Below are 228585 nucleotides of genomic sequence, written 5' to 3' on the forward strand. Positions count from 1 at the left end.
CGAGCTCTTGGGCTATCAGGGCGTGGATGGCGGCGTCTGCTGAGTAGTGCTGGGCTGACTGGTGCTGGGGAAGTTGGGTCACCATGACATTTTGCCCTACTGCTTTGCGCTACTAAAGCTTTGCCCTACCTAAAGACGGCACGGAGTGCTGTAGTGGAAAGAGCCGCGTGGATCCCGGTCACGAATGCTACTCAAGGAAGAGGCGCATCATGCAAGAACTGCTGATCATCCTGCAGGACGGTTTCGACGCCGATGACGTAGAAGTCACGGTCAACCACAAAGAGGCTCACCACGAGCGCGATGTATCCACCAGAACCATGCTGGGAATGGCAGCCGAGATCTCCGTGGAGTTGCCGGCAAAGGGGTCCACCGTTGGCGTCGAGGTCACCAGCCGCAAGCTGAGCGCAAGCAAGAAACTCCACGGGAGAGCAAAGAGCCTGCTGGTTTCCATCGAGGACGGGGAACTCGTGTTGCGGGAAGGCACGGGGCGGGAAGCGTTTCTCTAGCTTGGCGTCCCGCGGCCCGGATACGGTGCCCCGGCACGCTGGCCCGGACACGGAAGCGCCACGGCCGGGTAGCCGTGGCGCTTGATCGAGCCGAAGTTGTAGTTAGCCCAGTTGCGCCATGGGAGACTTGGCCGAGATGTGCTCCACCAATTCACCCACCCGCTGCTCGGCGTAGTTGCGGGCGATATCGCCCTGGCTGATGATGCCTACCAACTTGTGGTCGGTGATGACAGGAAGGCGCCGGACCTGGTGCTTCTCCATCAGGTCGATGGCGGCGTCAACGCTGGCATCGGCATCAATCCAGATCGGCGTGCCCTGGGCGAGGTCGGCCGCTGTCTTCTGGCCGGCATCCCATCCCTCAGCAATGCATCTGACCACGATGTCGCGGTCCGTGATGAATCCTTTGAGTCTTCCATCGCTGCCGCAGATCGGCAGGGACCCGACGTCCAGATCGCGCATCAGCACAGCCGCGTCACGCAACGACTGATCTTCTTTGACGCACTGGGCATTGGTGGTCATGAATTCGCGCACAACGCTCATGAGTCCTCCTTCATCGATTGGGTATCGACGCGGACCCCCCCCGGCACCGACGCCGATGCTGTCAGCCTACGCTTGGGGTTTGGCTGTGGCCAGATGCTGACTGCTGCCTTTGTTTATTCAGCGATGTCCTCGGCCCAGAGTTCCGGATTCTCTTCTTGGAAGCTGCGCATCATGTCCACGCACCGCTGGTCATCGAGCACCACCACTTCTACGCCCCGGGACCGCAGGAGCTCGAATTCGCCGCTGAACGTGCGGGCCTCCCCCACCACCACGCGCGGGATCTTGAACTGGATGATGGTGCCCGTACACATCGCGCACGGGGCGAGGGTGGTGTACAGCGTGGTGTCCCGGTAGCTCTTTTGCCGGCCGGCTGCGCGGAGGGCCGACATTTCCCCGTGGGCGATCGGATCGCCGTTTTGGACGCGTTCGTTGTGCCCGCTAGCGATGACAACGCCGTCACGGGCAAGCGCCGCACCGATGGGAATGCCGCCTTCGCTGAGGCTCTTCTGGGCGGCTGCGTAGGCTGCCTCGAAGGCGGGATCTGGTGACTGTTGCGCATAGGGCTGGGTCATTCGTGGCCTGCTTTCCGGGATCTCGTGTTCTGCTTTGGCCGTTGGCTTGCTTGTCCGTGGCGTGCTGTGTGGGCCCAGCGTAGCGCCGGGGACGGACGTTTTCGTAGGGCGCTTTTCAAACTCATGCTGTGTCGCAAGTAATCGAAGAGCAGGCCTGCATCAACTGGAAACGACGCCGATGGCACGCGGATCACTGAAAAGCGCAGGCCCCCGGAAGTCGAGCGGGGACCTGCGCTTTTGCCCATCCTTACTTAGGAGCTTGCGACGGGTATCCTCCTCTTTGCGTCGCTCGAGGCACTTCGGGGGGTGGGCTTCCTCTGTTGGCGGCCGCTCGTTTTCGATCCTCCCGCGCGTCGCTTGTTGAAGACATCGAACGCGACGGCGGCCAAAAGTACCAGGCCCTTGATCAGCTGCTGGTATTCGGTACCGACGCCAAGAATGGACATGCCGTTGTTGAGGATGCCGATGATCAAGCCACCTATCAGGGCGCCCATTACCGTTCCAATTCCACCGGTGACGGCAGCGCCTCCGATGAAGACTGCAGCGATCGCATCAAGTTCGAAGCCGTCTCCGGCTTTGGGGTTGGCCAGGTTCAGCTGCGCCGTAAAGACGAGGCCGGCCAAAGCCGCCAGAACACCCATGTTCACGAACAGGGTGAACGTGACCCGCTTGACCTTGACACCCGAGAGTTCTGCGGCGAATCGGTTGCCTCCGATCGCGTAGATGTGCCGGCCCCAAACCGAGTTGGCCATTACCGCTGAATACGCGACGGTGAGCAGGCCCAGCACGATAAGCACAATCGGAGTCCCACGGTAGCCCGCGAGCAGGTAGGTGATCAGCAGGATCAGCAACGCGGTGAAGACCATCTTGCACAGAAACCAAGCGAACGGCTCGTCCTCGAGGTTGTGCTTGCGGCGCGCAGCCCGTTGGCGCAGGTCCTGCACAACGAGAGCAATGGTTGCGACGACGCCGATGATCATCGTGAGTGGCTCAAGGGCGGAGGTGCCGCCCCCTAGGTCAGGAAGGAAGCCGCTGCCCAAGGATCGGAATTCGTCCGGGAAAGGGGAAATCTGCTGATTCTGCAAGGCGATCTGGGTTAGTCCGCGGAAGGTGAGCATACCGGCCAAGGTGACGATGAAGGCCGGTATGCCGAAGTAGGCGATCCAGAAGCCCTGCCACATGCCAACGAGGGCGCCGATCGCCAGGCAAAGGATGATGGCAAGCCACCAAGGCACGCCCCACTGGGTAATCATCACACCTGACATTGCTCCGACAAAGGCGACCACGGAACCGACGGAGAGGTCGATGTGTCCGGCGATGATGACCATCACCATGCCAATGGCGAGAATGAGAATGTAGCTGTTCTGCACGATCAGGTTCGAGACGTTGATAGGAGCCAACGTGATGCCGTTGGTGCTGACCTGGAAGAACAGGATGATCACAATCAGTGCGATGAACAGGCCGACTTGGCGCAACTGGCCGGCCAGGTAGTGAAATGCGGAGCGAAGCGCAAACATCAGGCTTCCTTTTCTTGGGTCATGTATTGCATCAGGTACTCGGCGGTGGCCTTTTCCCGTGGAATGTTGGCGGTGATCCGGCCCTCCGAGAGGGTGTAGATCCGGTCGCAGATGCCCAGCAGTTCGGGCAGCTCAGAGGAGATGACAACGATGCCCTTACCCTCGTCTGCCAGCTGGTTGATGATCGTATAAATCTCGTATTTGGCGCCGACATCGATGCCCCGTGTGGGCTCGTCCAGGATCAGTACGTCTGGGTTGGCGAACATCCATTTCGACAGGACGACCTTTTGCTGGTTGCCGCCGGAGAGCTTTCCGGTGACCGCGGCAACCGTGGCTGCCTTGATTTTCATGCTGCGTCGGTAGCCTTCGGCGACCAGGTTCTCCTTGTTGCTGTCTACCCAGCCCCAGCGTGAGAGCTTGCCTAGGGCGGCGCCAGAGACATTACGCATGACGTTGTCAAGCAGGTTCAGTCCATAGTGCTTGCGGTCCTCGGTGGCATACGCGATGCCGTGCTTAATCGCGGCGGCCACGGTGTTGGTCTTTATCTCCTGGCCGTTTTTGTAGACGTGGCCGCTGATCTTCGCTCCGTAGCTGTGGCCGAAGATACTCATCGCGAGTTCGGTTCGTCCGGCGCCCATCAGTCCGGCGATGCCGACTATCTCGCCGGCACGAACGTTGAAGCTCGCGTTCTTAACCACCTGCCTGCTTTGGTCCACCGGGTGGTGCACGGTCCAGTCCTCGACCCGCAGGATTTCCTCCCCGATTGAGGGCTGGTGTTCGGGATAGCGATGATCGAGGTCCCGGCCCACCATTCCCTTGATGATGCGCTCCTCGGAGATCTCATCGCTGTGCATATCAAGCGTCTCGATGGTCCGGCCATCGCGGATAATGGTCACTTTGTCCGCAATTGCTTTGATTTCGTTGAGCTTGTGGCTGATGATGATCGAGGTGATGCCTTGGGCCTGCAGGTGCTTGATCAGGCGCAGCAAGTGTGCCGAGTCCTCGTCGTTCAGGGCTGCGGTCGGCTCGTCAAGGATGAGGAGCTTCACCCGCTTAGAAAGTGCTTTGGCGATTTCGACCAGCTGCTGCTTGCCCACGCCTAGATCCGTGATCTTGGTGATCGGGTTGTCGTTGAGGCCCACGCGCGCGAGCAGTTTTGACGCCTCAAGATTCGTCTTGTTCCAGTCCACGAAGCCGTTCCTGGCCTGTTCGTTGCCGAGGAAGATGTTTTCGGCGATGGAAAGGTAGGGGCTCAGGGCCAGCTCCTGATGGATGATCACGATGCCTGCGGCCTCGGATCCTTTGATGTCTTTGAATTCGCAAAGCTCGTTTTCGAAGTGGATTTCGCCTTCGTAGGTTCCAACCGGGTAGACAGCGGAAAGCACCTTCATCAGCGTTGATTTACCCGCCCCGTTTTCGCCGCAAATCGCGTGTACATGGCCCCGCTGGACCTCAAGGGAAACATCTTGGAGGGCCTTCACCCCCGGGAATGTCTTGGTGATGCCGCGCATCTCGAGAATATTCGTCGTCACATCAAGTCCTAGCTTTCGCGTTTTCACGCTGTGGATCTCAAAGGTGTGGTGGTGGCGGTAGGAGCCCGCCACCACCACGGTTCAGGGCGGGACTACTTCAGGTCCGACTGTTTGTAGTAGCCACCGTCGACAAGAACGTTCTGGTAATTATCCTTCGTGACGACGACTGGCTGCAGCAGATACGTCGGTACAATCTTGGCCTTGTTGTCGTAGCTCTTGGTGTCATTGACCTCGGGGGTCTTGCCCTTGAGCAGGTCATCGGCCATGGTGACGGCCTGCTTTCCGAGGTCGCGAGTGTCCTTGAAGATCGTCGAGTATTGCTGGCTGGCGATGATCGACTTCACTGAGGCTGCCTCCGCGTCCTGGCCAGTGATGACCGGCAATGCCGAGGGTGAATAGCCTGAAGAAGTCAGTGCCGAGATGATGCCGATCGAGAGACCGTCATACGGAGAGAGGATTCCCTGCACCTTGGCGCCGCCGGAGTAGGTGCTGGCGATCAGGTTCTGCATGCGCTTCTGGGCCGTCGCCGGATCCCAACGCAGCGTGGCGATCTGAGTAAAGCCGGTCTGGCCGCTCTTGACCACCAGGGTGCCGTCGTCGATGTACTTCTTCAGTGTCTCCATGGCGCCGTTGTAGAAGAAGGTCGCGTTGTTGTCGTCAGGGCTGCCTGCGAAAAGCTCCACATTGAACGGGCCCTTCTTACCGGTTTCCTTGCCATCCTTATCGAGGATCCCCAGCCCGGTCAGCAGCGAAGTGGCCTGCTGGACCCCGACCTTCTTGTTGTCGAAGGTCGTATAGTAGTCAACGTTCTTGTTGCCGTTGATCAGGCGATCGTACGCGATCACCTTAATGCCGGCTTTGGCCGCGTTGTCCAACTGGTCGCTGAGCGCCGTCCCGTCGATCGCAGCGATGATCAGCACTTTAGCGCCCTTCGTGATCATGTTGCTGATCTGCTGGACTTGCTGCGGAATCTTGTCGTCACCGTACTCAAGGTCCGTCTTGTAGCCCATCTTTTCCAGCGAAGCCTTGATGGCATCACCGTCCTTGATCCAACGTTCGGAGGTCTTTGTCGGCATCGCAATGCCCACCAAGGATCCGCTGTTGTCCCCTCCGCTGCTTTCGGCGCTAGCGCCGCGGCTACCGCAGGCGGCAACGCTGAGGGCCATACTGACGGCCGCAGCGCCGACAATAAGCTTCCGTAGTTTCACTTTCAGTCCTTCGATTGCAGTTGACGTCGTTGTCGAGAAAACCCCGAAGATCACCCTGTTTGATCTGCGTCACATGTTAGCGCTAACAAGCCCTCTCGAGCAACCACTTATTGTCGCACCCCACTGATAGCTTGGCTTCATCAGCTCAATAGTCTGGGGGCACGGTGTTTTTTCTCGATTCAGAAGTTGCAGGTTCAGAAGTTGCAGGGCAAGCGCAGGACCTGGTGTTTTCCGCCAGCGATCTCGTCACGGCCTCCACGTGCGAGTACCAGTTGCTGCGCAAGTTGGACGAGAAGCTGGGCCGGTCACCGAAGCCTGCCTTCGACGTCGACGAAATGCTGGAGCGCACCGCCGCGCTGGGCGACGTTCACGAGCACAGGGTGTTGGACCGATTCGTGGCCGAATTCGGATGGTGGGATCCGCTTGCTGGCACGGGAGTGTTCGACGTCGTTCCGGCCGCTGCTATGGACCGCGCCGCCCTGCAGGCCAAGCACGCGGAGTCCATCGAGGCGCTGCGATCCGGCGCGGATGTGGTCTTCCAGGCGGCCTTCTTCGACGGTCAGTTCCACGGGCGGTCCGATTTCCTCGTCAAGCAGCCGGACGGAAGCTACGCGGTTTTTGACACCAAGCTCGCTCGCCACGCCAAGGTCACGGCGTTACTGCAACTTGCCGCCTACGGGGACCAGCTACTCAAAGCGGGGATTCCTCCCGCGCCGGATCTGACTCTTGTCCTTGGGGCTACCATTCAGCGGGACGCTGCCGGGCCTCAGGCTGCCGGGCCGGAGGGTGCGCCTGGCTTCGACTATGTGCACAGCAACCACCGGCTCGCCGATGTACTGCCCGTGTTCCGCGAGCGCCGCGACCGCTTCCTTGCCCTGACGGACGCGCACCGATCACGGCCGGAGCCCATCCAATGGGGTGCGCCCGGAGTCACCGCATGCGGTCGCTGCGACTACTGCAAAGAACAAGTGCGCCTCCACCGGGATCTGCTGATGGTGGCGGGGATGAGAATCACCCGGCGCAAGAAGCTCATGGAAAACGGCATCTTCACCATCGACGCCCTTGCTGGGATGCCCGACGCCGCCGATTCCGCCACCAGGCGCCTGCGGGAACAAGCCCGTCTGCAGACCGGAACAGCCACGCCCGATGGCACCGTCAATTACACAGACAAGACCGGCACAGCCAAGAGCATCAGCTATTCCGTCCTGGAATCCAACTCCCTGGCCCGGCTCCCGCGGCCCGACGCCGGCGACATCTTCTTCGACTTCGAAGGAGACCCCCTGTGGCAGGACCCCGTGACCGGCCGTTGGGGCTTGGAGTACTTGTTCGGCGTGATCGAGAATCCTACCGAGCCAGGCGGAACGCCGGTATTCAAGCCGTTCTGGGCACATTCCCGGGCCGAGGAGCGCCAGGCGTTCATCGATTTCCTGGACTACGTGGACGAACGCCGAATGAAGTATCCGGACATGCGGATTTACCACTACGCCGCCTACGAGAAGACCGCGCTACGCAATCTGTCGGTCATCCACACCGTGGGCGAAGCTGCCGTGGACAACCTCCTCCGCGAAGGCGTGTTGGTGGACCTCTACGACACCGTGCGGCACAGCATCCGCATCTCCGAAGACTCCTACAGCATCAAGAAACTCGAACCCCTGTACATGGGCCAGCACTTGCGTTCGGGGGACGTGACCGACGCCGGGGCCTCCGTGGTTGCCTATGCCAACTACTGCACGGCCCGGGACGCCCATCGCGACGGCGAAGCGGCAGCAATCCTGGCAGGTATCTCCGACTACAACGAATACGATTGCATCTCCACGCTGGAGCTGCGGAACTGGCTGCTGGGCCTTGCCGCGGAGCGCTCCATTGAGCCCGGCATTCCGGCAGCTTCGGGACCGGAATTACCGGCCGAAACGGAGCCGGACAAGTACCAGCCCGCGCCCGAGGAAACAGCCCTTCTCGACTACCTCGCAGAATTGCCGGACGACGCTGTTCCATCCGACGACAACAGGGCGGTGGCGTTGGTGGCGGCCGCGGTCGGATTTCACCGGCGGGAGGACAAACAATTCTGGTGGGGACACTTCGACCGCCTGGACCGGCCCGTCTCAGAATGGGAGGACACCAGGGACTGTTTCATCGTGGAACGCGGCGAAGTGGTGCAGGACTGGGCCAAGCCGACTCCCCGCAGCAACCCGGCGCGGCAGGTACGGCTCTTCGGCCATGCAGCCGACGGCTCCGGTTTCGCCCCCGGTAAGAAGTACTTCCGGATGTACGGGCCTCCGCTCCCCGACGCCTTCATCGGCAAGAACGAAAGTGCCTTGGGCAGATCGGGAATGTCCGGCACGGACGTGATCGACGACGGCGATCTTGACGACCTCGATGAAGGCACTTCCCTCGCGGGACCTGAAGACGGCGCGACCGACGTCGTGACCATATCGGAGCGGCTGCCCAAGGGCGCTGCCGAATACTCGCAACTACCCATGGCACTCACGCCTGATGGCCCGGTGAACACGGACGGGCAGAGAAAAGCCTTGAGTGAACTTGCCGTCAAGGTGCGTTCCAGCCTGCCGTCGTGGCCGAAGGATCCCGCCCTGGACCTGCTGCGCCGCGTGCCGCCGAGGCTGACCACTCTCCCTGTACTGCCCGCCGTCGGGCCCGGCGACGATGGCTATGTGGATGCGATCACCGCGGCCGTGACGGATCTGGATCAGTCATACCTGGCCGTCCAAGGGCCACCAGGAACGGGCAAGACTTACGTTGGCTCGCACGTTGTGGCGCGGCTTGTTCGCGCCGGCTGGAAAGTGGGGGTTGTTGCGCAGTCCCACGCAGTTGTGGAGAACATGCTCCACGCCGCGGTGAGGGCCGGGGTCGGCCCTGCGCTCATTGCCAAGGAAATGAAGCACGAAGACCCGGTCCCGTGGAGCCAGCAGTCAAAGGACGACATTGAGCTCCTGCTCGGATCCCCCGGCGGCTGCCTCATCGGCGGCACGGCGTGGACCATGACAGGCAGGACTGTTCCTCCTGGGTCGCTGGACTTGTTGGTTATCGACGAAGCCGGTCAGTTCTCTCTCGCCAACACCCTTGCCGTCAGCCGAGCGACGAAGAGGCTCCTGCTCCTCGGCGATCCCCAGCAATTGCCCCAAGTCACGCAGGGCAAACATCCGGAACCCGTGGACGAGTCTGCCCTCGGCTGGTTGGCCCACGGCCTGCACACTCTGCCCCCGGAGCTCGGGTATTTCCTGGCGACCTCGTGGCGGATGCACCCGGATTTGTGCGCCGCGGTGTCCGAACTGTCCTACGATGGCCGGCTGCATTCGGCACCAGCTGCCTCCACGCGGAAACTGTCCGGGGTCCGGGCCGGCGTGGAATGCGTCTACGTCCAACATAACGGCAACGCCACCCAGTCGCCCGAAGAAGCCGAGGAGGTAGTCAGGCAGGTCAAGGAACACCTCGGTTTGGCCTGGCTGGACCCCCGGGAATCGCCTGAGGAGCGGCCGCTCGTCGAAAAGGACATCCTGGTAGTGGCGGCCTACAACGCCCAAGTGCAGCTCATCCAGCACGAACTGAGAGCGGCCGGACTCCGTGGTGTACGCGTCGGCACCGTGGACAAGTTCCAAGGGCAGGAAGCTCCCGTGGTGATCGTCTCCATGGCCGCCTCCGCTGCCGCAGAGGTACCTCGCGGCATGGACTTCCTGCTCTCCCGCAACCGGATCAACGTGGCGGTGTCGCGCGGTCAGTGGCGGGCCGTCGTCGTGCGCTCACCCGAACTGACCAACTACCTTCCCACCAAGCCGGAAGGGCTCGAACAGTTGGGCGGTTTTGTTGGACTGTGTCAGAAGGCCGGCCCAACTAGCTCGCAGTAGTTGTCGTTATAGGGGCTGAAAACGACAACTACGTGGGCCCACGCCGCCAGGGTTCCCTGGCCGAGCTTGCGAGGCGAGGGTGGCGGTGGGGATTACTTGGGCAGCCCCAGCGCTTCGTCCAAGACTTTCCCGAAGTTCGCGGGGTCATGGGCGAAGCGGCCCAGGAAGAGGCCCGACACGCCGCGAAGCTCAGGCAGGAGTCCCGGCTTCGCCGAGCCTCCGTAAATGATCGGCAAACCAGCCAGGCCATGCTCGGCGAGCAAATCCCGGAGGTGATCGACGACGTCGGACACGTAAGCTGCGCGGGCAGGCTCGGCCTCGCCGATTGCCCACACTGGTTCGTACGCGATGACCAGCCGCCCCGCCGTCGCCCAATCTTCTCGGACGGCGGCCGAGATCTGCCGGTAAACGAACGACGCCGACACCGCCGGATCGGACGCGGTTTCCTCGCCGACGCACAGCAGCGGGGTCAGCCCGGCGTCCACAGCGGCCCTGACCTTGAGCGCGACTACAGCGTCGTCCTCGGCGAAGTGCCGGCGTCGTTCCGCGTGTCCGATCTCCACGAGCCGCACTCCAAGCTCCGCGAGCAAGGACGGCGACACTTCCCCGGTCCACGGGCCGTCGGACCAGCCGCAATTCTGCGCACCCAAGAGCAGAGGAGAATCCTCCAGCATCCGGGCTGCAGCCGGCAGCATGGGAAACGACGGGATGACGAAAGGGACTACCCGCCCGGCCACAAGGGCCGGACGGGCGTCCACTTCACGTCGCAGTTGCTCGAGCCACGACATGGTGTGCCGGTACCCCATGTACATCTTGGTGCTCACACCGATGTGCATGGCTACTTACCCAGGAACTCGTCAGCCTTGTTCTTGAACGCCCGGGTGCCGAACATCATGGCGGCCGCCAGGAACGGAAGGATTCCCAGTGCGTAGACGCCTGCCGATCCCGTGGGGTCTGCGGTGGCGCTGTTAACGGCAGTCCGCAGGATCGGGGCCACAAAACCACCCAGGTTGCCCAGCGAGTTGATGAGGCCGATACCGGCGGCGGCCGCGGAGCCGGCGAGGAACGCCGTCGGGTAGGCCCAGAAGACCGGACCGACTGCCAGGAAGCTGCACACCGCGAGCGTGATGAAGATCAGCCCAAGCACCGGCTGGTGGTTCGTCCCGGCCCAAGCCGAACCGAGGATGCAGACACCCGTGGACACGAACAGTACGGTGCCGAACGTGCGACGCTTGGCAACGGTGTTCGCCGCACGGCCGATCAGGTAGCAGGAGAAGATTCCAAAGAGCCACGGAACGGCGATCAGGAGGCCGACGGCGAGGCCGACCTTCTGGCCGGTCAGCGAGGAAACCTGCTGCGGCAAGAAGAAGGTGACACCGTAGACGGCGATCTGTAGGCAGAAGTAGATGAGGGTGAAGTACCAGACACGACCGTTACGCATAGCGGCGAATACACCGCGCGGGCCTGTTTCATCCTTGACGCTGTCTTCCTGCGCCATGATCTCCTTGAGCGCGAACTTCTCATCCGCGTTGAGGAACTTGGCTTTCTCCGGGCCGTTGATCAGGAAGAAGAAGGCCGCAACGCCAGCGAGCACAGCCAGGATGCCCTCGGTGAAGAACATGACCTGCCAGCCGCGCACGCCGGGAAGCTGATCGCCGATGTTGATCAGCCAGCCGGAGAGCGGGTTACCGATCATCTGGGAGAACGGCTGGGCAAGGTAGAAGATTGCGAACATCTGCACTCGCACCTTGTTGGGGAACCACTCGGCCAGGTACATGATGACGCCCGGGAACAGCCCAGCCTCAGTCACACCGAGCAGGAATCGCAGGATCACGAAGGACGTCTCGCCCTGCACGAAGGCGAAGCAGGCCGAGACGAGGCCCCACGTGATCGCGATGCGTGCAAGCCAAATCTTGGCGCCGACCTTCTTGAGCAACAGGTTGCTGGGGATTTCAAAGATCGCGTAGCCGATGAAGAAAATACCGGCACCGAGCGCGAACGCCCCGGCCGAGACACCCTTGTCCGCGCCGAGGGCGGCTTCAGCGAAACCGACATTGGTGCGGTCGAGGAAGGAGACCACATAAAGGATGACCAGCATCGGCATGAGCCGGGCGGCAGCCTTGCGGATAGCCGATTTCAGGATCGGCGAATCCAGCATCTCCTTCGCGGAAGTTGTTGAAACGGACATCGAAACTCCTCTTTGAGTAATGACTGTTGAGTAATCAGTTTTGAATAGTCAGGGTGATGCATTCAAAGGGTGATATGGCCCGAGCGGTCCCGCTCCGGCCCCTGCGATGCGGTGTCCCGCCTTAGCGGGGGAGGATCATGAGCAGCACGCCGACGGCGCACACCAGGATCCCGACGGCGAGATAGATCTTTCGTTCCTTGGTCCAGGAGCCCACGGGGTTCCTTCCCTAGTGCATGTAGAGTCCGCCGTCGACATTCAGCGTTTGGCCCGAGATGTAACCGGAGTCCTCGCTGATGAGGAAGGCGATGGCGGCGGCGATGTCCCGGGTGGAGCCCACTCGGTTCACCACGAGGTCCTTGGTGAGTTCGTCCTTGCGCTCCTCGCTGAGGGTGCCGCCCATGATGTCGGTATCGATGGGGCCGGGAGAAATAGCGTTGACGGTGATGTCGAATTCACCCAGTTCCCGGGCGGTGGCGCGGGTCAGGCCGATGACGCCGGCCTTGGCCACCGAGTACGGGGTCTTGGAGAACGTCCCGCCGCCGCGCTGGGCGGAAACCGAAGAGATGTTCACGATGCGTCCGATCCGGTTCTTGACCATGGATTCGGCCACGCGGCGTGTGGCGTAATGGACACCGTTGAGGTTGATGTTCAAGACACGGTTCCACTCGGCCGGCTCGAGTTCCAGGTACGGAACCGGTGAGCTGACACCGGCAACGTTGGCCAGGGCGACAATCTGCGGCAGCTCAGCTTCGAGCGTGTCGATGGCGGAGCGTACGGATGCCTCATCCGCCACGTTTGCCCCTACGCCATAGGCCTTGACGTTGTACTGCGCGGCGATTTCCTTGGCGGTGGCCTTGCACAGGGCGTCGTCGAGGTCGATGATGCCGATGTTCCAGCCTTGCGCAGCCAGGTAGTTGACGGTGGCTCGTCCGATGCCGCGCTCGGAGACGGCGCCGGTGACAATCGCGGTTCGTTCTGCCGGGAAGGTGCTCATGGGTATTCTCCTGTGAATGGTGGGGCTAGTTGATGGGTGCCGGGCCGAGCTCATCAATGAGCTTCTGCATGGCCACGTAGGCCTTGTTCCGGTAGGCGATGAGTTCGGGTGTGCGTTCGGCCGGGACGTTGAGGAAGCCCGCGCCGGTCTTGGTGCCCAGCTTTCCCGCTTCGACGAGGTCGCTGAGGATTTTCGGGGTCGCGAAGCGCTCCGGGAACCCGGTCTGGAGGGACTTGTAGCAGAAGTTGTAGACGTCCAGTCCGGCCATGTCCGCGATCGCGAACGGGCCGAAGAACGGCAAGCGGAAGCCGAACGTCGTACGGACCAGGGTGTCGACGTCGTCCGCTGTGGCGATCCCTTGCTCCACCAGTTGAGCGGCCTCGTGGAAAAGCGCGTACTGCAGCCGGTTGAGCACGAAGCCGGTGACGTCCTTGACGACGGCGGTTTGCTTGCCGGCCGCGTGGACCAGTTCACGGGAAGCGGCCACGGTCTCCGGCGTGGTGCCGGCGTGGGGAATGATCTCGACGCCGGGAATGAACGGGGACGGGTTGGAGAAGTGCACGCCCAGGAACCGCTCCGGGCCTGCCACGGCCTCGGCAAGATCGGCGATGGAAATGGTGGACGTGTTGGAGCCGATCAGGGCGTCCGGACGGGCAGCGGCGCTGATGCGGGCCAGGGTCTGGTGCTTGATGTCGAGCACCTCGGGGACGGCTTCTTCGATGAAGTCGGCGTCCGCCACGGCCTCTTCGATGTCCCTGGCGGCCCACAGATTGGCTTTCAGGATGGCCGTGGAACCTTCGGGAAAGAGACCCGCGGCCACGAATTCGTCCGATTCGACGAGCAGGCGGTCGTAGTTCTTCTGCGCGATTTCCGCGGACACGTCCGCCAGCGCCACGCGCGCCCCGCCGAGGGCAAGGACCTGCGCGATCCCGCCGCCCATGTAACCGGAGCCGACGACGGCGATCTTCCGGGCCGGCGCCGGGCCGGCCGGGGTGTTCTGTGTTTGGGTCATGTCACACTGCCTTTGTGTAATCGGGCTCGTACGAGCAAATGGCGTCCACCTTGGCGGCGGAAGATGATGTTTCGTCGAAGTGGTGGCCCAGCCATTCGTCCACCAGTTTCTTGGCCAGTTCCAAGCCAATCACCCGCTGGCCCATCGTCAGGACCTGTGCATTGTTGCTCAGGACCGAACGCTCCACGGAGTAGCTGTCGTGCGCGGTGACGGCACGGATTCCGGGGACCTTGTTGGCCGCGATGGCCACGCCCAGTCCTGTGCCGCAGATCAGGAGGGCACGGTCCGCCTGGCCCTCGGCAACTTTGCGGGCCGCGTTCACGGCAACGTGCGGGTACGCCGTGGAATCGTTGGCGCCCACGCCTACGTCTTGGACGGACGCCACCCGCGGATCGGCCTCAAGCAGAGCCATGAGTGCCTGCTTGTATTCGACGCCGGCTTCGTCATTGCCCACGACGATCCGCCAGCCCTGTGATGTGCTCATGCTTGAACTCCGTTTCCTGCCGGGGGCGCCAGCTGTGAATCGCCCAGCTGTGAATCGATATGTTGTGAAATCCTCGCCGTGATCAGCCCGAAGGAGACCGCACCGGGATCGGGGTGGCCCACGCTCTTCTCCGCGAGCGGACGGGCGCGTCCCTTGAGCGGACGCAACCGGGCCGTTTCCGCCGCCGCGGACCCGGCCGCTGCAGCAGCAGCCGCGAGGGCCCGGTCAACCGGGGCTCCGGCGTCGAACTCTGTCAGGAACGCAACCCGGAACGGGAGCAGCGCGTCCACCATGGTCTTGTCACCGGGTTCGGCCTTGCCGAGCTCCGTGATCGCGTCCACAAAGCCGGTGACGGTGGCCGCCGCGTCATCGCCTGAGTAGCTCGCTTTGTTGCCGAGCGCCTGTCCGGCCGCGATGATCGCCGAGCCCCACAGGGCCCCCGAGGTTCCGCCGGCGCGTTCGCTCCAGGCCTCCCCCGCCGCGGTCAGGACCCGCCCCACCGAGGCCCCGCTTGCCGTCTCTGCGGCGGCGAGGGCCGCGTCAACGCCGCGGCGCATGCCGATGCCGTGGTCGCCGTCCCCGGCAATGGCGTCCAGATTGCCCAGTTCCTCTTCGTGCTCGACGACGACGTCCCGCACCTGCGCGAGCACTGCCACCGCCTGCCGGCCAAGTTCGGCAGCGGCCTCTGTGGGCTGCTCGACGTCGGACTCGTCCACCGCGGTGACGCTCGCTTGGCTGCGGGGCGGCCGCGGCGCGAGGTTGCCCTTGCGGAACGCCGGGGTGTCCGCGGGTGCTGCCCAATACTGTTCAAGCTCCTCGTCCAGCCACAGCAGCGTCAGCGAAAGACCGGACATGTCCAGGCTTGTTACCAGCTCGCCGCACTCGGGCTCCACCACGGTGAGGCCCGCGTTGTTGAGGAGTTTTTCGATCTTGCCGAAGAGCAGGAAGAGTTCGTCGTACTTGACCGTGCCGAGGCCGTTGACGATGGCCACCACGCGGTTTCCGGCGTCGTCCGGCTTGTCGTTGAGGAGCTTGGAGACGAGCAGTTCGGCGAGTTCGGAGGCGGTGGGCATAACGTGCTCGGAGATACCCGGCTCGCCGTGGATGCCCAGGCCAAGGGACATCTGGCCCGCCGGAACGTGGAACAACGGATCCTTAGCGCCTGGAAGGGTGCAGCCGTCGAAGGCCACCCCCAGCGAGCGTGTGCGGTAGTTCGTCTTGATGGCCAGGCGTTCGACGGCGTCGAGGTCCAGTCCCGCTTCGGCCGCGGCGCCGGCAATCTTGAAGACCGTCAGGTCCCCCGCGATCCCCCGCCGCTTCTCGATCTGGTCCAGGGGTGCGCTGGCAATGTCGTCCGTCACGGTCACGGTCCGGGTTTCGATGCCTTCGGCATTGAGCCGCAACTGGGCCTGACCGAAATGCAGCACGTCCCCGGCGTAGTTGCCGTAGCTGAGCAGGACGCCGCCGCCGGCGTTGGCTGCCTTGGCCACCCGATAAACCTGACCGGCCGCCGGAGACGCGAACATGTTCCCGCACGCCGACGCCGTTGCGAGACCCGGTCCGACCAGCCCAGCGAACGCGGGGTAGTGTCCCGAACCGCCGCCCACCACCAGGGCAACCTGCCCGGCCGGGACTTCGGTGGAACGGACCACTCCGCCGTCCACCCGGGCAACATACCCGCGGTTCGCAGCGACGAATCCGTCCAGCGCATCATCCGCAAAGTCTGCGGGGTTATCGAAAATCCTTGTCATGGTCCTATACGCCTGCCAACTGGGTGGCGGCGGACTGGTGCGCGCCTGCGGGCTGGCTTCGGCCGGAGGCCTGCTGCCGGCCCTGGGCGACCTGGCTCTGGCCCAGAGCGTAGTTCTCGGTCTTCGGGAGTACGTGGCGACGCAGGTATTCCTGGTTGCTCGCCGTGACACTCAGCCCGTCGCCGCCATAGTGCTCAGTGCAGAGGATGCCTTGGAAGCCCACGGACAATGCAAGCTTGAAGGCTTCGCGGTAGTTGATGAGGCCGCTCTCCATCGGTGCCGGCATGGTGATGTAGCTGTCGCGGGCCACGTCTTCGTCGCGGATGTAGTTCTTCATGTGCCAGTAGTTGGAGTACGGCAGGGTCTTGGCCACCATCTCGCGCCAGTCCTCGATGGGCCGGTGGAGACGGATCAAGTTCCCGAGGTCCGGGTTGAGGCCCACGTTGTCGAGTCCGATGTCCTGGACCAACTGCACGGAGGAATCGGCGGTTCCCAGGAACGTGTCCTCATACATTTCAAGGGAAAGGAGGACGCCGACTTCCGCGGCGTGCTCTCCCAGTTCCCGCAAGCGTGCGACGGCGTTGCCCCAGGCTTCCTTGTCCCCCACCGGATCCTTGTAGCCTTCGACGGTCCAGAACCACAGCTGCCTTTGCTGCTCTGCGGTAATGGCCTGGTGGAGTCCGAAGGAGACAACCTCGCAGCCCAGCTCGGCTGCAGCGTCGATGGTGCGGTGGCTATAAGCCAGGTTGTCGGCCCAGTCCCGGGTGTGGATGACGCTGCGGCGGATCGCCGAGATCACCGGGATCCCAATGCCAACGTGATCTGCGGTCTGCTTGAACTCGGCGAGGCGTGCCTTGCTGAGGTCACCGGGGCGGACCCAGCTGTCGGTGAGGTCTGCGTTTGCAAATCCTGCGTCCTTGACTTCCTGCAGCACGTCAGCCCAAGCGGAAGCATCGGCGTCGTTGATGTGCTGTCCCGTGGCGTCTGTACCGGGGAACTGCAGCAGGGCCGCGGTGATGGGCCAGTTTTCGGCGGTGTAAGCCATAGTTTTCACTCCTTCGTGGAATCCTGTTTCCTATAGGATTTACTATCTGCACAAAATTGTCAACAAATTTGTTTGCAGTCTCTGTTGACCGGCCCCGATCGCCCCGTGTCATCAAAGATCCTATATGTCTTACATATGTTTGTGAAGTGGGTCACCGGGCATGGACTGCAGGGAGCACGCAAAAAGCCCGCCGATGGGCGGGCTTTGCGGTTCTGATGGTGTCGAGGCTGCGTCTTGGATCGCCGGCGGGCGCGCGCTGTCTAGCATGCGCTGTTGCGATGCCGGCTCAGTCAGCCGGTGCGTCGGCGATAGCCCGAGCGCGGACCTTGTGCACGTGGTCCGCCATGGCAGCCGCGGCTTGCTCCGGATCCCCGCTGGCCATCGCCTCGAACACGGCCTGGTGCTCAGCGATGGCCTGCTCTGCGTCAGTGATGCCCACTCCCCCGAACAGCCGGAACCGCTGGACCTGTCCACCCAGAGCGTTGTAAGCCGAAAGCATGAACTGATTGCCGGACTGCTCTGCGATCAGCTTGTGGAAACGCTCATCGGCCTCGAGATAGTCCCGGAACTCCGCGAACGATGGCCCTCGAGGAGCCGTCTCCAGATCCTTCACGGCCCCGCGCAGGTCCTCCAGACCGTCCGGGGTAATCCGGCCGCACGCCAATCGTGCGTTGACCGGCTCAATCGCCAGCCGCGCCTCCATGAGTTCGGCGAAGTCTTCGCGCGTGAAAACCGGGGCCACCCGGTAGCCCTTCAAAGCCACCCGGCGGACCATGCCAGTGTGTTCAAGCCTCGCTAACGCCTCGCGCACGGGAGTGGGCGAAACGTCGAGTTCCCGTGCTGTCCCGTCAATGCTGACCGCGGCGCCCGGTTCAAGCCGGCCGTCCATAAGCCAAGCAAGGAGCTCCTCGTAGACGTGGTCGGCGAGAACCTGGCGGCTGACGGGTCGGCCCGGGGCGCGATCCCGTGAGGAAGCAAGTTTCATAGACAAATCCTATAGGAATGGGCCTTCCGCAGCGGCCTTTGGGAGACTTTACGCCGGCTCGGAGGCCTCGCACGCACTGGGAGCGTCACATTCTGCTGGATCACCTCTCATGCTCGATGTAGTTTCCGGGTGGATTCCGCGTAATTCCGGGGGCTCAGATACCTGCTACCTTGAGTGATCCAGCAGAATCCATCGCCGCGGCCCGGAAATCCGGCCGAACCATGGCCTCGAAGGGCGTTAAACCGCGACGGCGGCACCTTCGCAGGTGCCGCCGTCGTAGTTTCTGGCGTTCTAGTTGGCGTAGAACGGGTAGTCGGTGTAGCCCTTGGCGCCTTCACCGTAGAACGTTGAGGGGTCCGGCTCGTTGAGCGGGAGGCTCTCACGCCACCGGCGCGCCAGGTCCGGGTTGGCGATGGCCGGGCGGCCAACCACCACGGCGTCGGCGTGACCATCTGCCACGAGTGCCAAAGCTTCATCCCGCGTGGTTACTTCACCGAAGCCGGTGTTCACCAGGAACGTGCCCTTGAAGCGCTCGCGCAGGTCTTGGACAAGCCCGCCCTTGGGATCATGGTGGAGGATGCTGAGGTAGGCCAGGTTGAGCGAGGCGATGGTGTCCACCAAAACCTCGTACGTTGCGCGGACATCGGCGGGGTCGGTCTCGGCGATCCCTTGGACCGAGTGCTCCGGGGAGATCCGGATGCCTACCCGGTTGGCGCCTAAGGCTTCAACCACGGCGTTGACCGTCTCGATCACGAACCGGGCGCGGTTTTCCGGGGAACCACCGTAGCTATCGGTGCGAACATTGGTGTTGGGGGCAAGGAACTCGTGGAGTAGGTATCCATTGGCAGAGTGCAGTTCAACGCCGTCGAATCCTGCCTCGATGGCGTTCCGGGATGCCGTGACGATTTCCTGGATCGTTGCGGGAAGTTCATCTGTGCTCAGTTCGCGCGGCACCGGGTAAGGCTTTTTGCCGTTCGGGGTACGGACTTCGCCGCCGATGGCTACGGCACTGGGTGCCACGATCTCGTGACCGCCGGTAATGTCCGGGTGGGAAACGCGTCCACCGTGCATGACCTGGGCGAAGATCCGGCCGCCCTCGGCGTGGACAGCGTCGGTCACCTTCTTCCAGCCGGTGATCTGCTCCTCCGTCACGAGCCCGGGCTGCCCCGGGTAGGACTGTCCTGCCGGCGTGGGGTAGGTGCCCTCGCTGACAATCAGCCCGAGGGAAGCACGCTGCCCGTAGTGTTCCGCGACCAACGGACCAGGAACGCCTTCAGGGCCCGAACGGAGGCGGGTCAGCGGCGCCATGACCAAGCGGTTGGGAAGTTCAAGCTCGCCTAGAGTCAACGGGGAAAACAACATGAGCAGTGCCTTTCAAACGGGAACAGGTCCGCTGGCGGCAACTGCCACGCGCCTGCAACTATTCCTATTGAGGCGGGGATCACATGGCGGCGGCGGTGCCTGGAGCCCGTATTCGGAACACGCAACTGAGTCACGCCCAGACGCGCGGCGGCTCCACAAGCGGTAGTCAGGGGTCGTTCGATCGGCTAAACGGCTGCGGGTATACCCGTCGGAGACGATTGAGCGTAGAACGGTGGCATGCGTGGGTCGGCAGATAGGTGGCGGGGTGGTCGTTGCCTACTTGGGGCCGCATTCGCTGTGGCCCTTGTTGTGGCTCTGGGCGGTTGTACACAGCCCACGCCCGGACCGGGGGCATCCACCGCCACGGCACAGGCGCCGACGGATTCATTGGAACGCGCTGCTCAGCAGTTCATGGATGGCGGAGCGACTTCCTTTGTGGTGCAGGTGAGATGGCCCGGCGGGGAATGGTCCAAGGCTTACGGCGTGCGAAACCTGGACACCAGGGCGCCCGCACTGCCTCAGGACCGCGTATCCGTTGGAAGTATCACCAAATCGATGGTTGCTGTTTCGGTCTTGAAACTAGTCGACGAGGGATTGATCGGGCTCGACGACCCCGTAAATGGTGTCCTCGAGAGCTTCCAATCCACCCTGCATCCGCCCGGGCCGATCACCGTGCGCCAGCTACTGAGCCACACCTCCGGGATGCCAGATTTCGGAGACTCCGAATACGCCAACGGACCGACAAAGCAGGTTGTGAACACCCGGCTCAGCATGCAACAAGCGCTGGAACTCGCCGCGACCCTCCCTTGGGAACTCCGGAGAGTGGGCACGTATTCCTACTCGAGTTCCAACTACATGGCCCTGGGCCAGCTGATCGAGAAACTGCGCGGAAGACCCGTCGTGGAAGTCCTCAAACGAGACATCTTCGACCCCCTGAATCTGCAACACACCTCGCTGGCCGAACCGGACCGTTCGGCGCCGGACAACCTTCACGCCTATGTCATCGACGGGAACGAGCGGCTCGACGTCACCCAATCAGAGTTTCTTGTCGGTTCGCCCGCCGGCGGCGTCATCTCCACCACGCAGGACGTGAACACTTTCTTCCGGGCCCTCCTCCGCGGCCAGCTTCTCTCTCCCGCCTCGCTGGCGGAAATGAAGACGAAGCCCTCCTCATACGGGTACGGTCTGGGCCTGCGGCTGTTTCGTGACGGTTGTTCCGGCAACAACCGCTACGGCCATCTAGGGAGCGTCTACGGGTACCTCACTACCTCCATCACAAGTGCCGACGGTGGCAGCCAGGTCACCATGACCATGTCAACCCCGCCGCTGCCCCCGCAAGACGAGAGGGCAAGACGCCGCATCGACCTGCTTGGAAATCAGATGGAATCAGCTGCCCAGGAAACCCTCGACCGGCTCTGCCAATGATCCGGCTCATAATCTCTGCAACGCCGCCGTTGAATGCTCGCCCAACTCGACGGCGGCGACCTACTTGGGCGGCGCTCCCGGGCAGCCCTCGCCCTGAGGGTTAACGATGCAGTTGTCGGCGTAGTTGCGCGTGATCGACCGCCAGACGCTTACCGTCTGGGGCGGCGAGGCAAACTGACCCGTGCCGGGAATCGGCAGATTCGGACCACCGTTCACGGAGTAGGTGCCGCGGAAGGTGGTAGTCAACACAACGCGGTAGTCATCTGTACCCGTGTAAATATGACTCGTGCGCGTCCTTTCGCCCCATCTTTCCTCCGGAAGTGGCCCGCCCATAGTTGGCCCGGGACCGAACTTCACGCCGTCGCCATAGGCCCACTGGTATTCGACCGGCTCGGCCCTAATCACCACTTTCTGCCCAAGCATGTCGACAGTAAACGTCTGCTCCGAAGCCTCAGCGTAGAAGTTGGTTTCAGCCCCTTTTAGCGTGTGTGGAAATGGCTGAATACCTGATGTAGCAGGAGAGATTGGAAGTTGCTCGAAGTTCGACTGGATCTGGGCGGCGATTTTCTCCAGGACATCAGTCGGCTTTTCCGAATACATGCAGCGGTCCGGCCGCATAGCGGTCCATACCGGTGGATCGAAGGCCTTGAGTGATTCGAACCAGCGGACCGGCCGCCCGTTCTCTCCGTCCTTGCATTCCAATGCCGCCGCGAGACACGCTTTGTCAAAATTGTTCTGACCGCTGTCGAGGCATAGCAGCTCGAATTTGTACTGCTTAGGATCCTCGGCTCCAGCCGCTGGCAAGTCCACCCACGCCCCGCTGCCGGAGTCATATCTCCAAACACCAATGCCGCTTTGACTCCACGAAATATCTGAATCGCCCTGTTCAGCACTTGAAGGCGAGGCAACGAACAGACCTATCGCAACAAGGCACAGACTAACCAGACTCCGGGTTGCAATTCGGACCCACCCAGCCACTAGCTACCCAAGCGGTCAACGTTTGAAGCGAACCATTTGCCATCGACGTATTTGGCGATGACCAGATCACCGAGAACGCCGGAGACCGCAACATTCTGCCCGACGCTCCCATCGGCGTTATGCAAGGTTCCAGCTGATTGTTGGGACTGTACAGCTACCTGGTACTCCCCGCTGACCGTAGCCACGAACTTCGACGTGACAGCCTGAACCTGGATTTTGCTTCCGACAATCCATCGACCGTTGGAGCTCCATTTCTCGATCCCAGGAAAGACCTTGCTACACATCGCGCAGTTAGGGGCTGTGACTTCTCTGACGGGTCCCAATTGGCCCGTCTCAAAACCGTAATTGAGCAGGTCATACCAGTACCTCGCGAACGCCTCCACGCCTTCCTTGCTATTCGCCTTCGCGGCCTCCGGCAGCACCGGGATGGGCACGTTCTCCGCCTTCCCTTTGGCATCAGCCGGCTTGTAGGCAGCAGTCGGGGTGGGAGTTGGTGTAGCTGTTGCACTGGCAGAAGCAGCAGGCGACGCAGATTGCTCGGGCTGCGACTGGCCGCCGTTCCCGCAGGCTGTCAGCGTCAGCAATGTTGCAATGGTGGCTACTACGAAGAGCCGGGCGCGGATGAAATCGGACCTGCGTGGAGTCATGGGTTGCTATCCCCCAGATAGTTTTCAAGACTGAACGTTTCACAAAAGGGTAACCCAATTGCCATCCTTGACTGAAAAGTTATCCACAGGCCCGGGCTCGACTTGCCCGGTCTCCCGCAGACAAACCAAAGGCCTCGACGACGGGACCGCGGCCAGGCCGCCCATCCGTCGTCGAGGCCCATGGGGCCTTTTACCCTGGCGCCTACTTCTGCGCCGGAAGCACCAACTCCCCCGAGTTATCCGTCGACAAGGCGAGCGAAGAGATGAACTGCGGCTCGCCGTCGGGCCCGTCCTGGGCGGAACGGACCATGTCCGGTCGCTCGAACTCAAGGTCCGTCACGTGGCACAGCAACTTGGCGTCGCTCGGGTTGCCGTCGGCGTCGAACATGGGCAGTTCGATACCGTCGTCGGAACGCCGCAAGTAGTCCTTCCCGCGAGTCAGGAGAGCCAGCGCGGGCGGCAACACAAGGGCCAGTCCGACGGCGAAGATCGGCGAGTAGGGCCGAACAGCCGAACCGAAAGCACCAAAGAACACGGCAATCGAAACAACGGCCGATACGAGCATTGAGATAAAGCCGACCGGGTTGACCGCATGAAGCATGCCGGTGACGAAAATAACCACTGCCGCCACCACAATTCCTAGAGCTACGGAAGATTCGACGACGGCGACCCCCTCTGGCGTGCGGCCCGCCGTCGGGGGTTCAAGCACTTGCGTTGTGGTCGAATCGTCAGTCATCCCCGCAACTTTCTTCGTCTGGACATGTTTCCCCTCTGAACATGGCCTTGACGCTATCGACTGGATGAAACCACGGAGTCACCACGGTGTTTCCACGCCGTAACTTATCCAGCGAGTCGGCCGCCAAGATTGCGGCCCCACGTTTGTGGATGTCAAACAAAATCGCGATCCCACGGCCCCACTACCGTCAGGAGGGAACGCACCATTCCCTGCAAGTAGCGGCCGAGGAGCACCATGACCACCCAGCCAAACCCAAGGCGTACGTCCACATATCCGATTCTGGAAACAGCCCGGGAACAAGTCCTTACGAAAGGCGAGGGACTCAACGAATCCCAGTTGCTTGAGATCTTGGAGCTCCCTGACGAAGCGATCCCGGAGGCCCTGCAACTCGCCCATGAAGTCCGCCTGGAGCACTGCGGCGAGGACGTCGAAGTGGAGGGAATCATCTCCATCAAGACCGGAGGATGCCCTGAGGACTGCCATTTCTGCAGCCAATCGGGCCTGTTTGACAGCCCGGTCCGCGGCGTCTGGCTCGACATCCCAGAGCTCGTGAAAGCCGCCAAGGAAACCGCGGCCACCGGGGCCACGGAGTTCTGCATCGTCGCGGCCGTGCGGGGCCCCGACATCAAGCTCATGAACCAGATCAAGTTCGCGATCGACCGCATCAAACAAGAAGTGGACATCAATATCGCCTGTTCGCTGGGCATGCTCACCCAGCGCCAAGTGGACCAGCTCGCCGAATGGGGCGTCCACCGCTACAACCACAACCTCGAAACCGCGCGCAGCTACTTCCCCAAGGTCGTCACCACGCACAGCTATGAGGAGCGCCTCGAAACCTGCAACATGGTCAAAGCCGCCGGCATGGAACTCTGCTGCGGCGCCTTGATCGGCATGGGCGAAACCACCGCCCAGCGGGCCGAGCTTGCCAGCCAGCTCGCGGCCCTCGAACCCCACGAAGTCCCCCTCAACTTCCTCAATCCGCGCCCCGGAACGCCGCTCGAAAACCAAGGAATCATGGACGGCAAGGACGCCCTCCGCGCGATCGCGGCGTTCCGCCTCGCCATGCCACAGACAGTCCTCCGCTACGCCGGCGGGCGGGAACTGACCTTGGGCGATCTGGGCACCCGCGAAGGCCTTATGGGCGGCATCAACGCCGTGATCGTCGGCAACTACCTCACCACGCTCGGCCGTCCAGCCGACGCGGACCTCAACCTCCTCGTGGAGCTGAACATGCCCATCAAGGAACTCCAGAAGTCGCTGTGAACGCCAGCGCCACGGGCACAGATACCGCCACAAACACAGCCACCGACACAGTCAGCTACTGCGGTCTCTGCGGCGAGCCCGCCGGGCAAGGCCGGCCCGCCGCGCAAGGCGACACAGTAACGGAAAGCGAGCGCCCGACGTCGGACGCTCACCAAAGCTGCCAGCAGCGCCTCGCGATGGAACCTCCTCGCTATTGCGCCACGTGCCGGCGCCGCATGAAGGTCCAGGTCACGCCGCTCGGCTGGGCCGCTGAATGCTCGCGACACGGACGGCTGACGTCATGAGCGTCATCCAGCGAGACGTCATCCAGCGGGATCGGGCAAGTCTCTGGCACCCGTACGCTCCGGCGTCGGGGACGCTGCCCTTGTGGGAAGTCGACGACGCCGACGGCGTTGCGCTGCGGCTCCGCGACGAAAGCGGCCGCGGGCATGAGGTGCTCGACGCCATGTCCTCGTGGTGGTCCGTCATCCACGGGTACCGCAACCCCCTCCTGGATGCCGCGGCGAAACGCCAATTGGGCAAGTTCAGCCATGTGATGTTCGGAGGCCTTACCCACGAGCCCGCCGTCGAACTGGCTGAACGACTTGTGGCGATGGCTCCTTCCGCCGCGGATCGTCCACGGCTGGCGCGGGTCTTCCTGGCAGATTCTGGATCGGTGTCCGTGGAGGTGGCGCTCAAGTTGGCGGCGCAGTTCCAGACCGCCTCGGGGTTCCCCAAGCGGCAACGCTTCCTGAGCATCCGCGGCGGCTACCACGGAGATACCTTCGCCGCGATGGGAGTGTGCGACCCCGTGGACGGCATGCATTCGGCTTTCCCCGGACTACTCGCCGCCAACGTATTCGCCGCGAGGCCACCTGCCGCCGGCGCGCCGCCGGAGGAGATCGCGGAGTGGCGGGCGCAGGTCGAAGGCCTTGCCGCGGAGAACACCAATGAGCTGGCCGCGATCATCGTGGAGCCCGTGCTTCAAGGCGCTGGCGGCATGTTCATCTACGCCGCCGAGTGCCTGCGCATCCTCCGCGAGATCGCCGATCGGCACGGGATCCTCCTGATCCTGGACGAGATCGCCACAGGTTTCGGCCGCACGGGCGAGCTGTTCGCCGCGGAGCATGCGGACGTCGTTCCGGACATCATGTGCGTCGGGAAGGCCCTCACCGGCGGTTACCTCACCCTTGCGGCGACACTGTGCACCGGCGAAGTAGCGGCTCGCGTTTCGACTGGCGGTGCAGGTGCTTTGCTGCACGGGCCCACGTTCATGGGCAATCCGCTAGCCTGTGCCGTGGCCAATGCGAGCTTGGGAATTCTCGACGGCCGCGCCTGGCGCGGCGACGTGTCGCGGATCGGCACGGGCCTGGCCGCCGGCCTCGAAGCCGCTAAGGGGCTCGACGCCGTCAAAGAGGTCCGCACCATCGGCGCGGTGGGCGTCATCGAGTTGAACACGGAAGTGGACGTCGCCGCCGTGACGAGGGCCGCCGTCGGGCACGGCGTGTGGGTGCGGCCCTTCCGGAATCTCGTCTACGCGATGCCGCCCTACATCAGCACGGCGGACGAGGTCCGTCGGATGGCGCACGGCATGGTGGCGGCCGTGGCCGAGGTGCACGGCCCATGAGCAAGTCCATGACCGCATGGTTGGAACAGCAGGCTGCAGTCCGCGAGCGCCGGGGCCTCGTCCGGACTCCCGTGACGCGCAGCGAAGCAGACACCTCGGTGGACCTGGCGAGTAACGACTATCTTGGCCTCGCTATGGACCCCAGGTTGGCCGAGGCTGCCCGGGAGGCGATTGGCCGCTGGGGAACGGGCGCCACGTCCTCGCGCCTGGTTGCGGGCACCACCGAGTTGCACTTGGAACTCGAGGCCGAGCTCGCGAACCTCACTGGCATGGAAGCTGCGTTGGTCTTCTCTTCCGGATATTTGGCCAATCTGGGCGTCACTACGGCACTCGGCGGACCTGGAACACTCATCGTGGCCGACGAACATTGCCATGCCTCGCTGATTGACGGTTTCCGGCTGAGCCGTTCGAGGGTGGAAACGGTCCCCCACAACGATCTCGCTGCAACCGAGCACCTCCTGCGTAAGCGCACGGAACCGAGGGCCCTGATCGCCGTCGAGTCCATCTACAGCGTCTTCGGCGATGCCGCCCCGCTCCCCCGGCTGCTGGCCTTGGCTGAAGATCACGACGCGATGCTCCTGGTGGACGAGGCCCACAGCCTCGGCGTTGCTGGCCACGGAGCGTTCCAGGGGTTCGGTTCTGTGGCTGGAACGGATCTCTCAGGCCATCCCAACGTTGTATTGACGGCAACGCTTTCCAAGTCGCTCGGCAGCCAAGGGGGTGCCGTGCTTGGCAGTGCCCTGCTCCGCGAACACCTCGTCAACAGGGCCCGCAGCTTCATTTTCGACACCGGCCTCGCGCCGTCGTCGGCCGCGGCCGCGCTGGCCGCCGTCGGGATCATCCGCACGGAACCCTGGCGTGCGGCGGCTGTCCATCGGAACGCTGCCAGCCTTACAGCCGGTCTGACGTCGGCGCTGGGCGGCGGCGCCGCCGAACCCGTTGGCGAGTCAGCTGGTCCCGTGCGATCCATCCCGGTGCCTTCTGCCACTGCCGCGCTTGCGGCAAGCCAGGCGGCACACCGGGCGGGTGTCCGCGTCGGCTGCTTCCGCCCGCCATCTGTCCCGGACGGCGTGTCACGCCTCAGGCTGACAGCCCGCGCCACCCTGACGCCCCACGACATCGACTACGCGTGCGCAACGTTGCGCCGCATCCTGGAGGAAACACAGTGAATCTACCCCACATAGTGCTCGTCACGGGAACGGACACCGGCGTCGGCAAGACGATCACGACGGCGGCACTCGCAGCTGCGCTACAAGCTGAGGGCCGCTCGGTGGCCGTGTACAAGCCCTGCCAGAGCGGCGCTGCAGCCGGCGACTCCGACTGCACGGAAATCATTCGGCTGGCCGGACCGCTCACTGCCGAGGCCGGCGTCCTGCTTCAAGAACCCCTCGCCCCGGTGCCCGCTGCCGCGCTGGACGGGGTCAAGCTGCCGCCGCTCGCGGAGCATGCCGCCCGTGTCCGCGAACTCGCCAGCACCCATGACCATGTCCTGGTGGAGGGTTCGGGCGGTCTCCTTGTCGAGCTAGACGCCGACGGCGGCACGCTGGCGGATCTGGGCGGGCACCTTGGACGGGACGCGACTTTTGTGGTGGTTGCGCGTCCAGCGTTGGGAACCTTGAACCACACAGCACTGACTCTCGAGGCGCTGGACCGCAGGGAATTGGCCATCCATGGAGTGGTCCTGGGAACGTGGCCGGATGAGCCGGGCGTCCTGGAACACGGCAACCGGACAACCCTCGGCGCGTTGCGGCCGCTTATCGGGGTGTTGCCCGAGCGTGCGGCAGACCTTCCGCCGGTGACTTTCCGGGAAGCGAGCACGCATTGGTTGAGCGGAGCCTGGTCATGAGCGCGGCTTCTGCCAGCACACAGACATGCCCGTATCTGGTCCTGCGCGAGCCGTCCGTGGTGCGGGAAGTCATGCACCGGCCGGACGACTTCAGCCCGGCGAATGCCCTGATTGCTGTGACGCCTTTGTCAGGGCAGTCCCTCCGTGTGCTTCAGCGTGCCCGCTTCGCTTTGCCGCCGGTGCTGGCCAGCAACGATACCGACTCCCACGCAGGCATCCGCAAGGTGGTGGCTGGATTCTTCACCCCGGCGACTGTGGGCGCTGTGGAGCCGCGGATTCGCGAGATCGCACGGGATGCCGCTGCAACGGCGGTTGGATTGCTGGGGGCTGATGGGCGGGTAGATCTGGTGCAGGCCGTGGCTGCGTACCCGCCGGCAATCGTGATGCTGGAGCTTCTTGGGCTCCCTGTACGCGATCTTCCGGAGTTGAAAGCGTGGAGCCTGGATTCCCTGGAGCTTTTCTGGGGCTGGCCGGACGAGGAGCGGCAATTGGAGCTGGCCGGGAGTGCGGCGGCGTTCTATGGCTGGCTGCGGGAGCTCGTCCTTGAGGCCGTCGGGTCTCCGGGACGTAACCTCTTCAAGTCATTGGCAGAACACGGCCTCAGCACTCCCGAAATCTGTTCCCTCGGCTACTTCCTGCTGATCGCGGGACAGGAAACCACCACCCAGCTCATCAGCACGGCATTGTTCCGGCTTGCCGAGGGGTCCGCCGGCTTTGCTTGGGATGACGCCGCCTCCGGCTCCACGGCGCGCGACCTCATCCGTCACGTCCTCGCGACCGAGTCTTCAGTCCCCACCTGGCGCCGGGTTGCCGCCCGGGACACCGTGCTCGACGGCGAACGCATCCCCGCCGGTGCCGAAATCCTGCTGGAACTCACGGGGAACCACCAGTCGCCAGGCCAGGCTTCGAAGGCCCACGGGCTCGGTCCAACGGCCTACGGGCTGGCCTTCGGCTCGGGGATCCACCGCTGCCTTGGTGCGAAACTCGCGGAACTGGAGGCCGCCGTCGTCGTGCAGGAAACCGCGGCAGCGCTACAAGGCGTTCGCGTGGCAGACCCGGAACCCGAATGGCTCCGCCTGTTGTCCTTCCAGGCGCCGCGGACAGTCAGCGTCAAGTTCTGACGGTCCCCAACCCTCACTCACATCTGCGGCAATTCCTACCGACCGTCACTCACATCTGCGGCAATTTCCACCAACCCTCACTCACATCTGCGGCAATTCCTACCGACCGTCACTCACATCATGTGAGCGACGGTTCGGGAATTTGGCCATATAAGTGAGTGAGCGTCGCAAGAAAAACCCATATAAGTGAGCGAGGGTCGCTGGGGAGGCCGTGCGTAGACTGAGGATATGGGCGAGAGCCGTGACCTGCTGACGCCTGAGCAACGCAGCATGAACATGTCCAAGATCCGGGGCAAGAACACCAAGCCCGAGCTCCTGGTCCGCCAACTCCTGCACGCCAAGGGGTACCGGTACCGGCTTCACGGGCGAACCGCGGGCGGGAAGCTGCCGGGCAGTCCGGATCTCGTCTTTGCAGGCAGGCACAAGGTGATCTTCGTCAACGGATGCTTCTGGCACTTCCACGATTGCAATGCGGGCCGGCATGCGCCAACTGCCAACGCAGACTTCTGGGAAGCCAAACGAAACCGCACCCGGGAGCGCGACGCCGCACAGCGGGAACTGCTTAGAGCCTCGGGTTGGGAGGTTCTCACCGTGTGGGAATGCGAACTGCGGGACCGTTCGGCTTTGGAGGATCAGCTCACGCAGTTCCTCGACGGCGGCCGAACAGGAAGTAGCTCAGCGGCCCAAAGAAGTTGATGAAACACGCTGCCCTCCACAATGCTTTGTTTCCCCGGAGTTGGGCTTTGGGGGTCTTGGAGATGCTGCGTTGTGCCGCCACCAGCAGCGCCAATTGCCCCGCACCCACCAAGGCCACGCCAGCGCGTTGCCCGGGAGTCATTTCTTTCCAGGATTTCTTCTTCTTGCCGCGCATGATGCCTCCGTCTGCAAATGACTGCTCTCTCAGGCTAGACCGACTGCCGCCCGGACGGAACAGGTCCCCGCCGCCTCATAGACGCGCCTGCCGGACCACTTCTCCCCACGACTGTTCGGCGAGGTCGGCGACGGCGGCAAGGATCTCCGCCGGCGACCGCGACAAGTCAAGCGGATACTCGACAATCTCGATGTCCGTGTTGAGGATCCTCCGCAGTTTCATCTCGCCCTTGCCCGCGTAGACCAGCCACGCCGTGGGAACCTGCAGGGCAGTGCAGTAGGCCAGCATTTGGTAGTGGTCCGCGTTGAGCGATGCCCCGGAGTCCGTGGCGGCCTTGTATTTGGTGCCGTACGCCACCACGGGCCTGCCACCCAGGAAATGCACGGCGTCAGGGCGCACTGTGAGCCGATCCGAGTCCCGCACGGCCTCGTTGAGGGTGGCCCCGTATTGAAGCCGCATTTCGCCCGGATGTGCGCGCATGGCCTGGCGCAGTGCCACGCCCACGAATTCCTCAAACACGCGGGACATGTCCACCACGAACGAGGCGGTCTGCTGTTTTCCCTCGCCCGCTTCCGCAGACGCATTGCGCAGGATGAGCTCGGCCAAACGGAGCACGGGGTGGTAGCGGAGATTCATCCGGTTGGCTTGCCACCTCGGGAGGGGTGCTCCGGACTGCAGCCGGGTGACGGCGTCGAGCTTTCCCTTGAGCTGCCGCAAGCGGCTGAGGACGTTCTGCCGCACGCCGGGTACCTTGCCCATCCGCTCAAGCGCGGCGCGCAGAATACGGTTTTCGGCAATGTCCTCGGTGAATTCGTCGTAGGAGACTTCCAGCGGAACCAGCATCCCTGGGCGGCGGGAGATCTGGTCCGAGATCCGGATGCGGCCCTTGACCGTCCGGAGGGACTCATCTACGGTCAGGTACCCCTGCAGCGGACCGCGGCTGAGGGCCCGCTCGGCCAACTGGGCTAGGGATTCCGCAAGAGCGCTCCACAGGTCCTTGTGCTCGACGGCGGCCACGGAGTCCTCGCGGAAACCTTGATCCCCGGCGTAGCTGAGCAGGAACAGCAGCCGGCTCAAGCCCAAGCGGTCTTTGGGCCGTACCTCGAACTGGACGGTCGGGGTGCGCACGGAACCGACCTTGCCCACGGGCTCGATCCGGTAGAGGCCCATCCCCATGGGCGAGGCCTTCGCGAGCCCGCTGGAGTTGAGGAGGGCGGCGATGTCCGGATCAAGCTTGTCCACCATGCCGCCGGAGAGCTCGTCCATGACGATGTGCCGGACAGACGGGACCTTCGTGGAAGCGCGCGCGGCAGGCCGTGCGATACCCGGTGCCCGGACCGGCCGGGGTGGAGATGCCTTAGCGGGCCGCAAGTCGACCCAACAACTGGTCCAGGCCGAAGCGCTCCTCCAGCTGGGCCCGATTCAGCTGACCGTGGTAGTGCTCCTCCAACAGCGGCATGAGCTCGTACTTCCAGATCCGCCGCAGCCCGGCCGGGTTCTGGGCCGCGTTCTTCATGAAGTAGGACGGGCCGATCATCAGGTCCCGGTCCCAGTCGTCAATGGAGTCGTTCAAAGCATCAAGCAGGTCCGCGTTGAGGGTGTCCAGGCCGCGGGCAGAGAGGAACCGCCTCAGTGAGCCGCGGATCGGTTCCACCTTCGGGTGCAATTCAACGAACGCGAAACGGCGGCGGATGGCGGCGTCCATCATGGCGATGGAGCGGTCCGCCGTGTTCATGGTGCCGATGATGTAGAGGTTGTCCGGCAGGCTGAACGGCTCGTTGGGGCTGTACTGGAGATAGATGCGGTCGTCCCGGTATTCCAGCAGGAAGTACAGCTCACCGAACACCTTGGCCAGGTTTGCCCGGTTCATTTCGTCGATGATGAGGAAGTACGGCTTGTTGGAGTTCCCAGGCTTCGCGGCTTCTTCCGCGAGACGCCGCAGCGGCCCGGCCACGAGCTTGAACGAAACCTGGCCGTCGTCGGTCTTGTCCGGCCGGAAGCCCTCGAAGAAGTCCTCGTACGCGTAGGACGGGTGGAACTGCACCAGCTTGACGCGCTCATCGGTGCTGTCCCCCGCGAGTTCGGCCGCCAAGTGCTTGGCGAGGTAGGTCTTGCCGGTTCCCGGAGGGCCGTAGAGCACCAGTTGGCGGTTCTCTTCCAAAAGCTCGGCGATCTCCGTGAGCGGCTCGAGCTCCATGTGCAACGACGCAGCGAACTCTTCCGTGAGGGGGCGGAACCCTTCAATCACGGGCACGACGACGGTGTCCGGGGCGGCGGCCTCCTCACCGTCGGATTCGGCTTCAGCGGGCAGGAGCGACTGCAGCGACTGGATGACCTTGGTGACGTCCACGACGATCCCCGGGGTGGAGAGCTGGCGTTGGACGTGCCGTGGAGCTTCCGCGATGGGGTGGGTCTCGTCGAACCAGCGCACCTTGCGGCGGAGCCGACGGTTGTCTCCGTTGTGTTCCGGTTCGCCCAGGACCACGCCGATCCTGACGGCTCCGGAGCTCTGGAACAGTGCGAGGTCGCCTGGCTTCATCACAGTCAGGAACGCGAAGACAGCGGTCTTGGTGTCTTCCCGCTCAACGTAGCCGAGGTGTTTGTAGTCCTCGTCCACGGCGTGCTGGACCACGCCGGCTGTGACGCCGGGGGTGAGTTCGCGGAGGTGCTCGACGTCGAGGGTTGCCTTTTCTTCGTCCTGCCAGGCGGCGAGGAGCTCGGCGGCGTCTTGGTGCGTGCGCAGCAGCCAGGCACGGCGGCCGGGATCTCCCACTTTGCGCCACTGGCTGACGAGCTGCCGATCGTACCAATCGATCCGCTGGCCGGCCTGTTCGTCCAGGTGCAGCCGGATCCGGTGGACGTCCGCGGTGATGTCGTTTTCGGTTTCTCCGTGGGCGCCGCCCACGAGCGAAGCGAAAGCGTCCCGGATTTCGCGCCGCTCCACGTCAGCCACCACAGGCTCGAAGTAGCTGGGCCATGCCAAGTATTCGATGCTGCGCCGGATGGCTGCCTGGTCCTCGGGCGTTGCGGCAGCGAGTTCGTGGAATTTCAGCGGGTCCTTGAGGGCTTTGGTGATGCTCGCGTTGGACTGTCCGTCCACGTGCGCCACGAAACGGCACAGCCAAGTGAGGTGGTCCCAGATGGTCCAGTTGAACTCTGCGGTCCGGTCACGGATGACGCCGTGATCGGTCATGTCCTGGTACAGCTCCTTGGGCAGCTCGAGCCCGGGATCAAGCCAGGACGCGGCCTCGGCAACGCGGGCGCGCTTCACCTTCAGCGATTTGACCTCGTGCGCCAGCGGCAGGGACTGCAGGAAGAGGAGTTCGACGGCGAGCAACTTGGCCTCGCGGGAGGCTCCTTCCAGGTTTTGGCGCAGGTTGGTCATCATGGGCGCTTTGGAGTCTCCGACGCCGCGTTCCAACCGCTCCAGGAGCTCTGCGGCGGCGTCCACGGTCCAGGTGCGGGTGCTGGAGTCGAGCGCCGAAGCCTTGCCTTGCAGCCCCGGACCCAGCACGAACCACGCGGCATCTTCGATCTCCTTGGAGATACCGGGGGCACGGGTCAGTGGTGTTTTGGTGGAGGGAGTCACCCTGCCAACTTACATGGTTTGGCAGGGTGACGGCATCAGGAAAGTCGGCGTCTCCGCCTCATGCGCCCCACCTCATGTGTTCTGCCACATGCGTCCCGCCTCTTGCCTTCTGCCGCATCCGTCCCGCTCCGATTTGCTCCGCGAATCAGTGCATTCCGAAGCGATAGCTGGCAGGCACAGGCTCCCCAGGGCACACTTCCTGCCACAGCTCGGCGATCCCGTCTTCTCCTTCGCGGATGTCCGGTATCTCGACGCCGTCGCGCAGCATTGCTGCTGTTTCCTCGCCCCTGCCGACGCCCGCAAGGGCGAGTGCCGTCAGGAAACGGACGCGTCCGACGTCGGACATTCCGGCGGGTGACTCTGCCGCCAAGGCGAGTGCTTGCGCGGGGTTTCCGTGCCGGATGCTGAGCGTCATGGCTTCGCTGAGCAGTGGGACATTGGAGGGCTCGAGTCGGTTTGCCGTGGCAAGTTCGGCCAAGCCTTCCTCAACATTGTTGGTAGCGAGCAAGGCAAGGGCCCGGCCCCTGTGGGCGAGGACCGTGGAACGGGGCGAGAGGGTATTTGCTGCCAGGGCGTTGCCGTATCCGGCGATCGCGCCGGCGAGGTCCTGGCCGGCGTGCTTCATCGTGGCCAGGTGGAACTGTGCTTCCGCTCCCCCATCCTTTGCCAGGAGTTCTTCCCAATCCGCTCCGGCCACGAAACTCCCGGCGCCCGTGAAACTACCGCCTTCCAGCAGGCTGTGCCAAGGGCCTGTTTCCTCGATGGCGTCGGGGGTCGCTTCATCGGCGAAGGGTGTACCGCTTTCGTCGAGCCACACGCGTCCTGAGCGTCGCCGTCGTGCACTTTCCAAAGCACCCCAAGCGCTGCCGCGCACCAGCATCTGGTCCGGATGCAGCGCGTAGTTCCGCGTGGCTTCGGCAAGCGCCTCTTCCAGCGCCGCGTCCGGGACAAGGTCTTCGAGCCGGGCGCTGGCATGGGCCACGGCCTCGTCCCAATCCTGGCCATGGGAGATGCCGGGATCCAGTTTCGAGTTGCCGTAGGCCTCCACCCAGCTCCATTCGGCCCGGGCAGGCATGGCCAGATGTTCGAATTGGGTTTGCGCCAATCCTGCTTGGATCTCGGCGTACGGGCCGGCCCCGGGGCTGAGCCATTCCTGCCAGCGTTTCCCGCCGTCGCCCTGGCCCCAGACGAATAGCTTCTTCCCCCGCAGGAGGCTGGTGGACAGCATGGCGAGGCCGTCGCCGTCGTGGTCCACCGCAGCGATCCAATGCCGGTGTCCCGGCTGGATGTCGAAGAAGAAATCCGCGGCGTGCGGGCTGTTCACCAGCCAGGTGGCATCCATGCCCTGATGCTGCGTGGGCCGGACGCGGGCGATGTCCGTGGTGTAGTCGCTGCCGAAAGCCTCGGAGGCGGGCGCAATCACGCGTGTTTCCGATGTCTCAGGAACGGCCGCATTGCTCCACCAGTACATGGGGACGTCGTGGTCATGGGGGTTGCGGATCCGGACCGCCGTGAGCAGAACGTCCGAGTCCTCCGGAAGCCACATGTCCACCTGGAAAACCACTTCGCGGAGGCGTTCGAACTCCCACATCCGCAGCACGTCGTGGCCCTCAGGCGTTTTGACGATGGCCGTGTGCAAAGGATCGCAGGTGGTGGGTGAATGCCCGCGGGTACCGATGTTCCATTCGAGACCGCCCGCGAACCACGCCTTGCGCAGCGCGATGTTGGCAAACTGCAAGGTCCCATGAGTGTGCAGTAGCTGCTTTCCCGAGGCCTTGTCGAAGAGCTCCCAGAGCCTGCCGCCCAAGGTGGGGAGGACAACAGCCCGTAGCTTGCTGTTCTCAAACACGACGGCGGGCACCTCGTGGGCGGTCCGCTCGCGCGAGTAGCCGTCCTGCATCAGGTACGGGAACATGTTCGGCACTTGGCCGTAGCGGGCTGCGGCCTGCAATTCCTCTGGGACCCCGTCGCCGATCCTGTACGGCTGGTCCAGCTCTGCCGTGACCACCGGCAACGGGCTGGTGGGGCCCAACGCCGCCATGTTCAGGGTGAAGGTGGAGAAGCTCAGGTTTTGCATCTTTGTGACTCCTGAATGGCTTTTTCAATCGCAATATTTCATCCATCTTTGACCGAAGTCGACGCGGTGTAAAGGGAACCACCCAAGTACCTCGCACTTAATGTCGTTATCAGCGCCCAAAACGGCATTAACTGTCAGTCAGTGGGGATGTCACCCCGCTGCGGCGCGTGCGGCCCTCACCAAATCGCGGTCGGTGATCATGTACGCCGTCGGGTCTGAATGCCCCGGCGAATCGAGGGAACTGGCTTGGTTCTTCCAGGTGGAAACTGTGATCTTGGCCGACAAGTGGACCGCGCTCAGGCCTGCCGCGCTCAGGGCGGGGATATCGTCGAGGGCTAGTCCGCCGCCTGCCATGACCTCAAGCCGCCCCGCTGCCCGCTGGACCATGCGCTCGAGCGTCGCGATCCCCGCACCCACGGTGGCGGTACCCCCGGAGCTGAGCACCCGCGTGAATCCGAGTTCCACGAGCTGCTCGACGGCGGCTGCGGGCTCTGGTGTCTGGTCGATGGCACGGTGGAATGTCAGTTGGGCGGCAGGGTTGGTCTCAAGGGCTGCATCGGCGAGCTTTCGTGTGGCCTGGACGTCGATTTCGCCGGCGGCGGTCAGGACACCGATCACCACTCCGTGTGCTCCTTGGGTGAGCAGGAACCGGATCTCGCGGTCCATAGTGTCCAAATCCGCGCGGGAGTACAGGAAATCTCCAGGCCGGCTACGGATGAGCGGGTGGATCTCCAGCCTTCCGCTGGCAGCTTCCTGTGCGGCGTCCATAAGGCCTTGGCTCGGGGTCAGTCCCCCAAGCTCCAGGGCGCTGCAGAGTTCAATCCGGTCCGCGCCTTCTTCAGCGGCAACGGCAGCACCCTGGGCACCGACAGCGACGATCTCGAGTTTCATGGGGAAACTCTACGGTCACCGGGATGCACAGGGCGCTGCTGTAATGCTTCGCTTAGGCCCGGTAGGGTTCCAGCTGCTGCTTTTGCTCCGGAGTAAGCCTGCGGACCCGGCCGGTGGACTCATCCACAAAAGCAAGATGCGTGCTGGCTTTGACGCAGTCCTCGCCGGTCACGGGATCCTTGATGACGTAGTGGAGGTCAAAGCTGGCACCCTTTACGGCACCCACCCAGATCTCAACAACTGCCGGAACGTTCCGGTATTCCAAGGTCCGGACGTACCGGACCTTGTGCTCCACCACAAGGGTCATGACTCCATCTTCAACATCGTTGAAAATGGAGACAGGCGGCTCGGCACCGGGCAAACCTGCGCCGCGCGGCGGACCGAAGGCCGCGATACGGGCCTCCTCCAACATGCGGACGATCTGAACGTTGTTGATGTGCCCGTAAGCGTCCATGTCGCCCCAACGCATCGGCACGAGGACCTTGATGCGCTTTCCGTGCCCTGAATCCGTTGCTGACGCAGCGTCCGGGTTCTGCGGGGCGTCCGGATCCGTCCCTGCCACTACTCCGGTATCCGCGCTCAGCTGTGCACCGCCGTCGAATCATCCACAGCGACTTCTTCGGCATCCTCACCGGCAAACTGCGACATGTACAGGCGATAGTACGCACCCTGCAAAGCGAGCAGTTCGTTGTGGTTGCCCTGCTCCACGATGCTGCCGTTTTCCATCACCAGGATGGTGTCGGCGTCGCGGATGGTGGACAAACGGTGGGCGATGACAAAGCTGGTGCGATCCGTGCGGAGGGCAGCCATGGCTTTCTGGAGCAACAACTCGGTACGGGTGTCAACAGAGCTCGTTGCCTCGTCCAGGATCAGCAGCGAGGGATCGGAGACGAAGGCCCGGGCGATGGTGATGAGCTGTTTCTCGCCCGCGCTGACGTTGTTGCCCTCCTCGTCGATGATGGTTTGGTAGCCGTCCGGCAGGGCGCGGACGAAGCGGTCCACGTAGGTGGCCTTGGCCGCTTCCATGATCTGTTCCTCGGTGGCGTCGAGGTTGCCGTACTTGATGTTGTCGTAGATGGTGCCGCCGAACAGCCACGCATCCTGGAGAACCATTCCCACCTTGGAGCGAAGCTCGGAACGGCTCAGCTCCTTGATGTCCACCCCGTCCAGGGTGATGCGCCCTGAGTTGAGTTCGTAGAACCGCATGACGAGGTTGACCAGGGTGGTCTTGCCCGCACCCGTAGGCCCGACGATCGCCACGGTGTGTCCCGGCTCGGCGCTGAGGGACAGGTCCTCGATCAGCGGCTTGTCGGCAACGTAGCTGAAGGACACGTTCTCGAATTCGACGTGGCCGTCGGTGCGCGGGGGCAGGTGACGGGCCGCGTTCTCCGGCATTTCCTCTTCGGCATCCAGGAACTCGAAGACACGTTCAGCCGAGGCGACACCGGACTGCAGCATATTGGCCATGCCTGCGATCTGCCCGAGGGGCTGGGTGAATTCACGCGAGTACTGGATGAACGCCGTTGCATCGCCAAGGCTCATGGAGCCGGAGGCCACGCGCAGGCCGCCGACGACGGCGATGCCTACGTAGCTGAGGTACGAGACGAAGTTCATGGCCGGGAAGATGATGCCGGACACAAACTGCGCCCCGAAGGAGGCCTTGTAGAGGGCTTCGTTGCGTTCGTCGAAGCGATCCAGCATGTCCGCGTCGCGCCCGAACACTTTCACGAGTTCGTGACCGGAGAACGATTCCTCGATCTGGCCGTTGAGTGAGCCTGTGTTCTTCCACTGGGCGGCGAAGAGCTTCTGGCTGCGAGCGCCGATCACGCCGGCAAGGACACCGGAGAGGGGCAAGGCAACCAGGGCGATCAGGGCCAGCTGCCAGGACACGATGAACATCATGACGGTGATGCCCAAGACCGTCAGCACCGAGCTGACCAGCTGCGCGAACGCCTGCTGGAGCCCTTGCTGGACGTTGTCGACGTCGTTGGTCACGCGAGACAGGATGTCGCCGCGCTGGCGGGTGTCGAAGTAGTTCAGGGGCAAGCGGTTGAGCTTGGCCTGGACGTCATTGCGGAGGCGGTTGATGACCTTCATGACGATCTTGTTCAGGATGTAGCCCTGGGCCCACAGGAAGATGTTGGCCACGAAGTACATCAAGAGAACGATCGAGATCAGGAACGTCAGCTTCGAGAAATTGATCCCGTTGGTGAGCTCCATCTTGGAGACCATGTCTGCGAAGTTGTTCTGGCCGGCTCGGCGGAGTCCTTCGGCGAAGGCCGCTTGGCTCACGCCAGGAGGCAATTGCTTGCCCATGACACCGCCGAAGATGACGTCCATGGCGCTACCGAGGATCTTCGGGGCGATGACGTTCAGGACAACGGAAACCACCACGAGGCCGATGACGAAGACCACGCCTGCGGCTTCCGGCTTGAGCAGCCCCAGGAGCCGCTTCGCGGACGGTCCGAAAGCCTTGGCCTTCTTGGCCGGCAGGTTGCCGAACATGCCGCCGTCGGCTTCGCCTGGAGTGTATTCGGCTTCTTCGACGTCGTCATCGTCCACAGCTGTTACGGCACCGGCTGCGTCCGCGTCCTTCGCTTCCGCAGTTTCGCGCGCTGCCTTGGCTGCCTCGGCCTTCGCGGCCCAGCCACGCTTTTGCTGGTTCTGTTCGCTCATGCCACTTCCTCGGCGCTTAGCTGGGATTCGACGATCTCCTGGTACGTGGGTGACGTTTCCAACAGCTCATCGTGGGTGCCCCGGTCAACGATTCTGCCGTTGTCCAGGACGAGGATCTGGTCCGCATCCGCAATGGTTGAGACGCGCTGGGCCACGATGATGACCGTGGCATCCTGCGTCTTCTCCTTCAGCGCCCTACGAAGGCGGGCGTCCGTGGCCACATCCAAGGCCGAGAAGGAGTCGTCAAAGAGATAGACCTTGGGTTGTGTCACCAAGGCCCGGGCGATGCAGAGGCGCTGCCTCTGGCCGCCGGAGACGTTGGTGCCGCCTTGCGCGACCCGCCGGTTAAGGCCGGAAGACTTTTCCATCACGAAGTCCTTGGCCTGCGCGGTTTCCAAGGCATCCCAGAGTTCCTGGTCCGTGGCATCGGTCTTGCCGAAGCGCAGGTTGTGCTCGATGGTTCCGGAGAACAAGTACGGCTTCTGCGGCACGGTGGCCACGCGACTGGTGATTTCGTCGCGGTCCAGGCTGGTGACCGGAACGCCGTCGAGCAATACATCGCCGGACGCGACGTCGTACAGTCGCGGCAGCAGCGATACCAAAGTGGTCTTGCCTGCGCCTGTGGATCCGATGATGGCGAGGGTCTGGCCCGGCTCCGCAGTGAAGGAAATGTTGCTCAGCACGGGAGCTTCAGCGCCGGGGTATTTGAAGGTGACGTCGCGGAATTCGACGCGGCCCTTCTTCTCCGCGGGCGCCACGGGCGCTTCCGGATCGTGGATGGAGGGTTCGACGTCGAGGACCTCGCCGATGCGGTCCGCACAGACGGAGGCACGCGGGATCATCATGGCCATGAAGGTACCCATCATGACGGCCATGAGGATCTGCAGGAGGTATTGCAGGAACGCAGTCAAGGAACCCACCTGCATGTTGCCCGCATCCACCCTTTGACCGCCGAACCACAGGACTGCTGCCGTGGAAAGGTGCAGGATCATTCCGATGGCCGGGAACATCAAGACAAACAGGTTGCCGATCTTGACCGAAACCAGGGTGAGATCCTTGTTGGCGTCACCGAAGCGCTTGGCCTCGTAAGGTTCACGAACGAAGGCCCGCACCACCCGGATACCGATGATCTGTTCGCGCAGCACGCCGTTGATGGCGTCGATCTTCTTCTGCATGGAGCGGAAGAGCGGCATGAGCCTGACCACGATGTAGCCAACCACGGCCACGAGGACCGGCACCGAGACCCAGACAAGCCAGGACAGGCTAAGGTCCTCGCGCAGGGCCATGATGATGCCGCCCACGCACATGATGGGCGTGGACACCATGAAGTTCAGGCCCATCAGCATGAGCATCTGCACCTGCTGGACGTCATTGGTGCCGCGGGTGATCAACGTGGGCGCACCGAAGCTGTTGACATCCTTGGCCGAGAAGCTGCTGACCTTGCGGAAGACGTCCCTGCGCAAGTCGCGGCCCATGGCCATGGCCACGCGGGAACCGAAATAGACGCCCGCGATGGCCGCAATGACCTGGCCAAGCGCGACAGCGAGCATCAGGGCACCGGTCTGCCAGATGTAGTTGGTATCCCCCCGGGAAACCCCTTCATCGATGATCTTGGCGTTGAGGCTAGGAAGGTAGAGGGTGGCAATGGTAGACGCCAACTGGAAGATGATGACGGCCAGTATCTGCGGCAAATACGGCTTGGAGTAGCGCCGTATCAGGGTGACAAGCATGCCCACGGATCCTTAATGAGAGAGTGCGCGAATGAACTAATGCGAATGACTTAATACATGGATAGCAGCAGGCGCTGACAGTATTAGTCCCTCAACTCTACGAAATCCGTTGCCTCAGCGAAATATTGATAGCTAAATATCATCCTTGCGGCGTACCTGAGCCGCTGCAGCGCTTCCAAGCCCGCTGGAGCGGCTCCTGGCTCCTGGCTCCTGGCTCCTGGCTCCTGGCTCCTGGCCCGCCTAACCCTCTGGCCCGCGTGACCCTCTAGCCCGCGTGCCGCCCGGTTTCCCCTGCCCTCGAGGCTTCGCCCGCAATGAGCAGCAGGGCTGCCCTTTCCTGGCGGCGACGCTCACGCTTGAGTTCCTTGCGCAGCGCGGCCAACTCCTCGGCGGTCTTCGACTGCTCGACGGCGGTGGCCTGCTGTTCGTGCACGCGCGCCTGGAGCTCGCGCTGTGCTTGGCTCAGCTGAAGCTGTTGCTCAGCCAGCAGCCTCTGGGTCCGGGCAAGCTGGTCCTGGACCTCGCGCAGGCCAGCGGCAGGGTCCGGCCGTTCCTGCGTCAGGATCCGTGCGAACTCAAGGTCCAGATCATCGTGTTCTTTCTCGGCCGCTGCGCGGGCGCGGCTGGCACCCAAGGGGGTGCCGCCGTCGTCGGCTGCTTGGGGAAGCTCAGCGGCCTCGATAACAGGCAGCGCTGAGGTGTCCAGTGTCATCGCGGCCTCGCCGGAAGCATTTGCCAGCAGTTCCTTCTCCGGCGAGGCGTCCACTGTCTTCCGGAGCGGAACCTCCTTGATGAACAGGACCGCGAGGAAAGCGACCACGGCAATGGCCGCTGAGATGAGGAAGATCTGGGCGGTTGCATCGCCATACGCGGCACGCATGATGTCCCGGATCGGGGCAGGCATGTCAGCAAGATCCATGCTTCCGCCGCTGGACCCGCCGCTCACCGGGATGTGGGCTGCGGCGAGGCCTTTGGTGGCAAGGTCCTTGACGTGCGTAGCCATGATGGCACCGAGCACGGAGACGCCGATCGCGCCACCCACCGAGCGGAAGAATGCCACGGACGCGCTGGCTGTTCCGATGTCCTGGGCACGGACGGTGTTCTGGACCGCGAGGACCAGGTTCTGCATCAGCAATCCAAGGCCCAGGCCGAAGATGGCGGTGTAGCAGCAGGTAATCCACAGTTCCGTGGTGTGGTCGATAGTGCCGGTGAAGGCAAGGCCGCCGGCCAGCAGCACGGTGCCTGCCAACAGGAACCGCTTCCACTTGCCGAAGCGGCTGATCAGCTGGCCGGACGCCACTGAGCCCAAAAGGTTGCCCGCAATCATGGGCAGTGTCAGAAGGCCTGCCTCGGTGGGCGTGGCGCCGCGAGCTACCTGGAAGTACTGGCCCAGGAACGTGGACGAGCTGAACATCGCGATACCGACGGCCACGGAAGCCAGGATCGCCAAGGCCGTGGTGCGCTGCGAGATGATCTTCAACGGGATGATGGGCTGGGCCACTTTGGATTCGACCAGCACCAACAGTGCCAGCAGAAGCACGCCGCCGCCCACCATGAGGGCCGACTGCCAGGAGATCCAGTCGTAGTAGTCCGGGTTACCGGCGAAGGAAACCCAGATGAGGAGCAGGCTCACGCCCGAGGTCAGCAGGATGGAACCGAGCCAGTCGATCTTGGCGGGGCGCTTGATGTGCTGGATCTTGAGGGTCACCTGGAGCAGGATGAGCGCGACGACGGCGAGCGGCACACAGACGAAGAACGTCCAGCGCCAACCGAGCGGGCTGTCAACGATGAATCCACCGAGGAGCGGTCCGCCGGCGGTACCAACGGCCATGACAGCGCCCATGTAGCCGGAATACTTGCCACGGTCCCGCGGCGGAATCATGGTGCCGATGATGGCTTGGGCCAAGGCGGTGAGCCCACCCATCGCGATGCCTTGGATGACGCGGGCGGTCAAAAGGAACGGAATGCTTTGGGAGAAGCCAGCCATGACCGAGCCGGCTACGAAGATCACGATGCTCAGCTGGACCAGGAGCTTCTTGTCGAAGAGGTCGGCGAGCTTGCCCCAGATGGGAGTGGTGGCGGCGTTGGCCAACAGCGAGGCCGTGATGACCCACGCGAAGTCCGTTTGGGTGCCATGGAGATCGGACATGATGGTGGGCAGGGCGTTGGCCACAATGGTGCTGCTCAGGATGGCGGTGAAGAATGCCGCGAGGAGGCCGGTCAGTGCTTCCATGATCTGGCGGTGCGTCATGGGCGCGGATGATGCCGGCACCGCCGTCGAACGTTCTTGTATTCGGGTTGCCATTGCTGCTCCTAAGCTGTGTGGTTCGAGTGGTGGGAGCCGGCCGCCGTTGCCCGGACTGAGTGGTTGAGTGATACTGAGTGGTTGAGTGATGCGGTCAATTTCTCTAGGACCTGACCGGCTTCCAGAGCGTCCTCCTCGCTCCACTCCGCGAGGTAGGCCCGTAAATTGAGGCTGCGCTGTTCTTCGAAATCCCGGACCTTTTCAATGCCGGTTTCAGACAGGGCCACCAGCTGGGCCCGGCCGTCCGCGGGATCGGGTCGCCGGACCACCAAGCCGAGTTCTTCCAATTCGGCAATGTGCCGGCTGAGGACCGGTGGGCTGACGCCGAGGCGCGAGGCGAGCTTCGTGGCCCGCGACTCCCCTCGCCGATGAAGCGCATGACGCCCTGCAGGGCGAACCCCACGTCGGCATCCTTCGCGATGTTTGCGGTCACGATGCAACGCAGGACCCGCTGGAGATCGAAGATCTGATGGACGAGCTCGGTTGCTGTGCTGGATGCGACAGCCATGGAAGACACCTCACTTTTGTTTGCCTAAAGCAACTATACGCCAATTTGATTGCTTTGGTAAACTAACGAAGTGGTAGGTGCGTTAAACGCCAAGCGCGAGCTGGCAGCTCATGCCCTCAATCTTCGAAAAAGGGGTCATTAGCTGCCAGCTCGCGCTGGGTTTGGGGCGTTTGGAGGGTCAGTTGCCCAAGTGCGTGGGCCCGAACATCTTGAGCAGGGTTTCAACTACGACGACGTTGGGGCCGTCCGCGGCGAAGCCCTCCCGGAGCGCGTCCCCGACGTCCTCGGGGGCCACGCGGCGGGCCGGGACGCCGAAGGCCTCGGCGAGCTTGACGAAGTCCGGGCGGGCCAGCTCTGTGGCGGTGGCCTTGCCGAAGGCACCCACCATGTATTCACGCAAGATGCCGTAACCGCCGTCGTCCACGATCAGCCAGGTCACCGGGATGTTGTGCTGCTTGGCGGTGGCCAGCTCCGAGATCGAGTACATGGAGGAACCGTCGCCGGAGACTGCAAGCACGCGGCCCGGTTTACCCACGGTTTCCAGTCCCACGGCACCGCCGATGGCCGCCGGGAAGCCGTAGCCGAGGCCCCCGGCGCCCTGGGCCGAGTGGAACTGGCCTTCTCGCGAATCCCAGCAGCTCCATCCCCAGTACGCGGAGATGGTCATGTCCCAGAAGGTCTGCATGTCGGCCGGGACGGCCTCGCGGATATCGGCCATGAACTTCAGTTCCTTGCCGAGGTCCTGCGATTCAAGGCGTGCCTTTACCTTGGCCAGGGACTCCTTGACGAGATCCTCGGGCGAGGTGCCGTGCCAGTCCGGTGCCGCCGCCACAGACAGTGCCTCATCCAAAGCAGAATCGAGGGCGGCAAGGGCTTGGCCGGCGTCGGCGCGGATGCCCAGGCCGGGCCGGTTGGACTCCAGGACCCGGGGTTCGGCGTCGATCTGGATGATCCGCCCGCGAGGCTCGAAGGTGAAGTAGTTGGACGTGACCTCGCCCAGGGAAGAGCCGATGACGATCAGCACGTCGGCGTCCTCGAGGACATCCGTCATATGGCGGTCCTCGATCCAGGACTGCAGCGAGAGCTCATGGTTCCAGGGGAACGCGCCGTTGCCGCCCGGCGTGCAGATCACCGGGGCGCGGAGTTTCTCGGCGATCGACAGGAGGGACTTCTCAGCGCGGCCACGGCGCGCGCCGCCGCCGGCGATGATCGCTGGACGTTCCGCCGTCGAGAGCCATTTCACGGCTTCGCGGATCAGCTCCACGCGCGGCGGGTTGTCAGCCGCTTCGGCGACGGCGTCTTCCACGGGCGGGACCATGATGGGGTCCAGGAGCACGTTCTGCGGAATCTCGATCCACACGGGGCCCTGCGGGGAGGAAATGGCCTCGGTCCAGGCATCCTGGATGGCCGAGGGAATCCCGGACGCGTGCTGGATGAGGCGCTGGCTCTTGGTGACGTTCGCGGCCGAGGCCTTCTGGTCATCGAGCTGGTGCAGCATGCCCTTGCGGCGCGCACCCAGGCCCTCCAAGGGGATCTGGCTGGCTACAACAACCATCGGTACGCCAGTCGCGTAAGCCTCCTGGAGTCCGGCCAGCGACGTCAGCGCGCCCGGACCAGTGGACAGGAACAGCACACCGACTTCGCCCGTGGCCCGGGAATACCCGTCGGCGGCGAAAGCCGAATTGTTCTCCACCCGGGAAGAGACGAAGTGCAGATTGCCGCGGCCCATTGCATCGAACAGGCCGAGAGCGTGCTGGCCAGGGATACCGAAGACTGTCTTCGCGCCAAGCGCTTCGAGGGTCTCGACGACGAGGTCCCCGCCGTTGCGCTGGGGTCCGGCCGGGGCCTCCGGCCGCGAGGGGCCCCCAGCCGAGCCTGCGAGGGTGGGGAGCGGCTGGGGATTCATCGCTGCACTCCAGCAGAGTTGGCGACGAAACCGGCCGGGCGCCGGGATTCCTGGCCGAGGGCCTGGGCTGCGTACCCGTTCGGGGCGCCGTGGCGGTTGCCTTCAACGGCGTTGTCCGCCATGAGGGTCACGAGTTCGTAGGCGACGTGGCTGCCTGCGACGCCGGTGATTTCAGCGTGGTCATATGCCGGGGCAACTTCGACGATGTCCGCGCCAACGAGGTTCATGCCACGGAAGCCGCGGATGATTTCGAGGAGCTCGCGGCTGGTGATGCCACCGGCTTCAGGGGTACCCGTGCCCGGAGCGTGGGCCGGATCCAGGACGTCGATGTCCACGGAAATGTACAGCGGGCGGTTTCCGATGCGGTCGCGGATCTTGGCCACGGTTTCCAGGACGCCCTGGTAGTAGACGTCCGCCGAGGTGACGATGCCGAAACCAAAGCGGTGGTCGTCGTCGAGGTCCTTCTTGCCGTAAAGCGGGCCGCGGGTACCGACGTGGCTGATGGCCTCGGTATCCAGGATGCCCTCTTCGACGGCACGGCGGAACGGGGTGCCGTGCGTGTATTCGGCGCCGAAGTAGGTGTCCCAGGTGTCCAGGTGGGCGTCGAAGTGCAGCATGGCGACGGGCTCGCCAGCGCGTTCGGCGGCTGCACGGAGCAGCGGCAGGGCGATCGTGTGATCGCCGCCGAGCGTCACGAGCTTGCTTCCGTTGGCGGTCAGGTCCAGCGCGTTCTGCTGGATGGTCTCGATGGCCTCGTTGATGTTGAAGGGGTTCACGGCCATGTCCCCGGCGTCGGCAACCTGGATGTTCTCAAAGGGGCTGATGTCCCACGCGGGGTTGTACGGGCGGAGCAGGCGGCTGGCTTCACGCACATGGTTGGCGCCAAAGCGGGCGCCGGGGCGGTAGGAAACACCGGAATCGAAAGGAACGCCGACAACGGTGACGTCGGCCTTGGACACCTGGTCCAGCCGGGGCAGGCGGGCATAGGTGGCAGCACCGGCGTAGCGCGGGATTCGGGCCGAATCAATGGGACCAAGGTTGCCGTTGGCCTCAATACGAAGCTCTTCCAAAATGCGCCACTCCTTCAGTGAATAGATGACTGTGACACCAATCATACACTCAAAGTTGTCTTATATGCATCACTTGTTTACATGGGAATGATCGTCATGATGGTGACCCCCGTCACATGAGGCGTAAAGATTCCATAAAAACCGGCCTCCCTCCCCGGACGCGCCCGTACGCTCCATCTGGAGCAGCTTCCAGGCTGCGCGAAAGGACCATGTGACAACGCTGACCAGGCCGCCCGCCGAACCCTCTGACCGACGCAAGCCCGCGGGCGAAATCAAACAGGGGCAATTCAAGCGATGGCTGCTTGACGGCATGCCCGAGACGTCGGGAAAGCGGCAAGGTCCGCACGGAAAACCGGACGAGGACCACACGCCCCAGTCTTGGTGGAAGGTCATGTGCCTCACCGGCGTCGACTACTTCTCCACCCTCGGCTACCAACCCGCCATTGCGGCACTTGCGGCCGGCATCGTCTCGCCGCTGGCCACGATCGTCCTGGTCGCCGTCACCCTGCTTGGCGCCTTGCCGGTCTACCGCAGGGTTGCTTCCGAGAGCCCCCGCGGCGAAGGCTCCATCGCGATGCTCGAGCGCCTCCTCCCCCGCTGGGGCGGCAAACTCTTCGTGCTGGCGCTGCTGGGCTTCGCGGCCACGGACTTCATGATCACCATGACCCTCTCCGCCGCGGATGCGAGCGCCCACGCGATCGAAAATCCGTTCGCGCCGGAATGGCTCCACGGCCAGGAAATCGCCATCACGTTGGCCCTCATCGCCGGCCTTGCCGTGGTGTTCCTGCGCGGATTCAAGGAAGCCATCAACGTCGCCGTCGTGCTCGTGGGCGTCTATCTGGTGCTGAACGCCGTCGTCGTCGTTGTCGGCCTGACGCACGTGGTGACCGAGGCACATGTGGTGACCGACTGGTGGGCCGCCCTGAACCAGCAACACGGAAACCCGTTGATCATGGTGGGCATCGCGCTCCTGGTCTTCCCGAAACTCGCGCTGGGCCTCTCAGGCTTCGAGACCGGCGTCGCGGTCATGCCGCAAATCAAGGGCAGCCCGAGCGACACGGAAGCGAATCCCGCGGGCCGCATCCGCGGCACTCACAAACTGCTCACGACGGCGGCGCTCATCATGAGTGCTTTCCTGGTGGCCTCGAGCTTCATCACGACGTTCCTGATCCCGGCCGCTGAATTCCAGCCGGGAGGGAAAGCAGACGGACGAGCCCTTGCATTCCTTGCGCACCAATTCTTGGGCGACGGCTTCGGCACGGTCTATGACATCAGCACCATCGCCATCCTGTGGTTCGCCGGCGCCTCCGCCATGGCCGGCTTGCTGAACCTTGTGCCGCGCTATTTGCCACGCTTCGGCATGGCCCCTGCATGGACCAAGGCCGTCCGGCCGCTGGTCCTGGTATTCACTGCCGTTGCCTTCATCATCACGCTTGTCTTCAAAGCCAACGTGGAAGCCCAAGGCGGTGCATATGCCACTGGTGTGCTGGTCCTCATGACTTCGGCATCGATCGCGGTCACCCTGTCCGCACGCAGGAAGATGCAGAAGGGCAAGACCATCGCATTCGGCGCGGTGGCCGTGGTCTTCGCTTACACCACGGTGGCCAATGTGGTGGAGCGACCGGATGGCATCAGGATCGCGGCGTTGTTCATCCTTGGCATTGTGCTGGTGAGCTTCGCGTCGCGGATACGCCGTTCCTTCGAACTGCGCGCCACGCACATCAAGATGGACAAGATGGCGCTCGAATTCACGGCCGCCGATGAGGAAGGTCCCATCCGGATCATCGCCCACGAGCCAAAGCGGCTGACCGCCGATCGGTACCTGTTGAAGCTGCAGCACGCCAAGCAGGCCAACCACCTGCCGGAAGACAGCGACGCGATCTTCATCGAAATCATCGTGGATGACAGCTCCGACTTTGAGCAGGAACTCCTGGTGGAAGGCAAGCGCCGGCACGGCTTCAAGATCCTGGAGATCCACAGCAACAACGTGCCCAACACGCTGGCCGCGGTGCTGCTCCACATCCGCGACGTCACGGGTCTCATGCCGCACATCTATTTCCGCTGGACCGAAGGCAATCCGATCGCCAACCTGAGCAAATTCCTCTTTTTCGGCGAGGGTGAGATTGCCCCGGTAACCCGCGAAGTGCTGCGGGAAGCCGAACAGGACATTACGCGCAGGCCTTGGGTGCACGTGGGCTGAACATGGCAGTGTTGGTGCCGCACCTCGTGGTGCGGCACCAACACTGTGTTTCCAGCGGACCGCCTTAGCTGATCGCGGAGGCCCCACGCTCCCCGGTCCGGACGCGCACCGCCTGGGATACGTCGATGGTCCAGATCTTGCCGTCCCCAAACTGACCCGTACTGGCGCCGGAAATGATGGCGTCCACGATTCCGTCCACCAGATCGTCGGTGGCCAGTACCTCCACCCGTATTTTCGGGAGGAGATCGGAGTTGTACTCCGCGCCGCGGTAAACCTCCATGTGACCCCGCTGTTGGCCGTAGCCGTTCGCTTGGCTCACCGTCATCCCGTTGACTCCGAAGCGCTCCAGGGCTTCACGGACCTCGTCGATCCTCTCCGGCCGCACTATCGCGGTAACGAGCTTCACGTCGAGGCCCTGCTACGGCTCAGCTCCGTTTCTTCGACTTTGCCTGCCGCCGGGGGCGTTTTGCCGTTCTGAGGTTCCCCGGGATTGAAGGATCCACCAACCATGGCCAGCTCGTAGGCGGTTTCTGCGTGTTCCGTGATGTCGATGCCCGTCAGTTCTTCGTGCTCTTTGACGCGCATGCCAACTGTCTTGTGGATGGCCAGGCCAATGAGCGTGGTCATGATCGCGGTCCACACGGTGACCACCAGGGCCGTCAATATTTGGGGCCAGAATTGGGTCAGGCCGCCGCCGTAGAAGAGGCCGCCTTCAGTCTTGGCCGACGGTACGGCGAAGAATCCAAGGGACAGGGTCCCCCACAGGCCACCGACAAAGTGCACGGCAACAACATCCAGCGAGTCGTCCAGGCCGATCTTGAACTTCAGCCCGATTGCTAGTGCGCAGACTGCACCCGCGATGACACCGATGACGATGGCACCAATGGGATCCACGAATCCGCACGCCGGAGTAACTGCCACCAAGCCCGCAACAGCGCCGGATGCGGCACCGAGGGACGTCGCATGGCCATCGCGGAGCCGCTCTACGAGAAGCCAGCCCAGGAGCGCGGCGCTCGTGGCCAGGAGGGTGTTTGTCCAGGCGAGCGCGGCGATTCCGTCAGCAGCCAGTTCCGAACCGGCGTTGAAGCCGAACCACCCGAACCACAGCAAGCCTGCCCCGAGCATCACGAAGGGGAGGTTGTGCGGCCGGATGTTGGGGTCCTTCATGAATCCGAGCCGTTTGCCGAGCACTACTGCAAGCATCAGCCCGGCCATGCCGGCGTTCATATGCACTACTGTGCCACCGGCAAAGTCAAGGGCTGAGATCTTGCTTCCAATGATCCCGGTGGATCCGAAGAGGCCGCCACCCCAAACCCAGTGGGCAATGGGCGCGTAGACGAGGGTGACCCAGAGGCCGGCAAACAGCAGCCATGGGCCGAACCTGACGCGTTCAGCCACCGCGCCACTGATCAGGGCGACCGTGATAATGGCGAAGGTCGCTTGGAATCCGATGAAGACCATGTCCGGCAGCCCCGGGGCTTTCCCGCCGATGACGCTGGTCAAACCGCTGAGTCCGAAGTTCGCGAAGGGGTCTCCGATGAAGCCGCCCAGGGTATCCGGGCCGAATGCCAGTCCGTAACCCCACAGGGCCCAGACCACCGCGACCACGCCAATGGCGCCAAAGCTCATCATCATGATGTTGAGGACGGACTTCATCCTGACCAAGCCGCCGTAGAAGAACGCCAAACCTGGCGTCATGAGAAGGACGAGGGCGGAAGCTGCAAGCATCCAGGCTGTTGCGCCGGGATCCAGGGTCTGGGGGCTCACATCCAGCCCTACGCTAAAGAATGCTGAGTTCATTTCGGGAGCCTTCCTGCATATACGGCGCTCCATGGCGCCCGCACGGCGAGACCATTTTAAAAACGAACAGGTCTTGGTACCTCACGAGGTACCGACCTTGACGAGTTGCGTTGACTCGAAGGTACAGCCGCCCTGTTTCGGTATTCGGCACGAATTATTTCAAGCACGTAACGCAGAAAGTCCATGGGTTAAATTCTGAAGTCAGCCAGGTTTCCGGCTTGTTACGCTCCGCGCGTCGCAAGGCGCCAGCATCAGCGACTGGCTGCCGGCACCAGTATCCAGAGCACCTCAACGGGCTCGTCCGTGGGGTTGACCCAGGTGTGGGGCTCGCGGCCCGGGAAGGACAAGGTGTCCCCCTCCTCGAGCTCGTACTCCTCATTGGTGAGGATCAGCTTGATGCGTCCCTTGACCACGTGCAGGACATCGACGTCGCAATCAACGGCGTAAAGCTCGGCTTCTCCGCGGCCCCGGGGTTCGATGGTCGCCTGCAGAATCTGCAGCCGCCGCTCTGAGCGGGCGGTCAGGAGCCGCTCCACGATCCCCTGCCCGCCGAGCGAAATCCGCGGACCATCGTCCCGCCGGGTCAAGTGCGTTTCGGGGGCGGCAAAAAGCTCGCCAATTGATACTGAAAGGACTTGGCAAAGCGTCACAAGGGAAGCAACCGACGGCGATGTCAGGTCCCGCTCGACGCGGCTCAGGAAACCCTTGGTCAGACCGGTGGCATCCGCCACCTGTTCTATGGTGAGCCGCTGCGATTGGCGGGCGGCACGGATTCTGGAACCGATGGCAACGGGGACATTGCTTGGTTCAACGGGGAGAGCCTTCATTCACGAACCTTTCAGGCCGTTGCTACGGCCCTATCATTGCAGCAATAGTAGCCGGATCGCTGGCATGGCGGGCCTTTTGGGACGCCGGAGCGTCTCGTAGGGCCGGCGCCCTGATCGGCCTTGCCGCCCGCGTGGCACTGCCCAACATCGACGTCAAGGCACTTGGCAAGGACGTCGTCTACGCCGAGGTGGCAACGCACATCCTGCCGATCGGCATCGGCGGCCTGGTCATGGCCGCAGCGGTCGCCGCCATGATGTCCACCGCCTCCGGTGCCCTCATTGCCGCAGCCACGGTGGCCCGCGCTGACGTTGTCCCGTTCGTGGCCAGCTGGTTCGGCAAAACGATCAACACCGACGACACCGAAAACCCCGAGCACGACGTCAAGGCCAACCGCTACTGGGTCCTTGGCCTGGGCATCGTGGGAGTGTTGATCTCGATGGCGGCGCAAGACGTCGTGGTGGCCTTGACCATCGCCTAGATTACGACGGCGGCGCCGCACCTTCTCGTTCGAGAGGCTGCGGCGCCGCGGCCGTGTCCGGGGGGCTTGAACACAGAGGCACAGGGGCGGGCCTGCCTGTACAGTAGGAAGAGCTTCAAGAGATGTGGCGCCAAGCTCCGACTTGCCATACGCCAACCCCATGTTCACGGGTGGTTCGGATGAAGAAGCGGCCCGACCCCGGACCAGAGACAACCGAGCGGGCAAGAGCAACTCCACCAGGAGAAGGCAATGCCTTTGGAAACCGGCGCTACCGCCAGCCACACCACGCAGCTAAGCACCGCACCCGCGCCCCGCGCCAGGCGGGTTGACGAGTTTGTCCGGGTGATTCCCGGCGTCGACCTCTCCCAGGGTTCCATCACGTTCGTGGTGAACGGCCGGCTGGAACGCCTTTGGCATCACGAGCCGCGGCTCATCACCCAAGCCCTCTCGCAAGCAGTCCAGCCTGCCCGGTGGTTCCCGGCCACACGGAAGCTCACGCTGACGGTGGCCGCAACCGGGCACCGGGCGGGCGTGGAACGTCACTTCATCCTGAGCGCGTTTTAGCCACCCAGATTCAGCGAGTCGGGGCTATTCGACGCTGCCGAGGCTATTCGATCTCTCCAACCTCACGGTGTTCGTCGACGTCGAGCGGAACCGGCCGTTCGTCGTCGTCGAGGACCTCGGATTGTTCTTCCCAGTCCTCGTCCACCTCCAGGTCCTCGTTGTAGTCGTAGGCGGGATCGGCCTCGACCGTGGGACGGTCGGGGTGGCGGGCGTGGGTCTCGGTGCTGTCCATGGTGCAACCTCCGTTCGACGTGCCGCTGAGCCCATCGCCAGGCGGATCAGGCAGCCGGTCACCACGCCACCGAAGCCAATTCGTGGACCCTGTCCATCCATCCCAGCACTGCCCCATCCGGTGGTCAAGGCTTAGCGGGAGCCTCCCCGTTTTTGAGGCATACCTAAAACGTCGAGTAAGGATTACCAGCCGAAAAGCCGCGGAAATTGGCGATAAAGTGGACGTGCAATGAGGCGATGAAGCCCGCCCCAGCAACCCAGGAGTCCCGGTGCACCCGCACGCAAAAACCCCGCAATCAGACAGTCCGTTGGACTCAAGCAGTCCATCTCAAGACGCAGCAGCCACCAGGACTCCCCCATCGTCGTCGGACCTCAAGCGCTGGCGGCAGTACTTGGCCGACGAACGCGCCGAGGCCGCCGTGTACCGCGAACTGGCGCAGCGCCGCGATGGTGAGGAACGCGAGATCCTTCTGGCCCTCGCAGAGGCCGAAGGCCGCCATGAGGCACACTGGCTCAAGCTCCTCGGCGAACACGCTGGCATGCCGAAGGCAGCCTCCATCCGTAGCCAGTTGCTTGGCTTCCTGGCGCGGAATTTCGGTTCGGTGTTCGTCCTGGCCCTCGCGCAAAGGGCGGAAGGCCGCTCCCCTTATGCGAAGGATCCCGCCGCGACCCGGGCCATGGCGGCCGACGAACAAATTCACGAAGAAGTTGTCCGCGGCCTGGCGACGCGCGGCCGCAACAGGTTGTCCGGCACCTTTCGCGCCGCGGTATTCGGTGCCAACGACGGCCTGGTCAGCAACCTTTCCCTCGTGATGGGCATGGCCGCCACCGGCGTGCCCGCAACCGTGGTCCTCTTCAGCGGCATCGCCGGCCTGCTGGCAGGCGCACTGTCCATGGGAGCCGGCGAATATGTCTCGGTCCGCTCGCAACTGGAGCTCCTCAAGGCCACCCGCCCCACCCAGGCCACGCTGACCGCAGCCCCGTCCCTGGACATCGAACACAATGAACTGGTCCTGGTGTACCTGGCCCGGGGCATGTCCCACGAAGCCGCCGAACACCGCGCCGCCGAACGCATGGGCCTCTACAGCTGCGATTGCGATCCCAGCCTCTCGCTCCATCCCGAAGTGGAAGAAACCGTGAACGAGCACGAAGCGATCGGCTCCGCCTGGGGCGCCGCCATCTCCAGCTTCTGCTTCTTCGCCTCGGGCGCCATTGTGCCGATCCTGCCGTTCATCTTCGGCATGACAGGCTTCGCTGCGCTCGCTGTGGCCGGTACGCTGGTGGGCATCGCGCTTCTGTCGACTGGCGCCGTCGTCGGCCTGTTGTCCGGAACCTCGCCGCTGACCCGCGGCCTCCGGCAGTTCGCCATCGGACTCGGCGCGGCCGCGGCCACGTATGGGCTGGGACTCGTCTTCGGCGCTGTCATCCGTTAGTGGCATCGGCCCGCTTGGGGCTCGGGAATCAGGGACTTGGGGGAGACTTGCATTCGAACTACGGGTACGACGGCGGTCCGCCATCTCCGCAGCGGCGGCCCAGTACCGCCGTCGCACTGTTCCGAAACCTGATGGTCGTGGCGATCGTCGCGGCCGTAGCAGTGCTTGTGAGTGGTTTCCTCCGGGGCGACCCCCGGATCAGTGGCCTGCTTCCGAACCTGGGTCCTTCGGCCCAGGCCCCAAGCCACAACTCCTCCCAGGGCGCAGATTCCGGGCAAGGGGCGCAAAAAGCCGCGCGTGCCCCGGACACCCCGCCGCCCGGCCTGGAGGAAGCCGGCCACGCGCTCGGCTCCCCCGCCAAGCCAGCCGTGGCAAGCAACTCCTACAAATTCTTGGCCACCAACGCCGACGGCACACCCGTGGGCTACTCACCGTGCCGTCCCCTGCACTACGTGGTCAATGCGGCCCTGGCCCCTGCCGGCTCCGAGGGGCTCATCGCCGACGCCATTGCGAAAATCTCTGGAGCCACGGGCCTCAAATTCGTCAACGACGGAGCCAGCACTGAAAACCCCTCAGAAAAGCGCAAGCCATACCAACCGGCCCTCTACGGAGATCGTTGGGCACCGCTGCTGATTTCGTGGACCACCCCCGCGGCCGCCCCGGCATTGGCTGGATCCGTTATCGGCACCGGCGGCAGCACCATGTACAGCTTCGGCTCCGGCCCCAAGAGCTATGTGACGGGAAGCCTGGACTTGGACGCCCGGCAAATCAAGGAACTGCTGGGCGTCCCCGGTGGCGCCCGCTACGTCTCAGCGGTGGTGCAACATGAACTGGGCCACGTGGTTGGCCTTGACCACGTGGAGGATCCGATCCAGCTCATGTACCCGGAGATCGGCGCCCCGGATGGCTTGGCGGCCGGAGACCTGAACGGCCTTTACAAACTCGCATCCGCACCCTGCCGGAGCGACCTCTAGCCCCGTTCAGCCTCGGCCCTGCCCAATAGCCCTGCCCAGACCAACCCCCACCGGACATGCCCAACGTTCAGCCCCAGCAGTGGACATTTAAGTACTATGTTCACTCCTCCTGGCCAAGGCTGGGCATGCTCCTGGTTGTTTGAGTGGATTCCGGGCTAGTTCAGGGCACCTCCAGCAGCTTGGACCAACCCCAGGGTTTCCCGCCAGCAGTCCGGTAGTTGCCAAATACGGCACAGGCGGCAAGGGAACTGAACTTGGAACGGCAGTCGATGCACCACCGGCTCCAACGGATCTTCGAGTTGTGCGGCGGAGACCCGCGCGGAACGGGACGGCTGGCGGCCCTTCATCTGGCAACCCGCTTCGCCGGCTTTAGGCCCACAAGAGCCTGAATTTGGGCTAGGCGTAGGCTGGAATGTGGACGATAGGAGCACACATGAAGAAGATCCTCATGGTATTGACCAGCGTTTCCGAGATCGGCGATACGGGAAAGAAGACCGGCTACAACATAGCCGAGGCTGCACATCCTTGGAAGGTCTTCAAGGATTCCGGGCACTTCGTCGACTTCGCGTCCATCCGGGGCGGCCAGCCCCCGCACGATGAGGTGGACTCGAAAGATCCCATCCAGGTTGCCTTCACTGAGGACGAGGCCACACGCGCCGGACTCTACAACACTGCCCGCGTCGAAGTCGTTGATCCCGGCCAGTACGACGCCGTCTTCCTCGTGGGAGGCCACGGCGCCATGTGGGACTTCCCGGACAGCGAAGGCTTACAGAACCTGGTGGCCAGCGTCTACGATGCGGGCGGTGTGGTGGGCGCGGTCTGCCACGGACCGGCGGGCTTGGTGAACGTGGACCTGGCCGACGGGTTCCGGCTGGTCGGGGGCCGGGAGGTGGCCGCCTTCACCAACGACGAGGAAGTTGCCGCTGGGATGGATAAGGTCATCCCGTTCTTCCTGGCGGACCGGCTTAAGGAACAGGGCGCCATCCACGTCTTCGCCGAGGTCTTCGAGGAGAAGGTCGCGGTCGCCGAACGGTTGGTGACCGGCCAGAACCCGGCTTCCGCCGCCGGCGTGGCCAAGGAGATGGAGAAGCTCCTCGCGGAGGTCATCCACCAGGAAAAGGCCGAAGAGCAGCACGAGGCGGAGGCCCTGCGTGCAGAGAAGGACGCCAAGAAGGACGCCAAGAAGGCGGCTGCGGCTGGCACTGACCACTAACGCCCGCAGCGCATTGAAACTGGCGGCCGCCCCTACGAAGGGGCAGCCGCGGCGCTTGGACGGCCCACCCGTTGGTGGGCCGTTCAAGCCTACTTGGGCCGTCCAATCCCTACTTGAGCACCACGGTCCTGCTGCCTTGCAGGATCACACGGCCTTCGCAGTGCCAACGCACTGCGTTGCTGAGTGCTTTGCACTCGGTGTCGCGACCGGCTGCGACCAGGTCATCCGGACCAAAGGTGTGGTCCACTTCCACCACTTGCTGCGCAATGATCGGCCCCTCGTCCAGCTCACCGTTGACGTAGTGCGCGGTGGCACCTACGGTCTTGACGCCTCGCGCGTAGGCCTGGTGGTAGGGCTTCGCGCCCTTGAAGCTGGGCAGGAACGAATGGTGGATGTTGATGGCTCGGCCGTCGAGCCGGCGGGCAAGATCGTCGCTGAGGACCTGCATGTAGCGTGCCAGGACCACCAGTTCGACGTCCAGGCGATCGATGAGATCGAGGAGCTGTCCCTCGGCCGCCGCCTTGGTGTTCGGGGTGACGGGTACGTGGAAGAACGGAATGCCATGCCATTCGACGGTCCGCCTGTGGTCCGGATGGTTGGAGACTACCCCGACAATGTCGATGGGCAGTTCCCCGATGCGTGCCCGGAACAGGAGGTCATTGAGGCAGTGCTCGAACTTGGAGACCATGATCAGCACCCGGCGCTTGGCCCCGTGGCGTTGCAGCTGCCAGCGCATGCCGAACTTTTCGGCAACAGGCGCGAAGGATTCCCTCAGCGAGTCAATCGTTGACTGGTCCCCGTCCGATGCGAAGTGGATCCGCATGAAGAAGTGGTGATCCAGCTGGGAGTCGAATTGCTTGTTGTCGATGATGTCGCAGCCGTGTTCCAGGAGGAAGCCCGAGACAGCGTGCACGATCCCCCGCGTTTCCGGGCAATCGAGCGTAAGGACATGCTCAACGGTGGTAGCCGGCAGCGCCGACGGGGCGGGTTCATTCTGTGTGACAGTCATGGCTAGCACTCCACTACGTTGACGGCGAGGCCTCCGCGGGAGGTCTCCTTGTACTTGCTTTTCATGTCCGCTCCTGTCTCTCGCATGGTCTTGATGGCTTTATCAAGGGATACTTTGTGGCTGCCGTCGCCGTGCAGGGCAAGGCGGGCGGCGTTGATGGCCTTCACGCTGGCGATGGCGTTGCGTTCGATGCACGGAATCTGCACCAGCCCGCCTACGGGATCGCACGTGAGGCCGAGATTGTGTTCAATACCCACTTCTGCGGCATTCTCCACTTGCTCGGGGGTACCCCCGAGAACTTCGCACAGGCCTGCGGCTGCCATCGAACACGCAGAGCCCACCTCGCCCTGGCAGCCGACTTCGGCTCCGGAAATGGACGCGTTGATTTTGAACAGGATCCCGACGGCGGCCGCCGCGAGCAGGAAGCGGACCACGCCGTCGTCGTCGGCTCCTTGCACGAACTTCGCGTAGTAGTGCAGCACCGCCGGCACAATGCCGGCCGCTCCGTTGGTGGGCGCCGTGACAATGCGGCCGCCTGCGGCGTTTTCCTCGTTCACTGCAAGCGCGAACAGGTTCACCCATTCCATGGCAAGCAGCGGATCCGCCGAGCTTGAACCCTGCAATCCGGCGTCCGTGGCGGCAAGCGTCTTGAACAGCGACGGCGCCCGTCGCCTGACGTTCAAGCCTCCCGGTAGGATTCCTTCCGCAGCGCAGCCGTTGTCCACGCACTCGCGCATCACCGCCCAGATCTGCAGCAGGCGCTCGCGAAGTTCGGCCTCGCTGCGCCACACGAGCTCGTTGGCGAGCATGACGTCGGAAATGGACATGTCCTCACGTGCACAGATGGCCAGGAGTTCGTCCGCCGTCGTGAATGGATAGGGCAGCACGGTGCTGTCAGCGACTACTTTGTCGCTTCCGGACGCATCACCGTCCACCACGAAACCGCCGCCGATCGAGTAGTAGCTGCGTTCGCGCAGCACTTCGCCGGTGTGGTCGAAGGCCCTGAAGGTCATGCCGTTTGGGTGTGCTGGCAGGGATTTGCGTCGGTGCAGGACCACGTCATCGTCCCAGTTGAAGTCCACGCGGTGGTGTCCGGCTATCCGCAATTCGGCATCAAGGGCGGCAGCGGCTACCTGGTCTTCGGCAGTGGTTGTGTCCACCGTCTCCGGCGCCTGGCCCTGAAGTCCCAGGACCACGGCCTTGTCCGAGCCGTGGCCACGGCCGGTGGCGCCCAGCGAGCCGAAAAGCTCTGCCTGGACGCGCACCGTTGCCGCGAGTTGCCCGGAGGATTCCAGGCCATCCGTGAACTGTTTTGCCGCCCGCATCGGGCCGACCGTGTGCGAAGACGACGGCCCGATGCCAATGGAAAACAGGTCAAGCACGCTCAGTGCCATCAGGGGACCTCAGGAGAGGCGAATTCCCTCATGCCGTCGAGCAGCCAGCGGCCCAGGAAGTCGGCGAACGAAGCCCGCGGGAAGATCCGGAAGCTCTCCTCGCCGGTCTTCTGCAGGATCGCCGGGATGTTGCCGATTTCCGTGGCCAGGGCCGTTCCAGTGCGGAACGTGCGGGGGTGCAGGTCCAGCGAACAGCCTTTTTCAAGGACGTCCCGGGCACGGATGCCGGAAAGCTCGAAGGTGGTGCGGTTGGCGGACAAGTCCACCACCTGACCGGCGTCGTCGCCCAGGGCCTCAACCAGTGCCCGGATAAGGTCTCCGCCCAGGGAATCGTGGGCCGATTCCGGTGCGACCACCAGGAATTCTTCCGGGCCCAGCCACAGGGTGGTAGCCCTTTCACTCCCACTGATCTCGCCGCATGCGGCCGGCAGGCCGCCGGTCACGGACGCGAGGCGGGCTCCGGCGTCGGAATCCCTATCAACCCGGATCCCCACCATGGTCTGGAACGGGATCTCCTTCAGTGTCACGGTTCCGGCCACGGAACCGGACTCGAAGGTCGGTGCCAGATGCGACGCCGGGCTGCGGCGTGCGGCACGGAGCGTCTCGGGGTTTGCGGGCTTTGCGGTTTCTGCTGGTGTTGCTGTTTCAGCCATCTTTACGGGTCCCTTCAGCGTCGAAAAGTACGGTTTCTCCCACAACAACGTCCAACAACTGGTCGCCGACGGAGGCCACCAAGGTCTCGCCGATCCGGTTGCGGCCGTTGGTGATCAGTGCCAGGCCGAAAGACCGGCCCAAGGCGGCACTGTGGTAGCTCGAGGTCACGAAACCCTGCATCGGCACGGGGCCGTATGCCGGGTTGACCGGAATTCCCTTTTCCACGAGCTGGGTACCTTCCGGAAGACGGAACGAGCCGTCCACCGGCAGGACGCTGACCAGGTGCTTACGGTCAGTGCGGACTGCGTCCTCGCGGCTGTATGAGCGCTTGCCGATAAAGTCCTTCGCCTTGGAAACGATCCACTCCATCCCCGCGTCCTGCGGGGTGACGGTGCCATCCGTGTCCTGCCCGACGATCGGGTAGCCCTTCTCGGCTCGCAGTACGTGCATGGTCTCTGTGCCGTACGGAGTGATGTTGAACTCGGCCCCCGCGGCAGCAACGGCTTCCCAGGTGTTGAGCCCGTACCAGGACGGAACGTTGATTTCGTAGGCAAGCTCACCCGAGAACGAAATCCGGCAAACGCGTGCCTGCACCCCGGAGGCCAGCATGGTCTCGCGGAACGTCATGAACGGGAACGCGTCGGCGTCCAGCCCGCCGTCGGCGGCCAGTTGCGGGGCGACTTTGGCGATCACGGCACGGGATTTGGGCCCGACGACGGCAATCGTCGTCCACTGTTCAGTCACCGAAGTGCACACAACGTCCAGTTCCGGCCACTCGGTCTGGTGCCATTCCTCGAGCCAGTCGAGGACCTTGGCAGCACCGCCGGTGGTGGTGGTCATAAAGTAGCGGCCCTCGTCGAGGCGCAGGGTGACGCCGTCGTCGAAGATCATGCCGTCCGGGGTGCACATCACGCCGTAGCGGGCAGAGCCGGGGGCAAGCTTCTTGAACGCATTGGTGTAGATGCGGTTCAGGAACTCGCCGGCATCCTTGCCACGGATCTCGATCTTGCCCAGCGTGGTGGCGTCCATGAAGCCCACGGACTCCCGGACTGCGGCGCATTCACGGAGCACGGCGGCGTCCAGATCCTCGCCCGCTTGCGGGTAGTACCAAGGGCGCTTCCACTGGCCGACGTCCTCGAAGAGCGCTCCCTGGGCAACATGCCACGGGTGGATGGAAGTCACCCGTGCGGGGTCGAACAGCTCGCCCCGCTGGCGTCCGGCCAACGCTGCGAAGGCCACCGGCGTAAACGGCGCCCGGTACGTCGTGGTCCCGATGTCACCGATACCACGAGACGCCTCGCCGGCCTGCTTGAGGGCTGCGGCGATGACGCCGATGGCGTTGACGCCGGACGTCTTGCCTTGGTCGTTGGCGGTGCTGATGGAGGTGTAACGCTTGATGTGTTCCACCGAGCGCATACCGGCCCCCGTGGAACGGAGCACGTCAGCCACGGACTGGTCGCGCTGGAAGTCAACGAAGTGGTGGTGCCAGTCCCCCGCGTTTCCGGTCTGGCCTGGTACCAGCCACAACTGGCGGGTGGGGGCGGAGGCGACGGGCGCTTTCGCCTCGGCGGGAACCGTCTGGGTGCTGAACCCCGCGGCGATGGCGGCCGCGGCACCGGCGGAGATGCCTTCGCCGAGGCAATCTCCGAGTTCGTGGCTTCCGCGTCCGGATCCGACAACGTGCTGGTCCTTGACCGCGCTGCTCGGCACAAAGCCGGCCAGCTCGTCGTCCCAGCGCAGCTTGCCCTGGCGCTGGCTGTGGAGGTGGACCACAGGGCTCCAGCCCCCGGAAACCGCCAGCAGATCGCAAGCGAGCCGTTCGACGCCCGAGGTGACTTCGCCGTCGTCGTTGAGGCTGCGGATGGTGACGCCGTCGATCCTGCCGTCTTCCCCCTGACCGGAGGTATCCGCGACGGCGCTGCCAACGAGCACACGGATACCGCTTTCGACGGCGGCAGCCGCCTTGTCGCTGAGCTTCGGACGGGCGTCGACGACGGCGGCGACCTTGACGCCGGCGGCCAGCAGATCCGCGGCCAGCAGGTAGGCCGAATCGTTCGTCGTGCCGATGACTACCCGCCGTCCAGCAGCGACTGCGTAGCGGTTGAGGTAGCTCCGGACCGCCGAGGCCAGCATGATGCCGGGCCGGTCGTTGTTTTCGAAGACAAGCGGTCGCTCATGGGCGCCGGGCGCCAGGACCACCTGCTTGGCACGGATGTGCCAAATACGCTGGCGGGAGACGCCGTCCGCGGCCGGGCTGCCGAGGTGGTCCGTACGGTTCTGTGCCGCGATCAGGTAGTTCGCGTCATAGGAGCCGAACGCCGTGGTGCGGTTGAGGACGGTGCATTCGGCGGCGGAAACGAGCTCGGCCTCCACGTCCGCGATCCATTCCAGGGCGGGTTTGCCCTCGATCACCTCTGCGAGTTCCGGGGCGGTGGAGCCGGAAAGCAGCGAGCCGCCGAGTTCGGGCTGGTCGTCGATCAGGATGACCCGGGCGCCGGTGCGGACCGCCTCACGGGCCGCCGCAAGGCCGGAAACGCCGCCGCCAACCACCAGGACGTCGGTGTGGACGTATTTCTTGTCGTACTCGGCGCGGTCCTCGTTGGGATCGAGCTTGCCGAGACCGTTCAGGAGCTCAACACTGAGCCCGTCCACAAGGGACACGGTGGTCGCGGGAAGCATCGACTCGGCAACATGGCCCGGGAAGCGGGCAGCCACCTTGACCAGGGCATTGGATTCTTCCACCCCGGCGGACATGATGCCGCGTGGGCGGCCCTCGTAGAGGGAGTTGCCAACGCTGATGCGGCCGTTGGCCAGGAGTGCCGAGGCAACGGTGTCTCCGGGGTGCCCGGCGTATTCCTGGCCGTCCACCGTGAACCGCCAAGAGATGCTGCGGTCGATGCGGCCGCCGGTGGAGAGGCGGGCGTTCTGCGGGGTCACTTCGTGGCTCCTTCCGGAGTGGTGGCTGCTGACGTGTTCACATCGGCGCGTTTCACGTCAGGGCGCGGTTCGCCCATTTTGTAGATGGCCTGGATGTCGTAGCTGACGGTGTCACGGAGCATGTTGAACCATTGGCGGCAACCGGTGCTGTGCACCCAGCGCTCGGCGAAGGCGCCCTTTGTGTTGTCGCGGTAGAACAAGTATTCGGCCCATTGGCGGTCCGTCAGGGCGTCCGGGTTTTCCGGATAGGCCACGTGGGCCTGGCCGCCGTAGTGGAATTCTGTTTCGTCTCGTGGCCCGCAATTGGGGCAGCTGATGAGCAGCATGGTTGGTCTCCTAAAAGGGCTGCGGCTAATGGGCGACGGCGGCGGCGCCGTGTTCATCGATCAGGGCACCGGTCTCGAAGCGTTCCAGCGAGAAGGGCTTGTTGAGCTCGTGCGGAGTGCCGGTGGCGATGGTGTGGGCGAAGGTCAGGCCGGCAGCGGGTGTGCCCTTGAAGCCACCCGTTCCCCAACCGCAGTTGACGAACATGTTCTCTACCGGCGAGAGTCCCACGATCGGCGAGGCATCCATGGTGGTGTCCACTATTCCGCCCCAGGTCCGCAGCACGTGGGCCCGGGCAAAGATCGGGAAGAGTTCGACGGCGGCAGCCATCTGGTGCTCGATCACATGGAAGGAGCCGCGCTGGCCGTAGCCGTTGTAGGAGTCGACGCCGGCGCCCATGACCAGTTCGCCCTTGTGGGCCTGTGAAACGTAGACGTGCACGTGGTTGGACATGACCACGGTCGGGTGGACGGGTTCGTGCAGTTCGGACACCAACGCCTGGAGGGGATGGGACTGGATCGGGAGGCGGAAGCCGGCCATTTCGGCGAGGACGGAGCTGTGGCCGGCGGCGGCAAGGCCAACTTTTTCGGTGTGGATGGTGCCTTGGTTGGTCTTGACGCCCACCACGCGGTTGCCGTCCTTGAGGAAGCCTGTCACTTCGCAGTTCTGGATGATATCGACACCCAGTTCGTCGCACTTCCGGGCGAAGGCCCAGGCAACGTGGTCGTGCTTGGCGATGCCGGCCCGGGGCTGGTATGTGGCACCCATGACCGGGTAGCGGATATTGTCACTGATGTTCAGGATGGGGCAAAGTTCCTTGACCTGCTGCGGATCCAGCCATTCGGCGTCGACTCCGTTGAGCTTGTTCGCCCCGACGCGGCGGACGCTTTCGCGGACGTCGCCCAGCGTGTGGGCGAGGTTCATCACGCCGCGCTGGCTGAAGAGGAAGTCGTATTCAAGTTCCTCGGGCAGGATCTCCCAGAGCTTCAGCGCGTGCTCGTAGATGGCTGCGCTCTCGTCCCAAAGGTAGTTGGAACGGATGATGGTGGTATTCCTGGCCATGTTGCCGCCGGCGAGCCAACCTTTTTCCAGGACGGCGATGTTGGTCATTCCGTGGTTCTTGGCCAGGAAGTACGCAGTGGCGAGGCCGTGGCCTCCACCGCCCACGATCACGGCGTCGTAGGAAGCTTTGGGCTCCGGGTTCCGCCACAGGAAATCCGGGTGTTCGGGGAGTTGGTCTGCGCTCACTGGGCTGCTCCAATCATTTCTGCCTCACGTTCGGTGGCCGCGGCGTCGTTGCCACTGCCTTCCTGCGAAGGGTGGGGGTAAAGGGGGAATTGTTCGGCGAGCGCGGTCACCCTCGCACGGAGTTCGACGGCGGTGTGGTCGCCCAGGGTACCGCTGCTTGCTGCGGCGATCAGCGCCGTCGCAATGATGTCCGCGACCTCCACGAATTCCTTGGCCCCGAAGCCGCGGGCGCCGAGTGCCGGGGTTCCGATACGGAGTCCGGAGGAGACCATCGGCGGGCGGGGGTCGAACGGGACCGCGTTGCGGTTCACGGTGATGCCGATGCGGTGCAACGTGTCCTCAGCCTGCTGTCCGTCCAGTTCCGAGTGGCGCAGGTCAACGAGGACCAGGTGGACGTCGGTGCCTCCGCTGACCACAGAGATCCCTGCTGCGGCCACGTCTTCCTTCAGGAGCCGTTCGGCAAGGAGCTTGGCGCCTTCCAGCACCCGTAGCTGGCGTTCCTGGAATTCAGGCTCTGCCGCCATCTTGAACGCCACAGCCTTGGCCGCGATCACGTGCTCCAGTGGGCCGCCCTGCTGGCCGGGGAAGACCGCGCTGTTGATCTTGCGTGCGTATTGTTCCTTCGACAGGATCACGCCGCCGCGCGGGCCGCCGAGGGTCTTGTGGGTTGTGGTGGTCACGACGTCGGCGTAAGGCACGGGGTTGGGGTGCAGGCCGGCCGCGACGAGGCCGGCGAAGTGTGCCATGTCCACCATGAGGTAGGCGTCCACAAGGTCCGCGATGCGGCGGAATTCGGCGAAATCAAGGTGCCGCGAATACGCCGACCAGCCTGCAACGATCAGCTTCGGACGGTGTTCCAGGGCCAGGGCTTCGACCTCCGCCATGTCCACCCGGAGGTCGGATTCGCAGACGTGGTACGGGATGACGTTGTACAGCTTGCCCGAGAAGTTGATCCTCATGCCGTGGGTCAGGTGCCCGCCGTGTGCGAGGTCGAGGCCCATGATGGTGTCCCCGGGCTCAAGGAGCGCGAACATGGCTGCCGCATTGGCCTGGGCGCCGGAGTGCGGCTGGACATTTGCTGCCTCAGCGCCGAAGAGGGCCTTCACCCGGTCGATTGCCAACTGCTCAATGACGTCCACATGCTCGCAGCCACCGTAGTACCGCTTGCCTGGGTAGCCCTCGGCGTACTTGTTGGTCAGGACCGAGCCCTGGGCCTCCATGACGGCGGCAGGGGCGAAGTTTTCGGAGGCGATCATTTCCAGCGTGGACTGCTGCCGGATGAGTTCTTGGGCGATCGCCTGTTCAACCTCCGGGTCCGCCTGGGCGAGCGGGCGGATCAGCGGTTCAACCATCATGTTCTCCTTTTGAAATACTTATGTTTACCGACTAATAAGCAACTGATATATTAGAACTGTTGCCATAGTATGTTGGAGATCACACAACCGTCAACAGCCCGGCAGCAACTGATCCGCCAGACTTGGAATTGCGGCAAACGGGAGAGAGCACATGAGCACTGCATTGGAAGCACTGGAAACGGGCACCCAGGGAACGTCCTTGGCGGAAAACGCCTACCTGCTCCTGCGCGACCGGCTCATCATGCTGGAGATCAAGCCCGGCGACCCCATCAATGATGGGCAGATTGCCGCGGAACTCGGCATCGGGCGGACGCCTGTGCGCGAGGCCATCAAGCGGCTCGAAAGCGACCACCTGGTGGTGTCCTATCCCCGGCGAGGAACCTTTGCCACCGGCGTCGACATCACCCAACTGGCGGACGTCTCCGAAATCCGGGAGCTGCTTGAGCCCCTGGCCTCAAGGCGGGCTGCCCGCATGGCCAGCCCCAAGGTGCGGGAAGAACTGCGCGAGGTCGCTGCCGCCATCAGCGGCTTGGAAGGGCACGACGCCGGCCAGCAGGAACTCATGCGCTACGACATCCAGGTGCACCGGCTCATCTACAAAGCCGCGGCTAATCCGCACCTCGAGGACGTGCTGATCCGCTACGACAACCTGGCAACACGCATCTGGTGCCACATGTTGGACAAAATGCCCTCAGTGACAGGCCACGTCGCGGAGCACGCTGAACTGCTCACCGCGATCGCCGACGGCGACGAAGACCGTGCGGCCGCACTCGCATTGCACCACGTGGTGAGTTTCGAAGAGACGATCCGCAAGGTGCTCTAGGTTCGGCACATGCGCTGACCCTAGCCGTTTCTCTTCCAGTGTTTGGGCCACTTCACGTTCAACAGGAGCAATCCCAGCAAGAGGGCATCAACTGTCATTACCCCCGCCATTAAGTAAGCCCAACCGATGAACATGGCTCGATCACCACCAGTCGGCGGCCCGAAGTGCGGGGTTGCATCAGAACACGCATACCAATCTCCTGACCCGGATCCCCCAGTCACTCGATAGTCCACCAAGTGTGGCACGAAGGCGCGTCAGAAGGAATGGCCTCAGCCCGGGGCAAGGACACAGAACTCATTGCCTTCCGAGTCGGCGAGGCACACCCATGACACATCGCCCTGGCCGACGTCGGCGTCAGTGCGCCCAGGGCCCGCAGCCGGGCCACCTCTGCAGCTTGGTCATCGCCCGGATACGCCTATGACCAGGTAAAACCTGCCGCATCCCAAGACACGCAGCCAAGTGTGACGGCCCACTTGACCGCGTTTGAGACGATGAACCACATGGACGCTGACGTAAGCCCTGCCAACGACCCCGACACCGATCCCGCCGGTGCGCACCATGCCGGTGTGCAGTCCGTGGACAGGGCCATCACCGTGCTCGAAATCCTGGCGCGCAACGGCGACGCCGGTGTGAGTGAAATCGCGGAGGAAATGGGCGTCCACAAATCAACGGCGTCGCGACTGCTGAGCGCCTTGGATGCCCGGGGCATGGTACAGCAGAATCACGAGCGCGGAAAATACCAACTGGGTTTCAACATCCTGCGCTTGGCTAGCGCCATCCCGGCCCGGCTCAGCCTGGTCAGGGAAGCACGGGAAGACCTCGAGGCCTTGGCCGAGAAGTTCGCTGAGACCGCCAACCTGGCCGTCCTTCGGTCAAACTTCGCCGTCAACGTGGACCAGGCCATTGGCCCCAACACGCTCGGTACCCAGGACTGGATCGGCGGCCTCACGCCGCTCCACGCCACATCAAGCGGCAAGGTCATGCTTGCCGCCCTGCCGCCCGCGACGCGCGACCGTGTCCTCAGGGAGGCCGGCCAGGCGCAATACACGCCACGCACCATCACTGACCGTGACGAGCTGGAGCAGCAAATGCCGGTCATCGCGGAGGCGGGTTACGCCGCCACGTATGAGGAACTCGAACGCGGACTCAACGCCGTCGCGGTTCCGATCCGCAACCACAGCGGCACCGTGATCGGTGCGATCAGCTTGTCCGGCCCCGCCTTCCGTTTCGAACCGGAAAAAATACCCGGCCTCCTTGATGCGCTCAAGCAGGCCGGGCATTCAATCAGCGTCAAGATGGGCTACACCGCAGCCAGCGGCGGTTAGCCCTCCACTGGGACGTCGGCGATCTTGCTGGTGACCCAGCTGTGGAACGCCTCGATGTGGTGCTCGCTTGGGACCAGGACGCCGCCCTTGGCATAGATCTTGGAGCCCATGGCCGGCTGGCAACGTTCGCAGGCGTCGAAGTCCTGCTCGTTGACCCGGTGGAACAGCTCCACCGATGCCGAGACGTCTTTGCCGGATTCCACCACACTGGGCAGGTACAGCCAATCGCATTCGACGATCGTGTGGTCCGCTGCCAGCGGGAACATACGGTGGATGATGACATGGTCCGGGACCAAGTTGACGAAGACGTTCGGCTTGATGGTCACCGCGTAGTAGCGGCGGTCCTGGTCATCGCCGACTCCGGGAATGCGATCCAGGCCTTCGGAACCGTCAATCGTGAAGCCCTTGATATCCTCCCCGAACTCGGCGCCATGGCCCACAAAGTACTGGGCGGCCAGGCCGTCGGCGAACTCGGGCAAGACCTCCGTGAGTTCGGGGTGGATCGTGGCACAGTGGTAGCACTCCATGAAGTTTTCAATGATGAGCTTCCAGTTGGCTTTGACGTCGTACTTGATGCGCCGGCCAAGGCTCAGGTTCGCGATGTCATAGTCGTCAACAGCCCGCAGATCCCCGAGGCGCTCCTCGATCGCACCCATGACGTCTTCCTCGAACGACGGTGGCTCATCCGCGAGGCAGACCCAAACGTAGCCCATGTATTCCCGGACGTGGACCTTGACCAGTCCGTATTCGTTGCGGTCGATATCCGGCATCTTGGTGAGGTTCGGGGCCGCAATGAGTTTTCCCTCAAGATCGTAGGTCCAGGCGTGGTACGGGCACTGGAACGAGCGGTTGGCCTCGCCTGATTCCTCCATGCAGAGCTTCACGCCGCGGTGCCGGCAGATGTTGTAGAACGCGCGGATCTCTCCCTTGCGGGTGCGGTTGATAAGCACGCTCTCGCGGCCGATCTGGACCGTTTTGAACGATCCGGCCTTTTCCAGGTCCGCGGTCCGCACTGCGCAGAACCACATTTGTTCGAAGATGTGCTCCTGCTCGGCGCGGAAGATGTCTTCACTGACATAAGTGCGGCCGGGGAGAGTGGGGATCAGGCTGGGGGAAACAACTTCAGTGGTCATTCTGACTCCTATTCAGTGATGAACGTGGTTGAGACTTGGGAATGTTTACGGGGTTGCCAGGACGGGCTGGGAGTTGCGGGCGTTGAGTTGCCGGCGCCAACGGGTGAATAGACGCGGCTGGTTCACCCCGAGGACGGCTACCGGATCCTCGCCCCGGTAGTACACCGCGAGGAAGCTGTGCGTATCGGGCTGCCCGGCTTCGATCTCGATACGCTCTGCGTCCCGGGCGTGGCCGGCGAACTGCAGCGTCACTCCGTACTGGTCGGACCAGAAGTACGGCAGGTTGAGCTGTTGGGGAGGGGCCGAGTGATCCAGGAGTCCGGCGACGGCCAGGGCGGAACGTTCCTGTGCGCCAGTCCAATGCTCCACGCGGAGGTGCCGCCCGCTGCGTGCGTCGAACCAGGCCGCACAGTCCCCCACGGCGACCACTCCGGGGACGTTCGTCCGTCCCATCGAATCGCAGGTGACGCCGTCGTCGATCGCCAGGCCCGAACCGGCCAGCCATCCGACATTGGGGACTGCCCCGATTCCGAGGAGGACGACGTCGGCGGAACGGTACTGCCCGTCGCTGAGCCGGACACCGGTCACGTTTCCTTCGTAGCTGTAATACGAGTCGATTCCTGTGTCACAAATCAGCTCCACGCCGTTGATCCCATGGAGCGTGGCCATGACGGCAGCCATCTCCGGACCGAGAGGAGCGGTCAGCGGCATCGGGCTTTTGCAGATGATTGTCACATCCATTCCCAGGCCCTTGGCTGTTGACGCCACCTCTGCGCCGATGAATCCAGCGCCAACCACCAGCAGGCGGCCGCCCGGAACGAGTTCCGGAGCCAGATCCTGCGCATCCTCGAGCGTCCTCAGGGTAAAGACATTGGATAGGCCCGCAAGTTCGGGCAGCGTGCGGGCTGAGGCTCCGGTGGCAATGACGACGCCGTCGGCCACCACCGTGCGCCCGTCACCGAGGGTGATGGTCTTGCTAGCTGCGTCAAAGCTCCTCGCAGGCGCGCCTAGCAGCCATTCAGCCTGGAGGGGGTCATCCGAACCCGTCTCCTCGGCTTCCAGTAGCAAGTGCTTGATGCCGATTTTTCCTGCCAGGAACTCTTTGGACAGGGGTGGACGGTCATAGGGCCGGTGCTGCTCATCTCCAATGATGAGGAGCCGGCCACAAAAGCCCTGCGCCCGGGCAGCACGGGCGGCGGAAAGACCCGCCAATGATGCCCCCACGATCGCCAATGTCTCCATGGCTTCCTCCTCGCCGAGCCGTTCGAAAGTTTATTGCGCATTACGCAACAAACTTCATTATGCGAAACAGCGTGACGGACTTCACAATGCATGTCAAGGAAACTGCGAAGTAACTTCAACCCCTTGACAAGCCCCTGTGAGGTCCATCACTCTGTTGCGTATTGTGATCAGCGTTGATCATGAGACAACCGCCCCACAGGTTTTGACCAATCCGGTGAAAGAGGTTCTTGAGATGCACAGTGCTTGCCCGCTCAGCTCGTTGGCCCCGGGGGACGCGATTCGTCTTGAGACGTCCCCGCCCATTGCCGTATTTCACACCGAAGAGGGCGAGCTCTTCGCCCTTGACGACACCTGCACGCACCAAGACGCCTCCCTCGCCGACGGCTGGGTGGAGGACTGCTGGGTCGAGTGCCCCCTCCATGCTTCGAAGTTCAATCTCCGCACCGGAGCGGCCGACGCTCCTCCCGCCAAACTGCCCATCAGGGTCCACGAAGTCCTGGTGATTGACGGCCACATCATGGTCAAGGAATCCGAGGACGCCCCCAACCTGCCGCCCGGACTGACCGTCGACGGCCACGTCTAGGTTCCCACAACTTCCAGCCCCGCCCTTCTACTTCAGGAGCTTCCCGCATGTCCACAACACCCCGCGTCGTCATCATCGGAGCCGGCATCGTCGGCGCCAATCTCGCGGATGAGCTGTCCACCCGCGGCTGGACCAACATCACCGTGGTAGAGCAAGGCCCGCTGAAGCTGGCGGGCGGCTCTACCTCGCACGCCCCCGGCCTGGTGTTCCAGACCAACGCTTCGAAGACCATGACCCAATTCGCGTCCTACACGGTGGACAAGCTGCTCTCACTCAGCGAATCCGGCGTCTCCTGCTTCAACCAAGTGGGCGGACTCGAAGTGGCAACCACTCCGGAACGCCTTGAGGACCTCAAGCGCAAGCTGGGCTACGCGGCCTCGTGGGGTGTGGAAGGCCGGCTCATCGATCCGGACGAATGCGCCAAGCACTACCCGCTGCTCAACCAGGAAAAGGTGCTCGGCGGGCTCTACGTTCCCTCCGACGGTTTGGCCTCCGCCGCCCGTGCGGTCGGACTGCTCATCGCCAAGGCGAGCGCCGCAGGAGTCACGTTCCGCGGTTCCACCGCCGTCACCGGCATCGAACAGTCCGGCGGCAAGGTCTCCGGCGTCGAAACGCCCGACGGCGTGATCCCCGCAGACATCGTGGTCTCCTGCGCAGGGTTCTGGGGGCCCAAGATCGGCGCCATGGTGGGCATGTCCGTGCCGCTCCTCCCTCTGGCGCACCAGTATGTCAAGACCACCTCCGTGCCGGACCTGGTGGGCCGGAACGATGCTTCGCGGCTGCTTGATCCGGCCAACGGCGCCTGGATGCCGATCCTCCGCCACCAGGACAAGGACCTCTACTACCGCGAGCACGGGGACCGGATGGGCATCGGCTCCTACGCCCACAAGCCCATGCCCGTGGACCTCCGGGAGCTGCCCGAGGTTGCCGCGGCCGACATGTCCGAGCACCGGATGCCGTCCCGCCTGGCGTTCACGGAAGAAGACTTCCTGCCGTGCTGGGAAGACTCCAAGGAACTCCTTCCGGCACTCGCCGGCGCCCGGATTGCCGATGGCTTCAACGGGATCTTCTCGTTCACTCCCGACGGCGGTCCCCTCGTCGGCGAGTCCAAGGATGTTGAGGGCTTCTTCGTTGCCGAGGCCGTATGGGTGACGCATTCCGCCGGCGTGGCCCGTGCCCTGGCGGAGCGCCTCATCGAGGGCCAGTCCCGCATTCCGCTCCACGAATGCGAGGTCTCCCGCTTCGAAGAAATCCAGACCGCGGAGAGCTACGTCAGCGAAACGTCGCAACAGAACTTCGTGGAAATCTACGATGTCCTGCACCCGCTGCAGCCGAGGATTTCCCCGCGTGAGCTGCGCGTGAGCCCGTTCAATGCCCGCCAGAAGGAGCTCGGGGCGTTCTTCCTTGAAGCCCACGGCTGGGAGCGCCCGCACTGGTTCGAAGCCAATCGCGGCTTGCTCGAAGAGCTCCCGGAAGAATGGCAGGCGCCGGAGCGCGAGCCCTGGGCAGCCATGTTCCACTCCCCCATTTCCGCCGCCGAAGCTTGGAAGACGCGCACCGCCGTCGCGCTCTATGACATGACGCCGCTCAAGCGGCTGGAGGTTTCCGGCCCGGGAGCGGTAACGCTCCTGCAGCGCCTCAGTGCCGGGAAAGTCGACAAGAAGGCGGGTGCCGTGACGTATTGCCTGCTCCTCAACGACGACGGCGGCATCCGCAGCGACATCACGGTGGCCCGGCTGGACGAGACCACCTTCCAGGTGGGCGCCAATGGCAACATCGATTTCGACTACTTCACCACCGAAGCCCGCAAGCAAACCGCCGAGGACGTGCGCCAGTGGGTCCAGGTCCGCGACATCACCGGTTCCACATGCTGTGTGGGTCTCTGGGGACCGTTGGCCCGCGAGGTGATCGCCAAGGTCAGCGACGACGATTTCAGCAACGACGGTTTGAAGTACTTCCGGACTAACAAGGTGCGGATCGGCGGGATTCCGGTCACGGCGATGCGGCTCTCTTACGTGGGCGAGCTGGGCTGGGAGCTTTACACGACGGCGGAAAACGGCCAAAGGCTCTGGGACCTGCTTTTCGAGGCCGGTCAGGAGCAGGGCATCATCGCAGCCGGCCGCGGGGCGTTCAACAGCCTACGCCTGGAGAAGGGCTACCGGCTGTGGGGTACCGACGTGACTCCTGAGCATGAGCCGTTCCAGTCCGGCCTGGGCTTCTCGGTCGGCAAGGACAAGGAAGGGTACGTCGGCGCCGAGGCCCTCAAAGCCCGCCGCGAACTGCCCGTCAACCGCCGCCTGCGTTGCCTGACGGTCGACGACGGCACGTCCGTGGTGTTGGGCAAGGAACCTGTCTATTTCCGGGGAGAGCCTGCCGGCTACGTCACGAGTGCCGCCTACGGCTACACCGTCCGCAAACCGATCGCCTACGCGTGGCTGCCCGCCGAAGCGGGCGAGGGTGACGCCGTCGAGATCGAATACTTCGGCAAGCGGATCCCCGCCACCATCTCCGCCGATCCCCTCGTGGATCCAAACATGGAAAAGCTGCGAGGCTAACGCCCTCTTGGCTATCGGAACACAGCAACGGGGATCACTTCAAAGGAGTTCAACTAATGGCCAACGAAAAGTTTGACTACGTCATTGTGGGTGGAGGCAGCGCCGGATCGGTGCTGGCAGACAGGCTCAGCGCAGACCGCACCAAGACCGTACTGGTCCTGGAGGCGGGCCGCAGCGACTACCCCTGGGATCTGTTCATCCAGATGCCCGCTGCGCTGACCTTCCCCAGCGGGAACAGGTTTTACGACTGGCGCTACCAATCCGACCCCGAGCCGCACATGCACGGACGCCGGATCGCCCACACCCGCGGCAAGGTCCTGGGCGGCTCCAGTTCCATCAACGGGATGATCTTCCAGCGCGGCAACCCCTTGGACTACGAACGCTGGGGAGCCGACGCCGGAATGGAGACCTGGGACTTCGCGCACTGCCTCCCATACTTCAACCGCATGGAAACCGCCCTCGCCGCGGAACCCGACGATGAACTGCGCGGACACAGCGGACCTTTGGTCCTTGAGCGCGGTCCCGCCCGCAATCCCCTTTTCCAAGCCTTCTTCCGCGCCGCCCAAGAAGCCGGTTTTGCGCGAACCAACGATGTCAACGGGTACCGGCAGGAGGGCTTCGGCCCCTTCGACCGCAACGTGCACAAGGGCCAGCGGCTCTCTGCCTCCCGGGCTTACTTGCGGCCGCACCTCAACCGGCCCAACCTCACGGTAAGGACCCGGGCGCTCGTATCGAAAATCAACTTCACCGGAACTGGTACTTCCGATGTCAGGGCCACCGGCGTCAACTACCGCCGGAACGGCAAGAAGCACAGCGTGGATGCCCAGGAAGTCATCCTGTGCGGAGGAGCCATCAATACTCCGCAGCTGCTGCAGTTGTCCGGCGTCGGGGACTCCACGCACCTCAAGTCTCTCGGTATCAAACCGGTGGTTGACCTCCCGGGCGTCGGCGAAAACCTGCAGGACCACCTGGAGGTCTACATCCAGCACGCCTGTACCCAGCCGGTGTCCATGCAGCCCAGCCTGAGCCTTTGGCGCTATCCATGGATCGGCCTGCAGTGGCTGTTCGGCCGCAAGGGACCGGCGGCCACCAACCATTTCGAAGGGGGCGGCTTTGTCCGCTCCAACGAAGAGGTGGCCTACCCCAACCTCATGTTCCACTTCCTGCCGGTGGCCGTCCGGTACGACGGTCAAAAGGCCGATGCCAAACATGGTTACCAAGTGCACATCGGCCCTATGTACTCCGACGCCCGTGGGAGCCTGAAGATCACCTCCACGGATCCAACCGCCCACCCGTCCATGAAGTTCAACTACCTTTCCACAGACCAGGACCGGCGCGAGTGGGTCGAAGCCATCCGGATTTCGCGGCACATCCTTGAGCAGTCGGCCATGGCGCCTTTCAATGGTGGTGAGCTCTCCCCTGGCCCAGCAGTCCAGACCGACGAGGAAATCCTCGACTGGGTAGCCCGCGACGCCGAGACCGCCCTGCACCCGTCCTGCACGGCCAAGATGGGTCCGGCCACGGATCCCATGGCCGTGGTGGACCCCCTCAGCATGAGGGTGCACGGCACCTCGGGCCTACGCGTGGCGGATGCCTCGGCAATGCCGTACGTGACCAACGGCAACATCTACGCACCGGTGATGATGCTGGCCGAAAAGGCTGCGGACTTGATTCAGGGCCGCGAACCCCTCGCTCCGATCGCCGCCGAGTTCTACCGTCACGGCACCAGCCCACTTCCGGACAGCACGGTTCCGGTCAGCTTGGGCGGCCTGGACAGCGCGGAGAGCCGGCCCGAAGCCAGCTCGGCACGGAACTAGGGAGCGGCATGAACAGCCCACAACTTTCCCAGACCCACACGGTGCGCGGCAGCTACGTCGACGGCGGCTGGCGGCAGTCCGCCGGAGGAGTCCGCAGCATCACCTGCCCGGCGGACGGCACGCATGTTGCCGACGTCGCCGAATGCACCTCGGCGGACGCCGAGGCAGCGGTGGCGAGCGCCCGGAACGCGTTCGACGACGGCCGCTGGCCGAACACGCCGGAACTGGAACGCGGCGCGATCCTGCTCCGCGTGGCCGAGCTGCTGCTGAGGGACAAGGCCGCCTACGCCGCAGCCGAAGCCCTGGACACCGGCAAGCGCCTGGTCGAGGCCGAGTACGACATCGACGACGTCATAGCCTGCTTCCGCTACTACGGCAGCGTGGCTGGTACTGACGCGGGCCGCGTGATCGACACCGGCCGGCCCGGCGCCATCAGCCGGGTCATCCACGCGCCCGTAGGCGTCTGCGGCCTCATCACGCCGTGGAACTACCCGCTCCTGCAGGCTTCGTGGAAGGTTGCGCCCGCACTCTTGGCCGGCAACACTTTTGTCCTCAAGCCCAGTGAGCTGACACCCTCCACGTCCATCCTGCTCATGGACACCCTGCGGGAAGCAGGAGTGCCCGACGGCGTCGCGAACCTTGTGACGGGAACGGGACCGGAAGTGGGGGCTGTGCTCAGTTCCGATCCGCGGGTCGATCTGGTCTCCTTCACGGGCGGACTGGAAACCGGCAAGCGGATCATGGTGGCTGCTGCGCAGACGGTCAAGCGCGTGGCGCTCGAGCTTGGCGGCAAGAACCCGAATGTGGTCTTTGCCGACTCTGACCGGGAGGCCGCGGTCGATAACGCGTTGACTGCCGTCTTCCTTAATTCCGGCCAGGTCTGCTCGGCCGGGGCACGGCTCATTGTCGAAGAGTCCATTCACGAGGAATTCGTGGCAGAAGTGGTCCGCCGTGCACGCCAGATCCGGCTGGGCGGCCCCTTCGACCAGGAAGCCCAGACCGGCCCGTTGATCTCCACGGCCCACCGGGACAAGGTCCACGCCTACGTGCAGGCCGGAGTTGCGGAGGGCGCCCGGTTGCTGTGCGGGGGCTTCATTCCGGACAGCCCGGCGCTGGCCGGTGGCAGTTTCTACCCGCCCACGGTATTGGACGGTTGCAAGACCTCGATGCGCGTGGTCCAGGAAGAATCCTTTGGCCCCGTCATGACGGTGGAAACATTCACCACCGAGGAAGAGGCCGTCCGGCTGGCGAACGACACCGTCTACGGACTGGCCGGTGCCGTGTGGACGGCAGACGCTTCGAAGGCCCAGCGGGTCTCCGAAGCGCTGCGCCACGGGACGGTCTGGATCAACGACTACCACCCGTACGTTCCGCAAGCCGAATGGGGCGGCTTCGGACAGTCCGGCAATGGCCGCGAATTGGGGCTCGCGGGCTTGGCCGAATATCGAGAAACAAAACACATCTGGCAAAACATCAGCCCCGGGCCCAGCCATTGGTTCGAGCCGCCACAGGCAGGAGTACAGCAATGAACAGTCCTGACATATCAGTGCGCAACCTCTGGAAGGTCTTCGGACCCGGAGGTGAAAAGATCCCCAAGGATCCCGAGCTGTCGAAATTGAGCTCCGCCGAATTGCTTGAACGCACCGGATGCAATGCAGCCGTGCGGGATATGAACTTCGATGTCGCCAAAGGCGAGGTGTTCGTGGTCATGGGCCTGTCCGGGTCGGGAAAGTCCACCCTGATCCGGTGCCTCACCCGGCTGATCGAACCGACGTCGGGGAGTGTCCTCGTCGACGGCAAGGACGTGACACAGGCAGGAACCACTGAGCTTCGGGAGCTGCGTCGGCGGAAAATGTCCATGGTCTTCCAGCATTTCGGCCTCCTACCGCACCGCACCGTGCTGGACAACGTGTCCTACGGGTTGCAGATCCGTGGCGCCGCCAAGAACGAGCGCTACGCCAGGTCCCGCGAAATCATCGACCTCGTGGGGCTTAAAGGCTATGAGCAGCATTTCCCTGATCAGCTCTCCGGTGGAATGCAGCAACGGGTCGGGCTGGGCCGCGCCTTGGCCGGCGACCCGGACACCATCCTCTTTGATGAACCGTTCTCGGCCCTGGACCCGCTCATCCGGCGCGATATGCAGGCAGAGGTCATCCGGCTGCACAAAGAGATGGGCAAGACGATGGTGTTCGTCACCCACGACCTGTCCGAAGCGCTCAAACTCGGGGACCGCATCCTGATCATGCGGAACGGCGAGACAGTCCAGTGCGGCACCGGCGATGACCTCGTCGGATCACCGGCGGACAAGTACATCGCCGATTTCGTCTCCGAAGTGCCCCGGGCAGATGTCCTGACGCTCAAGTGGATCACCGATCCCGTAGAACCCGGCACTCCCGCGGACGCTCCCGTCTTGAGCGCCGGCACGATCATCCGCGACGCCATCCCAACGGTCATGAACTCATCGTGTCCTGTCCTGGTGGAAGACTCCGGCAAGATCACCGGCCAGATCGACCGAGACAGCATCCTGTCGGTCATCCGCGGCGCGGAAGTAGCGGCGTGATGTCCACCCTCGTTCGTGACCGGGCCCCGATTCATACCAGCCCCGTCTCTGTCCGTGCGCCGCGCAAGCGGCTAAGCCGCCGCGCGCTGCTCCTGGGCGGGGCCGGCGTCGTCTGGCTCGTTGGATTCCTGTTCCTCCACGGCACCGCGACCCTCACGCTGCCGGCGTCGGAACTTACTGACCTGCACCGCTCCCTCAACCAATTCAATGCCTGGGTGGCAGCGAACCGTGCGGACAATCCAGTCTTCCAGTACGTCTTCACTCCCCTCCGGGCCGCCGTCGACGCCGTCGCAAACCTGTTCATCGGCATTTTCGCGGCGAGCTCAACCGGGCTTCGCTTGCCGGAGATCGGCTGGCTGGGAACCGTCGCGTTGCTCAGCTGGATCGCCTTCGCCGTGGGCAATGCCCGGGTGGCTCTCCTGACCGCGGCGGCCTTCGTGTTCTTCGGTCTTCAAGGGCTGTTTGTGGAGGCGGCTTACACTTTCGCCCTTGTCCTCACGGCCGTCCTGTTTACCCTGCTGATCGGCATCCCCCTCGGAGTCCTGGCCGGGGTCTATGGCCGGGTTGCCAAAGTGATCACTCCGGTTCTCGACTTCATGCAGACCCTTCCCACTTTCGTGTACCTAGCTCCGCTGGCCCTCATCTTCCTGATCGGCCCCGCCTCCGCCGTGATCGCCACTGTGATTTACGCGGCACCTCCGGTCATCCGACTGACGGCGCATGGAATCCGATGCATCCCAGAGAACACCAGGGAAGCGTCCGACTCTCTGGGAACCACGGGCTTGCAACGGCTCCTCACCCTTCAACTCCCCCTGGCACGGCGCACCATCGTGATGGGGATCAACCAGAGCACCATGGCTGCGCTGTCCATGGTCACCATCGCGGCGCTCATCGCTGCACCGGGGTTGGGACAAGTGGTTGTCCGCGCCCTGCAATCGCTCGACGTCGGCACAGCCGTCAACGCTGGACTGTCGATCGTCCTGCTCGCCATCGTGCTGGACCGCGTAACGACGGCCGCCAGCCGCCGAGCCGAACCCGGGGCAAACCGCAAACGCCGGATATCGCGGCGAACCCGGTACATCCTGCTGGCCGCGACCCTGCTGGTGGCACTCGTCATGGTCCAGTTGTCCCGCACGATGCTCTGGGCAGCTGCCTTCCCGAAGGATCTCAACATTGGCCCAGCCATCGTCAGTGGCGTGAGCTCGGCCAGCGAATGGCTGCAGACCAACCTCTTCCTGTTCACGGTGTCCTTCCGCGAGGCAGTCACCACCGGGATTCTGAACCCGTTCCAGTCCCTTCTGACGGAAACACCGTTCTACCTCCTGGTCGCGGTCATTGTCATCGCGGCTTTTGCCCTCGGCGGCTGGAAGCTGTCGGCAGTCACGGCATCATGCCTGGCCGTGATCATCTACCTTGGCCTGTGGAGCGATGCGATGGTCACCTTGGCCGGCACCCTCGTTGCCACCGCAGTGGTCATCGTCCTGGGCGTCATCTTCGGCGTGGCCATGGGCAGGTCCAACAAAGTGGACCAGATCATGCGGCCCATGCTTGACGCGGGACAGACCATGCCCGCGTTCGTCTATCTGGTTCCGTTCCTGGGCCTCTTCGGCGCCACACGGTTCACCGCCATCATTGCCGGCATCATCTACGCCGCACCCGTAGCCATCAAGATCACGGCCGACGGCATCGCCGCGATATCGCCCACCGTCATGGAAGCCGCAGTGTCCAGCGGCTCAACCCCTTGGCAGGTCATCACCAAGGTCCAGCTCCCGATGGCCCGCCAATCCCTGGCTTTGGCCGCCAACCAAGGCCTGATCTACGTCCTGGCCATGGTGGTAGTCGGCGCGCTGGTCGGAGCAGGTGGCTTGGGGTACGACGTCGTCGCCGGCTTTGTCCAAAGTTCACTGTTCGGCAAGGGCCTCGCCGCCGGCTTGGCCATCGTATTCCTCGGCATCCTGTTGGACCGCATGACACAGGCTGCCGCGGCCAACCCCGTTCGAAAAGTCCCTTCAGCAAAATCAACCACCCACTAACGGCCCTGACACTCGCACACTGCCCAACAAGGAGACCCAACCATGAGTAAAGCTGGACTGCTGTTGAAACGAACAATTCCCACCCTCGCCGGAACCGCGGCTGCCGCCCTGTTGCTTGCCGGCTGCGGCGGCGCCACAGTCAATCAGGCCGCCGCGGCAGGTGCCTCAAGCACCCCCTGCGGAAGCGTCAACGTGGCCCTCAACGCCTGGGTGGGCTACACGGCGAATGCGGCCGTTTATAGCTACATCGCCCAAAACAAGCTCGGCTGCACAGTGGTCCAGAAGGACCTGTCGGAACAGATTTCCTGGCAGGGCTTCGCATCCGGCGAAGTCGACGTCGTTATTGAGAACTGGGGCCACGAGGACCTCGCGAAGCAATACATCACCGATCAGAAAGTAGCGGTCGACGCCGGACCCACCGGCAATGAAGGTCACATCGGCTGGTACGTACCACCATGGATGGCCGCCAAGTACCCGGACATCACGGACAGCAAGAACCTGAACAAATACGCTTCCCTCTTTGCCACGTCCGAATCAGGCGGCAAGGGCCAGGTCCTGGACGGCGACCCAGCGTTCGTGACCAACGACGAGGCCCTCGTCAAGAACCTTGGTCTGGACTACAAAGTGGTCTTCTCCGGCTCGGAAGCCGCTCTCATCCAGTCATTCCGCTCGGCCGAGAAGAACAAGACGCCCCTGCTGGGGTACTTCTACGAACCGCAATGGTTCCTTTCCGAGGTCTCCCTCAAGAAGGTCAGCCTGCCGGCCTACACGCCGGGCTGCGATTCCAACGCCGAGAAGGTGGCCTGTGACTACCCCGATTACAAACTGAACAAGGTGATCTCCAAGAAGTTCGCGGACAGCGGCTCTCCCGCCGCCAAACTGGCCAAGGCCTTCTCCTGGACCAACGCGGACCAGAACTCCGTCGCAACTGATATCCAGGGCGGGATGAAGCCCGACGCCGCGGCCAAGAAATGGGTCGATGCCCACCCGGATGTGGTGGCTGCCTGGCTCAAGTAGTCCCTGAACCCATCTCGCTCTGAAGCTCCCCGGATCCATGGATCCGGGGAGCTTCTTTGTGTTCTAGGGCGGGAGTCCACTCACTCTACGCAACCTCGTTGCAGATGATGCGCCACCTTCCCCAACTAGCTCGCACTTGTTATCGCAGACCACCGCGGAGACATCGTGGCCTCCGTACTGATCCCCGCCCCCCAAGTTCCGCGTCTCCCAGGACACTCTCGCCAGCCTCGGCGAGGCCTGCCAAGATGCAGCCCGGAAGATCACCACGCGCCTGGGAGGCCGCGCAGCGCACTAAGCTGCCGGCACCCTAAGAACCTGTGCCGCTCAGGACTCCAGAAATGGACATGCGCACTCGTCATCCACCGGACCTGCCCAGTCCGAAGCCTTAGCAGCGGACATAACGCTCTCGCCCAAAGGGACATGCCCAGCCTTGGAGTCCAGAGATGGGCATATTCGCAATATGTCCATTGTTCCGAGGCAAGGCTGGGCATGTCCCTTGCTGCCGGGGCGGGGCGGGGCGGGCGGGGCCGAGGCTGGGAAGGTCCGTTGCTGACGGGGGCGGAGACCAAGGCCCGAATAATTAGTCCGCGACGACGGCGAGCGCCTCCTCCACCGTGTCCACCAGGAAAATCCAGTCCTCCATCACTTTCCCGGCAGCGAGGCTCTGCAACATAGGCCACGCTGGATACTTGTGTTCCCAGTGGTCGCGTCCCACGAGCACCATCGGAGTGACGGTTTCCGGGGCACCGTAGAAGTTCTCGCACGCGTCCTGGAAAATTTCCTGCACGGTGCCGGCGGAGCCCGGGAGGAACACGATTCCGCCGTTGCACAATTCCAGCAGGATCGCTTCGCGCATGGAATTCGCGAAGTACTTGGCGATGTGGGTGGCAAAGAGGTTGGGCGGCTCATGCCCGTAGAACCAGGTGGGGATGCCCAGCGACGTCGTTCCGCGCGGATTGCGCCCGACGACGGCGGCCGCCGCCCGCGCCCAAGCCGTCACGGAGGGACGGAAACCCGGCACCGCCGCGAGCGAGCGGAGCGCGACGGCGAAGTCGACGTCGGGCAGGCCGCTCAAGTAGGCTCCCAAATTGGCCGCTTCCATGGCCCCCGGCCCACCACCCGTGGCCACGGTGAAGCCGGACAGTGCCAGGAGCCGCCCGAGGCGCGCGGCGTCGTCGAAATCCTGTGTTCCGCGTTGCGCGGCATGCCCGCCCATGACGCCCACGATCTTGTTCCCCGGGAAATCCCCGTTGCCCATGAGCTCGTCCAGGGCGTCTCCGATGGCGTGGTCGTGCAGCGCGGCGGCGAGGGTGGCGTCCAGGCTGGTCCGCTGCCCAGGCATGATGCTCCAGTGGTAGACCTGGGCATCCAGGGTGGCTTCGTACTCTGTCGAGTCAATGTCCTCGTAAAGTTCGGCGGCGCTGTAGAGGCTGCCCCGGTAGGGGTTGAACGGCACTCCGCGAAGCTTGGGAAAGATGAGGGCACCGCGGCCGCGCAGGGAGTCCTCCACGCCGTCGTCGAAGGTGCAGCCCAGGAAGATGGCGCCTTGGGGATCCAGCCGCTCCAAGTCGCCGCGCCGGCCCCGCAGGTCCAGCGACTGGGCGTGCCAGCCGTGCATGGTCGCCGCGCCGGAGCTGAGCAATCGGTCAAAATGGGCGATGCTCTCAATGTCGAGTGTGCGGGGGCTGGGGGCCAGGGCGCCGGACGGGTTCATGGCATCAGCGTAAGCCCGCGGTTCCGTTGCGCAGGAGTCGCCCGGCCGGTGCATCATGGAGCATGCAGACTTCCGAACAGCAGAGCAGCGTCCGGCCCCGGATCGGCATCCCCGTCCGCCTCAGCAGCTCCGAGGATGCCGATGCCCGCGTGGGAGAGGCGAATGAACTCTTCGATTTCATCGTCGAACTAGTGCGCGACGCCGGTGCGGAGCCAGTACTGCTGGACGCCTCCTTCACCGATGAAGCCGGCCGGCTGGCCACCGAGCTCCGTTCCCTCAACGGAGTCTTGCTGCCCGGCGGAGGGGACTTGGATCCGCGACTCTACGGCGAAGAGGCGATCGATGCCTGCTATGACGTCAACCCGGACCAGGACCGCCTGGACTTGGCGGTTGCCCGGGAATCGCTCGACGCCGGTTTGCCCACTTTTGGCATCTGCCGCGGCCATCAGCTCCTGAACGTGGTGTACGGCGGCTCACTCATCCAGGACATGCACCCGTCGGCGGTGGAGCACAACGGCCTGACCCCGGCGGAGGGTGAGCTGAGCACCTGGGCGTGGCACGACGTCGCACTTTCTCCAGGTTCCAAAGTGGCTGGGCTCTATGGCTCGCGGGACTCGGTGCGGATTGCCTCGGGACACCACCAGGCTGTGGACCGGGTAGGCGACGGCCTGGAAGTGACTGCGGTAGCAGAGGATGGCACGGTGGAGGCCCTCGAGGATCCGCAGCGCTGGGTGGCGTCCGTGCAATGGCATCCCGAGGCATCGCAGCTGCCCGACGAGGAACGGCTCGCGCCCTTCAAGGCTTTCGTGGAAGTCTGCAGGACGCTGCGCCCCGTGGCCTGACTGAGACGGCCAGTCTCCGCCCGCCGGAGGCAATTGCGCGTTCCCGTGAACCTGACCGCTTTGAAATTCGTCTCATCAGTGTGGCAAGCACATTCCGGCCACCGGACATGAGAATCGGGGAACCAATCATGGGAAAGAACCCCAAGGCATTGATGGTCATCGTCTCGGCGGCCCTCCTGATCGCAGTGAGTGGGTGCGGGTCGTCCGGTGGTGGCTATCAGGGGGCTTCATCGAGCCCACCTTCTGCCGCGTCCTCCAGCGCTCCGCCGTCTGGGACCTCCCAATCGCTCACCATCACCATCAAGAACTTTGGCTATCAAGGACCCGTCTCGGTCAGCCCGGGCGCCAAAATCACTGTGAAGAACGAGGACGCCCAGGCCCACACGGTCACTTCAGACGATGGGAAGGCCTTTGATGCCGCCGTCGATGGCGGGGGTGGAACAGTCCAGTTCACTGCACCCAGCGCACCTGGCAGCTATCCCTACCATTGCGCCTACCACTCCAACATGCATGGAACGCTGGTCGTGAAATGAGCACAGTGAAATGAGCGCAGTGAAATGAGCATGCGCGAACTGGGCGGCCGCAAGCCCAGGGACATCCTGTTGCGGCTGCTTGTCCTGGCAGCCTTGGTCATCGACGCAGTGGTGCATTTGCACCTTGCCCCTGGCTACCAGCTGGGCGCCCCAGGCGGAATCGGGCAAGGCAACCTGTTCCGCCTTGAAGCGGTCGCCGCGGTTCTCGCTGGCCTGTACGTCCTGGTCCGCGGCAGCCGGCCAGCCTATGCGGCCGCCTTGGTGGTCGCTGCCAGCGCCTTCATCGCAGTCCTCCTCTACCGGTATGTCGACATACCGGCCTTGGGCCCGATCCCGGCTATGCACGAGCCCGTATGGTTTTTCGAGAAGTCCCTCAGCGCCGTCGCCGAGGGACTGGGCGCCGTCCTGGCCGGCGTCGGCTTCCTTAGGCAACGCGGCAGCGCCCGGCGACGCTGACGGTGAACGCGGCAGCGCCCGGCGACGCTGACGGTGAACGCGGCAGCGCCCGGCGACGGCGCCTCGGTCCCCGGAGAGGGCGCCAACTACACCCCTGGTTCTGATGTCTGGACATGCCCCGCACCGCCCTCAAAACGGTGCAATAGACCCGCCTCCAATAACCTTGACCAAGCCAAGGCTCCTGCTATCATCGATAAAGCAGTATGTCCTATCAAGCGAACATGAGCGGACATGGAGCTACGTCCGGGACAGTCCCGGAACGCGAGGGAGCATGCAATGGCGAATCAACTTGGCCTCATTATCGACCGTTCTTCCCCTGTGCCTTTGTACCACCAGGTGGTCCAGGGCATCGAGGCCGCCATCCACAGCGGAGTGCTGGAACCCGGCAGCCGTTTGGACAATGAAATCGACTTCGCCGCCCAGCTCAACCTGTCCAGGCCCACCATGCGCAAGGCCATGGATGAACTGGTCCGCTCCGGCTTGTTGGTCCGCAAGCGCGGCGTAGGCACACAGGTGGTTTCGAGCCAGGTTCGCCGGCCCCTGGAGCTCTCCAGCCTCTACGACGATCTGACCAACAACGGCAAGAAGCCCACAACGCAGGTCCTCAGCTTCTCCCACATGGAGGCAGACGCAGCTACGCTGGCCGCACTGCAGCTCCCGGCGGGTTCGAAGGTCTACCACTTCACACGCCTCCGCAAGGTGGGCGGCAAGCCGCTTGCACTCATGGAGAACTGGGTCCGGGACGACATCGCTGCCATGGACGAAGCGATGCTGGCCGCGGAAGGCCTCTACGCCATTCTGCGCCGAGGCGGCGTCAACTTCCGTCTCGCCTCGCAGCGGATCGGCGCCATGATCGCCAACGACTACCAGGCACCGCTCTTGGAGGCGGAGGTCGGCTCGGCTTTGGTCACCATGGAGCGCACCGCCGTCGACGACACCGGACGCATGGTGGAAACCGGCCACCACGTCTACCGGGCGGATTCCTACAGCTTTGAAATGACACTCGTACAGCGCTAACGCAAGGACATAACTTCATGGCCAACTGGGTCTATCCACTGGGAACCGCCAACGACGGCGATTGGGACATCTCGCTCGGAACCTCCGATTCCGCCTTGGCCGTGGATGGTTGGGCCCACACCGGGCTCAAGGTCGCCACGCTCGCCGCAGGCACCGCCGTCGAACTCCCCGCCGCAGCGGAAGAACGGATCGTCGTGCCGCTCAACGGCGCCTTCACGGTGACGGTCGACGGCGTCGAGTACCCCCTCGCGGGGCGGGCGTCAGTTTTCCATGGGCCCAGCGATGTCCTGTATTCCGGTACGAACACCGCCATCACCATCAGTTCGTCCGACGGCGGCCGCGTCGCCGTTGCCACCGCCCCGGCGAACGCGTCATATCCCACCCGGCTGGTCACAGCCGCGGAGACTCCCGTGGAGCTCCGTGGGGCAGGCAATTGCTCACGCCAGGTCCACAACTTCGGCACCCCAGCCGCGCTTGAGGCAGACCGTTTCATCGTCTGCGAAGTGCTCACTCCCGCAGGCAACTGGTCCTCCTATCCCCCGCACAAGCACGACGAGGAAAAGGACGGCGAGACGCAACTCGAGGAGATCTACTACTTCGAGACCCGCGTGGCTGACGGTTCCAAGGCCCCTGCCGACGCCGATGCGATCGGCTACCAACGCGTCTACGCCTCCGATGACCGCCCGATCGACGTGGCCGCAGAGGTCCGCACGGGCGACGTCGTGCTGGTTCCCTACGGCTGGCACGGTCCCGCCATGGCTGCTCCCGGCTACGACTTGTACTACCTGAACGTCATGGCCGGTCCGGGGCCCGTTCGCGAATGGCTCATCAGCGACGACCCCCACCACGGGTGGGTGCGGCAGAGCTGGGATGGGCAGGACATCGACCCCCGGCTGCCGTTCGGCGCCTAACGCGATTCGGCCGCACGCGCCGTTCGAACTAAACGCAAAAACGCTCTTCCGGAACGGAAGTTCCGGAGGAGCGTTTTTGTACTGGAGGATTTCTCGTAATCTGCAGGAGCGTTTGTGAAAAGGCGTGCGTTTCTGCAGGAGGGTCGGGTGAATCTACCTCATTTGTGCAGGAGCGTTCCTGCCGGCGCCACCTTGACCGGAACACCGCTTGCGAGGGACTCCTGCGCGGCATCGGCCACGCGGGACGCAGCCACAGCGTCCTCCGGGGTGCAAGGGTTCTCACGCTGGCCTAGGACAAGCTCCACAAATGCTGCCATTTCCGAGCGGTAGGCCTGGTCGAAGCGTTCGGCGAACGTCTTGTGGGGTTCTCCGGACGGGAACGCGATCCCGGCCTCGGCTGATTCCATGGCCGTCTTGTCGTCCAGGCCAACCATGAGGGAACGTTTGGAACCTTGGATTTCGAGGCGGACATCGTGACCGGCCCCGTTGTAGCGGGTGGCGGACACAGTGCCCACCGTGCCGTCGTCGAAAGTGATCAATGCCAACGCCGTGTCCACGTCGCCCACTTCGCCGATGGCGGGATCGCCATTGTTGGACCCCTTGGCATAGACCTCCACGATTTCGCGGCCGGTCAGCCAGCGAAGGATGTCGAAATCGTGGACCGAGCAATCGCGGAACAGGCCGCCGGACGTTGCCAGGAATTCCACGGGCGGCGGAGTCATGTCGCAGGTGACGGCTCGCAGCGAGTGGATCCAGCCAAGCTCCCCGGCTTGGTATGCGCGCCTGGCCTCAAGGTAGCCGGCATCGAAGCGGCGCTGGTGGCCTATCTGCACCACGCCGTGGTTGGCACGGATGTGTTCGAGGACGGGCAGCGAATCGGCCACGTTCATTGCTACGGGCTTCTCGCAGAAGACCGGAATACCAGCGTCCACTCCCTCGCGGATCAATTCCGGGTGGGTGCCCGTTCCGGTCGCGATAACCAGGCCATCCACTCCGGAGGCGATCAAGGCCTCCACCGACGGCAGGAATTCGGCGCCCAGGCCGGCCGCCACTTTGCGGGCGTGGTCTTCGGCGACATCCGTGAGCCGCAATTCCACGTTGATGCCCTGCGCATTCGATTCGCCGTTGAGCGCGGCGATGTTGTTGGCGTGCATCACGCCGATTCGCCCCACTCCGACCAGTCCGAGAACGACGTCCTTCATAGTGCTACCTCCGTTGAAAAGTCTGTTGTGTCCTGAACCGTTGCGTCCAGTCCAGTGCCGTCGTGACCCGAGAACGCCCGGCGGAACGCCTCGAGCGCCTCCATGTCGTCTCCGCTGGCCCATGCCTCCATGCCAACGGTTCCTTCATATCCCCCAGCCGCGAGCGCCCGGGCCACGGCCGAGTAGTTGATTTCGCCGGTGCCGGGTTCGCAGCGCCCTGGAACGTCCGCCACTTGGATCTCACCGATGTGTGGCAGGGCGGTGCGGACCAGCTCGATGAGGTTCCCCTCCCCCAGCTGTGCGTGGTAGAGGTCCAGCATCATTTTCACGTTGGGGTGTCCGGCCGCTTCTACCAGCGCCAAGGTGTCCTTGGCCCGGGCCAGCGGAATTCCGGGGTGATCCAGCACGGTGTTGAGATTTTCCAGGCAGAACGTCAGTCCGTGCTTCTCACCGAGCGCGCCAAGGCGCTCCAAGGTCCGGACACCCGTGATCCACATGCTGCCGTTGGAGCGGTACACGGGACGGGCTGCCTTCCCCTCGATCAGCTCGGCCGAGTGCACCACCATGCGGCTGACGCCGAGCTCCAGGGCGGTCGGAATCAGCGTTTCAGCCGTCCTCACCACGTCATCGGCTGTGTCCGCGTCAACCAAACTCCCGGACGTGTACCCGGTCATGGAGGAAAAGACCGCGCCGCTCGACTTGAGCGCCGCAATGTCCTTGCTCCTCGAGTCCCAGAGTTCGACGTCGAATCCGGCTTCGTGGATCCGCCGCACCCGTTCGGTAAACGGCAAATCCGTAAAGACCATCTCCGCGCAAACGGCCAGGCGCATCAGACACCGGCCTTGCTGCTGCTCGAAACGGAGGCAACGGCCACCGGTCCGCCTTGCTGAACCGACTCGATGCAGGCCAACGCCATCGCCAGGGCGCGCCGTGCGTCGGCGGCTCCCGGCGTGACGGCAAAAGCGCGCGACGGCGGCTGCGTGCCATCGCGACGGGCGCGGACTGCCGCCGCGAAATCCACGAGTTCATCGGTGTAGGCCTCGCGGAACAGCTCCACGTTGAGCCTGGGGGTCTCGGCAGAAAGGCCCTCGGCGGTGTACCTCACGGCAGCAGTTTCAGTGGGCCGTCCTGCCTGCACCATGCCCTTGGAACCGAAGACCTCTCCCCTGACGTCATAGCCGTAGAGAGCGCTGAAATTTGCTTCGGCCACCGCCAGGGCTCCATTGCTGTAGCGGATGGTGACCACGGCGGTGTCCAGGAATCCTTGATCACGCAGGCTCGGTTCCACGAGCGCGTCGGCCACAGCGTAGACCTCCACCGGCTCGGCGCCTTCGTTGAACCAGTTCAGGGTGTCGAAATCGTGGATGAGGGTTTCCAGGAAGATCGTCCAGGCAGGAATCCTGGCCGCGTGTCCGATGCTCCCGGTGCCGGGATCCCGGGTCAGCGAGCGCAAGAGCTGGGGCACTCCCACAATTCCCTCGGCCAGGTCCTTCTTAGCGGCCTGGAAATCGGTGGCGTAGCGGCGGTTGAAGCCGATCTGGAAATGTACCCTCGCCGTTTCGACGGCGAGGAGGGCGGCGTCGAGCTCTTCGAGGCTTTGCGCTGCGGGCTTCTCGCAAAACACGTGCTTGCCGGCGGCCGCGGCCTGGGCGATCAGGGAAGCGTGGAACCGTGCCGGGCTGGCAATGATCACGGCGTCGATTTCCGGATCGGCCATGATGTCCGCGGCGTCGGCGGTTACCTTCGCCGTGCCGAGCTGGGCAGCTACGGACGCCGCCGAATCCACGTTGGGATCGGCGACTGCTGCCAAGACCGCACCGGGAACCCTGCGGGCTATGCTTTCGCCGTGGAACGCCCCCATCCAGCCGGAGCCTATGAGGCCAAGCCGCACGGGCGTGGGAAGTCCGGCGGAGTGCTGTTCGATGTAGGCCATGGGCCCGTCCTTTCGATAGTCAGTACAACAAATTGCTCAGGCGGGCGCGTTACCTTCGCCCGGGAATTCAATGCCCACCTGACGGCGGATCTCATCGGCGACTTCCATTGTCCGAATGGAGGAGGCCAGGGTCCGCTGCCGGGCTTCTGTCTCCCCGGCCGCGATGGCACGAGCCACTGCCGCCGCTTCGTAGTGCAGGCCTTGGAGGTGCCCTCCGGCTGGTTCGCTATAGCGAAGCCGCGTGCCGTCCGGGTACCGGATCTCGAAGCCGCCGGGCATGTTGAAGGGGCCGTCGATACTCAGCGTCGCCTCGGATCCGACGATCGTTGCCGCAGTGGGGGTGAAGTTATGTAGATGGGTGTTCATGACGGCCTGGCTTCCGCCCGGGAATTGCATGATGGCGGAGAGCTGGGCATTGACGCCGGATTCGTGTGGCTGGCCGATTGCGCTCAACCGGTCCGGAGCACCCAGAACCTCCGTGATGAGGGCCAGCGGGTAGGTGCCCAGGTCCAGCAACGGGCCGCCAGCCAAAGCCGGATCGAAGATGCGGTGGCTGCGCTCGAAGTGCTCGCCGTACTCCGCCAGGACGGTCGTCACGGATCCCAGCGTCCCGGCGTCGAGCACTTGCTGGATCACGTCGAACTTCGGGAGGAAGAAACTCCACATGGCCTCGGCGGCGAAAACGCCTGCTGCCTTGGCCCGGGCCGCGATATCGCGTGCCTGTGCCGCGTTGAGGCCGATCGGTTTCTCGATCAGGACGTGTTTGCCGGCGTCGAGGGCGAGCACGGCAGCCCCGTGGTGGAAGTTGTGTGGAGTGCACACGTACACAATGTCTATATCTGGAGCCGCTGCCAGCTCTTCGTAGCTCCCGTAGGCGGCGGGCACGCCGAAAGTGTCCGCGAAGGCCTTGGACCGGTCGAGTGAACGGGAGCCGACGGCGGCGATCACCTGCGTTGAATGGGCCTGCACCGACTCCGTGAATCTTTCGGCAATCCATCCAGGTCCTATGATCCCCCAGCGCAAGGCGGGAGCGTCACGGGAATCCGGAACGCGGGATGCTGGAAGACCGGAGGCAACCATCAGTAGACCACCTTCGTGTAGGCACCGTCGCTGTGGAGCGAACGGATCATGGCTTGGGCAAGCTGCGATGCCCGCAAGCCGTCCTCCCCCGTAGCCAAAGGCGCAGGCTCTCCCTTTTCGAGAGCGGAAATCCAGGCCTGGAGCTGCAAGCGGTAGGCGTCAGCGAAACGTGGACGCCAGTCAGCGGGAATGGAGGAGCGCCGCTCTCCGTCCTGTTGCACGGCCAGTGCGGCCGGTTCCGGTAACGCAGTGGTGCCAAACTCTGAAACGACCTCGCACTGTGTGGTGTAGCCATACTGCGCGTTGAGGAACAGCTCGAGGGTAGCCAGCGTGCCGTCGGCTGCTCGCAGGAGCATGAAGGCGGGGTCCCTCAGGTCACCGGTGCTGTGCCGGGAACTGCGCCCCGCTTGCCACGAGACCTCCGTGATGGGTGCGTCCAGCAGCCAGGGGATGATGTCGAGCTCGTGGATGGCGGAATTGGTGATGGCGGATTCCGAGCTTGCACCCGGACCAGCGGACGCCGTCCGGCTGGTGCAATGGACCTGCAAGGGTTCGCCTTGGGTGCGCGCCCGGGTGGATTCGCGCAGTGCGACATAGCCCGGATCGAAGCGCCTCATGAAACCCATCGACAGCAGCCTGGCACCGGTGGCGGCGACTATATCGGCCTCGGCCTCCACAACTTCGCGGCTCTCAAGGAGCGTGGGAGCCAGCGGCTTTTCGCACAGCACCGGGGTCATCGCTTCGAAGCATTCCAACACCAGTCCGGCATGGGTGGAGTCATGTGAAGCGACGACGACGGCGTCTACCTCACTGGAGTTGATCAGCTCGGACGGATCGGTGGTGATGCGCGCGGATGGCGGCGCGGCGGCCGCCGCACGTCCGGCGTCGAGGTCTGCCACAAAGGTGACTTCGGCCCCGCTGATGCTGGTGGAGAGGTTTTTGATGTGGTCTGCGCCCATGACACCGGCGCCGATAACGCCTACCCGGATCGGCATGCTGTCTTCCTGTCTACTACTTCGTTCAGGTTCCCGCGGTGGCACGGCGAGCGGTGGCACGGGCGAGCGGGGGTCCGTCCGGTCTTCCGGCGGACCCCCGACTCCCTCGGCGCTGTGTCCCTGCGCGCTAGGCGTGCCGCGGGATGTTTTCCCTTGAGTCGTCATCGACGTCAGCGACGTCGGCAGCCTCGGCTACCTCGGCGACTTCGGCCTTGACTTCCTTGACGACGTCGGAGTGTCCGCCGAGCTGTTCGAGCTCGTGGGCGAGCTCGGCCAGTTCGGCGCCACCTGCCATCTGCGCCGTGAGTTCGTCCAGGGTGATGTCCTTCTTGTCGTAGTAGCCGATCGACTTGCCGCGCTTGAGCAGCAGGAACCGGTCCCCGACAGGGAAGGCGTGGTGCGGGTTGTGGGTAATGAAAATGACGCCCAGCCCGCGGTCGCGGGCCTGCAGGATGTATCGGAGCACGACGCCGGACTGCTTGACACCCAGCGCGGCCGTCGGTTCGTCCAGGATCAACACCTTCGCCCCGAAATACACGGCGCGGGCGATCGCCACACACTGGCGCTCACCGCCGGAGAGCTGGCCGATGGGCTGTTCCACATCGCGCAGGTCGATGCCCATCGCGGCCAGTTCCTTGAGCGTGATGTCCTTCATTTTCTGGACATCCATGCTCTTGAACGGCCCCCACCCGGTGGTCAGTTCCGAGCCGAGGAAGAAGTTCCGCCAGATCGGCATCAGCGGGACCACGGCCAGGTCCTGGTAGACCGTGGCGATGCCGGCGTCCAGCGCGTCGCGGGGCGAATTGAACTTCCGCACATCGCCCATGACGTGCAGCACGCCTTCGTCGTGCTGGTGCAGGCCGGCGATGATCTTGATCAGCGTGGACTTGCCGGCACCGTTGTCGCCCAGGACGCAGGTCACGCGGCCGTTGTCAACGGCCATGGTCACGTCGCGCAAGGCGATGATGTTGCCGTAGTGCTTGCCGACACCGTCCAGCGAGAGCAGGTGCACGGGGGTGTGGGTCAGCGGATCCTTTTCATCCTTGAGCAGGGTCTGCTGGTCGATCTGTTTGGCATTCATTGGTCCGCCCCTTTACTTGAGCTCTGCGCGGCGTTTGACGATGAGGTTGACGATGGTGGCCAGCAGCAGCATCAGGCCCAGGAAGAACTTGAACCAGTCCGGGTTCCACTGCGCGTAGACGATGCCCTTGTTGGCCATGCCGAAGATGAACGCACCGATCGCGCCGCCCACCGCCGAGCCGTAACCACCAGTAAGGAGGCAGCCGCCGATGACCGCGGCGATGATGTAGAGGAACTCGTTGCCCACACCTTCGCCGGACTGCACGGCGTCGAAGGCGAACAGGTTGTGCATGCCCAGAACCCAGCCGCAGAAGCCGACCGCCATGAACAGGCCGATCTTGGTCTTTGTCACGGGAACACCCACGGCGCGGGCAGCGTTCGCATCACCGCCCGAGGCGAAAATCCAGTTGCCCACCTTGGTGCGGAGCAAGACCCACGACGCGACCGCAACGAGGATGATCCAGATGAAGATCGTATTCTTCACATCGACGCCACCGATGTTGATCGAGGATGCGAAGACGGCTCGAGCCGATGCGAAACCATCCATGGAGCCGATCGACGGCGACGAAACACTGCCGCCGATGGCGCGTGTGAGGGCGAGGTTGAGGCCAGTGAGCATGAGGAATGTCGCGAGCGTGACGATGAAGCTCGGCAACTTCGTCTTGATCAGAATGTAGCCGTTGATGAATCCGATCCCGAGGGAGACCACGAGCGCTAGGGTCACCCCGACCCAGACGTTCATTGAGAAGTACCAGCTGAACAGTGACGCGGTGAGCGCGGACGAGATCACGGCGACACCTGCGGAAAGGTCAAACTCGCCGCCGATCATGAGCAACGCGACCCCCACCGCCATGATTCCGATCGTCGAAGAACCATACAGCACGGTCGCAAACGCATTCGGCTGCAGGAAGGTGCTGGAGACGAGGGAGAAGAAGATGAAGAGGACCACTGCTCCTACGAGGGCGCCCACCTCGGGGCGGCCCAGGAGCTTCTGGAAGGGGCTGCGTCGCCCCATCCTCTCATCGCCACGTGGCCCGGGTGCTGAAGCCGGCGCCGGCGGCAGGGTAGTTGTGCTTGCCATGGGAATAACTCCTTGTTGGTCAGGCCGCGCGGCGGTCGCCCGCCGCGCGGCCAGGTTCCTGGATCTAGCGGAGGCCCTGCTGGGCAAACTTGAGGACGTCCTTCGCGTTGGATTTGTCGACGATGGCCGGCCCGGTGAGCACCGGCTGGCCGCCGCCGATCTTGAAGCCTCCGCGCTTGTTCTGCCAGATTGCGTCTACGGACATGTAGCCCTGGAGCCACGGCTGCTGGTCCACCGTGAAGAGAACCTTGCCGTCAACAATGTCCTGGGCCAGTTCGGCGTTGAGGTCGAAACTTGCAACCTTGGCCGAACTGCTTGCATCCGTGACGGACTTGAGCAAGGTCACCGTGATCGGGGCGCCGAGGCCGATGATGACATCAGCGTCCTTCGTAGCCTGGAGCTTTGCCGTCGCGGTCGACTGGACAGCAGTCATGTCCTGGCCGTTTACGTACAGGATCTCCGTTCCGGGCACCTTCTGCTTGACACCGGCGCACCGCGCCTCGAGACCGACGTGGCCCTGCGCTTGAATAACGCAGACCGGGTGTTTGAAGCCTTGGGCGGCGAGCTGGGTACCGACGGCGGCGCCAGCGAGCGTCTCATTCGAGCCGAAGTGCGTAAATGCTCCGAGCTTCGCGGAAACGTCCTCCCCGGCATTGAGGCTCACTACGGGAATGCCTGCATCGGTGGCCTTCTTCAGGACGTCCTTCAGGGCGTCCGGGGTGGCGAGTGTGACTGCGATGCCGTCAACCTTCTGGTCAATCGCCTGCTGGACCAGCTGGGCCTGACGGCCGGCTTCGGGGTCGTTCAGGTACTGAAGGTCAACGTTGTCCTTCGCGGCTGCCTCCTCAGCGCCCTTGCGGACGATGTCCCAGAAGGTGTCACCCGACGGTGCGTGGGTGATGAGTGCTACCTTGATCCGCGGAGTGCTCACAGCCTGACCGCCGCCAGCGGCAGCGTTGCCGGTGTCAGCCGGCTTCCCGCCTTGGCTGGAACAAGCACTGAGAGCCATCATCGGAACGACGGCCGCTACGAGTGCCGCCTTCCGCCAGGAAAACTTCTTCACGATTTATCTCCTTTGATTGGGGTTGTGGCCCTGCCACTCTGCAGAAGCTCAAAGCCCTCTACACAGATCATGGTGACTAGCCTCACAGATGTCAATACTTTGTCCTGACATTAGGATGTTTTTACGTGAGTTGATCACGTGACCTCGCCCGAACACCGCCGAATCAGGGCTAAGGTGCCGCGCGCGCCGTCGTCGAGCGGACAACCAGGGCGGGTTCGATCAAGGTCTGCTGGGGACTTATGGCAGGATCCTGAATCCTGGCGAGCAGCCTGTGCGCAACATCAATCCCGACAAGGTCGCTGCGGTTGTCGATCGAGGTGATGTCCAGGTACCTCGACTTGGCCAGCGGAGAGTTGTCATAGCCGATCACCGAAATGTCGCCGGGCACCTCCAGCCCGCGCGCCTTGAGGGCAGCGAATGCGCCCACGGCCATGGTGTCGTTGGCTGCGAAGATCGCCGTCGTGTCCGGATGGTGGTCCAGGAGCCAAGAGGCGGCAATGTAACCGTCCTCCTCCGAGGTGCCTTTGGACTCGGCAACCAGAAGTTCGACGCCCGCCGTCTGGATCTGCCGCCGGAAACCGGCGCGCCGGTGGGCTGACGCGCCGTCGGACCCTGAGAGATGGCCGATGCGGGTATGGCCGAGCCCCAACAAGTGGTCAGCAGCCATGCCGCCCCCGCCGTCATCGTCGTTCGTTATGAGATCGGCGCCGTCCGGCACCCCCTTGCGCCACCCGGCCACCACCGTTGGGACCCACGTCCGGGCCAGCATGGACTCGGTCGGTTCCGCGGCGATGACAAGCGCGTCAACGTGCATGGCAAGCAGCCCGTCGGCGGCTTCCTTGATGCGGTTCTCGCCGGGCTGGGAGTCGGCCAGCATGACATGGTAACCGAGTTCCGAGAGAACCGACTCCATGCCCCTGAGCAGATCGACGAACCAGAGGTTCCTGTAGTCGTCAATCAGCAGGCCAATGCTCTTGGTCCGATTGCTCGCAAGTGTGGTCGCGGCCCGGCTGGGGCGGTAGCCGAGCTCCGACATTGCCGCCTGGACGGCTTCACGGCGCTTGTCACTGACCCTTTCCGGCGACTGGAGGACCAAGGACACCAACGACGGCGAGACGCCGGCATGTTTGGCAACGTCATAGATGGTCGGGCGGCGGCTTTTGGGACGGATCGCACTCACGATTCGGGAACCTTTCTGCTCTATTGTCAAGGCTATTCGCCAGGACATTGACAGGACATACTCACATGATTAGGCTTTGAGTCCAGTGCTAAATTGTAGCGCTCCAAAATGCCGCAAGGGGTGTTCGGCACCCAGGCTTAATTTCGAAGGAGAAATCAATGGCTGAGAGCCTAGGGGTCGCCGTCATCGGCGCAGGAATGGCCGGCAAGGCACACGCGGCGGCCTACCGCACAGCGTCCGCCCTTTACAGCCCCGTGCTTCCGCCGGTGCGCCTCGTATCGATCGGCGACGTGAACGCAGAGTTCGGGTCCCTCGCTGCCCGCCGCTTTGGCTACGAACGCAATGACACCTCGTGGCAGGCGATCGCAGAAGCGGACGATATCGACGTCGTGAGCGTCGTCATCGCGAATTCCCTCCACCGCGAGGTGGTCGAGGGACTCCTGGCCGCAGGCAAGCACGTCCTGTGCGAGAAGCCGCTGAGCGACTCCCTCGAGGATGCCCGCGCCATGGCTGACGCAGCCAACAACGCTTCCAGCATTGCGCGCATCGGCTTCACGTTCCGCCGCACGCCCGGCATCGCCTACATCCGCGACTTGATCCGCACCGGCGTCCTCGGCAAGGTACTGCACTTCAGCGGCCGCTACTGGACCGACTACGGCTTTAGCCCGTCGGCTCCCATGAGCTGGCGCTACAAGGGCGGCCCCGGCTCGGGTGCACTGGCCGACGTCGGAAGCCACTTGGCCTACGTCTCCGAGTTCCTCTGCGGCGACATCAAGTCCATCAGCGGCGGGCGCCTGAGCACCGTGATCGGCAAGCGCCCACTGCCGCTCGCAGCCGTCATCGGCCACGACCACGCAGCGGTGAGCGACACCTTCGAGGCTGTGGAGAACGACGATTACGCGGCTTTCAACGCAGAGTTCGAAAACGGCGCCGGCAGCTTTGAAGTCTCCCGCGTCGCAGCCGGCCACGCCAACAGCCTCAACTTCGAAGTGTTCTGCGAGAACGGTGCGGCCAAGTTCGACCAGCGCCGCCCCTCCGAAATCCAGCTGTTCCTCAACGATGGCTCCGGCAACGAAAACGGCTACCGCCAGGTCATCCTCGGCCCGGGCCACCCCTACATCGCCGGCGGCCTCGCCATGGACGCCCCCGAGGTTGGCTTCGGCCAGAACGACGCCTTCGGCTACCAGGCCCGCGCGTTCCTTGAAGAGGTTGCCGGTCTGCCGGAATCCGAGTCGCTCCCCCGCTGCGCCACATTCGACGAGGGCGTGCGCAACATGGAACTGCTCGGCGCAGTCACGGAATCCGCACTCAACAACGGAAAGACGATCACGCTATGAAACTCGGCGTCTACAACGCAATCCTGCACGACCGGCCGCTTCCGGAGGCCCTCAAGGTCATCGCTGACCTGGGCCTCACGGGAATCGAGGTCAACACCGGCGGATTCCTGCCCGCCGTGCACGTCCCCACATTCGACGACATCCTCGTATCGGATGCCGCGCGGGACGACTACCTCGGGATTTTCGAGGGGACCGGGGTCGCCATTGCAGGCCTGAACTGCAACGGCAACCCCCTGCACCCGAAGCGTGAGATCGGCGAGAAACATGCCGAGGACATCCGCCGCTCCATCCGGCTCGCGGAACGTCTCGGTCAGAACCGGGTGGTGACCATGTCCGGCTTGCCCGGCGGTGAGCCCGGCGCGACCGTGACGAACTGGATTGTCAATGCGTGGAATTCGGCGGCTTTGGATGTGTTGGATTACCAATGGGACATCGCGGCGAAGTTCTGGCGCGAGACTGACCGCCTGGCCGCTGACCATGGCGTGAAGGTAGCCCTCGAGCTGCACCCGCAGAACATCGTGTTCAACACAGCCGACGTGCACAAACTCATCGAGCTCACCGGCGCCACGCACGTCGGCGTCGAGTTGGACGCCTCGCACTTGTTCTGGCAGCAGATGGATCCGGTTGCCGTGGTCCGTGAACTCGGACCCCTGATTTTCCAGGCCGCCGCGAAAGATGTCCGTGTGAACACGGCGAATGCCGCTCTGTACGGCGTCCTCGACAACAGCTTCCGCCGGCTCTCACCGGACGAAAGCCGGACCAACCTCGGTGGCGACGAATGGGCCAACGAGTGGCCCAAGAACTCCGCGTGGGACTTCGTGGCCCTCGGCCGCGGGCACGACACCGCCTACTGGACCGAGTTCCTGCGTGCGCTCCACGAGGTGGATCCCGGCATGCTCGTCAACATCGAACACGAAGACACCTCCCTTGGCAGGATCGAAGGGCTCGAGGTGGCAGCCAAGGTCCTGCGCGACGCCGACGCTGCGCTTTCGGCGTCGCTGAACGTGACGGCCTAGCCAGTTCACCGAACCACAGAGGAGGGCCTCATCCGAGAAATCGGATGGGGCCCTCGGCGCTGGCCCGCAAGGCTTTCCGTTGCCGCCCTTGGTATGCTGGATGATGAATCCATAAAATAGTCAAGCAAAGGCTTGTGCTGACGGGCAAGGAGGCAGTCATGGAAGAGTTCGCGGATTTCCGGGCACCGCTGTACGAGGTGAAGGCCAATCTGTTCAAGGGGCTGGCCCACCCGGTCAGGATCCGGGTGCTGGAGCTGCTGTCGGAGGCGCCCGAGGTGTCAGTGACAGAGCTTCTAGCCGCAACGGGCCTGGAGGCTTCGCACCTGTCCCAGCACCTGTCGGTGCTGCGCCGATATCACCTCGTCACGGGAGAGCGACGGGCACTGCAGATGTTCTACACCCTGGCGTACCCACAGGTCGCGGAACTCCTCTCCGTGGCGAGACTGCTGCTCAACGACATGCTGCACACCACCCGGGCGCAGCTTGAGTCCTCAGAAGCGACTGCACCCGCGTCAGCCGCAGCGGCCAGTACCCGGTGAAGGCCCTGGTCGCGGCCCGGGCCTTACTGCCCGGGCGGCAGGACTACGCGCTGTTGCCGCGTACCTGGAGAGGAGACCTGGTCGCCGGGGTCACAGTCGGCATCGTCGCGCTGCCCTTGGCTCTGGCGTTCGGCGTCAGCTCTGGCGCGGGTGCGGCCAGCGGACTGATCACCGCCGTGATCGCCGGAGTGATCGCAGCCGTCTTCGGTGGTTCCAATATCCAGGTCTCCGGACCCACCGGCGCCATGGTCGTGGTTCTGGGCCCGGTCATCGCCGCCCACGGGCTCGGTGCACTGGCCGCCGTCTCGGTCCTTGCCGGGGTGATAGTGGTTGCCGCCGGGCTACTCAAACTCGGGCGGGTCGTGACGCTCCTGCCCTGGCCTGTGATCGAGGGCTTCACCGTCGGAATCGCGGTGATCATCTTCCTGCAGCAGGTCCCTGCCGCGTTCGGCGCCAAGCCCGGGCCTAGCGGCAACGCCGTCATCTCGGCCATCCAGGCCATCGGTACTGTGTCCCCAACCTCGGTTCTTGCCCCGGTTGCCGTGGTAGCTCTGGTGGCGGTGATCATGGTTGTCTCACCGCGGATCCACCCCCGGATCCCGGGCTCGCTCATCGCGATCATCGTCGCCACTGTGGCCGCGCAGTTCCTCGACCTGCCCGTGACCCGGATCGGAGCCCTGCCCGATTCCCTGCCTGCCCCAATGATGCCGTCCGTGGACTTCGCGACGATCACCGCGCTGGCCGGGTCCGCGGCCACGATCGCGGCCCTGGCCGCGATCGAGTCGCTGCTCTCGGCACGGGTCGGGGCGTCGATCTCCGATACCGGCCCCTACGACGCGGACCGTGAACTCCTGGGCCAGGGCCTGGCGTCCGTCGCGTCCGGATTCTTCGGTGGCATGCCGGCCACAGGTGCAATCGCCCGCACCGCGGTGAACATTCGCTCGGGCGGCCGGACACGCCTCGCCGCCATCACCCACGCGTTGGTCCTGCTGGCCGTGGTGTACCTGGCCACCGGCCCGGTTTCCCGCATCCCCCTGGCCGCACTGGCCGGGGTGCTGATGGTCACCGCCACACGCATGGTCTCCCTCAAGACGCTGCGCAGCGTGATCGGATCAACCCGCGCCGACACAGTCGTGTTCTTCGTCACCGGGCTGATCACGGTGTCCTTCGACCTGATCCAAGCCGTGGAAATCGGGATCGCGGCCGCCGCCTTCTTCGCCCTGCGTGCCTTGGTCCGGTCCAGCGGGGTGCACCGGGAGGAAATCCCCGGCCCGGTCCACGAAGGGGACGAGCACATCGCCGTGTTCCGGCTCGACGGGGCCCTGTTCTTCGCCGCCGCCGAGCGCGTCCTGGAGCGGGTCAGCGCCATCCGGAACGTCGACGTCGTGATCATCCGTATGTCACAACTGCAGATTCTGGACGCAACCGGGGCCAGAACGATCACAGACATCGTCCAGGCCCTGGAGCGCCGCGGAATCACCGTGCTGATCAAAGGGATCCAAGAGCGCCACCTTCGGCTCGTCACCCAGGTGGGGGTCCTGGACTCCCTTCGCCACCACAAACACCTCTTCACCGAACTAGCCCCCGCCGTGGAGCACGCCCGAAGCCACGTCGCCCGCGCCGCCAGCGCACGCGCCGCCGCCAGCGACAACGACAAGAACCCGTAGCCCCTACTGGACTTTGGCGATGTACTTGCCCATGGTCTCCAGTTGATACCGGGACACCTCGTTGGCGTTGTCGTCCTCGGCGAAGACGCTGGACACCATGACGGTGTTGTCCTTGTCCAGGAAGCCGATTTCCTTGAGTCCGCCGAAGAACTCGTCCCAGTTGACGTCGCCGTCGCCGATCTTGAGGTGCTGGTGCACGCGCACGGCGTTGCCGGGCGGGTTGGTGATGTAGCGCAACCCGTGGGAGGCGTGGTGGTCCATGGTGTCGGACACGTGCACCAAGCGCAGCTTGTCCCCCGCGGCACGCATGATGTCGAGCGGTTTGTTGCCCATGTGGAAGGTGTGCGAGGCAACGTAGACCATGCCGATATTGGGCGAGTTCACGCCACGGATGACGCGCAGGGCAGCAAGTCCGTCCTCCACGAAGTCGTCCGGGTGCGGGTCGATGAGGACGTCGAGGCCCTCGCGCTCGATGATCGGAAGGAGCTCCTCCATGGAACGGTAGAAAGCCCTTTCGGACTCCTCTGCCTTTTCCGGACGCCCGCTGAATTCGGTGTTCATGGTGTGCACGCCAAGATCAACGGTGATCTGGATGGCACGCTTCCAGTAGCGTACGGCGGCTTCGCGGGCGTCCTCATCGGGCCCGGACCAACGCAGCACCGGAAGCACGGAGGCGATCTCGACGTCGGCGTCCTTGCAGGCTTTCTTGAGCTGGCCCACGAGCTCGTCGTCGGCCTTGGGGTGGTTGAAGAACGGGATGAAGTCGGCATGCGGGGTCAGCTGGAGGTATTTGTAGCCGAGATCGGCGGCCAGCCGCGGGAATTCCAGCAGGCCGTGGCTGTGGTGGAACGGGGTGGGATCGAGGGCAATCTTCATAGTCACTCCTACTTGTACAGATCGGGCTTGGTGTTCAGCTGCACTGCGACCTTTTCGCCCGACTTCTGGGCCTCGACGCCTGCCTCGCAGCAAGCAGCGGTAGCGTACCCATCCCAGGCGGTCGGACCGCCGATTTCGCCGCGGCGGGCGGCGTCCACCCAAGCCTGGACCTCGACGTCGTACGCGGCACCGAAGCGCTCTTCGAAACCGGGCGTGACCTTACCGCCCCAGTGGCCGGCGCTGCGGACGTAAGGACCGCCGTCGCCACCGATGTTCACGATGCCGTCCTCGAAGGACGCCTGGGTCGCGACTTCATAGCCGAACTTGGCGTTCACGTAGATCTCGACGTCGGCCAGGACACCGGACTCGGTCTCGATCAGGACGTGCTGGGGATCGTGCTGGCCGTTTGGGGCGTTGCGCGTTGCCTTGCCCAGACGGACCTGCACGGAGGTGATTTCCTCGCCGGTGAAGAAACGGATGGCATCGAATTCGTGGACCACGGAGTCGTTGATAAGCATCTCGTTGGTGAAACCCGGCGGCGTGGTCGGGTTGCGGTGCTGGTGGTGCAGCATGAGCAGCTCGCCGAGTTCATGGTCGCGGATCACGGAACCCAAAGCGGCATATTCGGCGTCGAAACGGCGCATGAAGCCCACCTGGATGCGCTTGTGGCCGGTTGCAGTTTCGGCCTGGACAACTTTCCAGGCACTCTCGGCATCCGGGGTGAGCGGCTTTTCGCAGAGGATGGGGAAGTCCTTCTCCAGTGCCTTGTAGAGGATTTCCTCGTGCAGGAATCCCGGAGTGGCAATCAGCACGGCGTTGACGTCGCCGTTGTTGAGGGCCTCTTCGGCACTGACGAGGGCCACGGCGCCGTCGATCCCTGCGATGGCGGCCTGTGCGCGGGAGAGGTCGACGTCGACGACGGCGGCTACTTCAGCGCCGTGGATCCGGGTGCTGAGCCGCTTGATGTGGTCGGCGCCCATGCGGCCTGCGCCGATGACGGCCACGCGGAGAATGTCAGTCAATGTACTGTCCTTAGTTGTCGGTGCCTGCGAGGCTACGAGGTGTTCTGTCCTACTGCACGGTGGTGCGGGAACCGCACGACAGCAGGTAGTTGCGGGTGCGCTTGGCGATGGGCATGGGGACGTCGAAGGCCACGGGGTACATGTCCTGTTCCACAATGCCAAAGATCGGGCGGTTGAGTCCTTCAACGGCTTCGATGACTGCACGCAGGTCCGGCAGGCCGTTCGGCGGTTCGGTCATGACACCAGCCAGGTTGGCTGCGGCCCAGGTCATGTTTTCCTCATTGACCTTCTTCAGGACATCCGGGTTGATCTGCTTCAGGTGCAGGTAGCCGATGCGGTCCGGGTAGTTCTTGATCAGTTCAAGGCTGGACGCTCCGCAATATTCGGCGTGTCCAGTGTCCAGGCACAGGTTCAAGTACTGGGGATCGGTTTCGGCAAGCAGGTGCTCGATATCGGCTTGGGCTCCAACGTGGGAATCTGCGTGGGAATGGAACTGCTGCTTCAGGCCGAAGTCCTCCAGCAACACCTTGCCCATGCGGTTGTGGCCTGCGAACAGATCATTCCACTGCTCCTGCGACAGTTCGCCGCTTTCTACAGCCTCGCCCGTGACGTCGTCGCGCCACATCGCGGGAATGACCACGATGTGCTCGCCGCCCATGGCGGCGGTCAACTCGGCGACTTTGCGTGCCGGCTCCCAGGCTTCCTCGTACTGAGCGGCACCGCGGTGGAAGGCCGTGAAGACCGTTCCGGCCGTGACCTTGAGGTCGCGCTGCTTGAGTTCTTCGCCAAGGCGGGTGGGATCGCTCGGCAAGTAGCCATAGGGACCAAGTTCGATCCATTTGTAGCCAGACTCAGCCACTTCGTCCAGGAAACGCTCCCACGGGGTCTGCTTGGGGTCATCCGCGAACCAGACGCCCCAGGAGTCCGGGGCTGTGCCGATGATGAGTTTGTTCTCTGTCATTGCTCAATCCTTGTTCAAAACGGCGCTCGGCCGGCCCAACTGACTCGCATTTGTTGTCGTTGTGAGGGCTCATTACGACAACTACTGCGTGGGCCCACGCCGCCAGGGTTCCCTGGCCGAGCTTGCGAGGCGAGGGTGGCGGTGGGGACTAGTTGGGTGGGAGGGGCTAGTTGGACGGGAAGTTGTAGGAGGCGCCGGACTCATGGGTGGGTTCGGGCCAGCGGGACGTGACTACCTTGCCACGGGTGTAGAAGGACACGCCTTCCGGACCGTAGATGTGCTTGTCGCCGAACAAAGAGGCCTTCCAACCACCGAAGGAGTGGTAGGCCACGGGCACCGGCAAGGGGACGTTGATGCCTACCATGCCCACGGTGACGGAGCGCTGGAACTTGCGCGCGTTGGCACCGGAGGACGTGAAGATGGCGGTGCCGTTGCCGTAGGGGTTGGAGTTGATGAGCTTGATGCCTTCATCCAGGTCCTCCACGCGGACCACTACCAAGACAGGCCCGAAGATTTCCTCGGTGTAAGCGGTCATTTCGGTCTTGACGTGGTCGATCACGGTGGGGCCAACCCAGAAGCCTTCCTCGTGGCCGGGGACCACGAGGTCACGGCCGTCAACCACCATCGCCGCGCCCGCGGCTTCGGCTTCGGTGACAATCCGCACGATGCGTTCTTTGGAGGCCGGGGTGATGACCGGGCCCATTTCGGCGTCGGGCTCGGTGCCGTTCTTGACCTTCACGGCCAGGGCGCGCTCCTCGACCTTCTTGACCAGCAGATCGGCTGCATCGCCGACGGCGACCGCAACAGAGATGGCCATGCACCGTTCCCCGGCGGAACCGAACGCAGCCGCGGCCAGGTGGTCGGCAGCGTTGTCCAGATCGGCGTCGGGCATGATGATCGCGTGGTTCTTGGCGCCGCCCAGGGCCTGGACCCGCTTGCCATGCGCGGTCGCGGTTTCGTGGACGTACCTGGCGATCGGAGTGGAGCCGACGAAGGAGATGCCGTCCACGTCCGGGTGGGTCAGAAGCCCATCGACGGTTTCCTTGTCGCCGTGCAGGACCTGGAACACGCCGTCGGGCAGGCCGGCCTGCTTCCAGAGCTTGGCCAGGAGCATGGACGCTGAGGGGTCCCGTTCGGAAGGCTTGAGGATGAACGCGTTGCCGGTGGCGATCGCCATCGGGGCCATCCACAGAGGCACCATGACCGGGAAGTTGAACGGGGTGATGCCTGCGACGACGCCGAGCGGCTCGCGGAAGGAGAACACGTCGATGCCCGTGGAGACCTGGTCCGAGTAGTCGCCCTTGAGCAGCTGCGGGATGCCGCAGGCGAACTCGATCACTTCGAGGCCGCGGCCGATCTCGCCCTTGGCATCGGAAATAACCTTGCCGTGCTCGGCCGTGATCAGGGCCGCGAGTTCGTCCACGTGGGAGGCGACGAGTTCGCGGAACTTGAACAGGACAGCGGTGCGCTTGGCCAGGGAGAAATCTCCCCACTTTTTGCTGGCGGCCTTGGCGGCTGCAACAGTGGCGTCAAGATCGGCCCGGTTCGCAAGGCGCAGCGTTGCGGACACGGCACCGGTGGCAGGGTTGTAGACCGGCTGGCTGCGATCGCCTGCGCCGGCAGTTTCAACACCGTTGATGAAATGCTTGATGGTGGTCAGTGTGGTCGTCGACATGTGCGGACTTCCTTGTCTTTAGCTTTGGGGGTCTAGCCGAGCAGCTTGCGCTGGCGGTTCTTGTGGTCTGTGTACGTCTGGTAGGCCTGCTGGGTGGATTCGAGTTCGGAGACCTGCGAGACGGGAACGTCCCACCAAGATTCGGAGCTCGGAGCGTCCAGGAGGGGGTCCGATTCGACATGGATGACGATCGGTCCGCTGTCCTCCGGTGCCGCTTTCGCGTCCCGGATGGCCTGTTCCAGCTCGGCGATGACCTTCTCGCCCGGCTCGATCCGGATGACCTTCGCGCCGAGACTTTCGGCGTTAAGGGCAAGATCGATGGGCAGGTTCGCTCCGGCGTCGAAGGAGTGCTGTTCCTTGTCCAGCACGCGGTATTGTGTGCCGAAGCGCTGCGAGCCCAGGGACTCGGAGAGCGAGCCGATGGAGGCGTAGCCGTGGTTCTGGATCAGGACCACGATCAGCTTGATGCGTTCGGCGACGGCGGTGACCAGCTCGGTGTGCATCATCAGGTAGGAGCCGTCTCCCACCATGACCACGACGTCGCGGTTCTCGCCGCCCGCGGCGGCCTCGGCCAAGGCGGCACGCTTGACACCCAGGCCGCCTGGGATCTCGTAACCCATGCAGGAATAGGCGTACTCCACGTGGTAGCCGAAGGGATCCCGGACGCGCCACATCTTGTGCAGGTCACCGGGCAGGGAACCGGCGGCGCAGATGACAACGTCCTGCTTTTCCATCGCCCGATTGGTGGCGCCGATGATCTCGTTCTGCGCCGGGAGCGGCGTGTGCCGGGTGTCGAAGGCTTCGTCTACGATCGCGTTCCAGCGTTTCTTCTCCGCCGCGATCTTCTGCTCCAGGTCCGCGCCGACGCGGTATCCGCCGAGGGCCTGGTTCAGCTTGACGAGTGCCTTGCGGGCGTCGGCGACGATCGGCAGCACGGTGCCGTGCTTGTAGGCGTCGATCGCGGCCACGTTGATGTTCACAAACTTCACGTCGGGGTTCTGGAACGCAGTGCGCGACGCCGTCGTGAAGTCCTCGTATCGGGTACCGATGCCGATGATCAAGTCAGCTTCGGCCGCGATGGCGTTCGCCGCCGTCGTGCCCGTGGAGCCGATGGCTCCGAGCGAGAACTGGTGGTCCCACGGCAGGACGCCGACGCCGGCCTGGGTGTTGCCCACCGGGATGCCGGTCAGCTCGGCAAACTTGGCCAGCTCCTCATTGGCGAAGGCGTAGAGGACGCCGCCGCCCGCGATGATCAATGGCCGTCTAGCTGCGCGGATGGCCTCAGTGGCGCGGCGGATATCGTCGTCGTCGGCTTCCGGGCGGCGGATCCGCCACTCACGCTCGGCCAGGAACTCCTCCGGAACATCCAAGGCCTCGGCCTGGACATCCTGCGGCAGCGAAATGGTCACGGCGCCGGTCTCGGCCGGGTCAGTCAGGACGCGCAAGCCGTGGTGGAACGCCGAGAACAACTGCTCCGGACGGGACACCCGGTCGAAGAACTTCGAGAGCGGACGGAAGGCGTCGTTGACCGTAATGTCGTAGGCGTAGGGCAGCTCGAGCTGCTGCAGCACCGGGTCAGCCGCGCGGGTGGCGAAGGTATCGCTCGGCAGCAGCAGGACCGGCAGCCGGTTGGTGGTGGCCAGTGCGGCGCCGGTCAGCAGGTTCGAGGAACCAGGGCCGATCGAGGTGCTGATCGCGAAGGTCTGGCGGCGGCGCGTATGCCGGGCGTAGCCAACGGCCTGGTGCGACTGGGCCTGCTCGTTGCGTCCCTGGTAGTACGGCATGATGGTCGGATCGAGCTGCTGGTACTGCTTGAGGGCCTGCCCGACGCCGGCGACGTTGCCGTGGCCAAAGATCCCGAAGGTGCCCGGAATCAGGCGTTCCCGGTACTCACTCCCGCCCACGGAATCCACCGTGTACTGCTTGGACAGGAACTCGACAACCGCCTGGGCGACCGTCATTCTGCGCGTTGACATATTTTTCCCCATGGGTCTATTCCGATACTTTCGCAGGTGACTTCAGCAGCGAGGCGGCAGTGGCCACTGCACCGGCCACGTCTCCGTCGGCCGGATACAAAAGGGTCCGTCCCACAGTCAAGCCTTGGACCCCGGGCAAGGCAAGCGCGGCCTGCCAACTTGCGAAGACCTCATCCTGGCCTGCGTCCGGATCCCCGCCGAGCAGGACTGTGGGCAGCGTGGTGGCGGCCATGACGCGTTCCATTTCGGCCACGACCGGAAGCTTCATCCAGGTGTAGGCGCTCGTGGAGCCCAGGCCCTGCGCGATCGCGACGGACTTGATGACGGCATCCGGCGAGAGGTCGTTGCGGACCTTGCCGTTTGCCTCACGGACGGACAGGAACGGCTCCACCATGGCAATCAGCTTGCGCGCTGCGAGGGAATCCACCGCCTTGGCCGTGGCTTCCAGGATTGACGCCGTATCCGGGTCGCCAAGGCAGATGCGGGTGAGCATCTTGCCGCCGTCGGCGCCGAGGGCGTCCAAGGCGGCTGCGGTATGGCCCGTGAATCGGTCGTCGATTTCGTTGACCAGTCCGGCGAGGCCGCCACGGTTCATCGAACCGAAGACGAGCTTGCCGTCGAGGGCGCCGAGCAGGAGCAGATCGTCCATGATGTCCGGTGAAGCCAGGACGCCGTCGACGGCGGGATTCGCCAAAGCGATCTGCAGCCGGTCCAAGAGATCCCGGCGGTCAGCCATCGCCACCGGGTCGGCACCTACGCTCAGGGCGCCGCGGGCCGGGTGGTCGGCCGCGACGATGAAGTTCTGGGTCCCGTACTTCAGCCCCGGGTGGCGGCGACGTGCTGCGGCGGCGCGGGCAACGGCGTCGGGATCTTCAAGCCGGAGCGCACTCAGGTGCTCGTAACGGCGGGGATCATCATTGAAGCTCAACGTGTTGCTCCTTCGGAAACTGCTGCGTGGGAAGCTGCATTGGTGCCGGCCGGGGTCAGGCGGCCGCGTTCGGCGAGCAACGAGGTGACTTCCTCCGGCGTCGGCATCGCGTCGGCGCAAGAAAGCCGGGAGGCGACAATCGCGCCGGCAGCGTTGGCGTAGTCCAGGATCTGGGCCAAAGGCCAGCCGGACAGCAGGCCGTGGCAGAAAGCGCCGCCGAAGGAGTCCCCCGCGCCCAGGCCGTTGACGGTCTCAACGGGGACCGGCGCGGAGACGACGCGTTCGGTGCGAGTCTTGGCCATGACACCCTCGGGGCCGAGCTTGACGACGGCGATCTCGACGCCCGCGGCCAGCAGCCGGTCGGCCTGCTCGTCCGGTGTTCCTTCGCCCACGGCCACGGCACATTCCTTGTCATTGCCGATGGCCACCGTGACGTGGGGCAGGATCTTGGCGACCTCTGCCCGGGCCTCGTCCTCGGAAGCCCAGAACATCGGCCGGTAGTCCAGGTCCAGGATGGTGTACTGGCCCCCGCGCAGGCCGGTGCGGGGCCGGGCTTCGTGAGCTGCCAGGTGGGCGGAGCGGCTGGGCTCCTGGCAGAGGCCGGTCACCGTGGACCAGAAGATGCCGGCGTTCTTGATGGCGTCCAGGTCCAGTTCCTCGGCCTTGATCTGCAGGTCCGGTGCCGTGGGGAATCGGCCGTAGAAGTACAACGGGAAGTCGTGCGGGGGCTGGATCGCGCAGAACGTGGCCGGCGTTTGAAGGCCCGGCACCGGGGTGACGAAAGCGTCGTCGACCTTGAACTTACGCAGCTCGCGGTGCAGGTAGATGCCGAAAGGGTCGTCGCCCGTACGCGTGATGACGCCACTGCGGCGGCCGTGGCGGGCTGCAGCAACGGCCACATTGGACGGCGAGCCGCCAAGATACTTGCCGAAGGATTGCACGTCCTCCAGTCCCACACCGATGTCGTTCGGGTAGATATCAACGCTGATGCGCCCGATGGTGAGCAGTTCGTGGGTCACGGTGATCGCGGACCTTTCTGTAGTGAACTCTTCTTGCGGGACGGTGAGAGCTCCGGTGCTTTTGCCGGCCCGCACGTGAGCGGGGCCACAGCACTACTTTGCACCAGAATTCATGTCCTGTCAAAGGTTTGTACTGACATATTTACAACGAAACGTAAAGGCCTAAACTACTGCGCGGCGCACCCTGAATCAGCGCCAAATCGCCGGAGTTACCGGGCAGGAACGGCGAGCTCTCCAGTGACATACTGGGCGCGACCGAAGCCGAAGGACCAGTCATCGGCGGTGTTTTCCACGTAACCGATGAAGACATCCTCGCCTGCAACACCAATCTCGCCGAGCTGGGCGGCAATGGCAGCGAACAAAGATTGCTTCGCTTCGCGACTACGCCCGCCCTGGGTGAATATCTGGATCATGACCACGCCGGAACTTCGTTCAAAACCAAGCCCGGCATCCTGCGCAACAATCTGGCCGGAAAGATGCTCAGTGATGATGTGGAAGTAGTCGCGCTCCGGGATGCCATACTCGGCAAGGATGGCATCGTGGATTCGCTTGCTGAGTTCGCCGAGCTGCTCCGGCGTGCGGCCTTCGTTGACGTCGATGCGGACGAGGGGCATATGCTCTCCTTGAATAGTTTGTCCTGACATACTAACAAACTATCGATTCGGACCACAAGCCTTGGTCCTAACACCCCGTCCACATCGACGCTCGCTCACATAACAGGCCTTCCCCGCCAACGCTCGCTCACCTATGGCGCCCGAATCGCCAACGCTCGCTCACAAATCCGGTCTTGACCGCCAACGCTCGCTCACAAGAGGTGAGCGAGCGTCCGGCCAGAACCCGCCATACGTGAGCGAGCGTCCGGCCAGAACCCGCCAAAGGTGAGCGAGCGTCGTCCGGGCAGACACTCGCCCGCCCTGTCCAGCAGTTAAACGACGACGGCGCCCGTCACCTTCACGTGGAAGGTGACGGGCGCCGCCGAAAGGGCCCTGCCGTGGTGCTAGAGAGCCGCAAAGACCTCGCGGAGCAGCTTGGCGGTCTCGGACGGCGTCTTGCCGACCTTCACGCCTGCAGCTTCGAGGGCTTCCTTCTTGGCCTGTGCCGTACCCGCAGAGCCGGAGACGATGGCGCCTGCGTGGCCCATGGTCTTGCCCTCGGGGGCGGTGAAGCCTGCAACGTAGCCGACAACCGGCTTGGTGACGTTGGCCTTGATGAAGTCGGCTGCGCGCTCTTCGGCGTCGCCACCGATTTCGCCGATCATGACGATTGCCTTGGTCTCGGGGTCAGCCTCGAACGCTGCCAGGGCGTCGATGTGGGTAGTGCCGATGACCGGGTCGCCACCGATGCCGATGGCGGTGGAGAAGCCGAGGTCGCGCAGTTCGTACATCATCTGGTAGGTCAAGGTACCGGACTTGGAAACCAGGCCGATGGGGCCCTTGCCCGTGATGTTTGCCGGGGTGATGCCAACCAGTGCTTCGCCCGGTGTGATGATGCCGGGGCAGTTCGGCCCGATGATGCGGGTGATCTGCTTGCCGTCAGCGTCCACGGTGGCCTGGGCGAGTGCCCAGAACTCGGCGGAATCCTGAACCGGCACGCCTTCGGTGATGACAACGACCAGGCCGATGCCTGCTTCAATGGCCTCAACCACGGCAGACTTGGTGAATGCCGGCGGCACGAAGACGATCGAGACGTCAGCGCCAGTCTCCGCGATGGCTTCCTTGACGGTGCCGAAGACGGTGATATCCTTGCCGCCGTGCAGGACCGTGGTGCCTGCCTTGCGGGCATTGACGCCACCGACGATGTTGGTGCCGGCCTTGAGCATCAGGGAGGTGTGCTTGGTGCCTTCGCCGCCGGTGATGCCCTGGACGATGACCTTGGAGTCCTTGTTGAGGTAGATAGACATAGTCTTGCGTCCCTTACTTCGCTGCGTTGGCGAGTTCGGCGGCCTTGTCGGCGCCCTCGTCCATGGTGGCTGCCAGGGTAACCAGCGGGTGGTTGGCCTCGGCCAGGATGCGGCGGCCCTCTTCGACGTTGTTGCCGTCGAGGCGGACAACCAGCGGCTTGTTGGCGTGGACGCCAAGCTCGGCAAGTGCGCCGACGATGCCCTTTGCCACAGCGTCACATGCGGTGATGCCGCCGAAGACGTTCACGAAAACGCTCTTGACCTGCTCGTCGCCAAGGATGACGTCCAAGCCGGCTGCCATGACCTCGGCAGAAGCTCCACCGCCGATGTCCAGGAAGTTGGCCGGCTTGACGTTGCCGTGGTTTTCGCCTGCGTAAGCAACGACGTCGAGGGTGGACATCACAAGACCGGCGCCGTTGCCGATGATGCCAACCGAGCCGTCAAGCTTCACGTAGTTGAGGTCCTGCGCCTTGGCCTTGGCCTCGAGCGGGTCAGCCGCGTCTTTGTCTTCGAGTTCAACGTGGTGAACGTGGCGGAAGCCGGCGTTCTCGTCCAGCGAGACCTTGCCGTCGAGCGCAACAATGTCGCCCGCGCCCGTCTTGACCAGGGGGTTGACCTCAACCAGGGTCGCGTCTTCCTTCTTGAAGACGTCCCAGAGCTTGAGGATGACGGAGGCGACCTTGCCGCGCAGTTCCTCGGAGAAACCTGCTGCGGCAACGATTTCGTCGGCCTTGGCCTGGTCGATTCCGACGGCGGGATCGATGGCAACCTTGGCGAGGGCCTCGGGGCGTTCTACAGCGAGCTGCTCGATTTCCATGCCGCCTTCAACGGAGCACATGGCCAGGTAGTTGCGGTTGGCCCGGTCCAGAAGGACGGAGAAGTAGTATTCCTCAGCAATGTCTGCGCCCTGGGCGATCATGACCTTGTTGACGGTGTGGCCCTTGATGTCCATGCCAAGGATGTTGGTGGCGTGCTCAAGCGCTTCGTCAGCGGACTTTGCGACCTTCACACCGCCAGCCTTGCCACGGCCACCGACCTTTACCTGCGCCTTGACGACGGTCACGCCGCCAATGTTCTCGGCTGCAGCCTTTGCTTCTTCAGGGGTGTGCGCCACGATGCCGGCGAGCACGGGTACACCGTGCGCTTCGAACATATCGCGCGCCTGATATTCAAACAGGTCCACGGTTTAGTGTCCTTCTACGTCGAAGTAGTTTCTGTACAGCCGGAAACCACGGTGACCGCGAAAACCGGCTGCGGATAGGTGCACATCGAACGGCCGCCAGGCAGCCGGTCACATTGCGCAAGTTCCTCTCGAACTTTAGCCCCCCGGGGAGGCCAGCCGGTTCTACAGTACCCGTTAAGTGAGTAACCACACACTTCTATCGACCGTAGAAAAACCGCTATATGACGCGGTTTTACCGAGCATGCTGCCACCGTCATGCTAGGACGACAGGACGCAGTTAGTCGCTAGGAATCCAGTTTGGTCAGCGGCGCGTAACGCAACAGCAGTCGCTTCTCCCCGACGTCGAACTTCACCTTCGCCACAGTCTTGTCGCCAGCCCCCTCGACGCCAATCACGGTGCCGTTGCCGAAGCTGGTGTGGTTCACTTTGTCCCCCACGACGACGGCGACCACTTCCTTTTGCGGCTGGACCCGGTTGCGTACGACGGCGGCCGGCACGTCGGCGTTGAAACCGGCGGTTGGGCTAGCGGCAGCCCCGCCGGAGGTGCCCGCCCCCCAGAAGGAACCGCCGTAACGCCCGGAGCCGATGGGCGCGTTGCCCCAGCCGCTGACCTGCCGGGAGGTGCCTTCGCGCTTCCACTCCACGAGTTCGTTCGGGATCTCTTCAAGGAACTGGCTGGCGGGGTTGTATTGGCTCTGGCCCCACATGCTGCGGACTTCCGAGCGGGTCACATACAGGCGCTTCCGTGCACGGGTAAGGCCCACATAAGCCAGGCGGCGCTCTTCTGCCAGTTCCTTGGGGTCCGTTGCTGAGCGCTGATGCGGGAAGAGCCCGTGTTCCATGCCGGTCAGGAAGACCACCGGGAATTCCAAGCCCTTGGCCGTGTGGAGGGTCATGAGCGTGACCACGCCCATCCGCTTGGCCTCCGCAACTGCGGCGGCTGCGTCCTCGGAGGATCCCTCCGGGGCGTCCGGGATCTGGTCGGCGTCGGCCACGAGGGAGACTTGCTCAAGGAACTCCCCCAGCGAGCCTTCGGGGTTGTCACGCTCGTATTCGCGCACCACGGCCACCAATTCGGCGAGGTTTTCCACGCGCGATTCGTCCTGCGGGTCCGTACTGGCGCGAAGCCCCGCGAGGTACCCGGTCTGTTCGAGGACAGCCTCAAGGGCGGCCGCAGCCCCCGATCCGGAAGCCACCTCGGCCAGGTCATCCAGGAGCTTCACGAAGCCCAGAACCGCGTTCACGGAGCGGGTGGCCATGCCGGGAGCCTGGTCTGCCTTGCGCGCCGCCGCCATGAACGACGTACGCTCACGCTCGGCCAAAGCCGCCACGGCGCCCTCGGCGCGATCGCCGATCCCCCGCTTGGGTTCGTTGAGGACGCGACGCAAATTGACGTCGTCGTCCGGGTTCACCAGGACACGAAGGTACGCGAGGGCGTCCTTGATTTCCTTGCGCTCGTAGAATCGGGTGCCACCTACCACTTTGTACGGCAGGCCCACGCGGACCAGGACGTCTTCAATGGAGCGGGACTGGGCATTGGTGCGGTAGAAGATGGCCACATCGCCGGGACGCAGGCCGTCCTCGTCCTGGAGCCGGTCGATTTCCTTGGCGATGAACTGGGCTTCGTCGTGCTCATTCTCCCCGACGTAACCGATGATCTTTTCGCCGTCGCCTTCGGCCGTCCAGAGTTTCTTGTCCGGACGGTTCGGGTTGCGTGAAATAACGGAGTTCGCAGCGCTCAGGATGTTCTGCGTGGAACGGTAGTTCTGCTCCAACTTGATGGTGCGGGCTTCCGGGTAGTCGTTCTCGAATTCGACGATGTTGCGGATGTCCGCACCACGGAAGGCGTAGATGGATTGGTCCGAGTCGCCGACGACGGTGAGCTCGCTCGCGTGGGGACCCTCGCCGACGATTTCGCGGACCAAGGCGTACTGGGCGTGGTTGGTGTCCTGGTATTCGTCCACGAGGACGTGCCGGAAACGGCGGCGGTACGACTCTGCGAGCGCGGGGAAGGCCCGGAACATGTAGACGGTCTGCGCGATGAGGTCGTCGAAGTCCATGGCATTGGCTTGGCGCAGGCGCTGGGTGTAGCCCTTGAAGACCTCGGCAACGGCCTGCTCGAAGGGTTCGTTGTAGTTGGCGCTCGAGGCGAACGCATCGTCGTCGATGAGCTCGTTCTTGAGCGCCGAGATCTTGTGCTGGATGGCCTTGGGCGCGAAGCGCTTGGGGTCGATGTCCAGGTTCTTGGCCACGAGCGTGATGAGCCGCAGGGAGTCCGCGGAGTCGTAGATGGAGAAGTTGGAGTTCAGCCCCACGTTGGCAGCCTCGCGGCGCAGGATGCGCACGCAGGAGGAGTGGAAGGTGGATATCCACATGGTCTTGGCGCGGCCGCCCACCAAGGCTTCGATGCGTTCCCGCATTTCCGCGGCTGCCTTGTTGGTGAACGTGATGGCCAGGATCTCGCCGTGATGGGCCCGTCCGGTGGCGATCAAGTAGGCAATGCGGTTCGATAGCACGCGGGTTTTGCCCGAACCTGCGCCAGCCACGATCAACAATGGGCTGCCGGCATGTTTGACGGCTTCCTCCTGTTGCGGGTTCAGCCCCTGGAGCAAGGCTTCCGCAGACGGCAAGCCCGAGTGGCCCCGACCGTGCCCACCACTGGACGCCGCACCGCCGGGCGTCCCGCCCCGGGACACCCCACCGGACTCGCGACCACCGGACACACTGTCACCGGGCGCGCCGGGTCCGGCTTCGTGCCCCAGCTGGCCGCCGGCGTCGGGCAAGCCTCGTTCGAAGTCCGGCAGCCCACCTCCGGCGCGCGAAAGCATGGCCGGAGCGGCCTTGGTGGCAGCTCTGCTGGCAGCTTTGAAGGGACCATCCGCGTACGGGTCAAACAACATATCCATGGTGTTTACCAGTCTAGGCGGTGGCTCCGACACCGGATGTCCGGATACCACTCACGAGCCCTGGCCAATCCCCCCCAAGGGACATGCCCCCTCCTCGCCTGAACCAGTGGACATAACAGCACTATGTCCACTCCTCACACCAAGGGGAGCGCATGCTCACAGGAACCGCAGCACTATGTCCACTCCTCACACCAAGGGGAGCGCATGCTCAGGTGAGCTGCGGCACCGAGGTGAGCGCCAGGCGCAACTCCCGGACCGCCGTCGGACCTCCGGCAATGAACCAATCGAGGCCGTTAACGCGCACGACGTCGGTGTCCCCGCCTGCCGCGCGGACGATCGCCTTGCCGGGGAGCCAGTCCCACTCGGGGCAGCTGTGTTGAAACCAGCAGCCCAGTTCGCCGTCGGCCACCCGGCCGAGATCGCAGGAGCCGGATCCGAACATGCGCAGCGAGGCGGTGGACACCGCTGCGGCGTGCCACGGCATGGCGGCGCGGGGATCGGCCAGCCACGTGGGGTGGATGTAGGTGGCGGCGCCGAGTTCGCTGAGGGCCGCCCCCGATGGTCCGGAGATACGTTCATCGTTGAGCGTTGCGGGGCGGCCTTCCCCGCCAATCCAGAGCTTGTCCAACTCGGGCTGGTAGACGGCTCCGAGGATGACGTCGGCATCCGAGGCGACGCCGTGCGATGCCGGCCGCTCGTGCTTCAAGGCGATCGCCGAGCACCAGTACGTGGAGCCGTGCAGGAAATTGTAGGTACCGTCCACGGGGTCGATCACCCACATGCGGCCGCTGGTTCCTGCCACCGAGCTTCCCTCTTCGCCAAGGATGCCGTCGTCCGGACGGCAGCGGCGCAGCTGTTCAAGGACATAGGCCTCGGCCGCATGGTCCGCGGCGGTCACCACGTCCGAAACCGAAGTCTTGCGTTCTCCCTGCAACCCGCCCATCCGCATCAGCAGGGCAAGTTGCCCGGCTTCCCGGACCAGGGCAGCAGCCAGTTCGTAGTCGTCCAGCGATGGGTCAAGTTCTGTGGCGGAGTGCCTGCCAGTGGTCATGGGTCCAGCTTATGTGGCGGGATAATGATTCATATGGCCAAGACCCCTGCCCAACGCATCAAGAAACACGGCGCCAACGCTGCCGTCCCGCAGCACCACTTGCCGTCCGTGGTCAATCCCACCACGCAGAGATCTCCCGAGAAGGCGCAAAGCAACGCAAAGCTCGTTGTGATCGCCGGGGTTGTGGCCAGCCTTTTCCTGTTCTGGTACGTGCATCTCCTGACCCTGAACCAGATGATCCAGTTGTCGGGCGGCATGGCCATGCCTGATTCCCTCATTGGCGGATTCTCCACGGATTACGTCCAGCAGTTGCACTCCGCGATGAACGATGACGCCCGCGGCCAGCTCAGCTACATCCACAAAACCGCCGGAACCTTATTTCCGCTGATCTTCGGCTTCACCTGGCTTCTGCTTATCGGCACCAACGTGGCCGGCAAGGCACTGCGTTGGATTCTGTGGGCGGTTCCCCTGCTGTTCGCGGTGGTCCGTTTGTGGAGCAACGTTGCGGTTGACGCCGCGCTGGCATCTGCCACGCCCGACGCCGGACTGGTGGCTTTGGCGTCCACGCTCACCGTCTTGGGCTGGGTGTTTTTCCTGCTGAGCCTTTTGGCTGGCGGCGCGGCTGTGTTTACGGGGCGTCGGCGTTCAAAGAGCGCCTGACGATCCTGGGTTCCCGATGCACTCGCTGCGCCACCACCAGGCCAACGAGCGAGAGCCCTGGGAGGAGGCCCAGGGGCGTTACTCCTGGTCCGGACCGGTTTCCGGGGCGAGCATCTCCCGTGCCTGGAGCGCACGCTGGGGGGCTCCGGCGCTGTCGAAGCGATCGGCCGCTTCGATCAGGCTGTCCTTCGCTGCCTGCTCGTTCCCGGTACCGGCATAGGCCCGCGCCATCAAGAGGAATATTTCGCCCGCCATCTGCGGCGGCAGCTGGTCGGCGCGGCCCCTGATTTCGTCCAGCAGCTCAAGTGCCGCTCCGGCGTCTCCCGCCAGATAATTCCAATGCGCGCGGTTGAGCCGAAGCAGGAGGATTTCCTCTTCGCTGCCTCCGACGACATCCGTGGCAAGCTCCGCCCGTTCAATGCACCGCAAGGTGGCGGCATCTGCCACTTCGGCGGCCAGCCTCATCGCTGCCGATGCCTTGTTGAATTTGGCCCAGACATCAAGGTTCCGGGAAGGGGAAAAGGTTTCCGCTGCAAGCTCATGGTAGTGGAGCCCTTCATCGACCTTGTCGCAAAGGAAGGCCACATTGCCGATCACCCAGTACGCTTTCCCGGCTAGCTGGTCATCCATTTCATCGGAGATTCTTGCCGAGAGGGACAAGCACTCCCCCCAGGCTTCCTCCAGCTTGCCGGACTCGCCAAACGCGGCAATCAGCGCCTGCCTGGCATGGACGTCGATTTCCATGTCGGCGTCATCATCGACCAATCCAACTGCCGACGCCGCAGCCGAGGTGGCCATCTCCAACAGCCCTTCACCCCGCAGGGAGTTCGCCATCAAGATGAGTGCCCGGGCCCGGTGTTGGGGTGAAGCCGCAGCCAACGATGCCTCGGAAAGGGACCTCGCCAGCGCAGTGCTCGCAGCGAATTCACCTGCGTCGAGAAGATTCTCTGCTTGAAGGAAAGTCATGTTCCACCATCCGGCGGAATCGCCCTCATCACGGGCAATATCAGCAGCCGAGCGCGCGCCATCGGCAGCCTTGGCGAAGTCGTGGCTGGCCCGGTGCCCTCTCGCTTGCAGTTCCGCGGCGGCGTACGACGGCGCAACCTTCTTTTCTCCCATGGCTCCATTATGTCTCTGAGACACCCCCGCCGATGATTCAGGCGAGCGTTTAGCATGTTTCTGCACCGAGTGGACGAATACTGATGACACGGCGTGTCGCTGCTCCTATAATGAGCATGCTTCACTTCGTTCACTTCAGTCGCATCAGTCACTCATATCAGGAGCTTCCGCATGAAAAGAACCATCGCCGCTCTCCTCGCTGCCGCAGCAATCTTGCTTGCCGGAATTTCCGGCTCGGCAGCCGTTTCAGCCAGCAGCGAGAGTCCCTCACACGACTCGTCCATAGCCACTGGCTGGTGGCCGAACTTCGCCCAGAACTCGACGGAAGCCACTGGTTGGTGGCCCAACTTCGCACAGAACTCGACGGAAGCCACTGGCTGGTGGCCCAACTCCACCACTCCGAACTCGGCAGAAGCCACTGGCTGGTGGCCCAACTCCACCACTCAGGGTTCGCCTCAGGCCACTGGCTGGTGGCCCAACTCCACCCCGTCCAATTAGCAATACCTGAAAGGCACCGGCCCAAGGTCCGGTGCCTTTCAGTTGCCGCTTAGTTGCTGACGCAACTCCGTTCAGGCGCCGCGCAGCAGTTCCGCGAATTTCTCCGGTGGCATGGGCCGGCCGAAGTAGTACCCTTGGCCGCTGGCACAACCGAGGCGGGAAAGCTCAGCCGCTTGGTCTGCCGTTTCGATGCCCTCAGCAACTGCCTGCATTCCACAGGCATGGATGAGCTGAAGAACCGCCGCCACAAAGTCCCGTTCCTTGTCGTCCGTGCCCAAGCCCTGGATCAGGGACCGGTCAATCTTGACCACGTTGACGGGGAGGTTGCGCAAGTAGCTGATGGAGGAATAGCCGGTACCGAAATCGTCGATCTCCAAGCGGATCCCCAGGCGCCGGAGGCCGGTCAGTGAGTATTTGTCGATGTCGCTGCCGTTCACGGCCATCGACTCCGTGAGTTCGATGACCAGTCTGGATGCTTCCACTCCGGTTTCGGCAAGCACTTCCCGCACATGCTCAATCAATTCCAGGCTTTGAAGTTCGGTTGTCGAAATATTGACCCGCATGCTGAAGTCTTCGTCCACGCCGGGGCCGTCCTGCCACTCGCGCAATTGCCGCATCGCTTGGCGAAGAACCCAATAGCCGAGATCGATGATGATGCCGGTTTCCTCGGCCAACGGAATGAACGCATCCGGCATCAGCAATCCCCTGTCGGGGTGGTTCCACCGCACCAGCGCCTCCGCGCCTTCAATGCGGCCCGAGCCCAACTCGACAACAGGCTGGAAATAGAGGACCAGCTGATCTGTCCGGATGGCTTCACGCAGCTCCGAGATCATGAGGCCCTGGAGTCGGCGCGCATACAACAATGCCGGCTCGAAGACCCTGACAGTGCTCCGCTGCTCGGCCTTTGCCGCATACATGGCCGTATCGGCTTCCATCACAAGATCGTCCACTGAACGGCCGGGTTCGCCAACGGTGAGCCCAATGCTGGTTCCGCAGATGATCCTGACTTCGCCAATCTCAATGCTCTCGCCCACGGCCCGGAGGATTCGTTTGGCAACCCCGCGTGCGTGGGCCGCATTGGATTTGGGCAGCATGACGGCAAACTCGTCCCCGCCGAGCCTGGCCACCGTGTCGCCTTCGCGGACCGCCGCGAGCAAGCGCTTGGCGGTGACCTGCAGGACAGTGTCACCGGCGCCGTGCCCCAGGGTGTCGTTGATGCCCTTGAACGAGTTCAGGTCCAGGACAAGCAATGCGGGTGGAAGTTCTCCCCGTTCGGACTCCGCCAGCTCGTGGCTCAATGCTCTGTTGAGGGCAGTGCGGTTGGCTAGTTGGGTCAGCGGATCGGTGAGGGCCATCCTCTCAAGTTCGATTTGGGCCTCGCGCAGCATGGCCGTGCGGTTTTCTACCCGCTCCTCGAGTTCCTGGTAGATGGCTTGAAGATCGTCCGCCATGAGGTTGATGCCGGTGATAACGGCAGCCACTTCGTCTCGCGGACCCGAGACCGGGATCCGCGTGCTGAGGTCGCCGTCCGCAATCCGGACTACCCCTTCAACCAGGGCAAGGAGTCGAGGATCCTGGGACTCATGATTCACGGTGGTGCTCTCTCAACCAGTCGCGAGCTTCCGCCTCGGAGGTGAAGAACCGCGCCGGAACTGATTCCGGCTTTGCGCGAAGGAGGTAATGGGCGATCACCCGATCGACGGGGCTTTCCCCTAGCAAGGCACATGCTGAAACAAACACTGAATTTGTGTAGGCCAGGCGCGCCTCGTTCGTCACAGACAGCACTCCGGTCACCGTCAGCAGCAGTGGCAGCCTCCGCCCATCCGCAAAAGCACGGACGGCCGCGGCGGCAGCCTGGGCTTCCGGCGAGCGGACCACGGTGTTGGGAGGCAGGATGACCTCAACGATGCCGTCTTGCGACAAGTCGACGGTGATCTGTTCCGCAACGCCGAAGACCGCTTCCGAAGAAGCATGAAGCGCACCATCAGGAAGCTGGGACTCCTGCGCAGGCAGTGTCTGGGCGCTCACCGCTGTGTGGCCTGCCGCCGTCGGGCAATCGGCCCGCGAAAGTCCCGAAAGGCACGAACCAGGAGGTAGGACGTTTCCTTTATGGGGAATATGAAGCCTGCGTGTCCCGTGCGACGCAGAACAAGCTGATGAGTCATGGGTCCTATGTTCTGCCGTGTCGATCAATCTAGTCAGCGCCAAGCTGCGTGGAACCCTCAGCCCGGCGCCATTCCGGTGAGTGCACTCATGATAATGCACAGACTGCCCTCCCAGTGACATGAGGCTACCCCTGAAAACTCAGCGTCTTGCAAACCGCGCCGCTGTTCGCCGTACTTCCCGGACCCGGTGCGCCATCACCAGCCCCGCAGCACAAAATCCGATGGTGATCGGATAGGCCATCAGGCGTTCCAAGGTTCCGGACTCGGGGACATCCATCCGGGTCAGGCCGCCCACCACGAGGGCGCCCAGCGACACCGCTCCAGCCACCAGAATGAACCAACTCATGGGCGTATGCGGCAGCCAAAGCAGCCCGAGGAGCAACAGGGCGAACGCTCCGCCGATGAAGAACATGAGTGCGCACCACGCTCAACTGCGCCCAGCCGCCAATGATCGATCGGGTCGAGGCCAGGTCCGGCAGGTAGCCGCCTGGTGCGGCCGGCACCGTCATCTGCTGTCTCATGCGGGCCAGCCTAGCGGCACGTGCCAGAAGGTGCCGGTCCGTCGGTGTTCGAGGGCTGCCCCGGCAGCTTGTATGCTTGTATGCGTGCCCGGCCAGCGGCTCCCAGGAGCTTCCCGCACGCGCACAGGCCCTCGTAGCTCAGTGGATAGAGCACGGCTCTCCTAAAGCCGGTGTCGTTGGTTCGATTCCAATCGAGGGCACTTGAAAGACCAGCCGCGCAAATCGTCTCCGACGCAAGACCTGCGGGCCTATCTGCTGGGCAGCTGGACCGTGGAACGGTCCCTGTGGGACCGCGCGAGCGGCACCCGCGGTACCTTCACCGGCGTCGTGCGCTATTCAGAAACCCCCGACGGCGGGCTCCTCCTTCGCGAAGACGGCACCATCATCTGGCCCACCCACACAGGCCCGGCCTTCCGCGAATACCTCCTTCGGCCTTCGGACTCCCCCGTCGCCATGGATGTCTACTTCCCGGATGGGAAACCCTTCCACCGCATGAGCTTCGGCGACCGTGCCAACAAGGACAGCCACTGGTGCGATCCTGATGACTACAAAGTCAACTACGTCTGGGGCGGACCGGATGCCTTTAGCTACGCTTGGGACGTCCATGGACCAGCCAAGGATCTGCTGCTGGAATCGCAGTTGAGGAGAGAACAATGACCCAAAACGGCCCGGCTAAGGATCTGATTGTGGTTAGCGCTGTGTGCGTCTACGACGACGCCGGGCGGCTGCTGACGGTACGAAAGCGCGGCACGGACAAATTCATGCACCCTGGAGGGAAGCCGGAACCCGGTGAAACCGCGGCCCAGGCGGCATCCCGCGAGCTGGCCGAGGAAGTCGGAATCGCCATCGACCCCGAGGACCTGCAGCCCTTGGGAAGCTGGCTCGCAGTCGCCGCCAATGAGGCCGCCACGGACATCGAGGCCACCGTCTTCACCGCACCGGGCACGTGGGAAGCCCATCCTTCGGCCGAAATCGCAGAGATCCGCTGGTTGGATCTCTCTGCTGAACTTCCGGACGATCTGGCCCCGCTACTGACGCACCATGTCCTGCCGATGCTTGCGAAAAGATAAGGCTTCGCACGCAAGGAAAATCCGCGTCTAACACGGCCTAAACTTCTCGGTTTTCCCATGAAAATCCAGCGAGAACTGACTATAGTGGTCGCACAGTTTGTTTTAACTTGATACAGGCTGCATTGTCAGATCCAGCTGGGGGATCGCATGCAATCTCTTGAACAGCGCCGACGCGCCTGGGGAGACGTCGGCGGAGAAGTCGGCGCGGAATCCGGCGGAGAACGGACAAGGTTCCGTGACACTCCGCGCGAGGTCAGGGCCTGCTCGGCTGCGGGAATCGCCGCTTGGGCGGCGCAACTGGGTTCTCCCGCGCCGGAGGCTCCGCGTTCCCGCAGAATGGCGAGGACCGGCGGGATAGCGTCGATCTCGGCCTTGTTGCTCTACCTGACCTGGCGGATCGCGTTCACCATGCCACTTGGTGGCTGGGACCATGTCATCGCTTGGACGCTGGTGACGTTTGAGGCCCTCCCCCTTGTGGGGCTCGTCCTGAAGTCCATCACGCTGTGGAATATCGATTGCCATGCGCCCGAGCCGGTTGTCGAACCGCCCAATGGCATGAGGGTCGCGGTGTTGATCCCCACGTACAACGAACCGGTGGAGGTCCTTGCCCCCACTATCGCCGCTGCGTGCGCCCTTCAACCGAGCCACGAGACTTGGGTGTTGGATGACGGATCCCGCCCATGGGTTGAAGAGATGTGCGCATCCTTCGGCGCGCGCTTTGTAACCCGCGCCCAGCACGACCATGCCAAAGCGGGCAATATGAACCACACACTGGATCTGATGGCCGCAGAGGAAGCCGCCGGCAAAGACCTCATAGACATCATTGCCGTGCTGGACTGCGACCACGTACCCCTCCCGACATTCCTGACGGCCACCTTGGGCTGGTTCGCCGACGAGGAAATCGCCCTTGTCCAAGGGCCGCAGGCGTTCTATAACTCGGGGGCCTTCGACGACGACGGAATCTCCGGCGAGCAGGGGTTGTTCTTCAACGTCCTCATGCCTTCACGCAACGTTCCCGGCGCGGGGCCTTTCTGGTGCGGGTCAACATCCTTGCTCCGGGTCAAGGCACTTCGTGAGGTAGGTGGTGTAGCAACCGAAACCATTACCGAGGACATGCACACCACCCTCAAGCTCATCCGGATCGGGTGGAAGACCGTGTACCACCACCAAACCCTGGCAGTGGGCCTGGCCCCGGCAACGGCCGATCAGTACTTGCTGCAACGCCGCCGTTGGGGCATGGGCGCGATGCAGATCCTTACATACGAGCGCCTGTGGGCCGCCAAGAGCTGGATGACCTGGCGGAACTTCCAAGAATACATTAACGGAACCTTATGGTGGCTGGAAGGCATTGCCACCTTGATTGCGTTCATAATTCCGGTCGCGGTGATGATCTCAGGAGCCCAGACCTCCACCGCCGGCCCCCTGGAGTTCACCCTCGCCTTTGGAGCCATGTTCTGGGTCCGTTTGTGGGGCGCCAAAAGACTCATGCGCCACCAGATCCATTGGCCGACGGCGTTCGCCCTGCGGATCTTCCGGGTTCCTGTTGGCATGGCTTGCCTTTGGTGGCTCGTCTCGCGCAAGACCCTGGAGTTTCAAGTCACCCCCAAAGGCGCAGCGGAACTTCGACTCCGCGGACGGGCCCCGCGGATCCTCATTGTGCTGATCTTCATCGTGGCCGGGATCATTCTCTACGCAACCGCGGGAGTCCTGGGATGGGTGCCCTGGCGGACAAGTCCCGGCTCCACGATTGCCGCCGGCGTCTGGCTGGTGCTGGCCGGAGTTGTCTTGGTGCTTGGAACGCTCCGGATTCGAGCCGCCGAATTCGCCACATCACGAAGGAGCGCCCACCGGGTCACCGTCAAAGTACCCGTCACGGTTGAGGGGGTCGCGGGCGAATTGCTTGACATCTCCATGGGTGGCGCCGCAGTTCGACTGGAGGCCGACGCGCTGCCGGAGGCTGGCCGCGTTCACCTGGTCCTGCCTGGGGCCAAACCGATTGCCTTGGACATCGTTCGGGTCTGGTCCACGTCAAGGCAGGGCCGCACGGCGTCACTGCAGGTTCGCGACGGTGATTGGAACGCCTATCGAAGCCTGGCACTCTGGCTGTTCCACACTCCCGACAATGTGTTGCCGGGCTTTCCCGCTGGGGTTCCTGCCGTCGCAACCCGCGAGTCGTCATGACTGGAGACAAAATGCGCGAGCCCAAGCTGGCTTGGAAGATCGCCGCCGGAGGCGCGGCAGTCATCATCCTGACTATGGGCCTCGGAGCCAACCAAGGGACGTCGGCGGCACAGACCGTCGGCGATTTCGCTATCCTGGCAGCCGTACTGCTCGCTTCAGCCAGTTGCGCGCGCGCTGCCCTGCGGCGGGACGAAAGTGCCCGCGCCTGGTGGTTCATGGCCCTGGCCACGCTCGTCTGGGCCGTGGCCCAATCAATCTGGACGTTCTTCGGACTCACCCTAGACCACGACTATCCCTACCCCTCGATAGCCGACGCGGGTTTCGTCGGTTATTCGATACCGGCCGCCATCGCCCTCTTCTTGTTTCCGCGCCCGCAGGCATCCCGCGTTGCCTTCCTGCGTGCATTATTGGATGCGGCTGTGATCGCCGCCGCCGTGCTGTTCATGAGCTGGGCCACCGTCCTCGGGCCCATGTACAAAGCAGAGGGGCAGGAAATCCTCGTCCGTCTCACTGGCCTTGCCTATCCGGTTGTCGATGTCGTGATGGTCTCAATCGTCCTTATGCTCACCATGCGGAGGGCACCCGGGGAGCGCCTCAGGTGGGTTTGCCTGGGTGGCGGGCTCCTGGTCCTCGCGTTCACGGACAGTGTCTATGTAAGGCTGACCTTTGACGGCGTCACCGGGCTGACCGGCACGCCACTGACAACAGGCTGGATCACAGCGTTCCTGCTCATTGCCCTCGCACCGTTGGTCCCACACTCTGCGCGGACCCGAACAGACCGCCGGATATATACGCTGGCCTTGGAACTACTGCCCTATGTTCCGGTGTTCGGTGCGGTCATGGTGGCCCCCATACGCGTCGGGCGCCCCAGCGACCCTTTCCTTCAGACCGTGGGTCTCATGGTGCTGGCTCTGGCCATTGTGCGCCAGGTGCTGATGGTTCTTGAAAACATCACCCTGACACGGGACCTCGAATCCAAGGTTGCCCAGCGGACTGCCGAACTCGAAGGTCTGGGCGCCATTGTGAACTCATCGGCCGATGCCATCGTGGGCAAGACCCCGGACGGCGTCATCACCAGCTGGAATCCCGGGGCTGAAAGGATCTACAGGTACCGCGCCGATGAGGCAATTGGACGGCATGTTTCCTTTCTCATTCCCGAGCATCTCCGGGACGAAGAGCAAGGCCTGATGGCGGTTATCGGAGCCGGTGGGGAAACGCGCAGCTACGAGACGGAACGACTACGAGGCGACGGCTCCATTGTGCCCATCTCCCTGACGATGTCCCCCATCCGCGGTGCTGGCGGCATCCACGGAGTTGCCACGATATCCCGCGACATCACCGAACGTCGGCTCGCACAGGCCGAGTTGGTGACTGCGCGGGAAGCCGCCGAGGAAGCCAGCCGCTTGAAGTCGGAGTTCCTGGCAACGATGAGCCATGAAATCCGCACACCGATGAACGGCGTGATTGGATTGACCGGTTTATTGCTGGACACCCCCTTGGAGGAAACACAGCGCCAATATGCCGAGGGCGTCAAGGGTGCGGGCGAAGCCCTGCTGACCCTGATCAATGACATTCTGGACTTCTCGAAACTCGAAGCGGGCAAGGTCGACTTGGACCCCGCACCCTTCAATCCACGCACCATGGTGGAGGAGCTCGCAGCCCTCCTGGCGGAAGCCGCCCAGGCCAAAGGCCTGGAACTCATCGCGTACTGCCGGCCGGAGGTTCCGGGGATGCTCGTCGGCGACGCCGGACGCATCAGGCAGATTCTCCTCAACCTGGCTTCAAATGCCGTGAAGTTCACCCCTTCCGGGGAAGTCGTCATCAGCGTCAAGGTCGTGGAGCAGGACACCGCAAACGTTCGGGTGCGCTTCGAAGTCCATGACACCGGGATAGGGATCGAGGCAGCAAACCATCTCAGGCTCTTCGAGTCGTTCTCGCAGGCCGACGCCTCCACCACCCGGCGGTACGGCGGAACCGGCTTGGGACTGGCGATCTCGCGGAGGCTCACCGAGGTGATGGGCGGCGAGATCGGGGTGGACAGCTCCCTGGGAAACGGCAGCACTTTCTGGGCCACCCTTCCATTGGGAGTGACAGGTCCTGCCGCAGCTCCGCCGTCGATCTCCCCCGATCAACTGACGGGACTCCGGGTCCTGGTGGTGGATGACAACGCGACCAACCGCTTGGTGCTCGAAGGGCAACTGGCGGGCTGGCGGATGAAACCGGAGGCTGTAAGCGATGGCCAACAGGGCTTGGACCGTTGCCGCGAGGAAGCCGCCGCCGGAAGTCCCTTCGACATCGCGGTGATCGATATGTGCATGCCCCACATGAACGGGCTGGAGCTGGCGCGCAACCTGAGTACCGACGTCGCGTTGGAATCCATCCGGATCATCATGCTGACGTCCACCATGAATGTGGACAAGACGGAACTCGTGGCGGCCGGGGTCCAGGAGTGGCTCACGAAGCCCGTGCGCAGCTCCGAATTCTATGATCGGCTCATGCGCCTTGTGGCGACCCGTCCGGTCGGCGCTCCGATCGTTTCTCCCGCGGTCCCCGCGAGCATCAGCCAGCCTTCGCGTGGCCGGATTCTGATCGTGGAGGACAACGAGGTCAATCAGCTCGTGGCCCGGAGCATGGTTGCAAAGTTAGGGTACGAGGCCGACGTCGTCGCTGACGGAAGTGACGCAGTTGCCGCCACTGGTGCAACCGCGTATGCGGCGGTGCTGATGGACTGCCATATGCCCGTCATGGACGGATTCGAGGCCACCAAGGCCATTCGGGAACGGCAAAATGGCCACCGCAGGCTCCCCGTCATTGCCATGACCGCCGGGGCCCTGGATGAGGACCGTGACCGCTGCCTTGCCGCCGGCATGGACGACTACCTCACCAAGCCGGTGGACATGGGCAAATTGGACCAAGTTCTCACACGGTGGATACCCGAGTCAGCGAAGGAAAGCACCGAACCTGCCCTCGACCCCGCGAGGCTGGAAACATTGCGCGCCCTCGGCGCGGCGGACGGGCTGGGGTTGCTGCCTGCCGCGGCACAGGCCTTCCGGCAAGACATTCAACCAACCTTGGAAGCACTCCGCCAAGCTCTGGACAACGGAGGCGGAGACGCTTTCAGGCAGGTAGCCCATAAATTGAAAGGCTCCGCAGCCAACATTGGAGCCGCCCGCGCGGCCCGGATGTGCGAGGAGATGGAACACGGCTCCTCGGACGGAGCGCCTGTTGATCGCGCCCTCCTCGCCAGTCTTGAAGCCGAACTGGCCCTTGTTGACAAGGCGCTGGACGACGCCTTGTCGGTGGCCCCATGAAGGTGCTGGTCGCGGATGACGACTTCGGTTCCCGCCTGGTAGCGAAAGCAGCAGTGGAGCAGTCCGGCCACGAGTGCATCGTGGCGGCGGACGGCAGCTCTGCCTGGGAGCTGTATCGGCAGCACCGCCCGGAGGTGGTCGTGACTGACCTGATGATGCCCGGACTCGACGGACTCGACCTCTGCAGGGCCATCCGCTCCGCGGAAGAAGACTCATATACGTATCTTGTCCTCGTCACCTCGAAGGACTCACGGGAGGACGTTGTCGCCGGCATGAAGGCTGGTGCAGACGACTACGTGGCCAAGCCACTTGATCCGTTCACCCTGCATACCCGCCTTCTGGTGGCGCAAAGGGTTACTTCGCTGCACACAGACCTTGCGCGCTACCGCGCTGCGCTCACGGAGCAGGCCCGGACCGATCCACTGACGAAGCTCCACAACCGGCTGAAGCTCTCGGAAGACCTGGAGCAGCTGCACCACAAATGCGCGCGCTACGGAACGGATTACAGCCTGGCCATCTGCGACGTCGACAATTTCAAGAGTTACAACGACATTTATGGCCACCAAGCAGGCGACTCGGCGCTGCAGGCCGTCGCGGCTTCCCTTGCCGGGCAAGGGCGTCAAAGCGATGGAATTTACCGGTTCGGCGGGGAAGAATTCCTTTTCCTGCTGCCGGGTCAGACTGTGTCCGGGGCAGAAACGAGGCTAGAGCGTGCCCTGGCGGCGGTGCACGGCCTGGGCATTGCCCATTCCGGGAATCCCTCCGGGACCCTCACGATGAGTGCCGGAGTCTCTGCCTACGTGCCCGACCACCGGGTCAGCAGCGAACGGCTCCTCAAAGAAGCCGACATGGCCCTGTACGCAGCCAAGTCAGCCGGCAGAAACCGCGTGGAAGTTGCGCCGGAAGTTCGTCAACATACCCGAAGCTGAGGCAGAGGCACCGGAGGCCTTACAGCTTCGGAACAGCCTCCTGGGCCACGGCCGTGGCCTCGGCGAACTGCGTGTTGTACAGCTCCGCATAGCGCCCGTCCGCCGCGAGAAGCTCTGCATGGGTGCCGCGCTCAATAATCGATCCGTCCTCCACCACCAGGATGACATCGGCAGCCCGGATGGTGGAGAGCCTGTGAGCGATCACGACGGCGGTGCGTCCCGCGAGTGCCTCGCCCAAGGCCGCCTGGACGGCGGCTTCGCTCGTGGAGTCCAAGGCCGCCGTGGCTTCGTCCAGGATGACAACCCTCGGTTGTGCGATCAGCAGGCGTGCAATGGTGAGCCGCTGGCGTTCCCCGCCCGAAAGGCGGTAGCCGCGCTCCCCCACCACGGTTTCCAAGCCATCGGGCAGGGAGCGGACCATGGTCTCGAGCCGGGCCCGCCGGAGCACGTCCCACATTTCCTCGTCCGTCGCTCCGGGCCTGGCGAGCCGCAAGTTGGAGGCGATGCTTTCGTGGAAAAGGTGCCCGTCCTGCGTGACCATGCCCAATGTCGCACGCAGGGAGTCAAACGTAGCGTCGCGGATGTCCAGGCCCGTGCCCTGCCCGTGGCCGCCCAGGCGCACGGTGCCGGAGTCGACGTCGTAGAGGCGGGACAGTAGCTGGGCCACCGTGGACTTGCCCGCGCCCGAGGACCCCACCAGCGCCACCGTTTGGCCTGGCTCAACGCGGAAGCTGACTCCGTGAAGGACCTCCTCACCGCCGCGGGTATCCAGCGTGGCCACGTCCTCAAGCGACGCGAGGGAGACCTTGTCCGCGGACGGGTACGCAAAGCGGACGTCGTCGAACTCCACTGCAACGGGTCCCGGCGGCACCGCGACGGCGTCGGGCTTTTCCTGGATGAGCGGATCCAGATCCAGGATCTCGAAGACCCGCTCGAAACTGACCAGCGCGCTCATGATCTCCACACGCGCGTTGGAGAGAGCGGTGAGCGGCGCATAGAGGCGCGTGAGCAGCAGTGCCAGAACGACGACGTCGCCGGCCGCCAGCTGCCCGCTCAGGGCCAGCCAGCCGCCCAGTCCATAGACGAGCGCGAGGGCGAGGGCGGAAACGAGTGTCAGCGCGGTGATAAACGTGAACTGCAGCATGGCGGTGCGGACGCCGATGTCCCGCACACGGCCGGCGCGCAGGGCGAACTCGGCGGATTCCTCGTCGGGGCGGCCGAACAGTTTGACGAGCGTGGCGCCAGGTGCCGAGAAACGCTCGGTCATCTGGGTTCCCATGGCGGCGTTGTGTGACGCGGCTTCGCGGCGCAGGTCGGCCAGCTTGGAGCCCATGCGGCGGGCTGGGATGAGGAAGATCGGCAGCAGCACCATGGCCAGCACAGTGACCAGCCAGGAGGTGTTGAGCATGACCACGAGCGTCAAGGCCAAGGACACAATGTTGCTGACCACCCCGGAGAGGGTGCCAGCGAAGGCCGACTGGGCTCCGATGACGTCATTGTTGAGGCGGCTGACCAGGGCACCGGTGCGGGTCCTGGTGAAGAACGCGATGGGCATGCGCTGCACGTGGTCGAACACACGTGTCCGCAAATCCACGATCACCCCTTCGCCGATCACTGAAGACAGCCAGCGGGTCAACAGGCCAAGCCCGGCATCAGCGACGGCAACGGCGGCGATGAGAGCGGCCAGCCCTATCACCACGTCCACACCGGAGCGGGCAATAATCGCGTCCACCACTCGGCCAGCCAGCACGGGGGTGGCCACCGCAAGGACTGCGCCCACAATGGAGGCCAGCACGAAGGCAATCAACTTGTTCCGGTGCGGTTTGGCGAATGCCAGCACACGTTTGATGGTCTCCCGGGAGAACGGCTGGGAGCCACTCTTCGCGCGAGTGATGTTGTAGAGCGAGCGCCAGGCGACGCCATCCATGCTCATGACTTGTGATTCCCCATTCCGGAAGTATGCTGCAGTTCAGTCACGGTGCCGTTGTCGAGGTGCCAACGGGAATCGAGCCGGACGTTTTCGAGCAAGCGGCGATCGTGCGTGACGAGCAGCAGTGCGCCGTCGTAGCCGTCCAGTGCTTCTTCCAACTGCTCGATGGCCGGCAAATCGAGGTGGTTGGTGGGTTCGTCCAGGACCAACAGATTGACGCCGCGGGCCTGTAGCAGCGCGAGCGCTGCCCGGGTGCGTTCGCCCGGAGACAAGGAATCCACGGTCCGGGACGTGTGGTCCGCTTTGAGGCCGAATTTTGCCAGGAGGGTGCGGACATCGGCGGAGTTCCAGTCAGTGAGGACGGCTTCGACGGCGTCGGTAAGCGTGAGATGTCCTGCCAGCAGCCCCCGGGCCTGGTCTATCTCGCCGATCGCCACGGACACGCCCATGGAGGCATCCCCGGCGTCGGGCTGTTGAAGTCCCAGCAGGAGCCGCAGGAGGGTGGACTTTCCTGCGCCGTTGGGTCCCGTGATGCCGATGCGTTCGCCCGCGTTGAGCTGGAGATTGATCGGTCCCAGCGTGAAATCGCCCTGATGCGCGACGACGTCGCGCAAGGTTGCGACGACCGAACTGGAGCGCGGAGCCTGGCCGATACTGAACTGCAGCTGCCACTCCTTCCGCGGCTCTTCCACCTCGTCAAGCCGGGCGATGCGGGACTCCATCTGCCGGACTTTCTGGGCCTGCTTTTCCGAAGACTCAGCGCTGGCAGCACGGCGGATCTTGTCGTTGTCCGGATTCTTCTTCATGGCGTTGCGGACGCCCTGCGAGCTCCATTCACGCTGCGTCCGGGCCCGGGACACAAGATCCGCCTTGGTGTTGGCGAACTCCTCGTACCGTTCCCGGGCGTGCCGCTTCGCTACCGCCCGCTCTTCGAGGAAGGCGTCGTAACCGCCGTCGTAGACCGCCACACTGTTCTGTGCCAGGTCCAATTCCAGGACCCTGGTGACGCATCGGGCCAGGAACTCCCGGTCATGCGAGACCAGCACGGCACCGCCCCGCAGGCCTTGGACGAAGGACTCAAGCCGGGCGAGTCCGTCGAGGTCCAGGTCATTGGTCGGTTCGTCGAGGAGCACCACATCGAAGCGGCTTAGCAGGAGCGCGGCCAAGGCGACCCGGGCTGCCTGTCCGCCGGACAGGCCCGTCATCAGCGCATCCGGACCTGATTCCAGGCCCAGTTCCGCCAGGACCGCAGGGATTCTGTCCTCAAGGTCTGCCGCCCCCGACGCCATCCAGCGGTCGAAGGCCAGGGAATAGGCGTCATCGGCGTCCGGAGTCCCGGCGGCGAGACCCTCGGCGCCCGCCTCCATGTCGGCCGTGGCTTGGGAGCAACCCGTGCGGCGGGCAATGTAGGCGGCAACCGTTTCACCGGGAGTGCGATCGTGTTCCTGGGGCAGCCACCCGACAAAGGCGTCGGCGGGGGCGAGGCTGACCGTGCCGTCTTGTGGACGGTCAGCTCCGGCAAGAATGCGCAAGAGCGTCGATTTCCCGGCACCGTTGGCGCCGACAACACCCACGACGTCTCCAGGCGCGACTGTGAGGGAGAGCTTCGAGAACAAGGTGCGGTGACCGTGGCCGCCGGAGAGCTCTTTGGCGACAAGCGTTGCAGTCATTGGTCTATCCTCTCACTGCTCCGCCCCACAACGGAAAGGCCGGGGCATGGAAGAACCCGCTGGTCCGTACTTGGGGGGTGTGCGGACCAGCGGGTTCGAGAATCAAGCATAATTCAATGTGCCCGCATCGTAAAATCGACCCCACTGTCCTGTCAGAATCTGCCCGCCCGAAACCGTCCATCAGAAAGTGGTTCATGTCCCTCCCTTCCAAGGCGTTCCAACGCTGGCTGCACGGGATCGCGCCGAACACCAGCACGGCCGATGTCTGCCGATTCTCGGGAGTGAAACGCACTACGCTGGCCCAGCAATTGGTCCGGGGCAAGGTAGCGGAGACCTCGCTCGTGAGCATAAGCCGGGCCTTCGACATGAATCCCTTCGATGCGTTGGCACAATTCGAGGCCTATGCGGCGCTTCGCGGAACTCCGGTTCCGCCCTCTGACGCGGAACTCGTCAGCCAGATCTCCACCATGGATCTCTTGCGGGCCGTCGTGGAGCGTTCCGAGCCCCGGGACGGCGCGCCGCCCCTGGTCCTGGCGGACACGCCCCACCCGACGTCAGTCAGGAACTGGGTGGATGCGATCGACGGCGGCGAGCTGCGCCACCGGGTCAGCGACGCCACCGGAATCGCACCGCAGAATTTCTCCGCCCATCTGACAGCCAACCGGTTGCCACCGGAACTGGCCCTGGCAACCTCACGCGCCGCCGGCGTCGGACCCTCCGGGGGCCTTGTGGCCAGCGGCCTCGTCACGGAGGCTGAAGCCGGCTGGCCCCCTGGGGCACGGCGGGACGCCCTCGACCGGATGACGGAAGGCGAGCTGGCCCTGCTGGCCGGCGAACGGCTACAGGCCCTGGGCAAGGTCTTGCGCCGCCAAGAGCACGAGGCCGATCACACCAACAGAATCTGGGAGAACCTCGGATGATCGCCGTCCTGCAGTGGGCCACGCTCTTCGTCTGCGTTGCGTTGACGGTCATCCGCGTTCCCAGCGCCGTCCGGGGCGAGAACCGGATGATGTTGGTCCTGTTCGCGCTGATTTCGCTTGACATCCTGCTCAGCATCGAGGGGCCTTACGTGCTTATCGACGCCTGGCTGGGCAACTTCAACGTCTGCAACCTGCTGCTCCGGTTCATACTCTACGGAACGTTCCTGCTCATGGGCATCAAGGTGGCCACGGCCTTTGCTTCGCCTGGCGGGGAACGTGCCATCCGGGGACCGCTTGGCTTGGCCATTTTGGGAGCCACCGCGGTCCTCACTGCCTTCTTTTTCTTCTCGATGGACACCAGGGACTCCTCTGTTGGCCTGAGTGACCTGGACCCGGGGCCAGCCCTTGATATCTACGCGGCCTTGGGCAGGTTCTACCCGGGCTACGTTGCCACCTGCCTGGTCCCGGGCATGTGGCGATCCGTGCGACGCTCCGGTCCCGTTCTGCTGCGTGCCGCCTCCGCGACGCTGCTCCTGGGCCTCGGATTGCTCATCGTTTCGCAGGTCTTTCCGTTCATCCCGGCGTCGGTCGGGTGGCTGCGGCCACTCATCAACTACTCGGCAGCTTTGGCGAGCACGCTTGGTTTGGGAGGCATCTGGCTATCCAAGGTCATTGCGCACCGCGCCAACAGCGCGGTAACGTCAACGAAATAGAAAAACATACCGCGTAACCTCTTTCACAAATCCATTATATCGTGGCATAATCATGAATGTGTGAAGGCGATGCAGCCTGACCTTCGAATCAATGAACGGGTTTCCAAGGTTCGTGGCGCGTGCTGGAGCACATTTGGGGGGATGAGTGGTGGCGGGCTGTTGGGGACCGCCCCCACTCAGCCTTTTTAAGCGTCCTTCTGTGTACGCCCCCCGGCAGCTGGAACGGACCCGTGACTAAGATGGCTTTCATGAAGAGCCTGCCCACTCGCCGCACAGCACTGTCCGCAACCCTTGCCGCCGTCGCGCTGGCGCTGACCGCTTGCGGCGGCGGATCATCGCCGTCGTCGACATCGGGCGGAGACACCTCGCTGTCCGCCATCAAGTCCAAGGGCGAGATCGTCATTGCCACCGAAGGCACGTACCGGCCCTTCAGCTTCCACGAGAACGGAGCGGGATCGCTCACGGGCTTCGACGTCGAAATCGCACAGGCCGTGGCCGGCAAGCTCGGAGTCAAGGCGACCTTCCAGGAAACCCAGTTCGATGGCATCTTCGCGGGCCTTGATTCCAAGCGTTTCGACACCATCGCCAACCAGATCTCCATCAACCCCGAGCGCACGGCCAAGTACGATTTCTCAGCGCCTTACACGGTCTCCAACGGGGTGGTGGTGACCAAGTCGGACAACACGTCCATCAACAGCTTCGCAGACCTCAAAGGCAAAACCACCGCACAGTCACTCACCAGCAACTTCTACAAGATGGCAGTTGACGCTGGCGCCAACGTCCAGGCCGTCGAAGGCTGGGCGCAGGCAGCAACCCTGGTTCGCCAGGGCCGCGTCGATGCAACCGTCAACGACAAACTGACCTACCTCGACTATGCCAAGACCACTCCGGACTCCGGCTTGAAGATAGCGGCGGAAACAACGGACAAAACGCAAAGCGCCTTGGTCTTCCGCAAGGGATCCACCGAGCTTAAGGCCGCGGTGGACAAAGCCCTGACGGATCTTCAAGCGGACGGCACCCTGGCAAAGATCTCCCTGAAGTACTTCGGCGCAGACGTCACCAAGTAGCCAGCGGCCAAACAGATGACCTTCAACTGGGATCTCGTCTGGAGTTCGTTCGGGCCCATCATCGGCGGTGCCGTCACGGGCACCATCCCCCTGACCTTGGCGTCGTTCGCCCTGGGCCTGGCACTGGCACTGCTCGTTGCCCTCTTACGCTTGAGCCCCAACCGGGTGCTTTCCGGCGTCGCACGCTTCTACGTCTCCGTAATCCGCGGAACTCCCCTGCTGGTGCAGCTGTTCGTGATCTTCTATGGCCTCCCTAGCCTCGGCGTGAAGCTGGAGCCGTGGCCCAGCGCCATCATCGCCTTTTCCCTCAATGTGGGTGGCTACGCGGCGGAGGTTATCCGCGCTGCGATCCTGTCCGTGCCCAAGGGCCAATGGGAGGCCGGGCACACCATCGGCATGTCCCGGCCTCAAACGCTCGTGCGGATCATCCTCCCGCAGGCGGCCAGGGTCTCAGTGCCCCCACTGTCCAACACCTTCATTTCCCTCGTGAAGGACACCTCGTTGGCTTCCCTCATCCTGGTCACCGAACTCTTCCGCAATGCCCAGCAGATCGCCGCGTTCAGCCAGGAATTCATGATCCTGTACCTCGAATCCGCCTTGGTCTACTGGCTCATTTGCCTCGTCCTCTCCACGGGCCAGTCCGCCCTGGAGCGCAGATTGGACCGCTATGTCGCCCACTGACACCAGCAACGCCTCGCTAGCAGGCGCAGGGCTGGTTCTGTCCGCCCGGGACCTCGCCAAAGCCTTCGGCAGCAACGTGGTGCTGCGCGGCATCGACATCGATGTCCTGCGCGGCCAGGTGGTAGCGCTGATCGGGCCTTCCGGTTCGGGCAAGACCACTGTTTTGCGTTCGCTCAACGGCCTCGAAGTGCCCGACGCCGGGATTGTCACCTTCGGGGACGCCGACGCCGGGACCGTCCGCGGATCCGGCGCGGGACTGACCCTCGACTTCGCCGGCACCGTGGGAAAACGGGAAATCGCGGCCCTCCGTGACCGCAGTGCCATGGTGTTCCAGCATTACAACCTGTTCCCGCACATGACGGTGCTCAAGAACATCATCGAGGGACCGGTCCAGGTCCAGAAACGGCCACGGGCGGAAGTGGTGGCCGAGGCCGATCGCCTCCTGGCCCGGGTAGGGCTCGCGGACAAACGCGACGCCTACCCCTTCGAGCTGTCAGGCGGGCAGCAACAACGTGTGGGAATCGTGCGCGCCCTCGCACTCAAACCCCAGTTGCTGCTCTTCGACGAGCCCACCTCCGCCCTGGACCCGGAGCTCGTGGGTGAGGTGCTCGGTGTCATCAAGGAACTTGCCGACGAAGGGTGGACCATGGTGATCGTGACCCACGAGCTCGCCTTCGCCCGCCAAGTTGCCGACGAAGTCATCTTCATGGACGGCGGCGTCGTAGTGGAGCGTGGGCCGGCCGCGGAGGTCTTGAGGGAGCCGCGGGAGGAACGCACCAAGCAATTCGTCAAGCGCCTGCAGCACGACGTCTGAGGCAGGGCACGCAAAAGCTCAGCGGCTGAAGCGCAAGGTCACCAACTGGAACGGACGCAGCGTCATTTGGGCTGCGCCAGCTCCGGGCATCACGTCGGGAGCCTCGACGGGGCGCTCCAGAAGGTCCACGGCGCGCACCTCCCTGGATTCGAAGTTGGCCGTGATCATGCCTGTGGAACGTTCTCCCAGTGATTCGTAGAGCCGCACGATCACGTCTCCCGAGCCATCCTCAGCCAGCTTCACGGCCTCGATCACCAACGCTTGGTTGAACACCGTGAAGAGGGGTTCCACAGGCTTCGCGCCCGCCAGCAGCCTCGGCTTGAGATTGGTCCGGTATCCCTCCTCCACGGCATCACCAATGCTGGCGCCGGGCCGGATGCTCAGCTCCAGGACGTGCACACCGAGGTCGGATTTGGGGTCCGGGAACTTGGGGGCACGCAACAGGGACACGCGGACATTAGTGGTGGTTCCGCCGTCATCGCGGATGGCCCGGGTGACGTCGTGCCCGTAGCTTGACGAGTTGGTGATGGCCACCCCGTAACCCGGCTCTGCCACGTGGATCCAGCGGTGGGCGCAGAACTCGAACTTGGCCGCTTCCCAGGACGTGTTGGTGTGGGTGGGCCTGAAAACGTGCCCGAACTGGGTCTCCGAAGCGGAACGGTCCGCATGGACGTCCAACGGGAACCCGATCTTCAGCAATTTCTCGCGTTCCTGCCAATCCACAGCGGTGGATATTCCGAGGGACTCCGCGCCCGCTTCGAGGGAAATCCGCTGGGTGATGGTGGAGGAACCCACCGTCCGCTCAACGACGACGACGGCGTCCCAGCCGGCGCTCTCCAGCGTCACCGAACGCGCCTCGCCAATGGAGACGACGTTCCGGCGGTAGAACTCGTCGATATCCCAGGCGTCCCACTCGTTGGGCGTATCCCGGTGGAGTTCAAGGTGGTTGCCGAACTGACCGCGGGCAATGGCTTCCCTGCCGCTTGCGTAGTCCGAAAGGGACGTCAGCAGTCCATTCGCGTCCAGCACGGCACGGATGATGCCATTGTCCAAAACGTAGCCGCCGGCCCGTTCAGTAACGATGACGGGACCCTCCGAATGAACCGCCTGGGCGGCCGCGAGCGGGGGTACGCCGCTGCGCTCATGCGGGGCCGCGTTGAGCAGGAACATTGTGTCCCCCTTACCCAGCAGGGCAGCGGCTGCGTTCCCAATGATGGCTTCCAGTTCCCTTGCGATCGCGGCGTAGTTCCGCTCGGCGTCCTGGTGGACCCATGCGATGGCGCTGCCCGGCAGGATGTCATGGAACTGCTGCAAAAGCACAAGCCGCCACAAACGCTTAAGGTCCGACGCCGGGTAGGTGAACGAACCGGCCGTCCGCACGGCCGCCGTCGAGCACCAAAGCTCGGCTTCGCGCAGGAGGTGCTCCGAGCGGCGGTTGCCCTGCTTGGTGTTGGCCTGGCTCGTGTAGGTGCCCCTGTGTAGCTCGAGGTACATCTCCCCCACCCAGACCGGCAGATTCCGATACTCTGCCTCGGCCTTCGTGAAGAACTCCTTCGCCGTTCCCATGCGCACCTTCGGCGAGCCTTCCAGATCCGCCGTGCGGTGGGCTGCGGCGACCATTTCTCGCGTGGGTCCGCCACCGCCGTCGCCATAGCCGAAGGGGACCAGGGAAATAGTGCCCCGGCCGTGCTCCCGATAGTTGCGCTGGGCGTGTGCGAGTTCGCGTCCGTGGAGTTCAGCGTTGTAGGTGTCCACGGGCGGGAAATGGGTGAATAGCCGCGTGCCGTCGATGCCCTCCCAGTTGAAGGTGTGGTGCGGCATTTTGTTGACCTGGTTCCAGGAGATCTTCTGGGTCAGGAACCAGCGGGAGCCAGCAGACTTGACGATCTGCGGCAGCGCCCCGGAATACCCGAAGGAGTCCGGCAGCCAGGCCTCCTGGCAGTCGATACCGAACTCCTGCAGGAAGAAGCTCTTGCCCTCGACGAATTGGCGGGCCATGGCCTCGCCGCCGGGCATGTTGGTGTCCGATTCCACCCACATGCCGCCAACAGGCATGAATTGTCCAGCCTTCACCTTCTCCCGGATCCGGATGAACAGCTCGGGGTAGAACTCCTTGATCCAGGCCAGTTGCTGCGCAGAGGAGCAGGAAAAGACGAAGTCAGGGTTCTCATCCATGAGGGCGACGACGTTGGAGAAGGTGCGGGCGCACTTGCGGATGGTTTCGCGGACCGGCCAAAGCCAGGCCGAGTCGATGTGGGCGTGGCCTGTGGCCAACAGTTCATGGGCTGAGGCGTAGGCAGGCCTGCTCAAGACCTCGGCGAGGGCTTCCCTGCCAGCGGCAGCGGTACCCGCGACGTCGTCAGGATCCATGACGTCCAGCATGCGTTCAAAGGCGCGAAGGATTTCATGGCGCCGGGGCAGTTCGAAGGGTAGCTCGTGCATGAGCCCGCTAAGCGTCCAAATATCCTGATGGAGCTCCCAAACCACCTCGTTGAGTTCGGCTATGGCTATGCGCCCGAGCCGATAGCGGGGCTCGTCTCCGGAGGTGGCTATGTCCCCCAAAGGTGTTGCCGAGAAGCTCCATCCCTGGCTGAGATCGGGATTGGCCGCGGCTTCGACGTAGAAGTCCACCGAGAGTCCGCCACCCAGGAGCTTAAGCGGGACATGCTGGTTTCGGGGAGAAATGGCCTTGATGATGGTGCCGTCGGGGCGCCAGGCAATGCCTTCGCACTGGAATCCGGGGGCGTCGATACTGAAACCGAGATCGACGACGATCTCCACCGCAGTGCCATCGGCGACTCCCCAACCCTCCGGAACCTCACCTTGGAGCCGCAGCCACTTAGTGCTCCAGGCTTTGCCCCACGCAGCACCATGTTCCTGGGGTTCAAAGACTTGATGGAGCGCTTCCGAGGCGGGGACCGGCTCTCCGGGCACATCCCAACTGCTGAGGGTCAGGGGCAGCGCGCGCCCATAGATGGCGGGGGCGATCCGCTCCCGGACAAAACGTTCGAGCCGCTTCTCAGTGATCCGGCGGTCGTCGTGCAATTCAAGTCCCCTTTAGCGCTGGGCTGGGTCGAGAGGCTTCCGTGCCGTTACAAGGAACCTAAGCGAGCAAGGTTACCAGCAGGTGGAAACAGCGATTCCATTCGATGGATAAAATCTACGTTGTTCCGGAACAATAACCAAGTGATTGACGGCTATCCCCTACAAGTCTCTAAAAGTTTGCCGGAACGCGCACCCGCTCGCTGCCCGCATAAACGTTCAGGCTGGTCCCCCGGCTGAATCCCACCAGGGTCAGTCCGGTCTCCTGGGCCAGTTCCGCGGCAAGGCTGGAGGGTGCGCTGACGGCAGCCAGAACTGGGATTCCGGCAAGCGCGGCCTTCTGAACCAGCTCGAAGGACGCCCTCCCTGAGACCTGCAGGATGGTGCCACTCAGGGGCAACAAGCCTTCACGCAGCGCCCAGCCCACCACCTTGTCAACAGCGTTGTGCCTACCCACGTCTTCCCGCAGGCACAGTAGCTCCGCGTCGCCGTCGTGGTTGATCCTGAAGAGGCCCGCGGCGTGTACTCCCCCGGTCTTGTCAAAGACCGCTTGCGCTTCGCGGAGACGGTCCGGCAAGGAAGCGAGAATCTCCACCGGCACGCTCAGGGAGTCGTCCGCCGGGCTGAAGTGTGAGGATTGGCGCACAGCCTCAATGGAGTCTGTGCCACAAATCCCGCACGAGCTGGACGTATAGACATTGCGGCCGGTCTCAGGAAGGACGACGTCGGGCCGCAACTGGGCTTCCACCACGTTGAAGGTCTGGACGCCGTTCTCGTCCTCGCCGGCGCAAAAGCGCAGCGAAATGAGCTGGGCCGGGTCCCAGATGATGCCCTCGGAAACCAGGAAACCCGCCACGAGGTCAAAGTCGTCGCCAGGGGTCCTCATGGTCACGGAGAAGGACATCTGCCCCAGGCGCACCTCCAGCGGCTCCTCGACGGCCAGGAAGTCCTCGCGGTAGCGGACAGGGTGCTCCAACGCCTGGGCTGAGCCATCCAGGACGAACTTGTGCACCTTGCGGCGCTGGGTCACCCGTCCCATCTCAGATACCCACCGTTTCGGCGGCAGCTTCCCCGTGCTTGGCCGTTTCTCCGTGCTTGACGAACCGCACCGTCATGGCCTTGTAGCCGGGGGTGTTGGATTCACGCGCCACGAGTTCCCGGTGCACCAAGGCGTTGGCCTCCGGGAAGTAAGCGGCCGCGCAACCCTTGGCTGTGGGGTAGGCGACCAGCCGGAACTTGTCCGCCCGGCGTTCCGTTCCACCGAAGATGGAGATGACGTCCACCATGTCCCTGTCTTCGAAGCCGAGCTCGCTGAGGTCTTCCTCGTGGACCAGGATGACCCTGCGGCCTTCGGAAATACCGCGGTAGCGGTCGTCGAGCCCGTAGAACGTGGTGTTGTACTGATCGTGGCTACGTACGGTTTGCAGGATCAGGTGGCCGGCCGGGGCTTCAAGGTACTCCAGCGGGCTTACGGTGAAGCGTGCTTTGCCGATATCCGTGGCGAACGTGCGGGTGTCACGCGGTGGATTGGGAAGCACAAAGCCGTTCTTGGTGCGGACGCGCGCGTTGAAGTCCTCGAAGCCGGGGATGACCTTGGAGATGTGGTCCCGGATGACGTCGTAGTCCTCGGCCATCTCCCGCCAGTCCACCGCATGATCGTCGCCGAGGACTGCCTGCGCCATGCGTGCGACGATGACGGGTTCGCTAAGCAAGTGCTCGGAGACCGGAGCCAGGCGGCCCTGGGTGGAGTGGATGACTGACATGGAGTCTTCCACGGAGAGGAACTGGCGTCCGCCGGGGTGCTTGTCGTCCGTGTCCGTTCGGCCCAGAGTGGGCAGGATCAGGGAGGTCTTACCGTGCACCACGTGGGCACGGTTGGGCTTGGTGGAGATGTGAACCGTCAGCCCGGCCCTCTTCAGCCCTTCCTCCAGCGCGACCGTGTCCGAGCCAGCCGCGGCGAAGTTCCCGCCCATGGACACGAATACATCCACGTTGCCCTGCTCCAAGGCGTGTTGGGTCTCCACGGAGTCGTAGCCGTGCACCCTGGGCATCGTGAATCCGAACTCCTTGTCGAGGGCTGCAAGGAAGCCCTCGGAAGGCTTCTCCCAGATGCCCATGGTGCGGTCGCCCTGCACGTTGGAGTGGCCGCGGACGGGGCAAGCTCCGGCTCCGCGCTTGCCGAAGTTTCCCTGCAAGAGGAGCAGGTTGATGATTTCCCGCAAAGTGTCCACGGAGTGGGGTTGCTGGGTCAGGCCCAGCGCCCAGCAAATGATGGTGCCCTTCGAAGCGGCCAGCATGCCCGCCACCTTGGTGATTTCAATGCGGCTCAGGCCCGTGGCGCGTTCCGTCTCGGCCCAGTCAAGCGTGGCCCGGGCTTCCGCGTAGGCCGCGAAGCCATCGGTCTGTGCCTCGATGAACGCACTATCGACCACGGTTCCCGGCTGCCGTTTCTCTTCCTCCAGCAAGAGGTGGCCCAGAGCCTGGAACAAAGCGAGGTCGCCGCCGACCTTGATCTGCAGGAATTCATCGGCGATATCCGTGCCGCCGCCCACCACGCCGTTGAGCGACTGGGGATCCTTGAAGTTCAGCAGCCCGGCTTCCGGCAAAGGATTGACTGCCACGACCTTGCCGCCGTTGTTCTTGCAATCGCGCAGGGCGGAGAGCATGCGCGGGTGGTTCGTGCCCGGGTTCTGGCCCACAACCAGTACCAGTTGCGCCTCGTGGATATCTTCCAGGGAGACAGTTCCCTTGCCGATGCCGATGGTCGGGTTGAGGGCGCTGCCAGAAGACTCGTGGCACATGTTGGAGCAGTCGGGCAGGTTGTTGGTGCCGAGGCTACGCGCGAAGAGCTGGTACATGAAGGCTGTCTCGTTGGCCGTGCGGCCCGAGGTGTAGAAAACGCAGCGGTCCGGCGTCGTGGCATTGACGTGCTCGCCGATCAGGGCGAAAGCATCCGTCCAGCTGATCGGAGAATAGTGTGTTTCACCGGGGCGGATGACAACGGGCTCGGCGATGCGCCCCTGGCTGCCCAGCCAGTACTCGGTCTTGTCTTCAAGCTCGGCAAGGGGATGCTTGGCCCAGAACGCCGCATCGACCACGCGGGTGGTGCTCTCCTCGGCGATGGCCTTGGCCCCGTTTTCGCAGAACTCGGCGGGGCTGCGTTTTCCGGTAATGGACTCCGGCCAGGCGCACCCGGGACAGTCGAAACCGTCCCGCTGGTTGACGCGGAGCATTGACTTGACGGTCCGGCCCACACCGGCTTGGGCCCAACCTCGTTCCAAAGCCACGGTGACTGCCTTGACACCGGCGGCTGAGCGCTTGGGCGGGTGGATCTGGAGGTCATCTTCATTGATGTCCTGCTCGGGAGCATGCCTGTTCATGCCCCCATCATTGCAAGGCCTGTCTCTCTATTCCACCCGTGTCCATCCGGGACCGGAAGTTCTTAGCCAGTCAAGGCGCTCCAGTCCACCGGCCCTGACGAAACTTTGCGGGCGGGTCTGGCGGGAGTTTTCTTGGTTTTGTCCTGCGAAGGCTTCGGTTGGGGAAGCGGCGGCCCCCACGGAAGGCGGAAAGCAGGCACAGGTTCCCCGAGTTGGACGCCGTGTGGCGGGACCACCATGACGCCGTCCGCACTGGCGAGGCCGCGCATCATCCCCGGCCCCGCGTGTTGGGCCGGCGAGGCCAATCCGTACACGAACCTGAAGGGAAGCAAGCGGGTGCGCCCGGGGTCGGCGTCGAGCATTGCACCGCAAGGCACTTCCCCCACCTCGGGCAGCTTGCCGTGACCCAGTCCTGCGAGCAGCGGTGCGCCGATCGTGAAGAGAACCATCATTGCCGCGAGCGGATTGCCCGGCAGCCCTAAGACAAAGCGCCCGTCCGGCAACTCAGCCAGGACGCCGGGGTGTCCCGGCCGCATCGCAATGCCATCAATCAACAAGCGACCGCCGAGTTCCGCAACTGCCCTCCGGAAGTGGTCCGTTCCCGAACGGCCCGTTCCCCCGGTGGTGAAAACGACGTCGGCGGGTGGCGTGTCCGGCGACAACTCGCCTTCCTCGAGGCCCGCGAGCCATTCCTCGTAGGAGTCGCCCACTTTGATCTGATCGCCGCGGATGCCGCCGAGGAGTTCGACGACGGCGCCAAGCTGCGGCCCGAAGGTATCCCTCACCCTCCCAGGGGCAGGGACACCCGCAGTCACCACTTCGGAGCCGGTCAGGAGCAGTTTCACATGGGGTTTGCCCAGGACATCCAGTTCATCCCGGCCGGCCAGCGCGGCAAGGGCGAGGTGGGCGGGGTTCAGGACGACCCCGGACTTGATCAGCAGCTCGCCTGCGCCGGCTTCTTCTCCGGCGTTACGGATGTGTTGCCCGTTGCGCGGTTCGCCAGGCCTCGCGTTTCCGCCGAGCGCGAGGACAGGCAGGCCGTCTTCGTCGGTCGTCAGGATGCCGCTTTCGCTGCGGAGCACGGCTTTGGCCCCAGGCGGTATCAGACCACCCGTGACAATAGGGCTCGCCTGATGCGGGGCCAGCCGATGGCCCGGCTCAGCCAGGATCCATGGACCGCTGCCGTTGACAGCCCAGCCATCCATCGCCGAAGACGCATAGTGCGGCACGTCCTGCAGGGCGTGGACGTCCGATGCCAACGTCCGGCCGAGGGCATCCTTCAGGGCAACGGGTGCGGCGGGAATGGGCGTGGCACAGTCGAAGGCAAGCTGCCGGGCTTCCGCCCACAGGTGGTCGGCGTGCGGGACATGCTCAACGTTCGGTGCCGGATCGGTCACGGCGGAAGGGTGCTGGTCCTCGGCGCCCAGGTCCTCGGCGCCCTGATTCTCGGCGCCCTGTTCAGGGGCATCGGTCATCCGGCGTCGGTTCCGGGGTTCGTGTAGTCGTTGGCGAGCGTGCGTGCCAGGCCCATGGCGGCGTCCATCGACGCGGTTTCCGTCGCTTGCCCCGAACCCGCTGCAAGTCCGGCCGCGAAACCGGCAATGAAGGTGGTCAGGGGAGCCGCAGGCCGAACTACGGAATGGGCTGCAACGCCAGCCAAGGACAGGATCTCGTTGATGTCGATCTCGACGCTTTCAAGCTCATATGCTTGCAGCAGGCTCCTGCACCACTCCTCAAGCGTTTCTTCTTGGCTCTTCACGATCCGCCTCCAAAGTCCGGTACAGCTTTTGTCACGGCAGGTCGCCGTCCACTCCAAGCGCCGCGGCATCGTCCCAGGTATCCACGTCATCGGTGGAGCCAGCAGGAACAGGTACGGCCAGCAGATCAAGCCTAGCAAGCAGGCGGAACACCGCGGCGTTGGCGAGGCCACCCTGTTCTGCCGCGGCCAGCACTTCCCGTTGCAAAGCAGCGAACCGGTAGATTCCAAGCAACGGCTGTCTCCGGCCATCGGCGGATACAGCCATGGCCCCTTCCGTTTCGTCGTGTCCGGCAAGTTCCCGGATAAGAACCGGAACTGCTGCGCCCGCGAGGGGCATATCGCACGCCATGACGAGTACCCACGGCGCGGATGTTTCCTTTGCGGAAAGACCCGCGCGGGCATGCTTCTCAAGCGCAAGGAGTCCGGCTTCGATCGCCGCTGCCGGTCCGGCGAACGGAGGGTCCTCGCGGGCGGTCACTGTGCCGTCCGGCAACGTGCCGGGATCCGGCCCGACGACGACGACCCGCCCGGCCCCGTGCGTGGCCGCGAGGGCGCGCTCAAGCAGCGTTGCGCCGTCGTACGTCAGCTGGGCTTTGGGCACGCCACCGAGGCGGGAGGACTTGCCACCCGCCAAGATCACCGCATCAAAGTCCACCAGCCCAGACTACCGGGGGCGGGCTCAGTTCGGTTCAGGCCGCCGATTCGGGCAGGAGGAAGGGATCCCACGCGGGCGCAGGTTTCTCAAGCTCCTTGATTTGCCAGATAGTCCCGGTGGGCGCCGCCGGAGTGAACCTCAATTTCCAGCCCATTTCGGCCGGTGTGTGGTCACTCTTGGCGTTGTTGCAGCGCAGGCACGCTGCCACCAGGTTTTCCCAGGAATCCGCGCCGCCCCTGGATTTGGGGTGGACGTGGTCAATTGTGTGGGCTGTTTTCCCGCAATAGGCGCAACGGTGACCGTCGCGGCGCAAGACGCCGCGGCGTGTGACCGCCGTGATCGCGTTGTACCTCGGCCGGATGTAGCGATTGAGCAGAATCACGGAGGGACGTCCGAGAATCTCCTGTGGCCCGACGACAGGCTCGTCGCCTTCTGCCACTACGCTCGCTTTTCCGGTGAGCACAAGGACCAGCGCCCGGCGGAAGGTTACTACCGCCAGCGGTTCATATCCAGCATTCAGAACGAGTGTGCGCATGCACGTACCTCTTCACGGCCGCACCCGTCAGGGGCGCGAGGGCCGGCTGCCCTCTGCATGTACGGGCTGTGGATCGACATCACAAGAGTAAACACGCGGAGGCCGGATCAACGAATCCGTGGGTGGGATCCGGCACTGTGTCGGGCAAAGTTCATGTACCGGACACGTGGCGGGAACCTTCAACTGTCCGGGGGCAACGGCTGTTGACGCTGCCGCGGGCACGGAATCGTCCTCAGCAGACGGTGGTCACAAGTTGTGGCACATGCTGGTTAAAACAGAACATCCCCGCGGGCGGACCAGCGGGGATGTTCTTGTGAAACTGTTTAGCAGAAGCTATTTAGCCACCAACGTGGATGTAGACCGGACCGGAGCCGATGTTCACGCTGTACAAAGCAGTGGTGCCACCGTTCCAACCGCCGTGGACGGCCATGCCGTTACCGACGTAAACAGCGATGTGGGCCTTGCCCATGCCGCCATTCTGGTAGTAAACGAGGTCACCCGGCTGTGCTTCAGCAGCACTGACCGTGCGGCCGAGGGACATGTAGTCTGCCGGCCAACCGTGGAAGTTGATGCCAACAGCGGCCAGGGAGTTCGAAACGAGGGCGGTGCAGTCCTGGGCAACGCCAAGCTGCGCGTAAGCTGCGGCCGCAATTGCTGCGCCCTTGCCGCTGGCAACCTTCGCGGCGGGGGATACAGCGGCGGAAACAGAGAGCGTTCCGGCGCCCGTAGCGGCCTTGGGAGCGGCAACAGCTTCCTGGACGGCAACCGGAGCTTCGACAACCGGAGCAGCCGCCGTGGAAACAGCCGGACGTTCGTACTTGATGGCGACGGAGGAGTCGGCCGCAATACTGGCTTGGGCGATGGACTGGACTTCCAGGGTGGAGGTCGCAGTGGACTCGCGGGGGACATTGGTTTCGGCAGCGTTGGCCGCGATACCGCTAGTGAGAACCAGACCGGACGCAGCGGCGATAACTGCTGCCTGACGGCCTACACCACCGGCGTTGCTGCCGACGGTCTTAGCGATGACGGCAAGCGAGTTGGTCTTGGTGACCGCGGCGCGGTGGCGCGCAAGAGTAGTGCGTGAAGACACGTTAAGAGGCCTCTCCCTATGCCCGCGAGGTAAGCTGTCGGATTCGGATGGGAGTCATCCGGCCGCAATGCTTCCGGTAGGAAACAAATGCGACTTAACCCCAAGGCCATCGATGAAGATGACCAAAAGTGGGTCCCCCGCCTCTGCCAGACGATGTTTTGCGAACGGAACCTCAGGCAGTGGCAGAGCTAGGCAATCCACCCGAGTGCATCAACTCTCTAAAAGTTGATGCGAGTTAGACGCTACAGGAGTTTTGGCTGAATGTCACATTCAGGTCACGGAGCGTGACAAGCATGCGAGAGACGTCCATCGGATTGGCTACAGCCAGCCCAGGGGATCAACGACGTCGCCGTTGACCATGACTTCAAAATGGAGGTGGCAGCCGGTGGAGGCGCCAGTGGTGCCGCTCAAAGCGACGACGTCGCCGCGGTTGACTGTTTGGCCCACCTGGACGCTGAACGAGGACAAGTGGTTGTACGTGGTCTCCAGGCCGTTGCCGTGGTCCACCACAATTCGGTTTCCACCGCCATACGGGTGCCAGCCCGCAAACGTGACCTTGCCGGCCGCAGCCGCATGTACCTGGGTGCCGCACTGGGCCACGAAGTCCTGGCCACGGTGGAACTCCCCTAGGCCTCCCGTAATGGGGTTCACGCGGTAGCCGAACGGCGAGGCCGTGGTGAGGGTGTCCAGCGGAGCCCCCAGCGTGCCCTTCGAGGACGACGTCTTGATGCTGCCGACCGACTGCGCGCTCAGGAGCTGCTTGAGTTTGCTATCAGGATCCGCCGTAGTGGAAACGGCAGCTCGGCTGAAGTCGATGGTGGCATTGGCCGCAGCGGGAATCTCGGCCTGCGTCCCCGCCGAAGCCGCGGAAGCCTGGTTCGATTCCGCGGCGGCCGTCAATGCGCCGGTACCCGGCATGGCCACCGTCAGGATGAGGCCCGTGGCGGCGAGGGCCACACCGGCCTTCTGTCCCGCACCGCTCGCGGCGGCGAAATCGGCTATTTGCCGCAAGGGGCCCTTGCGCCGGCGCACTTCGCGATGCGGATCGCGGGGCCGATCGTGCGCAACGACCTGCATGGTCCGCAGCTCAGCAGTAGGACCGGACGCGCGTCTGCGGCCCCTGGTGTTCTGCGTGGTCAAAGTGTTCCTCTCTGGCAAGCCTGCGAAGTTAGCTGTCGGATTCGGGTCAGAGAGTGCATGGACCCGGTCCGCGTGGAGGGCGCGAAGCACAGAGGGATCCCCGGAAAGGCCCTGCGCTTTGTTGCACATCCGCTGCGGACTTCACCCCAAGGCTGTCTTTCGACCGCCGCTGGTGGTTCCCCCGCTTCTGCCAGTGAATGGACTAATCCACCTGATCCGCTGGCAGAACTCGGCTTCGGATCAGGTAACGCTTTGGTATCGGCGCCAGTAGTAAACTATAGGGGATTAACCCCCGCAGTAATAATTCCGTTATCTTTGCCGATCGCTTTGCCGAAAGCGCTATGAGACCGTGACAAACACGTGCGAGGCCACCTCAGGCGGCAGCTCCAAGGCACCGTCGATATTGGGCACGCGAACGGAGATGTACTCCCCCACACGCTCCAGGGAAACCCTGGCTCCGGGGCGGATTCCGCCTTCGTCCAGCTGCACCAACAGCTCCGGTTCCACCTGGATCGGTTCAGCCAACCGGCTGACAATGACCCGGTTGTCCGGTGAGTATTCGTTCATCGCTTCAAGAAGGTTGACCACGCCATCCGTAAAGGGGTGAGACGCAACTCCGCCCAGGGCTTCGAGTCCTGGAATGGGGTTGCCGTAGGGAGATTCCGTGGGGTGGTCCAGGAGCTCATAGAGCCGCCGCTCAACGCGCTCGCTCATAACGTGTTCCCAGCGGCATGCTTCGTCATGGACATAGGCCCAGTCCAGCCCGATGACGTCGGCCAGGAGCCGCTCGGCGAGACGGTGCTTGCGCATGACCTCAGTGGCACGTTTCCGGCCGGTTTCGGTCAACTCAAGGTGCCGGTCGTTGGAAACAATCACCAGGCCGTCGCGTTCCATCCGCCCGATCGTCTGGGAAACGGTAGGCCCGGAGTGCCGCAAGCGCTCGGCGATGCGCGCGCGAAGAGCCACGATGTTCTCTTCTTCAAGCTCCAAAATGGTCCGAAGATACATCTCAGTGGTATCGATCAGATCCGTCATCCAGCTCAGCTCCTCGAGCGCAGTATCTTGCGTATTTTCCACCGTACCGCAGCGGCCAGGCGGTCTACCCGCCGGTCGTCCCGGGCCGGGCGCCAGCTCCTAGCTTAGCTTATTTGGAATTACTCCGAATAATTTTCGTGCCCCCTCGATCCCGCCCCCGTCCCGCGTCCGGCGGAACAGATGCTTTCCACGTGGCGGACTATGAAGCGTTCGGTTCTGTCCCCGCATGGGGAGTCAGGCAGAATTGGGGAGTCGAAGGGGCAGCGATGCCACCTGCCACGACCCATCTAGGCCGCTACTTCACCATTGGAGCATCCCGTGAGCGACAACAGCATCACCATCCCCGCCGATTTGCTGCCCAAGGACGGCCGCTTCGGCGCTGGGCCCTCCAAGGTCCGCCCGGAGCAGATCGAGGCACTGTCTGCCGCCTCGGCAACCCTCCTCGGCACTTCCCACCGGCAGGCACCAGTCAAGAACCTGGTGGGCTCCGTCCGCGAGGGACTCAGCCAGTTCTTCCGTGCACCCGAGGGTTACGAGGTGATTCTCGGCGTCGGAGGCTCCACCGCATTCTGGGACGTCGCCAGCTTCGGCCTGGTAGAGAAGAAGGCACAGCACCTCTCCTTTGGTGAGTTCGGTTCCAAGTTCGCCTCGGCCACCAACAAGGCGCCCTTCCTGGAAGCTTCCTCCATCATCAAGTCCGAGCCCGGCACCCGCCCGGTTTCCCAGGCCGAGGCAGGCGTGGACGTTTACGCGTGGCCGCAAAACGAAACGTCCACCGGCGTAGCGGCCCCCGTGAAGCGGGTTGCCGGCGTAGACGACGGCGCACTGGTCCTGGTGGATGCGACCTCGGCTGCCGGTGGCCTGGACGTGGACGTCGCCGAGGCCGATGTCTACTACTTCGCACCGCAGAAGAACTTCGCCTCCGACGGCGGACTTTGGCTTGGCCTCTTCTCCCCCGCCGCTCTTGAGCGCGCCGCCAAGATCAAGGCAAGCGGCCGCTGGATTCCAGATTTCCTGGATCTGCAGACGGCCATCGACAACTCGAAGCTCAACCAGACCTACAACACGCCGTCCCTGTCCACCCTTGTGACGCTCGACGCCCAGGTCCAATGGCTCAACAAGAACGGCGGCCTGGACTTCGCTTCCGCGCGCACGGCGGACTCCGCCAGCCGCATCTACACCTGGGCCGAGGCTTCCGAGTACGCCACCCCGTTCGTGTCAAAGGCCGAGGACCGCTCCAACGTCATTGCCACGATCGATTTCGATGATTCGATCGACGCCGCGGCCATTGCCAAGGTGCTGCGGGCCAATGGGATCGTGGACACGGAGCCATACCGCAAGCTGGGCCGCAACCAGCTCCGCATCGCTACCTTCGTTGCCATCGAACCGGACGACGTTTCGGCGCTGCTCGCCTGCATCGACTTCGTGGTGGGCGAACTGAAGAAGTAAGGGCCCGCCGCGTTCCCGCGGTCAGGGCTGGTCGGCGTCGTTCGGGTATGGATCCCGGGCGGCGCCAGCCCTTTTAATGGCGTCAGCCCTTTTAACGGCGCTGTCGCCGTCAACGCCGTCGTCCATGGCAGGGCTGGTGCCTTGCGACTCGATGCGGAAGAACCGCAACCCCGGGGCGCTGCTGTCGAAGCGAAGCCGCAACTGACGCGCGCGGATGATCCAGATGATGCCGACGACGGCGGTGCTGGCGCCGGCGGCCGCTGCCACCCCGACCGCCCAGCGGGGTCCGGCAACGTTGGATACCCAGCCGACGAAGGGCGCCCCGATGGGCGTTCCGCCCATGAAAATGGCCATGTACAGCGCCATGACCCTGCCGCGCATGACGGGTTCGGTAGTGGACTGCACATAGCCGTTGGCGCTAGTGATCATGGTCAGGGCGAACAGGCCGCACGGAATCAGCGCCAAGCCAAACATGGTGTAGTTCGGCGCCATGGCGGCGAGTCCGCTCGCGATGCCGAACCCGCCGGACGCGGCGAAGATGAGCCGCATGCGTGGCCTCCCCCGGCGGGCGGCCAGCAACGCTCCCGCTACTGAGCCGATTGCCATGACCGAGTTGAGGAGCCCGAACGCACCTGCGTCCATGCCGAATTCTGTGCCAACCATCGCAGCGATAAAGAGGACGAAGTTCAGGCCGAACGTGCCCATGATGAAAATCGCGACGAGGACCACCATGATGTCCGGGCGGTTGCGCACATAGCGGAGGCCCTCGCGTATACGGCCCTTGCCCGCGGCTGCCCGGGGCTGGACGCGCAAGGAGGACAGGGGGATGGCGCGGATCGCGCCGAGCATCGCCACAAAGGTCAGCGTGTTGATCATGAACACCCAGCCCGGCCCCACGGCCACAGTCAACATGCCGGCCACGGCGGGACCGATCATGCGGGCAACGTTGAACGAGGCACTGTTCAGCGCCACGGCGTTGGAGAGGTAGTCGTCCTTGACGAGTTCCGAAACGAACGTCTGGCGAATGGGGGCGTCAAGTGCCGAGACCACTCCGAGCATCAGCGCGAACACGTAGACATGCCACAGCTGTGCAGCGCCGCTCAGCACGAGGATTCCCAACCCAGTGCTTAGGACCGCCATGGCCGATTGCGTCATGACCAGGAGCCTGCGTCGGCTGTAGCGGTCGGCAAGCAGTCCGGCCCATGGTGCCAGGAACAACTGCGGACCAAGTTGGAGCGCCAAGGTAATGCCCATGGCACCGGCGTCGTGGCTACTCAGATGAGCAAAGACCAGCCAGTCCTGGGCGGTTCGCTGCATCCAGGTGCCGATGTTGGAAACAAGGGCGCCAAGGAACCAAATGCGGTAGTTAAGGACACCCAGCGATTTGAAGGTGGACATCAGGTTCCACCTTCAAAGAGTTCATTCGCTGGGTCCGCCAAAGGCTAGTCGGCCTCGACTTCGTCGTCGGCTTCAGACTCGTCATCCTCTTCGGCGTCGTCCTCTTCATCAGGGGCGTCGTCGTAGTCGGAAGGCGCGCCGTCGTCGTCGGGGGCGTCCTCGTCAACGGAACCGTCCGCTGTCGAGGTGTCTTCCCCTGCCAGTTCGTCGGGGATCGCCTCGTCCTCTGGACGGACGCGCTTTGCCCACGGCACCCATTCAGGGGCGAGGATGGAGTCCTCGGACGGCAGCAGGCCAAGTTCGCTGACCGTGACCACTTTGGAGCGCGAGTTGCGGGTCACGACCGCGTACCACTGCCAGCCGCCGTAACCGGCCAGTCGCGATTCGAAAAGGTGCGTGACGACGCGTTCGCCTTCGGAGCGTGCGGCGATATGCGGTCCGATTTCATTCGGCTTGGCAATAGTCTCCACCGCATTGCGGGCGACGTCGACGGCGGCCGCCAGGAAAGCGTCCGGCTTGCCGACGCGCCACACGGGAATGCCGGTGCGAGGTTTCGCCGTGGTCGGCTTCCGCCCAGCAGCGGTATCAGCCGTTCCTGCAGTTGCGGGCGCGGCACCGGTACCGTTCTCTTCAGGACTGGCTTCAGCGGATTCCGATGTCATGGCTGCTTTAGGCTTCCAGCTCGTCGGCAACCTTGCGCAGTGCTGCCGCGATGGCCTTGCCTTTGGCGCCTTCAGGGTACTTACCGGCCGACAACGTCCCAGAAAGGTTGTCCAAGACGGACACAAGATCCTGGACCACGGGCGCGAGCTCGCGGGCGTTCATGCGCTTGGCCTTGGCAATGGACGGCAGCTTGTCCAACACGCGGAGGCCCAGTGCCTGGGCGCCACGGCGACCGTCGGCAACGCCGAACTCAACCCTGGTACCTGCTTTAAGATCCGTTACACCCTCGGGCAGGGCGGATTTGGGCAGAAATACTTCCTGGCCATCCTCTGCGGCGAGGAATCCGAAGCCTTTGTCCTTGTCATACCACTTGACCTTGCCGGTGGGCACGTAATCAACCTTCTTCGTTCTTGCTTGGAGACACAGCCGGCGCGTCACCGCATCCGCAGGATACTGCGGGAATAGGGGTAACTGCCTGGTCCGTGTTGGTCTATTGCTTCAAGGTTATCCTGCCCAGCCGCGGATTCGCGCTTTGAGACCACGCTCAGCAGGTCCCGTCGCCTTTTGTTCGTGTGCAGGCGGCAACGGCGCATGTTGCGCGGGACTGTTAGCGTTGCTTACATGATTCCCCACGGCTACCGCCGCCCGCTCGTGATCGTCGCCGCCGTCGTCGCCGTGTTGTCCTTGGCGGCCGTGGGCGCCGTCATGGCTACCGCTTTTGCCCGGGGCGTGGCGCCGATTTGGGTGACCTCCACCGCCCTCTATGGGCTGCCGCTGGCCTTCATTTTGATGGCCGCGCTGGTGGTGGACTCCGTCTGGGCACGGCGTCGCCAATGAGCCACCAGAAAGCCCGACGGCGGGCCCGGCTGGCGGTAACGTTGAACTGATGTCCCTTATTCGCGCGCTCAGCAAGGAACTGGAAGCGCGCAGCGATAATTCGCTGCGGGCGTTGTTTGCCGCGCGGCCGGACCTCATTTCCCCTGTCGCCCCGGACTTCGCTGCTCTTGCTGCGAGGGCGAGCGCACGGGTCAGTGTGCAACGGGCCCTCGAACGGCTCAACAAACCGGAAATGCAGGTACTGGAGACGCTCCATCTCTGCACCAACTCAGACACTGGGCACAGCGTCTCTGCGGCGGGTTTGAAAAAGTGCATCAACGGCTCCACACTTGCAGCGCTTGAGCCGATCTTGAACAAGCTCCAGGAACTGGCACTCATCCACAGGGCCGATCCGCCGGCCACGGTGCACAATCCTGGTCGCCAGCGCTTCTACTTGCCGGTGGGCAGCCTCAAGGACGTCATCGGCATCTACCCCGCCGGCCTGGGCCGTAGCTACACCGAGCTGGTACGGCTGCAGCCAGCCTTCGCCCAGCGCGTAGTGCAGCTCGTTGCCGAACTTCACAAGAGCGGCGCCGATGTCCTCGCTGCCACCACGCCGATGGACGCCGCGCTGGCCTTGCAGCGATGGACGTCGACTCCGGAGAGTCTGCAGCACATATTGTCTGAGGCCCCAGTACGCACCCGTCCCCTTTTGAACAAGTTTGGCAACTGGGCCATGGGTGCCGTTCCACAGGCCCAACGCAAGGCCTCCGTGCTCCACGAGGGCCGCGACGTCGGTCCCGTGGACTGGCTCTTGGCCCGCGGCTTGCTTGTACCCCTGGACGCCGGCCACGTTGAACTGCCCCACAGCGTCGGGTTGTCCCTGCGCGGCGGCGCGATCGTGGACCACTTCACTTTGAAGCCTCCCGCGCCGGAGTTGGGCCAGACAAGTGCCGCCTTGCGCCGGAATGCCGCCATGGGTGCCATAGCCGAAGCGCTCCGATTGGTCGGCGAACTCCTGTATGCGGTCCGGGAGCAGCCGGTGGTTACCCTGCGCAGCGGCGGGGTGGGCGTGCGCGAGCTCAAGCGCCTGGCCGATAGCCTCCGGTTGGGACTGTCCGAGACTGCGCTGATTCTTGAGCTCAGCGCCCTGTCCGGATTGCTGCGCCTCGATGTGGACAGTTCCACGTGGGTCCAGCCACCCACGGTGGAGTGGCTCACGCTCCCCCGTCAGGAACAGTGGCTCTGGCTGGTCAACGCCTGGCTGGCCAGCGAGCGCGCTCCGTCACTCGTCGGGCAGAGCCTCCCCGGTCCTGCCGCGACGGCATCGCGGACCGGTTTTGCCGGAACTTCCATCAACGCTTTGTCTGCCGAGGCCCAACGCCCTGACGCCCCGCTTGTCCGCAAGCGGATCTTGGAGATCCTCGAAGAGCTCACCCGCGAAGTCGAAGCACCGGACGGCAAGGCCCCCGTGCTCGACGCCGAGGCTGTCATGGAGCGCGCGGAATGGACCCAACCCCGGATGTCACGGCGGTTCAGTTCCCTCATCCGCGGCATATTGCACGAAGCGGAAATCCTGGGGCTGATGGGTTCCGGCGCCCTAACCCAGCTAGGCACCGCCATCGCCACCGAACAGCCGGATCTTGCCCTGCGCATCCTTGGCGAACACCTGCCCGCCGCGGTCAACCATGTCCTGCTCCAGGCAGACCTGACCGCCGTCGCCCCGGGGTACTTGGCACCTGAACTGAGCGAAAAACTGCTTCTGATAGCCGAGGCCGAAGGCCAAGGGCCGGCAACCATCTTCCGTTTCTCCGGAGATTCAATCCGGCGCGCGCTGGACGCCGGCCAAGATTCGGAGGCCATCCTCTCCTTTCTACGCACCCACTCCGCCACTGACGTCCCACAGCCGCTCCAGTACCTGATCAAGGACATCGCCTCGCGGCACGGTCGGCTACGCGTCGCCACCAGCGCCAGTTTCATCCAAAGCGACGACGAGGCCGCCATTGCCGATCTCCTTCACGAGCCCGGGACCGCGAGCCTGGGCCTCGTCCGGATCGCCCCCACGGTGCTGACCTCCGCGGTGAACCCACGGGAGACCGCGAGGGTGCTGCGCGAGCTGGGACTTTCGCCTGCGGTGCAGGAGGCCGAGCCCGCCGTCGTGCGTTACAAGAGGGCGACGGCAGTGGCCGGCGGCGCCCGCCCCGTTTACACGGCACCCCGCACCGCCCCGCCGGACGACGACGTCGACGCGCAGCTTGCGGTCCTGAGGCACCATCGAGGGTTCTCGGGTGACATGACCGGCGAGGCGGCAACGCAACTGGGGCTCGAAACACTCCAGAGGGCCATCCGGCTGAAGCAAGCGGTCACCATGAACGTGGTTGACGGCTTGGGGAATTCCAACACCGAGACCGTTGTTCCCGTATCGGTGTCCGGCGGGCGGGTCCGGGTATTCGACGCGGCCAGGGACACCGAAAGAGTCTTGTCCATCCACCGCATTATCGATGTGGAACCCGCGGGCGATCCGCGCAAGTGAGGAAGCAATAGTGAGCGACGGTCCGCTGATCGTACAGAGCGACAAAACCATCCTGCTGGAAGTCGACCACGAGCTCGCCACCGAGGCACGGCATGCGATTGCGGCGTTCGCCGAGCTGGAGCGCGCCCCCGAACACGTCCATAGCTACCGGCTCACTCCTTTGGGTTTGTGGAATGCCCGCGCCGCGGGGCTCGACGCCGAAAAGGTCCTGGACACGCTCCTGCGCTACTCCCGCTTCCCGGTGCCGCACTCGTTGCTGATAGACATCGAAGAGACGATGTCGCGTTACGGTCGGTTGCGGCTGGAAAAGGACCCGCAGCACGGATTGGTCATGCGGACCACCGACTACCCCGTGCTTGAGGAAGTCATCCGTGCGAAGAAGATCGCACCACTGCTGGGGCCGAGGATCGACGGCGAAACGGTGGTGGTGCATTCCTCCCAGCGCGGGCAGCTCAAGCAGCTTCTACTGAAGCTCGGATGGCCGGCCGAGGATCTCGCGGGCTATGTGGACGGCACTCCGCACTTGATCGCCCTGAACGAGGACGGCTGGCACCTGCGGCCCTACCAAAAGCTTGCCACGGAGAACTTCTGGGCGGGCGGCAGCGGCGTCGTCGTCCTGCCTTGCGGTGCGGGGAAGACGCTAGTGGGCGCGGCCGCCATGGCCACCAGCTCCACCACCACCCTGATCCTGGTGACCAACACCGTCGCGGCCCGGCAATGGAAGGACGAACTCCTCAAGCGGACGTCCTTGACCGAGCAGGAAATCGGCGAGTATTCGGGCGCGGTCAAAGAAGTCCGGCCCGTCACGATCGCCACCTACCAGGTCCTGACCACCAAGCGCGGGGGCCTTTACCCGCACCTGGAACTCGTGGACGGGCACGACTGGGGGCTCATCATTTACGACGAGGTCCACCTTTTGCCGGCGCCGATCTTCCGGATGACCGCGGACCTGCAAGCCCGGCGACGGCTCGGACTGACGGCGACCTTGGTACGGGAGGACGGGCGGGAGGGCGAGGTTTTCAGCCTGATCGGCCCCAAGCGCTACGACGCACCGTGGAAGGACATCGAGGCCCAGGGTTACATAGCGCCCGCAGACTGCGTGGAAGTCCGGGTGGACCTGCCCAGGGACGAACGGGTGGCCTACGCGATGGCGGAGGACGCGGACAAGTACCGATTGTGCGCGACGTCGGAGACAAAGACCCAGCTAGTGGAGCAGTTGGTGGCGCAGCACCAAGGCGAGCAGCTGCTGGTGATCGGCCAGTACATCGATCAGTTGGATGAGATCGGCGAGCGCTTGGACGCTCCCGTGATCAAAGGCGATACAACCGTCAAGGTGCGGCAGAAGCTGTTCGACGCCTTCCGTGCCGGTGAAATCAAAACCCTGGTGGTGTCCAAGGTGGCCAACTTCTCGATTGACCTACCGGAGGCCTCCGTGGCGATCCAGGTATCGGGATCCTTCGGTTCCCGCCAAGAAGAGGCACAGCGGTTGGGCCGATTGCTACGACCCAAGCAGGACGGCCGTGCGGCGCGCTTCTACTCATTGGTGGCCAGGGACACTCTCGACCAGGACTTTGCGGCCAAACGGCAGCGCTTCCTCGCCGAGCAGGGCTACGCGTACCGGATCATGGACGCCAAAGATGTACCCACCGGGTAGTGGCTGGTCAACTCAGGGCTAGGCAACCAGTTGTTGTGCGCGCTCCTGGTGCCGCGCTGGTTGCAGCGCGACGACGTCGACGACGGCCCAAGACTCCTCGTCGTTGAGCTGCGCATCGGCGAAGCGTTCGGCAGCAGCCCGATCGCCGAACGCCTCGTGCTCGATGCGTCCAGAGAGCGTGTCCAGGTAGCTGACATGGAACTCGACGTTTTGAATTTCAACGCGTGATTCTTGTTTGTTCTCCATGGCTCAAGTGTGAAACGGGGCTCCGACAATTTAGGCCTGTGCCAGCGGCGTGTTGGGTTTTGGCCTGTTTGTCAGGCCCTGCGCAGCACTGTTACGCCCTGCGCAGCACTGTCAGGCAGAGCGCAGCACTTCGGCGGCCGTGCTGCGGACCGCCTCACTCACCGCGTCTAGTATCCGTGACGGTGTCCGCCACCGTTGCCAGTACAAGGGAATGTCCAACGGGCGCTCGGGCGCGAGTTCCAGCAGGCGTCCATCTTCTATGTCCTTTTTGCACTGCGCCTCTGGCAATAGTCCCCATCCGAGACCCAAACGAATAGCCTCGGCGAACTCCTGGGTGGACGGAACGTAGTGGCGCGGCCCGGCCGTTTCCAACCCACGCGCCGCGCCGCCCATAAGCTCCAGGAATCGGTGCTGGTACTCATCCTTACGATCAAAGTCCACGGCGGGAGCTGCGCGCAGGGTGGCGATGTCCACGCCGTCGGGAAGCCAACGTGCCCTGAATTCCGGAGTGGTGACGGCGCGGTATCGCATGCTTCCCAAGGGCTCCACACGGCAGCCCTGTACAGGCTCGGGGGTCGCCGTCACGGCAGCCATCACGGTGCCGGCGCGCAGCATGGACGTGGAATATTGCTCGTCGTCCCGGTGGAGGTCGAAGACGGCGTTCAACTCCGCAGGGACCCTGGTGAGGGCCTTGAGGAACCAGACAGCCAGGGAATCCGCGTTGACCACGATAGGCACCGAGACCATCGGCGACTCGCCTGGCAGACCCAGCTCAAGTTCGGCGTCGGCCTCCAGCTGGGCGAGTTGCCGCGCGAGCCTGAGCACCACTTGTCCTGACTCCGTTGCCTGGACTGGATTGCTGCGCTGCAGCAATACTCTGCCGGATGCTTGTTCCAGTGCCTTGAGGCGTTGGGAGACCGCCGACGGCGTGATGTTCAGTAGCCGGGCGGCGGCGTCGAGCGTGCCTTCGGTAAGCACCGCGGCAAAAGTGTGCAGCTGTTCAGAGGAGAATCTAGCCATAAGATAATCTTACGATGCCTAAGAATGTTTAGTTGGACTAATGATCCTGGCGAAACCTAACCTCGAAGGATGAACTCGCCTGACATCCTCCATGCTGCCGGACTTGGCCTCGGTACCGGCCTGGCCCTCATCGTCGCCATCGGCGCGCAAAACGCCTTCGTCCTCCGGCAAGGAATCCGTGGCGAGCACGTCGGACCAATCGTCGCGGTGTGCGCCATCTCGGACGCCTTGCTCATCGCAGCGGGGGTACTCGGCACAGGTGCCCTCATCACAGCGGCGCCGGCCGCCGTCGTCGTACTCCGCTACGTTGGTGCCGCATTCTTGGTGACGTACGGGGTGATGGCGGCGAGGCGGATCCTCAAGCCGCAAGCGCTCGTGTCCGCGGACCCGGGGTCCCCGGGCGCCGGACGCGGCGGACTGGCGCCAGCGTTGGCCACTGTTCTGGCACTCACCTGGCTCAACCCCCACGTGTATCTGGATACCGTGCTGCTCCTGGGATCTGTGGCGAACGCGCAGGCGGATGGGCTCCAGTGGTGGTTCGGCGCCGGAGCGATGCTAGGCAGCATTCTGTGGTTCTGTTCGCTCGGATTCGGCGCGAAATTGCTCCGCGGATTCTTTGCTCGCCCGGCTTCCTGGCGAATCCTCGACTGCGGGATTGCCGTCACAATGGTGGGCCTCGGCGTCGGGCTGGCTTTGGGCAGCTAGCTCGCCGTTGCCCCGCAGACAGCAACAGGCACCCCGGCAATTCTCACAACAAGCATCCAGTCAACTCCCAGAAACTGGGAGCATCATGAATGCTATGAAAAAGAACGGCCCCGAAGCCAAGCTCCTCGTCGTCGACGACGAACCCAACATCCGTGAGCTGCTGTCCACCTCGCTGCGTTTTGCCGGTTTTGAGGTCGTTGCGGCGTCGAACGGGCGCGAAGCCCTCGCTGCCGCCGATCTCCACTCCCCGGACCTCGCGGTACTGGACGTCATGCTCCCCGACATGGACGGGTTCACCGTCACCCGTCGCCTTCGTGCCGCGGGAAAGCACTTCCCTGTCCTGTTCCTGACCGCCAAGGACGATACCGAAGACAAGGTCATGGGCCTGACCGTGGGCGGCGACGACTACGTCACCAAGCCATTCAGCCTGGATGAAGTTGTGGCGCGGATCCGCGCCGTACTGCGCCGCACGCAGCCCATGGAAGACGACGACGCCGTCATCCGCGTGGATGACCTTGAACTCGACGACGACGCCCACGAGGTCCGCCGCGGCGGCACCATCATCGAGCTGTCACCCACCGAGTTCAAGCTGCTCCGCTACCTCATGCTGAACCCCAACCGAGTGCTGTCCAAGGCGCAAATCCTGGACCACGTCTGGGAATACGACTTCAACGGAGACGCCTCGATCGTGGAGTCATACATTTCCTACCTCCGACGCAAAGTGGACATTGACCCGGACGCAGCTGCCCTGATCCAGACCAAGCGTGGCGTGGGCTACGTATTGCGGACGGCCGAGAAGCGCTGACTTTGTTTAACCGTTGGAAGTCGGCCTCCCTCAGGTCGCAGCTGGTTGCCATCATCATGGGACTGCTGCTCCTTGCCTTGGCCGCCACGGGCGCCGGGACGCTGACGCTCGTCAAGAGCTACCTCCAAGGGCAAGTGGACGACAAACTCAAGACCGCCGTCCAGATCGCCCAGCAGCAGCAATCTTTTGCCAACCTGTCCGAGCCCAATCCGGCCGTGCCCACGGACTATTCCCTGACGCTATACGTCCAGGGCCAGCCGCCCTATCCGTTCGGCGGCAGCAAGACCGATCGGCCGAGCATCGCCAACATCAGCCCCGTTGAAGCGAAGGACCGCAACTACGCGCCCTTCCAGGTGGGTGGCACCGCCGGCGGCAATTGGCGTGTAGTAGCGGTCAACGTCGTGGACAACCGGACCGGGCAAAACGCAGTGGTGATTGTGGGGCTGCCGCTGTCCCCCGTGGACAAGGTCATGGAACACGCCACCCTCGTGGTGGTCGGCGTCGGGCTCCTGACCTTGGTGCTCGCGTTCTTCATAGCCACGTGGACCGTTGCACGCTCCTTCCGGCCCCTTGCCCGCGTGGAAAAGACGGCCGCTGCTATAGCGGCCGGTGATCTCTCGCGCCGCGTGGAAATCGAGAATCCGGTCACTGAGGTCGGCCGCCTGGGCGGCTCCCTCAACGCCATGCTCGCCCACATCGAATCGTCCTTTGCCGCGCGGGCGGCTTCGGAAGCCCGAATGCGACGATTCGCAGCCGACGCCTCCCACGAGCTGCGTACTCCCCTGGTTACCATCCGCGGGTTCTCCGAGCTCTATCGCCACGGGGCCCTCGCTACGCCGGAAGACGTTGGCACCGCCATGGGCAGGATCGAAAGCGAAGCCAAGCGCATGGGATCCATGGTGGAAGACCTGCTCCTGCTTGCCCGCCTGGACGAACAAAGGCCCCTGCAGCTCAAACCTGTGGACCTGCAGCTGCTGGCGAACGACGCCGTCGTGGACTCCCTCGCGACGTCCGGCGAACGGAAGATTTCACTGACAGGGCTCGACGGCGGTGCGGCCGCCCCTGCCCCGGTCCAGGGCGACGAGGCCAAGCTTCGGCAGGTCCTTGGAAACCTGGTGGGGAACGCACTGCGTTATACCCCCGAAGGAACGCCTATTGAGCTCGCCGTCGGGGTTCGGAACACTCCGTCGGGGATGTTCTCTGTTCTCGAGGTACGGGACCACGGCAGCGGCATTCCGGCCGAGGAGCTGCCCAGGATTTTCGAACGCTTCTACAGGGCGGATACCTCGCGCACGCGGGAGACCGGCGGCAGCGGCCTTGGGCTTGCCATTGTGGCCGCTATCGTGGGCTCCCATGGCGGCACGGTAAGGGTCGAAGAGACCGACGGCGGCGGGGCCACTTTGGTTGTCAGCCTCCCTTTCCAGGACGAGGTGTCCGAGGTGCCTGAAGACGCGGGCGTTGCTGAGGCGGAAGTCTCCGACTAGCGCCGGGCGGGTTGGCGGAGCATTCAGGGTTGGGGCGTTCTGAGCCAGCTGGCATTCAGGGCTGGAGAGGTAAGTTGTCCACATAGGCCGGTTCGGCTCTGGCCGGGCCGTTCGGCGGTTTCTAGGCTCGATTCGTGGACCACACGCCAGCCGCACCTGCGGACACCTTTAGTTGAAAGGCAACGCCCCATGGGCATCATTTCCGTCGATACCGAACTGCTCCAGCTCAAATCCGCCAACGTCAAGGCCACCGTTGATCGCATCAGTGCAGACGTCCAGGCGATGAAATTCGGCCTGGACGAGCTTCAGGCCACGTGGAAGGGATCTGCGGCCAACAATTTCCAGGCCCTCGTCTCCGAGTGGACGTTGACCCAGAACAAGGTCGAGGCCTCGCTGGCATCTATCAATCTGGCGCTGTCCTCCGCCGCGGCAACTTATCTGGAGGCCGAACAAGGCAACACCCAGCGGTTCAGCTACTAGGCGCTCTGGCGGTGTCCGGTGGGGCGGTAATTGCACTTCCCCACCGGATTCCGGACTGGCAACCAGCGCCCGGCCGTGTTGCTTCTCCAGCGCTACTTCTCGGGCGTCGACTGGTGGAACCGCAAGCGCCACCGGCCGTCGTCAAGCACCCAGATCGAACTCCGCAGTGCCGAGCCGGTTCGTCCATAGCTCCGGTAGCTGAGCAATATGGCGTTGCTTGAGATACGGTCCGCGGAAATGACCTCTACCTCGGGGGGCTCGCCTGGGTTGTCTTCCAACGCCATCATGAGTTCGTCGCGGGACCAGATGCGACCGGAACTGCCAATCTCGGTGAAATCCGGGTGAAGCAGCATTCCCGTACGCCCAAGATCTCCTCTGACGTCAGGCCTCAGGAGCTCCCTCTCAAGAAGGACAACGGTGTCTTCGTCTGAGCGCCCGCCACTCTGGCCAAGGGGGGCAATCTCTTCAAACTCTGCGAACAGAGTGGGCTCGGTGATTGTCTCTGGCTCTGCGAATGTGTCCTGCCCGGTACCCCTCACCGACTCATGGGAAAGATCCTGATCGCCGAAAAGTGTGAGGTCTTCGTCCTGGGCGTCAGTGCCGTCGAAAAGCGACGGTGGTTCCACAGCTACGGCGCGGCCTGAAGGCCCCGTAGGGCGGGTAGAGCGATTGAGGGGCACGGATTGTCCGGGTTCGTCGGCTCCCGGATAACCCGGGCCGCTGGGAGCGGCTGTGCCCTGCTGGTACGCGCTGGCAACGGCACGGGCGCGATCGTCGGCGGCCTCGTTGAGATCGTGGCCTGCATGGCCCTTGACCCATTCGAACGTGTATTTGCGGCCGACAATGGCCTGGTCGATGTCTTTGAGCAGATCGACATTCAAGACGGGCTTTCCGTCCGCCTTACGCCATCCCTTGCGCTTCCAGCCTGGCATCCACTTGGTGATGCAGTTGATGACGTACTGGCTGTCGCAGAGGATCTTCAGCTCTTCGTGGGGAACATGTGCCGTGGAACGGAAGAGGTCCAGCACAGCCATGAGTTCGCCCTGGTTGTTGGTTCCGTGCGGCCACCCGCCGGCTCGCCAACAAGAGTCGTTCACGTACCAGGCCCAACCAGCGGGCCCGGGATTGCCGAGGGCAGAACCATCGGCGGCAGCAATAATCGTCATGGTTTCCATCCTGCCAGACCACCCCGACACTCCCCGCCTTCCAGAAGACCCCCAGACCCCCAGACCTCCAGCCCCCGAAGGCCGAGTCCCCCTCCCCGAACGACGCTCCTTCACTTATAGGCCCAAAAATTCAAACCCTCCTGCAGCTCGTGCGCCCAATTCCCAAACCCTCCTGCAGCTCGTGCGCCCAATTCCCAAACCCTCCTGCAGCAGAAGCGAGCGAGCGTCCGAAGAAAACCCGACAAAAGCGAGCGAGGGTCCGAAGAAAACCCGACAAAAGCGAGCGAGGGTCGGAAGAAAACCCGACGTAAGCGAGCGAGGGTCGGAAGAAACCCGACGTAAGTGAGCGAGGGTCGGTTAAACGGCGACGGCGGCCCCCACCTGAGGTGGGAACCGCCGTCGCGCGTGTGGCTGGTGAGCTAGCGCGGGGGCTTAGAAGCCGCCCATGCCGCCCATGTCGTCGCCGCCGCCCATGGCCGGAGAGTTCTTCTCCGGCTTGTCGGCAACAACGGCCTCGGTGGTCAGGAACAGACCAGCGATGGACGCAGCGTTCTGGAGGGCCGAGCGGGTGACCTTTACGGGGTCGTTGACGCCGGCAGCCAGCAGGTCCTCGTAGATGCCGGTTGCGGCGTTCAGGCCGTGGCCCGACGGCAGGCTGCGGACCTTGTCGAGAACAACGCCCGGCTCCATGCCAGCGTTGAAGGCGATCTGCTTGAGCGGAGCGTCGATGGCAACGCGGACGATGTTGGCGCCGGTTGCTTCGTCGCCTTCGAGCTGCAGGTTGGCGAATGCCTTGGCACCAGCCTGGATGAGGGCAACGCCACCACCGGCGACGATGCCTTCTTCAACGGCAGCCTTCGCGTTGCGGACAGCGTCCTCAATGCGGTGCTTGCGTTCCTTGAGCTCAACTTCGGTTGCGGCACCGGCCTTGATGACCGCAACGCCGCCGGCCAGCTTGGCCAGGCGCTCCTGCAGCTTCTCGCGGTCGTAGTCGGAGTCGGAGTTCTCGATCTCGGCACGGATCTGTGCAACACGACCGGCGATGGCGTCGGCGTCGCCGGCACCTTCGACGATGGTGGTCTCGTCCTTGGTGACAACAACCTTGCGGGCGTTGCCGAGCAGTTCGAGGGTTGCGTTCTCGAGGCTCAGACCGACCTCGGAGGAGATGACCTGGCCGCCGGTAAGGATGGCGATGTCGGCAAGCTGAGCCTTGCGGCGGTCACCGAAGCCCGGAGCCTTGACGGCAACGGACTTGAAGGTGCCACGGATCTTGTTGACGATCAGGGTGGCCAGGGCCTCGCCCTCGATGTCTTCGGCGATGATTAGCAGCGGCTTGTTGGACTGCATGACCTTCTCCAGGACCGCAACGAGTTCCTTCACGTTGGAGATCTTGGAGTTGACGATCAGGATGTACGGGTCTTCGAGGACCGTTTCCTGGCGCTCTGCGTCGGTGACGAAGTAAGCGGAGATGTAACCCTTGTCGAAGCGCATGCCCTCGGTGAGCTCAAGCTCCAGGCCGAAGGTGTTGGACTCCTCGACCGTGATGACGCCTTCCTTGCCAACCTTGTCCAGGGCTTCGGCAATGAGGTTACCGATTTCGGAGTCGCCGGCGGAGATGGAAGCCGTGGCTGCGATCTCTTCCTTGGTCTCGATTTCCTTGGCGGAAGCAAGCAGCTCGCGGATGACGGCTTCAACAGCCTTCTCGATGCCGCGCTTGAGGGACAGCGGGTCGGCGCCGGCAGCTACGTTGCGCAGGCCTTCCTTGACCAGTGCCTGGGCCAGAACGGTGGCGGTGGTGGTGCCGTCGCCAGCGACGTCATCCGTCTTCTTGGCAACTTCCTTGACCAGCTCGGCGCCGATCTTCTCGAACGGGTCGTCCAGTTCGATCTCCTTGGCGATGGAAACACCATCGTTGGTGATCGTGGGGGCGCCCCACTTCTTTTCGAGGACGACGTTGCGTCCACGCGGGCCGAGGGTGACCTTGACGGCGTCGGCGAGGATGTTAAGACCCCGCTCGAGACCGCGGCGTGCCTCTTCATCAAATGCAATGATCTTGGCCATAACGGCGGTAGTCCTTTCGGGACAGTCGTTAAGAAGGTGCCTTCACTGCGGTGCCCGCGACGGACGATCCTTCACATTCGGCCTCTGTACGCCGCGTGGTCCGGATCTCACCCCAGCAAGGTGTTCTTTGTTCTCCCAGGCACCGCCACTACTTCCAGCGACCGGAGCCACACGAAGAATTAGCAGTCAATGCTTGAGAGTGCTAATCAATAATTAGCACTCACCCGAGGAGAGTGCAAGCAGAAGTGCCGGAAAATACTCGCCACGCCGGGGGAATTCGCTGTCGGCACAGCCCATCACCGCGTCCGCGAAGCGGTCTCTTTGCCGCTCACACGCGCCGTGTTGTCGGCGCCATACGTGAAGACCATGTAGTTGGACGAGGTAACGTCCCCGTTGGCGTCGAACCCGATGGTGCCGGACTCGCCGTCGTAATCCGGGAGCTTCGCTCCCTTCAGCACCTCGACGCAATCCTTGTATGAAGCACAGGGTGTGCGCTCTTTCGACGCCGCATCACCCGACGTCGGACGCACCCCGCCGGATACGGTGGTGAGCCAAGCGGCGATCGAGGCCCCGGCGTCGTCGTTCGCTGCAGCGGCGGCAATCGCCCCTAGGGTGACGGCGTCGTACGTTTCGGCTGCGTACGTTGTGTCCTTGAGATTGGGGGCGATCCCCGTCAGCCCGGCTTGGAACTCCACACTCGGGAAGACCCCGGGGAGAATTCCACGCGCGCCGTCAAGCCCGCCGGCACCGAGGGTGGTTCCGTATTGGCGGATGGCGCCATCGCTCAAGAGCAGCTTCTTGCCTTTCAGCCCCGCGTTCAGAAGCTCGGCCAGGGCGCCCTGGGCACCGTCACGGGCAACCACGACGACGGCGTCCGGCGTCCCGGACTTGATGCTCGCCGCAGCCGGAGCTGCTTTGCCGGCCGCGAATTCCACGTTGGACACGGCATCCATTCCGAGGCCGCGGGCAGCGTCCATGACTGCTCCGGAGACACGAGTCCCGTAGTCCCCGGCTTCGTGCAGGACGGAAAGCCTTTTGGCGCCGGCGTCGTGGGCCAGCTTCGCCAGGACACTTCCTTGCGCGGTATCGGCGGCCGAGGTGCGGAAGTAGAAGCCGCCGCTCTTGTAGCTACTGAGTCCGGAGGCGGTGTTGGCCGGCGAGATGAGCGGAACCCGGGCGGCTGAGAGAACGTCGATAGCGGCGGCAGCATGGCTGGAATCCGTTGGCCCCACCACGACGTCGGCGTGAGCTCCAAGCAATGCCTTGGCTTGCGCCGCAGTGTCAGCAGTGAAGGCCGCCGCATTGCTGCCGTCACTGGCCGCCGACGCCGGGAGTAACTCAACAGGGTGGCCTTTGTATCCGCCGGCGTCGTTGATCTGTTTGACGGCCAGCTTGGCCGCTGCCAGCTCTGAATCATTGAGGAATGCGGAACCACCGCTGTTGTCCAGAATCACCCCAACGCGCAGGACGCCGTCGCCGCTGGGCGTAACAGCGTCAAGCCTGGCGTTGCCTAGGGTGGCGGAGCATCCGGCCAGTGCTAGCGCCAAAGCAGCACCGCCTGCCAGAAGGGAAACTACCCGGGACCGGCGCCCACCAAAGGGCCGGGACAGCCTTGTTGCCGCAACACCCACTAGATAAGACGCACGCTTTCTGCCTGCGGGCCCTTTTGGCCCTCGCCCAGTTCGAACTCGACCCGTTGTCCTTCTTCGAGCGCACGGAATCCATCCATCTGGATAGCGGACCAGTGCACAAAGACGTCGTCACCGGACTCATCCACGGTGATGAATCCGTAGCCCTTTTCGGCATTGAACCATTTGACGGTTCCCAAAGCCATGATCCCCACACTTTCAACTAGCGGTGGCCGGCTTCCGGGATCTCCGGGCCAGCTCACAACTACTGTAACCACAGTCACGTTGCAGTACCGCAACCTTAGGTGCGGGTGGCCGCAATGTTATTGAGGCGTAACCGAGTTCTACTTGTATCCCGGCCCCAGAATGACAACCACTGGCTGCTGGAATTCGGCACTGTCCACGAGGTTTGCGATGCCCAACAGCTTGCCGAGGGCTTCAGCGTTACCCTTCTGGGCCGGGCCCTTGTAGAAGACCGACGACGTCTGCTGCGGTATGCCGCCCCAGTTTGCCACCGTGGACAGCGGCCAGCCCCCGCCTTGCACGACGCCGGCCACGCGGGCAGCCAGGCCACCGGTGGTGGTGCCGTTGTAGACCGCGACGGTCGCGGTCTTGTCCAGCGGCGTCGTGGCGGGCGTCGGCGTGCTGGAAGGGGTGTCACCCGGTTGGCTGGACGGCTGCGCCGGGCTGCTCGCAGAATTGCTTACAGACGGGGCGGAGGCCGCGGCACTTTGCTTGGAGGCGTTCGCAGTCACGGCAGCTTGCGGCGTCGTCGCGGACGTGAATCCAAGCTTCGGAAGGATAAGGAACGCAACGAGGCCCACAGCCAGCGCAATGCCACCCAGGAGGAGCACGGGCCATAGTGCGGGGCGGGAAGCGGTGGCGACGAGCCGGTGGACACCCTGCCGCGATGAGCTCTGCGGGACGCGGTCGAATTCATCCCGGGCAAATTTGGTCATGGTGAAGCCTTGTCCTTGCTGCTTGCTTGCTGGGGGATCAGCGTGTGCTTTACGCGTCAGAACCAAGGCGGCGCGCCGTGCGGGCCCTCTGACGTGACATACGTAGTCTACGCAATCTCTTGACGAGCATAGGATCGTGCGTCAATGCTTCCTCGGTGTCAATGAGTGCATTGAGGAGCTGGTAGTAGTGGGTGGCCGAGAGATCGAAGAGTTCCCTGACGGCCTGTTCCTTGGCCCCGGCGTATTTCCACCATTGCCTCTCCAAAGCGAGCATCTGCTGTTCGCGCTCGCCCAGCGGCGAGTCGCCTCGGATTCCGGCGGACAGGTCTTCGAGCACCAATCCAGTTGCTTCGGACGCCATGGATTCCCGTGCGGGTTCTGCCACGACACACTCCTTCGACGCATTGACTGAAAATTGTCCCCCTATGGTAACGGGCGAATAACATCGATGTCATTCGCCCCGCCGCCTCCAGTGGAGTCGCTTTCCGCAGAGCCTGGATACAGGGACAATGGCTGGATGGCAGGCGAAGAAGCGTTATTTGAGCTTGAATCCGAAGATCACTCCGCCGAATTCGCGGCACTCCCGGGAAAGGCCTTGGAGGACCTGATGGCTCCGGACTGGGCCGATGCGCTTTCCGGCGTCGAGGACGAATTGCGCTCAGTGCTGGCCTTCGTGGCGGGCGAAGCCGCCCGCGGAACCCAAGTGCTGCCCGCGGCGTCGAACATCCTTCGCGCCTTCCGGCAGCCGCTTGCCGACGTCAAAGTGCTGCTCCTGGGCCAGGACCCCTACCCGACGCCGGGACACGCCGTCGGGCTCTCTTTCGCGGTTTCCGGGCAGACCCGGCCCATTCCCCGCAGCCTTTCAAACATCTACCGGGAAATGGAGTCAGATCTCGGCCTGCCGCCTCGGGTGCACGGCGATCTCTCGGCCTGGACAAGCCAAGGGGTTCTCCTGCTGAACAGGGTCCTGAGCGTCGCCGCGGGTGCGGCCGGCTCGCACCGGGGCAGAGGCTGGGAGGCGATTACGACGGCGGCAGTCACCGCCGTCGCCGCGCGCCGCACCGTTGCCGGGCAGCAGAGTCCGCTCGTCGCGATCCTGTGGGGCAAGGACGCCGAGGGCGTTCAGCCCCTGCTTGGCGGCGCCCCCGTGATCACCTCCGCGCACCCCAGCCCGCTGTCCGCGTCGCGGGGCTTCTTCGGCTCACGCCCGTTCAGCCGGGCCAACGCCCTGCTCAGTTCGCAGGGCGCAGATCCCGTCATTTGGGAACTTCCACCGTTGCCCTAGCTTAGGCTTGCCTACATGACATCTTTGCCCGCGACGTCGTCTGCGTCCCGCAATACCCGCCCCCAGGTGAACCTGACAGTGCTGCGCACGGAGCAGCTTTCGCCCCACATGGTGCGCGTCATTGCAGGTGGACCCGGATTTGCCGGTTACGCGAACAACGACTTCGTGGACCGGTATGTGAAGATCGTGTTCCCGCAACCTGGCGTCGACTACCAGCTGCCGCTGGATCTCTGGGCCATCCGCGAGACCATGCCGCGGGAGCAATGGCCGTTCACCCGCACTTACACCATCCGCTGGGTGGACGAAGCTGCCCGGGAACTTGCAATCGACTTTGTGGTCCACGGCGACGAGGGCCTTGCGGGCCCATGGGCCCTGGCTGCCCAGCCCGGCGACGCGCTGGTCTTCACAGGGCCGGGCGGCGCCTACAACCCAGCGCCCGACGCCGACTGGTACCTATTCGCAGGCGACGACGCCGCGCTCCCGGCGATTGCCGCGTCGATCGAATCCCTGCCGGCCAACGCCAAGGGTCTTGCTTTCCTTGAGGTCGACAGCGACGCTGACATCCTTGATATCGCTGCGCCCGATGGCGTGGAGCTGCGCTGGCTGTTTCGCTCCGGACTCCCGGCAGGATCAAGCTCAATCCTGCTCGATGCCTTGGGTGAGGCAGAGTGGTTGCCCGGCCGGGTGGATGTGTTTGCCCATGGTGAACGCGGCTACATGAAGGGCCTCCGGGACATCTTCTTCAAGCAGCGCGGGCTGGAGCGCTCCCAGGTATCGCTCTCCGGATACTGGGCCCAGGGCCGCGTCGAGGACGATTTCCAGGCGGAAAAGAAACTCCCGATCGGGCAAATCTAGAGCCCTCGCGCTTTGCGGGCGCTGGCGACCCCCGCGGCCTAGCGCCTGCGCACGCGGCGACGCTCGTTGCTGGCCAGTCCCTTGGTCAACGGGCGCGCCAGATTGTCGCCCAGGACAATTCCCGCAGCCACACCAAGCACGATTGCGCCCGCGTTGAGCATGCCACCCGAGCCCAGCAAGACGTCCGCTTCCTGAACCGTCAACACATACATGGACCGGAATATCTTCAGGCCGGGCAACAGGATGAGGGCCGCAGGGACGGCCACCACCAATTGCGGTGCACCGAGTTTGAGCGCCACCATGCGCGCCAACAAGCCGATGATCACGGCGGAAATCGCAGGCGAGAGCCGGTCTCCGATGCCGAGGTTGGATGCCCCCCACAAGACGAAGTAACCCACCAAACCTACTGCCGCCGTCGGGAGCAGTAGTTTGAGCAGGGTCTGTTCGGTGATGCCGATGGCAATCACGGCCACGGCGATCAGGATCGCCTGTCCCCACAATGGATACGCCTCGGGGAATGTTTGGGTGACGTCGATCGCGACGCTGCCCGTGAGATCGCCAACAACCACCGCGACGGCGATCCCGGCGACGATCGCGCCGAAGGTCAGGATGGTGGACAGGAAACGTCCGGCCGCCGTGACCGGGAATCCGTTGATGGCGTCTTGCACCGAGGAGACGAGCCTACCCGTGGGCAACAGCAACAGGATGCCGCCCGCCACGACGATGGATGGCGGAATGTCTGCCCCTGCCCAGCGGACCATGAACGCGATAAACGTAACCAGGAAGGAGCACGCAGCCGTCACGAAGAAGTCCGGCGTACGCCATTTGCCCAATTGCCGGGCCACCAGGTTGATGAGCATGTTGGAAACGAAGGCCAGGGAGGACGCGCCCAGTCCCCCTCCCAGTACGCCGACGAAAACAGCGGAGAAGACACCGAACGCCATAGTGACGATCCACCGCGGATAGGGCTTGCTGCTCCGGATGATGTCATCCAACCGGCGAACGGCTTCTGCCCTGCCCACGCCGCCAGCCACGATGTCCGTGACGAGCTGGTGCACCTGGGCCAAACCCGCATAGTTGTTGGTCCAAGAGCGGACTACCCGGAGCAAGGTGAGCGGAGTCTGGTCCTTGGGCGCATAGTTGATCTGGACCGACTGGTTGGTGATGTCGACTTCGATGTTCTTCAAACCGAGTGAAGCCGTGACCGCGATGATGCTGGTCTCGACTTCCAGGGCACCGGCTCCATAACGAAACATGGATTCGGCCATGTGCAGCGCGAAATCGATGGTCTTGCGGGCCGAAGCATCTACGCCGCCCACTTGGATGGTGGGGTTGGCGTAGGGGCTGCCCGCCAGGCGGTCCACGATGCTCATGGGGGCGGTGGGAGGATTCTCGCCCTGGACGAGCCTGCGAAGCATGCGTTTGGCGTTGACATTCTGGCGCACCTGCGATGGCTTCAGCGGCTGCGTCTTGGGCAAGCCGTCCGTGTTGGGCCTGTTGTCGGGGCGGTCAGTCACGCGGGTATTCCTCCAAAGGGCGGGGCTCCTCCAAATATTGGGCGTTCCACAAGCGATTGACCGGGCAGCGCTGCGATTCTAGTAGAACTGCTGGCCCGTCCGGCGGGTGTAGATCTGCCGGGCGATGCGTTCTCCGGCAGCGGTCCAAAGCTTGTATTTCAGCGGGCTGATGACTTGGTCATAGCAGCCTACGAAGTCGGTGACGGTCTTGCTGAAACTGGTCTTGAACAGGCCGAGTCCGTGGAACGGGTGCGAGGTGTCCTTGAGCCGGTCCGCGGGCGGAGTGCCACAGAAATCGTACTCGGTGCAGCCCAGCTCCTTGACCTGGTTGATGGCCGTCCACTGGACCAAATGCGAGTCACCGTACTGTGCGCGCTTCTGCAGCGAACCGCCATCCTTATACGTGCCTTTCCGGCCATAGTTGATGACGAAGGCCCCAACGGAGGGGACACCGTTTTCGAAGACAAACAGGAGCCTGCCCTGGCCACGCTCGATGAAGTTGGTCCAGAACTGGCGATAGTACCCGAATTCACGGACCCGAACTTGGGACTTCGCCTCGACCGTGTTGGTCATCAACGCATACATGGAGCGGAAGTTCTCTTCCGTGGGTTCCATGGTGTGCACTTCAACGCCCTCGCGGATGGCCCGGCGAACGGCGTTGCGGCCGCGGGAATGCAGGTTGCGCAGCAGCTGGTTTTCCTCGGGAGAGATGTCCAGCAGGGCCGTGGAGTCGTTCGGCTGCAGGTTGGGGGTCTTGACCGCCCCGGTGGCCTCAATCGCCTCCCGCGCGTCGTCACTGAGGACGATGTCCGGCTCGATTTTCACGGCAAAAACCCCGAGCTTGTCCCGCTTCACGAATTCCCGGTTGGCCTTGATGATCCCGGGAATGTCCTCAACGCCGGCAACGTCAGGGCCCTTGATGAGGTACCAAAGCTTTCCGAGCAGTGGAAACGACTTCTCCAAGACCAGGTTGTAGCTGCTGTACTCCTCGGTCTCGTACACGAGATGCAAGGGCTTCCAGCCGAAGTGCTGCTTCACGTCTGCAAATGCCTCGGATTGGAGGAGGTTACCGCCGTTGGGATTGGCCGTGACGTGTTTGTCCCAGTGTTCGATTTCCTCGGCGGTGGCAAAGCGTGCGGTAAATTCTCGCAAGGGGGCCGTGTCCAATCAGTTGCGTACTTGAGGCAGCAGGCGCCGGTGTGCGGCGCAGGCGTTCAGGCTCAAGTCTATCGGCCCCCAGGACGAGCTACAGCCTGATCTGTTCCAGGGCTTCCAGGTGGGCCCAGTCCCGTGGCGGGGCCCACCAACGCCTGAACCGCTTAGTTAGAGGCGACGGCGGCGGTTTGCCGACGCTGCCCCGGGCCAAGTTCCACGGGCTCGGCGCCAGGCAGTTCGAGGACGGCAGTCGTGCCGGTCGGGACAACCGTCTCGACCTCAAGCTCCCCGCTTTCGCCGAGGCGCCACGCTATGGAAGCCGTCCCGTAGGGGGTCTCGTGGACCGCCGAGGCGTGCGTGAGCCCACCGCCCGGGCGCGGGCGGAAGAGGATCCGGCGATAGCCCGGCTCGAGCGGGGCAATGCCGGCGACCACGCGGTGCATCCAGTCGGCGACCGCTCCGAGCGCGTAGTGGTTGAACGACGTCATCTCGCCCGGGTTCACGGTCCCATCCGGAAGCATGGAGTCCCAGCGTTCCCAGATAGTCGTGCCGCCCTGCTCCACTTGGTACAGCCAGGACGGGCAGTCCTTCTCGAGCAGGAGTCCGTAGGCCGTGTCGAGCTCGCCAGCGATCGTGAGTGCGTCGGAGACCACCGGGGTCCCGGCGAAGCCGGTGCCAACCCGGTGCCCGTTGCCCCGGACGAGCTCGGCGAGCCGATGGCCCGCGGCGTCTGCCGCATCGTCCGGCAGGAGTCCGAAAACGAGCGCGAGGGCGTACGCGGTCTGCGCGTCGCTCGCCATGACGCCGTCGGCATGGACATACTCGTTCGCGAAGGCTGCCGCCACCTCTGCAGCGAGGGCTGTGTAGCGACGCTGGTCATCGTCCTTGCCGAGCACCGCGGCCGCCTTGGCGAGGTGCTCAGCGGACCGCGCGAAGTAGGCCGTGGCGACGAGGTAAGGATCTGTCATCGCCCGCATCGGATCCTCCGGCGGAGCGTTGGGGTCGAGCCAGTCGCCAAGCTGCAGGCCGCTGTCCCAGAGTCGGTCGGGTCCGGCGAGGCGCTCGACGAGATCCACCCAGGCCTTCGCGCTCTTGTACTGCTCGGCGAGAATGCCGGCGTCGCCGAAGCGCTCGTAGAGGACCCACGGCGTAAGAACCGCGACGTCGCCCCACACCGCGCCCGGCTGGACCGGCGTCCAGTGGTCGCCGCCGGGGATCACAGGGACGTACCAGGGAACGGTGCCGTCCGCGGCCTGCTCCGCCGAGACGTCCTTGAGCCACGATGTGAGCATGCCGGAGCAGTCGTAGAGGAACGTCGCGGTCGGGGCGAAGACCTGGATGTCCCCGGTCCAGCCGAGCCGTTCGTCGCGCTGGGGGCAGTCGGTGGGGATGTCCACGAAGTTACCGCGCATGCTCCAGAGCACGTTCTCATGGAGCCTGTTAACGTCCGGATCGGAGCACTCGAACCAGCCCGTGCGCTCCATGTCTGTGTGGTAGACGCGCGCCACGATGCCCTCGAACGGGTCGCCACCGGTCCAGCCGTCCACCTCCACGTAGCGGAAGCCGTGGATCGTGAAGCGCGGCTCCCAGGTCTCCGGGCCGCCACCAGCGAGGGTGTAGCGGTCCGTCGAAGCCGCACCGCGCAGGGGCCGCGTGTACAGCTCGCCGTCCTGGAGCACCTCGGCGTGGCGGAGGGTTACAGTGTGGCCGGCGGCGCCGTCGACCGTGATCCGCAGGCGCCCCACGAGGTTCTGACCGAAGTCCAGCAGAAGCTTTCCCGACGGCGAGATCAAGGCGGAGACGGGGCGGACCTCCTGCGTGCAGCGCACGGGCGGCCCGTCCGGCGCGACGAGAGTGCGCGGATCGCGCCCGACGGCGATCACGGGCTCCCAGCCCCCGTCGTCGAATCCGGGGCTGCTCCACCCCGCGGGGAGTTCCCGAGCGTCGTACTCTTCGCCCTCATAGAGGCCTGTGAAGCGGATCGGGCCGAACGCGGCCTTCCACTCCGTGTCCGTGCCCACCACGGTGACGGAGCCGTCGTCGTGCGTCACGTGCAGTTGCGCGAGCAGGGCGACCTTGTCGCCGTACAGGTTTCGGTGTCCCCCGTGGAAGCCGAGCCGTCCGCGATACCAACCGTCGGCCAGCCACGCACCGATCGCGTTCTCACCCTCGGCCAAGTGCTCTGTGACGTCGTACGTGTAGTAGCGCAGACGCTGGCCGTAAACCGTCCAGCCAGGCGAGAGCGCGTCATTGCCGACCCGGCGGCCGTTGACCTCAACCTCGTACAAGCCGTGCGCGGTCACGTGGAGCCGGGCGGAGGCGACGGGCCGCGGGAGAACGAACCCGCTGCGGAGGAGCGGCGGGCGGCGGTCAGAATCCGGGTCCTCGTCCCATGAGGGCGCGACGGCGGCAGCGGACCAGTCGGCGGGCGCCAGAAGGCCCGCCTCGACGACGGCCGGCTCGCTCCATGCGCTCGCCTCACTGTCGTCTTGGCTGCCGCCCTTGCCCCAGACGCGGACGCGGACCTCAGCCCGCTCGCCCGAGCCGAGCGGCGCCGTCGGCCATGAAACAAGCACGGACTCGGAGGACGGTGTCTTCTCTCCGAGCCACTCCTCGCTGCCACGGACAACCTCGACTTGATAGGCCGACTGGGTCCAAGCTGCTGCGGCGGCAGTCTTCCAGGAAAGGCGGGGCGAGGCCGTACCGATGCCGAGGGCGCCGGGCAAGTGCTCGAAAGTGACAGGCTCCACGATTGCAGTCATGGGTCTCCTTGAATATGTGGTTGCGGGTATGCAGCTCGCGGCCACGGGTTTGACGAACCGGCTCAGCCCTTGACGGCGCCGGCCGTCATGCCCGCGACAATCTGGCGGTTGAAGAACAGGTACATCACAAAGGGCGGGATGGTGATGAGCAGGATGTTCATGAAGAGCAGGTTGTAGCTCGTGGTGAATTGGCTCTGGAAGTTGAAAAGGGTCAGCTGGACGGTCGCGTTGGGGTCGCCCGGAAAGAAGTAGAGCGGGTTCTGGAAGTCGTTGAAGATAGCCACCGACTGCACGACGATCACGGTGACGATGACTGACCGGAGCAGGGGGAAAACCACCCGGAAAAAGAGGCGGACCGGACCGCAGCCGTCGATCACGGCTGCTTCGTCGAGTTCCCGGGGAATGGACGCGATGAACGCCCGGAAAAGCATGGTGCAGAAGGACAGTCCGAATGCCACCTCGACCAGGATCAGCCCGGGCATAGTCTTGAAGAGGCCCAGGCTCTGGAGGACCCAGATGGTGGGCACGACGGCCGGCGGGATGATGAGCCCGGACAGGATGAGGAAGTTCGCTACGCCGTTCCATCGGCTCCGCCGACGCTGGAGGACCCACGCGACCATCGCGGAGAGGATCACGAGGATCGCGACGCTCGCGACCGTCAGCACCGTGCTGTTAACGAACGCCGTCACGAGCATGAAGTTCCGTGCCGAGATGACCGACTGGAAGTTCTGGACCAGGGAGAAGTCGGTGGGCCAGGAGAAGTCGAGTTTGCCGGCCTGACGCCGGTCCTTGACGGCGATCAGTGCCATAAAGACGAGCGGCACGACGAAGAGTGCGGTGGCGACGACGATGGCGAGCACGCCTCCGCCGTGACGCTTGAGGGCTTTCACAGCTCGACCTCCTTGCGGTTCAGGAACATGGACAGGGGCAGGACGATTGCGGTGACAATCAGGAACAACACGACGTTGCCCGCAGTCGAGAGGCCGTAGAAGCCTGCCTGGTACTGCTTGTAGATGACGGACGCAACCACGTCGGAGGCGAAGCCCGGACCGCCCTTGGTCATCGCCCAGATCAGGTCGAACGAGCGCAGCCCGCCGATGAGCGAGAGGATGACGACGGTCGCCGTCGCCGGACGGGCGAGTGGCAGGGTGATCGACCAGAACGACTTGGCCGAGCTCGCGCCGTCGACTTTGGCGGCCTCGTAGTATTCCTGGGGTATCGACACGATCCCGGCAATATAGATCACTGTGGCGAGCCCTACGCCCTTCCACACATCCACGAACGCCACCGATACGAGGGCCCACGCGGGGTCGGCGAGCCACGCGGGGCCCTGGATTCCAACGAGGCCGAGCGCCTCATTGATGAGGCCCTTGCTCGGGTCCATGAAGACACCGAACATGATCCCGACGCCGATACTGCTCAACAGGACCGGGAAGAACAGGACGGAGCGCAGGTAGCCTCGGGCGATGATGCGCGAAGTCAGCAGCACCCCGAAGAGCATGCCGAGGACGACCTTGAGGGCGGAGGTCAGCACGGCGTAGATGAGGGTGTTCCTCAGGCCCGTCACGAGGGCAGGTTCCTGGAAGAACTGGACGAAGTTGCCGAAGCCGATGAAGGTGGCGTTGAAGATCGTCCAGCGGGTGAGGCTGAAGAAGAACGAGGCGAATGTCGGCACGATGAAGAGCGTCGTGTAGATCGCGGCCGCGGGCAGGTAGAACCAGTACGGGTAAGAGCTCTTCTTGGTCTTCCTCGGCTTGGCCGCCGACGCATCGGTGCTGCGCGCATGCGCCAGGGGTGGCGCAGTTTGGTTGATGGTCATGATTACTCCTGAGTTGCTCCGGGGCGGTCGACGCCGCCCCGGAGCACGTTCTTTGGCTCGGTCAGTTCCACCCGGGAAGGTTTAGCTGCTGGGCCTGCTTCTTGACGTCCTCGTCATATACCGCAGCGGCCTTCTGGGCAGTGGACTGCTGGGTGCCGACTTCCACTGTGATCTGCTCCAGCGAAGGTCCCTTGACAGGGGAAAGGAACTCAAGGGCCGGGCTGTTCTTCGAGGGGTCGGTGAAGTACGGGAGCATGTCCTTGACAGCGGTGGGGACATCGCTGGGGAGGGTGCAGTCCTTCACGAGGTATGGGCCCGTGATGCCAACGGCCTTCGTCTGGGCGTCGCAGCCGGCCTTGCTCGCGATGAACGACTGGAACTTCTTGGCCTCGACGGAGTGCTTGCTGCTCTTCGAGATGTAGATACCGGAGGGGAACCACACGGTCAGCGCATTCTTGGACGCGTCGTCGCCGGGAAGGGGAAAGACGCCTACGTCGTTGAGCTTCTCAGGTGAGGACGCCTTGATGCCTGCAATCGTCGACGTAAGCATCGGGTACTGCGCGCCGTCGCCGTTCGCCACCATGTCCAGACCCTGCTGGTAAGTCGCCGAGGCGAAGTTTTTGTTGAAGAGCCCGGCCTTGGCGGCCTGTTCCTGGTGCTCGAATCCCTTGATGGCCACAGGATCGGTGGCGTACTTGATCTTCCCTGCTGTGTAGTCGGTGGCGAAGTTCGGCTCGGCCTTGTTGACGTTGGCGAAGTCGCCGAGTACGAAGAGCTGCGAGGTCCAGGTGTCCTTGTAGGTCTGGATGATGGGCGTGACCCCGGCGTCCTTGATTTTCTGGCTGTTGGACATGAACTCCGCCCACGTCTTCGGCACCGAGAGCCCGAGCTTCTCGTAGACCTTCTTGTTGTACAGCACCGCGCCGGCGACGCCGCCGCCCAACGGCACTCCGTAAACCTCCTTGTTCGCGGTGACGACGGCCTTGAAGGAGTCAGACACGTTCGACATGTAGGACTCGCCCGTTACGGGAACGAGGTTCTGTTCGGGGTGGATCTGCTGGAAGAGCGAGCCAGAGTTGTACTCGAAGACGTCGGCCATGTCCCCGGTGGCGAGTTTCGTCTTGATCGCGTTGTCGCCGTCGCTGCCTTCCGGACGGGTCTGGACATCCACAGTGATGTCCGGATTGGCCGCCGTGAACTCCTTGGCAATTTCCTGGGCCTGGGAGACCATCGTGTCTGAGTTGTTGACGAGGAACGTGAGGGTTGTCGGACCACCGGCGCTCGCGCCGGTGCCGGAACAGCCCGAGAGTCCGAGGCCGAGGGCCACGACGCCCGCGGCCAAAGGGGCCCAGCTCCTGTTCAGCTTGCTTGTCATTCGTATCTCCTGGATCGGGACTGATCATTGTCAAGGGTAGGTTTGGAACGTTTCAACTCTTCGAAAAGCGTCGGTGCCCTCCTGGAATGGTGATGGGCGTAGACTCTTCGTAGAAGTTTTGTAGACCGTTCTACGCGACTACTGTAAGGCAGGTCACAGCGGCACGCAAGGGTTACGATGAATTTCACTCAGCGGGGGTCTGCGTGCCGGACGGGTGGACCGCTCGACGTCGTGACAAACTCAGGGGCGAAAAGGAGGACCAGTGGAAGATACCGAGCGGCGCATGACGATCCGCGATGTCGCGAGTCATGCGGGCGTCTCGACGGCAGCCGTTTCCAAGGTTCTGCGCGGAGCCTACGGCGTGAGCCCGGCCATGAAAGCCCGTGTTGAAGCCTCCATGGACGCGCTCGCGTACCGCCCCCTTGCCGCGGCCCGCGGGATGCGAGGTAACAGCTATACGCTGGGGGTGTTCCTAGTAGACCTCTCGAATACCTTCTACGCCGTCCTGCTCGAGGGCATCCGTGAGGTCGCCGAACGCAGCGGCTACCAGGTGCTCATCGGGCAGGCCAACCAAGGGCTCGACGCTCAGCGCCGGCTCATCGACGCCATGGTGGACCGCCGGATGGACGGGCTCCTGTTAGTTGCCCCGTTCGGACCCGACGCGGAGCTCGACCGGCTGGCCCGCACGATTCCCGTCGTAGTCTTGGGAAGGCACGGTCCGGCGGAGCACTTCGACACCGTGGCAAGTGACGATCTGGCGGGCAGCGGACTCATCGTGGACCACTTTGTCTCGCTTGGCCACCAGCGAATCTCCTTCCTCTGGCACTCCTCGCCGGACAACGAGCCAGGGATGCCGCACGTCGTGCGTGCCCAGGGCTACGATGCGGCCATGGCCCGGCACGGCCTTGAGGACTTCATCGATCACGTACCCGGCGGCTGGGGAACGGAAGGCGGCCAACGGGCAGGACGCGAGATCAGCTCAAGGACTCAGCGCCCGACGGCCCTCCACGGCGGCGCAGACGTCGCAGCTCTCGGAGCGCTCACCAGCCTCTTGGAGGCCGGCATCCGGATCCCCGAGGACATCTCGATCACAGGCTACGACAACGTGCCCGCCGCGGCGCTTCCGCCAATCGGATTGACCTCCGTTGACCAGTCCGGCGTGGCTATGGGCCGACAGGCCACGGAACTGCTCGTCTCGCGAATTGAGGGCCGCGCCGAGTCAGAACACGTTCTCATCCCCCCGCGCCTCGTCGTCCGCCGGACCACCGCTCCACTGTCGCGTGAGGCGGCCTCGGCGGTCACCACTCGCTGAACAGCTCTGGGCGGGGCGACGGCCTCGAAGGGGCGCTGGCCCGGCCACGGCGTCCTCAGCATTCGACGACATTGACGGCGAGGCCGCCCATGGCCGTTTCCTTGTATTTGGAGGACATGTCCTTGCCGGTTTCGCGCATGGTGACGATGACCTCGTCCAGGGAGACCCGGTGGGTGCCGTCGCCCCAGAGCGCCATCTTTGCAGCGTTGATGGCCTTCGCCGCGGCGATCGCGTTGCGTTCGATGCAGGGGATCTGCACGAGCCCACCGATCGGATCGCACGTCAGGCCCAGGTTGTGTTCCATCGCGATCTCGGCCGCGTTCTCCACCTGTCCCGGGGAGCCGCCCATGACCTCGGCCAGGCCCGCGGCGGCCATCGAGGACGCCGAGCCCACCTCGCCCTGGCAGCCGACCTCGGCGCCGGAGATCGAGGCTTGCTCCTTGTAGAGCACCCCGACAGCGCCTGCGGCGAGCAGGAACTTCACCACCACGTCGTCCCGGTCCTTCTGGGTGGCCTTGTCCATGCCGGGGGCGAAGTGCAGGGCGTAGTACAGCACAGCAGGGATGATCCCCGCAGCCCCATTCGTCGGGGCGGTGACCACGCGCCCGCCGGAAGCGTTCTCCTCGTTCACGGCCAGGGCGATCAGGTTCACCCATTCCTGCCAGTATTTGGGGTCCCGGTAGTCGGGGTCCTGGCCTATGGTTTCTTTCAGGAGCCTCTCGTGCCAGTCCGGGGCCCGACGGCGGACCTTCAGCCCGCCGGGCAGCACGCCTTCGCGCTTCAGGGATGTTTCAACACAGGCCTCCATGACAGAGTAGATGTGCAGCAGGCCTTCACGGATTTCTTCCTCGGTCCGGGAGGCGCGCTCGTTGATGAACATGATGTCTGAAATGCCCAGTCCCTTGGAGGAACAGCGGCCCATGAGCTCCGCGGCGGTGCGGAAGGGCAGCGGGAGTTCCTTCTTGGACTCCTCCAGTTCCTTCTGCGCCGCGTCCTCTTCGCCTTCGCGGACGATGAACCCGCCGCCCACGGAGAAGAACGTGGCCTCGTGCAGCACCTCGCCTTCGGCGTCGGAGACGGAGAACTTCATCCCGTTGGTGTGCCGTGGCAGGACCGTGAGGGGGTGCAGGATCATGTCCGCCTCCCCATACAGCAGCGCCACCCCGGATTCGGGATCGACGGCGCCGCAAAGGCTCAGTGTGCCGGTTTCGGCGATCGAGGCGAGCCGTTCCTCCACCTCCTCGGGGAGGATCTCCTCGGGGTGGTAGCCCTCCAGTCCCAGCAGCACCGCGGTCATGGTGCCATGGCCCCGGCCCGTGGCAGCCAACGAACCGTACAGATCAACCTGCAGGGACGCCACGCGCTCAAGCGCACCGGAACCCCTCAATTCGCCCGCGAACACGGCCGCAGCACGCATCGGCCCCACGGTATGCGAACTCGAAGGACCTAATCCAATGGAGAAGAGATCAAAGACACCAACAGCCATGAGCTTGGTTCCTAACTAATTTAGTTCTGCTTCGGCAGGTCGGGCCCCGACGGGTCCGGACCCGGCAGACAGTCCTGCCGGGAGCCCCTTTGGGGCCGGCATCCGGAAGCGTGCGTCCCCGCCGTCCCCTAACCTCGCAAGCTCGGTCAGGGAACCCGGACGGCGTGGGCCCATTCGGTCGCGAAAACGTCCGCTCAGCGGGCGTCTACGCGACCGAGCACGCGGAGGATGTCGGCCCCAACGGGCCAATGGAGAACCTCAGCTGAGGTTCGCGACGCCCGGGTAGAGCGGGTGCGCGGCGGCGAGGGCCTCCACGCGGTGACGCAGACCGGAGAGGTCGGCGTCGGCGTCGGCGATCAGTGCCTCGGCGATGATGTCCGCAACCTCGCGGAACGCTGCCTGGCCGAAACCGCGCGTGGCCAGTGCCGGGGTGCCGATCCGCAGACCGGACGTCACCATCGGCGGGCGCGGGTCGAACGGAACCGCGTTGCGGTTGACGGTGATGTCAATCGCGGCGAGGCGGTCTTCAGCCTGCTGGCCGTCGAGTTCGCAGTTGCGCAGATCCACGAGCACCAGGTGCACGTCCGTGCCGCCGGAAATCACGGAGATCCCCTTGGCAGTGACGTCGGGTTGGATGAGGCGTTCGGCCAGGATCCGGGCACCGGCCAGGACGCGCTCCTGGCGTTCCTTGAACTCTTCCGAGCCGGCAATCTTGAAGGCCACGGCCTTACCGGCGATCACGTGCTCCAACGGGCCACCCTGCTGCCCTGGGAAGACCGCGGAGTTGATCTTCTTGGCGATGTCGGCGTCGTTGGAGAGGATGATGCCGCCGCGCGGACCGGCCAGGGTCTTGTGCGTCGTCGAGGTCGTCACGTGGGCGTGCGGGACCGGAGACGGGTGCAGTCCGGCGGCCACCAGGCCGGCGAAGTGCGCCATGTCCACCATGAGGTACGCGCCGACGAGGTCCGCAATCCGGCGGAACTCGGCGAAGTCAAGCTGGCGCGCATAGGCCGACCAGCCGGCAACGATCAGCGCCGGCTTGTGCTCCAGCGCCAGTCGCTCCACCTCGGCCATGTCGATCCGGTGGTCCTCTTCGCGGACCTGGTACGGGATCACGTTGTACAGGCGGCCGGAGAAGTTGATCCGCATGCCGTGAGTCAAGTGCCCACCGTGTGCCAGGTTCAGGCCCATGATGGTGTCGCCCGGCTTGATGAGGGCGTGCATTACCGAAGCGTTTGCCTGGGCACCGGAGTGCGGCTGCACGTTCGCGTACTCGGCACCGAAGAGGGCCTTCACGCGATCGATCGCGAGCTGCTCGATGACATCCACATGCTCGCAGCCACCGTAGTAGCGCTTGCCCGGGTAGCCCTCGGCATACTTGTTGGTCAGCACCGAACCCTGCGCCTGCATGACAGCTACGGCAGTGTGGTTCTCAGACGCGATCATTTCCAGGCCCGAACGCTGACGGTTCAGCTCGTCGTCGATCTTCGCCGCGATCTCCGGATCCAGCTCGGACAAGAGCGTGTCCAGGCTCGGCGAAACGACCTGCTCGAACACGGCGGTTCCGTTCGCGGCGCTCACAGTTCGCCACCGTTCTTGGAAGCGTATTCCTCCGCGGAGAGCAGCGGACCGTCGGATTCGGCGGCCACCTTGAAGAGCCAGCCTGCACCATACGGATCGTTGTTGATCAGGGCAGGATCGTCAACGACGGCGGAGTTCACTTCCGTGACCTCGCCCGTCACCGGGGAGTACAGGTCCGAGACGGACTTGGTGGACTCAACCTCGCCGCAGGTCTCCCCCGCAGTCACAGCCGAACCGACCTCGGGCAAATCAACGTACACAATATCGCCGAGGGCGTCAGTGGCCACGGCGGAGATACCGACAGACACGAGATTGCCGGCTTCGCGAGCAACCCACTCGTGCTCGTCGGAGTACTGCAGTTCAGGTGCAACTTTTGCCATGTTTTTTCCTTTGCGTTGGTCTAAGAACAGTTGTGGTCAGGTTGGGTGGCGGATAACGGAATTCCTCGGCGTGCTCGCTCGTTCCTCGCTTAGACGCACGCTGCCGGAATCCCGTCACCCGCCCTCCGCTAGTTCAGTTTTCGGGGCCAACAGTTCCGGAAAAGAACGCTGGCCCTTTCGGTTTTAGTTTTGGACCCGTGGTTCCCGTGGGCCGATTCAGTTTTCGCGGGCCAACCTACGGCAGGTGGCTCATCATCCAGCACCTTTGGCTTTCGAAAGCGGGCCAAAAGCGCCGGCCTGGAACTGAACCCAAGGTGAGTTGAGAGCCGCCGCTGGCCGGGAGGATCCGGAAGCGTGCGTCTAAGGGAGCATCACGTCCGCTCAGCGGGCGTCTTCGCGACCGAGCACGCGGAGGATTCTTCCGTCCCGCGGTTCCCAGCCACCCCGGGATCGCGAGCCAACCGAGACTTACTTAGCTCGCTTGTAGAAAGGCAGTGCCACGACTTCGAACCGCTCAGGCTTGCCGCGCAGGTCTACGTCCAGGGCCGTGCCGAGTTCTGCGTGTTCGACGTCGACATAGGCCAGCGCTACCGGGTAGCCGAGGGTGGGGCTGGGCTGGCCGGAGGTGACTTCGCCGACGACGCCACCGTCCTTGAGGACCGGGTAGTGGCTGCGGCCGGCGCGGCGACCCAGGCCCTTGAGACCAACCAGCTTGCGGCCGCTGGTGGAACCGGCGCCCTCGGCCTTCAAGGCTTCCAAGGCGGAACGGCCCACGAAGTCGCTTTCCTTGGCCAGCGAAACTACCGGGCCGAGTCCTGCCGAGAAAGGGTTGCCTTCGCGGGAGAGTTCGTTGCCGTAGAGCGGCATGCCGGCTTCGAGACGGAGGGAGTCACGGGAAGCGAGGCCGGCGGGGATCAGCTCGCCGTCCTCGGCAGCGGCTGCGATGGACTGCCACAGGTCGGAAGCGGCATCGTTGTCCACGAAGATTTCGAAGCCGTCTTCACCGGTGTAGCCAGTACGGGCGAGCAGCAGTTCCACGGTGTTCCCGGCAAAGGTGAAGGGCACCTCGACGGCGGCGTAGTACTTGAGCCCGGTAACGAGGGCGTGCTGCTCGGCCGGGACCAAACGGAGGAGGATCTCTTCCGCCTTGGGGCCCTGGACGGCGATCAGCGAGGTTGCCGCCGAGGCGTCCTCGACGACGACGTCAAAGTTGGCGGCACGCTGCGCCAGAGCCTCAGCAACAACCTTGGCGTTGCCGGCGTTCGGAACCACAAGGAACTTGTCGCTGCCGTCTTCGGAAGACGGACGGCGGTACGTGATGAGGTCGTCGATGATGCCGCCGTCTTCCTGGCAGATCAGCGAGTACTTGGCCTTGCCAACCGACATGGCCGAAATTTTGCCGACCAGGGCATAGTCCAGGAAGGCGGCAGCGTCCGGGCCGGTGACCCAGACTTCGCCCATGTGGGAGAGGTCGAACAAGCCTGCGGACTGGCGGACGGCGTGGTGCTCGGCCAGCTCGGACGAGTATTTCAGGGGCATCTGCCAGCCACCGAAATCGGTGAAGGAAGCGCCGAGCTTCTTGTGCTCTTCGTAGAGCGCAGTGTAGTTCTCAGTCATCGTGAGGATTCCTTTAGTTCTCGAAGGCTTCGATCGGTGGGCAGGAGCAGACCAGGTTACGGTCGCCTGCCGCGCCGTCGATGCGGCCTACTGGCGGGAAGTACTTGTCCTGCTTGAGGTGGTGGACCGGGAAGACGGCTTGCTCGCGCGGATATTCACGATCCCAACCGGAGCTCACGACGGCGGCAGCGGTGTGCGGTGCGTGGCGCAACGGGCTGTTCTCCACTGTGAAATCGCCGTTCGCGACCTGGTCGATTTCCTTGCGTATGGTGATCATGGCTTCGATGAAGCGGTCGATCTCGCCCAGGTCCTCGGACTCGGTGGGCTCCACCATGAGGGTGCCCGCCACCGGGAACGCCAGCGTCGGGGCGTGGAAACCGTAGTCGATGAGGCGCTTGGCGACATCCTCGGCGGTAACACCCGTGCGGGCCGTCAGTTCGCGCAGGTCCAGGATGCACTCGTGGGCCACGAGTCCGCCTTCGCCCGTGTAGAGAACCGGGAAATACTCGTTAAGGCGGGAGGCGATGTAGTTCGCGGCAAGCAGCGCGGACTTGGTGGCCTCGGTGAGGCCTTCGCCACCCATGAGCTTCACGTAGGCCCAGGAAATCGGCAACACACCCGCGGAGCCGTAACGCGAGGCGGAGATGGCCACGCCGTGCCCGTCTTCATGCGCTGCCTTGTTGGCATCGCCCGGCATGAAGGGTGCAAGGTGCGCCTTGGCAGCGACCGGGCCCACGCCCGGTCCGCCGCCGCCGTGCGGGATGCAGAAGGTCTTGTGCAGGTTCAGGTGGGACACGTCGCCGCCGAACTTGCCCGGCTGGGCCAGGCCCACGAGCGCGTTGAGGTTGGCACCGTCAACGTACACTTGGCCGCCGGCTGCATGCACGGAGTCGCAGATTTCGCGGACGTCGGCGTCGTACACGCCGTGGGTGGAGGGGTAGGTGATCATGATGGCCGAGAGGACGTCCTTGTTGGCGTCGATCTTGGCCTGCAGGTCCGCGTGGTCGATGGTGCCGTCGGCCGCGGTGGCCACAACTACGACCTTCATGCCGGCCAGCACTGCCGAGGCGGCGTTGGTGCCGTGGGCGGAAGCCGGGATGAGGCAGACGTTGCGCTGGAGGTCGCCGCGGGAGTGGTGGTAGCCGCGGATGGCCAGCAGGCCCGCGAGTTCGCCCTGGGAACCGGCGTTGGGCTGGATGGAGACCTGGTCGTAACCGGTGATCTCCGTGAGGTCAGCTTCCAAATCTTCGATCAGTTCCCGCCAGCCCACGGTCTGGGAATCCGGGGCGAAGGGGTGGATCGAGGCGAATTCCGGCCAGGAGATGGCTTCCATCTCGGCAGTGGCGTTCAACTTCATGGTGCACGAACCCAGCGGGATCATGGTGCGGTCCAGTGCAAGGTCGCGGTCCGAAAGCTTGCGGATGTAGCGCAGCAGCTGGGTTTCGGAACGGTGGGTGTTGAACACCGGGTGCTGCAGGTAATCGGAGGAACGCTCGACGGCGGCCTCCAGAGCGAAGCCCTCACGTGACTCCGCGAGCGAAGCACCGAAGGCGGCGACGACGTCGGCGAGGACCGCGGTCGTCGTCGTCTCGTCAACAGAGATTCCCACGGTGTCAGCGTCGATGCCGCGCAGGTTGATGCCCTTGTCCTCAGCGGCGGCAACGATCTCGGCAGCCTTGCCCGGGACGCGGACAGTGACGGTGTCGAAGAAGCTGCCATGCAGGATCTCAAGGCCGGCGGTCTTGAGTGACGCGGCGAGGGCGCGGGCGTGATTGTGGGCGGTCTCGGCGATCGCCTTCAGGCCATCGGGGCCGTGGTACACGGCGTACATCGAGGAGACGATGGCAAGCAGTGCCTGCGCGGTGCAGATGTTGGACGTGGCCTTTTCGCGGCGGATGTGCTGCTCGCGGGTCTGCAGCGCCAGGCGGTAGGCGGGGGTGCCGGCGTCGTCCTTGGAAACGCCTACCAGGCGGCCAGGCATGGAGCGCTCGAGGCCCTTCTGAACTGCCATGTAGGCGGCGTGCGGGCCGCCGAAGAACAACGGAACGCCGAAGCGCTGGGTGGAGCCGACGGCGATATCGGCGCCCTGCTCGCCAGGAGGCGTGATCAGCGTGAGGGCGAGGAGGTCCGCGGCGACGGTGACGAGGGCGCCGCGTTCCTTGGCGGCGGCGATCACGGCAGAGTGGTCGAACACTCGGCCGGAAACGCCCGGCTGCTGCAGCACGATGCCGTTGATGTCGCCGTCGGGCAGGCCCTGGGACAGGTCGGCGATCTCGACTTCGAAGCCCAGCGCCTCGGCGCGGCCCTTCACGATGGCGATGGTCTGCGGGAGGCAGTCGGCGTCAAGGACGGTCTTGCCGTCGTGGGCCGCCTTGTTCTTGTTGGCACGGCGCATCATGAGGACAGCTTCGGCGACGGCCGTGGCTTCGTCCAGGAGGGAGGCGTTGGCGATAGGCAGGCCTACCAGGTCCTGGACCATGGTCTGGAAGTTCAGCAGGGCTTCGAGGCGGCCCTGGGAAATTTCCGGCTGGTACGGGGTGTAGGCGGTGTACCAAGCCGGGGACTCGAGGATGTTGCGGCGGATCACCGGCGGGGTGACGGTGTCGTAGTAGCCCTGGCCGATCATCTGCACGGCCGTCTTGTTCTTGGCCGCCAGTTTGCGCAGTTCGGCCAGAACTTCTACCTCACTGAGGGCGTTCTGGAGGGTCAGGGCGACGTCCTGGCGGATGTCTTTGGGAACCGCGGTGTCCACGAGCGAATCGACAGTGTCGTAACCAACAGACTTGAGCATGATGTCAATGTCGGCTTGGCGACGGGCGCCGATATGCCGGTCAACGAACGTGGTGGAGGTTGAACTAACCGTCACGAAGGAACTCCATTACTAAGGCGGCGTGGGTACGCCACAGCTAATCGGGTTCCTCCCCGCTCTGTATTGGACCTGAGAGTTTCCGCGAATCCGTGCTTATGGGCACTGTTTCGCTTGCACCGTCGGTGAGCACAACGTGTTCCAGTGTCTAGGACACCAGGGGCAGCGTGCTGCTTTCCAGAGTTGCCTTGCCGCGGCGGTGCGTGGGCCTGAGAGATTCCTGGGGAGGATTTGCTCCTACGGCGCCTGCATCACTTGCCTGCAGGACTCTCCCGCCGCAGATCAAAGGCGTATTCAGTTGTGTGAATCGGATCGTGGTTGCCGGTGACGGCTGCCACAACTGTCAATTGTCCTATGGACTGCTCGCGTCCGCAAATGATGTCACCGACTTCGCCCGACTTTCCCAACTGACTGGCATTTGTAGTCGTTTTGGAGCCTCTAAACGACCTCTAAACGACAACAACTGCGAGTCAGTTGGGCCACCGCTCAGTGACGGAGGCGTTCGACGGCGGCCAGCAGCGCACCGACGTCGGCGCTCCTCTCGCTCGCATTGGCTCCCGGACCACCTTCAAGCATTGCGTTGAAGTAGAGCCCATCGCCCATATAGCGGACCGCCTTGGCCATCTCGGGACCCACTTCCTCGGCGAGCACATCCAGCCATTGTTGCTGGATCCCGGCAAAGCGCCTGCGGGTTTCTTCGTGCGCCACCTCCGCGAGCCGCGTGGCGGCGACGAACACCCTGTCCATGGGAGTATCGGCCCAAAGCGAGGACTTGATGAAGAACGCGGAGGCGCCCTCGGGAGCCGCCTTCATCGCCTCGATATCCGTTGCGGCGAGTGTGTCCATGCGTTCCAGCAGGGCGCCGATCATGGCTTCCTTGTTGGGGAAATGGTAGAGCAGGCCACCCTTGGAGACTCCTGCGCGCTTGGCGACGGCGTCGAGCGTGGCAGCCCGCTCCCCCACCTCGATCAGCAGGGCTTCAAAGGCATCCAGGACAGCGTCCCGGGCAATAGGTTTTCGTGGCATGGTGTCCATCATCCCCTAGTTGGATATGTCAGTGTCGATACGGCAAATTGAAACTATACCGTCCAGACGGTATAGTTATCTTCATGTTCAGCCCATCCACAACCCAGCACCCCCGCATCCCGTCCACCCAGTCCGCCCCGTGGCGCGATTGGACTGCCCTGGCGCTCTTGATGTTCCCCGTGCTGCTGGTGGCTGTAGACAACACCGCGCTGACATTTGCCCTGCCGGAAATCGCCCGGACGCTGGAGGTCGGGGGCGTGCAGCTGCTCTGGATTGTGGATGCCTATGCGCTGGTGCTGGCGGCATTGCTGGTATCCATGGGCAACCTGGGAGACAGGATCGGCCGCCGCCGCTTGCTCCTGATCGGCAGCACGGGCTTCGCCGCCGTTTCCGCAGCCACCGCATTCGCCCCGTCGGCCGAATGGCTCATTGCGGGACGCGCCGGCCTGGGCATCTTCGGAGCCATGCTCATGCCGTCCACGTTGTCCTTGATCCGCAACATCTTCCCGGACCCGAACCGCCGCCGGCTCGCCATTGCGGTGTGGGCCGCGGGATTCTCCGGCGGTGCCGCGCTCGGGCCGATCTTCGGTGGCTGGCTCGTGGAACACTTCTGGTGGGGAGCCGTGTTCCTGGTGGCCGTGCCACTGTTGTTGCCCCTCCTTGCCTTCGGCCCATTCCTGATTCCCGAGTCCAAGGATCGCAATCCGGGCAAGCCTGACGTTCCCAGCATCGCGCTGTCCATCCTGACCATGGCACCGGTGGTCTATGGCATCAAGGAGGTCGCTGTGCACGGCTTCGGCCCCGCCCCTGCAGCCTTCATGGCATTCGGCTTGGCAATGGGAATCATCTTTGTCCGCAGGCAGCGCTCCTTGGCATCGCCCATGCTGGATGTGCGTCTTTTTGGGAACAAGGTGTTCAGCACTGCCATCATTGCCAACGTCCTGTCCCTGTTTTCCATGACGGGCTTCATCTACTTCTTCGCGCAGCACTTGCAGCTTGTGGAGGGCCGGTCCCCCATGCAGGCAGGAATCGCCATGGTTCCGGCACTGCTGGCCACCATCGTGGCGGGCATGGTGGTGGTGCCCCTGGTCAAGCGGATCCGCCCGGGACTGGTGGTGGCATCCGGCCTGACGTTGAGCGCCGTGGGCTATCTCGTGGCGGCCCTGGGCAACCATGGCCAGGGCCCCGGGTACCTTTTGACGGCACTCTTGCTGCTGGCCATCGGGGTTGGATCGGCGGAGACTATCTCCAACGACCTCATCCTGGGCGCCGTTCCTGCAGACAAGGCCGGCGCGGCCTCGGCGATCTCCGAGACAGGCTACGAACTCGGCTCATTGCTGGGCACGGCAGTCCTTGGCTCAATCCTGACGGCGTCCTACCAGCACCACCTGCTTCTTCCTGTTGAATTGTCCGGCCATGCGGCAGAACGCTCCCGGGAGACGCTCGCCGGAGCGGTGGACACCGCAGCGTCACTCCCCCAGCCACTGGCTGGGGCCCTGACCGCCGCGGCGCGTGCCGCCTTTGAATCGGGCGTCCACATCACCGCGGCGATTGGGCTGGTACTGATGGCGGGAGCGGCAGTCCTCGCCGCCGTCGTACTCCGCCGCGTGCCGACCGCGAAGTAGGCCGTCAGTTGCCTTCGACGAAGGCCTTGAGGGCATCGAGGAGACCCTCGGTGCCCTCTTTGCGGCCTTCCACATGGTCTTCGTCGGTGAAGTAGGCTCCTTGCTCGGTCAGGGCGAGGCGGGTTCCTTCGCCGTCGGGCTCCATTTCGATCGTGGATAGCGAGACGGACGTCCGCTGGCCATTGAGATACATTTCGTAGGTGTAGACGATCCGCTCGTTCTCGACGATGTCGTGATAGACCGCCTTCATGCTCGAGACGAAGCCACCTTCAGGGCCGCCTGTATCCGTCTCGGTGCCACCTTCGCGGAAGTCGAGGCTGGATTCGCCCTGCGTCCACTCTTCCGGGCCGACGAACCATTTCTTCTTGTTGCCGTAGTCCGAAAATGCTGACCAGACACGCGACACCGGGGCATTGAGTTTGCGTTCGAGGGTGAAGCTTGCATGCGTAATCGGGGTGCTCATGGCTACTCCTGTATTGGTTTGGCGGGGTGGTTTTGATTGAGGAAACTCTCCAGGCGGTCCAGCCGGCGCTCGGCCGATGTCCGGCGAAGCCCGAGCCAGGCCTCCGCCTCGCGGACCGTTCCGGGGACGATGCTGCAGCTGCGGACCCGGCCGATCTTCTCGCTGCGCACCAGCCCGCTGTGTTCCAGGACCTGGAGGTGCTGGACAATCGCCGGGAGGCTCATGGCGAAGGGCTTCGCCAATTCCGAGACCGACGCCGGGCCCTCGCACAGCCGGGCCACGATGGCCCTGCGAGTGGGGTCGGCAAGGGCATGGAAAACGGAATCGAGATCCGCGGCGCCTTGATTGTTAAGCACATGCTTAAGTATTCGCTTAAGTCTTTCAAAGTCAAGAGGCCGGGACCCCGGCGAAGTTAGACGGCGCCCAAACTAGACGGCGCTGTTCAACGCAGCATCATGCGAATTGAACCCACGCGTAATTCCGCCGAGGGTCGCGGTGGCGAGCGTCGAGAGGTAGTCGTGCCGGCGTCGGGCAGTAATCCGCGACTGCGGCTCGAAGACTTGCTCGGGGTCGTCAGAGTAGTGCGCAGAGAGTCCATCACGCATGAGCCGGATACCTTCGGCCCGCTGTTGGGACACGGCAGCGTGCGTGGAGCCAAGCTCTTCGGCGAGCTCCTTGACGGTCCTCCCGGCGAAGTAGATCTCCTCGACGACGTAGCGCATCTTTTCCGGCAGGGCCTCGACGGCGGCACGGAGGTACTTGAGGCGTTCATCGGCCAGGACTGAGTGTTCCGGGGAGACAGTGTCCGCGGCGACGGTGTCCACGACGACGTCGTCCAAGGGCGACAGCGTCCGGGCGGCATCGGCGAGGGCAGCCTCAACGACGCTGCGCTCGACACCGAGGGCTGACGCGGTTTCCGCCACCGTAGGCGTGCGCCCAAGGACGCCGGACAGGGTTTCCTGAACCGACATTGTCTCCTTAATGCGTTTGCGTGCCGAGCGGGTAGCCCAGTCACTGGCCCGCATCTCGTCCGCAAACGCTCCAACGATCCGGCGGCGCGCAAATGCGCCAAAGGGGACTCCGAGGCTCGGATCGAAGGAATCGGCGGACGTTATCAACGCCACGGACCCTACGGACGCGAAATCGTCGCGCGACAAATGAGAAGCTCTTGCACAGAGCTCAGACACCAAGTAGCCAACGAGCGGTAAATGCTGCAGCACCAACTCGTTGCGTTCCTCGCGATTCAAAATTAGTCCCCCCATGAGACCGGATTATTGAGTTGCAAAAGCCTGATTCCGAGGATCCTCCGGCGAGCTGCTGAGACGATGAGGCAGGCCGAAGATTACCTGGAACAGGCATGTATTCAGTGAACATACCATCTGCCACATAACAATGCGTGTACGCTCATGAAAAAGATGTAAAACCGGCCGCGGGATCATGTTCCGCAGGCCAAACCGGGGAATGGGGAACCGTGGGGGCGGATGAGCTGTCAGCGATGCTGTGGCGCGAGCGGAGGCAACTGGAACTGCTGTTGTTCCGGCTCGAAACACAGCTGCTGCATGTTCGGGCAGGCAATTGGCATTGGCTAAAATTCACTGCCGCTGACGTGGAAAAAGTTCTGGAAAGCCTTCGGTTCGACACCCTTGCCCGGAACATCGAGTCTTCCGCAGTCGCAATCGAATGGCGTGTGCCGGCGAACGCAACCCTCCCCGTGATCGCCTCCGTAGCGCCTCCTGGAATCTGGCCGGAACTGCTTCAGGAGCACCACCACGGCATGGTGCTGCTGCTAAAACAAGTCGAGTCTGCCGTCGCCGCCAACGTCGAGGCACTCCTGTCGGGGCCGATCGGGGCCGGGGACGTGCGGCTTACGGCCGGGCAGCCCGGGGAGGTTTTGGTCCCGGATGGAAAGGCAGCGGAGGCCACTGCCGACACAGCCAACGCCGCGGATGATGTGATGTTGCTGGCGGAAAACGCCAATGTCGAGCGGGCCCTGGCCGTGACGAGGGATTGTTCGCTGCCACTCCTCGAAGAATTCCTCGGCTTGGCTTAGCGCTGCACACGTGGCCGCCCCATGTGACGCTCGCTCACCTTTGACACCTTTTCGGCCGACGCTCCTGCAGATAATGCGGTACGTGAGCCGACGCTCCTGCACCTTTGGGAGTAGAAGGGCAACCCCTCCTGCAGAAGATATGCAGGAGGATCGGTGGTTTTTGCCCTAAAGGTGAGCGAGGGTCGGGTGGTTAGGGCTCATATGTGAGCGAGGGTCGGGACTGGCCCTGTGTTAATCCGGCTTTCGTCGTGATGCAGGCGGTCGCAGCCCGGCAAGGAGCTCCTCGGCCTCGGGACCGGCCTTCGCTGCCGCGAGATTGGCAGCGGCGATCGCTTCAACCACTTCGCGACGCTGGATGGACACCCCGCGGGGCGCCTCGATCCCGATCCGCACGCCGTCGCCGCGGCCCTCCATGACGGTGATGACAATGTCATCACCAATCATGATCTGTTCGCCCGGCTTGCGTGTCAGTACCAGCATGCTCTCAATCTACCTTTCCAAACACCCCGATGCGGGCGGGCTTGCCGTCCACCCAGCCGATGGGAAGACCGAGTCCGTTGACAGTCTCCGGACTGGCGGTCTCCGCCGCACCGAAAACGGCCAGTGCATCGAGCGAAGACCGCTCGGCGGCCAAGGCTGCGGAAAGTGCCCGCACCCATGCCTGCGTGTCTTCCGCCTTCTGTCTGGCGTCGGCAACCAACCACAGTTGGTCTGCGGCGAGGCCGGCGATGTGTGCCGCATGCGTCACGGCTTCGCTTGGCCGGCCGAGTCCATACGCCACAAGCACGGTTTGGCCAGTGAGCACCGCCTGGGCGCGGGCCGCCGTCGCGCCCTGCCGCCCCGCCACGTGGAGGTGCCCGAACGCGGTCAACTCCCCCGCCGTCCGGACGTCGGAGCCGCCCTCCGAGATCGACATCTCCAGCGCGGGGCCCAAGGCGTCGTCACCGAGGCCCAGCAGAATGATGAGGTTGCCGCTGCCGGCTAATGGAACTGGCACCGGGACGGATGCTAGCGCCGGGACAGCTTGCCCGACGACGGCGGCCGGCAATGCGGTCAGCATCCCTTGGGGCCTCGGTTCAGTTGCCGGTGCCTGGAACTCCTTTCCCAGCTGCTCCAAGAGTCCTGCGAAATCCGGCGAGCCGGTCGAAACGGCTGCCGCTGGCCGGTGGAGGTCCACTTCAGCCGCATCGGCTTGCTCAAGCAGCGCGGCGATGGCGGGCCCCTGCAGCGCGTGCCCTGCCCCGCCGAGGTGGGTGGAACCCTCTTCGGGAACCTCGATGGTGGCCTCGTAGCGGTTGGCGGCGAAGAGCCCGGCGATTCCCGGGCTGGTGACCTTCTCGGCGGAGACGATCCGCGCCCCGGGCCCGTACTGCTGCTCGGCCTTCTCGCGGATGACCTCCAAGGACGCGCCCTTAAGCTTGTATTGCTTCGGCATGGCGGACCACCCCCACGGTTTCGATCTGGATGTTGGCCGACGTCACTTCACGGTAGGACAGCACGGGGACGCCGCCGTCGGGAGCCGCGACGAGCCGCCGGACAGCGGGCCGCAACGCCGGGGCGCACACCAAAACGGCTTGCCGTCCGGCAGCCGCCGCTGTTTCCACAGAACTCTTCACGGAGGCAAGGACGGCGTCCAGGCGCGCTTGGCTCATGACAATCTGGGTGCCTCCTTCCGCCGGGCGCATGTCCTCGAGCATGGACTGTTCCAGGAGCGGATCGATCATGATCACATTGAGCACCGCGCCGTCCAGGAACTTGGCTGCGAGCGCGGGTCCCAAGGATTGCCGGGCGGCTTCCACTAATGCCTCGGGTTCGGTGGAAACCTTGGCACGCAGGGCGAGTGCCTCGTAAATCCGCGGAAGGTCGTTGATGGGAACCTGTTCTTCGAGGAGGCCTTGCAATACCCGCTGCACTTCGGCAAGGGACATCAGACCGGGGATGAGCTCCTCGACGGCGGCAGGGCTCTGCTTGCGCACGCCTTCCGTCAGCACGCGGACGTCCTCGCGGGTGAGGAGCCGTGCGGCGTTGGCGGAGACGATCGATGACAAATGCGTCACCAACACGGAAACCCGGTCGATCACGGTTGCCCCGGTCATTTCGGCGCTGTGCCGCATTTCCGTGGGAATCCACTTTCCGGCCAGCCCGAAGACCGGTTCCACGGTGGAGATGCCCGGCAGGGCATCAAGGTAGTCGCCGAGGGCGAGCAACTTGCCCGACGGCGCTGTGCCACGTCCCGCTTCGACGCCGGCAATACGGATGGCGTAGTTCGCCGGGGGCAGCTCCACGTTGTCGCGCGTGCGGACGGGCGGGATAACGATCCCCAGTTCCATGGCGATCTTGTGGCGCAGTGAGCGCACCCGGGCCAGGAGATCGTCCGAGGCACCGGAGACCATGTCCACAAGGTCCGGAGCCAACAGGATCTCGACAGGGTGGATGCGCATGTCCTGCATGAGCCGCTCGTTGGGGTCTTCTTCGGAGATCAGGCTGGCCGCGTCCTCGGCGTCCTGTGCCTCGAGCTGCTTCTTTTGCTGCGCTGCCAAGCGCCGGGAAGCGAACAGGAGGAAGGCGCCCACCAGCAGGAACGGCAGGATGGGCATGCCGGGGATCAACGCCATGGCTACTGCGGCAAGTCCTGCGATGAGCATCGCGTTGGGCGACTGCATGAGCTGCGAGGACGCCGTGCGGCCCATGTCCTCCTCGGCATTGGACCGGGTGACGATCATGCCCGTGGAAACAGCCATGAGGAGGGCCGGGATCTGCGTGACGAGCCCGTCGCCCATTGTCAGCAGTCCGTAGGAGTTCAGTGCGTCGCCCACGTTCATGCCGCGCTGCAGCACACCGATGGCGATGCCGCCCACGAAGTTGATGATGATAATGATGATGCCCGCGATGGCATCGCCCTTGACGAACTTCGAGGCGCCGTCCATGGCACCGTAGAAATCGGCCTCGGCGGACACCTCGGCGCGGCGCCTGCGGGCTTGGGCATCCGTGATGAGGCCGGCGTTGAGGTCCGCGTCGATGGCCATCTGCTTGCCGGGCATGGCGTCGAGGGTGAATCTTGCCCCCACCTCGGCCACGCGTTCGGCGCCCTTGGTGACCACCACGAACTGGATGACCACCAGGATCAGGAACACCACGGCACCGATGATCATGGAACCGCCCACAGTGACCTTGCCGAAGGCGTCGATCACTTGTCCGGCGAAGCCCTGCCCCAGAACCAGCCGTGTGGACGCGACGTTGAGCCCCAGCCGGAACAGGGTGGCAACCAACAGCAAGGACGGGAACACCGAGAAGTCCAGCGGCTTCTTGACGAACATGCTGGTGAGCAGGATCAGCAGGGCCAGCAGGATGTTGCAGACGATCAGGAAATCCAGCAGCGGCGCGGGCACGGGAACCACCAGCAGCAGAACGATGCCCACGATTCCCACCGGCACGGTAAGCCTTGCGAATCTGTTGTTCATTGCTGTGTCCTGTCCGGGGTGGAGTGGCTACTGGTCATGGCTTGGATGCTGGGACTCAAGCGGAGGCTCCTGCCGGTGCGCCGGGAACGGCTCCCGCAACGGCCCCGGCAACACCCGGCATACGGTGCATCCCGCGTGCCGCTCCCCTGGCCTTGAGCGACATCACGAACGCCAGGACTCCCGCCACGGCCCGGTACAGCTCCACGGGGATTTCCTGGCCCAGCTCACAGGCCGAGTGCAGCGCCCTCGCCAGCGGGATGTCCTGGACCATCGGAACCGATTTTGCTTCTGCCTCTTCCCTGATGCGGGCAGCGATGACCCCCGCTCCCTTGGCCACAACGCGCGGTGCCGCCTTGCCGGCGTCGTACTTCAACGCAACGGCGACGTGCGTCGGGTTGACGAGAACGACGTCGGCGTCTGCGATGGCGCCGATCATGCGGTTCCGGCTCATGGTCAGTTGGCGCGAGCGGCGCTGCGACTTGATCAGGGGATCGCCGTCGCTGCTCTTGTTTTCGTCCTTGATTTCCTTCTTGGACATGCGCGTCTTCTTGCGGTTGCGGCGCATGACGACGAAGATGTCTACGGCCGCCAGTACCAGGCCAGCAAACACGGCGAACTGGATCACGGACCCGATGCCGCCTGCCGCCGCGGAAAGGACGCCGGACACCGGCAGGCCCCCGGCGGTAAGCAGCACGGGGATGAGGCCCTGCACCACCGCGTACAAGACAAGCCCGACGACGGCGGTCTTCAGCAGCGCTTTGAGGCCGCCCCACAGGGCCTGGCCGCCGAAGATCCGTTTGACTCCACTAACCAGGTTGAAGTGCTCAAACTCTGCCCGGAACTTCTTGAAGTGGATGCCGCCCTGCAGCGCTGATCCGGCCAGGACCACCACCATGACCACCACGAACAAGGGTCCCAACACTTGGGCCAAGGAACCGAACCCGGCTTCAAGGGCTGCGACCGCTTTGGCGGGCTCGGGGTGGGCAATCGCACTGCGGACGCTGAACAGCTGGTCCGCCGCGGCGTTGGAGGCCCGCTCGATAGTCGATGGAATCATGGCTGCGGCGGAACCGACGGCGAGCCAGGCGGTGAGGTCCTGCGAACGGGAAAGCTGCCCCTTGGAACGGACTTCCCGCATTCGTTTGTCAGTGGCTTGCTCGGTTTTTTCCTGTGAATCCGACATCAGCCCACCCCCATCAGCGTGTTTGCCGTTTGTTCGGCGAGCATGGCCACGAGCCGTGGCAGGGCCAGGAAGAGGAACCCGGCGAGCGCCAGGGTGATGAAGATTTTGAGCGGGAACCCCATGGCGAAGGCGTTCAGGGCGGGGGCAACGCGGGTGAGGAGGCCTAGTCCGATGTCGGCGAGCACCAGGACAACCAGCAGGGGCCCGGCGATTTGCACCGCCGAAAGGAACATTCCCGTGACAGCGGAGACCATGGCTTGCACAGGCTGTGCCAGGTCCACTCCTCCGGCCAGCGGCAACGCGGTGAAACTCCCGGTCAGGCCGCCGATCACCAATTGGTAGCCGTCAGAGGCGAAGAGGAGCGCGAGCGCGGCCATTTGCATCAACCTGGTGAACTGGGCGCCATTGACCATCATCTGGGGATCGAAGCCCTGGGCCATCTGGAAGCCGCTGAAAAGGTCCAGCAGGCTGCCTGCCGACTGGATAGCCGCGAAGACCAGGGAAACCAGGAAGCCCAGGACCAGTCCGGTCACCAGCTCCAGGACCACGCCGGTGATGAAGCTGGCCGTGTCCTTGGGGGTGTAGCCCACCGAGAGCCGCTGGGACACGGCCAGTCCCAAGCCGAGGCCCAGCATGGCCTTGATGCGTGCCGGTATGGCGTGGTGGGAGAAAGGAGGAGCCACCAGGAGAAAAGCCGTCATCCGGATGGAGGCCAGCAGGAGGACCTCCAGTCCGGATTGGGTGATGGGGAGCTCCACTTCACCCTCCCCCGATCAGCCCGGGGATCCGGGCGAAGAGCTCGTTGGTGAAGGAGACCATCTCCGTGATCATCCAGTGCCCGCACACCACCAAGGCCACCGCTACGGCCACAGCTTTGGGCACGAAGGACAGGGTGGCTTCCTGTAGCTGGGTGATGGACTGCAGGAGGGAAATGGCCAGTCCCACCACCAGAGCGGTGACCAGGGCTGGCGCCGCGAGCTTTGCGGCCACGATCATGGCCTGGAGGCAGATGTCCAGGACTGCGTTGGTATTCATCAGCCGCTCGAATAGCTCTGGATCAGGGCTGTAATCACCAGGCCCCAACCGTCCACCAGGATGAACAGCAGGATTTTGAAGGGCAGCGAGATCATCACCGGCGGAAGCATCATCATGCCCATGGACATCAGCGCAGCCGAGACCACCAGGTCGATCACCAGGAACGGGATGAAGATGACGAAGCCGATGATGAACGCGGCCCGGAGCTCGGAGATCATGAACGCCGGGATGAGGGTTTGCAGCGGGACGGATTCCGGGTTGGCAGGATTGGCCAATTTGGCCGCGCGGGTCATCAGCGCAATGTCCTCTTGCCGGGTGTGGGCCACCATGAAGTGCTGAAGCGGTGCGGACCCGGCAGAAACGGCGCCGTTGAAGTCCAACGTCCCGTTCAGGTAGGGCTGGATTCCGACGTTGTTGATCTCCGAGATCACGGGCCACATGACAAACAGGGACAGGAAGAGCGCCAAACCGGCCAGGACCTGATTAGGCGGGATGGATGGCAGGGACAAGGCATTGCGCGTCATGGCGAGCACCACGAAGATCTTGGTGAACGATGTCATCATCAGCAGCAGGGCCGGGGCGACGGAGAGCAGCGTGATTCCGATCAGCGTCACCACGGCTGTGGAAGGCTTACCGTCCAGTCCGTTGATGTCGATGCTGACGTTGCCGCCGGACGGCTGGGCCGGGGCCGTGGGCACCGCGGGCGCGGTGGGTGGCGTCGGCGCGATTGGTGCCGCGTGGCCGGCGGACACGCCCAACCACAGGAACAGGGCCGTCAGCAACAGCACGCAGAGCACTGCGAGCAACATTCTGGCCATGCGGCGGCCATCGACAGTCCCAAAATTCAGGATCAATTGCGGCGTCCCCTGATGGCCTCGGCGGCCTGCCGCCAGGTTGAACCGGCAAGAATGGAGCCGTGGAGGGGTTGTGGTTCCTTGTTCAGCTCATTGCGGCGATGGATCTCGCTGCGGCGCCTGAGTCCACTGGCTTGGGGTTCAGCGGTTTGGGGCCTGTTGTCCGCAAGCCGCGCGCCGCTGGCGTCGCGGAAGATGTCGGCGAAGCTCTCGGGTGCCGGTGAGCGCTCCGGTGTCCATTCCCGGCGCTCGGCAGGGACCGGGGCCGGCCCAGGAAACCGGGCCTCCGCCGTCGTGATTTCCGGAAGCTCGACAGGGACGTCACTGGTGTGTAGGACATTGATGGCGTGCTCGGTGACGCCCAAAAGGAATCGTTTGTCCCCTGCGTCGACCACCACCACGGAGGCCTTTTGACCGACGGTCTGCCGGCTGACCACCGTCAGGGTGGTGTTGGCCCGGCGTCGGCCTTTGCCCTTGCCCTTGAGAAGGCGGCGCTGCAGGAACCATATGAGGCCCAGCACCGCACCCAGGGCAACGAGCACACGCAGCCCGAGGATGAGCGAATCCATCTAGTAGATTCCCTCGGCGACGTCGAGGATGCGCGTGATCCGCACAGCATAGTCCTGGTCCACTACAACAACTTCGCCGTGGGCGATCAATCGGCCATTGAGGAGAACATCCGCGGGTGCGCCGGCCGAGCGGTCCAGTTCGATCACTTTGCCCGGTTCCAAGGCGAGGGCGTCGCGCACGGACATGCGGGTGCGGCCGATCTCCACGGTGAGGGCCATTTCGACGCTGCTGATCAGCCCGAGACGGGAAGAAACAGTACTGGTCTGGCCGGCACGTGCGGCCGGAATGTCCTGCACGGTTCCGTGTTCACGGACCCGGACGGCGAACCAGCCGAACGTCTGCCCGCCGTCGCCGGCCAGGGACTGCCGCAGTTCAAAAACGGCAGTTTGGGAGTCGGAGAGCAGCCCTGCGGCATCTTCCTCGCGCAGCTCCCCCAGCACTCCGGCGTCGAACGCCTCGGCTGCTTGTTCCATGGCAGGGCGCAGGACGTCGACGGCGGAGACCGCTCCGCCGGGCAATCCACCTTGGAGGGCACCGCCGGCCGCGGCGAGGAAGGACCGGTCCACGAGGATGAGCGCGAAGTCCGCGGTCACGGCGCCCACGAAGGTGGCCGTGATGGCGAGTGGTGCGTACGGTGCGGCGGCTTGCGACGTGACTATGCCGGAGACGTGCAGCGCGGCAGGAGTCGGCAGCTGGGCGGCCAGTCGCTCCGCTGCCGACTCGTGCAGGGTCAGGGTGATGCTCATCGCTGGTTCTCCTCGATTGTGACGATGACGGCGGCCGCACGTGAGCCGTTGCGGGCCGGGGCGGCAGTGGCCAGCCGGGTGCCGTTGATAGCGACGTCGAACGGCCGGTTCTCCAGGTGCGGCAGCGGAATGACGTCCCCGACGGCGAGGCCCAGGATCTGCGCCGGCGTCACCGGAGTGGGGCTCAACTGGACAGCAATGTCTACCGGCACTTGGGTTACCTGGGCGCGGACCAAGGCCTCGGCGTCACGGCTGTGGACAGTGGGATTCACGTCGCCGAGTCCGGAAAGGAGGACGTCGGCGGGAATCGCGAGACTGGCAGCGGCCAGGCTTTCGCCCACCTTGACGGTGAATGAGGCCACGATCATCAGCTCCGAGGGAGCCGCTGCCTGGGCGAACTGGGAGTTGTACTGGATGACATCCATGCGCACCGGAGTCGTCAGAAGGGCGCCCAGGGAATAGCTCAGGTCCTCCAGTCCGTCTTCCACCATGCGGCTGATGAGCGCCTGCTCGATCTGGGTGAACTTTCGATCCGAAACGGCCGTCTCGGTGCCGCCGCCCAACATACGGGTCACCCAAGAAAGGGCCGCCGTGGCAGGAAACTGCATGACGAGCCGCGATTCGCTGCCTTCAATGCGGCACAGCACCATCGAGGTAACGGAGGGGAGGGAAGCCGCGTATTCGTCATAGCTCTGCATGATGAGCTGTTCCAGGGTCGCGGTGGATTTCACGCGGACCTTGGCCGTGAGCTGGGTTCCCCATTGGCGGGCAAAAGTCTCGAAAGCAACTTCCAGGACGCGGCTGTGCTGGCGCGGCAAGGTAGTGGGCCTGCGGAAATCGTAGACGTCCACGGTGCGCTGCCGTCCCGCCGATAGATCTTCCTGTTCACTCACGGTTGCCACTATCGGCAAGGAAAGGGCGGGCGTAAGGGCAATTATTGGAGCCTTTCCGCGTGACTGGATGTCGGCTACGCTTGATGTGTTGCCCCGGACCCTGGCAGCGCCTTCTATCGGCGCGCGCTTCAGGAGATCACTAATCATGTCAGGCGACCCCAATACCCGCACCGCCTCCAGGGAGGTGCATCACCCGTCCGTGCCGGCCGCGGTTGCGCCTGCGCCGAGCCAGTACCTCCGCCCTTCTCTCGCCAGGCATCCTTCCGCCGCGCCGGACTCCGAAATTTGGCGGGATTATCCGTTGGCAGAGATCGAGGAGCTCATTGCGGAGCTGAAAAGGAAGGTGGCCCGCTTTGCGTTGTTCCGTTCGATCGAATTCGCGGATGAGGCCTCTGAACCCGGAAACCTGGCTGCCTTTGAATCGATGAACGACGCCCTCGAAGATATCTCGGCGGCGGCGCTGGGCATCGAATTAGCGTCCCACCAAGAATTTCTCCGGACCCGTTCGGTCGCAAGACCGGACCTTAACGTACCGGCAACCAACAAAGAGTCAGGAACTGCAGGATGATCAGCACCATTGAGGCCGGACGGACGTTTTTTGTCGAGGCCAATAACCCGCTCGAGATCGAACAGGATCTGAACTCCGCAGTGGACGCAGCGCTCATGCACGCTATGCAAGATGGCAAGCAGGGGATTTTGGTGACAAGGCACGGGCACTCGAGCTTCACTGTCGCCGTCAGCAGCAAAGTCCCTTTCGGAGAGACTATGGAAGAGAACGGGCCGGCCTGGAGTCCCGGGAAAGCGGAAAACTCCGGGGCCTCCTAAAACGTCAGGGCCCTGCTAGAACTTCCGGACCTGCCAGAACTTTGGACGGCCTTTGCCGCCTATAGAGTCAGGGTCCGGTCGATGACGCGCGCCGCCGTGTCGTGCAGACTCTTGCTGTTGGCCCGTGCAAAAGTGCGTAGCCTGCGGAACGCCTCTTCCATGTCCACTCCGGCAGTGTAGGCAATGACCCCCTTGGCCTGTTCGATGAGGACCCGGCTGTTCAGGGCGCGCTGCAGCTGTTCGTTGATCACCGCCGATTCGCGGATGGTGCGTTCCTGCAGGATGCTGATGGTCGCAACGTCTGCCAGCGCTTGGCCGATGGCAACGTCCTCCGGGGTGAGGGCGCCGGAATGTTCGCCGAAAAGGCCCATGGCTCCGATGGTCCTGCCTTGAACGCGCATCGGTACAGCGTGGACGGAACGGAATCCCTGTGACAGGGCGGCCGCCTGGAAATCTGGCCATTGGCCGCTCAAGGCGCGAATGTCCTCCACGACCACCAGTGCTCCTGTCCGGTAGCACTCGACGCAAGGACCGGAGCCCGCCTGCAGCTGAAGTATTTCAACAAGCTGGCTTCGTTCGCTGGTGGAGGCAAGGACCTGCAGCTCGCCGTGGGGATCGGCAAGCAACAACCCTGCGGCGGCGGCATCGAGCAGATCCACAGATGCCTCGACAAGCGCATGGAGCAAGGCCAGCACGTCGTAGTCAGCAACCAACGTGTTCGTGATCCTTACGAAGGCCGCGCTGACGCGCTCGGCACGGCTTATCGTCACCATGTCGCCATATTACTGCAGACCACGACTGCCGTGCGCGTCGTTCCCCGAGGCAAAACTCAGGCGGCCCTGCAGCACCGCATCGGCTGTTTCGCGCAATGACAGTGAATGCGCGAACGCGTGGGCGCGCATCAACAAAAGTGCGTCCGCGGCGGAACTCCCCGATTGTGCCAGGACCATTCCTGTGGCCTGGTGGATTTCCCGCCGGGACATCAGCGCGGTTTCCACGGCGGGGTCCGTGTCGGGCGAATTCACCACCAGGACCCGTCGCAACAAATGCCACGCCGTCTGGCCGGCGAGTACCGACGCCGTCGTGTAATCGGCGTAGCTCAGGCTCCCCGGTTCCGTATGGTGGAGCTCCACAACCCCCAGATCCATAGCGCCGACTGTCAGCGGGAACACAAACAGCGCCGCAGCTTCGGTCTCCAGGATTGCTTTGCTAAAAACCGGCCACGAATACGGATGTGGGTCACGGACATCGGGGACCAGCACCGGGAGCTTTGTGTGCAAGGCTTCCCACCTGGGACCTTCCCCCAAATCAAACTGCAGCTCATCAAGCCTGGCCGCCAGCTTATTGCTCGCGCACACAAGGGTCTCCGACGTGGCCCCGCCGAACATGGACACGGCAGCACCGCTCACTGGTAGCTGACTCAGAAACGGTGTGCACAGGTCGGCGTCACCGGAAGCTCCCGCTCCAACGCCGGAGTCAACCATGGAACATGCCTTGGCGGAACTCGGAGAACTCTAGAGCGGCTTGTGCAGCTTCCATGGTGAGCCTCAGATCCCCGAATCATCCTGTGCGGCAGAATCCGGTTGCGCGCGGAACCGGAACAGCTGCTCTTCACCGCTAAGAATAGACCCATCATGCCCGGGCATGCAGGTCAGGGATTGGTCGAGCGGTTGCCTAGGCCGCTGGTGCCTGCGAAATTCTTACCATGTTGCCCGAAGGATCCCGGAAGGCGCAGTCGCGGGGACCCCATGGCTGGTCGATTGGCTCCTGCATGACCTCCGCGCCGGACGCCCTGACCTTCTCGAAGAGCCCATCGACGTCGTCCGAGCGGAAGACAATGGGCCCCAGGACGCCCTTGGTGAGCAGCTCCTGGAGGGAATCGCCGTCCGCCTTGGACCGGCCCGCGTGCGGTTCGGAAAGCACGATTTCAACACCAGGCTGGGCCGTGCTGCCGAGCGTGATCCAGCGGAATCCGCCCTGTGCGACGTCGTTGAGCACCTCGAGGCCGAGGGCATCCCGGTAGAAGGTGAGTGCCTCGTCGGGATCGTTGACAGTGATGTGTGAGTACTGCAGTGAAATAGTCATGGCAACGACGCTAGTCCGCGACGACGGCGAGCGCTTCTTGAATCCTGCTCTCTTCTTTCCGGCCAGGTTCCTGCCGGACGGGCTGTTCGTTCCAGGCAGGTTGCTCGTTCCGGCGGGGCCTCGTGCGAATCTTCGCCACGCACGCCGGCATTGCGGCCACTGCGAGGTGCTCGCGGGTGCGGTAGGTGCTGGGAGGCACCCCGACGAGTTCGGTGAACCGCGAACTGAAGGAGCCAAGTGACGTACAACCGACCTCCATGCAGGCGTCGGTGACGCTCATTCCGCCGCGCAGGAGCGCCATCGCCCGCTCGATCCGGCGGGTCATGAGGTAGTTGTAGGGGGTCTCGCCGTAAGTGGCCCGGAACTGCCGCGAGAAGTGCGCGGGTGACATGTAGGCGTGGCTGGCCATGGTCGGCACGTCGAGGGGCTTTGCGTACTCGCGGTCGATCAGGTCACGGGCCCGGCGCAAGTATGTGAGCCTGGCAAGATCCTCCGGGGTCATGCCACGAGCGTACCTCGGCACGCTGGCCATTTCCACGGAGCCCGACGTCGTCCCGCACCGGCCGTGCGGGCCTACTGGCCCGCTCTCGCCTTGAGTGCCTCGGGAATCAGGGCGCGGACCACTTCGGGTTTGTCCGAGAGTACGACGACGTCGACGCGGCGGTTGAGCTCCATCAGCGCCTCGGTAGAGTCGTCGTTGACCTGCCGGGCCGAGCCGAACGCGACCGCCCCAATGTGGCCTGCCGGGATCCCCCCATGGTCCACGAGGTACCTGAGGACATTGACGGAACGCGCGGAGGAAAGCTCCCACGTAGAGGGATAGGAGGTGATTCCATTGGCGGCGTGGCCTTCCACCATGACTTCAAGGCCGGCGCTGACCATGGCGGGGGCAATGGTGCCAAGGACCTGGCTGGCGCGGGCAGTGAGCTCCGGCCGGTCGGGTTCGAAGAAGGTCTGTGATCCTACGAGTTTCACGGTGAGTCCGCGTTCGCCGATCTGGAACTGCACATTGGCCCCCAGCCCCGCGGCGTCGAGCTTTGACTTCATGTCGTCACGCAAAGCGGTGAGCCGGTCCACTTCCTTGAGAGCCAGGTCCAGGGAAGAGAATCCTTGGGCGTCGGCGTGGGTGAACTCAGGCGGAACCACGGTGCCTGTGGCTGTGTCCACCTTCTGGCTGGCCACAGTGCCGAAGCCCGTGGCCAGCGAATTCCGGAGCTTATCGAATTTGGTCTGGTCCACGTTGGACATGGCGAACAGGACGATGAACATGCACATAAGCACGGTGACCATGTCCATGTAGGAAGCCATCCAGCGTTCGTCGACGTGCTCCGCCGCCGGAGGTGAACCGCGCCGGCGCCGGGACCTCATGCGGCCTTGGACGAAGCGAATTTGCCGGGGCGGCCTCCGTCGTCGTCGCTCTTCTTTGCGGAATTTGCCTTGCCGAGCCTGTCTGCCGGGACCATGGCCCGGAGCCGCTCGGCGAGCAGTAGCGGTTGGGTCCCGTTCTGCACTGCCAGCATGCCCTCCATCAGGAGCGTCATGCGTTCGATTTCCAACTCGGACAGGCGCTTGAGCCGCGAGCTGAAAGGCAACCAGATGAAGTTCGCGGACAACAAACCCCAGAGGGTAGCCACGAATGCCGAGGCGATCATGGGTCCCAGATGGTCAGGCGAGGAAAGGTTCTCCAAGACGTGGGTCAGCGACACCACCGTGCCAATGATGCCGATAGTGGGTGCGTATCCACCCAGGCTGGCAAAGAATTTTGCAGAGACGTGGTCGCTGCGCATCTTGGTGTCGATCTCGTCTTCCATGAGGATGCGCAACTCTTCGGCATCGGTGCCGTCGGCGATGTTCTGGAGGGCCCTGGCAAGGAACGGATCCTTCTCCTGGGCGGCTGCTTCTTCAAGGGAGAGCAGCCCTTCACTGCGGGCCTTCTCGGCAAAGCCGATCAGCTGGTCGATGCTGTCCTGTGGCTTGTCGGTCTTGCCTTTGAAAGCCTTGGGCAAGTCCTTGAACGCCCGGATGGTGTCGAGGAAGGTGTTCCCGGCCAGGCCTACGGCCAAGGTGGCACCGAAAACCAGGACCATGGGCGCGGGAAGCAGGAGCGCCATGAGGTTGGCGTCTTCAAGGGTCACCATGGCGACCACGGAGCCGAAGGCCAGGAACAGGCCGATGATAGTTGAGGGATCCATGGCCTACCTTCCGTCCGGGTCCGGTGTCCGCACGAGGCTCAAGGGATAGCCCGTCACTGTGGGGAGATCTTGTGCCCGCCGGAGGATGTAGGAGCGGTAATTCGCAATCAGCTCCACCACCTCGGCGAGGCTCTCCCGCACTACGTAAGCAGCGCCGTCGAGGGTCACCAGGTGGGTGTCCGGGCTTTCGTGGATCCGTTCAATGATGTCCGGATTCACGGCAAAGCGGGTGCCGTTCAGGCGGGTGACAACGATCATGGGCCGTTTCTGCTTTAGGTAGGAAGGCGCTGTAGGGGGGCGGTTCAGTTCCTACTGTCGGCCGGAGGCCCGCCCGCGTTAGCTTGCCGCCGAACTGCGTCGCTCCAGTCAGCCCATCAGCCCATCAGCCCATCAGCCCAAGTTCACCATCCGCGGTCAGGACTTTCGGACCAAGCGGGAAAGCGCCATGGGAAGAGTCAAAACGGCGACGGCGGGAACGATCCACCAGATGCCTCCGGCGCCTGCGGAGCTCAGTGCGGCAGTGGCTGCGAAGGATGCGGCTACGGCAAGGGCTACCCTCCAGTCATCGCCAATGATGAAGTCGTACCAGAACAAGCCGAAGCGTTTCAGCGATTCCACCGCGGAGGTTTTGCGCGGACCGTCGAGGGCAGTCTCCGCGGCCACCGTGCGGGTCTGGGCTGTTTCTGGATCACCGGACTCCAAGGATGCTCCCACCTGAAAACCACCGAAGGGAATACCACCAGCGAATCCCAGGGCGGGCTGGTTTGGCACGGACACCGTAGCAACCGTGAACCTCGACGGACGGCGGCGAAGCAGCGCCACGATCGCCAAGGCGATGACGGCGAGCCCTGGAATGATGACCAGGAGGGAAATATCAGCCACGGGCCAAACGGCCCCGGCACCCTCGGCGCCCCAAAAGATGCCGAAGCTTGTCAGCATGATGCCCACGATGAACTTCATGGTGTTCTCGGGCACCCGGGAAAGGGGTCCGCGAACGATGATCGCCGCAACGGCTACCAGGACAACTGCCACTGCCGCTGCCCACGCCGCCAGCCCCAATTGGCCCTGGATGTTGCCGAAGGTGACAACGATGAACGCAACTTCCAGTCCTTCGAGCAGGACGCCCTTGAAGGAAAGGGTGAAGGCGTACCAGTCGCTGACCCCAAAGCGGGACACGCCGGTCGCGGCCTGTGCCGCGGCAAATTCACGCCGATAGATCTCATCCTCGTCGTGCAGGGCCTTGTGGCCACTGGCGCGCAGGATGGCCTTGCGCATCCACTGGAGCCCGAAGACAAGCAGGAGTCCCCCGACAATGACGCGCAGGAAATCCAAAGGAATCAGGGCGATCGCGGGTCCGAAAACGATGACGACGGCGGCCAGCACCACCAAGCCCGCGCCGACGCCGGAGAGGGCCGAGCGCCAGTTGCGCGCAGTCCCCGCGGCCAGAACGATCGTGGCGGCTTCCACGGCTTCGACCAAGCAGGCCAGGAAGACGGACAGGAGCAATGCAGTGGTATTCAAGGGTGTCGCTCTCTTTCGGAGGCGTAAATGTAACCGCTGTTAGATCATCAACCTATTGATGGTGACTCTACGCACATAACAGAGTCTACTGTTCTGGTGAATGAAAAGCTAAGGGCTTTCAAAGCTTGCCCACCATGCCCTTCCGCAAAGGCAAACGAGGACCTTGGAGAGGCGGCAGATAGAATCCGAACATGCGCCCTGCCGAATCGACCGACAATCCGGACGCGGGCGGGGCAGCCGAATGGCTGATCCTCGTTTACCGCGTCCCCTCCGAGCCCACCCGGCTGCGCGCAGCGGTGTGGCGGCGACTCAAAGGATTGGGCGCCGTCTACTTGCAAAACTCGATCGCCGCTCTCCCCAAGGCTCCTGCCGCGGAACGCGCACTGCAGAAACTGCGCCACGAAATCCTTGATATGCCCGGCACGGCCATTCTCATGTCTTCCACCGTCATCGCAGGCGATTCCCATATCCTGAGCCTCTACCAATCGGCGCGCACCGATGAGTACGACGAGATCGTTGACCGTTGCAAGGATTTTCTCGCTGGGATCGAGAAGGAATACCAGGCCAACCACTTCACGTATGCCGAGCTCGAGGAGAACGAAGTCGACTACACAAAACTCGTCAACTGGCTCGCCAAAATCCGGGCACGCGATACCTTCCAGGCGCCCGGCTCCACCGAAGCGGATGCCGCCTTGGCCCAATGCGCACAGGCCTTGGAGGACTACGCAGGCAGGGTCTACTCAGAAGAATCCGAGGCCCACTAAGCAGCACATCCACCATTCGCGTATTAGGTCACGCAAACCTTGCGTAATACATGTGATTCCCGTCACGATCAGGTGATCTGGATGGAAATTTAGGTATGGCTAACCTAAAGTTTCAACCTGTGAGCCCGCACTTTCTTCCCCCGGGCTCCCCAGGATTTGCTCGCAGAAAGAAGCCCTCATGAAGATTCGCGCAAATGCGCTGGCCGGCATCGCACTCGCCGCCACCGCAGCCCTCAGCCTGGCCGCCTGCGGCAACGGCACCGCATCCTCCGCAGCCACGGGCTCTGCCTCCACTGACGCCAAAGTGGCTGGCGAAATCACGGTGTACAACGCCCAACACGACACTCTCACCAAAGAATGGGTGGACGCGTTCACCAAGGAGACCGGCGTCAAGGTCACCATCCGCCAGGGTACCGATACCGAGCTTTCCAGCCAGATCGTCCAAGAAGGCGGGGCATCACCGGCCGACGTTTTCCTCACGGAGAACTCCCCCGCCATGGCCCAGGTTGAGAACGCCGGCCTCTTCGCCGACATCGACAAGGCCACTGTGGACCAGGTTCCGGCTGAGTACCGCCCTTCAACCAACAAGTGGGCCGGCATCGCAGCCCGCTCCACCGTTCTGGTCTACGACAAGAACAAGATCAGTGACGACAAGCTGCCCAAGTCCATGTTGGATCTGGCCAAACCGGAGTGGAAGGGCAGGTGGGCGGCTTCCCCGTCCGGCGCTGACTTCCAGGCGATTGTTGCCGCCCTGCTCGAACAAAAGGGCGAGGCAGCCACCACCGAGTGGCTCAATGGCATGAAGGACAACTTCAAGGCGTACAAGGGCAACAGCACCGCCATGAAGGCAGTCAACGCCGGCGAAGTCGACGCCGCGCTGATCTACCACTACTACTACTACGGCGACCAGGCCAAGACCGGCGAGAACTCCAACAAGGTCACCCCGTACTTCTTCAAGAACCAGGACCCGGGCGCTTTCCTGTCCGTGTCCGGCGGCGGCGTGCTGAAGTCCTCCAAGAACGCTGCGGCTGCCCAGGCGTTCATCAAGTTCATCACCGGCAAGCAAGGCCAGGAAGTCCTCAAGAACGGCACCTCCTTCGAGTACGCGATCGCTTCCAAGGTGGACTCCAACGCTAAACTCATTCCCATCAAGGATCTTCAGGCTCCCACCGTTGACCCGGCCAAATTGAACTCCGCAAAGGTCACCGACCTGATGACCAAGGCAGGACTGCTGTAATTCTGTGACCACTGATCTATCGGCTCCCGCACTTCCAACGAATTCGGAGAGCACGACGACGGCGGGCAGGGGCAAGCGCCCCCGCCCGCCTCTCGGCGTTTCCGCAATATCCCTGCTGGCGGTGCTGATCGCGCTGTTTTCGCTCGTCCCGCTGGGGTACGTCGCTTACATGACGGCTGCGACCGGCTGGAACACCGCCGTCGGACTCATCTTCCGGCCGCGTGTCGGCGAGCTGCTCCTGAACACCATCATGCTCGTGGTCTTCACTGTGCCAATTTGCCTGGTGTTGGGAGTTGGCGGCGCGTGGCTCGTGGAACGCACCAAACTGCGGGGGCACCGCTGGTGGGCCGTGGCCCTGGCGGCCCCGCTGGCCATCCCGGCCTTCGTCAACAGCTATTCGTGGGTATCCGCGGTCCCGTCGCTTGAGGGCATCTGGTCCGGGGTGCTCATTGCCACGCTGTCATACTTCCCCCTTGTCTACATTCCTGCGGCGGCAACGCTGGGGCGCCTTGACCCGGCCATTGAGCAGTCCGCGGAATCCCTTGGCTTGGGACCGTGGGCCGTCTTTTTCCGGGTTGTCCTGCCGCAACTGCGGATAGCGATGACAGGTGGCGCTCTCTTAGTGTCCCTACACCTGCTGGCCGAATACGGTGCGTTCGCGATGATCCGTTTCGACACGTTCACCACGGCGATCATGACCCAGTTCCAATCCACGTTCAACGGCACCGCCGGCAACATGTTGGCAAGCGTCCTGGTGTTCTTCTGCCTCATCCTGCTCCTGGTGGAAGTCAGGAGCCGCGGCACCGCGCGCTATGCCCGAGTCGGTTCCGGCGCCCAGGCCAAGCCGGTCCGGTTGCCGCTGCGCCACTACCAGCTCCCCTCCCAGCTCGCACTGCTGGCCCTCACGGTGTTGGCCTTTGGATTACCGATCTGGTTCGTCCTGCGCTGGGTGGTTGCGGGAGGCGCCCGCGTCTGGTCCGCCAACGAGTTCCTTCCGGCGCTGCTCCAAACCCTCGCTTATGGCACCGTGGGCGCGGCGGTGACAATCGTCGTCGGCTTCCCCATGGCGTATCTGGCGGTGCGGCACCCCAGCTGGTTCAGCAAGATGCTGGAGCTCTCCAACTACGTCACCAGCTCCCTGCCCGGCATCGTGGTGGGCCTTGCGTTCGTGACCGTGAGCATCCGGATGTTCCCGGGAATCTACCAGACCTCCGGCGTGCTGATTGCCGCCTATGTGCTGCTGTTCCTGCCCCGCGCCCTGGTCAACATCCGCTCCGGACTGGCCCAGGCTCCGAAGGAACTCGACGAGGCCGCGCAGTCGCTCGGAAAGGCCCCTCTCGTGTCCTTCTTGAAAGTCACCCTGCGCCTCACGGCTCCTGCCGCCGCAGGCGGGGCCGCGCTGGTGTTCCTTGCCATCGTCAATGAGCTGACGGCCACGCTGCTGCTGTCCCCCAACGGCACGCACACCTTGGCTACAGAATTCTGGAGCAAGAGCAGCGAGATCGACTACTCGGGCGCGGCCCCCTACGCCCTCCTCATGATCCTGTTGTCTGCTCCCATGACGTACCTGCTTTTCCAACAGTCCAAGAAAGTAGCCGGACAGTGACCGAACAATCCCCCTCCAGGCTTCCGGCACCCCGCGTCGCGGCTTCGGTGGCCCCAACCACCAACACGCACTTGGACATCGCCGAGGTCACCAAGAACTTCGGTTCCCAGGCTGTGCTGAAGGGCGTGAACCTGTCCGTGGCGAAGGGCGGAACCACTGCCATTGTGGGGCCATCCGGATCCGGCAAGACCACCCTGCTGCGCCTGATCGCCGGCTTTGAACACCCAGCCACCGGCTCCATCAGCCTCAACGGCACCAAGGTCGCCGGGAACGGCGTCTGGCTGCCTGCGCACAAGCGCCACATTGGCTATGTTGCCCAGGATGGTGCACTCTTCCCGCACCTTACGGTGGGACAGAACATCGCCTTCGGGCTGGACAAATCAGCGCTCGACGGCGGCCGGCGCGGTGTGAAGGCGCGGGTCCAGGAGCTGCTGGAGATGGTTTCCCTCGATGCGGACATGGCCAAGAGGCGGCCCCACCAGCTCTCGGGAGGCCAGCAGCAACGGGTGGCACTTGCCCGCGCCTTGGCCCGCGAACCGGAGCTCATGCTGCTCGATGAGCCATTCTCCGCCCTCGACGCCGGCCTCCGCGTAGCCACCCGGCGCGCCGTGGCCAAGGTTCTGAGCGAAGCAGGGGTCACCACCATCCTGGTGACACACGATCAAGCCGAGGCCCTTTCCTTTGCGGACCAGGTGGCCATCATGCGTGGCGGAAAGCTGGCGCAGATCGGCAATCCGTTCGTGGTCTACACCCGTCCCGCCGATCGCGCCACTGCCGAGTTCCTGGGCGACGCCGTCATCCTGAACGCGTGGATGGAAGGCTCCCTGGCCACGTGTTCGCTGGGCGGAATTCCCGTGCGACGTCCCCCGGCACAAGGGCTAGTGCAATTGATGCTTCGCCCGGAACAGATCCGGATTGCCCCCGATGGCCCCATCCGCGGCGTCGTGGTGGATACCGACTACTTCGGACCCGAGACCACCGTCCGCATCAAGCTCGCGCCGCGCGCCGCCACGGGCGGCGCAGGCCCGGTCTACCCCGGCGGCGGTGAGGTCATCACCATCCGCCACTGGAACGCTTCGATCACCAGGCCCGGCACGGAACTGTGCCTCCGCGTGGTGGGCGAAGGTGTTGCCTTCCCAGCGGAGGAATAAGTCTGCGGCCTGGGATCCAACCTCCGCGATGGCAATAAAGCTTGACATAACCAAGGGTGGCCGGCCGTCATGGACGGCCGGCCACCCTTTAGGCAATTGCCGCATGCATTAGAGTCCGGCAACCCCGTTCGGAGTACCAACCCCGGTGGGCCCGTCCCACCCGGTACCGGCGAGGCACCATTGGCTCGTGGGGCAGCTGCCCGTTGAGCCCGAGGCGACATCATTGAATTTGCCTGCGTTTGTGTAGGGGAGGGAGTTGGCCAGCCCCGCGGAGCTGCCAGTGTTCCCGGAAAGCGCGTACATTGCGGCGATCAGGGGTGAGGACAGACTCGTTCCCCCGTACTGTGCCCACGATGAAGTGGTGCCGTTGCTCGGCGCGTATACCGACAATCCGGTCTGTGGATCTGCGACGGCGGCGAGGTCTGCTGAGGCGCGCTTGCTGCACCCCGTTCCAAAGGTGGCAGAGGCTGGCAACGCGGTATTGACACTTGAGCATCCGGATCCCGAGCCGGACCAGGCCGACTCGCCCCACCCACGGTTGCTGGTGTCCTTGACCAACGACGTGCCACCTACCGCAGTGACATAACTCGAGGAAGCTGGGTAGGACGAGCCGCTGTACCCGTTGTCACCGGTGGATGCCGTCACTGCGATTCCCGGGTGGTTGTAGTACGCGCCATAACTGGAGTCTGCGGAATCCCCGCCGCCGTAGCTGTTGGAAATCGCGGCGACTCCTGGCTGTTTGGCTGCCGTTGCCACGGCTGTACCAAGATTGGCGATGCTGGCTGTCGTCGCCTGCACCACGAGGATCTTGCAGTCGGGGCAGGCTGCCGAGACGGCGTCGACATCGAGGGCGGTTTCGTCGGCCCAGCCGGAATTGAACTTGGGAAGCTTGCTCCCGCCGTTTTGGTTCATGACGGTAAGGCAGCCGTTGTTGACTGTGCACGCCGGGAGGCCGAACTGTGAACGGTAAACGCCGAGATCGCGTTCAAGGTTCGGATAGCCGTAGGCGTCCACAATTGCCACGGTCCGGCCGCCGGACTTGAGGCCCGTGATGTTGTAGGCGCTCTGGATATCCGCGGGGGTCTTACCGGTGGAAAGCGGCGTGCTCGAAGCGGGCGTGACTCGTCCGCCCTGCGGAAGCGCTTTGGCCGATCCTGTTGAATCATCGACGTACTTGAGGGCAAAACACGACGCAATACCGGCAGGGACATCGGGGCATGCCCTTTCCGCATGCCAATTGGCGGACGGGGACGGTTGGGCAACTGCCGCCGGTGCCGCCGTTGAGAGAGCGCTCAGCAAAAGCAATAAAGCCCCGGAAACGCTAAGAATTTTCTTCACGAAACCTCCCTGAGGATCAATAGGATCCGCACTGACAAGACAGTCAACGCAGCGCGACAAGCTTTACACCAAACACCTCGCTTGTCACCCACGTCACATCTGTACCTGCTATTTCATGGGACTCCGCGGATCGGGGCTCAGAGCGACGAGGCCCCGCGACGGGCATAGCCTTGCACGCTTACTTCGGCCGCGCAGGTGCCGCTGAAGTACCCACCGCCGACGCCGGGCAGGTGGAAGTCGTAAATGGCAAGGGCATCGTCGGTGACCGGTTTTTCGGCAAGGCGGCGCACATGGATGCCGCAATCACCTTGATCGCCGTCGAGGCCCCCGAAGCCATGGCAGCGGAGCTTCTCCGAGCTTCACGACTTCCGTAGGGCAATTCCTACGACTGTTGGGGTTCCGCGTCAGATGTGGTGGTAGTGGCGTTGGCCTGATCGGCCAAGGAGCCGCGCCGACGGCTCGCCACCAGGAACGGCACTGCAATCAATTCGATCACCCCGCTTATCGCCAACGAGGCGGAGTAACCGTACACATCGGCGGCCCGGCCGAGCAGCGGTTGCACCACGACGCCGCCGCTTGATCCCATGAGTGAGTCGAAGCTAAGCACGGTTGCCCGCTGCTTCGAGGGGATCATGTCGTTTACGTACGCCTGCCGCACCGGGGTGCCGGCCGATTCGACCACGGCCCAGAGCGTCAAGAGCACCAGGGCCACCCAGAACACTTGCGTGATCCCGAGCACCACAAGAATCAAGGCACCCACCACACCGCTCAAGATCAACACCGTGGTGCGTTTGCGCACGAGGCGCCGGACGCGGGGTGCAATCCATCCGCCGAGCACCTGCGCTCCGGCCACGATCGCCGCTGCCAGACCCGCCACGGAGTACGCTCGTGGGTCGCCGAAGAGCTGAAGCAGGAACGGCTGCAGGGCGTAGAACACATAGATCCCGACGCCGGCGCTGAACGGCGCTGCCAGCATCACGTACCGTACGGGTGGATTTTTCAAACCGTTCTCGATCGAGGCGTCCAGGACGGCACGGGTCGCCTGGAGGGGATGGGTGGAGCGCTCGGGGGTGAACCCGACGTCGCGCATGAGCAAGAAAGCCACGACGAACATGGCTACTAGCACGCCGACGCGCACCAGGAACGGCACTCCCAGGTTGGTGGCCTGCGCGATCACGCCTCCAGCCACGGAGCCCACCAGCATGGCGACGCCAGCCACCATCTGTCCGCGCCCGAGCACCGTCTCCAGTCCGCCTTCATACCCGGTGAAGCGCAACGCGTCCACGAGCCAAGCCTCCACCGCGCCCGAGAAGAAGGTGAAGCCCAGTCCGAGCAATACCGACACCGCCGCCCACCACCAGAAGGGGGCGGAAAGTTGCCAGAGCAAATAGTAGAGGTAGGTGGATCCGGCCAGTGTCACCGTGCCAAGCAGGAACGAGACGCGACGCCCCCAGCCGTCGGCCACCACCCCCGTGGGTACCTCGAACACCACCATTCCGGCGGTGAAGAAGGCGTTCGCCGCAAAGGCCTCGAGGTTGCTGAGTCCGGCGTCCAACAGGAAGAGGGTGTTGATCCCCCAGATGAACGAGGCCGCAAGGGTGTTGCCGAGGGTCAACGTGAGGTAGACACTTTGAATCTTTCGGGCGGCGGCGTTCATCGGGGCGCCGTCCCCTCCGGCTTGAGGGGGAAGCACGAGCCCATTCTCGTCCCCTCCGGCTGCGCACGCCAGAGCCCGACCAGACTCACCTATCGTGCCCGCGAAACGGGGTGCGTGCCTCATTGGGAAACGCTCGCGAAATCACCGGGCCGCCACGGGCACGGCAGTGACGATGATGGATGGACCTGTCGTTGGGAACGCGTTGGGATATCACGAAGAAACCACGCCCTGATCAGACGGGCCGGCGAGAAGACATCTACTTCACGCGCTCCCGGCCCTACAAGTCCAACGACAACGCCCATGTCGAGCAGAAGAACGGCGACGTGGTCCGCAGGCACGCCTTCCACTACCGCTACGACACCGCCGCCGAGCTCAAGCTCCTCAACGCCCTCTACGCCCTCGTCCGGGTCCGGCTGAACCTCTTCACCGCCACGACCAAAGCAACCGGCTGGGGCCCGAAACAAACACAGGAAGACCCGCGTCCACGACAAGCCACGGACCCTGTACCAGCGCGTCATTTTCCGGGATCCTGACCGGAGCCAAAGCCGCCGGACCGCCGAACTGATGGACACCACGAACCCGGCAGACCTCACCCGGGGCATCACCACCATCCAGACCCAGCTCATCGCCCTCGCCGCAGCAAAAACACAGGCCCTTGAAACATCATCCACGCGAGCACAAATAGATGAGGCACGGGAACTCATTTCGCGTGCATCGTGACCTGAGGCATTACGGAGCCCGACGAGAGTCATTGGTCCTGACGATCTTTCGATCTTTTTCGACCGGACGGGCTCTTTGTCCTAATAATGTCGGTGCCCTTTGGGATGCTTTGAATATGGCCGGGATTCGGGGAACACAGCTGATCGGAGCGGGGGCGCCTTCGGGCAGCGCGGCTCCGGATGCTGCTGTCCCGCGCGTGCGTGTGCAGGATCTGATTGATGCCGTGAACTCGCTCCGCCCGGCCGCCGGCGGCACCGAATTGCCCGACCGTGCCGAATTGATCGACCAGTTGCGAGGTCTTGAGGATCTGAAGTCGGCGATCGCCGGTTTGCAGGCCCGGATCGCCGTCGCGTTCGATGCCGCCCAGCGCAGCGCCGAGAAAGACCTGGGCGTACCCGCCGACGAGCAGGGACGCGGGGTGGCCGCCCAAATTGCTTTAGCCCGCCGGGAATCCCCCGCCCGCGGATCCCGGCTCCTGGGCTTCGCGAAAGCCCTCGTGACCGAGATGCCCCGCACCCTCGCCGCCCTGGACACCGGACAGCTGAACGAATGGCGCGCCACCCTGCTCGTGAAGGAAACAGCCTGCCTAAGCGCCGAAGACCGCTGCGCCGTGGACGAGGAACTCGCCGCCGACACCCGAACCTTCCACGGCGCCGGAGACCGGGCCATCACCGCCGCGGCCCGGACCGCGGCCTACCGGCGGGACCCCCGCTCCGTCACCCAGCGCGCCAGCCACGCCGCCACCGAACGGCACGTCAGCCTCCGCCCGGCACCGGACACCATGACCTACCGCCCTGCTCCCCGTCGCCCAGGGCGTGGCCGTGCACGCGGCCCTGTCCCGGCACGCCGACACCCTCCGCAACGGCGGGGACGCCCGCAGCCGGGGCCAGCTCATGGCCGACACCCTCATCGAACGCACCACCGGCACCCCCGGCGGCATCACCGGGGTGGAAGTCCAGATCGTCATGACCGACCGCACGCTCCTCCAGGGCGACAGTGAACCGGCACGCCTGCCCGGCTACGGCATCGTCCCCGCCGGCTGGGCCCGGACAATGCTCACCGGGAACCACCAAACCGCACCCGGCCAGCCCGCATTCGGCGGGCCGAGCCAGCTGGGCCAGGCCCAAGTCGGGCAGGACCGGGAGCTGAAGGTCTGGCTCCGGCGCCTCTTCACCGCCCCGGGAACTGGGGACCTTGCCGGCGTGGATTCGCGGGCGCGGCTTTTCCCGGCAGGAATGCGGCGCTTCATCGAAGCCCGCGACGACACCTGCCGCACCCCGTACTGCGACGCGCCCATCCGGCATTTCGACCACATCATCCCCTGGCACCACGGCGGACCCACCAGCCTGGCCAACGGCGCGGGCCTATGCGAAGCCTGCAACCACACCAAAGAACTCCCCGGCTGGACAGCACAACCCGGAGCAACAGCAGGCCCCGGGAGCAGGCACGTCATCGACATCCGCACCCCCACCGGACACCACTACCAATCAACAGCCCCGCCCTTGCCCGGAACCGGACTGGAAGGAACCGAGCCGGCACGAACCGGGCTGCCCGATCCTGCGTCACCACATTCCAGGCAACACCGACGCAAGCTACGACACCAAGCCAAAGCGCTCAAATACGCCGGTGTCACCGAACTACAAGACGCCAAACTGCAGGCTGCCTGAGCAACGAACGGAGATTCCACCCACTGATGATCTTTGGAAGCTATGCCGAGCGAGACTGCCGATATTGATGGAGAGCGTTGCACTCCTGCGTGAGGCTCGGCGGAGCTCCAGCGGCCTAGTTCAACGCGTTTCCGGGGCCCACGGCCTTCGGGCCGGGGCTCTTCGGAGCAAGCGGCAGCGTGATCTTCATGACGGTGCCCCGCGGACCGCTGCGCTCGACCCCAACCGTTCCGCCAGCTCCCGTGATGATTTCACGGACCAATGCCAAGCCGATTCCGAAGCTGCGCTGGCCCGGCGCGCCCCCCGGGTTCTGCGTCCTCACGAAACGGTCAAAAATCCTCGTCTGGTCCACTCCCTTGATCCCGGCCCCGGAATCCGAGACGGTGACCACCGCACGGCTGCCGAGCACCGCCGTCGTGATCTCGACCTGGCCGCCAGCGGGCGTGTGTGCCAGCGCGTTGTCGGCCAGGGCAAGTAGCGCGCGGCGGAATCCATTGCTGTCGATGAGCGCGAGGGGGCGGTCCTTTTCAGTCAACGTGACGCGGACGTCCTTCTCCCCCGCGAGGTGCTGCAAGCTTTCGACGACGGCGGCCGCGACTTTGGCGAGATCGCTAGGCTCTGCGGTGGCGTCCGAATGCGAGCCGGTGGCTGCCACGAGCAATTCGTTGACGATGCCGGTGAGGGTCGCGGTGTCATTGCGGATGCGGGCGAGGGCCTGCCCGGTTTTCGAGTCCGGGACGGCATCGCGTTGCGCAAGCTGGACTCGGGCATCCAGGATGGCCAGGGGCGTACGCAATTCATGGCTGGCGTCCTGCACGAACCGTCGCTGCAATGCGAGCGCCTCTCCCAGCGGCCTGATGGCACTCCGCGCGCTGAGCCAGCCAATGCCGCCGGCGAGGACGATCCCCGCAACCCCGGCAACGATCATGGCCTTCAGGAGGTCCTTGGTATCCAGGTAGGCGTAAACAGAGTCAGTCTCGCTTGGTCCAGGGACTCCTGGCTGCCGCGCCTGGTTGAACAGGTAGATCGCAGCGGCTGCCAGAAGGCAGAGCACCAAAACTGCGCAGGCCGCGCTGATCCGCACTGCGATCTTCAAGGAGGCTTTGCGGAGTTTCGCCTGGTCAGGATTCTCAGTCATGGGGATTGCCGATCTGGTAACCGAGGCCGTGGACCGTCCGAATCACCGTTTTGGAGATCTTACGGCGCAGGTGGTGGACGTAGGTGTCTATCACGCCCGGTTGGTCCGTGGGGTGGAACAGGGCGCTGATGAGGTCTTCACGGGTGAAGACCCGCTCCGGTTCCCCGGCCAGAGCCTCTAGGAGCCCGGCTTCCTTCGCCGTCAGCGTGACCACGGAACCGTACACGGAGCGCACGGACCGGGCACCGGCGTCGAGCTCCCAATCCCCGATTCCCAGAGTTGTGGGCGGCTGGGCGTACGTCCGGGTGAGGGCTCGCAAGCGAGCGGCGAGCTCCATGGCGTCGAACGGTTTGCTCATGTAGTCGTTCGCTCCGGCGTCGAGGCCCAGGATCTTCTCATCTGTGGCGCCGAGCGCGGTGAGGATGAGGATCGGGGTGGCAATTCCCTTGGAGCGAAGGGCCTTGATCAAGGCAATGCCGTCCATCACCGGCAGCCCCCGGTCAATGACCATCGCGTCCCAACTCTGGGTCAAGCCGAGGTGGAGGCCGTCGCGCCCATTGACAGCCAAGCGGACGGAGAAATCCGGCTCCAGGAGCTCGCTGATAAGCGGGCCCAGGGCGGCATCGTCTTCGACCAGGAGGAGGGCCGGCCGCTCAGCTGTTGTCATGCTGTCTATTCTTCCCCGGCGTGCCCATTCGTGGCGCCCACCTTGACCTTGCGGCGCTTCTTGAGCAACTCGACTCCCCAGGGCAATACGGAGACCAGAACCATGATGACGGCGATGGCGTCAATGTTGTTTGCGATGAACTCGTAGTGTCCCAACCAGGAACCCAGAAGCGTCACGGAGGTGCCCCAAATGACGGCACCGGCGATGTTCCACAGAGTGAAGGATTTGTAGTCGTAGCGGGCAATGCCTGCGCTCAGCGGTGCAAATGTCCGCACAATGGGCACGAAGCGGGCCAAGACGATCGCGGGGCCGCCGCGGCGTTTGAAGAATTCCTCAGCCGTGTCCAGATGCGCGGTCTTCAAGACCCGGGCATCGTCCTTGAACCAGCGCCGTCCGAACTTGCGCCCCAGCATGTAGCCGATCTGGTCTCCGGCGATGGCGGCAGCCGACACGACGGCGATCAGCACAGGCAGTTCAAGCTGAAGTTGCTGGTGCAGCAGTCCGGTGGTGAACAGCAACGAGTCACCAGGCAGGAAGGGGAAAAGGAGACCGGATTCGATGAACACGATCAGGGCTACGACGCCCAACGCCGCAGGGCCCAGGCCCTGAAGGAGCGTGGCGGGGTCAAAGAAAGCCGGCATGGCAGAAAGTGCGTGCATTGGTCCTCCTCAGGATCCGTGTGCTTGTGTTGCGGGTGCTTCCGAGGTGGCTGCTTCTGACGCGGCGGCTCCTGAAACTCCCGCTTCTGACACCGTTCGGTGCGAGAGCCGCTCCAGGATTCGCGGCGCGTACCGGTTCCACAGCCCGGCCAGGACGATTACCGCGGCGCTGGTGGCCAGGAAAGACCCCACAACGTCGCTGGGGTAATGGACTCCGATGTAGATCCGGGACCACGCAACCACCGCGGCGAGGACTGCCCCGGCCCACGCGGTGATGACGCCCCATCGGGTGCCCCGGACCAGGAAGTACAAGGCGAACGCGAACGCTACAGCGAAGGCCGTGTGGCCGCTAGGAAAGCTGTTGGAACCCGTTTCCGGAGAGAGTGGATCGAAAAGAAGCGCAGGGTTGGGCCGGTGGCGGGCAACGATCAGTTTGAATACCTCGCTGGCAGCCCAGCCCGAACATGCGAAGAGCACAAACATGACAGCCCGCACGAAGGACTTGCGAACCAGGAATTGGTACAAGCCAATCACCAGGACCATGCAGACTCCTGCTACAGGAGCGAAGAGAAAGTTCAATATCATGGCCAACGTCGTCAAACCCGCCACATGGTGGCGGCTGAGTTCCTGGTCAACGCCAAGTTCACTGCCGGTCAGGCCCGTTACCGACTGCACGCTAAAGCCAATGGCAAGGACCACCGCCGCGAGGGCAATGCCCCACAGAAGCCAGTACCTGGGCTGCGGAAGCAACGGCACACTCTGGCGGACGACGGCGGAATTGCGGCCTTCCGCGGAAGTGTTCTGCTTGGCGTGTGATCGCATGGTGTCTCCGGTTTCGGGGGTGGCGGCCGTTGTGCGGCCCGCTTCCACTCTCGCGCGGGGCATTTAAGAAGCTCTTAAGAACTCCTGCTTTTGGGTACTTCGCCCTTGACCCGTGGGTGGCTGAGCCCCAGAGTTAGGAACCTACTGTCCGCCAAAATCGAAGGATCCGGGATGTCCGAATTTGCGATCTCGAAAGACGGTACACGCATCGGGTATGACCGGCACGGCGAAGGACCCGCCGTGATCCTGGTTGGCGGTGCGATGCAATTCAGGGGCTTCGACCCCAACACGGTGGAAATGGCCAAGCTCTTAGGCTCCAAGGGGTTCACGGTCTTGAACTTCGACAGGCGTGGCCGTGGGGAAAGCGCCGACGCTCCGTCATTCACCCTGAAAGACAACATCGACGATCTCGCCGCGCTGATCGACATAGCAGGAGGCAGAGCTGCGCTCTTCGGGAGCTCTTCCGGTGGCTCGATTTCCCTGGCAGCGGCTGCAGCCGGCCTATCCGTCACGAAGCTGGCGCTTTGGGAGACTCCCCTGAGCGATGAACTCGGTACCGGCGGGGCCGAGTTCTTCGCAGGGCTCCAGGGACGGATCGCATCCGGGGACAAGGCCGGCACTATCGAGTACTACATGAAGGACATGCCGCCGGAGTGGCTGGCGGGCGCCAAGAATAGTCCAGGATGGCCCATCATGCTCGAACTGGGCCCCAGCCTTTCCGCCGACGCCGAATCCCTCGCATGGACACAGTCCGCGCCAAGGGCAGAACTGTGGTCCGGCATCACGCAGCCCACCCTGGCGATCGTCGGCGAGCAGACCATACCGATCATGCCAAAAGCGGCCGACTCCATCGTGGCCAACATCCCGAGTGCCCGCAAAACCACCATTCCAGGCGCGAACCATAGCTGGGAACCCGGAGTCATGGCAGACGCGCTGGCCGAGTTCCTCGCCGGTTAGTACGGCGCTGGCCTCCGCGATGGACCTGGCCGGGATCGCCGTCGAACTCTACACACTGGTTCCCTCGGCGTTCACGGCGGCCCGCACTGCGCGGGCCAAGGAAGCGAAATCCGCTGGGGACGCCGAACTGGCGAAACAGATCGCCCAGCTGCCCAAGCCGTCGACGGCGGCGTGGGCGGTCAACATGCTTGTGCGGCACGGCACCAAGGAATTCGCCGGAGTTCTGGAGCTTGGGGCATCCCTCGGGAGGGCCCAGGAGCAGCAGGACCACGACCGTCTCCGTACGCTCGGCCAGCAGCGCCCGCGCGTGCTGGCTGCCGCCGTCGAGCAGGCCCGTGCCGTGGCCGAGGGCCTGGGCGTCAAGGTGAGCGGCGCCGCCGCGCTGGAGATCGAGGCCACGTTGAGGGCCGCGATGACGGATCCAGCCGCCGCAGAGACGCTCCGCAGCGGGCAGCTGGTGCGTTCGCTCGCCACAAACGGATTGGAACCCGTGGACCTCTCGGGCGCAGTGGGAGTGCCGGGCGCGCCTCCCGCCGCGGGTACCACCAAAGAAGAGCCCGACGACGGCGGGCGGCAGCGCGGGCGGGCAGACTCACAGCGGAGCCGCGCTGACTCGGGGTGCGAACGCGAGAAGGCGCAAACTGCATTGCTCGAGGCGCAGCGGAACGCGGACAAGGCCGACATGGAACTCGCCAAGGCGGAGCGCGAAAAGGCCGAGGCCGTGCACCGGAGCGAGCAACTCGCCGTCGAGGTCAAAGCTGCCAAAGACAAGCTGGCTGCGTTGCAGCAGGAGCTTGCCGCCACGGAGTGGGCGATCACCCTGGCCGAGCGGAACCGCAAACTGGCCACCCGGCTGGCCGCCCGGGAACGCCGGACTGCGGAAACGGCGCGGGCCCGGTTGGAGGGGTTGTCGTAGCGGCCATCCGGCGTCCGATATACCGGACAATCGGCGGCGTATTCTTGGACAATGAACAGTCATTCCGTGCGGCCCAAGGCGCCGGCTGCGGCACAAGTGCTGGCGGTTCTCAGATACGTCGCAGGCCAGGCAGGTCCGGTCAGCGCATCCATCATTGCGCGAGATGTTGGATTGCCTCGGTCCACCACCTATCAGCTCATTGCCGCCCTGATCGATGACGGCTTCTTGGTCCATCTTCCGGAGGAGCGGAAGTATGCCTTGGGGGTGACCGCCCATGAGTTGGGGACAGGGTATTCGCGGCAAGCCCCAATCCAGCGGATTGCCCGGTACCCGCTGTCCCGGCTCGTCGCCCGGACCCGCCGGACTGCACATCTTGCCGTGATGCATGGGCGCGACGTCGTTTACGTGATCGAGGAGCGGGCGCCGAGGCAACGGCCTTTGGTCACCGACGCCGGGGTCCGGCTTCCTGCCCATCTGACGGCCAGCGGCCGGGCGATGATGGCCCAGATGGACCCCGCCCAGGTGGCTGCGCTCTTCCCGGGCCCGGAGGCTTTCGCCGAGCGCCACAGCAACGGCCCGCAATCCTTGCCCGCGTTGCAGGATCTCTTGGCGCGGGCACGTTCACTCGGATATGCATGGGAGCAGGACGAGGTCACGGAGGGGTTTTCCTCGGTGGCCGTCGCCGTCCTCGACCGGCAGCGCTATCCGGTAGCCAGCGTGACGTTGACGGTGTCGAACCGGGCGTTTCCTGGCGGAACCGCCCGGCACCGGGGCAAGGACGCCGAGACCGCCGAGGAAAGGGCAGTCCGCATTGAAGACGTCGCCCGGGAGTGGATTCCGGAAGTGACCAGATGTGCCAGGGAAATCTCCCGCCGGCTGGGCACCCAAGCCTGATCCCGACGTCGTACTTTCCGTCCTTGGCGCAGATGCCCGCTCACATATATGGGAAAAAGCATGGATGCCCGCTCACATCATGTGAGCGAGCATCCGCCGGAAACACCCCGAAGGTGAGCGAGCGTCTGGGGGTAGGGGCAAAAAGGCTAAACTACTGCGTTGTTCGACACTGAGCCTGCTAGTGGAACAACTGGCTCCGAGCCAACCCCCGTCGGGTAAACCATCTCGGCCGGAGCGTTGGAGTTCCTCTTCGCCAGCGGGTAGAACACGATTGCCGTGACCACGAGGCCCACGAGCCAGGAGATATCCGCCCCGCCCAGAAGGTCGGTCATCGGGCCGGTGTAGAGAGTTTGCGCCAGGAACGGGATCTGAACGACGATGCCGATCGCGTAGCTCGACAGCGCAGTCTTGTTCCAACGTCCGTAGCGCCCGTTCACGTCGTAAAGGGCCGGAATGTCCACCTTTTCCTTGGAAACCAGGTAGTAGTCCACCAGGTTAATGGAGCTCCAGGGGATGAATACCATCAGGAGGAGAAGGACGAAGTTTTTGAAGTTGGCAATGAAGTCGGGGGAAGCAAGGACTGCAATGAGTACCGAGAGTCCGATAAAGCCGATCACATAGGCGAACCGGGTCCATGAAGCCACCGCAGACTTACGGGTGAACGCTGTGACCGAGGTAAGCATGGTCATGTAGCCGCCGTAGGCGTTCAGAGTGTTGACGGTCAGCTTTCCGGTCACGACGACCAGGTAGATAACCACCGCGATCAGTCCGCCGCCACTCAAATTCCCGAGGAAGGCGACTTGGCCATCCAGGAACCTCGCACCCTTAGGCAAGGCGAGGGCAGCGAAGAGCGCGCCGAGGGTCATGGACCACTGAGAACCAAGCACCGTCCCGAAGTATGCCGACATGAAGGTCTTGCGTGCGGGGGTGCTGGAAGGCAGGTACCGGGAGTAGTCGGCGACGTACGGACCGTACGTCAGCTGCCATCCGGCGCCGAGGGAAATGGCGAGCAGGAAGGTCGGAAACTCGAAACCGCCGGCTCCCAAGAGTGCACCGACGTCCTCGGTGACCAACAACCTGATGCCCAGGTAAGTGAAGCCTAGGATACCCACGACGGTCGCTGTGCGGCCCAACATGTGGATGTACTTGTAGCCCAGGGTCGCCACGACGGTGGTCAGCACCCCGAAGACGATCATGCCCACGGCCGGGGTGCCCGTGTGGAGGATGAGGCTGATCGCCTGCCCGGAAAGGACGGTGCCGGTTGCTGCGAAGCCGAGGTACATGACGACCACCAGCACCAAGGGAATCACCGCCCCGAAGATTCCGAACTGCGCCCGGCTGGAAATCATCTGCGGCAAGCCGAGCTTCGGCCCCTGGGCGGCATGAAGCGCCATGACCGCGCCACCCAAAAGGTTTCCGATCAGGAGACCAATGATCGCCCACAGGGCATCCGCTCCGAACAGTACAGCCAAGGCGCCGTCGACAATGGCCGTAATCTGCATGTTCGCGCCGAACCAGAGCGTGAACTGCTGGCCAGGCGAACCATGGCGTTCATTTTCCGGGACAAAGTCAATGGAGCGGCGCTCAACGCGCGGCCCAACCGTTCCCGCTTTTCCTGTGGCCTGCATGCCTGTTCCTCACTTTGACAACCGAAGTCCGATGTCCCCAACTGAGAATCAATCAGAGCATGTGAAGTGACTGCGATCACGAAAAAGTGTCCATCTTTAGTCCGATATACCGGACGATAAGAAGGAATCGCGATTAATCCCGTTGCTCTTCTAGGCAGGCCCACTCTGTGCTAAACCAAAGTCAAGATGCCCCGACGCCTCGAAGGAGATCCACCATGAGCACGACCACGGATAAAGGATCGGGCCGCGGGCTGGAGATCCGGTCCATCGACTACGTTCCGTTGGACGAGAGGCATGGCAAGGTCTCGCACATCGGGCCGTTGTGGTTTGTCAGCAATGCCCAGATCGCCACCCTGGCCGTAGGGTTGATCAGCATTACCACCGGCGGCAACCTGATCTGGTCGCTGCTCGCGATCGCCATCGGGGTCCTCGTTGGCACACTGTTCATGGCCGCGCACTCCTCGCAGGGTCCCCAGCTCGGCCTGCCCCAGATGATCCAGTCCCGGCCGCAATTCGGCTATATCGGCGCCCTGCTGGTTTGGCTTTTTGCCTACCTTCAGTACGCCGGATTCAACATCTTCAACACGATCTTGGCTGGCCAGGCCATCTCGGAATCAGTGAACTTCGGATCCCAAAACCTCTGGTTCTGGGTGGTCACTATTGTCGCAGTCGTCATCGCCCTGTTCGGTTACGACCTCATCCATGCCTTCGAGCGCTACCTGACGTACCTCACCATCGTCATGCTGGCCCTGCTCACGGTGGCGGCCGTCAAACTGGCCATACCTGCCGGTGCATACAACCTGGCCGACTTCCATCTGGTGCCGTTCCTTGGCCAATTGGGCGTCGCGGCCGGGTACCAGATCTCCTGGGCAATCTACGTCTCGGACTACTCCCGCTACCTCCCGCCAGCCAGTGGACGGGGCACCTTCCGGTGGACGTTCTGGGGCAGCGCGCTGGGCGGTATTTGGGTGATGTTCCTGGGCGCGTACATTGGAGCTGCGGCCGGGGAGAACTTCGAGACAATCGGCTCGATCAAATCCACCGCAGACCAACTCTTCGGCGGATTCGGTGGCATCGCCTTGTTCGTCGCCGCACTGGGCTTGCTTTCCGTGACTGCCCTGAACATGTACGGCGGTTCCCTGACCCTGATATCGTCCATCGACAGCGTGCGGCAGATCCGGCCGACCCTGCGGCTCCGGATCATCACGATCACCATCACCGCCCTGATTTCCCTGGTCTTGGCGAACCTTGCCTCGGCCGACTTCCTGGCGAATTTCAACGACTTCCTGCTGCTGGTGCTGTACTTCTTCATTCCGTGGACGGCGGTCAACCTCACCGACTACTTCATCGTGCGCAAGGGCCACTACGCAATCGCTGAGATCTTCAAGCCCGATGGAATCTACGGACGGTGGGGTTGGCCCGGCATCATTTCCTACCTCCTCGGCTTTGTGGTGATGATTCCGTTCTTCTCCGCCGGGAAGCTCTTCGTCGGGTTCATAGCCCACGCGATTGACGGCGCCGACATCTCACTGTTCATCGGACTCCCCGTCTCCGCTGGGCTGTACTGGCTGATGACCCGGCGTATCGACGTCGACTCCGAAACCCGTTTGGCAAAGGCAGAGGCCGACGCCCTCGAGGCCGCCGCGCACGAACACATCCTGCCGTAACGCCGACAGCGCCGCTCCGCCGTCACGCCAGGCAGGTTTTTGGAGCCTTGAGTCGATGGCGAGCCCGCGATTCCGGGGGTGGAGCGGAGTCGCGGTGCCAAGAAGTTGCGTCGAGTGACGCGGCGGCGATCAGTGCGGTTCGCCGGTCAGTGGTTGGCACGCCAATGGGCATGGTGGTCTCCCGGATCGGTTCCTCGCGTTGCCGCGGCCGGGGCGGCCGCGGGAACGCAAGGAAGGATGGGTTAGTCGATCCTGCGTCCGCCCAGCCAGCTGACCATGGCAGGGTCGCGGTGGTCGAAGAAGAGGCTGGCGCCGGTGTCCAGGGTTCCGATCTGGCTCATTTGCTCGGCCGTGAGGGTGAAGTCGAAGACGTCGAGGTTCTGGGCCATCCGTTCCGGCCGGACCGACTTGGGGATGACGACAACCTCGCGCTGAATGAGCCAACGGAGAACCACCTGGGCGACGAACTTGCCGTGCGCTTCGGCGATGCAGTACGCCGTGCACAGGCATTGCAGCGACAGCAGACCCGCCAACTCGCTCGCCTTGCCCGAACAAATCCACCCATCCAACTCATGCGGCTCATCAGCCACACGCCCCCGGTCAAACGCCTCCTAGGCCGGATCATCGGCCTCGGCTTCCGTCGCGAACACATCCGCAGCCCTCAGGCGGAGCCGTCGGCGGCCGGGCGCCCCGCCGACGGGGGTGGAGACCCGGAGCGTCCCTGAAGGGCAGCGTCACGCCGAGCAGGTTTTCGGCGCTCCCAACGGACCGCAAGCCCGGGATTCCGCGGTTTCGGCGAAGTCCGGGCGCCAAAAAGGTGCGTGGCGTGACGCGGCCCGTGCGCTGAGGCCCGCCGAGATTACCTCTTCAGGTTGCTCAGCTCCTGCAGTACCTCGTCCGAAGTTGTGATGATGCGGGCGTTGGCTTGGAAG

The 228585-nt window shown here is 63.9% G+C and carries 203 protein-coding genes, 1 tRNA gene, 7 pseudogenes and 5 riboswitches (2 of these 216 only partly in view); of the genes and pseudogenes, 77 read left to right on the forward strand and 134 right to left on the reverse strand.

From position 1 onward, the window contains the following. Nucleotides 1–85, reverse strand: the 5' portion of a protein-coding gene (locus AC3ANQ_RS17575) for a Tex family protein (RefSeq protein ID WP_488302221.1). It extends 2360 nt beyond the left edge of the window; the window shows 85 of its 2445 coding nt (coding positions 1–85); its start codon is at nucleotides 83–85; the stop codon falls past the left edge of the window. Between the two features lie 124 nt (nucleotides 86–209). On the opposite strand from AC3ANQ_RS17575, the gene AC3ANQ_RS17580 reads away from it, so the two are divergent. Beyond that, nucleotides 210–506, forward strand: coding sequence for a hypothetical protein (locus AC3ANQ_RS17580; protein WP_395801378.1), 297 nt, complete (start codon nucleotides 210–212; stop codon nucleotides 504–506). 102 nt (nucleotides 507–608) lie between these two features. Here AC3ANQ_RS17580 and AC3ANQ_RS17585 read toward each other — a convergent pair whose 3' ends face one another. From AC3ANQ_RS17585 to chvE, 5 genes are all read right to left on the reverse strand, one after another. After that, nucleotides 609–1046: a CBS domain-containing protein gene (locus AC3ANQ_RS17585; protein WP_488302222.1), complete on the reverse strand. Its 438-nt coding sequence runs from the start codon at nucleotides 1044–1046 to the stop codon at nucleotides 609–611. Nucleotides 1047–1159: 113 nt separating this feature from the next. Further along, nucleotides 1160–1618 carry a nucleoside deaminase gene (locus AC3ANQ_RS17590; RefSeq protein WP_488302223.1) on the reverse strand — a complete coding sequence of 153 codons (459 nt, stop codon included), beginning with the start codon at nucleotides 1616–1618 and terminating at the stop codon, nucleotides 1160–1162. Between the two features lie 251 nt (nucleotides 1619–1869). Continuing rightward, the gene (mmsB, locus tag AC3ANQ_RS17595) at nucleotides 1870–3135 is read right to left on the reverse strand and encodes a multiple monosaccharide ABC transporter permease (RefSeq protein WP_488302224.1); all 1266 of its coding nucleotides are present in this window, start codon (nucleotides 3133–3135) and stop codon (nucleotides 1870–1872) included. Then, nucleotides 3135–4667: a multiple monosaccharide ABC transporter ATP-binding protein gene (gene mmsA, locus AC3ANQ_RS17600; protein ID WP_488302225.1), complete on the reverse strand. Its 1533-nt coding sequence runs from the start codon at nucleotides 4665–4667 to the stop codon at nucleotides 3135–3137. The genes mmsB and mmsA overlap by 1 nt, the downstream gene beginning before the upstream one ends. 92 nt (nucleotides 4668–4759) lie before the next feature. Further along, nucleotides 4760–5875, reverse strand: a complete 1116-nt coding sequence (chvE, locus tag AC3ANQ_RS17605) for a multiple monosaccharide ABC transporter substrate-binding protein (protein WP_488302226.1) — start codon at nucleotides 5873–5875, stop codon at nucleotides 4760–4762. 164 nt (nucleotides 5876–6039) lie between these two features. Between chvE and AC3ANQ_RS17610 the strand changes: the two genes are divergently transcribed. Next, nucleotides 6040–9735 carry a TM0106 family RecB-like putative nuclease gene (locus tag AC3ANQ_RS17610; RefSeq protein ID WP_488302227.1) on the forward strand — a complete coding sequence of 1232 codons (3696 nt, stop codon included), beginning with the start codon at nucleotides 6040–6042 and terminating at the stop codon, nucleotides 9733–9735. Nucleotides 9736–9827: 92 nt separating this feature from the next. Here the strand turns inward: AC3ANQ_RS17610 and AC3ANQ_RS17615 are convergent, their stop codons facing one another. From AC3ANQ_RS17615 to AC3ANQ_RS17655, 9 genes are all read right to left on the reverse strand, one after another. Beyond that, nucleotides 9828–10571: a triose-phosphate isomerase family protein gene (locus AC3ANQ_RS17615; RefSeq protein ID WP_488302228.1), complete on the reverse strand. Its 744-nt coding sequence runs from the start codon at nucleotides 10569–10571 to the stop codon at nucleotides 9828–9830. Nucleotides 10572–10573: 2 nt separating this feature from the next. After that, complete coding sequence (locus AC3ANQ_RS17620) at nucleotides 10574–11923, reverse strand: MFS transporter (protein WP_488302229.1); 1350 nt, start codon at nucleotides 11921–11923, stop codon at nucleotides 10574–10576. Nucleotides 11924–12149: 226 nt separating this feature from the next. Then, nucleotides 12150–12917, reverse strand: a complete 768-nt coding sequence (locus tag AC3ANQ_RS17625) for an SDR family NAD(P)-dependent oxidoreductase (protein ID WP_488302230.1) — start codon at nucleotides 12915–12917, stop codon at nucleotides 12150–12152. Nucleotides 12918–12942: 25 nt separating this feature from the next. Continuing rightward, nucleotides 12943–13929 (reverse strand): 3-hydroxyacyl-CoA dehydrogenase family protein, encoded by a 987-nt coding sequence (locus tag AC3ANQ_RS17630; protein WP_488302231.1) that lies wholly within the window; start codon nucleotides 13927–13929, stop codon nucleotides 12943–12945. A 1-nt stretch (nucleotide 13930) separates the two neighbouring features. Beyond that, on the reverse strand, nucleotides 13931–14413 hold the full coding sequence (locus AC3ANQ_RS17635) for a ribose-5-phosphate isomerase (protein WP_488302232.1): 483 nt from the start codon (nucleotides 14411–14413) through the stop codon (nucleotides 13931–13933). Beyond that, a complete protein-coding gene (dhaL, locus tag AC3ANQ_RS17640) occupies nucleotides 14410–16164 on the reverse strand; it encodes a dihydroxyacetone kinase subunit DhaL (RefSeq protein ID WP_488302233.1) in 1755 nt (584 codons plus the stop codon). Before dhaL ends, AC3ANQ_RS17635 begins: the two co-directional genes overlap by 4 nt. Nucleotides 16165–16168: 4 nt before the next feature. Continuing rightward, nucleotides 16169–17209 carry a sugar phosphate isomerase/epimerase family protein gene (locus AC3ANQ_RS17645; protein WP_488302234.1) on the reverse strand — a complete coding sequence of 347 codons (1041 nt, stop codon included), beginning with the start codon at nucleotides 17207–17209 and terminating at the stop codon, nucleotides 16169–16171. 286 nt (nucleotides 17210–17495) lie between these two features. Next, the gene (locus tag AC3ANQ_RS17650; protein ID WP_488302235.1) at nucleotides 17496–18194 is read right to left on the reverse strand and encodes a GntR family transcriptional regulator; all 699 of its coding nucleotides are present in this window, start codon (nucleotides 18192–18194) and stop codon (nucleotides 17496–17498) included. A gap of 291 nt (nucleotides 18195–18485) precedes the next feature. After that, the gene (locus AC3ANQ_RS17655) at nucleotides 18486–19556 is read right to left on the reverse strand and encodes an alkene reductase (protein ID WP_488302236.1); all 1071 of its coding nucleotides are present in this window, start codon (nucleotides 19554–19556) and stop codon (nucleotides 18486–18488) included. A gap of 387 nt (nucleotides 19557–19943) precedes the next feature. On the opposite strand from AC3ANQ_RS17655, the gene AC3ANQ_RS17660 reads away from it, so the two are divergent. After that, nucleotides 19944–20981 (forward strand): serine hydrolase domain-containing protein, encoded by a 1038-nt coding sequence (locus AC3ANQ_RS17660; protein WP_488302237.1) that lies wholly within the window; start codon nucleotides 19944–19946, stop codon nucleotides 20979–20981. A gap of 60 nt (nucleotides 20982–21041) precedes the next feature. Here AC3ANQ_RS17660 and AC3ANQ_RS17665 read toward each other — a convergent pair whose 3' ends face one another. The 3 genes and pseudogenes from AC3ANQ_RS17665 to AC3ANQ_RS17675 form a co-directional block, all read right to left on the reverse strand. Then, nucleotides 21042–21791, reverse strand: coding sequence for a hypothetical protein (locus tag AC3ANQ_RS17665; protein WP_488302238.1), 750 nt, complete (start codon nucleotides 21789–21791; stop codon nucleotides 21042–21044). A 167-nt stretch (nucleotides 21792–21958) separates the two neighbouring features. Continuing rightward, nucleotides 21959–22606, reverse strand: a complete 648-nt coding sequence (locus AC3ANQ_RS17670) for a DUF6318 family protein (protein ID WP_488302239.1) — start codon at nucleotides 22604–22606, stop codon at nucleotides 21959–21961. A 202-nt stretch (nucleotides 22607–22808) separates the two neighbouring features. Beyond that, a pseudogene (locus AC3ANQ_RS17675) lies at nucleotides 22809–23219 on the reverse strand (hypothetical protein); the annotation flags it as partial. Nucleotides 23220–23576: 357 nt separating this feature from the next. Here AC3ANQ_RS17675 and bioB point away from each other — a divergent pair. From bioB to AC3ANQ_RS17710, 7 genes are all read left to right on the forward strand, one after another. Then, complete coding sequence (bioB, locus tag AC3ANQ_RS17680) at nucleotides 23577–24605, forward strand: biotin synthase BioB (RefSeq protein ID WP_488302240.1); 1029 nt, start codon at nucleotides 23577–23579, stop codon at nucleotides 24603–24605. 176 nt (nucleotides 24606–24781) lie between these two features. Next, nucleotides 24782–24889, forward strand: coding sequence for a biotin synthase auxiliary protein BsaP (bsaP, locus tag AC3ANQ_RS17685; RefSeq protein WP_488305362.1), 108 nt, complete (start codon nucleotides 24782–24784; stop codon nucleotides 24887–24889). After that, nucleotides 24886–26211 (forward strand): adenosylmethionine--8-amino-7-oxononanoate transaminase, encoded by a 1326-nt coding sequence (locus AC3ANQ_RS17690; RefSeq protein WP_488302241.1) that lies wholly within the window; start codon nucleotides 24886–24888, stop codon nucleotides 26209–26211. Before bsaP ends, AC3ANQ_RS17690 begins: the two co-directional genes overlap by 4 nt. A gap of 8 nt (nucleotides 26212–26219) precedes the next feature. Beyond that, nucleotides 26220–27380 (forward strand): 8-amino-7-oxononanoate synthase, encoded by a 1161-nt coding sequence (locus AC3ANQ_RS17695; RefSeq protein ID WP_488305363.1) that lies wholly within the window; start codon nucleotides 26220–26222, stop codon nucleotides 27378–27380. Next, nucleotides 27377–28057, forward strand: coding sequence for a dethiobiotin synthase (gene bioD, locus AC3ANQ_RS17700; protein ID WP_488302242.1), 681 nt, complete (start codon nucleotides 27377–27379; stop codon nucleotides 28055–28057). The genes AC3ANQ_RS17695 and bioD overlap by 4 nt, the downstream gene beginning before the upstream one ends. Further along, complete coding sequence (locus tag AC3ANQ_RS17705; protein WP_488302243.1) at nucleotides 28054–29178, forward strand: cytochrome P450; 1125 nt, start codon at nucleotides 28054–28056, stop codon at nucleotides 29176–29178. Before bioD ends, AC3ANQ_RS17705 begins: the two co-directional genes overlap by 4 nt. 228 nt (nucleotides 29179–29406) lie before the next feature. Continuing rightward, nucleotides 29407–29874, forward strand: a complete 468-nt coding sequence (locus tag AC3ANQ_RS17710; protein ID WP_488302244.1) for a very short patch repair endonuclease — start codon at nucleotides 29407–29409, stop codon at nucleotides 29872–29874. Here AC3ANQ_RS17710 and AC3ANQ_RS17715 read toward each other — a convergent pair. The 12 genes and pseudogenes from AC3ANQ_RS17715 to speB form a co-directional block, all read right to left on the reverse strand. Continuing rightward, nucleotides 29816–30049, reverse strand: coding sequence for a PLD nuclease N-terminal domain-containing protein (locus tag AC3ANQ_RS17715; protein WP_488302245.1), 234 nt, complete (start codon nucleotides 30047–30049; stop codon nucleotides 29816–29818). The two genes, AC3ANQ_RS17710 and AC3ANQ_RS17715, sit on opposite strands and share 59 nt — an antisense overlap. Nucleotides 30050–30124: 75 nt before the next feature. Continuing rightward, on the reverse strand, nucleotides 30125–31315 hold the full coding sequence (locus tag AC3ANQ_RS17720) for a 5-methylcytosine restriction system specificity protein McrC (protein WP_488302246.1): 1191 nt from the start codon (nucleotides 31313–31315) through the stop codon (nucleotides 30125–30127). Nucleotides 31316–31406: 91 nt separating this feature from the next. Further along, nucleotides 31407–33638, reverse strand: coding sequence for an McrB family protein (locus AC3ANQ_RS17725; protein WP_488302247.1), 2232 nt, complete (start codon nucleotides 33636–33638; stop codon nucleotides 31407–31409). Between the two features lie 145 nt (nucleotides 33639–33783). After that, a complete protein-coding gene (locus AC3ANQ_RS17730) occupies nucleotides 33784–35715 on the reverse strand; it encodes a DUF5107 domain-containing protein (RefSeq protein WP_488302248.1) in 1932 nt (643 codons plus the stop codon). A gap of 150 nt (nucleotides 35716–35865) precedes the next feature. After that, nucleotides 35866–36606 carry a copper homeostasis protein CutC gene (locus AC3ANQ_RS17735; RefSeq protein WP_488302249.1) on the reverse strand — a complete coding sequence of 247 codons (741 nt, stop codon included), beginning with the start codon at nucleotides 36604–36606 and terminating at the stop codon, nucleotides 35866–35868. A gap of 52 nt (nucleotides 36607–36658) precedes the next feature. Then, on the reverse strand, nucleotides 36659–37075 hold the full coding sequence (locus AC3ANQ_RS17740; RefSeq protein WP_488305364.1) for an acyl-CoA thioesterase: 417 nt from the start codon (nucleotides 37073–37075) through the stop codon (nucleotides 36659–36661). Nucleotides 37076–37185: 110 nt separating this feature from the next. Further along, nucleotides 37186–39282 carry an ABC transporter ATP-binding protein gene (locus AC3ANQ_RS17745; RefSeq protein ID WP_488302250.1) on the reverse strand — a complete coding sequence of 699 codons (2097 nt, stop codon included), beginning with the start codon at nucleotides 39280–39282 and terminating at the stop codon, nucleotides 37186–37188. Continuing rightward, entirely contained in the window at nucleotides 39279–41012 is a 1734-nt protein-coding gene (locus AC3ANQ_RS17750; RefSeq protein WP_488302251.1) for an ABC transporter ATP-binding protein, read from the reverse strand. Before AC3ANQ_RS17750 ends, AC3ANQ_RS17745 begins: the two co-directional genes overlap by 4 nt. Before the next feature lie 265 nt (nucleotides 41013–41277). Next, nucleotides 41278–43317: an MDR family MFS transporter gene (locus AC3ANQ_RS17755; protein ID WP_488302252.1), complete on the reverse strand. Its 2040-nt coding sequence runs from the start codon at nucleotides 43315–43317 to the stop codon at nucleotides 41278–41280. 8 nt (nucleotides 43318–43325) lie between these two features. Next, nucleotides 43326–43825, reverse strand: a pseudogene (locus AC3ANQ_RS17760) (MarR family winged helix-turn-helix transcriptional regulator). A 178-nt stretch (nucleotides 43826–44003) separates the two neighbouring features. Next, entirely contained in the window at nucleotides 44004–45731 is a 1728-nt protein-coding gene (locus AC3ANQ_RS17765; protein ID WP_488302253.1) for a thiamine pyrophosphate-binding protein, read from the reverse strand. Further along, nucleotides 45728–46801 (reverse strand): agmatinase, encoded by a 1074-nt coding sequence (gene speB / locus AC3ANQ_RS17770; protein ID WP_488305365.1) that lies wholly within the window; start codon nucleotides 46799–46801, stop codon nucleotides 45728–45730. Before speB ends, AC3ANQ_RS17765 begins: the two co-directional genes overlap by 4 nt. Nucleotides 46802–47012: 211 nt before the next feature. Between speB and AC3ANQ_RS17775 the strand changes: the two genes are divergently transcribed. Further along, entirely contained in the window at nucleotides 47013–49001 is a 1989-nt protein-coding gene (locus AC3ANQ_RS17775) for an APC family permease (protein WP_488302254.1), read from the forward strand. A gap of 64 nt (nucleotides 49002–49065) precedes the next feature. Here the strand turns inward: AC3ANQ_RS17775 and AC3ANQ_RS17780 are convergent, their stop codons facing one another. From AC3ANQ_RS17780 to AC3ANQ_RS17790, 3 genes are all read right to left on the reverse strand, one after another. Beyond that, nucleotides 49066–49407: a P-II family nitrogen regulator gene (locus tag AC3ANQ_RS17780; RefSeq protein WP_268024637.1), complete on the reverse strand. Its 342-nt coding sequence runs from the start codon at nucleotides 49405–49407 to the stop codon at nucleotides 49066–49068. Continuing rightward, the gene (locus tag AC3ANQ_RS17785; protein WP_488302255.1) at nucleotides 49404–50801 is read right to left on the reverse strand and encodes an ammonium transporter; all 1398 of its coding nucleotides are present in this window, start codon (nucleotides 50799–50801) and stop codon (nucleotides 49404–49406) included. The genes AC3ANQ_RS17780 and AC3ANQ_RS17785 overlap by 4 nt, the downstream gene beginning before the upstream one ends. 251 nt (nucleotides 50802–51052) lie before the next feature. Continuing rightward, complete coding sequence (locus tag AC3ANQ_RS17790) at nucleotides 51053–51628, reverse strand: helix-turn-helix domain-containing protein (RefSeq protein ID WP_488302256.1); 576 nt, start codon at nucleotides 51626–51628, stop codon at nucleotides 51053–51055. A 101-nt stretch (nucleotides 51629–51729) separates the two neighbouring features. Here AC3ANQ_RS17790 and AC3ANQ_RS17795 point away from each other — a divergent pair. After that, nucleotides 51730–52104 (forward strand): annotated as a pseudogene (locus AC3ANQ_RS17795) (sodium:solute symporter family transporter); the annotation flags it as partial. A 116-nt stretch (nucleotides 52105–52220) separates the two neighbouring features. Continuing rightward, nucleotides 52221–52341, forward strand: a riboswitch (SAM riboswitch). A 15-nt stretch (nucleotides 52342–52356) separates the two neighbouring features. Next, entirely contained in the window at nucleotides 52357–52671 is a 315-nt protein-coding gene (locus tag AC3ANQ_RS17800; RefSeq protein WP_488302257.1) for a hypothetical protein, read from the forward strand. A gap of 43 nt (nucleotides 52672–52714) precedes the next feature. Here AC3ANQ_RS17800 and AC3ANQ_RS17805 read toward each other — a convergent pair whose 3' ends face one another. Beyond that, nucleotides 52715–52903: a hypothetical protein gene (locus AC3ANQ_RS17805; protein ID WP_265980291.1), complete on the reverse strand. Its 189-nt coding sequence runs from the start codon at nucleotides 52901–52903 to the stop codon at nucleotides 52715–52717. Between the two features lie 307 nt (nucleotides 52904–53210). Between AC3ANQ_RS17805 and AC3ANQ_RS17810 the strand changes: the two genes are divergently transcribed. The 4 genes and pseudogenes from AC3ANQ_RS17810 (at nucleotide 53211) to AC3ANQ_RS17825 (ending at nucleotide 56522) form a co-directional block, all read left to right on the forward strand. Beyond that, a complete protein-coding gene (locus AC3ANQ_RS17810) occupies nucleotides 53211–54335 on the forward strand; it encodes a VIT1/CCC1 transporter family protein (RefSeq protein ID WP_488305366.1) in 1125 nt (374 codons plus the stop codon). 47 nt (nucleotides 54336–54382) lie between these two features. Then, complete coding sequence (locus AC3ANQ_RS17815; protein WP_488302258.1) at nucleotides 54383–55309, forward strand: matrixin family metalloprotease; 927 nt, start codon at nucleotides 54383–54385, stop codon at nucleotides 55307–55309. A 224-nt stretch (nucleotides 55310–55533) separates the two neighbouring features. Further along, nucleotides 55534–55698: pseudogene (locus tag AC3ANQ_RS17820) on the forward strand (helix-turn-helix domain-containing protein); the annotation flags it as partial. Between the two features lie 44 nt (nucleotides 55699–55742). Beyond that, the gene (locus AC3ANQ_RS17825; RefSeq protein WP_488302259.1) at nucleotides 55743–56522 is read left to right on the forward strand and encodes a type 1 glutamine amidotransferase domain-containing protein; all 780 of its coding nucleotides are present in this window, start codon (nucleotides 55743–55745) and stop codon (nucleotides 56520–56522) included. A 109-nt stretch (nucleotides 56523–56631) separates the two neighbouring features. Here the strand turns inward: AC3ANQ_RS17825 and purU are convergent, their stop codons facing one another. The 7 genes from purU to glyA (AC3ANQ_RS17860) are packed head-to-tail and all read right to left on the reverse strand — an operon-like array spanning nucleotide 56632 to nucleotide 65440. Then, complete coding sequence (gene purU, locus AC3ANQ_RS17830; protein ID WP_488302260.1) at nucleotides 56632–57531, reverse strand: formyltetrahydrofolate deformylase; 900 nt, start codon at nucleotides 57529–57531, stop codon at nucleotides 56632–56634. Nucleotides 57532–57533: 2 nt separating this feature from the next. After that, nucleotides 57534–58925 (reverse strand): L-serine ammonia-lyase, encoded by a 1392-nt coding sequence (locus AC3ANQ_RS17835; RefSeq protein WP_488302261.1) that lies wholly within the window; start codon nucleotides 58923–58925, stop codon nucleotides 57534–57536. Further along, on the reverse strand, nucleotides 58925–59578 hold the full coding sequence (locus tag AC3ANQ_RS17840) for a sarcosine oxidase subunit gamma (RefSeq protein WP_488302262.1): 654 nt from the start codon (nucleotides 59576–59578) through the stop codon (nucleotides 58925–58927). Before AC3ANQ_RS17840 ends, AC3ANQ_RS17835 begins: the two co-directional genes overlap by 1 nt. Further along, complete coding sequence (locus AC3ANQ_RS17845; protein WP_488302263.1) at nucleotides 59571–62516, reverse strand: FAD-dependent oxidoreductase; 2946 nt, start codon at nucleotides 62514–62516, stop codon at nucleotides 59571–59573. The genes AC3ANQ_RS17840 and AC3ANQ_RS17845 overlap by 8 nt, the downstream gene beginning before the upstream one ends. Next, nucleotides 62513–62842 (reverse strand): sarcosine oxidase subunit delta, encoded by a 330-nt coding sequence (locus AC3ANQ_RS17850; RefSeq protein ID WP_488302264.1) that lies wholly within the window; start codon nucleotides 62840–62842, stop codon nucleotides 62513–62515. The genes AC3ANQ_RS17845 and AC3ANQ_RS17850 overlap by 4 nt, the downstream gene beginning before the upstream one ends. A 25-nt stretch (nucleotides 62843–62867) precedes the next feature. Continuing rightward, entirely contained in the window at nucleotides 62868–64088 is a 1221-nt protein-coding gene (locus AC3ANQ_RS17855) for a sarcosine oxidase subunit beta family protein (RefSeq protein WP_078106196.1), read from the reverse strand. Continuing rightward, nucleotides 64085–65440, reverse strand: coding sequence for a serine hydroxymethyltransferase (gene glyA / locus AC3ANQ_RS17860; RefSeq protein ID WP_488305367.1), 1356 nt, complete (start codon nucleotides 65438–65440; stop codon nucleotides 64085–64087). The genes AC3ANQ_RS17855 and glyA (AC3ANQ_RS17860) overlap by 4 nt, the downstream gene beginning before the upstream one ends. A 154-nt stretch (nucleotides 65441–65594) precedes the next feature. Here glyA (AC3ANQ_RS17860) and AC3ANQ_RS17865 point away from each other — a divergent pair, with 154 nt between their 5' ends. Both AC3ANQ_RS17865 and AC3ANQ_RS17870 read left to right on the forward strand, forming a co-directional pair. Beyond that, nucleotides 65595–66266 (forward strand): GntR family transcriptional regulator, encoded by a 672-nt coding sequence (locus tag AC3ANQ_RS17865; protein WP_488302265.1) that lies wholly within the window; start codon nucleotides 65595–65597, stop codon nucleotides 66264–66266. A gap of 500 nt (nucleotides 66267–66766) precedes the next feature. Next, nucleotides 66767–67591 (forward strand): IclR family transcriptional regulator, encoded by an 825-nt coding sequence (locus AC3ANQ_RS17870; RefSeq protein WP_488302266.1) that lies wholly within the window; start codon nucleotides 66767–66769, stop codon nucleotides 67589–67591. Here the strand turns inward: AC3ANQ_RS17870 and AC3ANQ_RS17875 are convergent. Continuing rightward, complete coding sequence (locus tag AC3ANQ_RS17875; RefSeq protein WP_488302267.1) at nucleotides 67588–68724, reverse strand: aromatic ring-hydroxylating oxygenase subunit alpha; 1137 nt, start codon at nucleotides 68722–68724, stop codon at nucleotides 67588–67590. The genes AC3ANQ_RS17870 and AC3ANQ_RS17875 overlap by 4 nt on opposite strands. A 45-nt stretch (nucleotides 68725–68769) precedes the next feature. Next, the gene (locus AC3ANQ_RS17880; protein WP_488302268.1) at nucleotides 68770–69966 is read right to left on the reverse strand and encodes an NAD(P)/FAD-dependent oxidoreductase; all 1197 of its coding nucleotides are present in this window, start codon (nucleotides 69964–69966) and stop codon (nucleotides 68770–68772) included. Between the two features lie 232 nt (nucleotides 69967–70198). Between AC3ANQ_RS17880 and AC3ANQ_RS17885 the strand changes: the two genes are divergently transcribed. The 8 genes and pseudogenes from AC3ANQ_RS17885 to AC3ANQ_RS17920 all read left to right on the forward strand — a co-directional run. Next, nucleotides 70199–70549 (forward strand): bifunctional 3-phenylpropionate/cinnamic acid dioxygenase ferredoxin subunit, encoded by a 351-nt coding sequence (locus tag AC3ANQ_RS17885; protein ID WP_268024675.1) that lies wholly within the window; start codon nucleotides 70199–70201, stop codon nucleotides 70547–70549. 47 nt (nucleotides 70550–70596) lie between these two features. Beyond that, the gene (locus AC3ANQ_RS17890) at nucleotides 70597–73104 is read left to right on the forward strand and encodes a GcvT family protein (RefSeq protein WP_488302269.1); all 2508 of its coding nucleotides are present in this window, start codon (nucleotides 70597–70599) and stop codon (nucleotides 73102–73104) included. Nucleotides 73105–73160: 56 nt separating this feature from the next. Further along, nucleotides 73161–74921, forward strand: a complete 1761-nt coding sequence (gene betA / locus AC3ANQ_RS17895; RefSeq protein WP_488302270.1) for a choline dehydrogenase — start codon at nucleotides 73161–73163, stop codon at nucleotides 74919–74921. 8 nt (nucleotides 74922–74929) lie between these two features. Continuing rightward, a complete protein-coding gene (locus AC3ANQ_RS17900) occupies nucleotides 74930–76450 on the forward strand; it encodes an aldehyde dehydrogenase family protein (RefSeq protein ID WP_488302271.1) in 1521 nt (506 codons plus the stop codon). Next, nucleotides 76447–77481: a quaternary amine ABC transporter ATP-binding protein gene (locus AC3ANQ_RS17905; RefSeq protein WP_488302272.1), complete on the forward strand. Its 1035-nt coding sequence runs from the start codon at nucleotides 76447–76449 to the stop codon at nucleotides 77479–77481. Before AC3ANQ_RS17900 ends, AC3ANQ_RS17905 begins: the two co-directional genes overlap by 4 nt. Continuing rightward, nucleotides 77481–79514: an ABC transporter permease gene (locus AC3ANQ_RS17910; protein ID WP_488302273.1), complete on the forward strand. Its 2034-nt coding sequence runs from the start codon at nucleotides 77481–77483 to the stop codon at nucleotides 79512–79514. Before AC3ANQ_RS17905 ends, AC3ANQ_RS17910 begins: the two co-directional genes overlap by 1 nt. A gap of 42 nt (nucleotides 79515–79556) precedes the next feature. Then, on the forward strand, nucleotides 79557–80531 hold the full coding sequence (locus AC3ANQ_RS17915) for an ABC transporter substrate-binding protein (RefSeq protein WP_265980928.1): 975 nt from the start codon (nucleotides 79557–79559) through the stop codon (nucleotides 80529–80531). A 141-nt stretch (nucleotides 80532–80672) separates the two neighbouring features. Beyond that, nucleotides 80673–80826: pseudogene (locus tag AC3ANQ_RS17920) on the forward strand (IclR family transcriptional regulator); the annotation flags it as partial. 285 nt (nucleotides 80827–81111) lie between these two features. Here AC3ANQ_RS17920 and AC3ANQ_RS17925 read toward each other — a convergent pair. After that, nucleotides 81112–82245 (reverse strand): LOG family protein, encoded by a 1134-nt coding sequence (locus tag AC3ANQ_RS17925; RefSeq protein ID WP_488302274.1) that lies wholly within the window; start codon nucleotides 82243–82245, stop codon nucleotides 81112–81114. Nucleotides 82246–82307: 62 nt separating this feature from the next. Here AC3ANQ_RS17925 and AC3ANQ_RS17930 point away from each other — a divergent pair, with 62 nt between their 5' ends. From AC3ANQ_RS17930 to iolB, 5 genes are all read left to right on the forward strand, one after another. Continuing rightward, nucleotides 82308–83087 carry a gamma-glutamyl-gamma-aminobutyrate hydrolase family protein gene (locus AC3ANQ_RS17930; protein ID WP_488302275.1) on the forward strand — a complete coding sequence of 260 codons (780 nt, stop codon included), beginning with the start codon at nucleotides 82308–82310 and terminating at the stop codon, nucleotides 83085–83087. Nucleotides 83088–83215: 128 nt separating this feature from the next. After that, nucleotides 83216–83620, forward strand: coding sequence for a cupredoxin domain-containing protein (locus AC3ANQ_RS17935; RefSeq protein ID WP_488302276.1), 405 nt, complete (start codon nucleotides 83216–83218; stop codon nucleotides 83618–83620). 24 nt (nucleotides 83621–83644) lie between these two features. Continuing rightward, nucleotides 83645–84076 carry a hypothetical protein gene (locus AC3ANQ_RS17940; RefSeq protein WP_488302277.1) on the forward strand — a complete coding sequence of 144 codons (432 nt, stop codon included), beginning with the start codon at nucleotides 83645–83647 and terminating at the stop codon, nucleotides 84074–84076. Nucleotides 84077–84352: 276 nt separating this feature from the next. Then, nucleotides 84353–85093, forward strand: coding sequence for a GntR family transcriptional regulator (locus AC3ANQ_RS17945; RefSeq protein ID WP_488302278.1), 741 nt, complete (start codon nucleotides 84353–84355; stop codon nucleotides 85091–85093). A 17-nt stretch (nucleotides 85094–85110) separates the two neighbouring features. Beyond that, nucleotides 85111–86004: a 5-deoxy-glucuronate isomerase gene (iolB, locus tag AC3ANQ_RS17950; protein ID WP_488302279.1), complete on the forward strand. Its 894-nt coding sequence runs from the start codon at nucleotides 85111–85113 to the stop codon at nucleotides 86002–86004. A gap of 158 nt (nucleotides 86005–86162) precedes the next feature. On the opposite strand, the gene AC3ANQ_RS17955 is transcribed toward iolB, so the two are convergent. From AC3ANQ_RS17955 to AC3ANQ_RS17995, 9 genes are all read right to left on the reverse strand, one after another. After that, nucleotides 86163–87206, reverse strand: coding sequence for a Gfo/Idh/MocA family oxidoreductase (locus AC3ANQ_RS17955; RefSeq protein WP_488302280.1), 1044 nt, complete (start codon nucleotides 87204–87206; stop codon nucleotides 86163–86165). Then, nucleotides 87203–88036, reverse strand: a complete 834-nt coding sequence (locus tag AC3ANQ_RS17960) for a TIM barrel protein (protein WP_488302281.1) — start codon at nucleotides 88034–88036, stop codon at nucleotides 87203–87205. Before AC3ANQ_RS17960 ends, AC3ANQ_RS17955 begins: the two co-directional genes overlap by 4 nt. After that, complete coding sequence (locus AC3ANQ_RS17965) at nucleotides 88036–89139, reverse strand: Gfo/Idh/MocA family oxidoreductase (RefSeq protein ID WP_488302282.1); 1104 nt, start codon at nucleotides 89137–89139, stop codon at nucleotides 88036–88038. The genes AC3ANQ_RS17960 and AC3ANQ_RS17965 overlap by 1 nt, the downstream gene beginning before the upstream one ends. A gap of 36 nt (nucleotides 89140–89175) precedes the next feature. Further along, nucleotides 89176–90219, reverse strand: a complete 1044-nt coding sequence (locus AC3ANQ_RS17970) for a Gfo/Idh/MocA family protein (RefSeq protein WP_488302283.1) — start codon at nucleotides 90217–90219, stop codon at nucleotides 89176–89178. Next, entirely contained in the window at nucleotides 90219–91214 is a 996-nt protein-coding gene (locus AC3ANQ_RS17975; protein WP_488302284.1) for a Gfo/Idh/MocA family oxidoreductase, read from the reverse strand. Before AC3ANQ_RS17975 ends, AC3ANQ_RS17970 begins: the two co-directional genes overlap by 1 nt. A 127-nt stretch (nucleotides 91215–91341) precedes the next feature. Next, the gene (locus tag AC3ANQ_RS17980) at nucleotides 91342–92295 is read right to left on the reverse strand and encodes an ATP-binding cassette domain-containing protein (protein ID WP_488302285.1); all 954 of its coding nucleotides are present in this window, start codon (nucleotides 92293–92295) and stop codon (nucleotides 91342–91344) included. A gap of 12 nt (nucleotides 92296–92307) precedes the next feature. Continuing rightward, nucleotides 92308–93375: an ABC transporter permease gene (locus tag AC3ANQ_RS17985; protein ID WP_488302286.1), complete on the reverse strand. Its 1068-nt coding sequence runs from the start codon at nucleotides 93373–93375 to the stop codon at nucleotides 92308–92310. Nucleotides 93376–93439: 64 nt separating this feature from the next. Beyond that, a complete protein-coding gene (locus tag AC3ANQ_RS17990) occupies nucleotides 93440–94438 on the reverse strand; it encodes a substrate-binding domain-containing protein (protein WP_488302287.1) in 999 nt (332 codons plus the stop codon). A 169-nt stretch (nucleotides 94439–94607) separates the two neighbouring features. Further along, nucleotides 94608–95618: a LacI family DNA-binding transcriptional regulator gene (locus AC3ANQ_RS17995; RefSeq protein WP_488302288.1), complete on the reverse strand. Its 1011-nt coding sequence runs from the start codon at nucleotides 95616–95618 to the stop codon at nucleotides 94608–94610. Between the two features lie 158 nt (nucleotides 95619–95776). Here AC3ANQ_RS17995 and AC3ANQ_RS18000 point away from each other — a divergent pair, with 158 nt between their 5' ends. From AC3ANQ_RS18000 to AC3ANQ_RS18015, 4 genes are all read left to right on the forward strand, one after another. Continuing rightward, nucleotides 95777–96955, forward strand: a complete 1179-nt coding sequence (locus tag AC3ANQ_RS18000; RefSeq protein WP_488302289.1) for a Gfo/Idh/MocA family protein — start codon at nucleotides 95777–95779, stop codon at nucleotides 96953–96955. Then, on the forward strand, nucleotides 96952–97971 hold the full coding sequence (locus tag AC3ANQ_RS18005) for a sugar phosphate isomerase/epimerase family protein (protein WP_488302290.1): 1020 nt from the start codon (nucleotides 96952–96954) through the stop codon (nucleotides 97969–97971). The genes AC3ANQ_RS18000 and AC3ANQ_RS18005 overlap by 4 nt, the downstream gene beginning before the upstream one ends. Nucleotides 97972–98129: 158 nt before the next feature. After that, nucleotides 98130–98510 carry an ArsR/SmtB family transcription factor gene (locus tag AC3ANQ_RS18010; RefSeq protein WP_488302291.1) on the forward strand — a complete coding sequence of 127 codons (381 nt, stop codon included), beginning with the start codon at nucleotides 98130–98132 and terminating at the stop codon, nucleotides 98508–98510. Then, complete coding sequence (locus AC3ANQ_RS18015; RefSeq protein ID WP_488302292.1) at nucleotides 98507–100177, forward strand: SulP family inorganic anion transporter; 1671 nt, start codon at nucleotides 98507–98509, stop codon at nucleotides 100175–100177. Before AC3ANQ_RS18010 ends, AC3ANQ_RS18015 begins: the two co-directional genes overlap by 4 nt. Nucleotides 100178–100180: 3 nt before the next feature. Here the strand turns inward: AC3ANQ_RS18015 and AC3ANQ_RS18020 are convergent, their stop codons facing one another. From AC3ANQ_RS18020 to AC3ANQ_RS18075, 12 genes are all read right to left on the reverse strand, one after another. After that, nucleotides 100181–101053, reverse strand: coding sequence for a sugar phosphate isomerase/epimerase family protein (locus AC3ANQ_RS18020; protein WP_488302293.1), 873 nt, complete (start codon nucleotides 101051–101053; stop codon nucleotides 100181–100183). 8 nt (nucleotides 101054–101061) lie between these two features. Continuing rightward, nucleotides 101062–102075 (reverse strand): Gfo/Idh/MocA family protein, encoded by a 1014-nt coding sequence (locus AC3ANQ_RS18025; RefSeq protein WP_488302294.1) that lies wholly within the window; start codon nucleotides 102073–102075, stop codon nucleotides 101062–101064. A gap of 49 nt (nucleotides 102076–102124) precedes the next feature. Continuing rightward, complete coding sequence (locus AC3ANQ_RS18030) at nucleotides 102125–103036, reverse strand: sugar phosphate isomerase/epimerase family protein (protein WP_488302295.1); 912 nt, start codon at nucleotides 103034–103036, stop codon at nucleotides 102125–102127. Between the two features lie 166 nt (nucleotides 103037–103202). Further along, nucleotides 103203–104711 carry a CoA-acylating methylmalonate-semialdehyde dehydrogenase gene (locus AC3ANQ_RS18035; protein ID WP_488302296.1) on the reverse strand — a complete coding sequence of 503 codons (1509 nt, stop codon included), beginning with the start codon at nucleotides 104709–104711 and terminating at the stop codon, nucleotides 103203–103205. 32 nt (nucleotides 104712–104743) lie between these two features. Then, a complete protein-coding gene (gene iolD / locus AC3ANQ_RS18040) occupies nucleotides 104744–106672 on the reverse strand; it encodes a 3D-(3,5/4)-trihydroxycyclohexane-1,2-dione acylhydrolase (decyclizing) (RefSeq protein ID WP_488305368.1) in 1929 nt (642 codons plus the stop codon). 31 nt (nucleotides 106673–106703) lie between these two features. Continuing rightward, entirely contained in the window at nucleotides 106704–107615 is a 912-nt protein-coding gene (locus tag AC3ANQ_RS18045; RefSeq protein WP_488302297.1) for a Cgl0159 family (beta/alpha)8-fold protein, read from the reverse strand. After that, nucleotides 107612–108634, reverse strand: a complete 1023-nt coding sequence (gene iolC, locus AC3ANQ_RS18050) for a 5-dehydro-2-deoxygluconokinase (protein ID WP_488302298.1) — start codon at nucleotides 108632–108634, stop codon at nucleotides 107612–107614. The genes AC3ANQ_RS18045 and iolC overlap by 4 nt, the downstream gene beginning before the upstream one ends. A 209-nt stretch (nucleotides 108635–108843) precedes the next feature. After that, complete coding sequence (locus AC3ANQ_RS18055) at nucleotides 108844–109248, reverse strand: tautomerase family protein (protein ID WP_488302299.1); 405 nt, start codon at nucleotides 109246–109248, stop codon at nucleotides 108844–108846. Nucleotides 109249–109631: 383 nt separating this feature from the next. Then, nucleotides 109632–110534 (reverse strand): succinate--CoA ligase subunit alpha, encoded by a 903-nt coding sequence (sucD, locus tag AC3ANQ_RS18060; protein ID WP_488302300.1) that lies wholly within the window; start codon nucleotides 110532–110534, stop codon nucleotides 109632–109634. 13 nt (nucleotides 110535–110547) lie between these two features. After that, nucleotides 110548–111717, reverse strand: coding sequence for an ADP-forming succinate--CoA ligase subunit beta (sucC, locus tag AC3ANQ_RS18065; protein ID WP_488302301.1), 1170 nt, complete (start codon nucleotides 111715–111717; stop codon nucleotides 110548–110550). Between the two features lie 284 nt (nucleotides 111718–112001). After that, nucleotides 112002–114623 carry a DNA helicase PcrA gene (pcrA, locus tag AC3ANQ_RS18070; RefSeq protein WP_488302302.1) on the reverse strand — a complete coding sequence of 874 codons (2622 nt, stop codon included), beginning with the start codon at nucleotides 114621–114623 and terminating at the stop codon, nucleotides 112002–112004. A gap of 208 nt (nucleotides 114624–114831) precedes the next feature. Further along, nucleotides 114832–115674, reverse strand: coding sequence for an inositol monophosphatase family protein (locus tag AC3ANQ_RS18075; RefSeq protein ID WP_488302303.1), 843 nt, complete (start codon nucleotides 115672–115674; stop codon nucleotides 114832–114834). 33 nt (nucleotides 115675–115707) lie between these two features. On the opposite strand from AC3ANQ_RS18075, the gene AC3ANQ_RS18080 reads away from it, so the two are divergent. Further along, nucleotides 115708–116334 carry a hypothetical protein gene (locus AC3ANQ_RS18080; protein WP_488302304.1) on the forward strand — a complete coding sequence of 209 codons (627 nt, stop codon included), beginning with the start codon at nucleotides 115708–115710 and terminating at the stop codon, nucleotides 116332–116334. A 78-nt stretch (nucleotides 116335–116412) separates the two neighbouring features. On the opposite strand, the gene AC3ANQ_RS18085 is transcribed toward AC3ANQ_RS18080, so the two are convergent. Next, entirely contained in the window at nucleotides 116413–117453 is a 1041-nt protein-coding gene (locus tag AC3ANQ_RS18085; protein WP_488302305.1) for a hypothetical protein, read from the reverse strand. A 171-nt stretch (nucleotides 117454–117624) separates the two neighbouring features. On the opposite strand from AC3ANQ_RS18085, the gene AC3ANQ_RS18090 reads away from it, so the two are divergent. Further along, entirely contained in the window at nucleotides 117625–117951 is a 327-nt protein-coding gene (locus AC3ANQ_RS18090) for a hypothetical protein (RefSeq protein WP_488302306.1), read from the forward strand. 71 nt (nucleotides 117952–118022) lie between these two features. Here AC3ANQ_RS18090 and AC3ANQ_RS18095 read toward each other — a convergent pair whose 3' ends face one another. The 3 genes from AC3ANQ_RS18095 to AC3ANQ_RS18105 form a co-directional block, all read right to left on the reverse strand. Continuing rightward, entirely contained in the window at nucleotides 118023–119543 is a 1521-nt protein-coding gene (locus tag AC3ANQ_RS18095; RefSeq protein WP_488302307.1) for a putative bifunctional diguanylate cyclase/phosphodiesterase, read from the reverse strand. After that, a complete protein-coding gene (locus AC3ANQ_RS18100; RefSeq protein WP_488302308.1) occupies nucleotides 119533–119979 on the reverse strand; it encodes a DUF7793 family protein in 447 nt (148 codons plus the stop codon). The genes AC3ANQ_RS18095 and AC3ANQ_RS18100 overlap by 11 nt, the downstream gene beginning before the upstream one ends. Nucleotides 119980–120255: 276 nt before the next feature. After that, complete coding sequence (locus tag AC3ANQ_RS18105; protein WP_488302309.1) at nucleotides 120256–120528, reverse strand: hypothetical protein; 273 nt, start codon at nucleotides 120526–120528, stop codon at nucleotides 120256–120258. Between the two features lie 236 nt (nucleotides 120529–120764). On the opposite strand from AC3ANQ_RS18105, the gene AC3ANQ_RS18110 reads away from it, so the two are divergent. The 6 genes from AC3ANQ_RS18110 to AC3ANQ_RS18135 all read left to right on the forward strand — a co-directional run bounded on the left by AC3ANQ_RS18110 (nucleotide 120765) and on the right by AC3ANQ_RS18135 (nucleotide 128128). After that, nucleotides 120765–120837: transfer RNA gene (locus AC3ANQ_RS18110), tRNA-Arg, on the forward strand. A gap of 1 nt (nucleotide 120838) precedes the next feature. Next, nucleotides 120839–121294 (forward strand): DUF6314 family protein, encoded by a 456-nt coding sequence (locus AC3ANQ_RS18115; RefSeq protein ID WP_488302310.1) that lies wholly within the window; start codon nucleotides 120839–120841, stop codon nucleotides 121292–121294. After that, nucleotides 121291–121707 (forward strand): NUDIX hydrolase, encoded by a 417-nt coding sequence (locus AC3ANQ_RS18120; protein ID WP_488302311.1) that lies wholly within the window; start codon nucleotides 121291–121293, stop codon nucleotides 121705–121707. Before AC3ANQ_RS18115 ends, AC3ANQ_RS18120 begins: the two co-directional genes overlap by 4 nt. Nucleotides 121708–121854: 147 nt before the next feature. Next, nucleotides 121855–123888, forward strand: coding sequence for a glycosyltransferase family 2 protein (locus AC3ANQ_RS18125; protein WP_488302312.1), 2034 nt, complete (start codon nucleotides 121855–121857; stop codon nucleotides 123886–123888). A gap of 11 nt (nucleotides 123889–123899) precedes the next feature. Continuing rightward, nucleotides 123900–127199: a hybrid sensor histidine kinase/response regulator gene (locus AC3ANQ_RS18130; RefSeq protein ID WP_488302313.1), complete on the forward strand. Its 3300-nt coding sequence runs from the start codon at nucleotides 123900–123902 to the stop codon at nucleotides 127197–127199. Then, nucleotides 127196–128128, forward strand: a complete 933-nt coding sequence (locus tag AC3ANQ_RS18135; RefSeq protein ID WP_488302314.1) for a GGDEF domain-containing response regulator — start codon at nucleotides 127196–127198, stop codon at nucleotides 128126–128128. The genes AC3ANQ_RS18130 and AC3ANQ_RS18135 overlap by 4 nt, the downstream gene beginning before the upstream one ends. Nucleotides 128129–128147: 19 nt before the next feature. Here AC3ANQ_RS18135 and AC3ANQ_RS18140 read toward each other — a convergent pair whose 3' ends face one another. Beyond that, the gene (locus AC3ANQ_RS18140; protein WP_488302315.1) at nucleotides 128148–130061 is read right to left on the reverse strand and encodes an ABC transporter ATP-binding protein; all 1914 of its coding nucleotides are present in this window, start codon (nucleotides 130059–130061) and stop codon (nucleotides 128148–128150) included. After that, a complete protein-coding gene (locus AC3ANQ_RS18145; protein ID WP_488302316.1) occupies nucleotides 130058–131728 on the reverse strand; it encodes an ABC-F family ATP-binding cassette domain-containing protein in 1671 nt (556 codons plus the stop codon). Before AC3ANQ_RS18145 ends, AC3ANQ_RS18140 begins: the two co-directional genes overlap by 4 nt. Before the next feature lie 194 nt (nucleotides 131729–131922). Here AC3ANQ_RS18145 and AC3ANQ_RS18150 point away from each other — a divergent pair, with 194 nt between their 5' ends. The 5 genes from AC3ANQ_RS18150 to AC3ANQ_RS18170 all read left to right on the forward strand — a co-directional run bounded on the left by AC3ANQ_RS18150 (nucleotide 131923) and on the right by AC3ANQ_RS18170 (nucleotide 135923). Continuing rightward, the gene (locus AC3ANQ_RS18150; protein ID WP_488302317.1) at nucleotides 131923–132648 is read left to right on the forward strand and encodes a hypothetical protein; all 726 of its coding nucleotides are present in this window, start codon (nucleotides 131923–131925) and stop codon (nucleotides 132646–132648) included. Then, entirely contained in the window at nucleotides 132645–133361 is a 717-nt protein-coding gene (locus AC3ANQ_RS18155) for a hypothetical protein (RefSeq protein ID WP_488302318.1), read from the forward strand. The genes AC3ANQ_RS18150 and AC3ANQ_RS18155 overlap by 4 nt, the downstream gene beginning before the upstream one ends. 248 nt (nucleotides 133362–133609) lie before the next feature. After that, nucleotides 133610–134428: an amino acid ABC transporter substrate-binding protein gene (locus AC3ANQ_RS18160; protein WP_488305369.1), complete on the forward strand. Its 819-nt coding sequence runs from the start codon at nucleotides 133610–133612 to the stop codon at nucleotides 134426–134428. Nucleotides 134429–134443: 15 nt separating this feature from the next. After that, nucleotides 134444–135109: an amino acid ABC transporter permease gene (locus tag AC3ANQ_RS18165; protein WP_268024793.1), complete on the forward strand. Its 666-nt coding sequence runs from the start codon at nucleotides 134444–134446 to the stop codon at nucleotides 135107–135109. Next, nucleotides 135096–135923: an amino acid ABC transporter ATP-binding protein gene (locus AC3ANQ_RS18170; protein ID WP_488302319.1), complete on the forward strand. Its 828-nt coding sequence runs from the start codon at nucleotides 135096–135098 to the stop codon at nucleotides 135921–135923. Before AC3ANQ_RS18165 ends, AC3ANQ_RS18170 begins: the two co-directional genes overlap by 14 nt. Nucleotides 135924–135941: 18 nt before the next feature. Here the strand turns inward: AC3ANQ_RS18170 and AC3ANQ_RS18175 are convergent, their stop codons facing one another. From AC3ANQ_RS18175 to AC3ANQ_RS18220, 10 genes are all read right to left on the reverse strand, one after another. Beyond that, nucleotides 135942–138968 carry an alpha-mannosidase gene (locus AC3ANQ_RS18175; protein ID WP_488302320.1) on the reverse strand — a complete coding sequence of 1009 codons (3027 nt, stop codon included), beginning with the start codon at nucleotides 138966–138968 and terminating at the stop codon, nucleotides 135942–135944. A gap of 169 nt (nucleotides 138969–139137) precedes the next feature. After that, the gene (gene fdhD / locus AC3ANQ_RS18180; RefSeq protein WP_488302321.1) at nucleotides 139138–140004 is read right to left on the reverse strand and encodes a formate dehydrogenase accessory sulfurtransferase FdhD; all 867 of its coding nucleotides are present in this window, start codon (nucleotides 140002–140004) and stop codon (nucleotides 139138–139140) included. A gap of 1 nt (nucleotide 140005) precedes the next feature. Beyond that, on the reverse strand, nucleotides 140006–142345 hold the full coding sequence (locus AC3ANQ_RS18185; RefSeq protein ID WP_488302322.1) for an FdhF/YdeP family oxidoreductase: 2340 nt from the start codon (nucleotides 142343–142345) through the stop codon (nucleotides 140006–140008). 62 nt (nucleotides 142346–142407) lie between these two features. Next, complete coding sequence (locus AC3ANQ_RS18190; protein ID WP_488302323.1) at nucleotides 142408–143820, reverse strand: molybdopterin molybdotransferase MoeA; 1413 nt, start codon at nucleotides 143818–143820, stop codon at nucleotides 142408–142410. Then, nucleotides 143817–144104 carry a DUF6457 domain-containing protein gene (locus AC3ANQ_RS18195; protein ID WP_488302324.1) on the reverse strand — a complete coding sequence of 96 codons (288 nt, stop codon included), beginning with the start codon at nucleotides 144102–144104 and terminating at the stop codon, nucleotides 143817–143819. The genes AC3ANQ_RS18190 and AC3ANQ_RS18195 overlap by 4 nt, the downstream gene beginning before the upstream one ends. Nucleotides 144105–144135: 31 nt before the next feature. After that, a complete protein-coding gene (mobA, locus tag AC3ANQ_RS18200) occupies nucleotides 144136–144759 on the reverse strand; it encodes a molybdenum cofactor guanylyltransferase (RefSeq protein WP_488302325.1) in 624 nt (207 codons plus the stop codon). Between the two features lie 34 nt (nucleotides 144760–144793). Continuing rightward, the gene (locus tag AC3ANQ_RS18205; RefSeq protein ID WP_488302326.1) at nucleotides 144794–145294 is read right to left on the reverse strand and encodes an HNH endonuclease; all 501 of its coding nucleotides are present in this window, start codon (nucleotides 145292–145294) and stop codon (nucleotides 144794–144796) included. Between the two features lie 337 nt (nucleotides 145295–145631). Beyond that, nucleotides 145632–146384 carry an NlpC/P60 family protein gene (locus tag AC3ANQ_RS18210; RefSeq protein WP_488302327.1) on the reverse strand — a complete coding sequence of 251 codons (753 nt, stop codon included), beginning with the start codon at nucleotides 146382–146384 and terminating at the stop codon, nucleotides 145632–145634. A 5-nt stretch (nucleotides 146385–146389) separates the two neighbouring features. Beyond that, nucleotides 146390–146557: riboswitch (cyclic di-AMP (ydaO/yuaA leader) on the reverse strand. Nucleotides 146558–146702: 145 nt separating this feature from the next. Continuing rightward, nucleotides 146703–147524, reverse strand: coding sequence for a M23 family metallopeptidase (locus tag AC3ANQ_RS18215; protein WP_488302328.1), 822 nt, complete (start codon nucleotides 147522–147524; stop codon nucleotides 146703–146705). A gap of 2 nt (nucleotides 147525–147526) precedes the next feature. Beyond that, nucleotides 147527–147738, reverse strand: a riboswitch (cyclic di-AMP (ydaO/yuaA leader). A gap of 125 nt (nucleotides 147739–147863) precedes the next feature. Beyond that, on the reverse strand, nucleotides 147864–148559 hold the full coding sequence (locus AC3ANQ_RS18220) for an iron-dependent transcriptional repressor DtxR (RefSeq protein ID WP_488302329.1): 696 nt from the start codon (nucleotides 148557–148559) through the stop codon (nucleotides 147864–147866). Nucleotides 148560–148877: 318 nt separating this feature from the next. Between AC3ANQ_RS18220 and serC the strand changes: the two genes are divergently transcribed. After that, a complete protein-coding gene (gene serC / locus AC3ANQ_RS18225) occupies nucleotides 148878–150008 on the forward strand; it encodes a phosphoserine transaminase (protein ID WP_488302330.1) in 1131 nt (376 codons plus the stop codon). Nucleotides 150009–150029: 21 nt separating this feature from the next. Here serC and AC3ANQ_RS18230 read toward each other — a convergent pair whose 3' ends face one another. From AC3ANQ_RS18230 to AC3ANQ_RS18240, 3 genes are read right to left on the reverse strand one after another with little or no spacing between them, the layout of a single operon-like run. Beyond that, nucleotides 150030–151406 carry an MFS transporter gene (locus AC3ANQ_RS18230; RefSeq protein ID WP_488302331.1) on the reverse strand — a complete coding sequence of 459 codons (1377 nt, stop codon included), beginning with the start codon at nucleotides 151404–151406 and terminating at the stop codon, nucleotides 150030–150032. A gap of 44 nt (nucleotides 151407–151450) precedes the next feature. After that, a complete protein-coding gene (locus AC3ANQ_RS18235; protein WP_488302332.1) occupies nucleotides 151451–152068 on the reverse strand; it encodes a DUF3027 domain-containing protein in 618 nt (205 codons plus the stop codon). A 7-nt stretch (nucleotides 152069–152075) separates the two neighbouring features. Further along, nucleotides 152076–152459 carry a cold-shock protein gene (locus AC3ANQ_RS18240; protein ID WP_028266166.1) on the reverse strand — a complete coding sequence of 128 codons (384 nt, stop codon included), beginning with the start codon at nucleotides 152457–152459 and terminating at the stop codon, nucleotides 152076–152078. A 231-nt stretch (nucleotides 152460–152690) separates the two neighbouring features. Here AC3ANQ_RS18240 and AC3ANQ_RS18245 point away from each other — a divergent pair, with 231 nt between their 5' ends. From AC3ANQ_RS18245 to AC3ANQ_RS18255, 3 genes are read left to right on the forward strand one after another with little or no spacing between them, the layout of a single operon-like run. Continuing rightward, on the forward strand, nucleotides 152691–152906 hold the full coding sequence (locus AC3ANQ_RS18245) for a hypothetical protein (protein ID WP_268024823.1): 216 nt from the start codon (nucleotides 152691–152693) through the stop codon (nucleotides 152904–152906). A gap of 49 nt (nucleotides 152907–152955) precedes the next feature. Then, nucleotides 152956–155418 (forward strand): helicase-associated domain-containing protein, encoded by a 2463-nt coding sequence (locus AC3ANQ_RS18250; protein ID WP_488302333.1) that lies wholly within the window; start codon nucleotides 152956–152958, stop codon nucleotides 155416–155418. A gap of 10 nt (nucleotides 155419–155428) precedes the next feature. After that, a complete protein-coding gene (locus tag AC3ANQ_RS18255) occupies nucleotides 155429–157072 on the forward strand; it encodes a DNA repair helicase XPB (RefSeq protein ID WP_268024827.1) in 1644 nt (547 codons plus the stop codon). 18 nt (nucleotides 157073–157090) lie between these two features. On the opposite strand, the gene AC3ANQ_RS18260 is transcribed toward AC3ANQ_RS18255, so the two are convergent. Both AC3ANQ_RS18260 and AC3ANQ_RS18265 read right to left on the reverse strand, forming a co-directional pair. Beyond that, nucleotides 157091–157318, reverse strand: a complete 228-nt coding sequence (locus AC3ANQ_RS18260) for a hypothetical protein (RefSeq protein ID WP_488302334.1) — start codon at nucleotides 157316–157318, stop codon at nucleotides 157091–157093. A 111-nt stretch (nucleotides 157319–157429) separates the two neighbouring features. Beyond that, nucleotides 157430–158338, reverse strand: coding sequence for a LysR family transcriptional regulator ArgP (locus tag AC3ANQ_RS18265; protein WP_488302335.1), 909 nt, complete (start codon nucleotides 158336–158338; stop codon nucleotides 157430–157432). Nucleotides 158339–158407: 69 nt separating this feature from the next. Here AC3ANQ_RS18265 and AC3ANQ_RS18270 point away from each other — a divergent pair, with 69 nt between their 5' ends. The 4 genes from AC3ANQ_RS18270 to AC3ANQ_RS18285 all read left to right on the forward strand — a co-directional run bounded on the left by AC3ANQ_RS18270 (nucleotide 158408) and on the right by AC3ANQ_RS18285 (nucleotide 161812). Beyond that, on the forward strand, nucleotides 158408–159043 hold the full coding sequence (locus AC3ANQ_RS18270) for a LysE/ArgO family amino acid transporter (RefSeq protein ID WP_488302336.1): 636 nt from the start codon (nucleotides 158408–158410) through the stop codon (nucleotides 159041–159043). Nucleotides 159044–159137: 94 nt separating this feature from the next. Beyond that, nucleotides 159138–159848 carry a response regulator transcription factor gene (locus AC3ANQ_RS18275; protein WP_265981946.1) on the forward strand — a complete coding sequence of 237 codons (711 nt, stop codon included), beginning with the start codon at nucleotides 159138–159140 and terminating at the stop codon, nucleotides 159846–159848. A 2-nt stretch (nucleotides 159849–159850) separates the two neighbouring features. Further along, nucleotides 159851–161332: a sensor histidine kinase gene (locus AC3ANQ_RS18280; RefSeq protein WP_488302337.1), complete on the forward strand. Its 1482-nt coding sequence runs from the start codon at nucleotides 159851–159853 to the stop codon at nucleotides 161330–161332. Nucleotides 161333–161521: 189 nt separating this feature from the next. Beyond that, on the forward strand, nucleotides 161522–161812 hold the full coding sequence (locus tag AC3ANQ_RS18285; protein ID WP_488302338.1) for a WXG100 family type VII secretion target: 291 nt from the start codon (nucleotides 161522–161524) through the stop codon (nucleotides 161810–161812). A gap of 92 nt (nucleotides 161813–161904) precedes the next feature. Here AC3ANQ_RS18285 and AC3ANQ_RS18290 read toward each other — a convergent pair whose 3' ends face one another. From AC3ANQ_RS18290 to AC3ANQ_RS18315, 6 genes are all read right to left on the reverse strand, one after another. Further along, nucleotides 161905–162978, reverse strand: coding sequence for an RNase H family protein (locus tag AC3ANQ_RS18290; protein WP_488302339.1), 1074 nt, complete (start codon nucleotides 162976–162978; stop codon nucleotides 161905–161907). Between the two features lie 432 nt (nucleotides 162979–163410). Next, complete coding sequence (groL, locus tag AC3ANQ_RS18295) at nucleotides 163411–165039, reverse strand: chaperonin GroEL (protein ID WP_488302340.1); 1629 nt, start codon at nucleotides 165037–165039, stop codon at nucleotides 163411–163413. Nucleotides 165040–165335: 296 nt separating this feature from the next. After that, a complete protein-coding gene (locus AC3ANQ_RS18300; RefSeq protein ID WP_488302341.1) occupies nucleotides 165336–166586 on the reverse strand; it encodes an ABC transporter substrate-binding protein in 1251 nt (416 codons plus the stop codon). Between the two features lie 83 nt (nucleotides 166587–166669). Next, nucleotides 166670–166873 carry a cold-shock protein gene (locus AC3ANQ_RS18305; protein WP_488302342.1) on the reverse strand — a complete coding sequence of 68 codons (204 nt, stop codon included), beginning with the start codon at nucleotides 166871–166873 and terminating at the stop codon, nucleotides 166670–166672. A 138-nt stretch (nucleotides 166874–167011) separates the two neighbouring features. Further along, nucleotides 167012–167626 (reverse strand): LytR C-terminal domain-containing protein, encoded by a 615-nt coding sequence (locus AC3ANQ_RS18310; protein WP_488302343.1) that lies wholly within the window; start codon nucleotides 167624–167626, stop codon nucleotides 167012–167014. 49 nt (nucleotides 167627–167675) lie between these two features. Further along, nucleotides 167676–168011: a DUF3263 domain-containing protein gene (locus tag AC3ANQ_RS18315; RefSeq protein WP_488302344.1), complete on the reverse strand. Its 336-nt coding sequence runs from the start codon at nucleotides 168009–168011 to the stop codon at nucleotides 167676–167678. 132 nt (nucleotides 168012–168143) lie between these two features. Between AC3ANQ_RS18315 and AC3ANQ_RS18320 the strand changes: the two genes are divergently transcribed. Beyond that, nucleotides 168144–168911: a uracil-DNA glycosylase gene (locus tag AC3ANQ_RS18320; RefSeq protein ID WP_488302345.1), complete on the forward strand. Its 768-nt coding sequence runs from the start codon at nucleotides 168144–168146 to the stop codon at nucleotides 168909–168911. A 15-nt stretch (nucleotides 168912–168926) separates the two neighbouring features. Then, the gene (locus tag AC3ANQ_RS18325; RefSeq protein ID WP_488302346.1) at nucleotides 168927–169766 is read left to right on the forward strand and encodes a siderophore-interacting protein; all 840 of its coding nucleotides are present in this window, start codon (nucleotides 168927–168929) and stop codon (nucleotides 169764–169766) included. A gap of 38 nt (nucleotides 169767–169804) precedes the next feature. On the opposite strand, the gene AC3ANQ_RS18330 is transcribed toward AC3ANQ_RS18325, so the two are convergent. From AC3ANQ_RS18330 to AC3ANQ_RS18355, 6 genes are all read right to left on the reverse strand, one after another. Beyond that, nucleotides 169805–171283 (reverse strand): threonine/serine exporter family protein, encoded by a 1479-nt coding sequence (locus AC3ANQ_RS18330; protein WP_488302347.1) that lies wholly within the window; start codon nucleotides 171281–171283, stop codon nucleotides 169805–169807. A 78-nt stretch (nucleotides 171284–171361) separates the two neighbouring features. Beyond that, nucleotides 171362–172435, reverse strand: coding sequence for a lipid II:glycine glycyltransferase FemX (locus tag AC3ANQ_RS18335; protein ID WP_488302348.1), 1074 nt, complete (start codon nucleotides 172433–172435; stop codon nucleotides 171362–171364). Between the two features lie 167 nt (nucleotides 172436–172602). Further along, nucleotides 172603–175200 (reverse strand): family 78 glycoside hydrolase catalytic domain, encoded by a 2598-nt coding sequence (locus AC3ANQ_RS18340; protein ID WP_488302349.1) that lies wholly within the window; start codon nucleotides 175198–175200, stop codon nucleotides 172603–172605. A 62-nt stretch (nucleotides 175201–175262) separates the two neighbouring features. After that, nucleotides 175263–176090 carry a carbohydrate ABC transporter permease gene (locus tag AC3ANQ_RS18345; RefSeq protein ID WP_488302350.1) on the reverse strand — a complete coding sequence of 276 codons (828 nt, stop codon included), beginning with the start codon at nucleotides 176088–176090 and terminating at the stop codon, nucleotides 175263–175265. After that, complete coding sequence (locus tag AC3ANQ_RS18350) at nucleotides 176087–177019, reverse strand: carbohydrate ABC transporter permease (RefSeq protein ID WP_488302351.1); 933 nt, start codon at nucleotides 177017–177019, stop codon at nucleotides 176087–176089. The genes AC3ANQ_RS18345 and AC3ANQ_RS18350 overlap by 4 nt, the downstream gene beginning before the upstream one ends. Before the next feature lie 61 nt (nucleotides 177020–177080). Continuing rightward, nucleotides 177081–178394, reverse strand: coding sequence for an ABC transporter substrate-binding protein (locus AC3ANQ_RS18355; RefSeq protein ID WP_488302352.1), 1314 nt, complete (start codon nucleotides 178392–178394; stop codon nucleotides 177081–177083). 262 nt (nucleotides 178395–178656) lie between these two features. Here AC3ANQ_RS18355 and AC3ANQ_RS18360 point away from each other — a divergent pair, with 262 nt between their 5' ends. Further along, nucleotides 178657–179706 (forward strand): LacI family DNA-binding transcriptional regulator, encoded by a 1050-nt coding sequence (locus AC3ANQ_RS18360; RefSeq protein WP_488302353.1) that lies wholly within the window; start codon nucleotides 178657–178659, stop codon nucleotides 179704–179706. A gap of 55 nt (nucleotides 179707–179761) precedes the next feature. On the opposite strand, the gene AC3ANQ_RS18365 is transcribed toward AC3ANQ_RS18360, so the two are convergent. From AC3ANQ_RS18365 to AC3ANQ_RS18390, 6 genes are all read right to left on the reverse strand, one after another. Continuing rightward, complete coding sequence (locus tag AC3ANQ_RS18365) at nucleotides 179762–181192, reverse strand: L-serine ammonia-lyase (RefSeq protein WP_488302354.1); 1431 nt, start codon at nucleotides 181190–181192, stop codon at nucleotides 179762–179764. Between the two features lie 258 nt (nucleotides 181193–181450). After that, entirely contained in the window at nucleotides 181451–182773 is a 1323-nt protein-coding gene (gene glyA / locus AC3ANQ_RS18370) for a serine hydroxymethyltransferase (RefSeq protein ID WP_488302355.1), read from the reverse strand. After that, the gene (gene gcvH, locus AC3ANQ_RS18375) at nucleotides 182770–183153 is read right to left on the reverse strand and encodes a glycine cleavage system protein GcvH (protein ID WP_268024860.1); all 384 of its coding nucleotides are present in this window, start codon (nucleotides 183151–183153) and stop codon (nucleotides 182770–182772) included. The genes glyA (AC3ANQ_RS18370) and gcvH overlap by 4 nt, the downstream gene beginning before the upstream one ends. 468 nt (nucleotides 183154–183621) lie before the next feature. Then, on the reverse strand, nucleotides 183622–184770 hold the full coding sequence (gcvT, locus tag AC3ANQ_RS18380; RefSeq protein ID WP_488302356.1) for a glycine cleavage system aminomethyltransferase GcvT: 1149 nt from the start codon (nucleotides 184768–184770) through the stop codon (nucleotides 183622–183624). A gap of 13 nt (nucleotides 184771–184783) precedes the next feature. Then, nucleotides 184784–187636 (reverse strand): aminomethyl-transferring glycine dehydrogenase, encoded by a 2853-nt coding sequence (gene gcvP / locus AC3ANQ_RS18385; RefSeq protein WP_488302357.1) that lies wholly within the window; start codon nucleotides 187634–187636, stop codon nucleotides 184784–184786. A 51-nt stretch (nucleotides 187637–187687) separates the two neighbouring features. Then, nucleotides 187688–187822: riboswitch (glycine riboswitch) on the reverse strand. Nucleotide 187823: 1 nt separating this feature from the next. Further along, a riboswitch (glycine riboswitch) is annotated at nucleotides 187824–187921 on the reverse strand. Between the two features lie 201 nt (nucleotides 187922–188122). After that, a complete protein-coding gene (locus AC3ANQ_RS18390) occupies nucleotides 188123–188662 on the reverse strand; it encodes a TetR/AcrR family transcriptional regulator (protein ID WP_488302358.1) in 540 nt (179 codons plus the stop codon). 83 nt (nucleotides 188663–188745) lie between these two features. Here AC3ANQ_RS18390 and AC3ANQ_RS18395 point away from each other — a divergent pair, with 83 nt between their 5' ends. Continuing rightward, the gene (locus tag AC3ANQ_RS18395; protein WP_488302359.1) at nucleotides 188746–190287 is read left to right on the forward strand and encodes an MFS transporter; all 1542 of its coding nucleotides are present in this window, start codon (nucleotides 188746–188748) and stop codon (nucleotides 190285–190287) included. Nucleotides 190288–190291: 4 nt separating this feature from the next. Here the strand turns inward: AC3ANQ_RS18395 and AC3ANQ_RS18400 are convergent, their stop codons facing one another. From AC3ANQ_RS18400 to AC3ANQ_RS18410, 3 genes are all read right to left on the reverse strand, one after another. Beyond that, nucleotides 190292–190750, reverse strand: coding sequence for an SRPBCC family protein (locus tag AC3ANQ_RS18400; RefSeq protein ID WP_488302360.1), 459 nt, complete (start codon nucleotides 190748–190750; stop codon nucleotides 190292–190294). 2 nt (nucleotides 190751–190752) lie between these two features. Next, nucleotides 190753–191106 carry an ArsR/SmtB family transcription factor gene (locus AC3ANQ_RS18405; protein WP_488302361.1) on the reverse strand — a complete coding sequence of 118 codons (354 nt, stop codon included), beginning with the start codon at nucleotides 191104–191106 and terminating at the stop codon, nucleotides 190753–190755. 72 nt (nucleotides 191107–191178) lie between these two features. Further along, nucleotides 191179–191997, reverse strand: a complete 819-nt coding sequence (locus AC3ANQ_RS18410; protein WP_488305370.1) for a sigma-70 family RNA polymerase sigma factor — start codon at nucleotides 191995–191997, stop codon at nucleotides 191179–191181. 224 nt (nucleotides 191998–192221) lie between these two features. Between AC3ANQ_RS18410 and AC3ANQ_RS18415 the strand changes: the two genes are divergently transcribed. Further along, entirely contained in the window at nucleotides 192222–192800 is a 579-nt protein-coding gene (locus AC3ANQ_RS18415) for a hypothetical protein (protein ID WP_488302362.1), read from the forward strand. A 231-nt stretch (nucleotides 192801–193031) separates the two neighbouring features. Here the strand turns inward: AC3ANQ_RS18415 and csrA are convergent, their stop codons facing one another. Genes csrA through AC3ANQ_RS18465 form a run of 10 tightly spaced genes read right to left on the reverse strand, consistent with a single transcriptional unit; the run spans nucleotide 193032 to nucleotide 201542 of the window. Continuing rightward, nucleotides 193032–193280 (reverse strand): carbon storage regulator CsrA, encoded by a 249-nt coding sequence (gene csrA / locus AC3ANQ_RS18420; protein WP_184737915.1) that lies wholly within the window; start codon nucleotides 193278–193280, stop codon nucleotides 193032–193034. A 4-nt stretch (nucleotides 193281–193284) separates the two neighbouring features. Continuing rightward, complete coding sequence (locus AC3ANQ_RS18425; RefSeq protein WP_488302363.1) at nucleotides 193285–194235, reverse strand: hypothetical protein; 951 nt, start codon at nucleotides 194233–194235, stop codon at nucleotides 193285–193287. Beyond that, nucleotides 194213–196261: a flagellar biosynthesis protein FlhA gene (locus AC3ANQ_RS18430; protein ID WP_488302364.1), complete on the reverse strand. Its 2049-nt coding sequence runs from the start codon at nucleotides 196259–196261 to the stop codon at nucleotides 194213–194215. Before AC3ANQ_RS18430 ends, AC3ANQ_RS18425 begins: the two co-directional genes overlap by 23 nt. Nucleotides 196262–196316: 55 nt before the next feature. Further along, complete coding sequence (locus AC3ANQ_RS18435) at nucleotides 196317–197444, reverse strand: EscU/YscU/HrcU family type III secretion system export apparatus switch protein (RefSeq protein WP_488302365.1); 1128 nt, start codon at nucleotides 197442–197444, stop codon at nucleotides 196317–196319. After that, the gene (locus AC3ANQ_RS18440; RefSeq protein ID WP_488302366.1) at nucleotides 197444–198202 is read right to left on the reverse strand and encodes a flagellar biosynthetic protein FliR; all 759 of its coding nucleotides are present in this window, start codon (nucleotides 198200–198202) and stop codon (nucleotides 197444–197446) included. The genes AC3ANQ_RS18435 and AC3ANQ_RS18440 overlap by 1 nt, the downstream gene beginning before the upstream one ends. A 1-nt stretch (nucleotide 198203) precedes the next feature. Continuing rightward, nucleotides 198204–198479: a flagellar biosynthesis protein FliQ gene (fliQ, locus tag AC3ANQ_RS18445; RefSeq protein ID WP_488302367.1), complete on the reverse strand. Its 276-nt coding sequence runs from the start codon at nucleotides 198477–198479 to the stop codon at nucleotides 198204–198206. Further along, the gene (gene fliP, locus AC3ANQ_RS18450; protein ID WP_488302368.1) at nucleotides 198479–199297 is read right to left on the reverse strand and encodes a flagellar type III secretion system pore protein FliP; all 819 of its coding nucleotides are present in this window, start codon (nucleotides 199295–199297) and stop codon (nucleotides 198479–198481) included. The genes fliQ and fliP overlap by 1 nt, the downstream gene beginning before the upstream one ends. A 32-nt stretch (nucleotides 199298–199329) precedes the next feature. Further along, on the reverse strand, nucleotides 199330–199902 hold the full coding sequence (gene fliO / locus AC3ANQ_RS18455) for a flagellar biosynthetic protein FliO (protein WP_488302369.1): 573 nt from the start codon (nucleotides 199900–199902) through the stop codon (nucleotides 199330–199332). Next, entirely contained in the window at nucleotides 199903–200649 is a 747-nt protein-coding gene (gene fliN / locus AC3ANQ_RS18460) for a flagellar motor switch protein FliN (protein ID WP_488302370.1), read from the reverse strand. It abuts the gene before it with no gap. Next, nucleotides 200646–201542, reverse strand: a complete 897-nt coding sequence (locus AC3ANQ_RS18465) for a flagellar motor switch protein FliM (protein WP_488302371.1) — start codon at nucleotides 201540–201542, stop codon at nucleotides 200646–200648. The genes fliN and AC3ANQ_RS18465 overlap by 4 nt, the downstream gene beginning before the upstream one ends. A gap of 145 nt (nucleotides 201543–201687) precedes the next feature. Here AC3ANQ_RS18465 and AC3ANQ_RS18470 point away from each other — a divergent pair, with 145 nt between their 5' ends. Together AC3ANQ_RS18470 and AC3ANQ_RS18475 are read left to right on the forward strand one after the other, a co-directional pair. Then, complete coding sequence (locus AC3ANQ_RS18470; RefSeq protein WP_488302372.1) at nucleotides 201688–202110, forward strand: hypothetical protein; 423 nt, start codon at nucleotides 201688–201690, stop codon at nucleotides 202108–202110. After that, complete coding sequence (locus tag AC3ANQ_RS18475; protein ID WP_488302373.1) at nucleotides 202107–202367, forward strand: hypothetical protein; 261 nt, start codon at nucleotides 202107–202109, stop codon at nucleotides 202365–202367. The genes AC3ANQ_RS18470 and AC3ANQ_RS18475 overlap by 4 nt, the downstream gene beginning before the upstream one ends. 59 nt (nucleotides 202368–202426) lie before the next feature. On the opposite strand, the gene AC3ANQ_RS18480 is transcribed toward AC3ANQ_RS18475, so the two are convergent. The 8 genes from AC3ANQ_RS18480 to AC3ANQ_RS18515 form a co-directional block, all read right to left on the reverse strand. After that, a complete protein-coding gene (locus AC3ANQ_RS18480) occupies nucleotides 202427–203140 on the reverse strand; it encodes a GAF and ANTAR domain-containing protein (protein ID WP_488302374.1) in 714 nt (237 codons plus the stop codon). 9 nt (nucleotides 203141–203149) lie between these two features. Continuing rightward, nucleotides 203150–203851 (reverse strand): GAF and ANTAR domain-containing protein, encoded by a 702-nt coding sequence (locus AC3ANQ_RS18485; protein WP_488302375.1) that lies wholly within the window; start codon nucleotides 203849–203851, stop codon nucleotides 203150–203152. Between the two features lie 190 nt (nucleotides 203852–204041). Continuing rightward, the gene (locus AC3ANQ_RS18490; protein WP_488302376.1) at nucleotides 204042–204452 is read right to left on the reverse strand and encodes a VOC family protein; all 411 of its coding nucleotides are present in this window, start codon (nucleotides 204450–204452) and stop codon (nucleotides 204042–204044) included. 10 nt (nucleotides 204453–204462) lie between these two features. Next, on the reverse strand, nucleotides 204463–204954 hold the full coding sequence (locus AC3ANQ_RS18495) for a helix-turn-helix transcriptional regulator (protein ID WP_488302377.1): 492 nt from the start codon (nucleotides 204952–204954) through the stop codon (nucleotides 204463–204465). Nucleotides 204955–205025: 71 nt separating this feature from the next. Then, the gene (locus tag AC3ANQ_RS18500) at nucleotides 205026–205820 is read right to left on the reverse strand and encodes an OmpA/MotB family protein (RefSeq protein WP_488302378.1); all 795 of its coding nucleotides are present in this window, start codon (nucleotides 205818–205820) and stop codon (nucleotides 205026–205028) included. After that, complete coding sequence (locus AC3ANQ_RS18505; protein ID WP_488302379.1) at nucleotides 205817–206644, reverse strand: motility protein A; 828 nt, start codon at nucleotides 206642–206644, stop codon at nucleotides 205817–205819. The genes AC3ANQ_RS18500 and AC3ANQ_RS18505 overlap by 4 nt, the downstream gene beginning before the upstream one ends. A 3-nt stretch (nucleotides 206645–206647) precedes the next feature. After that, nucleotides 206648–206902: a flagellar FlbD family protein gene (locus tag AC3ANQ_RS18510; protein ID WP_488302380.1), complete on the reverse strand. Its 255-nt coding sequence runs from the start codon at nucleotides 206900–206902 to the stop codon at nucleotides 206648–206650. Nucleotides 206903–207058: 156 nt separating this feature from the next. After that, nucleotides 207059–208165, reverse strand: a complete 1107-nt coding sequence (locus AC3ANQ_RS18515) for a COG4280 domain-containing protein (protein ID WP_488302381.1) — start codon at nucleotides 208163–208165, stop codon at nucleotides 207059–207061. A 191-nt stretch (nucleotides 208166–208356) separates the two neighbouring features. On the opposite strand from AC3ANQ_RS18515, the gene AC3ANQ_RS18520 reads away from it, so the two are divergent. The 4 genes from AC3ANQ_RS18520 (at nucleotide 208357) to AC3ANQ_RS18535 (ending at nucleotide 212923) form a co-directional block, all read left to right on the forward strand. After that, complete coding sequence (locus AC3ANQ_RS18520) at nucleotides 208357–208929, forward strand: Chromate resistance protein ChrB (RefSeq protein ID WP_488302382.1); 573 nt, start codon at nucleotides 208357–208359, stop codon at nucleotides 208927–208929. Nucleotides 208930–209107: 178 nt separating this feature from the next. Then, nucleotides 209108–210166 (forward strand): iron ABC transporter substrate-binding protein, encoded by a 1059-nt coding sequence (locus AC3ANQ_RS18525; protein ID WP_488302383.1) that lies wholly within the window; start codon nucleotides 209108–209110, stop codon nucleotides 210164–210166. Nucleotides 210167–210170: 4 nt separating this feature from the next. Then, the gene (locus tag AC3ANQ_RS18530) at nucleotides 210171–211772 is read left to right on the forward strand and encodes an ABC transporter permease (protein ID WP_488302384.1); all 1602 of its coding nucleotides are present in this window, start codon (nucleotides 210171–210173) and stop codon (nucleotides 211770–211772) included. Then, a complete protein-coding gene (locus tag AC3ANQ_RS18535; RefSeq protein WP_488302385.1) occupies nucleotides 211769–212923 on the forward strand; it encodes an ABC transporter ATP-binding protein in 1155 nt (384 codons plus the stop codon). Before AC3ANQ_RS18530 ends, AC3ANQ_RS18535 begins: the two co-directional genes overlap by 4 nt. A 108-nt stretch (nucleotides 212924–213031) precedes the next feature. On the opposite strand, the gene AC3ANQ_RS18540 is transcribed toward AC3ANQ_RS18535, so the two are convergent. Further along, nucleotides 213032–214261 (reverse strand): S53 family peptidase, encoded by a 1230-nt coding sequence (locus tag AC3ANQ_RS18540; RefSeq protein WP_488302386.1) that lies wholly within the window; start codon nucleotides 214259–214261, stop codon nucleotides 213032–213034. A gap of 164 nt (nucleotides 214262–214425) precedes the next feature. Here AC3ANQ_RS18540 and AC3ANQ_RS18545 point away from each other — a divergent pair. Beyond that, nucleotides 214426–214611: pseudogene (locus AC3ANQ_RS18545) on the forward strand (molybdenum cofactor biosysynthesis protein); the annotation flags it as partial. Nucleotides 214612–214643: 32 nt separating this feature from the next. On the opposite strand, the gene AC3ANQ_RS18550 reads toward AC3ANQ_RS18545, so the two are convergent. After that, nucleotides 214644–215918, reverse strand: a complete 1275-nt coding sequence (locus tag AC3ANQ_RS18550; protein ID WP_488305371.1) for an MFS transporter — start codon at nucleotides 215916–215918, stop codon at nucleotides 214644–214646. Between the two features lie 179 nt (nucleotides 215919–216097). On the opposite strand from AC3ANQ_RS18550, the gene AC3ANQ_RS18555 reads away from it, so the two are divergent. The 3 genes and pseudogenes from AC3ANQ_RS18555 to AC3ANQ_RS18565 all read left to right on the forward strand — a co-directional run bounded on the left by AC3ANQ_RS18555 (nucleotide 216098) and on the right by AC3ANQ_RS18565 (nucleotide 218305). Next, on the forward strand, nucleotides 216098–216451 hold the full coding sequence (locus AC3ANQ_RS18555) for a hypothetical protein (RefSeq protein ID WP_488305409.1): 354 nt from the start codon (nucleotides 216098–216100) through the stop codon (nucleotides 216449–216451). 31 nt (nucleotides 216452–216482) lie between these two features. Then, nucleotides 216483–216638 (forward strand): hypothetical protein, encoded by a 156-nt coding sequence (locus AC3ANQ_RS18560; RefSeq protein WP_488302387.1) that lies wholly within the window; start codon nucleotides 216483–216485, stop codon nucleotides 216636–216638. Nucleotides 216639–216753: 115 nt separating this feature from the next. Beyond that, a pseudogene (locus AC3ANQ_RS18565) lies at nucleotides 216754–218305 on the forward strand (HNH endonuclease). A 115-nt stretch (nucleotides 218306–218420) separates the two neighbouring features. Here the strand turns inward: AC3ANQ_RS18565 and AC3ANQ_RS18570 are convergent. The 4 genes from AC3ANQ_RS18570 to AC3ANQ_RS18585 are packed head-to-tail and all read right to left on the reverse strand — an operon-like array spanning nucleotide 218421 to nucleotide 221654. Next, nucleotides 218421–219443, reverse strand: a complete 1023-nt coding sequence (locus AC3ANQ_RS18570) for a sensor histidine kinase (RefSeq protein ID WP_488302388.1) — start codon at nucleotides 219441–219443, stop codon at nucleotides 218421–218423. Then, nucleotides 219436–220110: a response regulator transcription factor gene (locus tag AC3ANQ_RS18575; protein ID WP_488302389.1), complete on the reverse strand. Its 675-nt coding sequence runs from the start codon at nucleotides 220108–220110 to the stop codon at nucleotides 219436–219438. Before AC3ANQ_RS18575 ends, AC3ANQ_RS18570 begins: the two co-directional genes overlap by 8 nt. Before the next feature lie 5 nt (nucleotides 220111–220115). Further along, a complete protein-coding gene (locus AC3ANQ_RS18580; RefSeq protein WP_488302390.1) occupies nucleotides 220116–220769 on the reverse strand; it encodes a DedA family protein in 654 nt (217 codons plus the stop codon). Nucleotides 220770–220778: 9 nt separating this feature from the next. Beyond that, nucleotides 220779–221654 carry a phosphatase PAP2 family protein gene (locus AC3ANQ_RS18585; protein WP_488302391.1) on the reverse strand — a complete coding sequence of 292 codons (876 nt, stop codon included), beginning with the start codon at nucleotides 221652–221654 and terminating at the stop codon, nucleotides 220779–220781. A 108-nt stretch (nucleotides 221655–221762) separates the two neighbouring features. Here AC3ANQ_RS18585 and AC3ANQ_RS18590 point away from each other — a divergent pair, with 108 nt between their 5' ends. From AC3ANQ_RS18590 to AC3ANQ_RS18600, 3 genes are read left to right on the forward strand one after another with little or no spacing between them, the layout of a single operon-like run. Further along, nucleotides 221763–222548, forward strand: a complete 786-nt coding sequence (locus tag AC3ANQ_RS18590; RefSeq protein WP_488302392.1) for an alpha/beta fold hydrolase — start codon at nucleotides 221763–221765, stop codon at nucleotides 222546–222548. A 19-nt stretch (nucleotides 222549–222567) separates the two neighbouring features. Beyond that, entirely contained in the window at nucleotides 222568–223464 is an 897-nt protein-coding gene (locus tag AC3ANQ_RS18595) for a hypothetical protein (RefSeq protein ID WP_488302393.1), read from the forward strand. Between the two features lie 51 nt (nucleotides 223465–223515). After that, the gene (locus AC3ANQ_RS18600) at nucleotides 223516–224358 is read left to right on the forward strand and encodes an IclR family transcriptional regulator (RefSeq protein WP_488302394.1); all 843 of its coding nucleotides are present in this window, start codon (nucleotides 223516–223518) and stop codon (nucleotides 224356–224358) included. Between the two features lie 146 nt (nucleotides 224359–224504). Here AC3ANQ_RS18600 and AC3ANQ_RS18605 read toward each other — a convergent pair whose 3' ends face one another. After that, entirely contained in the window at nucleotides 224505–225986 is a 1482-nt protein-coding gene (locus AC3ANQ_RS18605; protein WP_488302395.1) for a purine-cytosine permease family protein, read from the reverse strand. A 215-nt stretch (nucleotides 225987–226201) separates the two neighbouring features. Between AC3ANQ_RS18605 and AC3ANQ_RS18610 the strand changes: the two genes are divergently transcribed. Next, a complete protein-coding gene (locus AC3ANQ_RS18610; RefSeq protein WP_488302396.1) occupies nucleotides 226202–227653 on the forward strand; it encodes a purine-cytosine permease family protein in 1452 nt (483 codons plus the stop codon). Nucleotides 227654–227895: 242 nt separating this feature from the next. Here the strand turns inward: AC3ANQ_RS18610 and AC3ANQ_RS18615 are convergent, their stop codons facing one another. Further along, a complete protein-coding gene (locus AC3ANQ_RS18615) occupies nucleotides 227896–228186 on the reverse strand; it encodes an aldo/keto reductase (RefSeq protein ID WP_488302397.1) in 291 nt (96 codons plus the stop codon). A gap of 39 nt (nucleotides 228187–228225) precedes the next feature. Here AC3ANQ_RS18615 and AC3ANQ_RS18620 point away from each other — a divergent pair, with 39 nt between their 5' ends. Then, nucleotides 228226–228378: a hypothetical protein gene (locus AC3ANQ_RS18620; protein WP_488302398.1), complete on the forward strand. Its 153-nt coding sequence runs from the start codon at nucleotides 228226–228228 to the stop codon at nucleotides 228376–228378. A 134-nt stretch (nucleotides 228379–228512) separates the two neighbouring features. On the opposite strand, the gene AC3ANQ_RS18625 is transcribed toward AC3ANQ_RS18620, so the two are convergent. Beyond that, nucleotides 228513–228585 carry the final stretch of a flagellar hook protein FlgE gene (locus AC3ANQ_RS18625; protein ID WP_488302399.1) on the reverse strand. It continues 1100 nt past the right edge of the window, so only the last 73 of its 1173 coding nucleotides appear in the window; its start codon lies off the right edge, out of view — the gene reads right to left on this strand; it ends in the stop codon at nucleotides 228513–228515.

The organism is Arthrobacter sp. DMZ02-1R (genome assembly GCF_057747935.1).

Bases quoted from the DNA above. Each gene is read 5' to 3' on its own strand.
- AC3ANQ_RS17580 (WP_395801378.1), top strand. From the start codon at position 210: ATGCAAGAACTGCTGATCATCCTGCAGGACGGTTTCGACGCCGATGAC.
- AC3ANQ_RS17585 (WP_488302222.1), bottom strand. From the start codon at position 1,046: ATGAGCGTTGTGCGCGAATTCATGACCACCAATGCCCAGTGCGTCAAA.
- AC3ANQ_RS17590 (WP_488302223.1), bottom strand. From the start codon at position 1,618: ATGACCCAGCCCTATGCGCAACAGTCACCAGATCCCGCCTTCGAGGCA.
- mmsB (WP_488302224.1), bottom strand. From the start codon at position 3,135: ATGTTTGCGCTTCGCTCCGCATTTCACTACCTGGCCGGCCAGTTGCGC.
- AC3ANQ_RS17615 (WP_488302228.1), bottom strand. From the start codon at position 10,571: ATGCACATCGGTGTGAGCACCAAGATGTACATGGGGTACCGGCACACC.
- AC3ANQ_RS17620 (WP_488302229.1), bottom strand. From the start codon at position 11,923: ATGTCCGTTTCAACAACTTCCGCGAAGGAGATGCTGGATTCGCCGATC.
- AC3ANQ_RS17625 (WP_488302230.1), bottom strand. From the start codon at position 12,917: ATGAGCACCTTCCCGGCAGAACGAACCGCGATTGTCACCGGCGCCGTC.
- AC3ANQ_RS17630 (WP_488302231.1), bottom strand. From the start codon at position 13,929: ATGACCCAAACACAGAACACCCCGGCCGGCCCGGCGCCGGCCCGGAAG.
- AC3ANQ_RS17635 (WP_488302232.1), bottom strand. From the start codon at position 14,413: ATGAGCACATCACAGGGCTGGCGGATCGTCGTGGGCAATGACGAAGCC.
- dhaL (WP_488302233.1), bottom strand. From the start codon at position 16,164: ATGACAAGGATTTTCGATAACCCCGCAGACTTTGCGGATGATGCGCTG.
- AC3ANQ_RS17645 (WP_488302234.1), bottom strand. From the start codon at position 17,209: ATGGCTTACACCGCCGAAAACTGGCCCATCACCGCGGCCCTGCTGCAG.
- AC3ANQ_RS17650 (WP_488302235.1), bottom strand. From the start codon at position 18,194: ATGAAACTTGCTTCCTCACGGGATCGCGCCCCGGGCCGACCCGTCAGC.
- AC3ANQ_RS17655 (WP_488302236.1), bottom strand. From the start codon at position 19,556: ATGTTGTTTTCCCCGTTGACTCTAGGCGAGCTTGAACTTCCCAACCGC.
- AC3ANQ_RS17670 (WP_488302239.1), bottom strand. From the start codon at position 22,606: ATGACTCCACGCAGGTCCGATTTCATCCGCGCCCGGCTCTTCGTAGTA.
- bioB (WP_488302240.1), top strand. From the start codon at position 23,577: ATGACCACCCAGCCAAACCCAAGGCGTACGTCCACATATCCGATTCTG.
- bsaP (WP_488305362.1), top strand. From the start codon at position 24,782: ATGGAACCTCCTCGCTATTGCGCCACGTGCCGGCGCCGCATGAAGGTC.
- AC3ANQ_RS17690 (WP_488302241.1), top strand. From the start codon at position 24,886: ATGAGCGTCATCCAGCGAGACGTCATCCAGCGGGATCGGGCAAGTCTC.
- AC3ANQ_RS17695 (WP_488305363.1), top strand. From the start codon at position 26,220: ATGACCGCATGGTTGGAACAGCAGGCTGCAGTCCGCGAGCGCCGGGGC.
- AC3ANQ_RS17705 (WP_488302243.1), top strand. From the start codon at position 28,054: ATGAGCGCGGCTTCTGCCAGCACACAGACATGCCCGTATCTGGTCCTG.
- AC3ANQ_RS17710 (WP_488302244.1), top strand. From the start codon at position 29,407: ATGGGCGAGAGCCGTGACCTGCTGACGCCTGAGCAACGCAGCATGAAC.
- AC3ANQ_RS17715 (WP_488302245.1), bottom strand. From the start codon at position 30,049: ATGCGCGGCAAGAAGAAGAAATCCTGGAAAGAAATGACTCCCGGGCAA.
- AC3ANQ_RS17720 (WP_488302246.1), bottom strand. From the start codon at position 31,315: ATGGACGAGCTCTCCGGCGGCATGGTGGACAAGCTTGATCCGGACATC.
- AC3ANQ_RS17730 (WP_488302248.1), bottom strand. From the start codon at position 35,715: ATGCAAAACCTGAGCTTCTCCACCTTCACCCTGAACATGGCGGCGTTG.
- AC3ANQ_RS17735 (WP_488302249.1), bottom strand. From the start codon at position 36,606: ATGAAACTCGAGATCGTCGCTGTCGGTGCCCAGGGTGCTGCCGTTGCC.
- AC3ANQ_RS17740 (WP_488305364.1), bottom strand. From the start codon at position 37,075: ATGCGTTGGGGCGACATGGACGCTTACGGGCACATCAACAACGTTCAG.
- AC3ANQ_RS17745 (WP_488302250.1), bottom strand. From the start codon at position 39,282: ATGAGCGAACAGAACCAGCAAAAGCGTGGCTGGGCCGCGAAGGCCGAG.
- AC3ANQ_RS17750 (WP_488302251.1), bottom strand. From the start codon at position 41,012: ATGCTTGTCACCCTGATACGGCGCTACTCCAAGCCGTATTTGCCGCAG.
- AC3ANQ_RS17755 (WP_488302252.1), bottom strand. From the start codon at position 43,317: ATGGCAACCCGAATACAAGAACGTTCGACGGCGGTGCCGGCATCATCC.
- AC3ANQ_RS17765 (WP_488302253.1), bottom strand. From the start codon at position 45,731: ATGAATCCCCAGCCGCTCCCCACCCTCGCAGGCTCGGCTGGGGGCCCC.
- AC3ANQ_RS17785 (WP_488302255.1), bottom strand. From the start codon at position 50,801: ATGAACTCAGCATTCTTTAGCGTAGGGCTGGATGTGAGCCCCCAGACC.
- AC3ANQ_RS17790 (WP_488302256.1), bottom strand. From the start codon at position 51,628: ATGAAGGCTCTCCCCGTTGAACCAAGCAATGTCCCCGTTGCCATCGGT.
- AC3ANQ_RS17800 (WP_488302257.1), top strand. From the start codon at position 52,357: ATGCCTTTGGAAACCGGCGCTACCGCCAGCCACACCACGCAGCTAAGC.
- AC3ANQ_RS17805 (WP_265980291.1), bottom strand. From the start codon at position 52,903: ATGGACAGCACCGAGACCCACGCCCGCCACCCCGACCGTCCCACGGTC.
- AC3ANQ_RS17825 (WP_488302259.1), top strand. From the start codon at position 55,743: ATGAAGAAGATCCTCATGGTATTGACCAGCGTTTCCGAGATCGGCGAT.
- purU (WP_488302260.1), bottom strand. From the start codon at position 57,531: ATGACTGTCACACAGAATGAACCCGCCCCGTCGGCGCTGCCGGCTACC.
- AC3ANQ_RS17835 (WP_488302261.1), bottom strand. From the start codon at position 58,925: ATGGCACTGAGCGTGCTTGACCTGTTTTCCATTGGCATCGGGCCGTCG.
- AC3ANQ_RS17840 (WP_488302262.1), bottom strand. From the start codon at position 59,578: ATGGCTGAAACAGCAACACCAGCAGAAACCGCAAAGCCCGCAAACCCC.
- AC3ANQ_RS17850 (WP_488302264.1), bottom strand. From the start codon at position 62,842: ATGCTGCTCATCAGCTGCCCCAATTGCGGGCCACGAGACGAAACAGAA.
- glyA (WP_488305367.1), bottom strand. From the start codon at position 65,440: ATGGTTGAACCGCTGATCCGCCCGCTCGCCCAGGCGGACCCGGAGGTT.
- AC3ANQ_RS17865 (WP_488302265.1), top strand. From the start codon at position 65,595: ATGAGCACTGCATTGGAAGCACTGGAAACGGGCACCCAGGGAACGTCC.
- AC3ANQ_RS17870 (WP_488302266.1), top strand. From the start codon at position 66,767: ATGGACGCTGACGTAAGCCCTGCCAACGACCCCGACACCGATCCCGCC.
- AC3ANQ_RS17875 (WP_488302267.1), bottom strand. From the start codon at position 68,724: ATGACCACTGAAGTTGTTTCCCCCAGCCTGATCCCCACTCTCCCCGGC.
- AC3ANQ_RS17880 (WP_488302268.1), bottom strand. From the start codon at position 69,966: ATGGAGACATTGGCGATCGTGGGGGCATCATTGGCGGGTCTTTCCGCC.
- AC3ANQ_RS17885 (WP_268024675.1), top strand. From the start codon at position 70,199: ATGCACAGTGCTTGCCCGCTCAGCTCGTTGGCCCCGGGGGACGCGATT.
- AC3ANQ_RS17890 (WP_488302269.1), top strand. From the start codon at position 70,597: ATGTCCACAACACCCCGCGTCGTCATCATCGGAGCCGGCATCGTCGGC.
- betA (WP_488302270.1), top strand. From the start codon at position 73,161: ATGGCCAACGAAAAGTTTGACTACGTCATTGTGGGTGGAGGCAGCGCC.
- AC3ANQ_RS17900 (WP_488302271.1), top strand. From the start codon at position 74,930: ATGAACAGCCCACAACTTTCCCAGACCCACACGGTGCGCGGCAGCTAC.
- AC3ANQ_RS17905 (WP_488302272.1), top strand. From the start codon at position 76,447: ATGAACAGTCCTGACATATCAGTGCGCAACCTCTGGAAGGTCTTCGGA.
- AC3ANQ_RS17910 (WP_488302273.1), top strand. From the start codon at position 77,481: ATGTCCACCCTCGTTCGTGACCGGGCCCCGATTCATACCAGCCCCGTC.
- AC3ANQ_RS17915 (WP_265980928.1), top strand. From the start codon at position 79,557: ATGAGTAAAGCTGGACTGCTGTTGAAACGAACAATTCCCACCCTCGCC.
- AC3ANQ_RS17925 (WP_488302274.1), bottom strand. From the start codon at position 82,245: ATGAACCCGTCCGGCGCCCTGGCCCCCAGCCCCCGCACACTCGACATT.
- AC3ANQ_RS17930 (WP_488302275.1), top strand. From the start codon at position 82,308: ATGCAGACTTCCGAACAGCAGAGCAGCGTCCGGCCCCGGATCGGCATC.
- AC3ANQ_RS17935 (WP_488302276.1), top strand. From the start codon at position 83,216: ATGGGAAAGAACCCCAAGGCATTGATGGTCATCGTCTCGGCGGCCCTC.
- AC3ANQ_RS17940 (WP_488302277.1), top strand. From the start codon at position 83,645: ATGAGCATGCGCGAACTGGGCGGCCGCAAGCCCAGGGACATCCTGTTG.
- AC3ANQ_RS17945 (WP_488302278.1), top strand. From the start codon at position 84,353: ATGGCGAATCAACTTGGCCTCATTATCGACCGTTCTTCCCCTGTGCCT.
- iolB (WP_488302279.1), top strand. From the start codon at position 85,111: ATGGCCAACTGGGTCTATCCACTGGGAACCGCCAACGACGGCGATTGG.
- AC3ANQ_RS17955 (WP_488302280.1), bottom strand. From the start codon at position 87,206: ATGAAGGACGTCGTTCTCGGACTGGTCGGAGTGGGGCGAATCGGCGTG.
- AC3ANQ_RS17960 (WP_488302281.1), bottom strand. From the start codon at position 88,036: ATGCGCCTGGCCGTTTGCGCGGAGATGGTCTTTACGGATTTGCCGTTT.
- AC3ANQ_RS17965 (WP_488302282.1), bottom strand. From the start codon at position 89,139: ATGGCCTACATCGAACAGCACTCCGCCGGACTTCCCACGCCCGTGCGG.
- AC3ANQ_RS17970 (WP_488302283.1), bottom strand. From the start codon at position 90,219: ATGGTTGCCTCCGGTCTTCCAGCATCCCGCGTTCCGGATTCCCGTGAC.
- AC3ANQ_RS17975 (WP_488302284.1), bottom strand. From the start codon at position 91,214: ATGCCGATCCGGGTAGGCGTTATCGGCGCCGGTGTCATGGGCGCAGAC.
- AC3ANQ_RS17980 (WP_488302285.1), bottom strand. From the start codon at position 92,295: ATGAATGCCAAACAGATCGACCAGCAGACCCTGCTCAAGGATGAAAAG.
- AC3ANQ_RS17985 (WP_488302286.1), bottom strand. From the start codon at position 93,375: ATGGCAAGCACAACTACCCTGCCGCCGGCGCCGGCTTCAGCACCCGGG.
- AC3ANQ_RS18000 (WP_488302289.1), top strand. From the start codon at position 95,777: ATGGCTGAGAGCCTAGGGGTCGCCGTCATCGGCGCAGGAATGGCCGGC.
- AC3ANQ_RS18005 (WP_488302290.1), top strand. From the start codon at position 96,952: ATGAAACTCGGCGTCTACAACGCAATCCTGCACGACCGGCCGCTTCCG.
- AC3ANQ_RS18010 (WP_488302291.1), top strand. From the start codon at position 98,130: ATGGAAGAGTTCGCGGATTTCCGGGCACCGCTGTACGAGGTGAAGGCC.
- AC3ANQ_RS18020 (WP_488302293.1), bottom strand. From the start codon at position 101,053: ATGAAGATTGCCCTCGATCCCACCCCGTTCCACCACAGCCACGGCCTG.
- AC3ANQ_RS18030 (WP_488302295.1), bottom strand. From the start codon at position 103,036: ATGACAGAGAACAAACTCATCATCGGCACAGCCCCGGACTCCTGGGGC.
- AC3ANQ_RS18035 (WP_488302296.1), bottom strand. From the start codon at position 104,711: ATGTCGACGACCACACTGACCACCATCAAGCATTTCATCAACGGTGTT.
- iolD (WP_488305368.1), bottom strand. From the start codon at position 106,672: ATGACGGTCGCCCAGGCGGTTGTCGAGTTCCTGTCCAAGCAGTACACG.
- AC3ANQ_RS18055 (WP_488302299.1), bottom strand. From the start codon at position 109,248: ATGCCCCTCGTCCGCATCGACGTCAACGAAGGCCGCACGCCGGAGCAG.
- sucD (WP_488302300.1), bottom strand. From the start codon at position 110,534: ATGTCTATCTACCTCAACAAGGACTCCAAGGTCATCGTCCAGGGCATC.
- pcrA (WP_488302302.1), bottom strand. From the start codon at position 114,623: ATGGATATGTTGTTTGACCCGTACGCGGATGGTCCCTTCAAAGCTGCC.
- AC3ANQ_RS18075 (WP_488302303.1), bottom strand. From the start codon at position 115,674: ATGACCACTGGCAGGCACTCCGCCACAGAACTTGACCCATCGCTGGAC.
- AC3ANQ_RS18080 (WP_488302304.1), top strand. From the start codon at position 115,708: ATGGCCAAGACCCCTGCCCAACGCATCAAGAAACACGGCGCCAACGCT.
- AC3ANQ_RS18085 (WP_488302305.1), bottom strand. From the start codon at position 117,453: ATGGGAGAAAAGAAGGTTGCGCCGTCGTACGCCGCCGCGGAACTGCAA.
- AC3ANQ_RS18090 (WP_488302306.1), top strand. From the start codon at position 117,625: ATGAAAAGAACCATCGCCGCTCTCCTCGCTGCCGCAGCAATCTTGCTT.
- AC3ANQ_RS18105 (WP_488302309.1), bottom strand. From the start codon at position 120,528: ATGTTCTTCATCGGCGGAGCGTTCGCCCTGTTGCTCCTCGGGCTGCTT.
- AC3ANQ_RS18120 (WP_488302311.1), top strand. From the start codon at position 121,291: ATGACCCAAAACGGCCCGGCTAAGGATCTGATTGTGGTTAGCGCTGTG.
- AC3ANQ_RS18125 (WP_488302312.1), top strand. From the start codon at position 121,855: ATGCAATCTCTTGAACAGCGCCGACGCGCCTGGGGAGACGTCGGCGGA.
- AC3ANQ_RS18130 (WP_488302313.1), top strand. From the start codon at position 123,900: ATGCGCGAGCCCAAGCTGGCTTGGAAGATCGCCGCCGGAGGCGCGGCA.
- AC3ANQ_RS18135 (WP_488302314.1), top strand. From the start codon at position 127,196: ATGAAGGTGCTGGTCGCGGATGACGACTTCGGTTCCCGCCTGGTAGCG.
- AC3ANQ_RS18140 (WP_488302315.1), bottom strand. From the start codon at position 130,061: ATGAGCATGGATGGCGTCGCCTGGCGCTCGCTCTACAACATCACTCGC.
- AC3ANQ_RS18145 (WP_488302316.1), bottom strand. From the start codon at position 131,728: ATGACTGCAACGCTTGTCGCCAAAGAGCTCTCCGGCGGCCACGGTCAC.
- AC3ANQ_RS18150 (WP_488302317.1), top strand. From the start codon at position 131,923: ATGTCCCTCCCTTCCAAGGCGTTCCAACGCTGGCTGCACGGGATCGCG.
- AC3ANQ_RS18155 (WP_488302318.1), top strand. From the start codon at position 132,645: ATGATCGCCGTCCTGCAGTGGGCCACGCTCTTCGTCTGCGTTGCGTTG.
- AC3ANQ_RS18160 (WP_488305369.1), top strand. From the start codon at position 133,610: ATGAAGAGCCTGCCCACTCGCCGCACAGCACTGTCCGCAACCCTTGCC.
- AC3ANQ_RS18165 (WP_268024793.1), top strand. From the start codon at position 134,444: ATGACCTTCAACTGGGATCTCGTCTGGAGTTCGTTCGGGCCCATCATC.
- AC3ANQ_RS18170 (WP_488302319.1), top strand. From the start codon at position 135,096: ATGTCGCCCACTGACACCAGCAACGCCTCGCTAGCAGGCGCAGGGCTG.
- fdhD (WP_488302321.1), bottom strand. From the start codon at position 140,004: ATGGGACGGGTGACCCAGCGCCGCAAGGTGCACAAGTTCGTCCTGGAT.
- AC3ANQ_RS18185 (WP_488302322.1), bottom strand. From the start codon at position 142,345: ATGAACAGGCATGCTCCCGAGCAGGACATCAATGAAGATGACCTCCAG.
- AC3ANQ_RS18190 (WP_488302323.1), bottom strand. From the start codon at position 143,820: ATGACCGATGCCCCTGAACAGGGCGCCGAGAATCAGGGCGCCGAGGAC.
- AC3ANQ_RS18205 (WP_488302326.1), bottom strand. From the start codon at position 145,294: ATGCGCACACTCGTTCTGAATGCTGGATATGAACCGCTGGCGGTAGTA.
- AC3ANQ_RS18220 (WP_488302329.1), bottom strand. From the start codon at position 148,559: ATGACGGATCTGATCGATACCACTGAGATGTATCTTCGGACCATTTTG.
- AC3ANQ_RS18230 (WP_488302331.1), bottom strand. From the start codon at position 151,406: ATGTCCACCTTCAAATCGCTGGGTGTCCTTAACTACCGCATTTGGTTC.
- AC3ANQ_RS18235 (WP_488302332.1), bottom strand. From the start codon at position 152,068: ATGACATCGGAATCCGCTGAAGCCAGTCCTGAAGAGAACGGTACCGGT.
- AC3ANQ_RS18245 (WP_268024823.1), top strand. From the start codon at position 152,691: ATGATTCCCCACGGCTACCGCCGCCCGCTCGTGATCGTCGCCGCCGTC.
- AC3ANQ_RS18250 (WP_488302333.1), top strand. From the start codon at position 152,956: ATGTCCCTTATTCGCGCGCTCAGCAAGGAACTGGAAGCGCGCAGCGAT.
- AC3ANQ_RS18260 (WP_488302334.1), bottom strand. From the start codon at position 157,318: ATGGAGAACAAACAAGAATCACGCGTTGAAATTCAAAACGTCGAGTTC.
- AC3ANQ_RS18265 (WP_488302335.1), bottom strand. From the start codon at position 158,338: ATGGCTAGATTCTCCTCTGAACAGCTGCACACTTTTGCCGCGGTGCTT.
- AC3ANQ_RS18270 (WP_488302336.1), top strand. From the start codon at position 158,408: ATGAACTCGCCTGACATCCTCCATGCTGCCGGACTTGGCCTCGGTACC.
- AC3ANQ_RS18275 (WP_265981946.1), top strand. From the start codon at position 159,138: ATGAAAAAGAACGGCCCCGAAGCCAAGCTCCTCGTCGTCGACGACGAA.
- AC3ANQ_RS18285 (WP_488302338.1), top strand. From the start codon at position 161,522: ATGGGCATCATTTCCGTCGATACCGAACTGCTCCAGCTCAAATCCGCC.
- AC3ANQ_RS18290 (WP_488302339.1), bottom strand. From the start codon at position 162,978: ATGACGATTATTGCTGCCGCCGATGGTTCTGCCCTCGGCAATCCCGGG.
- groL (WP_488302340.1), bottom strand. From the start codon at position 165,039: ATGGCCAAGATCATTGCATTTGATGAAGAGGCACGCCGCGGTCTCGAG.
- AC3ANQ_RS18305 (WP_488302342.1), bottom strand. From the start codon at position 166,873: ATGGCTTTGGGAACCGTCAAATGGTTCAATGCCGAAAAGGGCTACGGA.
- AC3ANQ_RS18310 (WP_488302343.1), bottom strand. From the start codon at position 167,626: ATGACCAAATTTGCCCGGGATGAATTCGACCGCGTCCCGCAGAGCTCA.
- AC3ANQ_RS18320 (WP_488302345.1), top strand. From the start codon at position 168,144: ATGGCAGGCGAAGAAGCGTTATTTGAGCTTGAATCCGAAGATCACTCC.
- AC3ANQ_RS18325 (WP_488302346.1), top strand. From the start codon at position 168,927: ATGACATCTTTGCCCGCGACGTCGTCTGCGTCCCGCAATACCCGCCCC.
- AC3ANQ_RS18340 (WP_488302349.1), bottom strand. From the start codon at position 175,200: ATGACTGCAATCGTGGAGCCTGTCACTTTCGAGCACTTGCCCGGCGCC.
- AC3ANQ_RS18350 (WP_488302351.1), bottom strand. From the start codon at position 177,019: ATGACCATCAACCAAACTGCGCCACCCCTGGCGCATGCGCGCAGCACC.
- AC3ANQ_RS18355 (WP_488302352.1), bottom strand. From the start codon at position 178,394: ATGACAAGCAAGCTGAACAGGAGCTGGGCCCCTTTGGCCGCGGGCGTC.
- AC3ANQ_RS18365 (WP_488302354.1), bottom strand. From the start codon at position 181,192: ATGGCTGTTGGTGTCTTTGATCTCTTCTCCATTGGATTAGGTCCTTCG.
- gcvH (WP_268024860.1), bottom strand. From the start codon at position 183,153: ATGGCAAAAGTTGCACCTGAACTGCAGTACTCCGACGAGCACGAGTGG.
- gcvT (WP_488302356.1), bottom strand. From the start codon at position 184,770: ATGACTGAGAACTACACTGCGCTCTACGAAGAGCACAAGAAGCTCGGC.
- AC3ANQ_RS18390 (WP_488302358.1), bottom strand. From the start codon at position 188,662: ATGCCACGAAAACCTATTGCCCGGGACGCTGTCCTGGATGCCTTTGAA.
- AC3ANQ_RS18395 (WP_488302359.1), top strand. From the start codon at position 188,746: ATGTTCAGCCCATCCACAACCCAGCACCCCCGCATCCCGTCCACCCAG.
- AC3ANQ_RS18400 (WP_488302360.1), bottom strand. From the start codon at position 190,750: ATGAGCACCCCGATTACGCATGCAAGCTTCACCCTCGAACGCAAACTC.
- csrA (WP_184737915.1), bottom strand. From the start codon at position 193,280: ATGCTGGTACTGACACGCAAGCCGGGCGAACAGATCATGATTGGTGAT.
- AC3ANQ_RS18425 (WP_488302363.1), bottom strand. From the start codon at position 194,235: ATGCCGAAGCAATACAAGCTTAAGGGCGCGTCCTTGGAGGTCATCCGC.
- AC3ANQ_RS18430 (WP_488302364.1), bottom strand. From the start codon at position 196,261: ATGAACAACAGATTCGCAAGGCTTACCGTGCCGGTGGGAATCGTGGGC.
- AC3ANQ_RS18435 (WP_488302365.1), bottom strand. From the start codon at position 197,444: ATGTCGGATTCACAGGAAAAAACCGAGCAAGCCACTGACAAACGAATG.
- fliQ (WP_488302367.1), bottom strand. From the start codon at position 198,479: ATGAATACCAACGCAGTCCTGGACATCTGCCTCCAGGCCATGATCGTG.
- fliP (WP_488302368.1), bottom strand. From the start codon at position 199,297: ATGGCCAGAATGTTGCTCGCAGTGCTCTGCGTGCTGTTGCTGACGGCC.
- fliO (WP_488302369.1), bottom strand. From the start codon at position 199,902: ATGGATTCGCTCATCCTCGGGCTGCGTGTGCTCGTTGCCCTGGGTGCG.
- fliN (WP_488302370.1), bottom strand. From the start codon at position 200,649: ATGAGCATCACCCTGACCCTGCACGAGTCGGCAGCGGAGCGACTGGCC.
- AC3ANQ_RS18470 (WP_488302372.1), top strand. From the start codon at position 201,688: ATGTCAGGCGACCCCAATACCCGCACCGCCTCCAGGGAGGTGCATCAC.
- AC3ANQ_RS18475 (WP_488302373.1), top strand. From the start codon at position 202,107: ATGATCAGCACCATTGAGGCCGGACGGACGTTTTTTGTCGAGGCCAAT.
- AC3ANQ_RS18480 (WP_488302374.1), bottom strand. From the start codon at position 203,140: ATGGTGACGATAAGCCGTGCCGAGCGCGTCAGCGCGGCCTTCGTAAGG.
- AC3ANQ_RS18485 (WP_488302375.1), bottom strand. From the start codon at position 203,851: ATGGTTGACTCCGGCGTTGGAGCGGGAGCTTCCGGTGACGCCGACCTG.
- AC3ANQ_RS18490 (WP_488302376.1), bottom strand. From the start codon at position 204,452: ATGACTATTTCACTGCAGTACTCACACATCACTGTCAACGATCCCGAC.
- AC3ANQ_RS18495 (WP_488302377.1), bottom strand. From the start codon at position 204,954: ATGACCCCGGAGGATCTTGCCAGGCTCACATACTTGCGCCGGGCCCGT.
- AC3ANQ_RS18500 (WP_488302378.1), bottom strand. From the start codon at position 205,820: ATGAGGTCCCGGCGCCGGCGCGGTTCACCTCCGGCGGCGGAGCACGTC.
- AC3ANQ_RS18505 (WP_488302379.1), bottom strand. From the start codon at position 206,644: ATGGATCCCTCAACTATCATCGGCCTGTTCCTGGCCTTCGGCTCCGTG.
- AC3ANQ_RS18510 (WP_488302380.1), bottom strand. From the start codon at position 206,902: ATGATCGTTGTCACCCGCCTGAACGGCACCCGCTTTGCCGTGAATCCG.
- AC3ANQ_RS18520 (WP_488302382.1), top strand. From the start codon at position 208,357: ATGCGCCCTGCCGAATCGACCGACAATCCGGACGCGGGCGGGGCAGCC.
- AC3ANQ_RS18525 (WP_488302383.1), top strand. From the start codon at position 209,108: ATGAAGATTCGCGCAAATGCGCTGGCCGGCATCGCACTCGCCGCCACC.
- AC3ANQ_RS18550 (WP_488305371.1), bottom strand. From the start codon at position 215,918: ATGAACGCCGCCGCCCGAAAGATTCAAAGTGTCTACCTCACGTTGACC.
- AC3ANQ_RS18555 (WP_488305409.1), top strand. From the start codon at position 216,098: ATGGACCTGTCGTTGGGAACGCGTTGGGATATCACGAAGAAACCACGC.
- AC3ANQ_RS18560 (WP_488302387.1), top strand. From the start codon at position 216,483: ATGGACACCACGAACCCGGCAGACCTCACCCGGGGCATCACCACCATC.
- AC3ANQ_RS18570 (WP_488302388.1), bottom strand. From the start codon at position 219,443: ATGACTGAGAATCCTGACCAGGCGAAACTCCGCAAAGCCTCCTTGAAG.
- AC3ANQ_RS18575 (WP_488302389.1), bottom strand. From the start codon at position 220,110: ATGACAACAGCTGAGCGGCCGGCCCTCCTCCTGGTCGAAGACGATGCC.
- AC3ANQ_RS18580 (WP_488302390.1), bottom strand. From the start codon at position 220,769: ATGCACGCACTTTCTGCCATGCCGGCTTTCTTTGACCCCGCCACGCTC.
- AC3ANQ_RS18585 (WP_488302391.1), bottom strand. From the start codon at position 221,654: ATGCCCCGCGCGAGAGTGGAAGCGGGCCGCACAACGGCCGCCACCCCC.
- AC3ANQ_RS18590 (WP_488302392.1), top strand. From the start codon at position 221,763: ATGTCCGAATTTGCGATCTCGAAAGACGGTACACGCATCGGGTATGAC.
- AC3ANQ_RS18595 (WP_488302393.1), top strand. From the start codon at position 222,568: ATGGACCTGGCCGGGATCGCCGTCGAACTCTACACACTGGTTCCCTCG.
- AC3ANQ_RS18600 (WP_488302394.1), top strand. From the start codon at position 223,516: ATGAACAGTCATTCCGTGCGGCCCAAGGCGCCGGCTGCGGCACAAGTG.
- AC3ANQ_RS18605 (WP_488302395.1), bottom strand. From the start codon at position 225,986: ATGCAGGCCACAGGAAAAGCGGGAACGGTTGGGCCGCGCGTTGAGCGC.
- AC3ANQ_RS18610 (WP_488302396.1), top strand. From the start codon at position 226,202: ATGAGCACGACCACGGATAAAGGATCGGGCCGCGGGCTGGAGATCCGG.
- AC3ANQ_RS18620 (WP_488302398.1), top strand. From the start codon at position 228,226: ATGCGGCTCATCAGCCACACGCCCCCGGTCAAACGCCTCCTAGGCCGG.